This window comes from Rhodococcus sp. C3V (assembly GCF_029269915.1).
GTDB lineage: Bacteria > Actinomycetota > Actinomycetes > Mycobacteriales > Mycobacteriaceae > Rhodococcus_F > Rhodococcus_F qingshengii.
Window position 1 is genome coordinate 229897 of the sequence record NZ_JARJBE010000002.1, and the last position, 230686, is coordinate 460582.

Consider the following 230686-nt stretch of genomic DNA (forward strand, 5'->3'; position numbering starts at 1 on the left):
AGTACTCCACGCCCGGCCAGGCCGGCGACGGCACCGCGGTGCTCTTGCTGCTCCAGCACCTGATGGGTAAGGAAGGAGCACTCGACTACCTCGGAAAGCTCCAGGCCAACAATGTCGGGCCGTCGTCCTCCACCGGAAAGCTCCAGCCCAAGGTCAGTAACGGAGAGCTGCTGGTCGCCAACGGTGACGTCCAGATGAACCTCGCCTCCATCGCCGACGACGGATCGAAGTTCGACATCTTCTTCCCCGCTGGAGCCGACGGCACTCGCACCACCATTGCACTGCCCTACGTGATGGGCCTCGCCAAGAGCGCACCGAGCAGCGAACAAGCCAAGAAGTTGATGGAGTTCCTGCTCTCCGAAGAATCCCAGAAGACCGTCGCCACCGATGCACTCGGCGTATCGGTCCGCGAGGACGTCCGAAGCGCTGCCGGTGAATCCACCGACAAGAACACGCCTTCCGGAGTTCTGCAGGGCGTCAACGTGTGGACCCCGAACTGGAACGACGTCCTCAGCTCGCTCGACGCCGACATCGCCGCTTACCAGAAAGCCACCGGGAGCTGATCATGGCAAGAACCAGACTGGGGCGGACGCTCCCCGAGACCGTCGGTGTTCACGGAGCGATCGAACATTCTGCTCCGGCCATCACCTTCGATCGCGTCAACGTCGCCTACGGCCGCGGGAAGACCGCAACCCATGCACTCGTCGATTTCAATCTGCGAGTGGCACCCGGTGAAACTGTGGCACTGCTGGGGCCCAGTGGATCCGGCAAGTCGACCGCCCTGAAGGCCCTCGCGGGATTTGTCCGCCCCACGTCCGGTTCCGTCAAGCTCGGCACCCGAGACATCACCAATCTGCCTCCCGCACAACGCGGTATCGGCGTCGTCGTTCAGTCGTACGCTCTCTTCCCGCACATGCGAGTATCCGAAAACGTAGCCTTCGGACTCCGAGCCCATCGCGTGCCGCGGTCGGAGATCGGCACTCGCGTGGCCGAAGCCCTGGACATGGTCGGGATGTCGGCGTACGGAAAGCGGCTTCCCCGTGAACTTTCCGGCGGTCAACAGCAGCGAATCGCCATTGCCCGAGCGTTGGCAATTCGCCCTGGAGTACTCCTCCTCGACGAACCGTTGGCCGCCCTGGATGCTCAACTTCGCGAGAGCATGCTCGGCGAACTGGCGAGACTGCGCGCAGCACTACCTGACACAGCCATGCTCTATGTGACGCACGATCAGAGTGAAGCCCTGGCGCTCGCAGACCGAATCGCAGTGATGCGCAACGCCAGACTCGCGGACATCGACACCGCTGAGGCCTTGTGGAAACGTCCGCCGTCCAGCTTCACCGCGGCGTTCCTCGGGGGTGCCAACCTGCTGCCCTGCACCGTCACACGCGTCATCGGCACCTCCGCGCTGGTCTCGATCGGTGGCACGCCGTTCACTGCTCACGCCCCGCAGCCCGAGATCGGGCACATCGAATGGGAGTCCGACATGGACGCCTACCTGTGTGTTCGTCCACACGCGGTAGCCGTAACCGGCCTCGGCGCACGAGGATCATTCCCGGCGCGCATCGTCTCGAGCGTCTGGCGCGGTTCCACGACGCGTCTGACGCTGGCTGTACGTGGCCTCGACGATGTCCGCGTCGACGCGGATGTTCCAGGGCACGACGAACGACCGGTCGACACCGAAGTGGGCGTCGTCCTGCCCACGGACGGCAGTGTCCTGGTTCCGGCGGATCGCCACCCATGACGACAACCCTGGAACGCCCCGAAACCGCTGCGCCCCAGCACAAAGACCCGATCGCGTGGCGCCGGATCGGCTGGACGCTGCCACCACTGCTTCTTGTCCTCGTGTTTGCTGTCTATCCCACTGCGCGTGTCCTCACGGAATCTCTGAGCACCGCAGATGGCACCGGGTTGTCCACGTGGTCTTCGGTGCTCGGTTCGGAACTGTTCAGAACCGCGCTCTGGCGGACCATCCAAATCGCCGTGGCGTCGACCCTGGGTTGCCTGATCCTGGGAACCTTCCTCGCCTTGGTGCTGGCCTTCGTTCCGTTCGCCGGATCCAAGGTGGTGGGGCGATTGATCGACACGGTGCTCGCCCTGCCGTCTTTCCTGATCACGCTGGCGTTCACGTTCCTGTACGGGACAGCCGGCGCCGTCAACGCCTTGATCGTCCGCATCACCGGCGATGCGAGCGGCCCACTGAATTTCCTCAACACTCCGTTCGGTGTGATCGCGGCCGAAATCACTTTCTTCACCCCCTTTGTCGTGCGTCCGCTATTAGCAGCGTTCACCCAGATTCCGCGTGAACAACTCGACGTGGCAGCCAGTCTCGGTGCGTCACCCGTCCGAGTTCTGCGGCAGGTGGTGATGCCGGAAGCGTGGCCGGCCCTCCTGGCCGGTGGATCGCTCGTACTTCTGATGACACTGAATGAATTCGGCATCGTGCTCTTCACCGGGGCTAAAGACGTCGTAACTCTTCCGGTCCTCATCTACACCCGCGGCATTGTCACCTTCGACTTGCCCGGCGCAGCAGTGATCGCGACGGTCCAGGTCGCACTCTCACTCGGCCTGTACTGCCTCTACCGATTCACCTTCAACAGATTGATGGGAGGCAGCCGTGCTGCTGTGGACACGAAGCTCTAGGGCCCTCGTACTCGGATTCTTCACCCTGGTCGTCGCGGTGGTTTTTGTCGCGCCCATCGCCACCGTCGTCGCGGCTGCCTTGGCCGGATCGTGGACCGGTCCACTCCCGTCGAATCTCGGCGGCAAGAACTTCTCCACGGCGCTGTCCGACGAGAACTTCGCCAGCCTGATCGTCAGTTTGCAGACTGCATTCATCGCGGGGGCATTGGCTTTGATCGTCGGAACGTGGGCCGCGCTGGCCTCGCGTGAGGCACCGATGTGGCTGCGGCGCATCACCGATGCCGTATTCCATTTACCGATTGCGGTTCCGTCGGTCGCGATCGGCTTGGGTCTGCTCATCACTTTCAACGAGCGCCCGCTACTGCTCGGCGGCACCAAGTGGATCGTGATTCTCGCTCACACGGTTTTGGTGCTTGCCTTTGCCTTCAGTTCCGTATCGGCCGCGCTCGAACGGCTCGATCCCGCCTACCGTCAAGCTGCCGAATCACTCGGCGCCGGCCCGGTGCGGGTGCTGACACGGGTAACGCTACCGCTGCTGCTCCCAGCGTTGGGTGCGGCCGCCGGGCTTTCCATCGCACTGTCGATGGGTGAGCTGGGCGCAACGGTCATGGTCTACCCGGCGACATGGAAGACCTTGCCGGTCAGCATCTTCGGACTCACCGACCGTGGCCAGGTATTTCTTGCCGCAGCAAATACGACACTGCTGCTTGCAGTCACCCTGGTCGCCCTCATGGTGGTCGGCAGAATTCGTCGGCGCTGACCTTGCTGTGCGCCTTTATTAACCGCCGGGGGTTAATAAAGGCGCACAGCAGGGGTTTATCCCTTCCTCAAGATGTACCGCTGAACCTTGCCACTCGGGGTCTTGGGCAGGTTCGGAACAAAGTGCACCGTGCGTGGGTACGCGTGCGCGGCGAACTTCTTCTTCACCAACGTCTGCAGTTCCTTCTCGAGTTCGTCGTCGCCGTCGACGCCTTCGCGAAGAACGACGAACGCCTCGAGAACCTCACCGCGCAACTCGTCGGGCATGCCCACCACGGCGGCCTCGATGACGTGCTCGTGCATGACCAGCACGCTCTCGACGTCGAAGGGACCGATGCGGTAGCCCGCCATGATGATGACGTCGTCGTCGCGCGAGGAGAAGAAGAAGAATCCGTCCTCGTCCGTCATTCCCGCATCACCGGTGATGTACCAGCGGCCGTCTTCGCTGAATCGCTGCTTCGTCTTCTCCGGCGCATCGACGTACCCGGTGAACCACATCAACGGGCTGTTGTGAGTATCGATCGCCACGCGGCCCTGAGTGCGGGCCGGTGCAATGTCATCCGAATTGTCTTCCAGCACAGCGGCAGACCAACCCGGCAACGGACGACCCATGGATCCGGGACGGACATCGTCGCGAAGTCCGTCGGCCCAGGCGTTGACGATGAACATGCCGTGCTCGGTCTGGCCGTAGTGATCACGGACCTCGACGCCCAACGAGTTCTTCGACCACGCAACAACATCCGGAGTCAAGGGCTCACCGGCCGAGGAAGCGCGGCGCAGCGAGATGCCTTCCGGAACGGGAGCCTTGTCGGCACGCAGACTGCGGTAGACAGTCGGAGCGGCGGCAAAATTGGTGACACCGAACTTCTCGATGATCTGCCACGTCAGCGGCGCGGAGAATCCGGCGTGCAGCAGCAAGCTTCGCGTGCCGGCGGCAAGCGGGCCGAGCAACGCGTAGTACAGCCCGTACGCCCAGCCCGGGTCTGCGGCGTTCCAGAACACGTCGTCCTCTCGGACGTCGAGGCCGAACTCCTGGTATGCGTGGAACGAGGCGAGCGCGCGCACCGGAACCGGCACGCCCTTGGGTGTTCCCGTGGTGCCACTGGTGAACAACTGCACCATCGGTGCGTTGCCGCCGACTGCCTGAGCAGCGCCTTTCGGGTCTTCGGCATCCTGAGCTGCGACAAGTGCGTCGAAGTCCAACTCGTCACCGGCCGCGCCGCCCGCGACGATGACCTGCCATGCTGCGTCGGCGGGGATGTCCTCTCCCGGCGCGAGCTTCTCGAGCTGATTGGCGTCGGAAATGACCACCTTCGCGCCGCTGGCCGTCAAGCGGAAAGCGATGGCCGGCGAAGCGAACGCCGTGAACAAGGGCACGTGGACCGCTCCGCGGCGCCAGATACCGAGGAGCGCGACCACCAGGTCCGCAGACTTACCCATCAAGGTCGCGACGTTGTCACCCGGCTCGACTCCGAGGTCGGCCAGAGCTGCCGCGAAACGCGCCGACTGCTCACGTAGATGACCGTAAGTGAGGTCCACCGAGCTAAGGTCTGCCTCGACGACGGTGAATGCAACGCCATCCGCGGGATGCCGATCGCAGAGCAATTCTGCGGCGCTGGCATGCGGGGTGTCGTACTGGTCCAGCAGCTCGCGCACCCGTGCGGTGGGATCGGTGCTCATCAACTTGCTCCTTATCGATCGTCGTATGGTTGGCCCGACCGGTTACGTTGGCGGCTCGTCATACGTACTGTTCACCCCCTATGATCTAGCTCACAAGAGAACTTCACTACCCCCAGAAAGGGGTACCTGCGTGAACCGACATGCTTCGTCACTTCTGCGTCCCCGCGACGGGGACGCAATGCGAGGTGAACTCCGAACAATCGCAGCTCAGGGCGTTGTTCCCGTGCTGTTCGGAGGCGAGGTCCAGGACGGAACCCTGCACCTGAGCGAATTCGTCGGCACCCGCACCAACAACCTCAAGGGCTTGGCCATCCCGCCGCGCTCGGGCATGGGCGGGCGCGTCGTAGCCCAGGGTTCACCGATCACCGTCAACGATTACGGCAATTCGCAGTCCATCACTCATCACTTCGACCGTCCTGTTCTCAGCGAGGGCCTGCATTCGATCATCGCCGTTCCGGTCATGGTTTCGGGAAAATCGCGCGCTGTGCTCTACGCCGCGATCCGCGATTCCGCTCCGTTGGGTGACCGCACAGCAGACGTCATGGTCGGCGCATCCCGGCGTCTCGGGATGGAGTTCGCCATCCGCGACGAAGTCGATCGTCGCCTGCAACTACTGCAGGCCGCCGCCGCGACTACCGCCGACGGTATGTCTTCGGAAGAGATCCGCGGAGTCCACGCCGAACTACGCAGTGTCGCCCAGACCGTCACCGACACCGACTTGCAGACCAAACTCCGCGGACTCTCCCAGCGTTTGGCCAACCTGCTGCGTCCTACCGCCGACGCCGAATCCGACGTCACGCTCACCCCGCGTGAAGTGGACGTTCTCTCTCAGGTCGCACTCGGCTGCACCAACATCGAAGCCGGCCAACGGCTTTCCCTTCGCCCGGAAACAGTCAAGAGCTATCTGCGAAGCGCGATGGGAAAGCTGGACGCGAGCTCACGCCACGAAGCCGTGGTGACCGCCCGGAGGTTGGGACTGCTCCCCTGACGGGTCAGTAGCCTTCAGGCAGGGCGGTGAGCATGTCGCGGGTGACTGCGACGGCGTTGTCCGAACTTCCGCCCCGCACAACCAGAGTCGCGAATGCCAGGTTCCCGCGATAGCCGACGAACCACGCGTGCGATCCCCCTTCGACCTCGGCTTCACCGGTCTTGCCGTACACCTCACCCTGATCTTCGACGCGTTCTGCAGTACCGCTGGTGACCACGAGTCGCATCATGCCGCGCAGGCCGTCGACCATGGCGGGCGAGATCGCCGGGCGCTCACCGTCGATGGTGGTTTCGCGCCCTGAAATCAGTTGCGGCACCGGAGTCGAACCGTTCGCGACCGTCGCCGCTGCCATCGCCATTCCGAACGGACTGACCACGACCTTTCCCTGACCGAACCCGTCTTCGGTCCGCTGCACCAGGTCCGACGCCGGCGGCACCGAACCGGAATCGATGGGCAATCCCACCACGTTGTAGTCCTGGCCGATGCCGAACTGCGCTGCGGCAGTGGTCAACGTGTCTGGTTGCATCTCGCTGGCCAGCTTGGCGAAGGACGTGTTGCACGAACGCGCGAAGGCCGTTGCCATCGGCACCGTGCCGAGTGAGAACTCGTTGTAGTTGGGGACGCTGCGCTCACCGATCTCGATCCGGCCCGGGCAGGGCACCATCGTGTCGGGGGTCGCCTGACCGGTCGAAATTGCGGCGCCTGCCGTGATGATCTTGAACGTCGAACCGGGCGGGTACTGACCCATCGTCGCGACCGGTCCGTCGCGGTCTGCTGCCTTGTTCTGTGCGACAGCCAGGATCGCCCCACTCGACGGTTCGATGACTACCATCATCGCCTGATCCTTGTTCACGTTCACGGCACGCTGAGCAGCGATCTGAATGTTGCGATCCAAACTGATACTGAACGACGGAACAGGTTGCGGCGCAGTCTCGGTCAGCACATCGGTGTCGACGCCGTTCTGGTTGACCGTGACGACACTCCAGCCGGCTTTGCCGTCGACCTCGTCGATGATCGTCTTCTTGATCTGCCCGAGAAGGTCGGGCGCGAACTCCGGGTCCGTCGAGACGAGATCCGATTCGTCCGAGACAGAGACTCCCGAGATGGCTCCCAGTTGCGCCGATACCTGGTCGTAGTCGTCACTGCGCAGGCGGGTCACCAGATAGTCGCCCTTGACGGCCGTCGAGGATTCGGCGATCGATTGACCCGTCAGCGAAGAATCGAACCGACCGAGAACACTTGCGAGATTGTTTGCGGAACCAATGATGTCGTTGCTCTTGGAGCGATCGAACTTCACTCGGTAGACAATTCCCGGCACCAGGACATCCGTGCCCGAATGCTCGTTGACCCGCGCTCGCGGCGCCGCGGTTGCCCGCAACGACATCGTCTGCTTGTCACCGAGGCGCGGGTGAACGTCCGTCGAACTCCACCGGACGGACCAGTCGCCGTCCTTGCGTCCCATCTGCAGCTCGCCGTCGTACGTCCACACACGGTCTTTCGGAAGGTGCCACTCGTAGGTGTAGCCGACCGTCGCAGTGTCACCGTTCATCTTCACCGACGTGGTCTCGGCAGTCATCGACTCGGCCTGGAGCGCATCCCAGGTGTCACTCAATACAGGACCCGCGGAATCAGGCCGGTCCGTCAGTTTTGCTGCCTCGTCGATATCCCTGTCACCGAACGCTCTCAGGAACTGCTGCGCGACGGGCTCGGGGCCGGCGGGTTTCGGAGTACACGAACTGATCCCCACCGCCAAGAAAATCACGGTGCAGGAGGCCAATAGTTGGGCCGAGCGACTACGAGAGAAATGCCGAGTGTTCATCGAGCCCCATAGTAGGGCGACAAATGCTCCACCCAGCGTAGGCGCGACCATTGCACGCAGCTTGTACGGTCAGTCGAGCAGCACCGTCGAGAAGGTCGCGACCTGTCGGAACCCCACCCGCGAATAGGTCGACCGCGCAATCGTATTGAAGCTGTTGACGTACAGGCTCGCAATGCGACCGGTCGCCATGATCGACTCCGCTACAGCCGCTGTACCGGTCACGCCGAAGCCCTGCCCACGAAATTCCGGGTTGACCCACACACCCTGGATCTGGCCACAGCGAGCAGACATCGAACCGACCTCAGCCTTGAAAACGACCTGGCCGTCCTCGATGCGCGCCCACGCTCGACCAGCGGCGATCAGGCTAGCGACACGGTGCCGGTATCCGCGCCCACCGTCGTTGGCACGCGGGTCGACTCCGACCTCTTCGATGAACATCGCGATCGCGGCAGGCAGATAGATCTCGAGTTCGTCCGAGCGAACCTGCCGGACCAGTGGATCCGACGGGCACGCCAGCGGCTCGGAAACCGCGAGCAACGGCTGTTCGGGGCGCACCTCCCGCGCAGTTCCCCAGTCGAGCTCGAGCATCTCCCACAACGGCAACGCCAATTCGGCGCGGCCGACCACCGACGAGCACATGCGCGGAATCCGACAGGCACGGTCGGCGAATGCCCGAATGTCATCCGGATCGCCTCGAAGCGGAACCAGGTTCGCCCCGGCAAAGCACAGTGAGGACAACGGCCCGCCTCGACTCCACAGCTCGCCGTGAATCATTCGTGGGTCGACGCCGCATTCTTCGACGCGCGCGGCAATCATGCAGGCCGCCACCGGATCGGCGTCGAGTACCCGTCGGACGTCTTCGAGATCTCGACTTCCGACCTGCTTGGCTCCGAGGAGTTTGAGCATCCGTCAACCCCCTCGACTCGACTGCGCGTCCACGAATATCACTACCCGATCATGATGCACTCAGATTGCCACGAACCTGACACCGACGGGGAAGATTCATCCGGCAATCACTCAACTCACGGTGACGACCGGCGCACCCTCCGAGGCGTCACCCTCCATGCTTTCGGCAATTTTCATCGCCTCTTCGATCAACGTCTCGACGATCTGCGCCTCGGGCACCGTCTTGATGACCTTGCCCTTGACGAAGATCTGGCCCTTGCCGTTGCCGGACGCCACACCGAGGTCGGCCTCACGCGCTTCACCCGGTCCGTTCACGACGCAACCCATGACTGCCACGCGCAGCGGGATCTCCATGCCTTCGAGGCCGGCGGAGACCTCGTCGGCAAGTGTGTAGACATCGACCTGTGCACGGCCACACGAGGGGCAAGAGACGATCTCGAGCTTGCGGGGACGCAGGTTCAGAGACTGCAGAATCTGGTTACCGACCTTGATTTCCTCGGCCGGCGGGGCCGAGAGCGAAACCCGGATCGTGTCGCCGATACCCTCCGCGAGCAGCGCACCGAAGGCGACCGCGGACTTGATCGTGCCCTGAAACGCCGGCCCTGCCTCCGTGACGCCGAGGTGCAACGGGTAATCGCATTTGGCGGCGAGTTGGCGGTAAGCCTCGACCATGATCACCGGATCGTTGTGCTTGACGGAGATCTTGATGTCACCGAAGCCGTGCTCTTCGAACAACCCGGCCTCCCACAGCGCGGACTCGACCAACGCTTCGGGCGTCGCCTTGCCGTACTTCTCCATCAACCGAGGATCGAGCGATCCCGCGTTGACACCGATACGGATCGGAATGCCTGCGTCACCGGCAGCCTTGGCCACCTCTTTGACACGGCCGTCGAATTCCTTGATGTTGCCCGGATTGACGCGCACCGCAGCGCATCCCGCATCGATTGCCGCGAAGATGTAGCGCGGCTGGAAGTGGATGTCGGCGATAACCGGGATCTGGCTCTTCTTCGCAATGATCGACAACGCGTCCGCGTCTTCCTGACGCGGGCAGGCGACACGAACGATGTCGCAACCGGACGCGGTCAGTTCCGCGATCTGCTGCAGCGTTGCATTGACGTCGTGCGTCTTCGTGGTGCACATGGACTGCACCGAGATGGGGAAATCGCTGCCCACACCTACCGTGCCGACCTGCAGCTGCCGTGTCTTGCGTCGAGGAGCAAGAATCGCTGCGGGTGCCGAGGGCATTCCCAGTCCGATAGGGATGGTCACGTCTGTGCCTTCTTTCATAGCTTCACTGCAAGTTTAGCCGGGCGATCGCCGCACTACCGCGCGGCAACCGTCACCCTTCTCACACGGTCAGAAGATCTTGATCGGATTGACGATGTCAGCCGTGAGTGTCAGCAACATGAACGCGCCACCGATCACGATGAATACGTAAGTAATCGGAAGGAGTCGCGTGTAGTCGACCGGGCCGCCGGGAATCAAGCCTCGGCGGGCGCGGAACCAATCACGGATCTTCTCGTAGAAGACCACCGCGATGTGACCGCCGTCGAGCGGCAACAGCGGCAGGATGTTGAAAACACCGAGGAAGAAGTTGATCGATGCGAGCAGTCCGACGAACATCGGCCACTCGGCTCGATCTGCGGCCTCGCCACCGATCACGCTGGCACCGACCACGCTGATCGGTGTGTCCTGGGCGCGTTCGCCGCCCGTGATCGACTCCCACAGAGCCCCCACCTTCGACGGAATGTCAGCCAACGCCTTTACCGAGTCGACCATGATCTGGCCGGTGAAGTCGAAGGCCGCCGGAACAGCAGTGAGCGCGTTGTACTCGATCAGATTGCTGACACCCTCAATTCCGACAGCGCCTACCTTTGCCAGTTCCGGCGTTGTGCTGCCGTCTTTGGCTACGTAACGCTCAACCGGCGATACGTCGACCGGAACTTGAACAGTCTCGTCGCCGCGCTCGACTGTGAGCGTGACTGTCCCGGACTTGTCGCGGATCGCCGCGGAAACCTTGGCGAAAGTGTCCGTCGGTTGACCGTCCACCGCGACGATCCGATCGCCGGCAGCAATTCCGGCTGCCTCCGCCGGGCCGGTACCGGTGCAATCCGCGAGTTTCCACCCCTGATCCTGTCCGAGCTGCGTCGGAGCAACACACGTCACGCCCTTGACAACAGGCGGTGCCGGCTCCGTACTGGTTCGACCCCAACCGAGGAGCAATGCGTAGATCAGGAGGAACCCGAGAATGAAGTTCATCGCGATACCGCCGGACATGACGACGACGCGCTTCCACGCCGCCTTCTTGTACATCGCGTGCGGCTCTTCTTCAGGCGTCATCTCGTCGAGGGCCGTCATGCCCGCGATGTCGCAGAATCCGCCCAGCGGCAGCGCCTTGAGGCCGTACTCGGTCTCACCTCGACGGAACGAGAAGATCTTCGGTCCGAAGCCGATGTAGTAGCGGCGAACCTTCATTCCCAAAGCCTTGGCCGTCCACATGTGACCGGCTTCGTGCAGGGCGATGGACACGCCGATGCCGAGGGCAAACAGCACTACGCCCAGTGCAAAAACCATGAAAGCTCTAGCCCTCCTGCTTCACGAGCTGACGCGCTCGTGTGCGTGCCCAGCCGTCTGCGGCCAGAACGTCGTCCACGGTAACCGGTTCTGCGGACCATTGACCTGCATCGTCGAGAACAGCAGCCACCGTGCGGACGATCGCCGGGAAGGAAATGACACCGTCGAGGAATGCCTGAGCCGCCACTTCGTTGGCCGCGTTGTAGATCGCGGTGAAGCAACCTCCGGATTTTCCTGCGCTTCGCGCCAGATCGACGGCGGGGAACACCGACGAATCGAGCGGCTCGAATTCCCAGGTGGAGGCGGTGGTGAAGTCGCATGCCGACGCCGCACCTTCGATGCGGTCCGGCCAGCCGAGAGCGAGAGCAATCGGGAGCTTCATGTCCGGTGGACTCGCCTGTGCCAGCGTCGATCCGTCGAAGAAGGTCACCATGGAATGCACGATCGACTGCGGATGCACGGTGACGTCGATGCGGTCGTAGTCGATCCCGAACAGCAGGTTCGTCTCGATCAACTCGAGGCCCTTGTTGACCAGAGTTGCCGAGTTGAGGGTGTTCATGGGGCCCATCGACCAGGTGGGGTGCGCGTTTGCCTGAGCCGGATTCACACTTTCGAGCTCCTCGGCGCTCCAGCCACGGAACGGCCCACCCGAAGCGGTGAGAACCAACCGGGCCACCTCGTCGCCTGTTCCACCACGTAGGCACTGGGCAAGCGCCGAATGCTCCGAGTCGACCGGCACGATCTGACCGGGGGCGGCGGCTTTCGTCACCAGCGCTCCGCCGGCGACAAGCGATTCCTTGTTCGCCAGCGCCAGGCGCGCTCCCGAGTTCAAAGCCGCCAGTGTCGGTTCGAGTCCCAAAGAACCGACGAGCGCATTGAGGACAACATCGGCACCGCTGTCCCGAACCAGTTCCGTCACGGCGCTCGGTCCCGAACGGGCGGTTACCGATTCCAGCGCCGATGCCGCTGCAGGATCGGCGACGGCGACGTCCGTGACGCCGGTTGCACGAATCTGTTCGGCCAACAACTCGACGTTGTTGCCGCCCGCTGCAAGACCGACTACTTCGAAACGGTCGGGGTTGGCAGCGATGACCTCCAGCGCTTGGGTACCGATCGAACCGGTACTGCCGAGGAGGAGGACGCGGGTACGTGTGGTTTCCTGCACTCGCCCATTGTTCCTGATAACACCTGAGAACAACCTTATCGACGCCCAACTACGTACGACAGGCAGTCGTATGTCACCATATTGGGCAGTAGTGCAACCGAATGAGCAGGAGGATCGACCGTGGCCGATACCCAGTTGGACGTCAAGTCCAGCGCCCCCGTCGTGGTCTCGCACGTCGATGAGGCCGAGGTTCCCTCTGCCGCATGGGGGTGGAGTGGTGAAGGACTCAAGTTTTTCCGTTTCCTCGGATGGTTCTTCGCAATATTCCTGCTTCTGATGATGATCGGAAACCATCACGGCAAGGTCGAGGATCTGTGGCTCATCGGCACCGCCGGATTGATGATCTTCATTCTGGTCCGCGACATCGTCATCCGCCGCCGCCCGCGCTAGAGACCTGACAAAGAGAAGGCCTCCACGAACGAAAAGTTCGTGGAGGCCTTCTCTTTACGTGTTTCAGGCCTGGAACGCTTCAGTTCTCGGCTGCCAGCTGGCCACAGGCTGCGGCGATTTCCTGACCGCGCGTATCGCGCACCGTGCACGAGACGCCCTGGGCGATGACCCGACGCACGAACTCACGCTCGACGTCCTTGGGGCTCGCGTCCCACTCGCTGCCCGGAGTCGGGTTGAGCGGAATCAGGTTGACGTGCACCAACCCGCCGAGTGCTTTCTTCAGCTTCTTGCCCAGCATGTCCGCGCGCCACGGCTGATCGTTGACGTTCTTGATCATCGCGTACTCGATGGACACACGGCGACCGGTCTTGTCTGCGTAGTACCGGGCAGCCTGAAGTACCTCCGACACTGACCAGCGATTGTTGACCGGGACAAGAGTGTCGCGCAGTTCGTCGTCCGGTGTGTGCAGCGATACCGCCAGCGTGACGCTCAGGCCTTCGTCAGCGAGCTTGCGGATAGCGGGAGCGAGGCCGACGGTCGAGACCGTGACGGACCGCTGAGACAGGCCGAGGCCGTCGGGTGCAGGCGAGGTGATCCGTCGTACCGCTGCCACCACACGCTTGTAGTTCGCCAAAGGCTCGCCCATACCCATGAACACGACGTTCGAGAGGCGTCCGGGGCCGCCGGCGACTTCACCGTCGCGCATGGCGGCCGCTGCCTCGCGAACCTGATCGACGATCTCGGCGGTCGAGAGGTTGCGGTCGAGGCCGCCCTGACCCGTCGCACAGAACGGGCAGGCCATTCCGCAGCCTGCCTGACTCGAGATGCAAAGTGTTGCCCGGTCGGGATAGCGCATCAAGACGCTTTCGAGCAGCGTTCCGTCATGTGCCTTCCACAGGGTCTTGCGAGTGTCGCCCGAATCGCACGCGAGGTGCTTGATCGGGGTCAACAAGGTCGGGAACAGCGACTCCCCAACCTTCTCGCGCACCGATGCGGGGAGATCGGTCATCTTCTCCGGATCGGCTTCCAGCCGCGCGTAGTACTGACGCGCCAGCTGATCGGCCCGGAAAGCCGGAAGGCCAAGCTCTTTCACCGCTTCTTTGCGCTCGGCGGAATCGAGATCGGCGAGGTGCCGTGGAGGCATTCCGCGCTTGGGTGCAGTGAAAACGAGGGGAAGAGAGGCAGCCATAGTTACACCATTGTCCCATTGTTTTGGGGTGCTACCCCACTGCCACCCGATTGTGGCCGGATTACCCGTGCAACTTCGCGCAGGTTGAGTGATGATCATGTCATGTCAACCACACCAGAGGATCCGTCGAATTCCCCCGCGTACGGCCCAGCCGACGGTTTCGGCCCCGATCCGGAACTTCCGAAGGTGGACGAGAACAAGGCAGTGGAAAAACACGATCCGGAACCGACACCGACGCCTGAACCGGTGCCGACCGGAACGTCGGTCACCGACCGAACCAGAGCCGCCACGACCTGGGTTGGCCTGGTCATAGGTGCAATCGTGTTGATCTTACTGCTGGTGTTCATCCTGCAGAACCTAGAGAGCGTCTCCGTCAAGATCCTCGCCTGGCAGATCGACTTTCCGCTCGGAATCACGATCCTGCTTTCCGCCATCGCGGGCGCATTGATCATGGCGTTGGCAGGCGGCGTTCGCATCATTCAGATCCGGCGCGCAGCGAAGCGGCAGATGTGACTGAAATCTAGTTACGCAATTGGGTCGATCGATGGGCCAGCAGGCATCATTGATGTCGTGGAAATCACCGGAAAGGCCCTGATGTGACTACTCACATGGAGAGACCTGTGACCTCGCGAATTGCCCCGCAGCAGGCAAGATCCTGGCTCCTCGTCCCCGCGTCCAAACCGGACACCTTCGACGCCGCACTCGCGAGTGCGGCCGACGCCGTCATTCTCGACCTCGAGGATGCCGTCACCGCACCCAACAAACCAGCTGCCCGCCGCGATGTCGCCGCATTCCTGAGCGAACACAATCACGCCTGGGTTCGGATCAACGACGCCACGACACCGTTCTGGGAAGAGGATCTGGCCGCACTCGCGGGCCTCCCCGGACTCGAGGGTGTCATGCTCGCAAAGACCGAAAGCGGTCAGCAGGCCGACGCCACGGCCGAGCGACTTCCCGACGGCACCAAGATTCTTGCTCTCGTCGAATCCGCGGTGGGACTCGAGGCTGCGCCCGAGATCGCACGCACTGACGGCATCTTCCGTCTCGCATTCGGCAGCGGCGACTTCCGGCGCGACACTGGGATGGACGACTCCCCCACGTCGATGTCGTACCCGCGTTCGCGGCTCACCATCGCCAGCCGCGCGGCACGCATCGCTCCGCCGATCGACGGTCCCACGCTCGGCCCCGATCTGGATCTGCTCGCCCGAGACTGTGCGATCACCTTGTCACTCGGCATGGCCGGCAAACTCTGCATGACCACCGCGCAGACTGCCCCCGTCAACGCGGGACTGAGTCCCTCCGTGGCCGACGCGATCTGGGCTCAGAATGTCATCGACGATCTCGGCGAAGACGGCTCACGCGTGCGCGACGGCAGCGACCTGCCCAAGCTTGCCAAGGCCAAGAAGATTCACAAGCTGGCCACCCTGTTCCACATCCCCACCGATCACTGATTTTTTTACTACTGAATCGGTGCAGAAAACGTCAGGCGCTCAAGTCGGAGCGCCTGACGTTCGTCTTTTGGGCCCGCCCTCACGCAAGTTCGAGCGATCGTGGTTTGGATCGAACATGGATCCGGTATCGCACCGAGAAGGCAAGCCCTGTTACTTGCGAGAACGCACGCTCGGCAGTCTTCTCGGTGAATTCGATTCCGAGCACCCGCCGCATATCGTCTCGATTCTCGAACTCCCACCGGGTGTCGACGCGCGTGAGCGAGAATCCTTGAGCCTCGAAGAACGCTTCGACCGCCGCGGGATCGTATTTGGGCAGATCCGCCCTCATCCACTCCCCGTACGGGCCGGCGCTCACATCGAGATCCACGATCAGCAGGGCTCCCCCGGGCCTCAGGATGCGCATTGCTTCACGAATTCCCGGGCCGCAGCCTTTTCCGAAGAAGTACGCCGTACGGGCATGGACGAGATCGACTGAAGCATCCACCAGACCCGTGGACTCTGCTGAACCCCGGACTACGTCGATCGACGCCGAATCGCGGGTTCGTTCCCGCGCGGCCTTCACCAGCGGTGCGTGCGGCTCCACTCCGACAACACGACGGGCAGTACGAGCGAACTCCGGTAGATGGAACCCCGCCCCACAGCCGACATCGACGACATCGCGTCCAGTCCAGTCGACCCGGGCTCGCATCGCCGCCCAGAGGGAACCGTCGACGTCCTGCGCGCGGTTCTCGATTTCGTACACGTCCGGCCAATGCCAGATGTTCGGGCTGGGGATCGGCTTGGAACGGCCGGAGAAGAAATCACGCACGCGAAATCAGACGAGTGCGTACAGAATCAGCCAGGTGACAAATGCCGACGGCAGGAGTGAATCCAGGCGATCCATGATTCCGCCGTGGCCGGGAAGCAAGGTTCCCATGTCCTTGATGCCGAGTTCGCGCTTGATCTGCGATTCGATCAGGTCGCCGACCGTCGCGACTACCACCAGGACGACACCGAGCAGGACGCCGATCATCGAATTCGCGTCGAGTATCAACGTCACCGAAAGCAAACTGCCGATGACGCAGAAAATGAGGGAGCCGACGAATCCCTCCCAGGACTTCTTCGGGCTCACAGCGGGCACCATCGGATGCTTCCCGAACAGCACTCCAGCCGCGTAGCCGCCGATGTCGGAGCACACGACACCGATCATCAGGACGAAGACGCGACCGGGGCCGTCGTCTTCGAGCACCATCAACGCACCGAATGACGCCAACAGCGGGATCCACGCCAGAACGAACACCGTGATGGAGGTGTCTCTCAGGAAGTTCTTCGGGGTCGCCTTGAGGCCGTGGTCGAACAACCGCCACACCATGCATACCAGGACGGTCGCGGTGAATCCGCTGAGCACCCCGACCGGTCCCCACGGCCAGCCGAGCCAGATCGTGGCTTGCCCGCCGACGAGAAGCGGAATTCGCGGCACCTCGATGTCGGCTTCACGAAGCCGCGTGGTGACCTCCCACGTCGCGATGAACATCGCGATCGCAACGACGGCGATCCATCCGGGGGGCAGGAAGATCAAAGTGCCGATGACCAAGGCGCCGAGGCCAGCTCCGACGCCGATGGCGGCAGGTAGGTTCCTGCCCGCCTTCGACTTCGGCGGTTGCGCGCCCTCAGCGCCGCCCGTAGGCCCGTCCGTGACGGGACCACCGGCGGTTCCCTCTTGTGCGTGCACCCAAACTCCCTGATCTACTCCCGACGACAAACACTGCAAATGAGGAGGCTATACCTCCATCAACTCTGCTTCCTTGTGCTTGACGAGTTCCTCGACCGTGTGCACGTACTTCGCCGTGGTCTTGTCGAGTTCTTTCTCTGCGCGACCGACCTCGTCCTCGCCGGCTTCACCGTCCTTCTGGATCCGGCCGAGTTCGTCCATCGCCTTGCGGCGGATGTTGCGCAGCGTGACCTTCGAATCCTCGCCCTTGGACTTGGCCTGCTTCACCAGTTCACGTCGACGCTCTTCCGTGAGCTGCGGAACCGAAATGCGGATGATGCTGCCGTCGTTGGACGGGTTCACACCGAGATCCGAGTTGCGGATCGCCGTCTCGATCGCGTTGAGCTGCGAAGCCTCGTACGGCTTGACGATGACCATGCGGGCCTCGGGGACGTTGATGCTCGCGAGCTGCGTGATCGGCGTGATCGAACCGTAGTAGTCGATCACGATGCGCGAGAACATACCGGGGTTCGCGCGTCCGGTGCGAACCGAGCCGAGATCGTCCTTGGCTACCGTGACAGCCTTTTCCATCTTCTCTTCTGCCTCGAAGAGCGCTTCATCGATCACGGCTGTTCCTCCATGTTGTTCTGCATCATTTTTTGGGTGTCACTCACGACTTGATCAGGGTGCCGATCTTCTCACCGGACACCGCGCGAGCGATGTTTCCTTCGGTGAGGAGGTTGAACACCATCATCGGCATCGAGTTGTCCATGCACAGGCTGAATGCCGTCGCGTCCGCGACCTTGAGCTCACGTTCGATGACCTCACGGTGCGTGATCTGTTCGTACATCGTCGCGTCCGGGTCGAGACGCGGGTCGGCCGAGTAGACGCCGTCGACAGCCTTGGCCATCAGCACTACCTCGGCACCGATCTCCAGCGCGCGCTGCGCAGCAGTGGTGTCAGTCGAGAAGTAGGGCATACCCATCCCGGCACCGAAGATGACTACGCGCCCCTTCTCGAGGTGCCTGCGTGCGCGAAGGGGGAGGTACGGCTCGGCGACCTGGCCCATGGTGATGGCCGTCTGCACGCGAGAATCGACGCCCGCCTTCTCCAGGAAATCCTGCAGAGCGAGGCAGTTCATGACGGTGCCTAGCATGCCCATGTAGTCGGAGCGCGCGCGATCGAGGCCACGCTGCTGCAGTTCCGCTCCGCGGAAGAAGTTTCCGCCGCCGATGACCACTGCAACCTGTACGCCCGATCGAACGACCTCTGCGATCTGCTCAGCCACCTTGGTGACCACGTCGGGATCGAGACCGACTTTGCCGCCTCCGAACATTTCGCCGCCGAGTTTGAGCAGGACCCGCTTGAATCCTGGACGTTCGTTGGCTGGTTCGGACATTGTTCTCCTCAGTTCGATACAAGACCTTGTAGGTCCTTCATTCTTCTTCTGCCGCCGAATCGGACACCGCGGCATAGGAAAGCCCCCGGGACTCGTCCCGAGGCACTCTCATCCTGCCTCATCGGAGGCCCCAGGTACACGTAGACCCCGCCGGTAGAGCAAATGCTCTTCAGGCGGGGTCCATGTGTGCGGGCTCCGAATTAAGCGGAGGCGCCGACCTCGAAACGCACGAAGCGCTTGATGGTCACGCCTGCCTCGTCGAGGATCGCCTTGACGGTCTTCTTGGAGTCCGTGACCGAAGACTGCTCGGTCAGAACGACGTCCTTGAAGTAACCGTTGACGCGGCCTTCGATGATCTTCGGCAGTGCCTGCTCGGGCTTGCCTTCTGCGCGGGCGGTCTCTTCGGCGATGTGACGCTCGGAAGCGACGATCTCCTCGGGAACCTCGTCACGCGTGACGTACTTCGCCTTGAGTGCTGCGACCTGCATTGCAGCGCCGCGAGCGGCCTCAGCAGCAACATCGCCTTCACCGGTGTACTCGACGAGAACGCCGACAGCGGGCGGCAAGTCGGAGCTGCGCTTGTGCAGGTAAACGGCAACGGGGCCGTCGAAGGAAGCGACGCGGCTCAGTTCGAGCTTCTCACCGATCTTCGCGGACTGCTCCGCAATGACGGTGTCGATGGTCTTGCCGTCGAGCTCGAGTGCCTTGAGAGCGTCGAGGTCAGCAGGCTTACCAGCAGCAGCGACGGTCACGATCTCGTCGGCCAGCTTGATGAACTCGTCGTTCTTGGCGACGAAGTCGGTCTCGCAGTTGATCTCGATCATGACGCCGTCCTTGGCGACGACGAGACCCTCAGCGGTGGTGCGCTCTGCGCGCTTTCCGACATCCTTCGCGCCCTTGATGCGCAGCTGCTCGACGGCCTTGTCGAAATCGCCGTCTGCATCTGCGAGTGCGTTCTTACATGCCATCATTCCGGAGCCGGTGAGCTCACGGAGCCGCTTGACGTCAGCGGCGGTGTAGTTCGCCATGATTAGCGAGCCTCCTCATGTGTCTGTTTCGGACCTAGGACTAACGGTGAAGCACGGCCTGACGGTGGTGCTCGGGCCTAACGGTGAAACGGCCCTGACCAAAAGAACTCTTGGTCAGGGCCGGTTTCAACGAATCAGGCCTCGGTGGCCGGTGCCTCTGCGGCGGGGGCTGCCTCAGCCTCTGCAGCCGGAGCTGCCTCAGCCTCTGCGGCCGGAGCTGCCTGCGAGAGCAGTTCCTGCTCCCACTCGGCGAGGGGCTCACCTGCGCCGGCTTCGGGCTTCGCGTCCTTGTCGGCGCTCAGTCCTGCACGTGCCTGCACACCTTCGGCAACCGCGGAAGCGACAACCTTGGTCAGCAGTGCTGCGGAACGGATGGCGTCGTCGTTGCCCGGGATCGGGTAGTCGACGAGGTCGGGGTCGCAGTTGGTGTCCAGGATCGCGATGACCGGGATGTTCAGCTTGCGAGCCTCGGCAACTGCCAGGTGCTCCTTGTTGGTGTCGACGATCCACACCGCGGAAGGAACCTTGGCCATGTCGCGGATACCACCGAGGGTGCGATCCAGCTTGGTCATCTCACGCGTGAGCATGAGGATTTCCTTCTTGGTGCGACCTTCGAATCCACCGGTCTGCTCCATTGCCTCGAGCTCCTTGAGGCGAAGCAGACGCTTGTGAACGGTGGTGAAGTTGGTGAGCATGCCGCCGAGCCAACGCTGGTTGACGTAGGGCATTCCGACGCGAGTCGCTTCGGAAGCGATGGACTCCTGCGCCTGCTTCTTGGTACCGACGAAGAGAACGGTGCCGCCGTGGGCAACGGTCTCCTTGACGAACTCGTACGCCTTGTCGATGTACGTCAGCGTCTGCTGGAGGTCGATGATGTAGATGCCGTTGCGGTCGGTCAAGATGAATCGCTTCATCTTCGGGTTCCAGCGACGGGTCTGATGTCCGAAGTGGGTTCCACTATCGAGCATCTGCTTCATGGTTACGACAGCCATGGCTGTGTACCTCAAACTTTCAATCCGGTTGATGCAGGCGATCGGGTGATCCCTGCCCTGGCACCCGCACGGCCGTCGGACCTGTTTCGTGAGAACCAGGACCAGCCGAGGCCGGAAAACGTGCGCGGGCGCGCGAAGTCGGACTGTGCGAGCACAGACCGCTCGACAAGTGTACGTCCTCGTCCCCCGATGCCATAACCACCCCGGAAGCAACAGACCGAACCGGCGGTTGTGGATCGGTGGCTGCCTTGTGGATTACCCGTCTGATCTGCATTGAAGCGTGCGCTACTCCACGCAAGATCAAGGAATGACGATGTTGCGCGGAGCTCGACGAGGCGTGGTCTTTGCCGTGATCTCCTGCTGTGTCGCCGTAGGCACGGCGTCAGCAGACACGCGATTCGACTGGCCGCTCGCTCCTCGGCCGCACGTGGAACGCGCTTTCGACAAACCGGCCGAGAACTGGCTGCCGGGTCATCGCGGGGTCGATCTCGGCGGCAGCGCCGGCCAATCCGTCCTCGCGGCCGGCGACGGCATCGTGGTGTTCGCGGGAGTGGTCGCCGGAAAGCCGACGGTGTCGATCGATCATTCCGGCGGCCTACGCACGACCTACGAACCCGTCACCGCAGTCGTTCGCACAGGTGAACGCGTCGCAGCCAGGTCAGTGATCGGAACCCTCGAAACCGGGCACGAAGGGTGCGCTGTCGAAGCATGTTTGCACTGGGGCTTGCGCAGAGGACGCGAGTATCTCGATCCACTCGGACTGGTTCGGTCGCAACCGCTCAGGCTCAAGCCATTGAAAGGAGGCTGATCGGTCGCAGAAATCGGTCGCAGAATCAGTGCCACTCGGAGACGGCGTGCCGACCCACAGCGTCCGCGAAGTCGTCGGCCACCATCGCTGCCAGTTCCATGAACGCTCGTCTGGTGGCCGGTCGCATCAATTCGAGGTCCATCACCGACCCCTCCGCGAGATGCTCGTCGAAAGGAATGACCTCGACGGCGCGGCATCGACGCATGAAATAGTCCACCAACGCGTCCATGTCGATGACGCTCGACCCTGGTCTGGCGGCGCTGATGACGACGACGGTCCGCTCGACCAGATGGCCGTATCCGTGCAACTGAAGCCAATCGAGCGTTGCCGCCGCACTGCGCGCTCCGTCGATTGCCGGCGAACTGACCAGAACCAACGAATTGGCAAGATCCAGAACGCCGTTCATCGCCGAGTGCATGATCCCGGTACCGCAATCAGTGAGGATGATGTTGTAGTAGACCTGCAAGATGTCGATGACCTGGCGATAGTCGGCCTCGCTGAATGCCTCCGAAATCGCCGGATCCTGCTCACTCGCCAGCACCTCGAGACGACTCGACGACTGGGATGTGTGCACTCGAACGTCCGAATAGCTCTTTATGTCCGGTCTAGCAGCAATCAGATCGCGCACTGTCGAATTGGTCTGCAGCGGAACACGTTGTGCCAAAGTCCCGAAATCGGGATTGGCGTCAACCGCCACGACGCAGTCACCACGCAGCGAAGCAAACGTCGCACCGAGTCCGACCGTGACCGTCGTCTTGCCCACGCCCCCTTTGAGCGAGAGCAGAGCGACTCGGTAGTCGTTGCGGATCGGCTGCTCGATTCGGGCGGCCAGTGCACGGTTGCGCTGTTCGTTGGTCGAATCCCCCAGATTGACCACACCTCCGGTCGCACGATGCAATCCCCTACGCCAGCCGCCACGCGGCGTCCGTTTCGGGCGTTTCAGTAAAGCTTCGGCAACCAGATCCTGGTTTGTCACCTGCTGTTGGCTCGACGGTGGCGGTGGCGCGGACCAGACCTCTTGCAGTCGCGCCACAGGCTCCGGCGTCGGCGCCGGCCCGGGAGCCGGTTGCGGCGATTCGGACAGCCAGGCTGGTTGGCCGCTGTTCGGCAGGTGCTTCACATCTTGGCGGTTCACGAATCCCCCGGATATCGCATGTAATCGAGTGTCTCGACACGACGATCGAACTTTGCCGATTGTTCACTCTTCTGAGCTGCGACGCTACCAAATACCGGCCGAGAACTCGCGTCGCTCCACAAATCAGGCGCGCGGATGGGCCTGATCGTGGACGGATCGAAGCCGTTCGACCGACACGTGCGTGTACAGCTGAGTGGTCGCCAAACTCGCATGACCGAGGAGTTCTTGGACCACACGAAGGTCCGCACCACCCTCCAGCAAATGTGTCGCAGCCGAGTGCCGAAGCCCGTGCGGACCCATGTCGGGAGCCCCTGGAATTGCAGCCATGGTTTCGTGGACCACCGAACGCGCCTGACGCTGATCGAGCCGGCCGCCTCGAACTCCGAGGAGCAACGCTCGCCCGGACCGATCCGAACACAGCGCGGGTCGTCCGTGCTCCAGCCAGCCGTTCAGTGCCGATTCTGCGGGCAGGCCGTATGGCACCGACCGCTCCTTGTTCCCCTTGCCGAGAACACGAAGCAAACGTCGATCGGCATCGACCGACTCGACGTCCAGTCCACACAACTCGCCGACGCGAATTCCGGTGGAGTACAACAATTCCACGATGAGTCGGTCTCGCAGGGCGAGCGGCTCTTGTTGCTGCGCACCGCTTTCCGCCGCATCCATTGCGTCGAGGGCCTGGCTCTGACGCAGCACCGTCGGCAGCGTCCGGCGAGCGGGTGGAGCCGCCAGACGTGTGCCCGGGTCGACGGAAATGCGTCCGGTCTGCGCGAGCCACGCAGTGAACCCACGCGCCGAAGAAGCCCGTCGAGCTACCGTCGTACGGGCTGTTCCTACGGCATTCTGGGCGGCCAACCACGAACGCATGACACTTAGGTCGAGGCGGTCGAGATCTGCATTCTCCGAACCCGCGGAGAAATGGGTCAGCAATGCCCGCGCGTCACCGACGTAGGCGCGGATCGTGTGTTCCGACCGGCCTCGGCTCAGTCGGAGGTGCTCGGCATACGCATCGAGGTGAACGCTCAAGCTCGCCGGCAATGCGTCAGTCATGAACACACGCTCGCTCGCCGCGATTGAAACTGCAAGCTCCCTCGCCGATAGGGTTGATCGGTGAATCGAGCAATTCCTCTGAAGATGTTGTGCGTACTGGCACTGATTTCCGCAATCGCTCCACTGTCCATCGACATGTACCTGCCCGGCCTACCGTTGATGGCGGATGCACTCGACACTACTGCGGCCAGCGTTCAGCTCACGCTGACCACCTTCATGGCAGGCCTCGGAATCGGCCAGCTGATCATCGGTCCGATCTCCGACGGACTTGGCAGGCGACGAATACTGCTGGCCGCGACAATCATCACGGCACTGAGCGGCGCGGCATGCGCGGTGGCGCCGAACATCGAGTTTCTCATCGGTGCACGACTCGTCCAGGGCTTGAGTGGAGGCGCTGCCATCGTTCTTGCCCGCGCTTGTATTGCCGACCGAGCGCGTGGCGACGACGCAGCGAAGCTCTTCAGCATCATGATGATCATCGGCGGTATCGCTCCCGTGGTCGCGCCACTGATCGGCGGCGCACTTCTCGGCCCCGTCGGGTGGCGCGGGATCTTCTGGGTCCTGGCGGTCGCGGGCGCTGTAATGGTGGCTGGTGTCGTTTTGCTCGTTCCCGAGACACTTCCGCCCGAGCGACGCCACGGCGGCGGATTGAAGGCCCTGATCTCGAATCTGCGATACGTGGTCCGCAATCGGCACTACCTCGGATATGCGCTCGCATTCGTCTTCGGATTCGGCGCCCTGTTCGCGTACATCTCCGCGTCACCGTTCGTCGTTCAGAACGTTCTCGGGCTGAGTCCGTCACAATTCTCGATCGTGTTCGCAGTGAACGCCACCGGAATGGTCACGGCAGCGATGATCACCACTCGCCTGCTCGGTCGCGTCGGAGCACGCACGCTGCTGCGTTTCGGGGTGTGCCTACTCCTCATGGGCGGCGCCGTATTGTTCTGCACCAGCGTGGTTTTCAGTTCCACGAATACCTGGTTGATCTTGGTCCCACTGTTCGTGGCAATTTCGAGCATCGGGTTCATCATGGGGAATGCGACCGCTCTCGCCCAAGGAGAGGTCACCAACGCGGCCGGGACCGGTTCAGCGTTGATGGGAGCGGGCCAGTTCGGCTTGGCGGCGCTGGTTTCGCCATTGGTGGGAATTGCGGGAGAAGACACGGCAGTTCCGATGGCAATCGCAATTCCCACCTTCGGAGTTCTCGCGGCCGTTGCGCTCGTGTTGCTGACTCGCGGCACGGCCGCCGCGAGTTAGTTTTCGGCCGCAGCGAGTTCGGACTTCCAGACCCGGAAGCCCTCTTCGGTGCGACCACGACGCCAATAGCCGGAAATGGAAGCGGCCGACGCCGGGACATTTCGTTCCTTGCGAATGTACGGCCGGAGGTTGTGCATGACGGCTTGCGCTTCACCGTGAATGAACACGTGCGGTTCGCCCGGCAACCACTCGAGAGCCTTGACCGCGGCGACAACCGGAGCGTTGTCGCCCGCCAATTCTTCGCCGACCGCGTCGGACGATGCCCCGCGATGCAGCCAGGTCACGGCAATACCTTCTGGGGCATCGAGCGCGATTTCGTCTTCCGGTCCACCGACTTCGACGACGGCGTAGCCGACCGCATCCGGCGCCAATCTCGCTATCGACGCGGAAATAGCGGGTATTGCGGTCTCGTCTCCGACGAAGAGATACCAATCAGCGGTTGGTGACGGCGAAAACGCGCCACCGGGTCCCCGCAGAGTAATCTCAGCGCCCGGCTGAACCGACGCGGCCCACGGACCTGCAACACCCATGTCGCCGTGGACGACAAAATCGATTGCAATCTCTTTGGCATCAAGATCGTACGATCGAATCGTGTAGGTGCGCAGTGTCGGCTGATCAGGAGTGCCGAATTCGATCTTTACATAGGAATCGCTGTATTCGCTGGGAGTGAACGACTCGAAACCTGGTCCCCCGAGAAACACTCGTACCATATGGGGGGTCAATTGTTCGGTCCGCAGAACCGTCAATGCAGTTGTCGGCTTGGCCACAGAAAGATCCTTCCGAAAGTTAGTGTTACCTAACTAATGTACACGACAATTGCAGCACGAGGGCGAAATACCTCGTCGGCGACTCCACGCAGCGCTCTGTCGACCTTTGTGCAGAGCGAAAGAAACCGACCAATCTGCTGGGTAAATTCGGTGCTGTTTAGACGAATTATCTGATCTGCTTCACACGGACGACCTCTTGGACAAAGCTGTCCGAGAACTCGGCAAAGCAACAGTAAAATACACCTCTGGCTCCCGGCGAGTTCGCCGAGAGCCAGAGGTGTATTTAATTCAATCTAGTGTGCAGCGTCGAAAGCGTCGATGATTTCCGCTTTGATACGCCCACGCGGAGCAACTTCGTAACCGTTCTTACCTGCCCAGTCACGGATGGCCTGGAGCGTCTCCTTGGAGCGTCCGGAACCTGATGTGGCCTGCGGAGATGCGGCCTGAGCCTTCTTGCCGCGCTTCCCGCTCACCTTCGCAGCAGCCTCGACGAACGGCTTCACCGCAGCGTCGAACTTCTCTGCATTGGTGGCGCGCAGATCGATCACGTAATCCGTTCCCTGGTAAGAGAACTCAATTCGATCACCGAATCCATCGTCAATCGGCTTACCATCAAGGTCGTCGATGAGTTGCCGAATCAGCTTCTCAGCCATTGCACTCCTCTTTCAATGATCGATTCAATTCTCCTTCACAATACACAGATAGAGCGTTGATGAACAAAAGAAGTTCGAAAGCCTTCACCGTTTCCGAACAGACTCAATGGTCCGAATTAGCAGCGGGTTAGCGGCATTGCCTCGACCGAACACGACCCTGAAAATTCTGCACATTCATCCCTCGGATGCCGGGTGTCAATCAATGCCCGCCGTCATCGTGATCCAGACTAATCGGACTTCCATGCACATTGACCTGAGGCTTTCCTGAGACCCGTCGAACTTGCAGGTCGGGTCGGCGAAACGCATCGAGAATTACATTGCACACAGTCGAGCAAATTCGTGAAAAATAGCCCTGACGTGCCATTTCCGATGCGCTGCGGGTATTGACGATTCACGGTCTTCGCAAACGATTAGTGAGCATCGCCACGCATGGTCTGACGGGCGCAGAAGTAGTTCACGTACTACCGCGTCCGAAACCAACCACTGGAATCAGAACTTGCAAATCCCTCCAGTTCGAGCAGAGGAAGAGTGGCACGAACCTGAGCTATGAGCAATCCCGATTCCTCGGACAACTCACGCGTACTGCGAGACCCCGTTCCCGGCAATGCTTCGTATACCAATCGAGAATTGCCTCGCAATGCGTCGATGTCACGCGTCGCGGCCGCATCCTCCGCGGAATCCCCGACACCAAATGGGCCTGACGCTTCGACTACATCCACGGCATTGGACACGAGTTGCGCTTCACCTTCTCGGATCATCCGGTGGCATCCGGTCGACGATGCCGAGGTAACCGGTCCGGGCACCGCCATCACGGGACGGCCTAACTTCCGAGCCCAATTGGCGGTATTGCGTGCACCACTGCGCCAACCCGCCTCGACCACCACTACTCCGTCCGACAACGCAGCTACCAGTCGATTCCTTGCCAGAAACCGGAACTTTGCAGGTGTTGTGCCCGGCGGATATTCACTTATCACTGCACCCGAACTCGCTATCTGTTTGAGTAGTCGCGCATGCCCTGACGGATACGCTCGATCCACGCCACAGGCCAAGACAGCCAGTGTGTTTCCACCTACGCCCAATGCAGCGCGGTGCGCGGCCCCGTCGATACCGAAGGCCGCCCCGGAAATCACGGTCCATCCGTCGACAGCGAGGTCACCGGCAATCTCTGCCGTCACGTGTTCGCCGTACGCAGTCGATGCCCGCGTGCCCACAATTCCAACCGATCTCTCGGTCAGATCAACCAAATCCCTGGACCCCAACACCCACAACACAAATGGCGCCGTCTCACCCCCGGAGGGATCGAGTCCGTCAAAGGAAAGCATTCGCCACGCCGGCCAATCGGCGCAGTTCGGTGTTACGAGTCTGCCACCCATCGCCTCCATCAGGTCGAGGTCTCGTTGGGCTGTGTCGATGTGAGCGCGGGCTCGCGTCTTCTCCTCGATCGCGGGTGGCAGATCGCCGTTGCGAACCGCCCTCGCAGTTTCTTCGACCCCGAGCTCGCCGATCAACATGGACATATATGCGCTAGGGCCCTGCACGACGCGGGACAGATATGCCCAAGCGAGTAGTCGTGGATCGTGTGCAGTCATTGGAATCCCCTGTCTCGAAAGTCGAGTGCGGTGACAACTTGGTCTGGTCCGGGCATCGCTTCACCTGCCAGATCGGCGACACTCCAGGCAACCCGCAACGCTCGGTCCGCCCCACGAGCAGTGATGACACCTTTACGCAGCGCCCGTTCCACCGGCGCCAGCGCTGCACGCGAGAGTCTGAACTTCTGTCTCAACGCCGGCCCTGGTACCTCCGCGTTGGTCCGCCACCCGTACTCACTCCACCGCTGGGCTGCAGTGTCCCGAGCCGCCGCCACGCGCGCACGAACATCGCTGGTGCTTTCCCCCACTTCGTCGATCAGCGCTCCGGTTGCTACCGCCTGCATCCGGACCCTGATGTCGACTCGGTCCAACAACGGGCCAGACAATTTCCCCAGGTAACGGCGACGCGCCGCGGGTGCGCAGACGCAGTCCGCGTCTCGCGGCGGCGCGCATGGGCACGGATTCGCGGCCAGGATCAGCTGGAACCGCGCCGGGTACCGAGCAACTCCGTCCCGCCGGGCGATTCGCACTTCCCCGTCTTCGAGTGGTGTGCGTAGCGCTTCGAGCACCTTCACCCCGATCTCGGCACATTCGTCGAGAAACAGCACGCCGCGATGGGCGCGGCTGACCGCACCAGGACGAGCCATCCCACTACCACCACCCACCAGCGAACTGACCGACGAACTGTGATGCGGCGCAATGAAAGGCGGCATATCGATCAACGGCCGATCCTCCGGCAACACCCCCGCCACCGAATGAATCGCCGTCACCTCCAACGACTCCCCCTCCGTCAACGGCGGAAGAATCCCCGGAAGCCTCTGCGCCAACATCGTTTTCCCGATCCCCGGCGGACCCGTCAACATCAAATGATGCGCACCCGCCGCAGCAACCTCGATCGCCCACCGAGCATCCGTCTGCCCGACAACCTCACTCAAATCCCGCACCGCCACCACACCAGCACGCTCGAAAACATCAGGAACAGCAAGCGCCAACTCCCCACGCAACCACCCGATCACCGCGGACAGATCGTCAGCGCCCAGCACCTCGATCCCCTTCACCAAGCCCGCCTCAGCCAACGCCCGAGCCGGAACCACCACAGTCCCCCACCCCGCCCGCTTCGCCGCAAGCACCGCAGGCAACACACCACGCACCGTCCGCAAACGACCGTCGAGCGCCAACTCCCCCAAAAACACAGTCTCCCGCAACAACTTCCGCGGCAACTTCTTCGCCGCATCGAGAACTGACAACGACAAAGCCAAATCGTAAACACTGCCCACCTTCGGCAACGTCGCCGGCGACAACGCCAAAATCACCTTGCTGTCCGGCCACTCCTCACCAGAATTGGTCACCGCCGCTCGAATCCGATCACGCGACTCGTGCAACGCCGTATCAGGCAGCCCCACCAAATGCACCGCAGGCAACCCGCGCCCGATATCCGCCTCGATCTCCACTATCTGCCCGTCCACACCACTGACCGCAACAGAATGCGCCCGCCCCAACGCCATCAGAACGCATCCACAAAATGCTCGACCGAAGGCACGCCGTCCCGGCCGATCAACACCGCCACCACATCGAAACGGACCCTCGACCACGACCGGCCCGAATCAGTGAGCCAGTGCATCGCCAACACCCGAATCCGACGCTGCTTCGCGAACGTCACCGACTCCGCCGGACTCCCGTACCCGGCACCCGAGCGAGTCTTCACCTCCACGAACACAATTCGATCACCGGACGTCGCAACAACATCCAACTCGCCGTACCGACAACGCCAATTGCGTTCGACAATCTCCAAACCCGCATCGATCAGGAACTCGACAGCCACATCCTCGCCCCGAGCCCCCAACGCCATATTCCTCGCCATCGCAGCCCCCACCACTCACACCCCGCGCCCGCCCATACGAAACGCGTCCCAACCACCACCCTCAACCCACCACCACAAAACCAAGCCATCCGAAAACAACCTGTTCACAACTCGGAACCTGTGGAATTCGGCAGCGCGACACACCAACGGCGACCCGAAACCTGACAATTTTCTGAAATCAGCCACATCTTGGACGAAAGTCCAGTAGAACTAGTTACAGTTTTGCTCAAACCGTCACGCACCCCGCTGAATGGAGTTCTACATGGCCCGCCGCTCACTTCGCCACGCAGTAGCAACCACTACATCCCTCGTTCTCATCGCCGCCGGCGTCACTGTTGGACTTGGAGCCTCGGTGGCGCAAGCAGCACCGGCATGCGCGCTCAACCAGTCGGTCACCGACAGTTGGGCCGGTTCCCTCGGGACGCCGTACACCGTCAGCAAGGAGGTTGTCGGCGACGGCAAGGTCGCCCCGGGACAGACGGTCACCTACCTGACAAAGGTTTCCGGTTCGGGAGCACTCGTCAATCAGATCCGCGATTTCCACCCGGCAGGATTCCAGCTGGTCAAGGCTCGCCTGAACGTCAAATGGCTTATCGGCGACCAGAAGTGGGACGACGTCACCAAGACCGTCGTCGTCGGCAACAACTCCGTGGTGGCAAAGGGCGGCGGATGGACCACTGCTGGTGGCGGCATCATCGCATTGGAGACCACCTACAAGGTTCCCGATAACGCAGTTGTCGGCTCTCAGCTCGACAGCGGCGCCGGCACCAACATTGTGCTGGCGGCGGGCGACTGGAACATCAATCCGATGGGCGTGTGCGTCACCATCCGGCAGCCGAACCCCGTCGAGGCGGGCGCCGGAAGCCTCGAGGACATGGGCTTCGGCTCACTCAACTCCGGATCGGGCCAGGTATTCGGTTCCCTCACCGATCCGCAGGGGTCGATGACCAATGTCATCAGCGGTGTCCTGGGCAATGTGCTCGGCAACATGAGCTGACTCAGTTCGAATTAGAAATGGGCCGAGCCACCAGCACATGCTGGTAGCTCGGCCCATTTCTACGTTGCCGAACAAAGCTTTGCCGTCAACCGAGTTCAAGAAATCATCAGCAAATCACCGCGTCAGCTTTCCGCCGTACCGGGCCGGCGTCGTACCGAAGGTTTCCCGAAATGCGGCGATGAACCCGCTACTGGTTCGGTAACCCACCTGCGGGGCAACGTCGTTGACACCCTCACCCCGCGCGAGCATCTCGAGCGACGCATACATTCGGGCGCGAGTCCTCCACTGTCCGAAGGTAATCCCGGTATCGGCGACAAAGGCACGCATCAAAGTCTTGGAACTGACCCCGAGTTCACCCGCCCACTCCCCTAATGTTCGCGAGTCTGCCGGATCGGCAAGGATGCGGGCAGAAACCGAACTCGCCGCAGCATTGCGAGGAACCGCGAGGACGTCGTGCCGTTCGGGCGCGGCAGCAAGAATGTCGTAGAGCAACTCCTGACTCATCAACCGCCGAGCATCGTCGATGGTCCGATCTGCGAGATGGCGCAGCAATTGAGCGGACAGAGCATCGACTTCGAGAACCAGTGGCTGAGTCCACCTGGGCCCGCCAGGGCGTAGATCCGGACGCGCATAGGCCGCGATCATGCATCCCGCCGACAGAAGCGTCATGTCGTGGAGAACGGTGCCCGGCAACCAGACCAAGTGCTCGCTGTGCAGGTGCCACACGTTGCCCCCGGCAGTAATCTGCATCGTCCCTTCACTCATCCAGGCGATCTGATGCTCCGGGTGGCGGTGAGCCCCGTACGCGGTCACGGCCTCCACGACGTTGGTGTAGACCTGAAAATCTTTGAATGTCCGTCCGCGACTATCGGGCAGCGCTAGCAAGGACTTTGGGCGAGTCGAGTACTCGATAGTGGACATTTTGCGTCTTTCTGGGCGTATCCGAGTCCATCCTGAAGGATGGACCGACGATCCTGCAAAGGTTAGCCTCACTTTATTGCTGACGCGACCAGCTCAGCACTTCATGCGGAACTCAGATCACTTCGCCCACCACTTCGAAGGAGCATGCACGTGCCCTCACGTAGCACCCGAATCCTCGCCGCCTTATTCACGACGGCCGCGATCATCGGGTTCTCGACCGCCTGTGGAACCTCGCAAGGCGTCGACACCGCATCAGCGACCCAGAGCAACGACGCATTCCCCGTGACGATCGAGCACGCACAGGGTTCGACGACAATCGATGCCGAACCGCAGCGGGTAGTGACACTCGGATACACCGATCACGAACCACTGCTCGCCTTGGGAGTCGAACCCGTAGGCATGGCCGAATGGTGGGGGTCCGGCATGGATGAAAGCTGGCCGTGGACGAAGAATTACTGGAAGGGGAAAACTCCGACCTACATCAACAGCGGCGGAGACTTCAACTTCGAGCAAATCGCCTCCCTCGCACCAGATCTGATCCTCGCGCTGTACGCCGACATCGACACGGAAACCTACAAGAAGCTGACCTCGATTGCGCCGACTGTCGCGCAGAGCAAGGACTACGACGCGTACACAACGCCGTGGACCGACATGACGCTCACCGCCGGGCGCGCCCTCGGCAAAGGACCACAAGCTCAGCAACTGATCACGGATACCGAAAACGCGTTTGCCGCCGCCCGCGCTGCACACCCGGAGTTTGCCGGGCAAACCGCAACGATCGTCAACCTCGACACTCCCGAGGGCTACGTGTTCTCGTCGCACGATCCACGCGGCATTTTCCTCTCGTCACTCGGGTTCACCCTCCCCGCGACCGTCGACGCATTCGTCGGCGATCAGTTCGGCGACTGGATGCCGAACGAGCGATACGACATCCTCGAACCCGTTGATCGTTTGATCGTGATGGCCGACCCGGAGGGAGAGAAGGCCCTCGCCGGCAACACGCTCTACCAGCGACTACCCGCCGTGAAGAGCGGAAATGCGATGGTCGTGCGGTACACCGCAGATCCACCCGTCGGCGCGGCGATGTCCGGCAATACCGTCCTGAGCATTCCGTATGCCATCGACCAACTGACAGCCACGTTGTCGAAGTAAACTACAGGGCAGGTATCGAAAATATGTTCGAAGAGTGTTAGCCTCGGGGTCAGGAAGCACTCACGGACATCGAGGATCACCATGGACGAGGTACCGGACACCGCGTTAGATCTGGCTCGACTGGTCGACGAGCTGACGGTTCTCGACCAGCGACGCGTCGACATCGGCGAGAGTTTGGTTCATCTCGAGTACCTCTACTCCCAGATGGGCGCACGGCAACAAGCAGATGCTGCCCGAAAAGCCTTCCAGGAGAAGTACGTCGGACGAATCTACGAACTCGCAGACGGCCTGCGAACCTGAAAAGGGGTTGCACACAACCACTGACCGAGCGCATGGTCATTCCTGCACGACACACCGGACCGATCGGTTCGGCTGTGAACTATGTGGGAGAAATCTGATGGAGAAGATCACCAAGAGGCTGTGGAACTGGGCATCGATACTCGACGAGAACACTCGCGAGCAAGCGCTGCGTACGTCCCAGATGCCTTTTGTCCGTCCACATCTGGCGCTTATGCCGGATGCGCACCTCGGTGCGGGAGCGACGGTGGGTTCGGTCATTCCGACGGAAGGCGCAATCATGCCCGCCGCCGTCGGAGTCGATATCGGCTGCGGAATGATCGCGGTCAAAACCCAGTTCAGCGCACGCGACCTTCAAGGCCGCGACCTGACCGTACTTCGCCACAGCATCGAACGCTCCGTCCCGCTCTCGGCAGGTGTCTACAACAAGACGCTGAGCGACACGGCGAAAATCCGCATCGCAGAACTCGAGGCGATGGCGGGCGATCGCCTGTCCTTCTACGACAAGTTCAAGAACGACTGGAGGTTTCAGCTCGGAACGCTGGGCTCTGGTAACCACTTCATCGAGGTGACGCTCGACGAGAGCGACGGCGTCTGGCTGTTCCTGCACTCGGGAAGCCGCGGTATCGGAAACAAGCTCGCGCAGCATCACATCAAGATCGCCAAGGACTTGTGCGAGCGGTGGTACATCAACCTTCCCGATCCGGATCTTGCCTACCTGGTCGAGAAGACGCCCGAATTCGACTCGTACATCACCGATCTCAACTGGGCTCAGCACTTCGCTCTGCTCAACCGCGAAGAGATGATGGACCGCGTCGTGAAGGACTTCGCGCACTTCATGGGAGACGGCAAACCCGCGATCATCGACGAAGTCGAGCGGATCAACTGCCACCACAACTTCACCCAGAAGGAGTTCCACATGGGCAGGGGTGTGTGGCTGAGCCGTAAGGGTGCGATCAAGGCAGACGAGGGCACGCCCGGGCTCATCCCCGGTTCGATGGGGACGGCGAGTTACGTCGTCGTCGGGAAGGGAAACGTACCGTCGTTCAAGTCCAGCCCCCACGGCGCGGGTCGGGTGTACGGACGTAACCAGGCACGCAAGACCTTCACCATCGAAGATCTCGACAAGGCAATGGTCGGCATCGAATACAAGCGTTCCGCGGCGTTCCTCGACGAGATCCCGGGTGCGTACAAGGACATCGACGTCGTGATGGACGACGCGAAGGACTTGGTCGAGATTCGACACACGCTGCGTCAGATTGTGAACGTCAAGGGCAACTGACCCCGCACAACTCCGCGAAATACGAAGTGCCCCGCCGATATCGGCGGGGCACTTCGTTGTCGAGATCAGTCCGGCAAGCGCAGATCAGTCAGGAAGGCGCAGATCCGGCTTGTCCAGCTCTTCGATGTTGACGTCCTTGAAGGTCACGACGCGTACGTATTTCACGAATCGCGCCGGGCGGTACATGTCCCACACCCAGGCGTCGGACATCCGCAGCTCGAAGTAGATCTCCCCGTCTGAATTGTGGGGCAGCAACTCGACCGTGTTGGCCAGGTAGAAACGTCGTTCGGTCTCCACGACGTAGGAGAACTGTCCGACGATGTCCCGGTATTCACGGTAGAGCGACAGCTCCATCTCGGTTTCGTACTTCTCGAGATCCTCGGCACTCATCGGTTTAGCCAGTCCTCCCAGTTCGTCTGAACGTCCATCATCCCGTACGGCCCGCGCGTTGTTCCAACCGGACTCCCGCAGCCACCACGTTGGCATAGGTCATGCGGTGCTCAGGGCACGGCCCCAGCTCGTCGAGTGCGTCCATGTGCAGTGGCGTGCTGTATCCCTTGTGAATCGCGAAGCCGTATCCCGGATGAGTGTCGTCCATCTCGGTCATCACACGATCTCGGGTCACCTTCGCGAGAACGCTCGCCGCGGCGATGCATGCAGCGGCGCCGTCACCGCCGATGACCGGTAGCGACGGAGCCGTCAGACCCGGAACCCGGAATCCGTCGGTGAGAACGTAGCCCGGTTCGAGGTCGAGGCCCGCAACTGCTCGTCGCATCCCCTCGATGTTGGCGACGTGGATGCCGATCTGATCGACTTCCGCAGCGGGAACAGAGATGACACTCCACGCCAACGCCAAGCGCTTGATCGCCGGGAAAAGCTCCTCGCGCGCACGTTCGGTCAGCTTCTTCGAATCGTCGAGCCGCGCGAGGGCTGCTTGCGGTTTCGGCGCCAGGACACACGCTGCAATGACAAGTGGACCAGCGCACGCTCCGCGCCCGGCCTCGTCGACGCCGGCCACCGGACCGAGTCCGGTTCGCGCCAACGCAGACTCCATCGTCCGCAGACCTGCCGATCTGCGAATGACAACGCGAGGGGGCCAACTACTCACTGTCTCTGCCTACTCGGAACTACGCGAATCCATGTGTGCGGTCCGACAACTCAGTTGCCCTGAATATCAGGCGCATCGATGCCGCCCATTCGCGACGGGGGAAGAACGATGAAACGAGCTTGACCGATGATGTTGTCGATCGGGACGGTTCCCTGGAACTCGTCGTCGACGTGGTAGCGCGAGTCGGCGGAATTGCTGCGGTTGTCACCCATGACCCATACGTGGCCCTCGGGAACGGTGATCGGTCCGAAGCAGCGGCCCGACTTCAATTCGGTGTCACACGTTTGCGTTCCCGGAGTGAACGGGAAATCCATCTTGATGTACGGCTCGTCGAGCGGCTTGCCGTCGACCAGGACTCGGCCCTGCTCGTCGCAGCATTCGACGGTCTGGCCGCCGGTAGCGATCACTCGCTTGACCAAGTCGTTCTCGTCCGGCGGAACGAGGCCGACCCACGAACCGACCTCTTGAATGCCGCGGACGACAACGTTGTCGGACCGATTGGACACATATTTCGTGTTCCACGAATCGGGTCCCTTGAAGACGACGACGTCGCCGGGTTCCGGATCGCCGAAGCGGTATCCGATCTTCTCCACCACGATGCGGTCACCGGTACATCCCGCACAGCCGTGCAGTGTCGGTTCCATCGACTCGGATGGGATGAGAAAAACTCTGAAGACAAATGCCTGAAGGACGATGCTGAGTACCAGCGCTACGCCGATCAGAACAGGGAGTTCTCGCAGAAACGATCGCTGTTTCTTCTGCGGCCGATGTGAGGTCGGTTCCGCGGAACCGCTTGATCCCTCGTGATTCTCGGGTCCGGACGACAATGCCTGCTCCTTCGAAGAATCTGCCACAGAAACCAGATTAGCCCGACACCGCGCGTGCGCGGTGCCGGGCTCATCGGAAAGATCAGCGCTTTTCCTTGATCTTCGCCTTCTTGCCACGAAGCTCACGGAGGTAGTACAGCTTGGCGCGACGGACGTCACCGCGGGTCAGAACCTCGATGGAGGCCAGCGTGGGGCTGTGAACCGGGAAGGTGCGCTCGACGCCGACGCCGAAGGAGACCTTACGGACGGTGAAGGTCTCGCGAACGCCGCCGCCCTGGCGACGAATAACGACGCCCTTGAAGACCTGCACGCGCTCCTTGGAGCCTTCGATAACCTTGACGTTCACGTTGAGCGTGTCGCCGGGACGGAACTCGGGGATGTCGTCGCGGAGCGACTTTTTGTCCAGGAAGTCCAGGGTGTTCATATGTCATCCTTGTATTTCGCAGGAGCAGAGGAACCGAGCGGCACGCGTTTCGGTCTCCCGAAACGGCGCTCGTCTGGTTCGTGCCCAGATCAAGTGCTGCTGCCTGGTCCAGGCAACCCGTCCATTGTGCCAGACGCGGATACCAGCGGGGAAATCGGTGGCGGCGGAGCTGCGTGGATGGTGTGGTCCAGTTCCTGCTCGGCCGCGGTCATCGCATGTTCGACGCTCGGCGATCCGGCAATCAGATCCTGAACGTAGATCTTGGCCCGGATGACGGGCCGACGCCATTTCCGTTCACGTTCGAGCGCGCGGTTCATCCGTTTCGGCTTGCGCGTGTACCGCCAGCGAGCCCACGGTGCACCCGGCCGGCTCAGGCGGACCGCTCCGATTACCAGCAACGGGAAAACGAACAGACCGACGAGCCCCGTCCAGATCTTCCCCTTGAGAATCACGATGGCTGCCAAGGCGAAGTTGATCAACGCGACGAAAACGAAGACCAACTTGATCCACGGATCGCGTTCTTCACGGAATCCGGCGACGTCGAGAAGTTCGAGCGGGCGGAAACCCAGCAGCACCAGGCCGGTCACGGCGATCGCGACGAAGACCGCATCCACCGAGGTCCGACCTTGTTCGGACCAGTACACATCCTTCAGATAGAAGATCAGTGCGAACTCGTCGAGCACCAACGCCGCACCCATACCGAAGATCGCCGCCAGGACGGCACCGGTGGTCTGCGAACCATCGACGTAGACCGCGATCAACGCACCACCGGAGATCATCATGGCGATCACACCGAACACGACGTGATGCACATGCTGGCCTCCGGGCGCGATGTTGCCCGGCCACCATTTCACTTGCGCGCGAATCATCCGGACGCTGAGGCGGATGAAAAGGAAGGCGGACAGGAACCCGAGCAGGAAGAACAGCAACGGCAATCGGCCATGGGCGATGATCTCGCGCTCGAGCCACTCCCGCATCACTGTCCTCCCTTCACCGAATTCATGATCCGACCCTGATCGGATTCATACCGCCAACCGACTCGATTGTGACGATACGGACTTCGAAAACCCGGCGGACGGATTTACTTGCCGAAGCCCGCCTTGCGCAGAGCGTCGGCCATCGACCCGGCAGCAGGCGCGCGGTTGTCCGGTCGCTGCTCGCGTCCGCCCTGGCGTCCGCCATTTCCTCGTTGCTGACCCTGCCCCTGACGCTGGCCCTGCGGCTGGCCCTGCCGCTGAGGTTGCCCACCTCGCTGGCCTTCGGACTTGCGGGGCGCTCCCACCTCGTCGTCGAGACGAAGCGTCAGCCCGATGCGTTGGCGTGCCTCGTCCACTTCGAGGACCTTCACCTTGACGACGTCACCTGACTTGACGACCTCGCGTGGGTCCTTGACGAAGTTGTGCGACATCGCCGAGACGTGAACCAGACCGTCCTGATGAACTCCGATGTCGACGAAGGCACCGAAGGCTGCGACGTTGGTGACCACGCCTTCGAGGGTCATGCCGGGCTTGAGATGCGCGACCTTCTCGATACCTGCGGCAAAAGTCGCGGTCTTGAATTCGGGTCGTGGATCTCGTCCCGGCTTCTCCAACTCGGAGATGATGTCGGTGACGGTCGGTAGACCGAATCGCTCGTCGACGTAGTCGGACGCCTTGACCGATCGAAGTGCCTGCGAGTTTCCGATCACGGTGCGCACGTCCCCGCCTGCACTCGCGACGATCTTGCGAACCACTGGATATGCCTCCGGGTGGACGCTCGACGCGTCGAGAGGGTCGTCGCCGTCGGTGATCCGCAGGAAGCCTGCGCACTGCTCGAATGCCTTGGGTCCCAGGCGGGAGACATCCTTGAGACCCTTGCGGGATTTGAACGGACCGTTCTGGTCCCGATGCGCGACGATGCTCTCTGCAAGGGATCCTGCAATTCCGGACACCCGAGCAAGCAGCGGCACGGACGCGGTGTTGACGTCGACGCCGACCGAGTTGACGGCATCCTCGACGACGGCGTCGAGGGAACGCGAGAGCAGCGATTCGGTGATGTCGTGCTGGTACTGACCGACGCCGATCGACTTGGGATCGATCTTGACCAACTCCGCCAACGGATCCTGCAAGCGACGCGCAATGGACACCGCACCGCGAATCGAGACGTCGAGGTCGGGAAGTTCCTGCGACGCGTAGGCCGAAGCCGAGTACACCGATGCGCCTGCCTCGGAGACGACGATCTTGGTCAGGTTGGGCGCGCCGGTCTTCTTGATCAGTTCGGTAGCGAGCGTGTCGGTCTCGCGTGAGGCCGTGCCGTTGCCGATGGCGATCAGTTCGACGCCGTGTTCGGCGACCAGTCCGGCAAGCGTCGCGAGAGCCGCGTCCCACTTGTTCTGCGGCTGGTGCGGGTAAATCGTCTCGTAGGCAACAACTTTGCCGGTTCCGTCGACGACGGCAACCTTCGTTCCGGTGCGGAATCCGGGGTCGAGTCCCATGGTGGGTCGGGCGCCGGCGGGAGCTGCGAGGAGTAGATCCTTGAGGTTGGTGGCGAAGACGTCGACGGCGTCCTTTTCGGCCGACTGCCGCAGACGCATCCGAGTGTCGATACCGAGCGTGACGGCGAACTTCGTCTTCCACGCCCACTTGACGGTGTCGAGAAGCCACCCGTCGGCGGCCCGACCACGGTCGGCGATCTCGAACCGCGACGCGATGCGGCCTTCGTAGACCGTGCGCTCCCCCGGCGCGAGTTCTTCGGTGTCTGCCGCCATGTTGAGCGACAGCACTTCTTCCTTCTCGCCGCGCAGGACGGCGAGGATGCGGTGCGAGGGCAATTTGGAGAACGGTTCCGAGAACTCGAAGTAGTCAGCAAACTTCGAGCCATCGGTTTCCTTGCCCTTGCGGACCGAGGAGACGACCTGGCCGCGATTCCACATCAGCTCACGCAATTCACCGACCAGATCGGCGTCCTCGGCGAAGCGCTCGACGAGGATCGACCGGGCACCGTCGAGCTGCTCGTCCGAATACTTCGCGGGATCGGTGGTGGGATCTCCGATGAGAGCATCGGCGACGGGCTCGTGGCCGGCCTCGCGGGCGATCTGCGCCTTGGTGCGCCGCTTCGGCTTGAAGGGGAGGTAGATGTCCTCCAGCCGCGCTTTCGTCTCGGCCAGCATGATCTGACCGCGCAGTTGATCGTCGAGTTTGCCCTGAGAGTCGATCTCCGTGAGCACGGCGTCACGACGGTCGTCGAGCTCGCGGAGATACCGCAGCCGCTCGTCCAGGAGTCGCAGCTGGGCGTCGTCGAGCGTGCCGGTGACTTCCTTGCGGTACCGGGCGATGAAGGGCACCGTGGCTCCGCCGTCGAGAAGGTCGACTGCTGCTGCAACCTGGCCTTCGCGGACGTCGAGTTCCTCGGCAATGCGCTGGTTCACGGTCTTGAGAATCACGAGATCCGACCCTACCGCTATCCTGAGACAAGAAGATCGGCAACAGTGCCGTGTCAGGGCTACCGGGGGAAACAAATGAGTACGCGGTACGTCCGGATTGCCGCAATGGTGGCCGCAGTTACTTTTGCGGCTTCGTGCAGCGGTGGACAGAACCCGGATGATCCGATGCAGACCCCCGCCTTTCCCGACACCAATGTTCCGGTAGCCGAGACCCTCGACGGCCGTCTGGGACAGGCTCAGGTGGCTGCGCTCGGGCGTGGTGCGGACGTCTCCATCGCCATCCTCGACCGCTCCTCGGACAAGTACCTCGACGTCGCCGGTGACCAGCAGATCGAAACAGCCTCGGTGGCAAAACTTTTCATCGCCGAGGATCTACTTCATCAGGATGCGCGCGGTGAGCGACCCATCACGGACGACGATCGCACCCTCATGGCGGCGATGCTCGAATCCTCCGACGACACCGCAGCCAACCTCCTGTGGGACGAGGTCGGCGGCCAAGAGGTGATCACCCGCGTCGCCGAGCGTTACGCACTGACCGCGACGACGCCGCCCTGGGACGGAATGTGGTGGAACACCGAGACCACGACACGTGACCTGGTCACCTTCTACAGCGGTGTCCTCGACGACTCCGATCAACTCGGACCTGAACGGGTCGAGCAGTTCGTCGAGTACCTGCGGCAATCCACTCCCGAAGGAACCGACGGTTACGACCAGAGATTCGGCCTGCCCGAGGCCTTGTTCGGCGAGCCCGTCATAGGAGTCAAACAGGGCTGGATGTGCTGTGTCGAGGACAAGTGGATCCATCTGTCCACCGGCATCGTCGGTGACGACAACCGATACATCATCGCGATCGGTTCGCGAGAAGACGTCCAGTACACGGACGAGGACAGCTTCTATCCCGACACCTCGTTCACCGATGCCGTCGACGACGAAAGTGCATTGCACGCTCGCGACACGGTCACCGGCGTCACGCAGATTCTCTTCCCGAGCGGAAGCATCGACGACTGGGCAGCGGCATCCACGACCGCGGATTCGGCGATGCCCGAAGCTTCCGGGCCCTGATTCGATCCACGCGGTCGTGTTCGTCCTCAAGCCTGCTTGTACTCGAGCACCGAACCGATGACGCGGTCCTGTTGTTCGAACGTAAGCATGGGCCACAGCGGCAGTCGAAGGATCGACGCGGAGAACTCGGCACTACGCACGCACGGCTGCGGTGTTCGTCCGTAGCGCACACCGGCCGCACTCGTATCGAGCGGAACGTAGTGGAACGGCGCCACGATTCCGTCACCGGCAAGGTGCCGAATCAAGCCGTCACGGCTCTCTTCGGTCGGCATCTTGAGATAGAACAGGTGCGCAGTGTGCTCGCGATCATCGGGCACCGCCATGGGCACGACACCGTTCGCGGCCGCCCACTCGCCCAGACTCACGCTGTAGGCGTCCCAGACGCGATGCCTCGCCGCCTGAATCGCGTCGAACTCGGAGAGTTGTGCGTCGAGGACGGCGGCATTGAGTTCACTGGGCAGATAACTCGACCCGATGTCCTGCCACGAATACTTGTCGACCTGCCCGCGCAGGAAACGCGCACGGTCGGTCCCCTTCTCACGGATGATTTCGGCGCGAGTCATCAACTGATCGTCGGAGAGCAACAGCGCGCCGCCCTCACCGCAGTGAACGTTCTTGGTGTCGTGAAAACTCTGCGTTCCGATAGTTCCGATGGTGCCGAGCGAGCGCCCGCGCCACTTTCCGCCGAGCCCGTGGGCGTTGTCTTCGATCAACGCAACGCCGTGGAGTTCCGCGAGGTCGAGGAGAGGTTCCATGTCCGCGGCGACTCCGCCGTAATGCATGACCAGTACAGCTTTGGTGCGTTCGGTGATCGCCGCCGCGACGCACGCCGGGTCGATGTTGCCGGTACTCGGATCGATGTCGACGAAAACAACAGTGGCCCCGCGCAACGCGACGGCGGTCGCCGCCGAACTGAACGCGAAGCTCGGAACTATTACCTCGTCGCCCGGGCCCAATTCGAGCAGCAGCGCACCCAATTCGAGTGCATGCGTGCACGAGGTGGTCAGCAGAGCATGCGTGGATCCGGTGATCGCCTTGAGCGCTGCAGTCGCGGACTTGGTGAAACGTCCGTCACCGTGAATGTGGTCGGACTCCAGAACCGTTGCCAGATTCGACAATTCGTTCGATGCCCGATAGGGGCGGGAGAAGATGATGCGATCAGTGCTCACGACTACGCCGATCGATCGAGGTTCCGGGCCGCGGGGAGTCGACAGTCAGATACAGCGGCTTTCCGACAAGGACGTGCAGTGCCACACCGAGATATTCGGCAATGAGCCCGAGCGAGAACAGGATCGCACCCGAACAGACCAGCAGCGCCATGATGATCGACGCCCATCCTTCGGGATCATTGTTGTCGCCGGTCATGGCCCCGATGAAGATCACCGCGGCCATGATCACACCGGCCGACGCCAGGGTGACTCCGAGCAGGCTGACCAGACGCAGACCGCGTGTTCCGCTACACAACACCATCTTCCAGAACAACGAGAACAAACGGCGGTAGTTGTACCCGGATTCTTCGCGGCCTTCGGCTCGAAGTGTCACCGGCGCCGTGGCCGTGTTACCGACAACCCACGTCAGCGCAACGTCCAGATACACGCCGTTGGCCGCGACGCCGGCCAACTGTCGGCCGATGTCACCGCGGATCAGGCGGTAACTTTCGAATCTCGTCGAATCAGGGAACGCGAATACCGTCGCCAAGACGATCTTTGCGCCGCGCGAGGTCAGGTTCCGCAAGAATCCGTGCGGGCGTGTGTTCGTGGGTTTGGAATACACGAGATCGGATCGCTCCGTCAGCGCGGTGTCGAGGAAAGCCCCGATGTGCACCGGGTCGTGCTGGCCGTCCTCGTCCATCGTCACGATCCACTGTCCAGTTGCAGCGGCCATGCCGGCGATGGTCGCCGCGTCCTGGCCGTAGTTGCGGCTGAGCCACACGACACGCACCTGCTCGAAACGGCGCTCCAATTCGAGTAACACGACGTCGGAGCGGTCCGGGCCGTTGTCGTGAACCAGCATGATCTCGTCGACGGAGAACTGCGCACCACCGGGCGTCGCACTCGGTGTGCCCAGGCCGTCCAACTCCTCGACGAGCGCCGTGATCGTCTTTTCGCCCTGATAAACGGGCACTACGACGGAAATCGAGTGCACTCGCTTCCACTCCCTTCAGGGGGCTCGACTGGCGCCGAGAGACAGGCACGATCGGGCCCACACCGTCGCGAACTTTAACACGCAGAGATGTCTTGACTTCGGATGCCGGCGGCGCGTGACGCGCTCGCGTCTCCGTACGCCCCACCTGCCCTGTTAAGGTCTGGAACTCGTGGTGGAAACTCGCACTCTCGCCCGGGCAGACGTGTACAAGTGGGGCGCCGTCACGGCGATCGGTGTCATCGCCGGTTATCTGGCCGTGGTGCTCGCGAATGCTCGTCACTTCTACACCGACGACACCGAGTCCCAATACGCGCCGCTGTGGGTCATGCTCGGCCGCAGTCTGCGAGAAGGACACCTCCCGGTGCTCGTCCCCGAGAACTGGATGGCGGGCAACTACGCGATCGAGGAAGCAGGCCTTCTCAATCCACCGCAACTCCTGATCGACCTGATCGCACCGTCCTTCGACAACCTGGCGTTGTACGCGACGATCGTGAAGTTGATCTTCGCGATCATCCTTGCACTCGGCGTCTATCGGATCTGCCTCGAGTACGGCTCGAAGCCCACGTGGGCTGCCGTCGCCGGCGTCTCGATTCCGTTCACCGGTTTCCTGCTGTTCTTCGACTCGGCCAGTTGGATGACTGCCTTCACCGGCACTGCCTGGATGGTTCAGGCGTGGGCGTCGGCAATCCGCTACGCCCGAGGTAAGAGCGGTCCGATCCCGACCTTCGTGTTCTTGTATCTCGCGATGTCGGTCCAATATGTTTTCCCCGCAGTCGAATCCGGCTTGATGATCGGCGCGGTCGCAATCGGCGAAGTTGTCTATCAGCGGCGTTGGCTGCCGTCACTGCGGCTTCTGGCGGTGTCCGCGTGTGCCGCTCTGGCCGGTCTCGCGACGTATCTGCCGAGCCTGCTCACCGCGGACGTCACCTGGCGCGGTGCATCCGAAGTCAAGAACGATGCATTCCTCGCCGTCCCGTGGTCGGAATCGCTGAACGCGAGCCTGCCGAGCACGATGCCCGCGTTCACCTCGTGGTGGGGATACATCCAGACCATGCCCATGGTCTACATCGCCTGGTTCCTCATACCCGCCCTGGCATTCATCGACTGGGGCAAGGCACGCGCCGCGGCACGCGAATTGACCGCCGTCGGGATCTTCACGGTCGCCGTCCTCATGTGGACTGCCGGGCCGAGCACGATCGGCCCACTGCGGTGGCCCGCGCGCGTACTTCCGATGGTGGCCATCGGACTCCTGCTTCTGGTGTGCATCCTGCTCGGGCGTTACGCCACGACCGACAAGTTGCGCGGGCGCTGCGTTGCAGCGGGAATCCTCGTGGGCCTGCTTCTGATTCGGTCAGCCTCGGCAGCTCCCGGGCTCGCGAAATGGCATGTGATCTCAGCCCTGCTCGTTGCCGCACTCGGCGCCGCGATGGTCTGGCTCGGCCGTACCAAAGGCACTGCTTTCGCATGCCTCGTAGCGATCGTCGCGGTCTCCCCCATCGCCTACGCCCAGGTTCGGGCCGCGCAACCAACCCCGATGAGCTGGAACCTGCCCGAATCCCGCTCGGAGATGAAAGAGGCCTTCCCCGACTTCGAAGGCACGACACTGCAACTGGGCGACCGTGCACTCATCGCCCCCGGGGACAAAACCCTCGACGGAGCGTACGGTTCCCTGGCTTTCGGCAACTACCCCAAAGACCTCGAACTGACCTACACCAGCGGCTACACCCCCAACGGGCACTTCTACTTCGGTGATCTGCTCTGCATGCGCTGGGACATGAGCGTCTGCCCCGACGCCTTTCGGCGCGCATTCACCGTCGAACCCACCACCGGCCGCACCATCGTCGACCTGATGAACGTGGACCGCGTCGTACTTCAGAACGCTCTCTACCCCGATGCACGCAAGAACCCGGCTCCCGACGGATGGAAATGGGTCGACTACCCCGGACACGAGAACTACATCTCGGTACTCGAACGCGTCGACGGCCCCGTCTCGACACGCAACGGACGCATCGCCGACGCCCACGGCGTCGAGGCTACGTCGATCGCGGAATCGAACATGTCGAGCACCCTTCGTGTCAGTTCGGAGACCGGCGGCAAGGTTGTGTTCGCACGGCTCGGCTGGCCCGGATATCGGGCGAGCATCGACGGTCAGCCTGTCCCGATCGACGTCGTCGCGAAGTCCTTTGTCACCGTGGACGTTCCAGCCGGTACGAAAGACGCGGAACTTGTCCTGACGTGGCGTCCCCCGGGATGGAAGGTCGGCGGCGCTTCGATGGTCGCCGGAGTCCTCGGACTCGGCGTGCTCGAGTGGATGTATCTGCGGACCCGACGCAAGGACGGGATCAACACCGTGAAAACCGAGTCTTCATGACCGAAGACATCGCATCACCCGAGAACCCCGGCCCACTGCTTCGCGTGGTCAAGCATCAGCCCATCGCATTTGCCATTGTCGGAGTGGCTAATACGGCGATCGGATACGTGCTCTTCGTGGTCTGGTCACTGATCCTCGACAACAAGGATCTGTATCAAGTGGCTGTGATCGGCGCGTACTCCATCAGCGTGCTCATCGCTTTCGTTCTGCATCGGACTCTGGTTTTCCGCGTCCGCGGACATGTGGCACGCGACCTGGGAGCGTTCATCGTCGTCAATTCCGGTGGCCTGGTGCTGAATCTGATACTCGGAACAATCGCGGTGTCGATTCTGCATGCCCCGCCGCTTCCCGCCCAGGCGGTTGTCATGTTGATCGTTGCGGGTGTGAGCTTCTTCGGTCATCGATACTTCTCGTTCCGCCGCAAACCTGCCGAACGGCACTGACCTTCTACGATTCGCGGGGTAGCGCTCGATCCACCGCTGCCTCGACGATCGTCCGAATATCTTCCTCTCCGAACAGGTTCGGCAATGTGAGGCGATCCAGTGCGAGCCAGTTCAGCGACAAATAGAGCAGGCGAACGGTCATCGCATCACCCGGCACGCCCGACGCCAGATGATTGGCTACGTTCAGATCGAAGTCTTCTCGGATGCGGACGGTCAGCACCGCTCGCAGGTCCGGTCGACGCGTCGCCTCCAGTCGCAACTCCATGAGCGCGAGGAAACCCGTTCCGAACGAGGTGACGCGCTCGACCACGTCGAGCATGAGCGTCACCAGGCGCTCACGATCGGTGCCGTTGACGGGATCGATCATCCCTTCGAGGTCCTCCGGAATCAGTCGCTCGTAGATCCGGCCACCCGCTTGAGTGAGCAGGTCGTCGCGATTGGAGAAGTAGTTCGACGCTGTCCCGTTCGGCACTGCTGCCTGGGCGTCGACGGCTCGAAACGTCAAGCCTCGAGCACCCTCTCGGGCCAACACCTCGATTGCCGCGTCGATCAGGGCAAGCCGGCGTTCCGGGTTCTTTCGCACTTGACATCACTCCTGACACGGCCCTAGGTTAAACCACTACAAACATAGTACTACGAACGGAGCGCTATATGCGAAAGCTTGTGTACTACGTGGGAGCGTCCCTCGACGGATACATCGCGGGGCCTGGTGGCGAATTCGATTTCCTCGCGGTCTCCGAACAGATCACGGCCAGGATATGCGATCGATATCCTGAAACCGTGCCAACGCATGTGCGGCCCGCTCTCGGAATCGAGGACGCGCCCAACAGGACCTTCGACACGGTCGTCATGGGCCGCGGCTCCTACGAGCCCGGGCTGGCCGCCGGAGTGAAAAGCCCCTTCGCGCACCTGCGTCAGTTCGTCGTCTCCACAACCATCCCTGACGCCGAGGATCCCCCCGTCACCATCGTTCGCGCCGATCCGCTCGGGGTAGTCAGATCTCTCAAAGAGGAAGAAGGACAAGATATCTGGCTGTGTGGCGGCGGAACTCTCGCCGGCGAACTACTACCGGAGATCGACGAGTTGATCATCAAGAGGTATCCGGTAGTCGCCGGCGCAGGCATACCGATGATCAGAGGTAACTTCGAGCCGACACTGTTCACACCGACTGCAACCGAATCGCTCGACGACGGCGCAAGCATCACCTGGTTGAAGCGAAATACCTAAGGAAGAAGATCCGGTCGACGCTCGGCCGTGCGCTGCAGCGACTGCTCATGGCGCCACGCTTTGATCTTCGCGTGATCACCGGAGAGAAGCACCGGCGGAACTTCGAGGTCGCGCCACACAGCCGGGCGAGTGTAGCTAGGCCCTTCGAGAAGGCCGTCGGAGAATGAATCCTCTTGGTGTGACAGCTGATTGCCGAGAACGCCGGGCATCAGTCGCACGACAGCCTCGACCATCACCAGCACCGCTGCTTCGCCGCCGATCAGGACATAATCGCCGATGCTGACTTCTTCGACTCTGACCCGCTTGGCGGCGTCGTCGAAAACCCGTTGATCGATACCTTCGTATCGGCCGCAGGCGAAGACGAGGTGCTTGGCGTTGGACCAGCGGTGCGCGGTCTCCTGGGTGAACGGAACGCCGGCGGGAGTGGGCACCACCAGAATGGTCTCGGCATCATCGGGGCCGGAAGAATCGGAGCGCCCGATCACGTCGTCCAGTGCCGGGCCCCAGACGGTTGGTTTCATGACCATGCCGGGTCCGCCGCCGTACGGAGAATCGTCGACGGCTTTGTGTACGTCATGGGTCCACGACCGCAGATCGTGGACGTCGACCGAGATCAAGCCGCGTTCGATTGCCTTGCCCAGCAAGGCAGCACGAAGCGGTTCGAGATACTCGGGAAAGATGGTGACTACATCGAGACGCATGACAAGCGATCAGTCGCTGTCGGCGTTCGAATTGTCGCTGTTCGACTTGTCACCGAAGTCCGGGTCGAGCAGTCCCTCGGGGGGCTCGATCACCACGACGCCGTCGGCGATCGACACCGAGGTGACGATGGCTGCGACAAACGGGATCAGCAATTCACCGGACGTCTCACCGGCGCGGCGAATCGATAGCAATTCACCTGCGGCGGAATGCAATACCTCGATGACCGAACCGATCTCGGTGCCGTCCGTGAGGACGACCTTCAGTCCTTCGAGTTCGTGATCGTAGAACTCGTCCGGATCATCCGAAGGCTCGAGTTCGGAACTGTCGATGACAAACAGTGTGCCGCGCAACGCATCTGCGTCGCCACGGTCACTGACGCCTTCGAGGCGCAGCAGAAGCCGCCCGGAATGATCCCGGGCGGCTTCCACTGTGTACGACTTCAGTGTGGACTCGCGCGGCTTGCGCCCACGCAGCACGGAACCTACGGCAAAACGATCCTCGGGCTCGTCTGTACGAACCTCGACTACCAATTCACCTTTGATGCCATGCGACTTCGCGACACGACCGACTACGAGTTCCACCTGTTTACTGCCGTCTACTGATCGGTGTCGACGACATCAACACGGATACCGCGGCCACCGATGCCGGAGACCAAGGTCCGCAGAGCGGTCGCAGTGCGACCACCCCGACCGATGACCTTGCCGAGATCGTCTGGGTGCACGTGCACCTCGACGGTCCGTCCCCGACGTCCGGTGATCAGCTCGACGCGCACATCGTCGGGATTGGCGACGATGCCACGCACGAGATGCTCTACCGCATCAGCGACGACGGCACTCACTTGTCAGCAGCCTCGGCGTCTGCAGCGGGAGCCTCGGCGTCAGCCGCGGTGTCTTCTGCCTTGGCCTCGTCAGCCTTTGCAGCCTTCTTCTTCTTGGGGGTGATTGCTTCTGCAACCGGCTCGTTCTCGGCCTGCGCGAGCGCAGCCTGGAAGAGCTCGAGCTTGGTGGGCTTGGCTTCCTTGACGCGCAGGGTGCCTTCGGTGCCCGGCAGGCCCTTGAACTTCTGCCAGTCACCGGTGATCTTGAGGAGTGCCTCGACGGGCTCGGTGGGCTGTGCGCCCACGGACAGCCAGTACTGAGCGCGCTCGGAATCGATGTCGATCAGCGAGGGCTCTTCCTTGGGGTGGTACTTGCCGATGGTCTCGATCGCACGGCCGTCACGACGGGTGCGCGAGTCGGCGATGACAACGCGGTACTGAGCGTTGCGGATCTTGCCGAGGCGGGTGAGCTTGATTTTGACAGCCACAGCTGCAGTTCTCCTTCAGCGCGCACAACAGTGCTGCGCATGTCACGTGCAATTCAGCGACCCACACGATTTGTGAGCCCGGTTTTGCCTCTATCCTGTGACCGTCGCAGCGGTACGTAACCGGTTGCGACGAACAATGGTCCATTGTGCCAGATGGGTGGGCTCGTTCGGAAACCACCCTGTGCGCGCTTCGAGAGTGCGGGGACTCCCTAACCACTCACGGGGGTTCCGCGGAGGATCACACGCACCGGCTTCGCGAGCACATCGGGGTTTCCGCGCGGATCTTCGGAATAAACCACCAGGTCGGCGGGCGCTCCTTCTTCGATCCCCTGCGCACCCAACCAACTCCGCGCGTCCCAGCAGGCTGCGCCCAGCGCCTGATGCGCCGTCAGACCGGCAACTTCGAGTTCGGCGATCTCGTCGGCGATCCGCCCGTGCCTGATCGATCCGCCGGCATCCGTTCCGGCATAGATCGGAATCCCGGCCTCGTGAGCGGCACCGATCGTCCGATGTCGACGAGCGTGCAGATCCCGCATGTGCGCCGCGTAGATCGGATACCGCGTGGCAGAGTCCGCGATCTCGGGGAAAGTAGCGATGTTGATCAGCGTCGGAACCAAGGCCGTGCCGTGAGCGACCATCAACTCGATGGTCGCGTCCGTCAATCCGGTGCCGTGCTCGATGCAGTCGATGCCGGCGTTGATCAGGCCGGGCAGAGCATCCTCGGCAAAGACGTGAGCGGTGACCCTTGCGCCTTCGGCATGGGCGGCAGCGATGGCCTCGACCAGAATCTCGTCGCTCCACAACGGGGCGAGGTCACCGATGGAACGATCGATCCAGTCCCCGACGAGCTTGACCCAACCGTCACCGGCGCGTGCCTGACGCACCACCTCGGCCGGCAACTGAGATTCGTCGTCCAGGTCGACCGGCAGGCCCGGGATGTACCGCTTCGGTGCTGCGATGTGCTGACCTGCGCGAATGATCCGCGGCAGATCGAGGCACTCGTCGATGAACCTGGTGTCGACCGGCGATCCGGCGTCACGAAGCAACAGCACGCCCGCGTCACGTTCGGTCTTCGCCTGCCCCAGCAAGCCGTCGACGGGTTCGCCCCCGCCACCGCCGTAGCGGATACCGACGTGACAGTGCGCATCCACGAGACCCGGTGTGATCCAACCCGATTCGACGATCGTCTCCGCACCGGACACCGGCTCGAAGGAAATCAGCCCGTCAACGATCCACAATTCGATCGGCTCGGCATCGGGCAGACCGATACCCCGCAGATGAAGCGCAGCCACCGGCTACTTCTTGGGCAGCTTGAGCTGGGAGAGATCGATGCCTTCCAGTCCGGGCGGCAACTGATCGAGACCCTTGGGCATGTTCGACAGGTCGGGCATGCCGGCCGGCATTCCGCCGGGCATACCCGGGAATCCGCCCATGCCGGGGAATCCTCCGCGCATCTTGGGCTGCGTCGGGCCCTTGCCGCCCTTCTTGCCCTTCTTGCCCTTCTTGCTGCGAACCTGCTTACGCGCGCCGGGCATGCCCATACGGCCGGCCATGGCAGCCATCATCTTGCGGGCTTCGAAGAAACGATCCACCAACTGGTTGACGTCGGAAACCTTGACGCCCGAACCGTTCGCGATGCGCAGTCGGCGTGAGGCGTTGATGATCTTCGGATCGTCGCGCTCGGCCGGCGTCATACCGCGGATGATGGCCTGAATGCGATCGAGTTGCTTCTCGTCGACGTTGGCAAGCGCGTCTTTCATGCCGCCGGCACCCGGCAGCATACCGAGGAGGTTGCCGATCGGGCCCATCTTGCGGACGGCCATCATCTGATCGAGGAAGTCTTCGAGGGTGAGCTGACCGGAACCGATCTTCGCTGCGGTGGCTTCGGCCTGATCGGCGTCGAAAACCTGCTCGGCCTGCTCGATGAGGCTCAGGACGTCGCCCATGCCGAGGATCCGGCTGGCCATGCGATCGGGATGGAAGACGTCGAAGTCTTCGAGCTTCTCGCCGGTGGAGGCGAAGAGGATCGGCTGGCCGGTGACCTCGCGGACGCTCAGCGCGGCGCCACCGCGGGCGTCGCCGTCGAGCTTGGTGAGGACGACACCGGTGATGCCGACTCCCTCACGGAAAGCGTCGGCCGTGCTGACCGCGTCCTGACCGATCATGGCGTCGAGGACGAAGATGGTCTCGTCCGGGTTGACGGCGTCACGGATACCGGCGGCCTGCGCCATCAGCTCCGAGTCGATACCGAGGCGACCGGCGGTGTCGACGATCACGACGTCGTAATGCTTGTTGCGTGCTTCTTCGACGCCGGCGCGGGCGACCTCGACGGGGTCGGCTGCGGAAACGCCCAGTGCATTCTCGCCGCCGCCGATGGAGGTGCCGGGGTGTGGCGCGAAGACTGCGGCGCCTGCACGCTCACCGACGATCTGAAGCTGAGTGACGGCGCCGGGACGCTGAAGGTCACAGGCGACGAGGAGGGGCGTGTGCCCCTGATCCTTGAGCCACTTGGCCAACTTTCCGGCCAGCGTGGTCTTACCGGAACCCTGCAGACCGGCCAACATGATGACCGTCGGCGGCGTCTTGGCGAACTGCAGTCGACGGGTTTCACCGCCGAGAACCTCGACCAGTTCTTCGTTGACGATCTTGACGACCTGCTGAGCCGGGTTCAGTGCACCCGAGACCTCGGCGCCCTTGGCACGTTCCTTGATCTTGGCGATGAAGCTACGCACTACGGGAAGCGCGACGTCGGCCTCGAGCAGGGCAAGGCGGATCTCGCGGGCCGTAGCGTCGATGTCGGCGCCGGACAGACGACCCTTGCCACGCAGATCCTTGAGAGATCCGGTCAATCTGTCGGAAAGGGATTCGAACACCGAGTGCGCTCCTGAAGGTCGTGCGAGTTAGCCGTGGATATTCTCGGGCACCAGCCTAGCCGCTACGCCCGCACCGATCCCAGCCGATGCGGGCGTAACTGCCGAAACCGGTCCGTCAATCCTCTTTCTTCTTGGGTTGTGGCACCGGAACCACCGCCAGCACCGCCTCCTCGACGCGCTCTCGCGCCGCGCGGGTATCGGCCTCACCGAAGTCGAGGCAGAACGCGTCGACCACCGAGGAACCCAAGGTGGCGACCTTCGCCCACCGGATGTCGGCTCCACTGTGTTCGAGTGCTGCGGCCAGTCGGCAGAGCAGGCCGACGCGGTCCTCGGTACGCAATTCGAGGATCGCCTGACCGTCACCGGGCGCGTCGAACCAGATGACCCGCGGCGGCGCCTGCGCATAGAGCACCGGAACCGCGGAATCCTTGTTGGTCTGGATCGGGTCGTCCCACTGCTCTGCCCGTGCCTCCTCGTCCTTCGCGTCGAGAAGTTCGAGCAAATTCAGTTCACCGGCCGAAGCCCGGATCAATTCCTGCCGGAGCAGCACCGCCTGCGGGGGTGTGCCGAACCTCGGCGTCACGACAAACGAGTTGACCGCCGAACCTGCATGCGACCCCAGCGATGCGGAATGCACCCGCAAGGACTGCAGCGCCAGAACTCCGGCAGCCCGAGACAGCAGCCCGGGTGCGTCGGGCGCGATGACGGTCACGACGTAGGTGTGCGCATTCTCGGCCGGAACGAGCGAGACGTGAACCCCGCCCTCCTCGGCGATGGCCAATTGCTCGGGAGCGAGTGGATCGGGTTGCGGGAGCTCCTCCCCTGCCATCAGCAAACGACAACGACGCACCAGCTCGCCGATCAACGACGACTTCCAGTCGCCCCAGACACCAGGCCCGGTGGCCAGCGAATCCGCTTCCGCCAACGAATGCAGGAGATCGAGAAGGGTCCCGTCTCCCTCGAGTGCGTCGACCACTCGCTGCACCGTTGCCGGATCGTCGAGGTCGCGACGGGTGGCGGTTTCCGGCAACAGCAAGTGGTAGCGCACCATCGCCGTCAACGTCGCGACGTCGGAAGGCCAGAGTCCCAAGCGATTTCCGATCGCGGTGGCCAATTCGGCACCGACGACGCTGTGGTCTCCCCCTCGCCCCTTCCCGATGTCGTGGATCAACGCACCGAGCATGAGCAGATCCGGCCGAGCGACGCGAGTGGTGAATCCGCTTGCATACGCGGCGGTTTCGACCAGGTGCCGATCCACCGTCCACGTATGGACGGCGTCGCGCGGCGGAAGATCGCGAATGGTCCCCCACTCCGGCAGGAGTCGACCCCAGAGCCCGGTCCGGTCCATCGCCTCGATCACCGGAACCGCACGCGATCCCGAACCCAGCACGACCAAGAGATCGTTGACTGCATTTTTCGGCCACGGCTCACGCAGTTCCGGGGCGTTGTCGGCCAGGCGATTGAGCGTCGACGCGGAGATCGGCATGCCGTTGGTGGCCGCCGCTGCCGCGACCCGCATCACCAGACCGGGATCCTTCTTCGGTCTCGCATCGCGCGCCAGAACTACTTCGCCGGCATGCTCGACGACGCCCTCGTCCAGTGGTCGTCGCACCGGCGCGCGACGCAGCCGCGACAAACCACGCCGGGGCAAGGAGTTTCCGGCGGTGCGGATACCGACGTCGACCGAATAGCTGATGGTGCGCGCCGATTCGCTGAGAAGGCGGGCCAGATCGAAGCGATCACCGATCCGTAGCGCCGCACCGATTTCGTCGGCGTCCTGTGCTCGCAGTTGGTCGCGGGCGCGACCGGCAACGCGGTGAAGTTCGGTGCGCACGTCGAGCAACCGCCTGTGCGCGAGTGCCAGACCGCCGCCGGGCGAGTTGGGTCCCAGCCCTGGCATCCCGTCGGTCAATTGCGCGATGGACAGGGCGTTGAGCAGTTGCACGTCGCGCAGCCCGCCACGGCCGCTCTTGAGATCCGGTTCGGCGCGATGGGCGATCTCGCCGCTGCGCTCCCACCTCGTACGGGTCTGGGTGATCAATTCGTCGAATCGGCTGCGGATGTCCATGCGCCACTGTCGTCGGACACCACTGATCAACAAGTTGCTCAGCTCCACGTCGCCGGCAATGTGGCGTGCTTCGAGCATTCCGAGTGCTGCCGTCATGTCGGTGGCCGCAACCTGAAGCGCCTGAGGAAGCGTCCGCACGCTGTGGTCGAGTTTGATGTGCGCGTCCCACAGCGGGTACCACAGGCTGTCCGCAACCTGGGCCACGACTGCTGGGTCCATGTCGTCATGCAGCAGAATCAGATCGAGATCGGAATACGGCAACAGTTCGCGTCGGCCGAGACCACCCACGGCGACGATGGCAAACCCACAATCCGGTTTGATGCCCAGTTCGGTCCCCTTGGTGGTCAACCAGAATTCGTGCAGATCGACCAGTGCATGTCGCAGCGCGGGGGCGTCGAGCCTCCTGTTCTTGACTCCTCCGGTGAGTAGGGCCTTGCGTGCGCGGGCCAGGTCCGCAGCTTCGTCGGATCCCCCTGACGAGACCGGCCCTGGCCCCGTCGCTTTCGCGACGGAACCAGGGCCGAAGTTCTCGGACCCTTTCGGGTCAGAGTGCATCGCCACCGCGTTCCCCGGTGCGAACCCGGATGACCGACTCGACTGGCGAGACCCACACCTTGCCGTCACCGATCTTGCCGGTTCGAGCGGCCTCGACGATCACCTCGACCACCTTGTCAACGGCCGCGTCGTCGACGACGACCTCGACCCGGACCTTGGGTACGAAGTCCACGGAATACTCCGCGCCTCGGTACACCTCGGTGTGGCCCTTCTGTCGGCCGTAGCCCTGAACTTCGCTGACTGTCATACCCAGCACTCCGGCCTGCTCGAGTCCGGTCTTGACGTCCTCGAGCGTGAACGGCTTGACGATTGCTGTGATCAGCTTCATGTGCTCATCCCTTTCCAAACTCTGAAGTGCCTGAATTCACTTTAATCACGTGCTGATCACGCGAGGTCGTATGCGGTCTCTGCGTGTTCGGTCTCATCGATGCCGCGTGCCTCGTCCTCGGCCGAGATTCGCCAGCCCAGGGGCTTGAGTGCGAAGCCGATGATCGTCGTCAGAACGCCGGTGAAGACGAGTGCTGCGAGTGCGATCACGATCTGAACCACCAGTTGCTTGTAGTCGCCGCCGTAGAAGAGGCCGGTTGCGGTGCCGAAGAATCCGATACCGATCGTGCCCCACAGGCCGGAGACAAGGTGCACGCCGACGACGTCGAGCGAGTCGTCGAAGCCGAAGCGGAACTTCAGGCCTACTGCGAGAGCGGACAGGATGCCGGCGACAGCGCCGAGGAAGATGGAACCGACCGGGTTGAGCGCACCGGCAGCAGGGGTGATGGCGACCAGACCGGCCACCGCACCGGAAGCTGCGCCGAGGCTGGTGGCGTGGCCGTCACGAATACGCTCGGTAGCGAGCCAGGCCAGGACTGCGGCACACGTCGCGGTGGTCGTGTTGACCCAGGCGAGACCGGCGTTACCGTCGGCGGCGAATGCCGAGCCGGCGTTGAAGCCGAACCAACCGAACCAGAGGAGTGCGGCGCCGAGCATCACGAAGGGCAGGTTGTGCGGACGGAAGGCGGTCTTGCCGAAGCCGAGACGCTTGCCGACGATGAGTGCGAGGACCAGACCGGCCATACCCGCGTTGATGTGAACGACTGTGCCACCGGCGAAGTCGATCGGAGCGACGTTGGCGACGGTGACTCCGTCGTCATTGACCGTGGTGCCGAAGAGCTTTGCCGCGATGCCGTCCTCGGAACCCGAGAGGAGTCCGCCACCCCACACCATGTGCGCGAGCGGGAAGTAGACGACGGTGACCCAGATACCCGAGAACAGGAGCCAGGTGCCGAACTTGACCCGCTCGGCCAGGGCACCACTGATGAGGGCGGTGGTGATGATCGCGAACGTCACCTGGAACGCGATGTCGATGACGTTGGGGTAGCCCCAGGCGCCGGCGATGAAGTTGCCGTCAGCATCGGTGATGCTGTTCTTGAGGCCGAAGAACTCGAACGGGTTGGCAAAAATGCCCCCGATGTTCTCAGAGCCGTAGGACATCGACCATCCCCACAGAACGTAGATGACGCCGATGACGGCCATGGCCCCGAAGGACATCATCATCATGTTCAGGACGGACTTGGACCGAGACATCCCGCCGTAGAAGAAAGCGAGGCCGGGTGTCATCAGCAAGACCAGAGATGCAGCCATCAGCATCCATGCGGCGTTACCGGAGTTCGCCAACAAATCGTCGGTACTCACTTACTACCTCCTAGTCGCACGTGCCGGGCAGCACGTCGTTAAGGAGAAGAGTGCTGGGCTGGTGTTTCGTCCATGGCGCTGTCGCGTTTCGCAGACGTGAACCAATTGCCCAACTTTGTTGCAAACAGGTTTCGCCAGGGAGTTCTACCGACCCTGTGCGCCTTTTCGGTAGTTCGCGCTACCAAAAAGGCGCACGGGGGCGTCAGCCCAGGAGGGCGTCGACGAACGCACCCGGCTCGAAGGGCGCCAGGTCGTCGGCACCTTCACCGAGACCGACCAACTTCACCGGCACACCCAGTTCATGCTGAACCTGGAAGACGATTCCGCCCTTGGCGGTTCCGTCCAGCTTGGTCAGTACGACGCCGGTGATGTCCACGACCTCCGCGAACACTCGAGCCTGCGCCAATCCGTTCTGGCCGACCGTCGCATCGAGAACCAGCAGAACGTCGTCGACCGAGGCCTTCTTCTCGATAACCCGCTTGACCTTGCCGAGCTCGTCCATCAGACCGGTCTTGGTGTGCAGACGGCCGGCGGTGTCGATCAGGACCACGTCGACGCCGTCCGCGATGCCCCGTGAGACCGCGTCGAAGGCAATCGCAGCGGGATCGCCACCCTCCTTGCCACGAACAACTTCAGCGCCGACACGCTCAGCCCACGTCTGGAGCTGATCGGCGGCGGCGGCGCGGAACGTGTCCGCGGCACCGAGCACGACGCGACGACCGTCGGCGACGAGCACGCGAGCCAGCTTGCCGGTGGTGGTTGTCTTGCCGGTCCCGTTGACGCCGACGACGAGCAGAACAGCCGGGTGATCATCGTGCGGCAATGCGCGGATGGAGCGGTCCAGTTCGGGACGCAGTTCGGCGATCAACACCTCGCGCAGAAGGGCGCGGGCGGCAGCCTCGGTCCGGACGCTGCGGGCCGCCATCTGCTCACGAAGCTTCGTGACGACCTTTTCCGTGGTCGCGGAGCCGAGGTCTGCGATGAGGAGGGTGTCCTCGACTTCTTCCCACGAGTCCTCGTCCAGATCGCCGCCACCGAGCAGACCCAGCAAGCTCTTGCCGACTGCTGACTGCGAGCGGGAAAGGCGCCCGCGCAGTCGGTCCAGCCGACCCTCGGTCGGGTCGATCTCGTCCAGCACGCGCGGTGCAGGCTCGACTGGCGCGGGAACGACGACGGGCTCGGGAACGACAGGTTCTTCGACAACCGGTTCTGCTACCGGCGCCTCTTCTACTACCGGCTCTTCGACAACCGGCTCCTCGACGGCGGCCGGCTTCTCCGCAACAGGTTCTTCGACAACCGGTTCCGCGACAGTTGGTTCCTCGATAACCGGTTCTTCGACGATCGGTTTTTCGACGACAGGTTCTTCGACGACGGGCGGCTTCTCGGCGACCGGCGGTGTCGGAACCACCGGAGGTGGCGCCGTTGCCGTCGACCCCTGACTGAAGTTGAACCCGCCACCGGCCTTGTAGCCGCCTGACTTGTCCTTCTCGGGGGCGCCGAGCTCCGGCTTCGTCTCGGGCGCCTTCAGCGATACCTGCCCCTTGCGGTAGCGCAGGAATCCGGCAACGAGAACGACGAGTAGTACGGCCGCTACAGCCGCGATGATGATCCAAGCCTGGGTAGTCACCGGCCCATTGTTTCAGGCTCCGACCCGGAAAGTGAGCAGGGCTTACGTCGAGGCCATGTCTTGACCGCGAAGTCGCTGCGAAATCACGGTGGTGATGCCGTCGCCGCGCATGCTGACGCCGTACAACGCATCGGCGATTTCCATCGTCGGTTTCTGGTGAGTGATCACGATCAACTGCGACTTCTCCCGCAATTGTTCGAAGAGTCCGATCAGCCGCCGCAGGTTGGTGTCGTCCAACGCCGCCTCGACTTCGTCCATCACGTAGAACGGGGACGGGCGTGCCCGGAAGATCGCGACCAGCATGGCCACCGCGGTCAACGACTTCTCGCCGCCCGACAGCAACGACAACCGTTTGACCTTCTTACCGGGCGGACGCGCCTCGACTTCGATGCCGGTGGTGAGCATGTCCGAGGGATCGGTGAGGACCAGCCGCCCTTCTCCCCCGGGAAACAATTTCTCGAACACTCCCACGAACTCACGCTCGACGTCGGCATAGGCCTCGGTGAACACCTGCAGAATTCGTGCGTCGACGTCTGCGACCACAGCAAGAAGGTCCTTGCGTGCGGTCTTGACGTCCTCGAGCTGAGTGGAGAGGAAGGTGTACCGCTCCTCGAGAGCTGCGAATTCCTCGAGCGCCAGCGGATTAACCTTGCCGAGGGTGGCGAGGTCCTTCTCGGCCCGCTTGGCGCGCCGTTCCTGAGTCGCGCGGTCGTACGGAAGCGGAGCGGGGGCGGTGACCTGCTCCCCACGCTCCTTGGCCTGCTCGTACTCCTCGATTTCGAGAGCGGTCGGCGGCAGTTCGACCTCGGGCCCGTACTCGGCGATCAGATCGTCGAGGCCGATACCGTACTGATCGAGGATCGACTCCTCGAGTTGTTCGATGCGCAGCGCTGCCTGTGCCTTCGCTACCTCGTCGCGGTGGACGGCGTCGGTGAGCGAAGCGAGTTGTCCGGTCAGTGCTCGGACTGTCTCGCGGACCTGATCCAGCTTGGCCGTGCACTCGGCGCGGGCCCGAGCCAACTCGTCACGGTGGGCAAGAGCCGCGGCGACGACGGTCTCGAGTTCGACCGCCACGCGCTGTCCCGATTCGGCGACGGCAGCTGCGACCTCCGCAGCGTGCGCCCTGGCGCGCAGAGCCCGTTCGGCGCGGATCCGCGCTTCTCGTTCGGCGGCCGCGGCACGGCGAAGCGAATCAGCCTTTCCGCGAACGGATTCCGCACGTTCTTCGGCGGTTCGTACGGCAAGGCGAGCATCCATTTCGACGATGCGCACTTCGGCGAGCGCTGCTGCGGCCATTTCACGATCGGCAGCGGTCGATTCCGCGCCGTGTCCCGGCGCACTGCCGTCGGTTTCGGCGACGCGCAGACGTTCCTCCAGATCCGCGAGCTTTGTCAGCGACTCCCCGCGGCCCTCCTCGGCACGCACTCGCTGGGCGGTCAACCGCTCGGATTCCGCGTGGGCGACTCGTGCTGCCTGCCCCAATCTGCCCAACTGCTCGTAGATGGCGGACATGGCGGCGTCCGACTCGTTGAGCGCTGCCAAAGTTTGCTCCGCGGTCTCGCGTCGAGCGGCCTGTTCGGCCAGAGCGCCGGACAGCGCCGCGTCGAGTTCCTCGGATCGGCTCTCCGTTGCCGCCAGTTCCGCTGCTGACGCGTCGATCGCCGCCTGCACCTCGAGCGTGCTCGGTTGCCGATCCGAGCCACCGATCATCCACCCCGAACCGTGCAGATCGCCAGAACGCGTCACTGCGCGAATTCCCTTGTGGTCAGCAACAACTCGAATCGCGTCATCGAGAGTCTCGACCAGGACGACGCCATCGAGGATGGCGGTCAATCCGGCACGCAACTCGTCAGGGCAGTCGATGACGTCGACGGCCGGACGACTACCCGGCGCGATCTCGGCCTCGCGCTTGATCGCCGGTTCACCGCTCACGATCAGTGATGCACGTCCACCGTCCTGATCGGCCAGTGCTGTGACAGCGGAGCGAGCAGAGTCCAGCGACTGCGCCACGACGGCGTCCGCCGCCGGCCCCATCGCGGCAGCGATCGCGGCCTCGTAGCCGGGTTCGACGTGAATCAATCCGACCAGCGAGGTGATGCCGTCGTCGCCGCGGTGTTCGAGCAGCCAGCCGCCACCGTCCTTGCGCTGCAAACCCATCGACAGTGCCTCGATGCGCGCCCGGAGCGAAGCGATGCGTTGCCCGCTCGTTTTTTCTTCCTCACGAAGCTCTTCGACGCGCGCGTCGATCATCTCGAGAGCCTCGATGGCGCGTTCGTGATTGGTATCGAGGCCGACTTCACCGGCGTCGAGGTCCCCGATGCTTTCTTGCACCGTGTCGAACTCGGCCTGTGCGGCATCGCCACGCAGACGAGCCTCGTCGATCGCCTCGGTCAGCCGAGACACTTCCGCGTCGACGGATTCGACGCGGGTACGCAGAGTGTCGACCTGACCGGAGAGTCGAGCAAGACCTTCACGGCGGTCGGCGACGGCACGAACTTCCGCCATGTGCGCCCGTTCCGCTTCTGCTGCAGCATCTTCGGTGGCTGCGAGCTGGTCCCGAGCAGCTTCCGACGCCGCTCGCGCGATTTCGACGCCTTCGAGGAGTTCGGCCTCCTCGGCAGCAAGACGTTCGGCGCGCGCCTCCATCTCGTCCGGGTCCTGGCCGCGGTTGCCGACGGGTTCGGAGTCGAGATGACGCGCACGCTCGCGGGCGATGCGCACAGTGGCGTTCACGCGTTCGGCAAGCGCGGAAAGCTGGAACCAACTCTGTGCAGCCGCTTCCGATCCCGGAGTCAGACGAGCGAGAGCTTGCTCCTGGCGCCCGAGTTCGAGGTTGGCCTCGTCGAGCGCAGCCGCCACCTGGTTGTGCTGTTCACGGGCCGCTTTCTCGTCCTGCGCCTGGTCGTTCAACTGGTTTCGACGGGTCACCAGATCGTCAGCGGCCAGACGCATCTTTGCATCACGCAGGTCAGCCTGGACCGTCTGTGCTCGCCGAGCAACCTCGGCTTGGCGTCCCAGCGGTTTGAGTTGCCGACGCAGTTCCGCGGTGAGGTCACTGAGGCGAGCGAGATTGGCCTGCATGGAATCGAGTTTGCGCACCGCTTTTTCCTTGCGGCGGCGATGTTTGAGGACTCCCGCGGCTTCTTCGATGAAGGCGCGTCGATCTTCGGGACGGGATTCGAGGATCGCGGCGAGCCGTCCCTGCCCGACGATGACATGCATTTCGCGGCCGATGCCGGAGTCGCTGAGCAGTTCCTGGACGTCCATCAGACGGCAGGACGAGCCGTTGATCTCGTACTCCCCCGCGCCGTCGCGGAACATGCGGCGCGTGATCGACACCTCGGAGTACTCGATCGGGAGCGCCCCGTCGGCGTTGTCGATGGTCAAGGTCACCTCGGCGCGGCCCAGCGGCGCGCGGCCGGAGGTGCCGGCAAAGATGACATCTTCCATCTTGCCGCCGCGCAGGGCCTTGGCGCCCTGCTCGCCCATCACCCAGGTCAACGCATCGACGACGTTGGATTTACCCGAGCCGTTCGGGCCGACCACACAGGTAATTCCCGGCTCGAACCGAAGAGTCGTTGCCGACGCAAAGGATTTGAATCCCTTGAGTGTCAGACTCTTGAGGTGCATGGGGGGAAACTTTACCGCCAAATCGGTCAGCGTTCGACGAACCCTGTCAGGTCGCCCCTTGCGGTGTCCCAGCTGTCGACCACGAGATCCACCGTGCCCGGGGTAGTGCCGGAGCGCAGCAGCTCCACCAATCGCTCGAGCTGCGTGCGTTGGCCTTCCGCCACGACGAGCACTCGACCGTCACGCTGATTGGACGCATATCCGATCAATCCGAGTTCGAGAGCGCGGGCCCTGGTCCACCACCGGAACCCGACGCCTTGAACGTATCCGTGAACCCACGCCGTCAACCGCACGGGCGCTGCCTCAGCCATGACGCTCAGCCCGCCACACGTTCGAGACGGTGAACGTCACCCAGGAAACCGGTGGTGTAGAGCGCGTTGGGATCCCAGCCCGGTCCGGCGCCGAACTTGACCGCGGATGTGAACGGCAGACCCGAGGCGATCTCACACGAAGATCCCGAATCCGGATCGACGCGAACAACTTTGCCGCCGGCATTGAATGCGACGTACAACGCGCCGTCCGGTCCGACGGTCAGATCGTCCGCCATGTTTGCCGGACCGAACCCGGGGAGCGTGATCGTTCGCACCGGCCCGCCCAGATCGTTTGCGTCGAGGATGTGGACGGCGGTGACCATGTCGAAGGTCGTGCTCACGTAGATCGTCGAACCGGAGCGTGCGAGGCCGTCGACGGTGCCGAGGTCTTCACGAACGATCGAACTGCTTCCGTCACTGTTGACGACCGTGAGCCCCGGCCTGGTGAGTGTGCGGGCAGTGAGGAAACGGTTATCGTCCAGCTGCACAAGCCCGTTCGGCATCACCAGACCGTCGGCGATCGTTGTCACCGACCCGTCTGCGACGTCGACCTTGCGGAGGCTGCCGTCGGCGATTCCGAACAGTCCCGAGACAGTCGAGTTGCCCGTGGTGAAGTACACGGATCCCTCACGCGCGACCAGACCGCCAGATCCGGTGACGTCACCGACCAAAGTTGTCCGTGTTCCGTCCGGCGCTACTTTCAGCAGTGCACCCGGCCCGATCAGAGCCGACTGCGACAACACCATCGATCCGTTGCCGTCGAATTCGAGGTTCTCGAGCATTCCGGCACCAGTCGCCACGACGCTCGACGTCCATGTGCCGCAACTACCGGCCGAGCGGTCGGCCGGGACCGAGGCCTGCGCTGGAGCACTCAGCGCCACAACGGAACCCAGTGCGATCGCAGCGACAACGCTGCCGGCGCGGAACATCAGGCTTCCGTGTCGAACGACAGAGTGACCTTGGTTCCGGCCTTGAGCGTGCGCCCGACCGTGCATACCTTGTCCACGGAACGCTCGACGAGAGTGATGAGGCGCTGCTGTGCCTCGGCATCCAACTCGCTGAGATCGAGCTCGAGGACCTCGTCGAGCTGCGGGTAGACCTCGTTTTCACGATCGGCGGCTCCGGACACTCGGACCGTCGCGTCGTAGTTGTCACCGAGCCGGCGCGAGATCGGGAAGTCGGAGCTCATCCCGGTGCATGCGGCCAGTGCAATTTTGAGGAGTTCGCCGGGCGTGAAGACTCCTGGCACCGATTCGGAGCCGATGAGAACCTCTGCGCCGCGCGAACTCTTGCCGGTGTAGAGGCGGGTTCCGGTTCGTTCGACCCAAAGCTCCGTGTGAGCCGGGGCGGTTGCAGTGGTGTCGGGAGTCTGTTCAGCCATGACGCAATCTTGCCACTCCGCCGAACCGAAGGGGTGGGAGACCTAGGCGATTCGCCGTGCCCTCGGGGTCGGCTGGCACCGCGGGCAACTGAACGACGATCGATTCATGAACTTCTCACGCTTGATCGGCGCGCCGCATCGTGGGCACGGGAGGTTTTCCTGCCCGTACGCCGACAGCGACCGGTCGAAGTAGCCCGATTCCCCGTTGACGTTCACGTACAGCGCGTCGAAGGACGTACCGCCCTGATCGAGCGCTTCACCCATCACCGAGTGTGCCGCGGTCAACAGTTCTCGAAGTTTGGGCCTGGTAAGCGTTTCGGCGATTCGGTTGCCGTGAATCTTGGCGCGCCACAATGATTCGTCGGCGTAGATGTTTCCGATTCCGGAGACCACCGTCTGGTCGAGAATCGCGCGCTTGATCTCGGTGTGCTTGCCCCGCAGGACTTTCACGACGGATTCGAGATCGAACGCCGCATCCATGGGATCGCGAGCGATGTGCGCCACCGACTCGGGCAGCATCGTTCCGTCGACCTCGACGAGGGGTGAAATCGACCAGCCACCGAAGGTCCGCTGATCGACGAATCGAAGATCGGCCCCGGAATCGAGGGCCAACCGAATGCGTAGGTGCTTTTCCCAGTCGACTGTCGGGGGTTGGACCAGCATCTGTCCGCTCATCCCGAGATGAACCACCAGTCCGACACCGGCAGGCTCGAGAACCAGCCACAGGTACTTGCCGCGACGCTCTGCCGAAGCGATGGTCTGCCCGGTGAGTTGGCCGATCAAGTCCTCGGAACCGAGAATGTGGCGCCTGATCGCGCGGGGATGGAGTACCTCGACGGCCTCGATCGCCGCACCTACAGCATGAGACTGTAGGCCGCGGCGAACGACTTCGACTTCGGGAAGCTCAGGCAAGAGTGAACTCAGCCGGTAAGATCAGGCGTGTCGTCAGCAGCGACTGCGGTAGCAGCGGCATTCTCCGACATCGTCTTCCATGCCGAACTTGCTGCCTTCTGCTCGGCTTCCTTCTTGGAACGACCGACACCGACACCCAAGGGTTTGCCACTGATGAGAACGGTGGCCGTGAATTCCTTGTCGTGATCGGGTCCGGTGGCGGTGATCTCGTAAACGGGAACTCCGGCACCGTGTTCTGCGGTCAGTTCCTGCAGACTCGTCTTCCAATCCAGACCCGCGCCCAGAAGCGGTGCGCGAGTGAGGAGATCGTCGAACAGATCGAGGACGACGCGTCGCGCAGTCTCGATGCCGTGCTGCAGGTGGATGGCGCCGAGAATCGACTCCATACCGTCGGCGAGAATGGACGGCTTGTCACGGCCGCCCGTCATTTCCTCGCCCTTACCCAGCAGCAGGTGTGCTCCGAGTCCACCTTCACCCAGAGTCCTGGCAACCTCGGCGAGTGCATGCATGTTGACCACGCTGGCACGGATCTTCGCCAGATCACCTTCGGATTTGTCCGGGTGGGACAGGTAGAGATTTTCGGTCACCGTGACGCCGAGAACGGAATCCCCGAGGAACTCGAGGCGCTCGTTCGTGGGCAGTCCGCCGTTCTCGTACGCGTACGAGCGGTGCGTGAGAGCCAGGGTCAGAAGACCGGGCTCTATATCTACGCCGACAGCGGCGAGGAGCTTGTCGTGATTGCCCTCGCCGCCGGCGGCTGAAACTGTATTTTCGCTCGTCATAGTCTTTCTCCGGGGAGAACTAGACAGCAGCGGTTACCTGGCGGCCCTTGTAAGTACCGCATGACGGGCATGCGATGTGGGGAAGGGTCTGCTCGCCACAGCCACGGTTGGGGCAGGTAACGAGGGTGGGCACAGTGGTCTTCCACTGGCTACGACGCGACCGCGTGTTGGATCGCGACATTTTGCGCTTGGGGACAGCCACTTCTACTTCTCCTCGGCTTCGGTGATCACAAGATTTTCGCTGGTGTTTGATTCCACGCCAAATTTGGCCGCGAGACCAGCCCAGCGAGGATCAAGTATGTCATGCCCATGCCCAGATTCCGCAATCGCCAGGCGAATGCCACATTCTGAGCACAATCCCAGGCAATCGTCACTGCACAGAGGCTGGAGCGGAAGCGCCAGCCCGACTGCATCGACGATGACTGGTTCGAGGTCGATTTCGTCGTCTTCGACCGCGTAGACCTCTCCCTCTTCCGTCGTCTCCTCGGTGGTGCTGTCCGGGTAAGCGAACAACTCCGTGAGATAGATGTCCACGGTGTCGGTGAAAGGTTCAAGGCACCGCGAGCATTCACCCTTGGTGGGTGCGTGCACGTTTCCGGTGACGAGAACGCCTTCGGACACTGCTTCGAGACGAAGATCGAGATCTATGTCCGCGCCCGCTTCGATCGCGATCAGATCGAGACCGATACGGTTCGGGGACTGAATTGTTCTCTCGACGGTACGCATCGACCCTGGACGACGACCGAGCTTGACCGTGTCCAGCAAAAATCCCGCATCACTTGACTGATGCGACGAACTACGACGATGCGTTGACAAAGAGAACTCACCTAACTGTTGAAACTGGTATGGGCAACCACTCCACAATACGGCAGCTACAAGGCAAATCCCAATTCGATCCACGAAAAAGTGGGCCGCCCCATATCGGACGACCCACCCTCGACTGACTTGTCTGCTCTATCGGCGCCGCTCGGAACGACGATCGTCGTCCTGGTAATCGGGAACTCCCGAACCCGTTCGAAGCTGTTGACGACCACGCCCGACCGACCGAACGGTCCCGGTGAGGAACTCTTCGAACTCGGCCAACTTGGTGTCCACGTACAGGTCACACTCCGAACGCATCCTGTCGGACTCGGCATGAGCGGCGTCGATCACTCGCGCGGATTCCGCGTGAGCGGACTGGACAACCTCGGTCTGCGACACCAGACGAGCCTGCTCCGCCGTTCCCTCCGCCACCGAATGTTCGTACGAGGCCTGGCCGGACTCGATCATCCGATCGGCCTCGGCACGCGCCCGTCCGGTGACGGCCTCGTACTCACGACGGCCGTCGGTGACGGTCCGTTCCGCTTCTGCTTCGGCGTCCTCGACCAACTGATCGGCGTGCGCACGCGCTTCGGCAACCATGCGATCGGCCTGAGCCTTGGCATCGGACAGAATCCGGTCGGCGTCGTCGCGTGCGTTCTCCACAGTCGACGTTGCCTCGGCATTGGCGCTGCTGACCGTCTTCTCGGCGTTTGCTCGCGCGTCACCGACCAATTTGTCGCGATGATCGAGGACGTCCTGAGCGTCGTCCAGCTCGCTCGGAATTGCGTCCCGGACGTCGTCGAGTAGCTCGAGTACGTCACCGCGAGGCACAACACACCCTGCGGTCATGGGAACACCGCGCGCCTCTTCGACAATTGCGACCAGTTCGTCCAGTGCCTCGAATACGCGGTACACAAGCAACCCCAATCTCTACCGGCCGAAATCGGCCCACATCGTCACCGGTCCACTCGGACCTGTGCCCGTTCCTGTCCAAGTTTGCCGGAAGAACGGCCAACGGGGTGTCGTCGTGGTCGGTGTGTCGGGGATCAGCTGTTTTCGGCTGCTCGCTCGGCGATACGTGCGAGTAGCCGAGAATGCACTTTGGCCGGCAACATGTCGGAGACGTCGCCGCCGAAAGTCGCGACTTCCTTCACCAGAGAACTCGACAGGTAGCTGTACGTCGGATTCGTGGCGACGAACAGTGTGTCGACGCCCGTGAGCTTCTGATTCATCTGAGCCATCTGCAGCTCGTAATCGAAGTCGTTCGCGCCGCGCAGACCCTTGACGATCGCGCTGAGGCCTTCTTGTTTCGCGTAGTCGACCAACAATCCGTGCCACGACGTGACGCGAACGTTGGGCAGGTGACTCGTCGCGTCTTCGAGCATCTCGATCCGCTCGTCGATCGTGAACATGCCACGCTTGCTCTTGTTGATCAGCACGGTGACCACGACCTCGTCGAATTGCGCAGCAACTCTTCCGATTACGTCGAGGTGACCGTTGGTCACAGGGTCGAAGGATCCGGGGCAGACGGCGCCAGTCATGAGTCCAGACCGTAGCAGGTGGCCAGCTCGATGCGGGCTTCACCGTAGTTCTTGGCCTTGATCGGCTCGTAGCCCTGAGGCCACACGGTCTCCGGCGAGCGCGACGATCGTTCGAGTACCACGATCGTGCCCTCCCCCACCCATTTGTTGGCCTGCAGATCGGTGAGCATGGACACGACGGCCTCGTCGGTCACCGCATACGGTGGGTCCGCGATCACGATGTCGTATTCACGCGCGCTCGGACCCGAGACCACGGCCGCAACCGGAGCGGCGCGAACCGTCGCCCCAGGCAACGCGACAGTGCCGATGTTCGCCTTGATGACGGCAGCAGCCTTGGCATCCGATTCCACGAGAACAACGTGCTCGGCTCCCCGCGAGAGCGCCTCGAGGCCGAGAGCACCCGAACCCGCAAAGAGGTCGAGAACCGCGCACCCTTCGAGATCGATGCGCGCTTCGAGAGCACTGAACAGCGCCTCACGAACCCGATCCGACGTCGGACGGGTGCCGCTCGGCGGGACTCGCAGGCGTCGACCGCCCGCGAGTCCCGAGATGATGCGTGTCACTCTGCGGCGCTCTCCCCCGTCGAGACGACTACCAGCAGGTCTCCGCCCTCGACCTGTTGGACGGCGCTGATCGCGATCCGAGAGACGACGCCGGCGCGCGGCGAGGTGATCGCCGCTTCCATCTTCATTGCTTCGATCGTGGCCACGGTGTCGCCGGCCTCGATCTTCTGGCCTTCCTTCACCGCGAGCGTCACGACGCCCGCGAACGGTGCAGCCACGTGGCCCGGGTTGTTCTTGTCGGCCTTCTCCGCCACCGGTACGTCACTGGCAATGGAGCGATCGCGGATCGAGACCGGGCGCAATTGACCGTTCAGGATGCACATGACAGTGCGGTAGCCGCGCTCGTCGGGCTCGGAGATCGCTTCGAGACCGATGATCAGCTCAACGCCGGGAGCCAACTCGACGCGGTGTTCGTCGCCGCGCCGCAAACCGTAGAAGAACTGGTTCGCCGAAAGCCGCGACGTGTCACCGTACTTCTCGCGGTGTTCGAGGAATTCCTTTGTCGGGCCGGGGAACAGCAGACGATTCAGCGTCGCCTGACGGTCCTTCGACGAGCCCTCGAGCAGCACCTCGTCCTCAGCGGACAACGTCGCTTCGGGCTTGGCCTGGCCACGTCCTTCGAGTGCCTTGCTGCGGAACGGTTCCGGCCAACCACCGGGAGGCGTACCGAGTTCACCGCGCAGGAAGCCCACCACGGAGTCGGGAATGTCGAACTTCGCCGGATCTGCGGCAAACTCCTCCGAAGGCACGCCGGCGCCGACAAGGTGGAGGGCGAGGTCGCCGACGACCTTCGACGACGGCGTCACCTTCACGAGATGCCCGAGCATGCGGTCCGCGTCGGCGTACTTGGCTTCGACCTCTTCGAACCGGTCGCCGAGACCGAGAGCAACGGCCTGGGTCCGGAGATTGGAGAGCTGGCCGCCCGGAATCTCGTGCGTGTACACACGTCCCGTCGGCGCCGGCAGTCCGGATTCGAACGGCGCGTACACCTTTCGCAGCGCCTCCCAGTACGGTTCGAGGTCGCACACGTTCTGCAGGTTCAGTCCGGTGTCGAACTCGGAGTGCGCGGCAGCGGCGACGATGGCCGAGAGCGCAGGCTGACTGGTGGTTCCGGCCAGTGCCGCCGAAGCACCGTCGACTGCGTCGGCGCCCACCTGCCACGCGGCGAAATACGTGGCCAACTGTCCACCGGGGGTGTCATGCGTGTGGACGTGAACCGGAAGATCGAAGTTGCTGCGTAGCGCCGTCACGAGCTTGGTGGCCGCCGGAGCGCGCAGCAGGCCCGCCATGTCCTTGATCGCGAGCACATGAGCGCCCGCATCGACGATCTCTTCTGCCAACTTCAGGTAGTAGTCGAGCGTGTACAGCGTTTCGTTCGGATCCGACAGATCGCCGGTGTAGCTCAACGCCACCTCGGCGAGAGCCGTTCCGGTCTCACGCACCGCGTCGATGGCAGGGCGCATCTGGTCGACGTTGTTGAGCGCGTCGAAGATTCGGAAGATGTCGATGCCGGTGTCGGTGGCTTCCTGAACGAATGCGCGCGTGACCTTTTCGGGATACGGCGTGTAGCCCACCGTGTTTCGACCGCGAAGAAGCATCTGGAGGCAGATGTTGGGAATCGCCTCACGCAGTGCGGCAAGCCGGTACCACGGATCCTCGTGCAGGAAGCGAAGTCCCACATCGTAGGTCGCGCCGCCCCAGGCTTCGATCGAGAGCAGTTCCGGCGTCAACCGCGCAACGTGCCCGGCAACTCCGAGCAGTCCGCTGGTTCGAACTCGCGTGGCCAACAACGACTGGTGCGCGTCACGGAAGGTGGTGTCGGTGACGCCGACGGCCTTCTGCTCACGCAGTGCCTTCGCGAAACCTTCGGGTCCGAGTTCGAGCAGGCGCTGACGGCTACCGGCAGGAGGAGGCGTCGAAAGATCGATCTTGGGCAGCTTGTCCTGCGGGTACACCGCCGAGGGCCGCTCACCGTGAGGCTTGTTGACCGTCACATCCGCGAGGTAGGTCAGGATCTTCGTGCCGCGGTCTGCCGAAGAACGCAGAGTCAGCAACTGAGGACGTTCCTCGATGAAGGAGGTCGTCACACGTCCGGCCCGGAAGTCCGGGTCGTCGAGAACCGCCTGCAGGAACGGAATGTTGGTCGAGACACCACGAATGCGGAACTCGGTGACCGCGCGGCGAGCTCGCGCCACAGCGGCTTCGAGGTCGCGACCGCGACAAGTGAGTTTGACCAGCATGGAATCGAAGTACGCTCCGACCTCGGCGCCGAGTGTGGCGCCACCGTCCAAGCGGATACCGGCTCCGCCCGGGGTGCGGTACGCGGTGATACGGCCGGTGTCCGGGCGGAATCCGTTTGCCGGATCCTCGGTCGTGATGCGGCACTGCAGCGCCGCGCCGCGAAGCTTGATCGTCTCCTGTGACAGACCAAGTTCTGCAAGCGTCGAACCGGACGCGATCTTGAGCTGCGACTGGACCAGGTCCACGTCCGTCACTTCTTCGGTGACGGTGTGCTCGACCTGAATTCGCGGGTTCATCTCGATGAAGACGTGGTTGCCGCGCTTGTCGAGAAGGAACTCGACGGTGCCCGCGCACGTGTATCCGATCTCCTTCGCGAAGGCGACGGCGTCGGCACAGATCTTGGCGCGCAACTCTTCCGAAAGATTGGGCGCCGGAGCGAGCTCGATCACCTTCTGGTGGCGACGTTGCAGCGAGCAGTCACGCTCGAAGAGGTGGATGACGTTGCCCTGCTCGTCGGCGAGGATCTGCACTTCGATGTGCCGCGGGTCGATGACGGCCTGCTCGAGGAAGACCGTCGAATCGCCGAAGGCCGATTCCGCTTCGCGCGCTGCGGCTTCGATCGATTCCTTGAGCTGTGAGCGCTCCGCAACACGGCGCATTCCGCGCCCACCGCCGCCTGCGACAGCCTTGACGAAGAGCGGGAAGTTCATGTCCTCGGCGGCTGCGAGCAACTCGTCGATGTCCGCTGACGGCTCCGAAGACGCGAGCACCGGGAGACCGGCGGCCTTTGCCGCTGCGATGGCCCGAGCCTTGTTTCCGGTCAACTCGAGGATCTCGGCGGACGGGCCGACGAACTTGATGCCTGCCTCGGCACACGCCGCCGACAAGTCCGGGTTCTCGGAGAGGAAGCCGTAACCGGGGTAGATGGCGTCGGCTCCGGCGCTCTTGGCGGCGGCGACGATTTCCTCGACCGAGAGATACGCGCGAACGGGGTGACCCTTCTCCCCGATCTGGTAGCTCTCGTCTGCCTTGAGACGGTGGATCGAATTCCGATCCTCGTACGGGAACACCGCGACGGTTCCGGCACCTAGTTCGTAGGCGGCGCGGAAGGCACGGATCGCAATTTCGCCGCGGTTCGCGACGAGCACTTTGGAGAACATTCGAGAAAACTACCCCGATTTCATCTTGCGTCTACATGCGGAGTCTCATATTTCGGACTGAATCGAGAAACCAACCCGGCGGTCCTCGTGCTATTCGATTTCAGCTTGTCGTCATACCCTTCACGACTTCTCGAGGTACTCGATCCGGTCGGAGTCCAGGGCAGCGGTCACCATGGAAGCGAGGGCGGGATGACCGTCGAGCGACGGATCGGAGTCGACGATTCCCTGAGCGAACTCCCTGGCGGACTCGAGGATGTCTCCATGGGCCATGAGGGAAAGCAGCCGCAGATTCGAGGTTGTGCCCGACTGCGCCGCACCGAGGATGTCTCCTTCACGTCTGGTCGCGAGGTCGAGTTGAGCCAGTTCGAACCCGTCGTTGGTCGCTGCCACCGCCGAGAGCCGCTCGTACGCCGGCCCCCCGGGATTGCTTCCGGTGACGAGGATGCACAGTCCCTGGTGTTTCCCTCGACCGACGCGGCCACGCAACTGATGGAGCTGACTGACGCCGAACCGCTCGGCGTCGACGATCACCATCACCGTCGCGTTCGGAACGTCGACACCGACTTCGACAACGGTCGTACAGACGAGGACGTCGATGTCACCGACGTTGAACGCGCTCATCACCACGTCCTTTTCGTCGGAAGGCAGTCGACCGTGCAGCAACCCGACTCGCAGATCGGCCAGCGGACCACTCGACAGCTCTTCGAAGACGTCGACCGCCGACTTGGTCTCGGGCTGCTTCTCCTCGGTGAACTGATCTTCGCCTGCACCCTGCTCGCCGTCACCGATCCGCGAGCACACGACATACGCCTGACGGCCGTCGGCGACGTCCTCACGGATTCGTTCCCATGCGCGATCGACCCACTGCGGCTTCTGCTTCGCGGGCACGACACTGCTCTTGATCGGGGTTCGCCCACGTGGAAGCTCTCGCAGGGTCGAGACCTCGAGGTCGCCGAGCACGGTCATGGCGATGGTTCGCGGAATCGGCGTTGCCGTCATCACCAGCAGATGCGGACTCAGTCCTTCACGGGCACGTGATCGCAACTGATCACGTTGCTCGACGCCGAAGCGGTGTTGCTCGTCGACGACAACCATGCCGAGGTTGAAGAACTCGACGTTGTCCTGAATGAGCGCATGGGTACCGATGACGATCCCGGCGTCGCCGGTCACGGCTTCGAGCAGCGCTGCGCGCTTCGCAGCGACAGGCAGTGAGCCGGTAAGAAGGGCGATACGGGTGGAATGTTCGGCAGAACCGAGTTCACCACCTGCAGCCAGCGAGCCCATCATCTTGCGCAGTGATCGCGCGTGCTGATTTGCCAGGACCTCGGTGGGTGCGAGCAACGCGCACTGATAACCCGCATCGACGACCTGCAGCATCGCGCGCAGAGCCACGATCGTCTTGCCTGACCCGACCTCGCCCTGAAGAAGGCGGCTCATCGGGTGTGGGCGGGCAAGGTCGGTGGAGATCTCCTCCGCGACTGCTTGCTGTCCCTCCGTCAGAGTGAACGGGAGCATCTCCTCGAACTGGTCCGCGATCCCGCCGGCGACCGGAGCGCAGGCCGGAGCCACACGCTCGGAATTGTCGTGACGACGCATCGCGAGGACCAACTGCAGAGACAGCGCCTCGTCGAAACGCAGACGATCCTGTGCTCGTTCGATGTCTTCCTTGGTATCTGGCAGGTGAACGGTGCGCAGCGCCTCGTCCAAACCGATGAATCCGTGCTCGGCCCGAGTCTCGGCGGGCAACGGCTCCTCGATCGGATCGAGTTGGTCGAGCACTTGCCGCACGCACCGCATGATGGTCCAGCTCTCGACCTCGCGGGTCGCCGGGTACAGCGGGATCAACGCGCGGTCGAAGACGGACAGATCGAGTTCGGCGCCGGGATCCTGATTTGCGCGAGCCAGGCCCGCAAGGTCACCGGCTCCCTTGATGGATGCAAGCGGAACTACCGAATCCTCTTCGCCGACACGAGGTTCCGGGAGAATCAGGTAGCTCGGATGAGTGAGAGACCACTTGCCGCGGAAGTACTTCACCGTCCCGGAGAACATCGCCCGAACGCCGGGCTTGATGACGTGCCGCACCTTCTGCGGGTTGAAGAACGTGACGTCGACGGTCTGCGAATCAGTCGCCAGCGATACTCGCAACATCTGCCCCGGACGGTTCTTCATCTTCACGACGGCGGCCGACGCCACCCGCGCGATGATGGTGATGTGCTCACCCTCGGGCGGCTCCTTCTCGGCGAGTTCCTTGCCTGCCGACGCGTACCGGTGTGGGTAGTGACGCAGCAGGTCCTCGACGGTGCGGATCTCGAATGCCTCGTCGAGCGCGTCCGCGGTCTTCTTTCCCAGCAGCCGATCGAGTGGGTCGGCGAGCGTCGCCATCAGTTCCTCCAGCACAGTGTCGCGGTAAGCACATGTGTTCGTATATCAGCAGTCACCGACAGACCAGGTTCGATCACTCCACACCCAACTGGAACAGGTCACCCGGCTGATCACCCTGATAGACGAGCACGTCGACGCCCGGGTGGTGCGCGACGACGTGCGCCTCGAGCTGCCCGGCCAGGTCGTCCGGCGCGTCGGCGCCCATGAGTAGGGTCACGAGTTCGCCGCCGGATCCGAGCGCGAGGTCGACCAGTCGCGCACTCGACTCCGCGACGTCGGGACCGATGAGCACCACCTCGTGCCCCATCAGACCGATCGCGTCACCCGGATCACATGTCCCGACGTAGGTCAGCGAACGCTCGACCGCGATCCGCAACGATCCCCAGCGCGTGGCGGCCGCCGCCTCGGACATCGTGAAGCCGTCGTCGGCGACGTTGCGCTGAGGGTCGTGAACGGCAAGTGCTGCCAAGCCCTGGACCATCGACGACGTCGACAGCAGCAGAACCTGGTGAAGCGGATCGCGTGCAGCGGCACTGACTGCGACGAGTTCCTGCGCGGTCAAAGCTCCGTTCGGAAGCACCAGAACTTCGCTGCGTTCCATCTGACGAATGCGGCCGAGCAGTTGTGCGCGTGTCACCGGCGCATCGTCGCACCGAAGAACCGTCGCACCCTCACTCTCGAACAACGCCGCCGCGCTGTCACCGGCAACGACGGCCAGTACGCCGCGCGCGCCGGCCCCGGGGAATCGCCTCTCCGCCCGTGCCACCAACTGGTCGCGTTCGTCGACGAGAAAACTGCTGATGCGAATACCGTGCACCTTCCCGGCCTCGAGGCCGGCTTCCACGGCTGCACCGGCATCGCAGCAATGCACGTGCACCGACCAGCCGCCGAAACCGTCGCTGACGATGACCGTCGAATCTCCGAGGACGGACAGCCGCGTGCGCAGCGCCGTCATGCGATCGTCGTCGGAGTCGTCGACGAGGTACATGACCTCGAAATCCTGTTCCGAGTGATCACCACATTCGATCGGGCTCTTGTGAGCCCAATCGTGATCGAATGCGCTGACGTCGACAACTGCGCTCGACCTCGGGTCCGGCGTCCCCAGATCTTCGCGAACCTGCGGCTTCCCGGTCAGCACCTCGACAAAGGCGTCGAGGATCAGAACCAGACCGAATCCCCCGGCATCGACCACCCCGGCGGACGCGAGAACGTCCAGTTGCTCCGGCGTCTTGTTCAGTGCGACCGCAGCGGCATCGGCAGCGGCGGCAACCACGGATGCAAGATCCTCGCCGCTCGGTGTCCTGGTGTCGACGCACTCCTGCGCTGCTTCTCCCGATGCACGCAATACCGTGACGATGGTGCCTTCCACCAGATCGGAGACAGCCCGAGAGGCCAGCGTCGTCGCCGTGGTCAGCGAGTTCGCGAAGCTACGGCCGTCGATGTGCTCACCTTGAACGCTCTCGGCGATGCCCCGGATCACCTGGGAGAGGATCACTCCGGAATTACCGCGAGCACCGGACACGGCGCCCCGAGCCAGAGCGTTGGCGACGCGGCCCGCACTGCGGACGTCGTCCTCGATCGTCTCGGCGGAATCGAGTGCAGCCCGCATCGTGAACAGCAGATTGGTGCCGGTATCCGAATCAGGGATGGGAAAGACGTTGAGGTTGTTGATCTCACCGCGACGTTTCTGGAGGCTGTCGACCGCCCGGCGGGCCCAGCGCCGCAGCAGATGTCCGTCCGCGACGGATTCCGCTTCTTCGGCGACGCGTTGCACTTCCCCCACTGACGGTTCCCCTCGACGATGGAAAGACTGACGATGAAAAAGAGATCGGTGATCGGTGCAGTCGAGGGTAGTCCGACGCTTCTGCGCAACCGTCATTACCGGGCGGTTTGGCCATTCGGGCCGGAAGCGGTTACTCTTACACGGTTGCCTCGAACGGGCTACACGAAATAATGCTGCACTTTGTTTGTTGCTGATTGACTGTTTTCACGTTCGGCTGCACAGTGAGCGGTCAAGGATCGGTTCGAAGTCGAGTATATTCGGATTGTAATTCTGGCTGCCCTACCGTGTAGGGTAACCACTTCAATATTCATTTCTAACAAGGAGTTCGCGACTATGGCTGCCGTCTGCGACGTATGCGCCAAGGGGCCCGGCTTCGGTAAGTCGGTCTCGCACTCGCACCGGCGTACCAATCGTCGCTGGAACCCGAACATTCAGTCTGTTCGTACCGAGGTTGCCCCGGGTAACACCCGTAAGGTCAACGTGTGCACCTCCTGCCTGAAGGCAGGCAAGGTCGCTCGGGGCTGATTGCCCGAGCACAAACTATTGCAGGCTCTGCCCCCGTCACTTCGGTGACGGGGGCAGAGCTGTATCTATGTGGCTGTATCTATGTGTCCCCGTGTTTCGTATGGCTGTCGGACACCCGTAATGTGCGTTGAGTGACTTCCATCGATGACCTGAGCAAAGTGACCCTCGACGAGGGCGTACTCCGCATCACCATTTCCACCGCCGCCAACGGCACCTCCCTCGACGACGAAGGACTGGTTCAGGGCGCGCAGGCGCTCGAGACAGTCGGAAACGACATCGGGAGCATCCTTCTGGTCGGCGAAGGCGCAAACTTCTGTGCCGGCGGCAACGTCCGTGCGTTCGCCGCAGCCCCTGACCGCGGCGAGTACGTGGCCGAGGTTGCCCGCGTCTTCCACGTGTTCGTTCGCGCGCTCGACGCTGCGACCGCTCCAGTGGTGGCCGGGGTCCACGGATGGGCTGCCGGCGCCGGAATGAGCCTGGTCTGCCTCGCCGACGTCGCAATCGGCGGCACCGGCACCAAGCTTCGCCCCGCGTACCCCTCCATCGGTTTCACCCCGGACGGCGGAATGTCGTGGACGCTTCCACGCATCGTCGGCGTGGCACGCGCTCGCGAGATTCTTCTCAACGATTCGGTGATCGGTGGCGACGAAGCCGTCCGCCTGGGGATCCTCACCCGACTCGTCGGTGACGACGAGGTCCAAGAAGAGGCAGCTCGCCTCGCCCGCGCTCTGGCCAACGGACCGAGTACGTCGTACTCGGGAATCAAAGCACTGCTGCGTTCGTCGCGGACGAACTCGCTCGCCGAGCAACTCGACGCCGAAGCCGCGTCCATCGCCATCGCAGCGAACAGCCCGATCGGACGCGAGGGCGTCGACGCGTTCGTCGACAAGCGTCGGCCCGATTTCACTTCCGCAAAGCAGGCCTAGTCGAACTGCCGTGCCGAACGTCGCGACTCGACGTTCGGCAGGCCGGTTCGTGCAGACACCGTTCGATCAGCCCAGATTCCAGTCGACCGGATCGGCTCCGAGTCCGGTCAAGAGTTCGTTCGCACGACTGAAGGGGCGCGAACCGAAGAAGCCACGCGAGGCCGAAAGCGGTGACGGGTGCGCGGATTCGATGATCGGTGTGTCGCCGAGCATCGGCGCGAGAGTGGCCGCGTCACGACCCCACAAGATCGCCACCATCGGTGACGACCGCGCGACCAGAGCGCGGATAGCCTGCTCGGTCACCGGCTCCCAGCCCTTCTTACGATGAGAAGCGGCTTGACCCGGCTGCACGGTGAGAACGCGATTGAGAAGCAGCACACCTTGTTTCGACCACGGTGTCAGATCGCCGTTCGGCGGTATCGGCAACCCGAGATCCTGGTGATACTCCTTGTAGATGTTGCCGAGACTTCGCGGAACCGGCCGCACGTCCGGTGCAACCGAAAAGCTCAACCCGACAGCGTGACCGGGCGTCGGATAAGGGTCCTGACCGACGATGAGCACTCGAACGTCCTCGAAAGGGTTCGTGAACGCACGCAAGACGTTCTCCCCCGCCGGCAGGTACTCCCGTCCCGCAGCGATCTCTTCGCGCAAGAACTTACCCATCGCGGTGATCTGCTCCGACACCGGTTCGAGTGCTCGCGCCCACCCTGGGTCGACGATCTCTGCAAGCGGCGCCATCAGTCGAGCCTGCGCAACGCGTCGCGGTAGTACGCCGCATTGGCTGCGTACATCTTGACGTTGCCGTCGAGGTGACCGAGCGGAACCTCGTATCCCGCACGGACCTTGGCGGGGACACCGAGTGCCATGCTGCGCGGCGGAACCTGCATCTTGTTGGCCACCACCGCACCAGCGGCGACGATCGACCCCGTCCCGATCACCGTTCCGTTGAGAACAACTGACCCCGACGCGATCAGGCAATGGTCCTCGATGGTCGATCCCTCGATGTGCGCGTTGTGGCCCACGACGCAACCGGAACCGATGACAGTCGCATCGACGGCGGTGCAATGGATGACGGTTCCGTCCTGGATGTTCGATCCGATTCCCACCGAAATGGTTCCGTAGTCACCACGCAATACCGCTTGCGGCCAGATCGAGGTACCCGCTGCGAGAGTCACGGCGCCGATCACCACCGCGTCCGGGTGGACGTATGCGTCCGGATGAATGTCCGGAACTCTGTCTCCAAGTGCGTATACAGCCATGAAAGCAACCTATACCGCGGTGGTACCGGTGGTCGAAAAGCTGTGCCAGCCCCCGTCGCTCTCGCGAAGCGAACCGTCGACGCTCACGCCCGAACCGGCGGCAACCTCACCGATCACGATCCAACCCGACGGAATCTCGACCTCAGGCCCGAAAGTTGCTGCAAATCCGTGATCTTCACCACCGGAGAGGATCCAGTCCAGCGGATCGACGTCGAGTGCCTCGGCCGCCGATGCGACATCCGGTGAGGTCGGAACCGCAGCCGAGAAGATGTCGAACCGCACGTGCGAGGCCTCTGCGAGATGTCGGAGGTCCGCGATCAATCCGTCGGACACGTCCGTCATGGAATGTGCTGATTCTGCGGCGTCCCATGCCGATTGATACGGCGGATTCGGAACGCGATGGGAGGCAAGCAAATCTGGAAAGTTTGCGGGCTTGTCGAGCAGTACGGCTTCGTCGAGCAGTAGTGCCAACCCTGCTGCCGAGCAACCGAACAACCCGGCGACCGCGATCTTGTCACCGATCTTTGCTCCCGAACGCAGAACTGCCGCACGGCCACCGAGATCGCCGAGCACGGTCACCGACACCACGATCACCGGTGACTGGACCAGGTCACCGCCGACCACACCGGCACCCAGATCGGTTGCCGCGTCCCAGATTCCCGCGGAGATTGCGTCGACCACGTCGACGGGTGTCGAAGGCGGGCACCCCAGAGACACCGTGAAGGCCGTCGGCCGCGCTCCCATCGAGACCACATCAGCAGCGTTCTGTGCCACTGCCTTCCGGCCGATGTCGCGTGGTGAAGACCAATCCATTCGGAAATGTCGACCTTCGACCAACATGTCGGACGAGACGACCACACGGCCGTCTCCGGAAGTCACGATGGCGGCATCGTCACCCGGCCCCAATTCAGTGGTGACCGGTTGGATTCGGCCGAGAAGAGATCGCGCGATCACGTCGAACTCCCCCACCTGCTCGACAGTGGGCTCCGACCCGAACTCCGATGATGCAGTGAACTCCGATGATGCGATGAGTCTCTCCAATGCCGACGCAATTCGCTCGTAAGCGGCCTGCGGTACCTTCTAGCTGTGGTCGTGAATGCTTCTGCAAGCTCACGCGTGTGTCGGCAATCCTACCGATTCACCGACATGCTCTCAGAAGTGACAAGACCGCTGATCGACTGGACCAGGACCCGAGCGAAGAACTGAGCATGGCAGACAACACCTCCACCGCAGACAACGCCGACATCGACCCCGACGGCGACGACGATCCGTCAGAGCGCCGCAGTCCGGCGCTGATCGCCACCGCCATCGCACTCCCGGTAGCCCTGATCGTCGGAGTAGTGATCGCGGCCGTCGTCGCGGGAAACAACCCTGAACTCTCGCCGGTTGCATTGGGACCCGTACCGGCACCGGCAGCGGAGTCGCCGGCCTGCGTTTCCCTTCTCGGCGCGCTCCCCGACAAGATCGACGACTTCACGAAAGCCGAATTGGTGGAACCTGCTCCGGCCGGTGCGGCAGCGTGGCAGCGCAGCGAAGGAGAGCCGATCGTCTTGCGCTGCGGACTCGACCGTCCGTCCGAGTTCGACCAGGCTGCAGCACTACAGGTCGTGAACGGTGTCCAGTGGTTCCAGGTCTCGGGAACCGACATCGGTTTGGCGGCGAGCACTTGGTTTGCCGTAGACCGCGGTGAATACATCGGTATCACGATCCCCGACGGGACCGGTCCGACGCCGATTCAGGAAATCTCCGACACCATCACGGCGACCCTCGAACAGAAGCCTCTCGACCCGGCGCCGGTCGCGGTTCCCTGATCAGCGAAGGCCGGTGCCGCGAGCGATGGCGGTGTCGACCAGAGTCGAAATCAAAGTGCGGTAATCGATTCCGGTGGCGTTCCACATCTTCGGGTACATCGAGATGGAAGTGAACCCGGGCATCGTGTTGATCTCGTTGATCACCGGGCCGTCAGCCGTGACGAAGAAATCGACCCGCGAGAGTCCCTGGCAATCGAGTGCCTTGAACGCGCGGACAGCAAGCTCTCGAATCTGGTCGCTCACCGACTCGTCGAGTTTCGCGGGGATGTCGAATTCACAGACGTCGTCGAGGTACTTGGTGTCGAAGTCGTAGAATGCGTCCGAATCGGCGTCGGAATCCGGCATCCGGATCTCTGCGACCACACTCGCCTTGACGTCGCCGTTCGGGAATTCGAGGACGCCGCATTCCACCTCGCGGCCGATGATCGCGCCTTCGACGATCACCTTGGGATCATGCAGGCGTGCATGAGCGATCGCCCCGTCCAGACCGTCCCAATTGCTCACCCGAGTGATGCCGATGGACGAGCCTCCACGAGCGGGCTTGACGAAAACCGGAAGGCCCAATTCCGCCTTCTGCTCTTCGGTCAGCGTTGCGGTTCCCGGTCGAAGCACGACCTGCACTCCGACGGGAAGTCCTTCAGCAGCAAGAAGCTTCTTCGTGAACTCTTTGTCCATGCCGGCGGCGCTGGCCAGAACTCCGGGTCCGACGTACGGAATCCCGGCAAGTTCGAGCAGACCCTGGATCGTGCCGTCTTCGCCGTAAGCCCCATGAAGAACGGGGAACACGACGTCGACCGACGCGAGCACAGCACCGGCGTCGGAGCCGTCGAAGGAGATGACCTCGCCCTCGCGGGTGGGGTCCGCGCTGAGGACCACCGACGTTCCGTCTTTGTCGACCGACGGCAGCGCGCGCCCGCTGATCGCGAGGGAACTGGGGTCGCTCGAACCGAGCACCCAGGAACCGTCGACAGTGATGCCGATCGGTACGACGTCGTACCGATCGGGGTCGAGGTTGCTCAGGACGCTTCCGGCGGAAACACAGGACACTGAATGCTCATTGCTCCGGCCACCGAAGATCACGGCCACGCGGGTACGACTGCTGTTCACGCGTCAAACCGTACCGCCGAATCGACTGCGGCACGCGATCGGGCCGGACCGATTTCGTCGACCCGGCCCGTTTACGCGTCGAGTGCGCGCTCGATGTCGGCCAGGAGATCGGCGGTGTCCTCGATGCCACAAGCGATTCGGACAAACCCCGCACTGACCGGATCGCCCCAGCGCGCACGGCGATCCGCCGTCGTGTGGATCCCGCCGAAGCTGGTAGCAGCCGTGACGAGAGCGCTCGCTTCGACGAACGAGTGGAATGCCTGAGCCGAATCCAACTCGACGCTCACCAATCCACCGAATCGATTCATCTGACCGGATGCCGTTGCATAGGACGGGTCACCGCGAAGGCCGGGGTAACGAACGGACCGGACTGCTTTGTGATCCACCAACATCTCGGCAAGCGCCAGCGCGTTGTCGCACTGACGCCCGAATCGCAGGCCTGCCGTGCCGAGACTCCGGTGCGCAAGCCACGTCTCGAAGGGGCCGAGCACCGTTCCCGAGAGAAGTCGCTCACGCTCGATTTGCCGACTCACCGCCGTATCGGAGGTGGCGACGTAACCCATCAGGAGGTCACTGTGCCCGCTGAGAGCCTTGGTACCGCTGGCCACCACGACGTCGGCACCCAATTCGAGCGGGCGCTGACCCAGCGGTGTCGCGGTCGTGTTGTCGACGATCAGCAGCGCACCCGAACGGTGGCACACGTCGGCGAGCACGCGAAGGTCGACCACGTCCAGCACCGGGTTGGACGGCGTCTCGGCGACGACGACCACGCGGCCCGGTGACGCGTCGAGCAGATCTACGAAGCTCGCGTCGCCCATCTGCAGAGTCGAAACCTCGCGAACGGTGATTCCCAACGGCGCGAGGCGCTCGTTCGCGTACAACCGCACTTGGTAATACCCGTCCGAGGGCACGACGACGGTATCCCCCGCGACGAGGACGCTGCGCAAGGTAGCGGTGATCGCGGACATCCCCGATCCCATGACGAGGGCGTGGTCCGCTCTCTCGAGCGCCGCGAGCGCGGATTCGAGTCCGCGCCAACCCGGGTTCGATGCACGTGCATAGGTATCGGACTCGGAACCTTCGTCCGCCGAAAGTTGGTACGGCGCAGCGAATATCGGGCCCAGTTGCATGGGCTGACCCGCGGCGTGTTCGCGCGCGACGGCGCTCACGCTGCGCGTCGAATCCCCGTAATCCTCGAAGCGACCCACACCGATTTCACTCATTCCGGCTTCGTCCGGCGTCCGAGCAACTGACCGATCGCATCGCTGACGGCCATGCCTTCGTGGCACACCCGGTGGACCGCGTCGGTCAACGGCATCTCCACGTCGTATCCGGCAGCGAGTGCGCGTACCGACGTGCACGACTTCACGCCCTCGGCGACCTGACCGTTGGTTGCCTTCTGTGCCGACTCCATCGACCCGCCTCGTCCGAGCCGCTCTCCGAACGTCCGGTTTCGCGACAACTCGGACGTGCAGGTCGCTACCAGGTCACCGACGCCCGCCAAGCCTGCAAGAGTCGACGCCTTGGCGCCGAGCGCAACGCCGAGACGAATCGTCTCGGCGAGCCCACGGGTGATGATGCTGGCAACCGTGTTGTCGCCGAATCCACTGCCGGCGGCCATGCCGCAGGCCAGCGCGATCACGTTCTTACACGCACCACCGATCTCGCATCCGATGACGTCGGAGTTGGTGTACGGCCTGAAATAGCCGGTAGCACAAGCATCCTGGAGAGCGAGGGCACGCGAGGAATCCGAACAGGCGATCACCGTCGCCGCGGGCTGCCCGCCGGCGATCTCGTGTGCAAGGTTCGGGCCCGAGAGCACCGCGACGCGCCCCGGTTCCACGCCGGTCACCGACACGATGACCTGGCTCATGCGCATGAGCGTCCCGGTCTCGATTCCCTTGGCCAGACTCAGCAGAGTCGCATCGGGTCCGATCGAGCCTTTCCACTGCTCCAGGTTTGCTCGTAGCGACTGCGAGGGAACCGCCAGCACGATGAAGTCAGCACCTGCCATCGCCTCCTCGTGGTGGTGGGTCGCGCGAATCGACGAAGGCAAAGCAATGCCTGGCAGATAGTCGCTGTTCTCGTGCGTGGTGTCGATGCGCTTCGCGACCTCTTCACGCCTGGCCCACATCGTCACGTCGGTTCCGGCCTCGGCCATCACCTTCGCCAACGCCGTTCCCCACGAACCTGCGCCCAATACAGCTGCCTTACTCACACGCTCACCCCGTCTACCCGGCGAAGCGGGTCGCCGCCAGAAAAATCGTCTGCACAGAGTATCGCCTGTGGTGCACTGCGGTGGGCAGCCGCGGACACCGAGCGTGATGACTGGCAAGATCGAGGGATGGACAGCGCGGAACCCCCGTACCCACACGCCGTGGAGACACCGCATGCGCGCACGGAGATCGAACGCCCCATGCATGCGATAGTGGCCGTCAAGTCCTTGAGATCGGCCAAGTCCCGCCTCGCGGGCGAACTCGACTCGGACGCGCGTGCAGACCTCGTGTTGGCCATGCTTCACGACACCCTCGCCACAGTTGCAGCCGTCTCGGCCATCGACAGCGTCACAGTGGTCACCCCAGACCCCACCGTTGCCGCCCTTGCATATTCCGTCGGCGTGACGGTCTACGCCGATCCAGCTCCCGACGGCGCCCGAACCAACGGCGCAACACCGCGCACGGAGGAAACCCTCAACGCGGCGTTGAGTGCAGCGGCCGCCGATATCCGAGCCAAGCGCGGAGTGGTCGACCTCGTTGTGCTGCAAGCCGACTTGCCCGCCATGCAACCGAGCGAACTGACGGAGGCCGTGGCCGCGGCCCGAAGCGGCGGACGTTCAGTCGTCGTCGATCACCACGGCACCGGCACTTCCGCATTGTTTGCGTGCGGCGAAAGCGCGCTCGACCCTCGGTTCGGGCCGGAATCCGCACTTGGACATGCCAATTCAGGTGCTCGTCCACTCAACGGCCAATGGCCGGGACTGCGCACCGACGTCGACACCCATGCCGATCTCGGCACTGTGCGAGCACTGGGAGTAGGCCCCGCGACATCGGCTTCGTTGACCAGACTCAAGGCCACGCCGTCGAACAGTCGATGAATTTTCTTTCATCGATTGTCGGACCGCGCGATTGTGGGGGATGATCGACGAGTGAGCAATGGCGAAGCACTCGAAAACCGTATTTCCGAAGACCAGTCGGACGGAGACCACAGCTCCGGCCGGCACGAGAACGGCGCGGCCACCTCGCCGCGATCTCAGGCCGTCGCGGTCGCCACCAACATCCCGGGCGCTCCCCCTGCAGCTACCAAGGCAGAGCTACCCGAATTGCTCGTCGGACTTCCCGAGGATCGTTACCTCAACCGCGAACTCAGCTGGCTCGATTTCAATGCCCGTGTTCTCGCATTGGCTGCCGACGAGTCACTGCCGTTGCTCGAACGCGCAAAGTTCCTCGCCATCTTCGCTTCCAATCTCGACGAATTTTTCATGGTCCGGGTCGCCGGACTCAAGCGCCGCGACGAGACGGGACTGTCGGTCAGGTCCGCCGACGGCCTCTCCCCACGCGAACAATTGGCGCTCATCGCGCGTCGCACCCAGGAACTCGCTGACAAGCACGCACACGTGTTTCTCGACTCGGTCCGCCCTGCCCTGGCGGCAGAAGGCATTTCAATTGTTCGATGGGCCGACCTCAGTGCCGACGATCACGGCCGGCTCTCGGCGCATTTCCACGAGCAGGTCTTCCCGGTACTGACGCCGTTGGCAGTCGATCACGCCCACCCGTTCCCCTACATCAGCGGACTGAGCCTCAACCTCGCCGTGACAGTGAAGGACTCCGTCACCCGCGGCGAACACTTCGCTCGCGTCAAGGTTCCCGACAACGTCGGCCGGTTCGTGCGAGTCAAGAGCACGACATCTTCGTCCACCATCGATTCTTTCCTCCCGATGGAAGAACTGATTTCGGCTCATCTGGACGTGCTGTTCCCCGGAATGGAAATCGTCGAACATCACGCTTTCCGAATCACACGCAACGCCGATTTCGAGGTCGAAGAAGATCGGGACGAGGATCTGCTGCAGGCACTCGAACGTGAATTGGCGCGTCGTCGTTTCGGTTCACCCGTTCGCCTCGAAGTTGCCGACGACATGACCGAGCACATGCTCGAACTGCTTCTGCGTGAACTCGACGTCGATCCGGCCGACGTGATCGAGGTTTCCGGTCTCCTCGACTTGTCCTGCCTCTGGCAGGTTTACGCCGTCGACCGCCCCGCTCTCAAAGACGCTCCGTTCGTCCCGGCGACGCATCCGGCGTTCGGTGAACGCGAGACTCCGAAGAGCGTGTTCTCGACCCTGCGCGAAGGCGACGTGCTCGTCCACCACCCATACGACTCGTTTTCCACAAGCGTTCAACGCTTCATCGAACAGGCCGCCGCCGACCCGCAGGTGCTCGCGATCAAGCAGACCCTGTACCGCACTTCCGGCGACTCCCCCATCGTCAATGCACTGATCGACGCCGCCGAAGCGGGCAAGCAGGTTGTCGCGCTGGTGGAGATCAAGGCCCGCTTCGACGAGCAGGCCAACATCAAGTGGGCACGCAAACTCGAGCAGGCCGGCGTTCACGTCGTCTACGGTCTCGTCGGTCTCAAGACTCACTGCAAGACGTGCCTCGTCGTCAGACGAGAGGGCTCGACCATTCGTCGTTACTGCCACATCGGCACGGGCAACTACAACCCGAAGACCGCGCGCATGTACGAGGACGTCGGATTGCTCACCGCAGCACCGGAGATCGGTGCAGACCTCACCGACCTCTTCAACTCGCTGACCGGATACTCCCGAAAGACGAGCTACCGCAACCTTCTCGTAGCGCCGTACGGGGTTCGCCGCGGGATCATCGAGCGGATCGACAACGAGATCGCTCACAAGCTCGCAGGCCGCGATGCCGGTATCCGCTTGAAGGCCAACGCATTGGTCGACGAGCAGGTCATCGACGCGTTGTACCGCGCGTCCAAGGCCGGTATCCCCGTCGAGATCGTGGTCCGCGGAATCTGCGCGCTCAAGCCGGGCGTTCCCGGCCTCAGCGAAAACATCGAAGTACGTTCCATTCTCGGACGCTTCCTCGAACACTCGCGAATGTTCCATTTCCGCTCGGCCGACGAATTCTGGATCGGCAGCGCAGACATGATGCACCGCAACCTCGATCGCCGCGTCGAGGTCATGGTGCAGGTCAAGGACCCGAAACTGTCGAAGCAACTCGGTGACATCTTCGACTCCGCGCTCGATCCCCGAACTCGCTGCTGGGTACTGCATCCGGACGGGAGTTGGGTCGCTGCCCCCGAACGCGGTGAGGACGTACGTGAGCATCAACAGTCGTTGATGCGCAGTCGCACCGCCAGCGGGTCTTGACGGGCTCGGATCACACAATGAGCGACAAGCCGGTCAAAGCCAACATCTTTGCCGCAGGCGCGGTTCTGTGGCGGAAGGCTCCTCAGGATCCTTCCGCCATCGAGATCGCCGTCGTACATCGACCGAAGTACGACGACTGGTCATTCCCCAAAGGAAAGCTCGATCCCGGCGAGACCTTCTTGACCGCAGCAGTTCGCGAGGTCCGCGAAGAGACCTCGATCACCGGACGTTTCGGAAGGCACCTCGGTGGCGTGACGTACCCGATCCCGGGACATCGCAAACTCAAACGGGTCGAATACTGGTCGGCCGAAGCAGTGGACGGAGATTTCGGGCCGAATAGCGAAGTGGATGTTCTCTATTGGCTTCCGGTCACCGAGGTAGCCGATCATCTTTCCTACCCGATGGATCGAATGATTCTTCGCCGCTTCGTTTCCCTTCGGCCTGACACGAAAACGGTATTACTCGTCCGCCACGCAAAAGCTGGAAGCCGTAAGCGATACAAGGGCGACGACAACGTGCGTCCACTCGACGCCAAGGGCAAAGAGCAATCCGCCGCCTTGGTCGAACAGCTGAAAATCTTCGGAGCCGATTCGGTTTTCGCGGCTGACCGTACGCGCTGCATCGACACTGTGATGCCATTGGCGGAGGCATTGGGTGTAGAGATTTCGACGGAACCTCTTCTGACCGAAGAAGGTTACGAGGCCGATCCCGACGCCGCCAGGGCGCGTGCGCTGCAGATCGCCGCACTGGAGGGCACTCCCGTAATCTGCAGCCAAGGAGGCGTCATCCCCGATTTGATGCGCTGGTGGGCTGATACGGCCGGTGTAACACTGCCCTCGGCGCGCAACCGTAAGGCGAGCACTTGGGTGCTCTCGTTCCTCGACGGCCGTCTGGTAGCCGCGGATCACCTCGACAGCCCGCTCCCCAAAGTCGCCAACTCCTGAGGGATTTGGACCAACCGACACCCAGCTCGATTCGGTAGTTTTGCAAAGCACTGAAACACAGGAGAATTCACACTTCTCCCAGACAGCAAAAAAGAGGTGCAGCCGCGGATCTGATCCGCGGCTGCACCTCTTTGTCTTACGGCATCGGGTTTTTCACCCGAACGCGACTACTTTGCGCGCTTGGCCGGAGCCTTCTTGGCCGGAGCCTTCTTGGCTGCGGTCTTGGCGGGGGCCTTCTTGGCCGGAGCCTTCTTGGCCGGAGCCTTGGCTGCGGTCTTGGCCGGAGCCTTCTTGGCGGGAGCCTTGGTGGCAACCGTCTTCTTGGCTGCGGTCTTGGCCGGAGCCTTCTTGGCGGGAGCCTTCGCGGCAACCGTCTTCTTGGCTGCGGTCTTGGCCGGAGCCTTCTTGGCCGGAGCCTTCTTGGCTGCGGTCTTCTTGGCAGCAGCCTTCTTGGCTGCAGCCTTGGTGGCCGGTGCTGCTACGCCACGCTTGACTGCCGGGCCGGTGGCCGGAAGCTTCTGTCCACCAGCGATAACAGCCTTGAACTGCGCACCCGGACGGAAAGCCGGAACCGACGTCGGCTTGACCTTGACGGTCTCGCCCGTACGCGGGTTGCGTGCAACACGTGCTGCACGACGACGCTGCTCGAAGACTCCGAAGCCGGTGATGGTCACGCTCTCGCCACGGTGGACGGCGCGGACGATGGTGTCCACGACGTGCTCCACTGCGTCGGTCGCTGTGCGCCTGTCCGAACCCAGCTTTTCAGTCAGAACATCGATGAGCTCTGCCTTGTTCATTGAAATTCCTCCGCTAATTGTGGTCCACCGTCGGACCGACTGAGAACCACGGTAAACCTGATAACGGCAAGAGTCTATGTGCCACGCCAATTCTCATTCAACGTGACTGCGAAATGGTGACCTATTTCTCTTCCCGCGCGGAGTTGCGGATTTCGGTTCAGCCCTGCGAAATTCGGGCTGGAAGGGTAGTCGGTTTCCATGAAGGCCTTGACTTTTCGAACTCGGAAATCGCGTCTACCTGCCGCAATGTCAGTCCGATGTCGTCGAGACCCTCCAGCAGACGCCACCGTGTGTAGTCGTCAATATTGAACGGCACCACCGTAGTTCCGGCGCTGACGGTCCGATTCTCGAGATCTACTGTCAATTCCAATCCGGGCTGCTCTTCGAGCAACTTCCAGAGCAATTCGACGTCGCTCTGCTCGACCTGTGCCGCTACGAGACCGGCTTTTCCGGCGTTTCCGCGGAAGATGTCGGCGAACCGGGATGCGATGACGACCCGAAATCCGAAGTCGGAGAGAGCCCACACGGCATGCTCACGCGAAGAGCCCGTGCCGAAATCGGGACCGGCCACGAGGACACTTCCCTTGTCGTACGGAGCCAGATTGAGAATGAAGTTGGGGTCGGTACGCCAGCCTGCAAACAGCCCGTCCTCGAATCCGGTGCGCGTCACCCGTTTCAGGTACACGGCAGGGATGATCTGGTCGGTATCGACATTCGAGCGTCGCAGCGGGACGCCGATACCCTTGTGCGTGGTAAAGGATTCCATCGAAATTCTCCTCGAGATGGTAAGTGGGTCAGACCAGATCGGCCGGTGCCGAGAGCGTTCCGCGGACCGCCGTGGCAGCCGCGACGAGCGGGGAAACCAGATGAGTCCGGCCGCCTTTACCCTGTCGGCCTTCGAAATTCCGGTTGGACGTCGATGCCGAACGCTCGCCGGGAGCAAGCTGGTCAGGGTTCATTCCCAAGCACATCGAGCAACCGGCCTGGCGCCATTCAGCCCCTGCCGCTGTGAAGATTTCACCGAGACCTTCGCTTTCGGCTTGAGCCCGCACCCGCATCGAGCCGGGAACGATGAGCATCCGAACGCCCTCTGCCACATGGCGACCCTCGAGCACCTCCGCCACTGCGCGCAGGTCTTCGATGCGTCCGTTGGTGCACGAACCGACGAACACGGTGTCGACAGAAACATCCCGAAGCGGCATACCGGCGTCGAGACCCATGTAGGTGAGCGCCTTCTCGGCTGCCTGACGCTCGCTCTCGTCGACGATCAGTTCGGGATCAGGCACACGGTCGCCGAGCGGCGCACCCTGTCCCGGATTGGTTCCCCACGTGACGAAAGGCGTCAATGCGCTTGCGTCGATGTGAACCTCGTTGTCGAATTCCGCGCCCTCGTCGGTCTTGAGCAACTCCCACGCGGCGACGGCTTCGTCCCACTCTGCGCCGGACGGTGCATGCGGACGGCCCTTGATGAACTCGTAAGTGGTCTCGTCCGGTGCGATCATGCCCGCGCGGGCTCCGGCCTCGATCGACATGTTGCAGATGGTCATACGAGCTTCCATCGACAGTTTGCGAATGGCCTCGCCGCGGTACTCCAGTACGTAGCCCTGGCCGCCGCCGGTGCCGATCTTGGCGATGACTGCGAGGATCAAGTCCTTGCTCGTGACGCCGGGAGGCAGCTCGCCGTCGACCGTGATCGCCATGGTCTTGAAGGGGCGCAACGACAATGTCTGCGTTGCCATCACATGCTCGACCTCGCTGGTGCCGATTCCCATTGCGAGCGCACCGAATGCGCCGTGCGTCGACGTATGACTGTCGCCGCACACCACGGTGGTTCCGGGCTGCGTCAGGCCGAGCTGCGGTCCGACCACATGCACGATGCCTTGGTCGAGATCGCCCATGCGGTGCAAGCGAACTCCGAACTCCTCGCAATTTCGGCGCAAGGTGTCGACCTGAGTCTTGGACACAGGATCTGCGATCGGCTTGTCGATGTCGATCGTCGGAACGTTGTGGTCCTCGGTGGCAATCGTCAGGTCGGGACGGCGCAACTGGCGTCCCGCCAGGCGAAGTCCGTCGAATGCCTGGGGGCTCGTCACTTCGTGAACGAGGTGGAGATCGATGTAGATGAGGTCGGGATCCTGCCCCTCCCCTTTCACGACAACGTGGTCGTCCCACACCTTCTCGGCGAGAGTGCGTGCTTTCTGTGCCATGTCTTCCACCTCTGTACGTAGCCTCGCGTCGGCGGACTACGGGCTGGCCCGCCGCGCGTGAAGTAGGTCCCCAGCCTTCACAGCAGATGCAGACTGTCCCGAGGAAATGCGCTATCCCTCCAGGAAATGCGGTAGCATCCCACTATGCGAGAATCTGGTATCGACCTATGAGACAGCATAGCGGCATCGGCGTCCTGGACAAAGCAATGGGCGTGCTTCATGCAGTAGCTGAGGAACCGTGCAGCCTCACCGAACTCTGTGCACGAACCGGTTTGCCGCGCGCGACCGCCCATAGACTCGCCGTCGGTCTCGAAGTCCATCGACTCCTCACTCGCGACTCGGACGGTCAGTGGTGCCCAGGGCCCGGACTCGCCGAACTCGCTGCCACCGCTAATGATCCACTCATTGCTGCGGCCGGACTCATCCTCCCCCGCCTTCGCGAAATCACCGGCGAAAGCGTCCAGCTGTACCGTCGCGAAGGCACACAACGCATCTGCGTCGCGTCGATGGAACCACCGACCGGCCTGCGTGACACGGTGCTCGTCGGAGCCCGACTGCCGATGAACGCCGGATCCGGCGCCAAGGTCCTTCTCGCATGGGCAGATCCACAAACCCAACGGACCGTCCTCGCCGATGCGTCGTTCGGCGAACGAGTGCTCCTCGAGGTTCGCCGGCGCGGCTGGGCACAGAGCGCGGCCGAACGTGAGCCCGGTGTCGCCAGCGTCGCGGCTCCCGTCCGAGACTCGGCAGGCGCTGTCATTGCCGCGATTTCGGTCTCCGGCCCCATCGATCGGATGGGTAGACGACCGGGAGCCCGCTGGGCGGCGGACCTTCTCGCAGCTGCCGAAGCGCTCCACAAGCGTCTGTAATTCGTGACACAGTAAGGCCTTCAGATCCTCGAGCACGTAGGAGTACGACGCGACCATGGCAGGAAAGCAGCGTAGTCAGATCACGATGACCGAGGCCGAAATCTCGAGCTTCGTCGAAAAGAGCCGTACGGCAACGATGGCGACGTTGAGCGCCGACGGAATGCCTCACCTGATCGCGATGTGGTTCGCGATAGTCGACGGCGAAATCTGGTTCGAGACCAAAGCCAAGTCGCAGAAGGCCGTCAATCTTCGCCGGGACTCCCGAATGTCCGTCCTGATCGAAGACGGTCAGACGTACGACACGCTCCGAGGAGTCTCGATGGAGGGTACCGGGGTCATCGTCGAAGATCCGGAAGCCCTCTTCGCTGTGGGAATCAGCGTCTGGGAGCGATACACGGGCCCGTACACCGACGATCTCCGCCCGGCCGTCGACGCGATGCTCCACAAGCGCGTCGCGGTACGGTTCGTTCCCGATCGAACTCGTTCGTGGGATCACCGCAAGCTCGGGATGCCTGCGATGCCTCTTTCCGGCTCTACCGCACCGCCGCCGCAGCCCTGAGATTCGTGAGCGGAAAAATCACGAGCAATCGAATTCGGGCCGGCGTAGTTTCACCAACAGGCCCAACAACAAGGAGTGAGCATATGAGCGATCTCGACAGCAACACCCCGTCCGAACCCGAATCCCAATCGGAGGAAACCAAACGAAAGTTCCGTGAGGCCCTCGAACGGAAGAATCATCAGAACGCCAAATCGACCGACCATCGCGACGGACAGTCCAAGGTCCACAACACGCATGGCCCGGCCGATCACAAGCGAGAGTTCCGCCGTAAGAGCGGATAACCGATCGCGGACAACAGAGTGAGATGACGATCACCCCCAGTCGAATTCGACTGGGGGTGATCGTTTTTCGCATCGCCGGAAACATTTCCCGCACATACGAAAAGACCCCCCGATCAATGATCGGAGGGTCTTTCCTTTGTAGCCCCGACGGGATTCGAACCCGCGCTACCGCCTTGAGAGGGCGGCGTCCTAGGCCGCTAGACGACGGGGCCAGGACACGCTTTTAAACGTGGTATTTCAGTCTTGCTCTTGGATGCTCAGCAAGCTTAGCTTGTCTGAGTCCGGCCACAAAATCGACCGGATTTCCGCTGGGGTACCAGGACTCGAACCTAGAATGGCGGTACCAGAAACCGCTGTGTTGCCAATTACACCATACCCCAAGGTCTTGCTCACCAGCCTTGCTCGATCCGCTTCGCTGTTGTGCTCGGCGGCTCGTCTCCGGCCGAAAAGAAGATTACCAGTACCCCTGCCCCAAATACCAAATCGTATGGTCACAGGAGGTTTTTGCTTCATTTTCGGCCGGAAGACCGTCCGATCTAGGCGGTTACCGCTGCCCTACCGGCGCGCAACCGAGCGAGCGAGACCTCACGACCGAGCAATTCCATCGACTCGTACAGCGGAGGGCTGATGTGAGAGCCCGTGATCGCGACCCGAACCGGAGCGAAGGCCTTACGCGGTTTGAGCTCCAGATCCTCGATGAGGGCCTTCTTGAGTGCTTCCTCGATACTGGCCGCGGACCACTCTGAGATGGCATCGAGCGCCGCAAGAGACGCGTCCAGAACCGGACCGGCATCTTCCTTCAGGTTCTTTGCCGCCGCGGCCGGATCGAGAGCAAACGACGCCTCGTCGACGAACAGGAATTTCAGCAGATCCCACGCGTCGGACAGGACGACGATGCGCGTCTGCACGAGGTCCGCCGCAACAGTGAACGTCGCTTCGTCGACGTCGGCGCCGATATGTCCGTGCTCCACCAGGAACGACTTCAGACGACCGGCGAAGTCGGCCGGCTCGAGCAGACGAATGTGCTCGGCATTGATCGCGTCGGCCTTCTTCTGGTCGAAGCGGGCAGGATTGGAGTTGACCTTGGAGACGTCGAAGGCCGCAACCATCTCGTCGAGCGAGAAGACATCGTGATCGTCGGCGATGCTCCACCCGAGCAGAGCCAAGTAGTTCAGCAATCCCTCGGGAATGAAGCCCCGATCGCGGTGGATGAAGAGGTTGGACTCGGGATCGCGCTTGGAAAGCTTCTTGTTGCCCTGACCCATCACGAAAGGCAAGTGCCCGAACGACGGTGTGAAATCGGCGACACCGATACGAATCAATGCCTCGTACAACGCGAGCTGACGCGGAGTCGAGGACAGCAGATCTTCGCCGCGCAGTACATGGGTGATCTTCATCAACGCGTCGTCGACCGGGTTGACCAACGTGTACAGCGGAATGCCGTTGCCGCGAGTCAGCGCGAAGTCCGGAACGGTGCCTGCCTTGAACGTGGTCTCGCCCCGCACCAGGTCGTTCCAGGTCAGATCGTGATCGGGCATCCGGAGGCGGACGACGGGCTTGCGCCCCTCGGCGATGTAGGCAGCGCGCTGCTCGTCGCTGAGCTCGCGATCGAAGTTGTCGTATCCGAGCTTCGGATCGCGTCCGGCCGCCTTGTGTCGCGCTTCGACCTCCTCGTTGGTCGAGTAGGACTCGTAGGCCTCGCCCGCGGCCAGCAACTTGGCAACAACGTCGAGATGCAGGTCGCGACGCTCGGACTGGCGATACGGTGCGTGCGGCCCACCGACCTCCGGGCCTTCGTCCCAATTGAGCCCCAACCAGCGGAGGGCGTCGAGGATGGCCTGGTAGGACTCTTCACTGTCGCGCTGCGCATCGGTGTCTTCGATACGGAACACGAATGTGCCGCCGTGGTGTCGTGCGAATGCCCAGTTGAACAAGGCGGTGCGCACCAAACCCACGTGCGGGGTTCCGGTGGGTGACGGACAGAAACGGACGCGTACTTCGCTGTTGGTCATGGCTCACTTGGCTCGGCGATGATGGATGGTCGTACTACAGGTTAGTCCGGCAGCCCTTCCTCCATCCGGCCGATCACTTACCCGGCAGGACGTTGATGCGTGTCATGTCGCCGTCGTAGTAGGCCAGCAGTCGCTTGTCCATGACCTTTCGCCACAGCGGCGGCACCCACGCGCAGACGATCATGACTGCGTAACCCGTTGGAAGTTGCGGCGCTTCGGCCGCACTTCGCAGGCTCTGGTACCGCAGACGCGGATTCGCGTGATGGTCGCTGTGACGCTGAAGTTGATAGAGGAACAGATTGCTGACGACGTGGTCGCTGTTCCAGCTGTCCTCGGGCGAGCACCGGACGTACGAGCCGTCAGGCCGCTTCGCACGTAGCAAGCCGTAGTGCTCGAGATAGTTGGCGGTCTCGAGGAACGTGAAGCCTGCAATTGCCTGAACGGCGAGCCACGGCGCAATTTCCCAGCCGAACACGGCGATCAGACTGCCGAACAGAACCACACTCATCGCCCACGCGTTCAGGATGTTGTTGCGATAACTCCACGTCCGTCTCCGCTGACGCCTCAGACGAGCGCTTTCGATCCGCCATCCCGAGCGCAGGCCGCCGATGACGCTGCGAGGCAAGAAGAACCAGAAGTTTTCCTTGTACCGTGAGCTGGCCGGATCCTCCGGCGTCGCGACGCGGACGTGGTGACCATGGTTGTGTTCGACGTAGAAATGGCCGTAGAAGGACTGCGCGAGCGCTACTTTCGCGAGCCACTTCTCGAGCTTCTCACTCTTGTGCCCCAATTCATGCGCCGCGTTGATCCCCACACCGGCAACCACGCCGGCAGTCATCGCGAGCGCGAACTTCTCCCCCGCCGCCATCGGCGCGTTCACCCAGCACCACGCGACGAACACCAGCCCGACGTATTGGAGGGGCAGGAACAAGTACGTGCACCAGCGGTAGAAACGATCCTCTTGCAATTCAGGGATCGCTTCGTCCGGTGGGCTGTTGCCGTCCTCGCCCGCCAGGAGATCGATCAGGGGAATGACGATGACGATCAGCCACGCCCCGATGGCCCAGAAGAGCCCGAGACTGAATTTGTCGACCAGGAACCACGCAGCGAACGGGCTGAGAGGAACCAGCAAACCCAGTGGCCACAGGTAGCGCTTCTTGTCTCGCCACACCGGCCGCTGCCCGTTCCGCGCTTGCCCTGCCGCTGTCCGGGAGGCTTCCGCGAAGGTCGTCATGTATCACCACGTTTCTGCGCAATCCACTCGATTGCCCCATCGGCTTCTATCCAGTTATCGGTCACCCTACTGCTCAGCGTTACATTTCAGGGAATTTGGTCTGTTACGGGCCGCGACAGCAAACCGTATGGCGAACTCTCCCAACCTGGCCAAATCCGACATAACGCCAGGAGGATCAGAGGCGAAGCTTCGCCTGGGTCATGAAACCCGCAGGTCAGTCCCGGAGCCTGATTTCTTCGAGTCGGTTGGCAATCCCGATCAATCCACTGGCGATAGTTACCATCTTGCAACTTTTCTGCGACAGACACCTCTCGACCTCACACCACGACGGAGGCCCCATCCGGTTGGATGGGGCCTCCGTAGTCGCGTGACTGAACGAACCGGGTCAGATCAGCTCTTGGCGGTCACCGGGTTCGTGAGCGTGCCGATCCCCGAGACCGTGACCGACACGGAATCGCCGTCGACGATCGGGCCTACTCCGGCGGGGGTGCCGGTGAGGATGACGTCGCCAGGCAAGAGAGTCATCACCGCCGAGATCCACTCGATGATCTTCGGAATGTCGTGGAGGAGATAAGCCGTGCTGCTGTCCTGCTTGACCTGGCCGTTCACCTCGGTCTTGATGTCGACGTCGGACGCATCCAGACTGGTTTCGATCCAGGGGCCGAGTGGGCAGAAAGTGTCGTGGCCCTTCGCGCGCGTCCACTGCCCGTCGTGACGCTGATGATCTCGCGCCGACACGTCGTTGGCGATCGTGTAACCGAGGACCACGCTCAACGCCTTCGCCGCCGGAACGTCCTTGCACGGTTGACCGATGACGACCGCGAGTTCACCCTCGAAGTGCACCTCGTTCGAGGTGGGAGGCAAGACGATCGGGGCACCCGGGCCAACTATGGACGTGTTTGGCTTGAGGAAGATCACGGGGTCCGCGGGAGCCTCTCCGCCCATCTCCGCGATGTGATCTGCATAATTCTTGCCGATGCAGATCACCTTGCTGGCGAGAATCGGAGCCAGCAGACGGACATCGGCGAGCGGCCAACTTCGGCCGGTAAATGTGGGGTTCCCGAACGGGTGCTCCGCAATTTCCTTGGCGACGAGGGCATCCTCTTCACCTTCGATACTGACGAACGCAACACCATCGGGACTGGCAATTCGACCAAGACGCATGCCGGCCAGTCTATCGGGGTGCCGGAAACGACTGACGCGCGCAAGCCGAAAGGCTTACGCGCGTCAGTCTCGTGAAAGAATTCCTTACAGCGCTGCAGTGATCCGGTCGCCGATCTCCGTTGTGGAGATGGGACCTTCGCCGCGGGTAGCCAGGTCGGCAGCGACCACAGCCTCGACCCGAGCGGCGTCGTCCTCGCGTCCGAGATGGCGAAGAAGCAGTGCGGCCGAGAGGATCGCGGCGGTGGGATCAGCGATTCCCTTGCCGGCGATGTCCGGAGCACTCCCGTGAACGGGCTCGAACATCGACGGGTTGGTACCCGAGGCATCGATGTTTCCGCTTGCGGCCAAACCGATGCCACCGGTTACGGCGCCGGCGAGGTCGGTGATGATGTCACCGAAGAGGTTGTCCGTGACGATCACGTCGAAGCGCGACGGGTCGGTGACCATGTAGATCGTGGCCGCGTCGATGTGGCAGTACGCGGTTTCGACGTCCGGGAACTCGGCACCGACGGTCTCGATTGCACGCGTCCAGATTGCGCCCGCGTTGGAGAGCACGTTGGTCTTGTGAATCAAGGTGAGGTGCTTGGACCGGGTCTGCGCCAAGGCAAATGCGTAACGCACCACGCGCTCGGCCCCGAACCAGGTGTTGATCGACACCTCGGTTGCGATCTCGTGATCGGTGCCGACGCGGATCGCTCCACCGTTTCCGGTGTACGGACCCTCGGTGCCTTCACGAACCACGACGAAGTCGATCTCCGGCTGGGCCGCCAACGGCGACAGCGCACCCGGATACAGCTGTGCGGGGCGAAGATTCACGTGATGATCGAGCTGGAAGCGCATGTTCAGCAGCAGACCACGCTCGAGGATGCCGGGTGCGACGATCCGCGGATCACCGATGGCGCCCAACAGGATTGCGTCGTGCTGACGAATCTGGTCCAGCTCGTCCGCCGGGAGCAACTCGCCGGTGGCGTTGTAGCGACGGGCACCGAGATCGTATTCGGTGGTTTCCAGATCCGGAACCAACTTGCCGAGCACCTTGAGCGCCTCGGCAGTGACCTCGACGCCGATTCCGTCACCCGGAATGACCGCAAGCTTCATGGAGTCCTCATCTCAGTAGAACTGTGCGCCTTTATCAACCGCGGGCGGTTGATAAAGGCGCACAGCAAAAACAATCAGGAAAGGTCGACCTGGGCGACGCGAGCGTCGAGCTGCGAGACGATTGCCTCGACCTCGGCGTCACCGACGACGCGATCGACGCGCAAGATGACAGTTGCGCCTTCGCCTTCGGCATCCTGGCTCAGTGCTGCTGCGAGGATGTCGACGCCCGCGTTTCCGAGGACGGTGCCGAGGACACCGAGAACGCCCGGGCGATCGCTGTAGTGAACGACGATGTTGTGGCCCTCGGCGCGCAGGTCGAAGCTGCGTCCGTTGATGTTGACGATCTTCTCGACCTGCTGCAGACCGGTGAGTGCGCCCGTGACCGACGTGACCGTGCCGTCGGCGGCAACTGCACGCACCTCGACCGCGCTGCGGTGAGCAAGAGCCTCCGAGTGCTTCTCGACCGACACGGTCACGCCGCGCTGCTCGGCCAGTGCCGGAGCGTTGACGAACGTGACGGCCTCATCGCTGCTGGCGGAGAACACGCCGCGCAGTGCAGCCAGTCCGAGGATGTCGACGGTTTCGGCAGACAGCTCGCCGGTGGCGACAACCTGCACGGTCTGCACAGCTTCGGGCGACAACGTCGCAGCGAGGAGACCGAGCTTGCGGACGAGCTCGAGCCACGGAGCAACTTCTTCGCCCACGGGGCCGCCGGAGACGTTGACAGCCTCGGGAACGAATTCGCCTGCCAGAGCGAGGAGAACACTCTTGGCCACGTCGATGCCTGCGCGGTCCTGAGCCTCGGACGTCGATGCTCCGAGGTGCGGGGTGACAACGACGTTGTCGAGCTCGAAAAGCTTGGAATCGGTGCACGGCTCGGTGCTGAACACGTCGAGACCGGCGCCTCGGACCTTGCCGGAGACGAGTGCGTCGTAGAGCGCATCTTCGTCGATCAGACCACCGCGAGCGGCATTGACGATGATGACGCCGTCCTTGGCCTTGGCGAGGCGCTCGGCGTTGATCAGGCCGGCCGTTTCCTTGGTCTTGGGCAGGTGCACGGAGATGAAGTCGGCACGCTCGACGAGCTCGTCGATGGTGACCAGTTCGATGCCGAGCTGCGCTGCGCGCGCTGCGGGCAGGTAGGGGTCGTACGCGATGATCGTGGTCTCGAACGCAGCGAGACGCTGCGCGAAGAGCTGGCCGATGCGGCCGAGTCCGACGACACCGACGGTCTTGCCGAGGATCTCGACACCGTTGAACTTGCTTCGCTTCCAGGTGTTCTCACGCAGAGTCTTGTCTGCTGCGGGAATCTGGCGAGCGGTCGACATGAGGAGCGCGACAGCGTGCTCGGCAGCGGAATGAATGTTGGAGGTCGGTGCGTTGACGACCATCACGCCGCGCTCGGTGGCTGCGGGGATCTCGACGTTGTCCAGGCCGACACCGGCGCGGCCGATGATCTTCAGCTTGGTGCCGGCAGCCAGAACCTCGGCGTCGACGGTGGTGGCGGAACGGACGAGAATCGCGTCGGCCTCGGGTACCGCGGCGAGCAGCGCCGGGCGGTCGGGTCCGTCGACCCAACGCACCTCCACACCGTCACCGAGCGCCTCGACTGTGGACGGCGCGAGCTTGTCGGCGATCAGAACAACGGGACGGCCAGGCTGGCTCACGTGCAAACTCCCTGATTAGGTGGGTGTGAAGGTGGTTTAACCACCGATAGTTTAGTGCGCGCTCACTTGGAATCCACAACGCGGTAGGCAATACCACATAGTGGACACTTTCGCGGGCAAATTCTCGATGGAATATGAATCCGGACTCAGACGACCCGGAAAACGACTCCGGCCCAATGCCGCGCTGGTTCAACGTAATTGAACCGGCGCGGCATCAGGCCAGTGGAGACGTGGAGCGTGAAACTGCGAATTACGCGGTTTCGGTGATCGGACGATCGACCCAGCTCATCAGGTCGCGCAGCTTCTTGCCGGTGACCTCGATGGGGTGCTCGGCGTTGGCCTTGCGCAGGCCCTCGAGCTCGGTGTTGCCGTTCTCGACGTTGGCAACCAGACGACGGGTGAACTCGCCGGACTGGATGTCGGCCAGGATCGCCTTCATGCGCTCCTTGGTGTCGGCGTCGATGACGCGCGGGCCGGAGAGGTATCCACCGAACTCAGCGGTGTCGGACACCGAGTAGTTCATGCGGGCGATGCCACCCTCGTACATGAGGTCGACGATGAGCTTGAGCTCGTGCAGAACCTCGAAGTACGCCATCTCGGGTGCGTAGCCGGCCTCGACCATGACCTCGAAACCGGTCTTGACCAGTTCCTCGGTGCCGCCGCAGAGCACGGCCTGCTCGCCGAAGAGGTCCGTCTCGGTCTCTTCCTTGAACGTGGTCTTGATGACGCCTGCGCGGGTTCCGCCGATGCCCTTGGCGTAGGACAGAGCGAGAGCCTGTCCTTCACCCTTGGGATCCTGGTCGATGGCGATGAGCGCGGGAACGCCCTTGCCGTCGACGAACTGACGACGCACCAGGTGGCCCGGTCCCTTGGGGGCAACCATGCCGACGGTGACGAACTCCGGAGCCTTGATCAGGTCGAAGTGAATGTTCAGGCCGTGACCGAAGAACAGCGCGTCGCCGTCCTTGAGGTTCGGCTCGATGTCGTTGGTGAAAATGCTGGCCTGAGCGGTGTCAGGTGCGAGCACCATGATGACGTCGGCCCATTCGGAAACCTCGGCCGGCGTACCGACTGTCAGGCCCTGCTCCTGCGCCTTTTCGCGGGACTTGGAGCCCTCCTTGAGGCCGATGCGCACATCGACGCCCGAGTCACGCAGGCTCAGCGAATGGGCGTGGCCCTGGCTTCCGTAGCCGATCACAGCAACCTTGCGGCCCTGAATGATCGACAGATCGGCATCGTCGTCGTAGAACATCTCGACTGCCACAGTTCTCAACCTCTCCTTGGATTTTTACGTGTCTAAAAGTACTAGCGGGTGGCCGTGATCGACTTCGGCCCTCGACCGACTGCCACGACCCCGGACTGAACGATCTCCCGGATACCGTACGGATCAAGCATCCGCAGCAGTGCATCCAGCTTGGACCGAGTACCGGTCGCCTCGATGGTGACGGACTCCGGGGAGACGTCGATCACCTTGGCGCGGAACAGGTTCACCGTTTCGATGACCTGCGTGCGCACGCTTGCATCTGCGCGCACCTTGATGAGCACGAGCTCGCGAGCGACGGATGCTTCACCGTCCTGCTCGACGATCTTGATGACGTTGATCAGCTTGTTGAGCTGCTTCGTCACCTGCTCGAGAGGGAACTCGTCGACCGTGACGACGATGGTCATACGTGAGATCTCGGGGATCTCGGTTCCGCCCACCGCAAGGGATTCGATGTTGAATCCGCGGCGGGAGAAAAGTGCGGAGACGCGGGCCAGCACGCCTGGCTTGTCCTCGACGAGAACACTGAGGGTGTGACTGGTGCTCACTTCTGATCCTCCCCTGTGCCCGCGGCGGGTCCGGCTTGCTCGCGTGACATGGCTTCGTGGATGACGGCGGGCTCGGCAACTGCCTCGTCGTCGTCGAACAGCGGCCGGATGCCCCGGGCCGCCATGATTTCGTCGTTGCTCGTTCCGGCAGCGACCATCGGCCACACCTGTGCGTCGGCGGTGACGATGAAGTCGATCACGACAGGCTTGTCGTTGATGGACTGCGCCTCACGGATCGCAGCCTCGACATCTTCTTCACGCTCGACACGAATTCCGTGGCAGCCCAATGCTTCTGCGAGCTTCACGAAGTCCGGGATGCGGATGGCGCCGTGCGTTCCGAGGTTGGTGTTGGAGTAGCGCTCTTCGTAGAAGAGTGTCTGCCACTGACGCACCATGCCGAGGTTGCCGTTGTTGATGAGGGCAACCTTGATCGGGATACCTTCGAGGGCACAGGTTGCGAGTTCCTGATTGGTCATCTGGAAGCAGCCGTCGCCGTCGATCGCCCACACCTCGGTGTCGGGCATGCCCATCTTGGCACCCATGGCTGCGGGAACCGCGTACCCCATGGTGCCGAGTCCGCCCGAGTTGAGCCACGTGCGCGGCTTCTCGTAACCGACGAACTGCGCGGCCCACATCTGATGCTGACCGACGCCGGCGCAGTAGATGGCATCCGGTCCGGCGAGCTTGCCGACGGTCTGGATCACGTACTCCGGGCTCAGCTGACCGTCGGTGGGACGGTCGTAGCTCAGCGGGTACGTACGACGGATGTCGTTCAGGTACGCCCACCACTCCGAGAGATCGAACGTGGTGCCCGTGGCCATGTCGGCGCGAATCGCCTCGATGAGTTCGGTGATGACCTCTTTGCAGTCGCCCACGATCGGAACGTCCGCGTAGCGGTTCTTGCCGATCTCGGCCGGATCGATGTCGGCGTGGATGACCTTGGCATCGGGCGCGAAGGAATCCAGCTGACCGGTGACGCGGTCGTCGAAACGCGCACCGAGGGTGATCAGGAGATCGCTGCGCTGCAGAGCGGCGACCGCAGCAACGGTGCCGTGCATTCCCGGCATACCGCAGTTGAGGTCGTGGCTGTCCGGGAACGCGCCGCGGGCCATCAGCGTGGTGACGACGGGGATACCGGTCAGCTCTGCCAATTCGAGCAGCTCCGGCGAGGAGTCGGACTTGATGACGCCGCCACCGACGTACAGAACCGGCGACTTGGCGTCGGCGATCAGACGTGCAGCTTCACGAACCTGCTTGCCGTGCGGCTTGGTCACCGGGCGGTAGCCCGGCAGACGCATCTCCGGCGGCCACGAGAACGTGGTCTGCGACTGCAGGATGTCCTTGGGGATATCGACCAGGACGGCGCCGGGGCGACCGCTGGCCGCGAGGTAGAAGGCCTCGGCCATGATGCGCGGGATGTCGATCGCGTCGGTGATCAGGAAGTTGTGCTTGGTGACCGGCATGGTGATGCCTGAGATGTCGGCTTCCTGGAAGCCGTCGGTACCGATCAGCGAGCGCGCCACCTGTCCGGTGATCGCGACGATCGGAACGGAGTCCATCTGCGCGTCGGCCAGTGGCGTGACCAGGTTGGTCGCACCGGGACCCGAGGTGGCCATGCAGACGCCGACCTTGCCGGTCGCCTGGGCGTAGCCGGTGGCAGCGTGGCCTGCACCCTGCTCGTGGCGCACGAGCACGTGGCGAACCTTGACCGAATCGAAGAGTGGGTCGTAAACCGGGAGCACGGCACCGCCGGGAATGCCGAATACCGTGTCGACCTCGAGCTCTTCGAGGGCTCGAACCACAGACTGCGCGCCGGTTACCCGCTCAGGCGGGAGCTGGCGACGGTTGGCCGTCTGGGTTGCGGCAGCCGCGGTTGTCGGGCTCGGTGTCCCTGACTTGCGCGGCGTGGGTTGAGGCCGTGCTGTTGGTGCGCTCACTGGGAAATCCTCTGATTCTGGCTCCGGGCAACAAAAAACCCCCGTCAGCATCTGCTGAGCGAGGGTGGCGCGTCGTTATCTGGTGAGTTGAAAAATCGACTCAGGCGACGACGCGCCGGCCGATTACGAGCAACTCATTCTGTTTCACGCACTCGACAGTAGAGGCGCTAGTCGCGAACGGCAAACTTGGTGAGTCGACCGTCCCAGAATCTGAGATACATCGGCTGCAATGCGAAGATGTAGAGGTGTCAACTTCGCAGCAGCCCGTGCCACCGGCTCAATCATCCCACACGCCGAAACCACTTCGGCACGTCATCCGCATTTCGCAGCTCGCTTACATGGCGTGCGCGTTCCTTCTGTTCGCGGTCAGCTTCCCGATCTTCGGGTGGCCCGTCGCCTTCAGCTGGTTGCTGATCCTTCCGATCATCGCCGTCTATCTCGTCGCGCGACTGCGCACCACCGTCAGCCCTGACGGCCTCGAGGTCCGCTCGACGTTCTCCAAGCGCACCCTCGCCTGGGACGACGTCAAGGGTTTCCGCTTCCCGAAGCGGAGTTGGGCGCGCGCGGAACTCACCGACGGAACCGAGGTGACCCTGCCTGCGGTCAGCTTCGTCAGGCTTCCCGAGATCGCGATCGCCAGCGGTGGCCGCATCACCGATCCCTATGCATCTGCCGCAGAAGCCTTCGCCGCCAAGGAAGCCGAAGAGGAAGAAGCAGCTGCAGAAGCAGAAGCAGAATCCGAGGTCGCCGAGAACACACAGGACCAGCCCGAAGAGAAGCGCCCGTAGCACGCGAGTAGCGTTGAAAGGCCCTCGCTTCTATTTGAGTGGACCAGCAACGATCACATAAGGAACACGCCCATGCCCCCGTTGAGGTCACGCACCACCACCATCGGACGTAATGCTGCCGGAGCCCGATCCCTGTGGCGCGCCACAGGAATGACGGATTCCGACTTCGGAAAGCCGATCGTCGCCGTAGCGAACTCGTACACCCAGTTCGTACCCGGCCACGTGCATCTCAAGAACGTGGGCGAGATCGTTGCCGAGGCCATCAGTGCGGCCGGCGGCGTCGCTCGTGAGTTCCACACCATCGCAGTCGACGACGGCATCGCAATGGGCCACGGCGGAATGCTCTACTCGCTCCCGAGCCGCGAGATAATCGCCGACTCGGTCGAGTACATGGCAAACGCCCACACAGCCGACGCACTGGTGTGTATCTCCAACTGCGACAAGATCACTCCCGGCATGCTCAACGCTGCGATGCGTCTGAACATCCCGACCGTCTTCGTCTCCGGTGGTCCGATGGAGGCCGGTAAGGCAGTGGTCGTCGGCGGCGTGGCCCAAGCCCCCACCGACCTCATCACCGCGATCTCCGCCTCTGCCAACGATGCCGTGTCCGACGAGGGCCTCGACGAGGTCGAGCGCAGCGCGTGCCCGACATGCGGGTCCTGCTCCGGAATGTTCACCGCCAATTCCATGAACTGCCTGACGGAGGCCCTCGGCCTCGCATTGCCGGGCAACGGCTCCACGCTGGCAACTCACAAGGCTCGTCACGCACTCTTCTCTCGTGCGGGCACCACTGTGGTCGAGGCTGCCCTCAAGTACTACCGCGACGGCGACGAGTCGGTGCTGCCACGCAACATCGCGACCCCGGCAGCGTTCCGCAACGCGATGGCTCTCGACGTCGCCATGGGCGGTTCCACCAACACCGTCCTGCACACGCTGGCTGCGGCGCAGGAAGGCGAGGTCGACTTCGACCTCGACACCATCGACGCGATCAGCCGAAAGGTTCCGTGCCTGTCCAAGGTCTCTCCCAACTCGGACTACCACATGGAAGACGTCCACCGCGCCGGCGGAATCCCCGCCCTGCTCGGTGAGCTTCGCCGCGGCGGACTCCTCGAAACCGACGTGTCCACCGTGCACACCAAGAGCTTCGACCAGTGGCTCGACGACTGGGACATCCGCTCCGGCAAGGCAACCGACGAGGCAATCGAACTCTTCCACGCGGCTCCCGGCGGCGTGCGCACCATCGAACCGTTCTCCACGGACAACCGTTGGTCTGCCCTCGACACCGATGCGGCCGGCGGCTGTATCCGCGACGTCGAGAACGCCTACACCGTCGAAGGCGGCTTGGTTGTCCTGCGCGGCAACATCGCACTCGACGGCGCAATCCTCAAGACGGCCGGCATCGACGAGGAACTGTTTTCCTTCCAGGGCCCGGCGCTCGTCGTCGAATCCCAAGAAGAAGCCGTCTCGGTCATCTTGCAGAAGAAGATCAAGGCCGGCGACGTTCTCGTCGTGCGTTACGAAGGCCCCAAGGGCGGCCCCGGCATGCAGGAAATGCTGCACCCCACTGCCTTCCTCAAGGGCGCAGGCCTCGGTAAGGAATGCGCACTGATCACCGACGGTCGTTTCTCGGGCGGAACTTCCGGGCTGTCCATCGGTCACATCTCCCCTGAGGCTGCTGCAGGCGGAATCATCGGTCTCGTCCAGAACGGCGATCAGGTTCGCATCGACGTCGCCTCGCGCACGCTCGAGATCCTGGTCGACGACGACGTCCTCGCCGAGCGACGCGCGAAGATGGAGGCCTCGGAGCGCCCGTGGCAGCCGGTCGATCGTCAGCGCACCGTGACGACAGCACTGCGCGCCTACGCCGCTCTGGCAACGTCCGCCGACAAGGGCGCGGTTCGCTACGTTCCGTAAGTTCTGCCACGAATCGAAAAAGATCCCCGGCCGCCTTTCGGCCGGGGATCTTTTCTGTAAGCGTGCGTGCGGCTCGAGACGCGCGTAGCCGATGTGACAGTCACACAAGGTTTTCGGGCAGTCGGACGTGCGGCAACCAACTCAGCTCCACGAGAATGCTCGCCAACGGGCCACGGCAGAGGGTCGACAGAGTCGGGTTCATGTCACCTCGGAGAAGAACGCGGGACCGACTGCGTCCGAACACGCCATACTTCCTCCGGTGTTGTATGAGCTTGAACCACAACCCAATCCGATCATCCCGTCGCCGACACACTCTGCCACGACGCGTGATCGACGCTCGACCGGAACCAGGTACGCGGTGGTCCTCTCGCCTGTCGCCCAGATACGGGTGAAATGGGACGTGCTGGTACAGCGACAGTGCAACTCATCGACAGCAAGACCGACCGACAGGTACCGAATAACCGGGCGACACGCGGAGCACCAACGGGACGATATGAGCTATCAGACATTTCAGACCGAATCGCGCGTCCGGCTCGTGAGCGAATTCACTTGGACGTAGGGTTCCAGACACCAGCTGATCAATTCAGATACATGAGGGGGGATGACTTTCAGTCAGGTGATCATTTCGGTCAGTTCGAGCGAGCTGACTTGCACACGGCGCTCACCAGTGGTTCCCTCATCAGGTCGCTGAGACGCACATCACAACGACGACAGTCAGCCACCGCCCGTCACCCACAAGGTCGACGGGAAACAACCAAGGAGCAATACATGCCCGGAGTCGGCATATGGCGCACCAAATCCGTCGAGCAATCGATCGCGGACACCGACGAGCCTGAGACAAAGCTCAAGAAGGAACTGACCGCGAAGGACCTCACGGTATTCGGAGTCGCCGTCGTCATCGGCGCAGGCATCTTCACGCTGACTGCTCGAACCGCAGGCAATGTCGCAGGACCCTCCATTTCACTGGCATTCGTTCTCGCTGCCATCGCCTGTGGCCTCGCCGCGCTGTGTTACGCGGAGTTCGCCTCCACCGTCCCCGTCGCAGGCAGCGCATACACGTTCTCCTACGCCACGTTCGGGGAGTTCGCCGCCTGGATCATCGGCTGGGACCTCATTCTCGAGTTCGCTCTCGCCTCCGCCGTCGTCGGCAAGGGCTGGTCGCTGTACCTCGGCAACGTCATCGGGGCCAGCGGAAGCACCACCGCCCACATCGGGTCGATCAGCTTCGACTGGGGCGCTCTGCTCATCATCGGCGCGATCACGCTGATCCTCGCGATCGGCACCAAGGTTTCCTCGCGAGTCTCCGCAATCATCACCGCTATCAAGATCGCAGTAGTCCTGCTCGTCATCGTCGTGGGCGCGTTCTACATCAAGAAGGAGAACTACTCCCCCTTCATCCCGCCGTCCGAAGGAACCGAGAGTTCTGCAAGCGGAATCCATCAGACCTTGTTCTCCTGGCTGACCGGCGCAGGCGGAAGTAGCTACGGCGCTTACGGATTGCTCGCAGCCGCCAGCCTCGTGTTCTTTGCCTTCATCGGTTTCGACGTCGTCGCCACCACCGCCGAGGAAACCAAGAACCCGCAGAAGTCGTTGCCGCGAGGAATCTTCGGCTCGCTCGCCATCGTCACGGTTCTCTACGTTGCCGTCACGCTCGTACTGACCGGCATGGTCAAGTACACCGAACTCAAGGACGGCAGTCCGTTGGTCGGCGATTCCAGCGCCACCCTCGCAACCGCATTCGAGGCCAACGGCATCGGTTGGGCACAAACCGCCATCAACTTCGGTGGCCTGGCCGGCCTCACGACAGTTGTCATGGTCATGATGCTCGGCCAGACCCGCGTCCTCTTCGCCATGTCCCGTGACGGCCTCATGCCGCGCAGCCTGGCCAAGACCAACGCCAAGGGCATCCCGATGCGCATCACGTTGATCGTCGGTGGCATCGTTGCCGTCCTGGCAGCGTTCTTCCCCATGGGCACGCTCGAAGAGATGGTCAACATCGGAACGCTGTTCGCCTTCGTCCTGGTTTGTGTCGGTGTCATCGTCCTTCGCCGCACCCGCCCCGACCTGCCGCGCGGATTCCGCGTCCCGCTGGTGCCGTTCGTTCCGATCGTCGCCGTGCTCGCCTGCGGTTGGCTGATGCTCAACCTCTCGGTCGAGACCTGGATCCGGTTCCTCGTCTGGATGGCCATCGGTGTGCTCGTGTACTTCGCCTACGGTCACCGCAAGTCGGTCCTCGGTCGCAAGCTCAAGGACGGAACGGCCATCCCGTCCGCGAACGCCGACCCGGTACTCGTCAAGGACTGATCCTTCACAAACGAACCGCCGCTCTCCGATTCGGAGAGCGGCGGTTCGTTTGTTCGACGGCGCGAGTTTCAGATGAGCGGATTGGCACCGTTCAGGAAGATCCAGGTGCAGACGCCGGCAGCGATACCGAGGATCAAAACCACGAGCGATCCGATAAACGGACGAGTTGCCCAGCCACGACGACCGTCGAGCGCAATACGACCTGGTCCCGTCAAAATGATGACGCCCGCACAGATTCCGAGCAGCATCTCGTACTCGGTCCCGGCCGGGGCGAAGTACTCCAGGCCGGGTGCGCTCGCCTGACGCAGCGCCCACGCATTGATCATCACCGCCAGAACCGACGCTGCCGCAACGGGAGTCAGCAACCCGAGGATCAGGAGGGCGCCACCTGCGACTTCACCGACGGCGCCGAGTATCGCCATCCACTTCGCCTGCTGGAACCCGGCGTCCGCCAGCATCGACTCGAACCCGTTCAGCCCCGGCCCGTTCCAGATACCGGTCAACTTCTGCAGACCGTGCACCAACGCAGTTCCACCGACGGCCAATCGCAGTGCAAGCAACCCGAGGTCGAGAGTGCCTCGGCCCCGCGGAGACTCAGTTGTACCTGCCACGGCTTCGGCGGTGGGGACGGCGGCGATCGGAGCGTCGTACGCCGTCTCACGCTCGAGAGCCACGGTCGGCTGATCCGCGCCAGGTGCTCGGTATGTCGGTATCTGTTCGGTCAGGGAGTTGGCGTTCGTGGAACCGAAATCGAGATCGTCGTCGGTCCGCGGCAACGGATTCTTGGCGCTCACCGTCGGAAATTGTTCGGTGGGCGAATCATACGGACTGGACACATTGCCCGTCGGCTTGTCCGCATCCGACAACTCGCTGGGATCTTTTCGCTCGTCAGTCACGTAGGTGAGCCTATGACCGATTCACGAACTCGACGGGGAACCTTGGTCCGGCGTGGCGGCATCTGCCGTGCATTACGTAACGTCTTGGGCATGACTACGGGTAGGCATGCAGCGCTGGGCGCACTGGCGCTGGTGCTCGGGACATCGTTGCTCGCAGGTTGCGCCGACTTCGACGAATCGACTGCCTCGCCGTTCACACCCGAACCGACCAACCAGGCCAGCGCGGAAGTGCAGCCGGAGAACCCGCCGCCGTCGACCACGCCGCCGGCGCCGCGGACCGGCCCCCTCGGACCGTGTCAGGATGCCGACACCGCCGTGATCGCAACCTGTCTCGACACCACGGGTGGGCTCGTCACACTCCCGGACGGGAACTCCGGACTGGTCGCCGAACGGCGGACCGGCCGGATCATGCAGGTAGCTCCCAACACGACACCGGTCGAGGTAGCCAAGATCGACGTCGACGGCAGCGGTGACGGCGGCCTGCTCGACATCGCACTCTCCCCCACGTTTGTCGAAGACAACCTGATCTATGCCTACGTCACCACCGGAACGGACAACCGGGTGGTCCGCATCGCTCCGGGTGACACCGCCAAGGAAGTACTCGGTGGAATCCCGCGCGGCGCGAGCGGCAACGGCGGGTCACTGGAGTTCGCGGCCCCGGACCAGCTCATGGTTCTGACAGGCGATACCGGAAACCCCGCGGTTGCTCAGGATCCCGCCTCGTTGGCGGGGAAACTCTTGCGGGTCCGATCGCTGACACCCAACGCTGCGCCGCCTCGCCCGGAAGTTGTTCTGTCCGGAATCGGAAACGGCGGCGGCGTGTGCGTCGATCCGGGAATCGCGACGTGGGTCACGGACCGAACCACTCTCGAGGATCGCCTCCAACGCGTCGGCGCCGACGGCACGGTGACATCCCCCGCGTGGACGTGGCCCGACCGACCCGGAGTCGGCGGGTGCATCGCGGCGCAGGGAGTGGTAGCTGTCGCGCTGGGGGCCGGCAAAGCGATCTCGGCGCTGGCCGCAGATCCAGGAACAGGTGCCGTCACGACCGCGCCGTCGGCAGTGGCGAAAGACACGTACGGCCAGCTGGGCGGATTGGCACTCGGATCCGACGGTTTGATGTGGGCGAGCACGATAAACAAAACCGCGGGCGAGCCGGGTCCGAACGACGACAAGGTGGTCAAGATCCCGATGCCGAGTGGCAGCGGCGGGATCGACTGAGCAGCCATGTCTGTTCGGTCACGGATCCCGTGACCGAACATGCACAGATGCGTACTCTTTTGTTAGCGGGGCTAAACACCACGCATTTGCCAGGACCGGTTGGCCAACCACGACAAAGGAGTCGGTATGAAGGCAATCCAGTACACGAGAATCGGCGCAGAACCCGAACTCACGGAGATTCCCAAACCCGAGCCCGGTCCAGGTGAAGTGCTCCTGGAAGTCACCGCTGCCGGCGTCTGCCACTCGGACGACTTCATCATGAGCCTGCCCGAAGAGCAGTACACTTACGGCCTTCCTCTCACGCTCGGCCACGAAGGCGCCGGCCGGGTCGCGGCCGTCGGCGAGGGCGTCGAAGGACTCGACATCGGAACCAATGTCGTCGTCTACGGACCCTGGGGCTGTGGCAGCTGTTGGCACTGCTCGCAAGGACTCGAAAACTACTGTTCTCGGGCAAAAGAACTCGGCATCAATCCTCCTGGTCTCGGTGCACCCGGCGCGTTGGCCGAATTCATGATCGTCGATTCACCTCGCCACCTCGTCCCGATCGGCGACCTCGACCCGGTCAAGACGGTGCCGCTGACCGACGCCGGTCTGACTCCGTATCACGCGATCAAGCGTTCACTGCCGAAACTTCGCGGTGGCTCGTACGCCGTCGTCATCGGTACCGGCGGTCTCGGCCATGTCGCCATCCAACTCCTCCGCCACCTCTCGGCAGCAACCGTTATCGCACTCGACGTGAGCGCGGAAAAGCTCGAACTGGCAACCAAGGTAGGCGCTCACGAAGTGGTTCTGTCCGACAAGGACGCGGCCGAGAACGTCCGCAGGATCACCGGAAGTCAGGGCGCCGCACTGGTTCTCGACTTCGTCGGCTATCAGCCCACCATCGACACCGCGATGGCTGTCGCCGGCGTCGGATCGGACGTCACGATCGTCGGGATCGGCGACGGGCAGGCCCATGCCAAAGTCGGGTTCTTCCAAAGTCCTTACGAGGCTTCGGTGACAGTTCCGTACTGGGGTGCCCGCAACGAGCTGATCGAATTGATCGACCTGGCGCACGCCGGCATCTTCGACATCGCGGTGGAGACCTTCAGTCTCGACAACGGCGCCGAAGCGTATCGACGACTAGCCGCCGGAACGCTCAGCGGCCGCGCGGTTGTGGTCCCTGGTCTGTAGACCGACAGCGGCAAAACGACAGCGAAAAACACTGATGCCCGGCCGAATTCGATTCGGCCGGGCATCAGTGTCAGAAATTCAGTGTGCGCTAGCTGCACGCCTCGATGACAAGTTCCTTCACACGAGCCGCGTCTGCCTGTCCACGAGTGGCCTTCATGACGTCGCCGACGATCTTTCCGGCGGCCTGCACCTTGCCACTGCGAATCTTGTCCGCAATGTCGGGGTTGGCCGCGAGTGCCTCGTCGACGGCCGCCTTGAGCTTGGTTTCGTCACGTTCGACGACCAACTCCGGGTGGGCCGCGACAACCTGCTCCGGGTCACCCTCGCCGTCGAGGACGTGATCGACGACCTGGCGAGCCACTTTGTTGTTGAGCTTGCCGCTGTCGATGAGAGCTACGACCTGCGCAACCTGCGCCGGGGTGATCGGCAGAGCACCGAGTTCGACGCCACGGGTGTTCGCCTGCTGTGACAGGTAGGACAGCCACCAGGAGCGCGCTGCCTCGGGCGAAGCACCGGCCTCGGTGGTCGCGATCACCAGATCGATGGCACCGGCATTGACGAGGTCGCGCATGACCTCGTCGGAGATTCCCCAGTCCTTCTGGATCCGCGCACGGCGAATCCAGGGAAGCTCCGGCAAGGTACCGCGCAGTTCTTCGACCCACTCGGCGCTCGGAGCGACGGGCTCGAGATCCGGTTCCGGGAAGTAGCGGTAGTCCTCGGCCGTTTCCTTCCGGCGTCCCGCGGCGGTGGTGCCGTCGCCTTCCTGGAAATGGCGGGTCTCCTGGATGACCTCACCGCCGGCGTCGAGAACTGCTGCCTGACGGCGCATTTCGTAGCGAACTGCGACCTCGACGCTCTTGAGGGAGTTGACGTTCTTGGTCTCGGTGCGGGTCCCCAGTTCGGTGGAACCGATCGGCATGAGGGAGATGTTGGCGTCGCAGCGCATCGATCCCTGGTCCATGCGGACGTCGGAGACGTCGAGGGACTTCAGCAGATCACGAAGCGCCGTGACGTACGCGCGAGCAACCTCGGGGGCGCGCTCACCGGCACCGTGGATGGTCTTGGTGACGATCTCCACCAAGGGAACGCCCGCACGGTTGTAGTCGAGCAGCGAATGGCTGGCACCGTGGATACGACCGGTAGCGCCACCCACGTGGAGGGACTTACCGGTGTCCTCCTCCATGTGGGCGCGCTCGATCTCGACGCGCCACGTCGTGCCGTCGTCGAGGATCACGTCGAGGTATCCCTCGGTTGCGATCGGCTCGTCGTACTGGGAGATCTGGTAGTTCTTCGGCTGATCCGGGTAGAAGTAGTTCTTGCGTGCGAATCGGCCCCACGGCGTGATGGAGCAGTTGAGCGCAAGGCCGATCCGGATCGCGGACTCGACAGCGGCTGCGTTCACCACCGGCAACGAACCGGGCAGGCCCAGACAGACCGGGCACACCTGGGTATTGGGTTCGGCACCGAACTCAGTGGGGCACGGGCAGAACATCTTGGTCGCGGTGCCGAGTTCTACGTGCACCTCCATACCCATCACAGGCTCGTACTTGGTCAGTACTTCGTCGTAATCGAGGATGTCGGGCGCATCGACAGCAGTCATGGTGATCAGTTTATGCGTCTGCGGCTCAGCCGAAGAATGCGGCTGCCTCCTCGTAGCGCTCCTTGGGCACCGTCTTGAGTTTGCGGGTCGCCTCGGCGAGCGGAACGAGGTCGATGGACGTTCCGTGCAACGCGACCATCTGACCGAAATCTCCGCGGTGAGCTGCGTCGGTGGCATGAACACCGAAGCGAGTGGCGAGGATGCGGTCGTGCGGCGTCGGGGTGCCACCGCGCTGAATGTGCCCGAGGACGGTGGTGCGAACTTCCTTGCCGATCCGGCGCTCGATCTCGTTTCCGAGCTGCTGCGCGACACCGGTGAAGATCTTGTGGCCGAACTCGTCTATGCCACCTTCGCGCAGAGTCATCGACGCGGGATCGGGCATCGCACCTTCAGCCACGACGCAGATGAAGTGGGAGTCGCCACGCTGGAAGCGCTTCTTGACCATCGCGCACACCTCGTCGACGTCGAACGGCTGTTCCGGAACCAGAGTCAGGTGTGCCCCCGACGCCAGTCCGGCCTGCAGCGCGATCCAGCCCGCATGCCGGCCCATGACCTCGACGAGCATGACGCGCTGGTGCGATTCGGCCGTGGTGTGGAGCCTGTCGATGGCGTCGGTGGCGACAGCCAAGGCGGTGTCGAAACCGAAAGTCACGTCAGTGCAGTCGATGTCGTTGTCGATCGTCTTGGGCACACCGATCACGGGTACGCCACTCTCGGAAAGCCAACTGGCCGCGGTGAGAGTGCCTTCGCCGCCGATCGGGATCAGGACGTCGATCCCGTTGTCGTCGAGAGTCTGCTTGATCTGATCGAGGCCCGCACGGAGTTTGTCGGGGTTCACGCGAGCGGTGCCGAGGATCGTGCCGCCGCGGGTGAGGATGCGGTTGATGCGGTCATCGGAGTCGAGCGGGACCTTGCGGTCCTCGAGCAATCCTCGCCAGCCGTCCCGGAATCCGACCACGGTACTGCCGTAACGACCGGCCGACGTACGTACGACGGCGCGGATGACCGCGTTCAAGCCCGGGCAGTCGCCGCCGCCCGTGAGGATTCCGATTCGCATAGTGCAGCACCTCTCGTGACCGGATTGTGGATCTTGGTGTCCATCTTCCCCCAGTCACGGCATTGCCGCAGGATAGCGGCGTTGCCGAGCCGCAACGCCGCGCCGCACGGGACCCCTAACCCGGCGTGACGAGCCCGCTTTCGTACGCCAACACGACTGCCTGGGCGCGATCGCGCAGATCGAGCTTCGACAGCACCTTTCCGACATGGGTCTTGACGGTCTGCTCGGCGACGAACAGCCGCTCGGCGATCTCGACGTTGGACAATCCGCGGGCGATCAGTTCGAGGACCTCGCGCTCACGCGGGGTCAGGGCGTCCAGCGCTGCGGGCCGTGCGCGCGGGGCCGCCCGCCGGCTGGTCACATCGGCAATCAGACGCCGAGTCACCGTCGGCGCCAGCAAGGCCTGCCCTTCGGCAACGACGCGTACCGCCCGAATCAGCTCCTCAGCCGGTGCGTCCTTGAGCATGAAACCGCTCGCCCCGACGCTCAGTGCCTCGTAGACGTAGTCGTCGATGTCGAAAGTGGTGAGCATGAGGACTCGCACCGGCGGTTCCCATCCGGCGGACAGAATCTGGCGGGCAGCGTCGAGTCCGTTCATCTCGGGCATGCGAACATCCATCAAGACCACATCCGGACGCAATCGCGCGACCTCGGCGACGGCGATCTTGCCGTCCGGCGCATCGCCGATCACGCTGATGTCGGGCTGGGCGGAGAGTAGGGCTCCGAACCCTTGTCGAACCATCGCCTGGTCGTCTGCGATGAATACTGTGATGGGCACTCGGACAGCCTAGGCGGGCATCGACGGCAACTCGGCCCGGACCTCGAACCCTCCGTCCTGTCGCCGGTTTGCCAGCAGCATGCCGCCCACCGCCGAAGCCCGCTCTCGCATTCCGCGGATTCCGTTGCCACCAGTGGTTTCCGACGCCGAGTGCTGATTGCCACCCAATGGCGAAGGTCCGTTGTTCACGAGCGCGCTCACCGATTGCGGACCGAATGCCACGGCGACCTCGATGGGTCCGCCTGGCGAATGCCTGGCCGCGTTGGTGATCGACTCCTGAATGATCCGGTAGAGCGCAAGGCCCGTGGATTCCGAGACCGACGCTCGATCACCGTCGACTCGCCACGACACCGGCAAACCGGCACGAGTACTGCCGAGCAACAGTTCGTCCAACTGGTCGACGCCCGGTTGCGGAGCTGTCACCATGGGGTCCCCGTCGCTGCGCAGCACTCCGAGGAGACCACGAATCTCGTTGAGCGCTGCTCGCCCTGTCTCACTTATCGATTCGAATTCGGTTCGGATCTCCGGAGTGACTGCATCGAGTCTGTACGGCGCACTCTGAGCTTGCACGACCACCATCGACATGTGGTGGGCCACGATGTCGTGCAAGTCGCGGGCGATCCGCGCCTTCTCCTCGAGGATCGTGCGTCGAGTGCGTTCGAGTTCGCTGACTTCCTCCTGCTTGGCCAACTGGCGGCGTGAGAGAACCAACCAGCGGATCAACAGGCAGAAGACGACCAGGGCACTCAGTCCGACAGCCCAACCGGCGCCGTCGCTTCCAGGGGCGTTGCCGAGAAAGAGCAGCACCGTGGCGATCCAGGCGACACCGACAACCTGCATGGGCGCCCGCAGACTCACTGCGGCCAGCAACGACATCAGCACGATGATGTGGACGACCTGCCACGGGTAGTCGTAACCGGGAGTGTTGTCGAACACCAACGGGATGATCAGCGCCGAGACCGCCGACACCGCCCACCCCAACGGTGCGTTGATCCGGATCAGGACGAACGGAAATGCAGCCAACGCGGCGACGAAGGGCATGATCGGCGGCGAAACATGATGCGTCAGTTGCAGTGTCGGCCAGGCAATCGAATAGAGGATCAGAGTGATCGCTACGATGACTATGTTCCAGAACTGACCGCGGGCCACGAAACTGGTTGCCCGGCGCACTTTCTCCGAATGAACGACCACCCCGTCGAGGCCGGACAGCATCGACCCGGCGGTGGCGTATGTCGGCGCGGGCACATCCGGTGCACCCTTGTTCTTCCTACGGACCTTGATCACTCGTCAAGCCTATGAAGGCGAACCCCGAAAGTCCTCATACTGCAGAGTGAGATCCCCCTACCTCCGAGGTATCACAGGGGAGGGAATTCTCACCCGAATGCGCGTCGGAGAACCCCTCCACAGAGCGATGACCGCCAGGATTGTCCGTTCATAGCGTGAACGGCATGCGGATCACACGGGTGAAAGACATCTCTCGAAGCGCCGGCACCTTGGCTGCCCTGGCGCTGGCTGCAACGGCAGCGATCACGGCCACTGCCGGAGCGAGCGGAGCCCAGTCGCCGCGCACCGAGAATTCGAACGCATCCAGGGCGATCGCCACCGTGACTACTGCGGATGCCGCTGACGCTGCGACCACCATCCCGGCGGACTTTGCGGCATTCGCCGGTTACACCCCCGCCGTCGTCGACGGATACCTCGCCAATCCCCACGGCGACTGCTCGTCGCCGGTCCCACTTCCCGACGAATTCGACTCGGCCTGCAAAGCGCACGATCTCGGCTACGACCTACTCCGCTACGCGCATTCGCACGGAACGGAACTGGGGCCGTGGGCACGTCAGGTCCTCGACGGTCAGCTCGACCAGCGAATGCATGCCGCGTGTGAAGACCGCACGTCCTTTCTCTCACGAGGGTATTGCTTCGCGATGGCCGATGTAGCCGTCACGGCTGTGAACGGAAACTCCTGGCGCCAAAGCTATCTGACGCCGGTCGCGGAATCGGGATTCGGTTACGGCACGGCCGGTGTTCTGGCAGTCTCCGCCTTCGGCTTCACCCTGATGCGATCGCGGCGCCTCGACCCGTCGAACGAGTTCTCCTACTCCCCGAAAGCGATTGCAGCATGAGCGTTCTGAATGCGTCACGGACCCCCGTCCTCGCCCGAGTCGGGGCGCTCGCACTCCCCCGCGTGTCCACGAGCGTCGCCGTGGCAGCGATGTCCGCCATCTCGCTGGCTCCCGGACTCCTGCCGCGATCAGCCGTACTACAAGGGGTGTTCAGCGGTCTGCTCGTCGCGGCCGGACTACTGGCGATGTGGGCGTTCTCCGCGGTAGCCCGTCGGCTCGTCCCCGACCGGGTCAAGGCCCGATTCGACGAACGCCATTGGCGCATCACCGCGTTCGGGTTGTCGACTGCCGGCACCGCAGTTGCGATGTTCGCCGCCGCCGGTTGGCAGAACTCGTTGCGAGCGGCGATGGGCGCACCGTCTGCCGGACTTCTCCACTGGGCGGAGGCGGGTTGCATTGCAGCACTGACCGCACTTGGTCTCTGGGGCATCGGGATCGGAATTTCGAAGGCGCTGCGGTGGATGGGTTTCGCGCGGAGCGTCGGCGCACTGGTCATGGGTGTTCTCGGGGTGCAGTTGGTAGTCGGTCCCGTCGTGTGGAACGGCCTCGCCGATTCGTTCGACAAGTCCAACGCGTACATCGACACTGCTCTGACACAGCCACTTTCGGCCTCTGTGTCAGGCAGCCCCGAATCTCTCATCTCGTGGACGTCGATGGGGGCGGAGGGACGCAAATTCGTCGCAGCAGGCGAAGACTCGGTGCGTGTCTACGCCGGTTTGGATTCGGCACCCGACACTGCATCACGTGCCGCTCTCGCGGTGAGCGAACTCGATCGCGTCGGCGGCTTTGCCCGCAACAGCGTCGTAGTGGCCGTTCCGACCGGATCGGGGTGGATCGACACGCATGCAGTCGACGGTATCGAGCAACGGTTCGGCGGCGACGTCGCAATAGTCGGGCAGCAATACTCCGACGCACCCAGTTGGGCGACATTCCTGTTCAGTCGCGACGACGCCGAAGAATCGGCAACCGCTCTGTTCACCGCCGTCGGCAGCCACATTGCCGCTATGCCCGCCGAGGATCGACCGGACCTGTTCCTCTACGGACAGAGCCTCGGCGCCGTCGGCGGCAGCGCCGCACTGACCGAGGCTTTGTCCGAGGGCAGTCCCACCACCGCGTGCGACGTGTTGTGGGCAGGTCCCCCGGCCGGCGCGACACGAACGGACGGCGCAACCGTCCTAGCGAACACTTCCGACCCGGTGGTGTGGTGGTCGCCTGCCCTCGCGACACAGAAACCGGATCTGAGCCGTGCCGTGCAAGATGCACCGATCCCGCAGTGGATCCCGGGTGTCACGTTCTTGCAGACCACCGTCGACATGCTCGGTTCGCTCGGTGTCCCCGCCGGTCACGGCCATCGCTACGGAACCGATCAGGGGACGGCCCTGAGGACTTGCTCCTGAAACTGCTGTGCGCCTTTATTAACCGCGGGGGGTTGATAAAGGCGCACAGCAAACAGGTCAGACTGCAGTCGCGATCGGGCCGCGTGCAGCTTCGTAGGCCGCACCGACACGGTAGAGGCGCTCGTCAGCCATGGCGGGCGCCATGATCTGCAAGCCCACCGGCAGGTTGTCGTCCGCGGACAGACCCGATGGGACCGACATCGCGCAGTGTCCGGCCAGGTTGGTCGGCAGCGTGCACAGGTCGGAGAGGTACATGGCCAACGGATCGCCGACCTTCTCCCCCAACTTCCACGGCGTGAACGGGCTGGTCGGCGAGACCAGTACGTCCACCTTCTCGTAGGCCTTGTCGAAATCGCGCGCGATGAGCGTACGGACCTTGAGCGCCGAACCGTAGTAGGCGTCGTAGTATCCCGAGGACAGTGCGTAGGTACCGATCATGATGCGGCGCTTGACCTCCGGACCGAAACCAGCGGCGCGGGTTGCCGCCATGACCTGGTCGGCACTCATGTTGCCGTCGTCGACACGCAGTCCGTAGCGCATGGCGTCGAAGCGGGCCAGGTTGGACGAGACCTCACTGGGCAGCACCAGGTAGTACGACGCGAGCGCGTGCTCGAAGCTCGGGCACGAGACCTCGACAACCTCGGCACCGAGTGCCTTGAGCTGCTCGACGGCAGCATCGAAGGAAGCGATGACGCCGGGCTGGTAGCTGTCGGAGTGAAGTTCCTTGACCACACCGACTTTGACGCCGCGCAGGTCGCCGTTTGCACCTTCGCGTGCGGCGGCGACGACCGGACGCACGGGGGCGTCGATGGACGTGGAGTCACGCGGATCGTGTCCGGCGATGACCTCGTGCAGCAGAGCGGTGTCGAGCACGGTGCGACCACAGGGGCCGCCCTGATCGAGCGAGGACGCGCACGCGACGAGTCCGAAGCGCGAGACGGTTCCGTACGTCGGCTTGGTTCCGACCGTCGCGGTGACCGCAGCGGGCTGACGGATCGAACCGCCGGTGTCAGTGCCGATGGCCAGCGGGGCCTGACGGGACGCGAGCGCAGCCGCACTGCCGCCGCCCGAGCCACCGGGGATGCGGGTGACGTCCCACGGGTTACGCGTCGGGCCGAAGGCCGAGTTCTCGGTCGAAGAGCCCATCGCGAACTCGTCGAGGTTCGTCTTGCCGAGGATCGGGATGCCGGCAGCGCGCAGCTTGGACGTCAGAGTCGCGTCGTACGGCGCGACCCAGCCTTCGAGAATCTTCGACGCACAGGTGGTCGGCATGTCCGTCGTGGTGAAGATGTCCTTCAACGCGATCGGAACGCCAGCGAGTGCCGAAGCGGGTTCGTTTCCGCGTGCGAGCGAGTTGTCCACTGCTGCGGCGGCTTCGAGAGCCTGTTCGCCTGCAACGTGCAGGAAGGCGTGGTACTCGGTGTCGACGGCCGCGATGCGGTCGAGATGCGCCTGCGTGACCTCTACGGAGGACACCTCACGCGAGTGGATCTTGCCGGCCAGCTCAGCGGCGTCCAGCGTGGTCAGATCGGTCATTCGCCCTCTCCAAGGATCTGCGGAACCGCAAAGCGATCCTGTTCGACTGCGGGTGCTCCGGACAATGCCTGCTCGGGGGTCAACCCGGGCACGATCACGTCGGGGCGCGTCACGTTGGTGACGGCATTGGGATTCGCCATGGGCGGGACGTCGTCGGCCGCAACCTCGGTGACCACCTTGACGTGGTTGAGAATCGAATCCAACTGACCGGCGAACTCGTCGAGTTCGGCATCGGACAGGGCGAGTCTGGACAGCCGCGCGAGGTGCGCGACCTCGTCACGGGAGATGGCAGGCACCGCGGGGCCCCTTTCGGAAGAGGACGTGAACATTGCCGGTCCAGCCTAGTTGCTCGCCGCGACAGACCTGTAGGCACGCCTGCTGTATCGAACGACGAGCACGCTCACTGTGTCGATCGCCACGCCGGATGCCCGCGGTGTGTTTCGCTCGTGTGACAAGCATGTGCATCCGGCGTGACGCCGCCGCGGCGCCCACCATCGCAGGTTGGGCAAGTGCAAAGATGAGTCAGGCCCGGGTCGACGTGATCCGGGCGAGAACCGATCAGCGAAAGGCACGCACGTGTCGTACCTGCTTCGCGTCCAACTGCCCGATCGACCAGGCAGCCTCGGCGCGCTCGCCGTAGCTCTCGGATCCGTGGGCGCAGACATCCTCTCCCTCGACGTCGTGGAACGAGGTGACGGTTTTGCCATCGACGACCTCGTGGTCGACGTCGAACCGGGCGCGCTGCCCGACACCTTGATCACCGCTGCCGAGCATCTACCGGACGTGCTGGTCGATTCGATCCGCCCCTACGCCGGGATTCTCGACACTCACCGTGAGCTCGAACTCATAGATTCCGTTGCGACGGCCCGAAGCGATCGACTACAGGTCCTCGTCGACGGCGCGCCGCGTGTACTGCGAGTCGGCTGGTGCGTCGTCGCGGACATCGGCAAGCACGGTGCGTACCGCGTCGTCGGTAGCGCCGGCGCGCCGGAAACCCACGCCACCGACATTCCGTGGATGCCACTGGACAAGCCCACCGCCCTCGACGGCGAGGCCGACTGGGTTCCGGACGTATGGCGCGACATGAACACCAGCCTCGCTGCCGCACCTCTCGGCTCGGGCAATCGAGTCCTCATGCTCGGTCGTCCCGGTGGGCCCGAATTCCGCCCTTCGGAGATAGCCCGCCTCGGCTACCTCGCAGGAATCGTGGCGACGGTACTGGGTTGACCAGGCTGGCTGATCAGGCCAGGCCGCGCACCATGACGGTCAGTTCCATACCGCGAATCGGCTCCCACGCCCGCTCGGGATCGGGGACGAAACCGTTGCGGTCGTAGATACGACGGGCATCGACCATCTCGGGCTGCGTCGAGATGACCACCGAGTGATCGCCGCGGTCGTAGGCTTCGGCGATCACTGCGCGAACCAATGCGGTTCCGGCGCCCGATCCCCGAGCTTGCGGCGAGACTGCGAGCATGCGGAACTCGAGTTCGCCCTTCTGCGCAACATCCGCGAAGGGCGTGCCGGGTTCTGCGATCGTCAACGAGCCCACGACTTCGTCACCGAGAACCGCAACCAGCACCCGGCCCTGCTCCACCCGAGTTGCGGTGTCTCGCAGGCGCTCCGCGTACGGCGATCCGCCGGCGACAAATCCGCCACCCACGTACGACTGCACAGTCAGCTCCCCGACGGTCTCGAACTCAGCCGGTAGAACTTCACGAATCTCGATCATGGCGTCACTATCGCACCCAGCACACCAATCTCAGAAATCGGACAAAGTCACTCTGGTTCGTCCAAATCGGTGGGAGCGACCGCATCCGGGCCATCTTCGAGCAACCGCCGGAAGCCGTCTTCGTCGAGCACCGGCACACCCAATTCGACCGCCTTGTCGTGCTTGGAACCGGGCGCTTCACCGACGACGACAAACGCAGTCTTCTTCGAGACCGACCCTGCCGCCTTACCGCCGCGCACCAGAATCGCTTCCTTCGCCTGATCACGCGAGTAGGTCTCGAGCGAACCGGTGACGACGATCGAGAGGCCCTCGAGATTGCGCGGAATCGAATCGTCGCGTTCGTCCTCCATGCGTACTCCGGCCGACGCCCACTTGTCGACGATCTGCTGATGCCAGTCGACGGAGAACCACTCCACGACGGCGGCGGCGATAGTCGATCCGACGCCGTCCACTGCAGCCAACTCGTCGACCGAGGCTTCCCGAATGCGTTGCAGCGAGCCGAATTCGCCGGCCAACGCCCTCGCGGCAGTGGGGCCGACGTGCCGAATCGACAGTGCCACAAGCACTCTCCACAGCGGCTTGTCCTTGGCCGAATCCAGGTTGGCCAGCAAGCGTTTTCCGTTGGCGGACAGGGATCCCGCATTGGTGCGGAAGATCGGAACTTCGATCAGTTTCTCGGCGTCGAGTGAGAAGAGATCGCCCTCGTCGCCGATGACCTTCGCCTCCAACAGCCCGGTCGCGGCCTCGTAACCGAGCACCTCGATGTCGAATGCACCGCGCCCCGAGACGTGGAACACGCGCTCGCGCAACTGCGCCGGGCAGTACTGCTGATTGGGGCATCGCACGTCGACGTCGCCCTCTTTCGCGGGTGCCAACAACGTGCCGCATTCGGGACAATGTGTCGGCATGACGAACTCGCGCTCGGTACCGTCACGAACGTCTGCCACGGGACCGAGAACCTCGGGGATGACGTCTCCGGCCTTGCGCAACACCACGGTGTCGCCGATCAGCACACCCTTGCGCTTGACCTCCGAGCCGTTGTGCAGCGTGGCCAAGGACACAGTGGAACCCGCCACCGTGACGGGTTCCATGTACGCGAACGGCGTCACACGACCCGTACGTCCGACACTGACCCGGATGTCGAGGAGCTTGGTCGTGACCTCTTCCGGCGGGTACTTGTACGCGATAGCCCACCGTGGTGCGCGCGACGTGGTGCCCAGACGTCGATGTAACGACATCTCGTCGACCTTGACCACCAACCCGTCGATCTCGTGCTCGACGTCGTGGCGGTGTTCTCCCCAGTACTTCATCTTCTCGACCACGGCGTCGGCGCCGACCACCCGTGAGGTGTGCGTGGACACCGGCAGACCCCAGGCGGCGAGGGCCACGTAGGCGTCGTACTGCGAGGCCGGCTCGAAACCTTCCATGCGCCCGAACCCGTGGCAGATCATTCCGAGGCGGCGACGCGCGGTGACGGCAGGATTCTTCTGACGCAGGGAGCCCGCCGCGGAGTTGCGCGGATTGGCGAACGGCGCCTTCCCCTCCTCCACCAGGGAGGCATTGAGTGCTGCGAAGTCCTCGAGGCGGAAGAACACCTCGCCACGCACCTCGAGCAGGCTCGGAATCGGGTACTCGTCCGTGGCGGTAAGGCGCTCCGGGATGTCGTTGATCGTCAGAGCGTTGAGCGTGACCAGCTCGCCCGTACGACCGTCACCGCGGGTTGCGGCACGAACGAGTTTGCCGTTCTCGTAGACGAGATTGAGGGCGACACCATCGATTTTCACTTCACAGAGATAGTGCAGTTCCGGCCCGGTTTCCTGCTCTACCTTGGCGATCCATGCTCGGAGCTCCGACTCGTCGAAGACGTTGTCGAGGCTGAGCATCCGCTCGAGGTGGTCGACGGACGTGAAGTCCGTCGCGAATCCGCCACCGACGAGTTGCGTCGGAGAGTCGGGAGTTCGCAGATCCGGGTACTGCTCTTCGAGAGCATTGAGCTGCCCGAGCAATGTGTCGAATGCACCGTCCGAAATGACGGGCGCATCACGAACGTAGTAGCGGAACTGATGCTGGCGTACCTCTTCGGCCAGCTCCGTCCACTGCTCGCGCGCCTCGTTGGGCGCTGGCTGCATTGCATCCGCGGTTTCAGTCACAGCTAGAAGATTATCGGTTCACACCGACACACCACACGACTCCACATCGGAACGCACACACTAGAACGCCGACGGATCGTCCACCAATGCCTTGCCGACGTCTGTACACAGCCGAAGGGCGGCACGAGCCCAGTCGAGGTTCGCACCCGAAAGACCGCAACGCGGAGTGACCGCGACCTGGGTCTGCAGGAGTTCACGAGAGAAGCCGAGACGATCTACCAGTGTGACGGCGGGCATCGCACACTCTTTCCACGTCACCGGCTTTTCCGGCTCCACGGACGGAACCAGACCGAGCGCCAATTCCTTGCCGGCGTCGAACAACTGGCCGATACCGTCGAGATCGCGTGAGCCGATGAGCGACATGTCGAAGCTCACGCCGAACGCCTGGCTTCGCCTCAGTAGATCCCACGGCATGTCTGTGCCGCAACTGTGGACGATTGTGGGCAGTCCGCAACCGCTGATCGTCGAGTCGAGTACGGCGAGTGCCTCGGGTTCCGGCAGTGCCGGAACGCTCTCCATCTTGGTGCGCCCAGGCAGCGAACCGGCCAGAACTGCCGCGATCTGCGGCTCGTCCAACTGAATCACCACTGCGGCGCCGGTGCGGCGAGTGACCTCGGCCGCATGACGCGCGAGACCCTCACCGAGTGATTCTGCGACGTCGCGGAGCGCACCGCGGTCGACGAGAACTCGCGAACCGTTTGCGACTTCGATCTCGGCGCCGAGTGTCAGCGGGCCGGCGACTTGGAGCTTGACGACGTGGTCTTCGCCGACCAAGCGCGCTGACTCCCAGGCTTCCTCGAGCGCGTCGAGATCCTGATTCAGAAAGTCCTCGGCTCGCTTCGCGACATTGCCCCTCCGAGGCACGACTCGATAGGCACGGGTCGAGGCGTCGAGGTTGATATCGACCAGAATTGCCCCCGCCCGGCCGACCATGTCAGCGCCGAGTCCGCGGCTCGGCAACTCCACCATATGCGGGAAACCACCCAGCTCGCCGAGGATGGTTGCGGCACTTTCGCGGGCATCCGTGCCCGGCCAGGATCCGATTCCGGTGACGAGACCACCGATGGAAACCTGCTGCGTCACAGTGTGTTCGGCTCGGATTCGGTACCCGAGATGGTGCCACTGCCGAGGACCTGGTCACCCAGTTCGCGGTCGGGGCGATACAACACGACGGCCTGTCCCTTTGCGACGCCGGTCAGTGGTTCGCGCAACGAGATCGAGATACCGCCGCTTGAAGTACCGTCGTCGACGGCCTCCGCAACGGCCTGCGCCAGTCCACCGTGCGCACGAACCTGCACCATGCATTCGACGGGGCCCTCCGGCGCCTGGCCCGAGGTCCAGATCGCACGCTGCGCCGAGATGGCCCAGACGTCGAGATTCTTGGCCGAACCCACTCGGACCGTTCCGGTTTCGGGCTCGATCGCGGTCACGTACCGCGGACGGCCGTCACCCGCCGGACCTTCGACGCCGAGACCCTTGCGCTGTCCGATCGTGAAGCCGTGTACGCCGTCGTGTGCAGCGAGGACCTCACCCGAATCGGCATCGACGACGCTTCCCGGACGAACGCCGATGCGCGCACCCAGGAATGCTCGGGTATCGCCGGTCGGGATGAAGCAGATGTCGTGGCTGTCAGGCTTGTTCGCCACAGCCAGACCGCGCTCGGCGGCTTCCTCGCGGATCTGTTCTTTCGGTGTGTCACCGATCGGGAACATCGCTCGCGAAAGCTGATCAGCCGTCAGCACACCGAGGACATACGACTGGTCCTTGTCCGCGTCGACCGCCCGGCGCAGGACGCCGTCTTCGAGGCGCGCGTAGTGACCGGTCGCCACGGCGTCGAAGCCGAGAGCGACTGCACGTTCGGCGAGTGCGGTGAACTTGATCTTCTCGTTGCAGCGCAGGCACGGATTGGGGGTCTCACCCGCTGCGTACGACGCCACGAAGTCGTCGATCACGTCTTCCTTGAAGCGATCGGCGAAATCCCAGACGTAGAAGGGTATTCCGAGAACGTCGGCGGCGCGCCTGGCGTCGCCGGCATCTTCCTTCGAGCAGCATCCACGCGAACCCGTCCGCAATGCGCCCGGCGCCGTGGACAACGCAAGATGAACGCCGACGACGTCGTGTCCGGCGGCGACAGCGCGGGCGGCGGCGACAGCGGAGTCGACACCTCCGCTCATGGCTGCGAGTACTCGCATCAGCGATCCCCTCCACGCGAACCGGCACCGGCAAGACCGGCGGCCCGAGCGCGCTCTACTACTTGTGGAAGCGCAGCGATGAGCGCGTCCACATCGGTGACACTCGACGTATGTCCGAGCGAAAATCTCAGTGAGCCACGCGCGACGGGCGATTCGACGCCCATCGCGATCAAGACGTGGCTGGCCCTGGCCACACCGGCGGTGCAGGCCGAACCGGTGGAACATTCGATACCGGCAGCGTCGAGCAGCATCAGCAACGAATCGCCCTCGCAACCGGGGAAGGTGAAGTGCGCGTTACCGGGAAGCCGATCGGAACCGGTCGGGCCGTTGAGCACCGACTCGGGAAGGATCTCCAGGACTCCGTCGATCAAACGGTCACGCAACTGCGCCAATTCCCTTGTGCTGGAATCGAAGTTCTCGACGTTTGCGCGCAGCGCCGCAGCCATCCCGACAACGCCCGCAGTATCCGGAGTGCCCGAACGCAGATCACGTTCGTGTCCGCCGCCGTGAAGGAGCGGCACACACGGAACCTGGCGTCCGAGCAGCAGTGCGCCGACGCCGTGCGGACCACCGAACTTGTGCGCCGCGATGCTCAGCGCGGACAATTTGCTCGCCGCGAAATCGACCGGCAATTGCGCAACGGCCTGAACCGCGTCGCTGTGCATCGGAACCTCGAACTCAGCCGAAATCTCCGCCAACTCCACGATCGGCATGATGGAGCCGACCTCGTTGTTGGCCCACATCACCGTCACGAGTGCTACCTCGTCGGCGTGGACGGAAAGCTCGTCGCGCAAGGTCTGCGGGTCGACGACACCGTTCTCGTCGACCGGCAACCACGTCACGCGCGCGCCCTCGTGCTGCTCGAGCCACTCGACGGCGTCGAGCACCGCATGATGCTCGACGGAGCTGGCCAGGATGCGAGTGCGTCGCGGGTCTGCGTCACGGCGAGCCCAGTAGATGCCCTTGACCGCGAGATTGTCGCTCTCGGTGCCTCCGGAGGTGAAGATGACCTCCGACGGCCGCGCACCCAAGCTGGCGGCGATCGATTCCCGCGATTCCTCGACGCGGCGCCGGGCCGCACGGCCGGAGCCGTGCAGCGAGGACGCGTTGCCCACGGTTTTGAAGGTATCGGTCATCGCCTCGATAGCGGCTGCCGACATCGGAGTCGTGGCGGCATGATCGAGGTACACCGGAAATCCGGCGTGGGCACTGTGTGCAGGCAGAGTCATGGCTTGACAAGGATAGCCCAGCACGAGAGTTCGACCAGCCTCGCTCAGCAGGCTAAGCGCTCATCGCCGGGGAAGGATCGATTTGTCCCACGGCTTGTGTCACGAGTTCCGGTGCGGGGTCGAAGATGTCGTGAGCTGCCAGATCGATGATGTCGACGCCGCGTACGGCTCTCTCGCATCGCTGCGCGAGATCGGCTCGACACTCCCCTGCCTCCTCGAGCGGAGCCAGCCTGACCTTCACCTCGACGTTCTTCTGACGCAGGATCCGACGGATGGACTGACCGATCGTTTCGGTGCCGACAAAGCAGGGTCCGGTGCACAGGGAACCGTCGGCGTTCTCGTAGCGGATCGCCATCGGCTGAACCGGGCATTCGGCGTCGACGGCTGCTTGGAACATCGCCGGACGAAAACCGCCGTACGCCCGCCCGCACCAGGTCGTTCCCTCGGGGAACACCATCACCCGGACACCTCGCTGCAGGCGTTCGCGAACGACGTCGACGGTTCCGGGGAGTTCACGCAGGCGAGCGCGGTCGATGGGGACGACGCGCATCCGGCGCGCGAGACCGCCGAGCACTGCCCAGTCGAGCAGGTCGGCGCGGGCGACGAAGTTGGCCGGAGCAACGGCGCTCGCGACGAGGACATCGGTCCAGGACACGTGACCGGCGACAACCATGACCCCGTCAGGTTCCGCGCGCCCCAACCGCTGATCGTCGACCGTCAGCTTCATCCCCAGACAACGAAGCAACGCGCGCGAGTATCCGCGTTGCATCTCAGTACGCCAGGTCCGCGGGAGCAGCCAGCCGGCCGAAAGCACAGGCGCAGTCACCAGTGCGGCACCGACCATGACCCCGCGGGCCATCACGGTGATACTCGACACACCGGGTGCGTCCGCGGGTAGGCACCCGTCGCCGCAGGGGCTCGTCGGCACCCAGTACGGCACCGCCGCGGTCATCAGCCGATCCCCGACTCGTGTGCGGCGGCCGCCGATCGCAGCCGTTCCAGATAGCGCTTGTTGGCGGAGTGAAGGCCTTGCAGCGCAACAAAATCGGCCACACCGAACTCGGGATCGTGAGCAGGTTCCCCGCAGATCATCGCGCCCATCCGCAAGTAACCACGGAGCAACGGTGGCATCGTCACGCGTTCCGGTGCGGCGATCTCGTCGAGCGTCAGACCCCCGAGGACCACCGGGTTTCGTGGGATCACCCGCCGCGACCCCGGACTGGCGTGCTTGTTCATCACGAAGTCACGGACGCCGCGGACATCGGCGCCGGCAATTGAATCGGGGCTCGGCAAGACGGGCACGGAGACGCAGCCCATCACCCACTCGTATCCGGTCAATTCGAGATAGTGCAGGATGCCCGACCACATCAGGCTCAGGACGGATCCGGTGCGGTGCGCGGGATCGACGCACGCGCGACCCATTTCGACGATCCTGTTCGACACCGGATCGAGCGCGGAGATGTCGAATTCGGTTGCGGTGTAATACCCACCCGCCGCCGCAGCGGAATCCGGCGGCAGCATTCGGTAGCAGCCGACGTACTCCTCGGTGATGTTGTCACGAACGAGTAGATGATCACAGAATTCGTCGAAGCCGTCGGCGTCGAGTTCGAAGACCCCGGCCGAGGCCGGGAGGGAGAAGCCTGGCTCGGAGGCGAACACTCGGTATCGAAGGCGCTGCGCTGCGACACGATGCTCGCGGTCGGAGGAGACGATCAGGGAATATCTCGGCTGGGCGACCTCACGGCCGAGATTGTCACTCGCGGAGCGAAGGACTGACGTAATTGTCATGCGCAAGGTTTATCGAGCGCGAACGGCGTCTCGGTATCGACGAAGTGACATGCCGATGCAGGCCGGGTGAATAAAGCACTGTGCGCCTTTATCAACCGCGGGGGGTTGATAAAGGCGCACAGCAGTTTGTGCTTTTCAGCCCTTGTGGGACTTCACAGCTTCGGTGAGCTGCGGTGCGACGTTGAACAGGTCGCCCACGATGCCGAAGTCGGCGATCTCGAAGATGGGTGCCTCTTCGTCCTTGTTGACCGCGACGATGGTCTTGGACGTCTGCATGCCGGCGCGGTGCTGGATGGCACCGGAAATGCCGAGCGCGATGTACAGCTGCGGGGAGACCGTCTTACCGGTCTGACCGACCTGGAACTGTCCGGGGTAGTAACCCGAGTCCACAGCGGCACGCGAAGCACCGACTGCAGCGCCGAGGGAGTCGGCCAGCTCTTCTACGACGGAGAACTTGTCCGCGCTGCCGACACCACGTCCACCGGAGACGACAACCGACGCCTCGGTGAGCTCGGGGCGGTCGCCGCCGACGATGGGCTCACGCGAGGTGACCTTGACGGCACTCTCGTCCTGGGCCGGAACCTCGACGGTGATCTGCTCGCCTGCGCCGGCCTGCGGAGCAGCCTCGACTGCGCCCGGACGAACCGAGTAGACGGGAACGTCGCCGTTGGCCTTGGCCTCGACGGTGAACGCGCCACCGAAGATGGAGTGGACGCCGGTGCCGTCAGCCTTGATCTCGATGACGTCGGTCAGCAATCCGGAGCCCAGACGTGCGGCCAGACGACCGGCAACCTCTTTGCCCTCGGTGCCGGCTGCGGTGATGACTGCTGCCGGGCTGGTGGACTCGACCAGAGCGGCGAGAACGTCGACCTTGGGGGTGACGAGGTAGCCGTCGATGTCGTCGGACTCGGCGACGTAGATCTTCTCGGCGCCGGCTGCTGCCAGAGCGTCGGCGAGCTTTGCTGCGGTGCCCGCGGGGCCGGCGACAACTGCCGACGGCTCACCGAGTGCGCGTGCAGCGGTGATGAGTTCGGTGCTGACCTTCTTCAGCGCACCCTCTGCGTGCTCTACGAGCACAAGTACTTCTGCCATGACTTAACTCTCCCTGAGTTCTTCTGCTGGATGTCTAGAAGGGCGCGATCAGATGACCTTGTTGCTGACGAGGTACGCGGCAATCTTGGTGCCACCGTCTCCCTCGTCGACGATGCGCTCACCAGCGGTACGGGGGGGCTTGGGGGTGGAGGACGTCACGGTGGTGCCGGCGTTGGCAACTCCGACGGTCTCCGGGTCGACTCCGAGGTCGGCCAGCGTGTAGACGAGAACTTCCTTCTTCTTCGCGGCCATGATGCCCTTGAAGGACGGGAAGCGCGGCTCGTTGATCTTCTCGGTGACCGAGACGATCGCGGGCAGCGAAGCCTCGAGGCCGAAGACGCCCTCGTCGGTCTCGCGCTCACCGGTGATCTTGCCGTCGGCGACGACGACCTTGCGCAGCTGCGTGAGCTGCGGGATGCCCAGGTACTCGGCGATGATGGCCGGAACAGCGCCGACACGGCCGTCGGTGGCCTCGTTGCCGGCGATGATCAGGTCGGCAGGCTCGTCGTTCTCGAAGGTGATCTGTCCGAGAGCAGCAGCGAGCGTCCATGCGGTCTGGATCGCGTCGGAGCCGTGCAGTGCCGGGTCGTTGATGTGGACGGCCTTGTCGGCGCCCATCGAGAGAGCCTTGCGGATAGCGTCGGTGGCGCGGTCGGGACCTGCGGACAGCACCGTTACCTCACCGCCCTGAGCTTCCTTGATGAGGAGTGCTTCTTCGACGGAGCGCTCGTTGATCTCGTCGAGGACTGCGTCGGCGGCTTCACGGTCAAGCGTGTAGTCGCCGTCGGTCAGCTTGCGCTCGGACCATGTGTCGGGGACCTGCTTGATCAAAACAACGATATTCGTCATGGGTCTTCGTCGACCTCCTGTGTGTAATTCACCTGATAAATCGTCTGTGGTGCTCGCGCAGTCCGAGCGTCCGAAAAGAGAGTCCGACAGGTCTCCCTACGGGCGAATTTCTCGGTTCACGTCGGCTGTGCGTTAGATTACCCCACGTTAAGTTACCGGTGGGTAACTTAACGTGGAACCTCGTCCACCATAACGGCACGAACAGGAATTGACAGCAGTGATCTGGACCACGGCGAACACGTTCTACTCGGATGGCACTAATCTCGCACGGGTGAGTGAAACGAGTGTCAGCAACCACGAGGACGCACCCCTGCCCTTGACGGGCGAACGAACCGTGCCAGGAATCCCCGAGGAGAACTACTGGTTCCGACGCCACGAAGTGGTGTACCGCGCACTTCTGGAGCGCTGCACGGACCGCCGAGTTCTCGAGGCCGGTTCCGGAGAAGGCTACGGCGCCAACATGATTGCGGACGTCGCAACGAACGTTACCGGCCTCGACTACGACATCTCCGCGGTCGAGCACGTCCGTGCCCGCTACCCCCGCGTCGAGATGCTCCACGGCAACCTCGCCGAGCTTCCACTGGCGGACAACACGGTTGACGTCGTCGTCAATTTCCAGGTGATCGAGCACCTGTGGGATCAGGGTCAGTTCCTACGCGAATGCTTCCGAGTTCTCGCTCCCGGCGGTGAACTTCTCATCAGCACCCCCAACCGGATCACCTTCTCCCCCGGCCGCGACACGCCGCTCAACCCTTTCCACACTCGTGAGCTCAACGCCTCCGAAATGACCGAATTGCTCGAAGACGCCGGATTCCGCGTTCAGTTGATGACCGGCGTCCACCACGGTTCGCGCCTGAAGGAACTCGACGCCAAGCACGGCGGATCGTTCATCAATGCGCAGATCGACCGCGCGTTGGCCGGCGAGCCCTGGCCGGAAGATCTCACCCGCGACGTCGAGGGCATCACCGTCGACGACTTCAGCATCAGCGAACCCGACATCGACGACAGCCTCGACCTCGTCGCTATTGCCGTGAAGGAAACCGGCGAGTGAGTAACGCAACACCCGTCACCGAACCGGGGATGTTCGCCCTGGTTCTGCACTCCCATCTGCCGTGGCTCGCCAACCACGGCAGATGGCCAGTCGGCGAGGAATGGATCTACCAGTCCTGGGCTGCGTCGTACATTCCGCTCGCCGCCGCGCTACGACGCCTAGCCGACGAGGGCCGATCGCACCTGCTGACGCTGGGAATCACGCCCGTACTCGCGGCCCAGTTGGACGATCCCCACTGCCTCGCCGGGATGCATCACTGGCTCGGCAACTGGCAAATCCGCGCCCACGAGGCTGCCGGCATGCCGGACGCGGCGCACCGCGAACTCGGCGCGCGCGAACACCGGGCGTCAGCTGCCGCTCTCGCGGATTTCGAGACTCACTGGCAGCACGGCGCCTCACCGGTGTTCCGCGACCTCATCGATCGCGAGGCCTTCGAGCTTCTCGGCGGGCCGCTGGCCCACCCGTTCCAACCGCTGCTCGATCCTCGCTTGCGGGCGTTCTCCCTCCGCGAAGGTCTCGCCGACGCGCATGCCCGGTGGAATCACACTCCGACCGGGATCTGGGGACCCGAGTGCGGGTACACCCCGGGCATGGAGCGCGGGTACGCCGAAGCGGGCGTCACCCACTTCATGGTCGACGGCCCCGCCTTGCGCGGCGACACATCCCTCGGCCGCCCGGTTCGAGAATCCGACGTGGTCGCATTCGGCCGCGACCTGCAGGTCAGCTACCGCGTCTGGTCCCCCAAGTCCGGATATCCGGGTCACGCCGCCTACCGCGACTTCCACACCTACGACCACGAGACGGGTCTCAAGCCGTCGCGGGTCACCGGACGGACCGTCGACTCCGCCGACAAGTTGCCGTACGACCCCGAACTCGCTGCGGCCGCCGTCGACAAGCATGTCGCCGACTTCGTCGAAACCGTTCGGGCGCGTCTGCGCAGTGAATCCACCCGCATCGGCCGCGACGCCCTCGTGGTCGCAGCTTTCGACACCGAACTGTTCGGGCACTGGTGGCACGAAGGTCCGCAGTGGCTCGAAAAACTCCTGCGCGCGCTTCCCGAGGCCGGAATTCGCGTCGGCACCCTCGCCGACGCCAAGGCATCGGGATACGTCGGCGAACCCGTTCAACTCGAGGATTCGTCCTGGGGATCGGGTAAGGACTGGCGTGTCTGGGCTGGCGATCAGGTGTCCGACCTGGTGCAACTGAACTCCGAAGTGGTGGAGACCGCGCTCGGCACCGTGGACAAGTCTCGCGGACGCGACAACGCACCCGGACGACCGGAACTGCGAAACCGCGTCAACGATCAGATACTTCGCGAGACACTGATGACAGTTTCGAGCGATTGGGCATTCATGGTGAGCAAGGATTCGGCCGCGGGGTACGCCCGCGAACGCGCACACAAGCACGCCCACGCGACCAGGGAAATCTCCGAAGCGCTCGTTTCCGGCCGCGACGCCGTCGCCGAGCGGTTGGCCAAAGGCTGGAATCGCGCCGACGGATTGTTCCCCGGTCTGGATGCACGCCGTCTTCCTGACACTGAACTGGTGAACGGGAGCGCGTCGTGAAAATTCTCATCGTCTCGTGGGAGTACCCCCCGGTCGTTGTCGGCGGCCTCGGCCGACACGTCCACCATCTCGCCACCGAGTTGGCTGCTGCAGGCCACGAGGTCGTTGTTCTCTCGCGTCGCCCCTCCGGAACGGATGCGTCGACGCACCCGACGATCACGCACATTTCCGAGGGCGTCCTTGTCGTCGCAGTGGCCGAGGACCCCGCACACTTCGTCTTCGGCGAGGACATGCTCGCGTGGACCCTCGCGATGGGTCACGCGATGGTCCGGGCCGGGATGGCGCTGCACAAGCCAGGAGTGGGCGAGGGCTGGCAGCCCGACGTCGTGCACGCGCACGACTGGCTGGTCGCACATCCGGCGATCGCCCTGGCCGAATTCTATGATGTCCCACTGGTTTCCACACTTCACGCCACCGAGGCGGGTCGCCACAGCGGCTGGATCTCCGGACGCATCAACCGCCAGGTCCACTCCGTCGAGTGGTGGCTGGCAAACGAATCCGACTCTCTCATAACCTGTTCGGCGTCCATGCAGGAAGAAGTGACCGAGCTCTACGGCCCGACGCTGCCGCCGATCACCGTCATCCGCAACGGAATCGACGTGACCACGTGGAACTTTCGCGAACGTGGACCGCGATCCGGACCGCCGAAACTCCTCTTCGTCGGCCGCCTGGAATACGAGAAGGGCGTGCAGGACGCCATCGCAGCACTCCCCCGAATCCGTCGTAGCCACCCCGGCACGACCCTCGCGATCGCGGGCGAAGGCACCCAGTTCACCTGGCTCTACCAACAGGCACGCACGCATCGCGTCGCGCGGGCGGTGGACTTTCTCGGCAACCTCGATCACACGGAACTGCTCAGCTGGCTGCACGGAGCGGACGCCATCGTCCTGCCGTCGCGCTACGAGCCGTTCGGGATCATCGCCCTCGAAGCGGCGGCGGCCGGCACTCCGCTGATCACGTCCACCGCAGGCGGACTGGGCGAAGCCGTCGTCGACGGGGTGACGGGGATGTCCTTCCAACCGGGCGACATCGCCGGGCTCACCTCGGCTGTCCGCGAGGTACTCGACGATCCCGCCGGGGCACAGGAACGGGCAGTGGCCGCCCGCGCACGCCTGACATCGGACTTCGACTGGCATCAGGTCGCCGAGGAGACTGCTCACGTCTACGCGGGCGCGAAGCGTCGGGTGCGACAGCCGTTGGCCCGTCCGCAGATCCCCGAGCGTCCGCTGCCCGGTCGCTGAGCTCGCTTTGTGCTGATCTCAGGGGGTCGGGAGTGGCGCGGTGAAACGAGAACTCGCATCCCCCAGCAGATGGCCTGGTGGCAGCATCCGGCCGCAGAGCACGAGCAGGAGATCCTGCGCCGCCCCGTGAACCTCGGCGCCGGCACCGTACGTCCAGTCTCGGTCGTCGGCGCGCAGCCGAGCGCCGTCGAGGTCCGTCCCGAAATACTTCAGGGTTTTGGGCGAGAGTCCGCTGAGCACGCGAGTGAGCCGGTCTTCGGGCACCACGTAGTCGTCGCCGAGTGCCACGCGAATGTCCTGACCGTGGATCACGTCGTGCGAGAGCGCACCCTCGAAGCCGCCGCCTGGAGGCTTCCACGGGTGTGCAACGTTGTCGCGAAGCGAGGCAAGCAGTTGTCGCTCACCGACTTCGGACGCATCGGCGAGCGCTCGCCGGTTCGACATCTTGTTGAAGTTTCCGCGTGACTTGACCATTTCCACGACAAATCGCGGCGCCGAGTATCGGTAGGGCATGGTGATGTGCGCGATCACTTCGCGGACCCGCCACCCCTCGCACAGGGTCGGCGCGTTCCACTGCTCCGTGCTCAGGCCTTCGAGAAATCCCACCAGTTCGCGGCGCTGCGCCACGACCCATTCGGGTGTCTGTTCGCTCATGTCGGCACTCCTTTCACCGGCGCAGACTTTCGGCGCCGATACCGATACAGACCGGTGGCAGCGCCGAAAGTAATCGCTGGTTCTGCGGAAAATGAGCTACGACGTCGACGACGCGTCGGCAGCGTCTGCGGCGGCCTTCTTGCGCGCGATGTCTTCGAGCGCCGCGATGTACTTCGCGCGATCGGCAGCGCCGGCTTCCCAATCGGACTTGCGGTTCTTGACCGCCTTCGCGGGCGAGCCGACCGCGATGCTGTAGTCCGGGATGTCGCCTTTGACGACGGCGTGCGCCCCGAGGACACAACCGCGTCCGACGCGAGTATTTCGCAGCACGGTGACCTTCGCTGCCACCCACGTGTCCGGGCCGATACGGACGGGGCCCTTGACGATGCCCTGGTCCTTGATCGGTGTGTTGATGTCGTCCATGCGGTGGTCGAAGTCGCAGATGTAGCACCAGTCGGCTACGAGCGTCGACGCACCGATTTCGATGTCGAGGTACGTGTTGACGACGTTGTCCTTGCCGAAGACGACCTTGTCGCCGATGCGCAGCGAGCCTTCGTGGCAGCGGATCGCGTTGCCGTCACCGATGTGCACCCAGCGCCCGATCTCGAGGCGGGACAGGTCGGGGGTGGAATGGATTTCGACGTTCTTGCCGAGGAACACCATGCCGCGCAGGATCACGTGCGGGTTGGCCATCTTGAACTTGGCGAGACGGTAGTACCGCACCAGATACCAGGGTGTGTACGCCTTGTTCGCCAGAACCCATTTGAGGGAATCGACCGTCAAGAACTTGGCCTGATCGCTGTCGCCTCGGCGTGATCCCCGCCATCGAGTGCGCAACGGTGCGCCCCACATGCTCGTCATGAGTGTTCAGCCTACGTGGGGCCGACTCACCGACCCTCGGGGTGTGCCCCGTCACGTTGCCCCGGTCGGGATAGTCTCTGGTCCGGGCTTGTGCAGTTACCGAGGGCTCTTGATCAAGTGAAGGCAGGGAGATTGTGATGCGGCGGGTCCTACGGTCGTCCGTGATGGTGTCGACGGCGATCGCTGCGGCCCTGATCGCCGGTTGCGGCAGCGACGACGGACGGGTGGACCGGTACGCGTCGGCGGGTTGGCCGGCCATGCATGCCGACGCCCGCAACAGCGACACGAGCCCGGTCACCGGATCACGCGATGTCGAGTTCGCATGGTCACGCCCTCTCGGCGGTCCGGTTGCCGCGTACGCCTCGGTGGCCGCGAACGGCCAGAGCTTCGTCACCGCCCGCACCGAGAACGGCTGCAATCTCTTCTCGTTCCAGATGGATACGGGTCGCAAGAAGTGGTGCGCTCGACTCAACGACGGAGTAGTCGCGTCCACACCCATCGTCGACACGGCCACCAATGTCTACGTCGGCGAGAGCGGCGCGATGATGTCCTTCACCGAGACTGGTCAATTGCGTTGGCGCACGCTCGTTGTGGGCACTCCTCTCTCGTCACAGTTCACCGGCGACGGAAACCTGTTGTTCATCACCCAATTGGGTCAGATCAACGTGCTCAACCCGCAGACCGGCGCAAAAGTGGTTCCGTCGTTCGACCTGATCCCGCCGCCGTCGATCGACCAGGGCGCGAATGCAGAACTCATTCCCGACAACAAGGGTTTGAACGAGTGCTTCCTCGGCACGTCCGGCTGCCCGGTGGCCAATACCCCGGCAGTGGACCTGGGCACCGGCAAGTTCTACTTCACCTTCTACGGACCCAGTTCTCAGGCAGCCGATCTGGTCGCCATGAAGTACACGGGCGGCGACAATCCGTCCATCACCCGCGAGTGGTCCACCGACGCGCTTCCCGGTGGAACGGCGTCGAGCCCGGACCTGTCGAAGGACGGCAAGACCGTCTACGCCACCGACAACAACGGATCTCTCTGGGCAGTGAACGCCGAAACCGGTGACACCAGGTGGAGTTACGACATCGGCTTCAACTCGGCCGGTAGTGCCTCGACGTCCGACGACGGTTTGATCATTCCCGCCGGCGGCGACAAGGGCCACCTCCTTGCCGTGCGCGACGAGGGAGATCACGCCGAACTGGCCTGGGAACGTAAAGACCTTCTGCAACTGGGCGTTCCGGCGCAGACCGCCGGCGACACCGGATACACCGTCGTCCGCGAGGGTGAGAACGGACTGAGCCTGATCACCTTCGACACCGAAACCGGTGAGACGGTGGATCAGGACACGTTGCCGGGAGCAGTCGGCTTCACCGTCGGCACCTCCATCGGACCCAAGGGCGAAGTGTTGACGCCCAGCGCAATCGGTGAGCTGTTCGTCTTCAAGTGATCTAGCGGGATGCCTCACAGATGAAGGCCGACGCCGATCGTCCGATCCGCACGATCACGACGCTCAGTGCACGCGAGCCCTTGAGCTTGAGCCGTGGACGCAGCACTGCCGGGTCCACGTCGACTCCTCGCACCAGGATTTCGGCCACACCGCAGTCCCGCTTGGACAGTGTCTGTTTGAGCAGTTTCTCGGAGTACTTGATCTGCTCGAGGATCCGGAATCCGCGAACTCCCTCAGGGACGCTGTCACCGGTCAGATAAGCGATGCGTGGATCGAGCTGCCAGAGGCCGTGTCTGGCCGCGTAGTGGCGCACGAGGCCCGCGCGTACCACCGCTCCGTCCGGGTCGATGATCCACTCCCCCGGCGCTTGCTCCGGAATCACGTCGTCCTCGGCGTCGGTGATCGCCCATCCGCTCCCGTCGGAGCGAAGGACCGAAGCTCGGCGCGTGACGCCGGACTCGGCCAGTCCCGTCGACCACAGGCAGGCTTCCTTGACGCCGCCGTCGAGTGAGACGACCTCGACTTCCCCGTCCCAGCCCAGATTGTCGAAATCGAGTCCCGGAGCGCACTTCACCGCGAGATCACGGCCGGAGTACGCCTCGATGAGGTCCGGCAACGGTGGCATCAACGCTGCCGGATCGTGAGTGCGGCGACCGCCCGATCGCCGTGCGGGGTCTGCCAGTACGACGGTGTCGCGTGTCGTCGGGCGGAGCGCGTCGGCCCGCAGCAACGCTGCGCTCGGCACATTGCGCTGTGCCATCGCCAGGCGAACGGAATCGATGTCGCTGCCGATCACGCGATGCGCAACTCCGGTCAAGGCATGCAGTTCGGCGCCGATGGAGCACGTCACGTCGTGGACGTCGCGCCCGATCAGACGCTGCGCGCGGTGGGCCGCGACAACGCCGGGAGTGGCTTGTTGCATCGCGTCGTCCGTGAACAACCACTGATCACTGCCGGGCAGTTTCGTAGCGGCCTTTCGTCGAAGCAGGACGGTGTCCACGAGCGCAGGCATGTGATCACCGAAACGCGTACGCGCCCGGCCGATGTCGGCCAGACGCGTACGCGTGGACAGTTCGAGCTGATCCACCTCGGCCAAGGCAGCTACGCCGGAATCACTTCCGAGATAGTCGACGTCGCCGAGGGTGAAGTCATAACCCAATTCAGTTGCCGGGCTTCACGCCGGTGATCATGACGTTGTAGAAGAATCCGCGAGGAACGACGTGGCGGAGCACCTTCTCGTCGACCCAGCTGAGCGTCTTCCAACCACCGAAAGCGAAACGCCCCCAGCCCCAACCGAGCTTCTCCGGCGGAACAGCCGCCTCGAAGGTACGGACCGGCCAGCCGAGCAGCGCCGCGGCGAATTCCTCGGTGGCAGCGTGGACCTGATCGGCGCCGGCGGACTTCGCCATGTTCTCGAGGTCCGTGGGGTCGAACGTGTGGATGTCGACGACAGCCTCGAGAGCTGCTGCACGAGAAGACTCGTCGAGTTCCTCTTGCGGGCGACGCCAGTCTGCGAGGAACGGCAGCTTGGTCACGCGCGTGGTTGCTTCCCACGTCGCGCGGCCGAGCCAGCGAGCGTAGAAGTTGCCGACAGTGGTGGGCTCACCGGCGAAGACGAAACGTCCGCCGGGCTTGAGGACACGAAGGACCTCACGCAGCGACTTCTCGACGTCCGGAATGTGGTGCAGCACGGCGTGGCCGACCACCAGGTCGAAGGTGTTGTCCTCGTACGGAATGGTCTCGGCATCGGCAACACGGCCGTCGACCGGAAGGCCGAGGCTTTCGGCATTGCGCAGTGCGACCTTGACCATGCCGGGCGAGAGGTCGGTGACCGAACCGGTCTTGGCGACTCCACCCTGCATCAGGTTCAGGAGGAAGAATCCGGTGCCGCAACCGAGTTCGAGCGCGCGCTCGTACGGGAGCGGCTGATCGCCCGCGACGGCGTCGAAACGACCACGTGCGTAGTCGATGCAGCGCTCGTCGTACGAGATGGACCACTTGTCGTCGTAGGTTTCGGCTTCCCAGTCGTGGTAGAGCACCTGGGCGAGCTTGGTGTCCTTACGAGCGGCCTCGACCTCTTCGGCCGTGGCGTGCGGCCGCGGCGCGGGGTCGACTACCGAGGTGTCGGTAGCGGCGGGCGGCGTGACGGTTGCGTCGTCATTCGGGCTGGCTGTCATGGCGGCTATCCTACTCGCTGGTAAGAGATGAACAAGTTCTAGTTTAGGGGAGCCTACTCGCCCGTGAACTCGGCCTTGCCCGGACCGTTGGCGATGAACGACTCCATGCCGATCGCCTGATCCTTGGTCGCGAACAATCCGGCGAACAGATGCTGCTCGATCTTGAGCCCGGATTCCAGGTCGGTGTTCAGACCCTCGTCGATGGCTGCCTTGGCAGCAGCCAACGCACGTGACGCTCCCCCGACGAACTGCGAGGCCCATGTCCGGGCCGCGGTGTACACGTCGTCGGGAGCGACGACCTCGTCGACCAAACCGATGGCCAACGCCTCGTCAGCCCCGACGAAACGGCCGGTGAAGACCAGATCCTTGGCCTTGGCCGGACCGATCAGACGAGCCAGGCGCTGCGTTCCGCCGCCACCGGGAATGATTCCGAGCAGAATCTCCGGAACTCCGAGCTTGGCGTTGTCTCCGACGATCCGGCGATCGGCCGAGAGTGCAACTTCGAGTCCACCACCGAGTGCGTATCCGGTGATCGCGGCGACGGTCGGCTTCGGGATGGACGCCACGGCGCCGAGTCCGGCCTGCATGCCGCCGATCGCGTCACGGATCTGGCCGTAATCCATCTCGGCCATTTCCTTGACGTCGGCACCGGCTGCGAAGACTTTCTCGCCGCCGTAGACGATGACGGCCTTGACTGCCTTGTCGACGGTCGCAGCGTGTGCGGCAGCAGCCAACTCGTCCTGGACCTGACGGTTCAGAGCGTTCATGGGCGGGCGCGCCAGACGGATGGTGCCGATGCCTTCGGAAACCTCGAGAGTCACAAATTCAGCCATGGTCGAGAGGTTACTTTGCCGCCTTGACCGACCACGGATGCGGCCCGGCGACGTAGTAACCGTCCTGGTTCGGGAACTCGACGCGCAGCGTTTCCTCGTCGGTGATCAACGTAGGCAGGATGACGGGAATCTCCGGCTCGGCTGCGAGTATCTCCGCCACCGAACTGAACTTGGCCAATTCGGTCAGCTGACTCCACGTCGGCGGCAACAGGATGCTGCCACCCTCCCGCCAGTGCGCCAGCGCGTCTTGCGGGCTCTGCCAACGAACCTCGGCGGCCTCGGAGGTGACGCCGTCCGCGATCTGTCCGGTCGGTGACGCTGCGACGAAGAAGCGCGTGTCGTAGCGGCGGGTCTCGCCCACCGGCGTGATCCAGTTTGCCCACGGCCGCAGCAGATCCGTTCGCAGGACCAGGTACTCCTTCTTCAGGAAATCGCTGAACGACAGCTCGTGCTTTTCGAGAGCTACTCGGTCCTGTGCGTAGCCGGCCGTGTCCGCGACGACGGTGTCCGCGGTCGGTCCGGCGAGTAGGACGCCGCACTCCTCGAAAGTTTCCCGCACCGCAGCCAAGACGAGAGCCTTCGCCCGAGCCACATCCGTGCTGAACCGCTCGGCCCACCATTCGACCGACGGTCCGGCCCACTCGACCTCTGCCGTCGCATCGGACTTGTCGACGCCGCCGCCGGGGAAGACCGTCATGCCCCCGGCAAACGCCATCCCCTGTACTCGTTGAAGCAGGAAGATCTCGATCCCGGATTCGGCATCGCGCACCAAGATGACGGTCGACGCATCCTTGGGCTCGGGGACAGCGTTTGTATTCTCGTTAGCCATGCTTCGCGAACCTACGCGATCTGTGATCTGGGACGCATTTCAGGTCCCACTGAAGCTCACGCGCGATGAGCTCCGGACGGCCTCGCGCGGCGCGCGAAGTATCGGCCGTCCGCCTTGTCGAGGCTGATGGACTGGCTGAATGCCGCGCTCAGATTTTCGGCGGTGATGACGTCGTCCAGAAGCCCCTGGGAGACGACCTCCCCTTCCTTGAGAAGGAGTGCGTGGGTGAATCCCGGCGGGATTTCCTCGACGTGATGGGTGATCAGGACGGTTGCCGGGGCGTCCGGATCGGCAGCCAGTTCGGCGAGTCTGGCCACAAGTTCCTCACGGCCACCGAGGTCGAGCCCGGCGGCGGGCTCGTCCAGGAGAAGAAGTTCGGGATCGGTCATCAAGGCTCGCGCGATGAGGACGCGCTTGCGCTCGCCTTCGGAAAGCGTCCCGTACGTCCGATCCGCCAGGTGCTCGGCGCCGAGGCTTTCGAGCATCTCCACAGCGCGCGAGGTGTCCATGGATTCGTACTCCTCGCGCCACCGACCGAGAACGGCGTAGCCCGCCGACACGACGAGGTCGCTGACCTTCTCGTCGCCGGGCACGCGGTTCGCCAACGACGACGAGGACAAACCGATTCGCGGGCGCAACTCGTTGACGTCGACCTTGCCGAGAACTTCGCCAAGGAGGTGGGCAGAACCACTGGTCGGGAAAGTCTCACCGGCCGCGATGCGCAGCAGCGAGGTCTTGCCGGCACCGTTGGGTCCGAGCACCACCCATCGCTCGTCCAGCTCCACTTTCCAGGTGACGGGCCCCACGAGAGTGGACCCTCCCCGACGGATGAGTACGTTGTCGAAATCGATGAGCAGATCTGGATCAGGTAGCGGCACCCGAACATCTTCCCGCACATTCTCCGGCCGTTCACGGCAGGATCATCTTGCGTGTCGCCTCTCATCGAAACTCACACCCCGACGCCCGGGTCTCCGTTCCCACTCGGCGCCAACATCGTGGACTCCGGAACCCAGTTCGCGGTCCACGCCCCGGCCGCGTCGAGCGTCCACATCTGCCTGATCGACCAGGACGGAAACGAAGATCGCGTCGAACTTCGGCAACACACGTACGGAATCTGGCATGGAATCATCTCCGGGATCGGTGCGGGGCAGCGTTACGGAATTCGGGCGTCCGGCCCGTGGAATCCGCGCGCCGGGCTGAGACTTAATCCACACAAGCTGCTCGTCGATCCGTGGGCGCGCCGCATCGAGGGGGATCTTGGTGATCACCGTGCCCTCCTGTCGTACGCCGACGATCCCTTCGGCGACCCGTCGACGGTCGACTCGCTCGGCCACGTGCCGCTGTCCGTGGTGACTCCCGGCCTCGCGCCCGCCGGAGCCCGCCTCGAGACGCCGTGGGAGGAAAGCGTCATCTACGAACTGCATGTGGGCGCGTACACCGCCAGTCATCCAGGAGTACCCGCCGCCCACCGCGGAACGTACCTCGGCCTGACGGCACCGGCCGTGATCGATCACCTCGTCTCACTCGGCGTCACTGCCGTGGAACTGCTTCCCGTACAGGCATTTCTGACCGAACACAGCGTCCGCGAGCGAGGGATGCGCAACCACTGGGGATACTCGACGGCGTCGTACTTCGCCCCGCATCCCGGATACGCGGCAACTCCGGGCGGCGAAGTCACCGAGTTCCGGATCATGGTCGACGCACTACACGCGGCAGGCATCGAGGTCGTCCTCGACGTCGTCTACAACCACACCTGCGAGCAGAGTGTCGACGGAATCAGTGTCAGCTGGCGAGGTTTGGACGGCCCCGGCTATTACCTTCTCGACGGCGACGGCCGCGACATCGACCTGACCGGGTGCGGCAACACGGTCGACGCCTGCTCCCCCATCGCCGTCCGCATGATCACCGACAGCCTCCGTTACTGGGCCACCGAAATGGGTGCCGACGGCTTCCGATTCGATCTTGCGAGCGCGTTGGGTAGGCCGCGCGGCGGAGGCTTCGACCAGCGGGCGTCCATCCTGTCCGCCATCTCCTCCGATCCGGTACTGACTCGGTGCAAGCTCATCGCCGAACCGTGGGATGCGACGGCCGACGGTTACCAGGTCGGAAACTTCGGACTCCAGTGGTCCGAATGGAACGACAAGTACCGCAGCACCATTCGCCAGTTCTGGAACGGCGGATCCAGCGTCCGGAAGGTCGCGTCGCGCCTCGCCGGTTCCGAGGACATCTTTGCCGGCAGCGGCCGTCGCCCCTGGGCGTCGATCAACTTCGTCACAGCGCACGACGGGTTCACCGCCGCCGATCTGGTCGCGTACAACCACAAGCACAACGAAGCCAACGGTGAAGACAATCGTGACGGCGCCGATCACAACGATTCGTTCAACCACGGAATCGAAGGCCCGAGCACCGATCCCGAGATTCAGGACGCCAGGGCACGTCATGTACGGGCGCTACTGGCCACGCTCGTGCTGTCGACAGGCACACCGATGCTCACCGCCGGAGACGAGTTCGGCCACAGTCTCGGCGGAAACAACAACGCGTATTGTGTTCCCACACTTGCCTCCCCAGCCGATTCGTGGGCCCTGGACTGGACGGCGGCCGATCAGTCGTTGGTGCAGTTCGTCTCCCGAGCGTTCGGATTACGCCGAGCGGCACCGGCGTTGCGTCAGCCCGAATTCTTCGAAGGCAGAAGAAGACTGGAGCACCCGGACCTCGTCTGGTTCGACGCTGCCGGCGTCGAGTTCGACGACACCGCATGGCACGACGAGAGTCACCGAACGCTGCAGGCCTGGATCGACGGAGCCGACGTTCGGTCTCACACTCGAACCGGGCGCCCACTCGGTGACGACAGTTGGCTCCTGATCCTGCATTCCGGTGGACCGGTTCAGGTCACCGTCGGCACTCCGGAATGGTTCGACGGCACCTTGACTGCATCGTTCGATTCGGCTTCACCCACCGGAGAACCTGCCTCCACGGCCGAAGTTCCCGTCGGCACCGAGATTTCGCTGACCGGCCCCACGGTCTTGGCCTTACGTTCCGTGACACGTCCTCCGGTCACCGCTGCTGTCATGGAATCCGGCAGCACCTTGATGAGGAATTGAATGGTCGGTCCGATCCCGAAGGCGTACAACACTGTTCCGACGCCGACGGTTCCACCGAGGAGCCATCCGGTCGTGAGGACCGCGATCTCGATGCTGGTACGCACGAGCCTGACCGACAGACCTGTGCGAGCGACCAGTCCGGTCATCAATCCGTCGCGGGGGCCCGGCCCCATGCCCGCGCCGATGTAGAGAACGCTGGCCAGTCCGTTGAGGAGGATTCCCGCGACCATGATCACGGCTCGAACTGGCATGGAATCAAAGACCGGCAAGAAGGCCAGTGAGGTATCCACCGAGATGGCAATTACAACGACATTGGCGACCGTTCCGAATCCCGGCCGCTGACGGATCGGAATCCAGAGCAGCAGTACCACCGCACCGGTAATCGCAGTGATCACGCCGAAACTGAGCGAAACGTGCTCGGCCACACCCTGATGAAACACGTCCCAGGGATCCAAACCAAGACCGGCTGTGATCATCATGGCCATCGAGAAGCCGTACAACCACAGACCGACGAACAGCGAGGCGAATCTCCGTATCAACACTCGACCATCTTGAAGGCCACTGGACTGTTCATCCATAGCCAAGTTACCGATACTGGACTGGTCGATTACGTCTCTACGGAACCGCGATGACTGTCATGGAGCCTGGTGCCACTTCCGTGAAACCAGCGTCACGAACCGCGACGGCCTCCGACTTCTTCAGCCGAACTACTGCTTCGGCCCACTGTTCCGGGCTCGCGTCGCGCACTGAGCAGCGAAAGTCGTTCTGCGCCCAGGCCCAGCACTGTTTCTCGGACATGGCCGCCGCCAACAACATCGAGGCATGCCCGACCTGTGCCGACGCCTTGCCAACCGTCATCTCGAGCGCCGAGTCGATCCACAGCACCGGAAGACCAGGCTCCGGCGGGCCAGGCTCGTCGTGCTCGAGATCGGTCCCGCCGATCTGCAACTTCTTGATTCGCGGGTCCAGTTCTCCGACCGGCCCGGGAACCAGAGCCCGCGCCTGCGCGCCATCCACATCGACGGTGATTCCCGGTACCTCCTGCGCGGCGAGCCACTGCGCTCCTCGCGCTCGACGAGACACCTTCCGAATCCGGGCACCCACCCACGCCGAATAGTCCTCGTGCCAGGGGCCGGGTTCCCCGTCTTCGGTGAACCCGACGCGTTCGTCCAGACACAGCGCCACAGCCGCCGTTGCCGCAGCCTCGAGCAGTGCGGTGCGCTTGGGCGGGTCTGCCTTCGGAATGTGCAGAACGATCGGCATCGCCAACACCAGCGCCGGATCCGCGGGATCGTCTCGCCCTCCGTACCCAGCAGCCAGCACCGCGTGGCGCTCGCGCCAGCGCGAATCGGGGCCGGACATCACAGCTGGATCGGAACTGAATGCTGGATCGGAACTCATGGAATCGGTACGCGTCGCACGCCACCGTCGACGGCGTCCGCAGCCTCGACCTCGTCGCGGGTCACACCGAGAATGAACAGCACAGCGTCGAGGAAGGGATGCGACAAAGCAGCGTCCGCGACCTCCCGCAACGCAGGCTTGGCGTTGAACGCCACGCCCAGGCCCGCGGCGTTGAGCATGTCGATGTCGTTGGCACCGTCACCGACGGCGACGGTCTGTTCCATCGGCACACCGACCTGATCGGCGAACTTGCGCAGCGCAACGGCCTTCGCGGCGCGGTCGACGATTTCACCGATCACACGTCCGGTCAGCTTGCCGTCGACGATTTCGAGGGTGTTGGCGTGCACGAAGTCCAGTTCGAGTTCGTGTGCGAGGCCTTCGATGACCTGCCGGAAGCCACCCGACACCACGCCGCAGTGGAATCCGAGACGGCGCAGGGTGCGAATCGTGGTTCGCGCACCCGGCGTCAGTTCGATGCTCTCTGCCACCTCGTCGATGACGGAGGCGTCGAGACCGGCGAGTGTCGCCACACGCTGGTGCAGTGATTCGGTGAAGTCGATCTCGCCGCGCATCGCAGCTTCGGTGACGGCGCGGACCTCGTCCTCGACGCCGGCCTTCGCGGCGAGCATCTCGATGACCTCGCCCTGGACGAGCGTCGAGTCCACGTCGAACACGATCAGACGCTTGGCCCGGCGAGCCAGTCCTGCGCGCTCGACCGCGATGTCGACGTTTTCGAGAGCGGCGACCTCGGCGAGTCCGGTGCGCAGCTTCGCGTCGCCGTCCGCCGTATCGGCCGCGCTGACGCTGAGTTCGAGGCCGGTGACCGGATAGTCGGCGACACCACGGATGGAATCGATGTTTGCGCCCTGCTTCGCGAGTTCGCGTGCCACCGATCGCATTGCGCGAGCATTGACCGGGCTACCGAGAACAACGACCGCGTGGGTGGACACCGCGGGCCGTCCGGGATCGGCACCGATTTCGATGTCGACGTTCATTCCGACCGTCGCCATCGCCTGTTCGAGTTCTTCCTGAAGCGCTTCGGGATCGTTCGGGCAGGCAACCATGACACCGAGTGTCAGTCGACCTCGAATCACCACCTGCTCCACGTCGAGTAGACGCACATCGTGCCGCGACAGCGCCGCGAACAGTACCGAGGTGACGCCAGGGCGGTCCGGCCCGGTCACAGTCACCAGAACAGTGGTGTCAGAGGCACCCACCGAAAACTCCGATCGTTTCTTCGTTCGCGTCTTGATCGTCACTATTGTGCCAAGCGAAAGGCCCCACCCGTTACTCGGGCGGGGCCTTCGCTGATTACTTCAGTGTGTTACTTCGCTCAGGAGCGGCTGTCGGTTCCGGGGTCGCCTTCGTCCCCGACCGTGAGCGGCTCGTGACGAGCATCTTCGAGCACGGTGCTGGCGTTCTTCCCGCCGTGGCCGGGGCCGACGTGCGCTTCCGCGCGCATCCGCTCCACCATGTGCGGGTAGTGCAGCTCGAACGCCGGACGCTCGCTGCGGATGCGCGGCAACTCGGTGAAGTTGTGACGCGGCGGCGGGCAGGTGGTTGCCCACTCCAGCGAGTTTCCGTAACCCCACGGATCGTCGACGGTGACCACCTCGCCGTAGCGGTAGCTCTTGAAGACGTTCCAGATGAACGGAAGCGTCGAGGCACCGAGTACGAAGGCAAAGATCGTGGACACCGAGTTCAGAACCGTGAACCCGTCCGAGGGTAGGTAGTCGGCGTAACGACGCGGCATACCTTCGCCGCCGAGCCAGTGCTGAACGAGGAACGTGCCGTGGAAACCGACGAACGTGGTCCAGAAGTGCCACTTGCCGAGACGCTCGTCCATCATGCGACCGGTCATCTTCGGGAACCAGAAGTAGATACCGGCGTACGTGGCGAACACGACCGTGCCGAAGACCACGTAGTGGAAGTGGGCGACGACGAAGTAGCTGTCGGTGACGTGGAAGTCGAGCGGCGGGCTCGCGAGGATGACACCCGACAGACCACCGAAAAGGAAGGTGATCAGGAAGCCGATCGAGAACAACATCGGCGATTCGAAGGTCAACTGCCCCTTCCACATCGTGCCGATCCAGTTGAAGATCTTCACACCTGTCGGCACGGCGATCAGGAACGTCATGAACGAGAAGTACGGCAGGAGAACAGCGCCGGTTGCGTACATGTGGTGGGCCCACACTGCGATCGACAGAGCGGCGATGGCCAACGTTGCGTACACCAGGCCGCTGTAGCCGAAGATCGGCTTACGGCTGAAGACCGGGAAGATCTCCGAGACAATGCCGAAGAACGGCAGCGCGATGATGTACACCTCGGGGTGACCGAAGAACCAGAACAGGTGCTGCCACAGGAGCACACCGCCCGTTGCCGGGTCGAAGATGTGCCCACCGAGATGTCGGTCGACGAACAAGCCCATGAATGCAGCGGTCAGCAGCGGGAACGCCAGCAGGATCAGGATGCTGGTGATGAAGATGTTCCAGGTGAAGATCGGCATGCGGAACATGGTCATACCGGGTGCGCGCAGGCAGATCACGGTGGTGACCATGTTGACGCCACCGAGGATGGTGCCGAGGCCGGCGACGGCCAGACCCAGGACCCACAGGTCGGCGCCGACGCCGGGGCTGTGCAGCGCGCTGGTCAGCGGCGTGTATGCCGTCCAACCGAAGTCTGCTGCGCCACCGGGCGTGACGAATCCGGCCGTCGTGATGATCGCACCGAACAGGTACAGCCAGTAGCTGAACGCGTTCAGGCGCGGGAACGCGACGTCGGGTGCACCGATCTGGAGCGGAAGAATGTAGTTCGCGAAGCCGAAGACGATCGGGGTCGCGTACAGCAGCAGCATGATCGTGCCGTGCATGGTGAACAGCTGGTTGAACTGTTCGTTGGAAAGGAACTGCATGCCGGGTACAGCAAGTTCGGCACGCATCATCAGTGCCATGAGGCCACCGATGAGGAAGAAGGCGATGGAAGTCGCCAAGTACATGATTCCGAGCACCTTGGGATCGGTGGTCGTGATCATCTTGAAAATGAATGAGCCCTTGGGTCCCTGCCGCGGCGGGTAAGGCCTGGCCGGCGCTATCGTGGGGACTGGCTGGGGCGCTACGGCAGTCACTGATCCTCCTGAATGTGCCTTTGGTCGCTCCGCAGACTCCGTCAAAGAGCCCTTGGTTGCGCCCGCAGGGTCCGTCGCCCGGGCTGCGGACAACGGCTTCTGGCTTGCGCTCATCGAATCGTAGACCGTGACTCCGAGGCACCGCGACCCGGTCCTACTCTGCGTCGTACTCGAGCATCCGTTTTTCACGGCACCGAACGAACGACCTGCGGTTTATGTTCCCCCGGGAGTCCGAACCCACTTCCGAATCGGCGTGTCGTGCGCGTCGAAGAATTCGGTCGGTGTCCGTTTTCGGCCATCTCCTCCACTGATAAGGTCACCCTCGCCTAACTCACCTCAGGAGTATTCAGTGAAATTCTTTCCCCGCCGCGCCGCGCTGGTAGCCGTCGCAGCCTCGATCGCCTTGGTCGTTCCAGCCTGCTCGAGTAACGACGAGCCCGCTGCAACCACCACCTCGACCGAGTCGGGCGCATTCCCCCGCACGATCGAACACTTCCGTGGAAGCACCGAAATCCCGGCAGCACCCCAGCGGATCGTCGCGCTCGACAACAGCTTCACCGACGCCGTCCTTCTCCTCGAATCCCCGCTCGTCGGCTACGTCGACTACCGCGAGCCCGGTCTGCCCGACTACCTCGGATCCTCGCGGGAGGAATTCGCCGCGGACGCCGTCTCGGTCGGCACGGTCAGCAGTGCAAGCCTCGAGAAGATCGCCGCACTGCAGCCGGACCTCATCATCTCCGCCGAGGTCCGCGACGGGAAGAACTACGAGCAGCTCTCCGCAATCGCGCCCACCGTCTTCACCCAGACAACCGGTCCGACGTGGAAGGACAACATCCGCGTAGTCGGTCAAGCGCTGGGCAAGGAATCGCTGGCCGAGGCGAAAATCTCCGAATACGAAACTCGCGCGGCTGCCGTCGGCAAGGAAATCAACGAGAAGGCGAACAACCCGGTCATCTCGGTAGTCCGGTTCGCCGGTGAACCGACCGCACGCCTCTACCGCACTACCTCGTTCAGCGGCATCGTTCTTCAGGATGCCGGGCTGAAGCGCCCGGACAACCAGGGACCCGACCCCGCCGATGCCGGCAACATCATGATGAAGATCAGCCCCGAGCTGATCAACGAAGCCGACGCGGACGTCATCTTCATCAGCACCTGGCAGGACGCCGAGGGCAAGAGCGCCGAAGCTGCGAAGCCATTCCTCGAGAGCCCGCTGTGGCAGACGCTTCGAGGACGCAAGGTCGACGTGGACGATTCACGTTGGATGTCGCCGGTCAGCATCCAGGGCGCCCACATGATCCTCGACGACCTCTCGGACACGTTCGAGGTGGACAAGCAGAACAGCTGAGTCGAACAGCTAACCTGAACGGCGCCCGCTCACACAGGAAGCCGTCGACTTGTCTGTTCTCTCACGCACGTCTGTTCTCTCACGCACGACCGCCCGCACGTCCGTTCGTCGTGTCTCGATCCTGGGGATCACCGCCACGATGCTCGTCCTCGGTGGTTGCTCGTCCGACTCGTCGGACGATCCGGCGAGCACCATCGTCCGGACCACTACGTCGATCGCCGGTGCCGGCGTGATGGGCATCGAACGCGACACCGCCACCGCGTGCCCGACGCCGACGCAAGCCGACCCGGGAGCGGGCCCCGGGGTGAAGCGTCGAGTCGTACACACTGCGGGTGAAACCGAGGTTCCTTCCGATCCCCAACGGATCGTGGTCCTCGACAGCGTCTCGATGGACGCCGTGTGCGCCCTCGGCCTGTGGGAGCGGGTAGTGGGCGCCGCGACCGGTGTCGACTCACCTCAACCGTCGTACCTGGGTTTCGGCATCTCGGAGATTCCGAGTGTCGGCCCCGTGAGCGCACCTGACGTCAACGCCGTGAAGGCCGCCGCGCCGGACTTGATCCTCGGGTCCAGTCCGGCGTCCGACGGCTTGTACGGGCAACTCGACGCCATCGCCCCCACCGTGTTCGCGGGCTCGGATCCCGTGTACTGGAAAGCGCAGTTCGCCCTCGCCGGCCAGGCACTGGGCCGTTCGTCCGCGGCTGCGACGGAGCTCGACCGCTACCAGCAGGACGTCGTGCAGCTCGGCGACGCATTGAATGCATCGCAGACGCAGGCATCAGTGGTTCGGTTCGGTTCGAAGGACCTGCAGATCGAGGGCCCTGCATCCTTCGCCGGACAGATCCTCAGCGACGTCGGCGTCCGGCGCCCACCGGCGCAGCGATTGACCGATGCGACCACGGCACCGATTCCGGCCGACGATCTCAGCGCCGCCGAAGGGGACTTGATCTACGTCCTCTTCGACGGGCCGAACGGCCGTACCTACGGCACCGAGATCATGAAGAGCGACCAGTGGCAGGACCTCGCCGCTGCCACAGACCGACGTGTGTTCGTAGCGGAAGACGACATCTGGAACGGAAACGGGATGACTGCTGCCCGTGCCGTATTGGCGGACTTGAAGGGAACCTTGAACGGATATGCGAGCTGACCGGAACGAACCACAACTCCCACATTCGAGGCGGCTCGCCACAACTGTGACGGTCGGGTTCTGATCATGCCGATCCCGGAATTCATTGTCGCTTTGCGCGAGAAGGTCGGTCATGCGCCGCTCTGGCTGTCCGGAGTGAGCGTCGTGATCCGCGACGACGACGGTCGGGTCCTGCTCACCCGCCGCGCCGACAACGGTCAGTGGGCCGTCGTGTCCGGCGTTCTCGAGCCTGGGGAGGAACCGTCGGCGGCGGCGGTGCGCGAGGCGAAGGAAGAAACCGGCGTCGACGCCGAATTGGTTCGGATCACGAGTGTCGATGTCACAGAGCCCATTACGTACCCCAACGGCGACGTGACTCAGTACCTCGACGTGTGTTTCCTGGCCAGGTGGACCGGCGGAGATGCACACGTGGCGGACGACGAAAACCTCGAGGTCGCGTGGTTCGCGCCGAGCGCACTGCCTTCGGACATGACGGAAACCTCGCGTCTGCGCCTCGCAAAAGCGTTGCTGGACAAGCCGGAAGCGTGGTTTCAGCGCTAGCCCGCTCTCAATACACGGCCGAAGCCCGATTCCCGCGTGTGCAGGAGTCGGGCTTCGGCGTGTAGGTCGCTCTCTAGAAATCCCAGTCGTCGTCTTCGGTGTTGACGGCCTTGCCGATGACGTAGGAGCTACCCGAGCCGGAGAAGAAGTCGTGATTCTCGTCCGCATTCGGTGAAAGTGCCGACAGGATAGCCGGATTGACGTCCGTCTCGTCCTTCGGGAAGAGGCCTTCGTAGCCGAGATTGTTGAGCGCCTTGTTGGCGTTGTAGCGCAAGAACTTCTTGACATCCTCGGTCAGACCGACGCCGTCGTAGAGGTCCTGGGTGTAGTCGACCTCGTTCTCGTAGAGCTCGAAGAGCAACTCGAACGTGTAGTTCTTGAGCTCTTCACGCTCGGCCTCGGTGAGCTGTTCGAGGCCCTTCTGGTACTTGTAGCCGATGTAGTACCCGTGCACGGCCTCGTCGCGGATGATGAGGCGGATGAGGTCTGCGGTGTTGGTGAGCTTGGCTCGCGAGGACCAGTACATCGGCAGGTAGAAGCCGGAGTAGAAGAGGAAGCTCTCGAGGAGCGTCGATGCGACCTTGCGCTTGAGCGGCGACTCGCCGTTGTAGTAGTCGAGAACGATCTGCGCCTTGCGCTGCAGGTTGGGGTTCTCCTCCGACCAGCGGAACGCGTCGTCGATGTCGGGGGTGGAGCACAGCGTCGAGAAGATCGAGCTGTAGCTCTTCGCGTGCACCGATTCCATGAAGGCGATGTTGGTGTACACCGCTTCTTCGTGGGGAGTGATCGCGTCCGGGATGAGGCTGACGGCGCCGACCGTTCCCTGGATGGTGTCGAGCAGCGTCAGGCCCGTGAAGACGCGCATGGTGAGCTGCTGCTCCTGCGCGGTCAGCGTTCCCCAGGACGGGATGTCGTTGGAGACCGGCACCTTTTCGGGCAGCCAGAAGTTGCTGACGAGGCGATCCCATACCTCGGCGTCCTTCTCGTCCTGGACGCGATTCCAGTTGATGGCGGAAACGCGACTGACCAGCTTGACCATAATTCCTACCTAGCGAGAGAGATACTGCCGAATGTTGGCTTGCCTGAACACTACCCGTTGTGTCGGGTCCGCGATGCCAACACAACAACATGTGTCGCACGCGCCCCTCCACGAGTACAAAAAATGTGATATCAATTAAATATCACTTACCGATGGAAAGCGAGTCTCGCATGACCAGCACACCCACCGTGGCCGAGAAACCGACCGGTGTCGCCACCACAACGATCGCCGAACGCCCAGGCTGGGACCTGTCCGGCAGCTGGATGCTCCTCGGCGGCGTCCTTCTCTTCCTGGCCGGAATCGCGCTGTCCGTCGTTGGCGGAGTTCTGGGACTCTTCGCCCTGATTCCGGTCGGAGTGGTGCTGTTCATCGCGTCACTCCCCCTCCTGATGGGCCTGACCTTGGTGCAACCTAATCAAGCCCGAGTTCTGCAACTTCTCGGAAGCTCGTACAGCGGCACCTTGCGCACGCCGGGACTGCGATGGACAAACCCGCTGACGGTCCGTCGATCGATCTCGACGCGCATCCGAAACCATGAGACCGGTCAGGCGAAAGTGAACGACGCCGACGGCAATCCCATCGAGATCTCGGCGGTGGTCGTCTGGCAGGTGGCCGACACAGCGCTCGCCTCGTTCCAGGTGGACGATTACGAGGAGTTCGTCTCCGTACAGACCGAGGCGGCCGTCCGCCATATCGCCGGTAGCTACCCGTACGACGCCGAAGGCCGAGTCTCGTTGCGCGAGAACGCCGATATCATCACCACCACCTTGTCGGAGGAGGTTCACGCCCGCGTGCGTGCGGCGGGTGTCGAAGTTATCGAGACACGCATCAACAGGCTCTCGTATGCACCGGAGATCGCCAGCGCGATGCTTCGGCGCCAGCAAGCGGGTGCAGTGATCGCCGCCCGCAAGCAAATCGTCGAAGGTGCGGTGTCCATGGTCGACATGGCTCTCAAGCAGCTTGAGGAAAAGCACGTCGTCGAACTCGACGAGGAACGCAAGGCGACGATGATCAGCAACCTTCTGGTCGTGCTGTGCGGCGACCGCGACGCACAACCGGTGCTCAACACCGGTTCGCTCTACCAGTAAAGGAAAGGCCACATGGCCACGGATCCAGCTCCGCGATCCGAGCGTAAGAAGATCCTTCTTCGGTTGGACCCAGCGGTACACGACGCCCTCGCCCGCTGGGCCGCCGACGATCTCCGAAGTACCAACGCCCAGATCGAGTTTCTCCTTCGGCGCGCACTCACCGAGCACGGTCGAATGCCGAAGAACGCCGGCAAGATGCACGGTCCCGGCCGCCCGCCGGCCTGATACCCCTGTGCGCCTTTTCGGTAGTAACCACTACCGAAAAGGCGCACGGGGGCGGAGCCCTCTACAGCATGCAGGAAACGCAGCCCTCGACCTCGGTGCCTTCGAGTGCCATCTGACGCAGACGGATGTAGTACAGCGTCTTGATGCCCTTACGCCACGCGTAGATCTGCGCCTTGTTGATGTCGCGAGTGGTTGCGGTGTCCTTGAAGAACAGCGTCAGCGACAGGCCCTGGTCGACGTGTTGCGTTGCGGCAGCATAGGTGTCGACGATCTTCTCGTACCCGATTTCGTAGGCATCCTGGTAGTACTCCAGGTTGTCGTTGGTCAGGTAGGGCGCCGGGTAGTAGACGCGGCCGATCTTGCCTTCCTTGCGGATCTCGATCTTCGACGCCACCGGGTGGATGGAGCTGGTGGAGTAGTTGATGTACGAGATCGAGCCGGTCGGCGGGACGGCCTGAAGGTTCTGGTTGTAGATACCGTGCTTCTGAACCGAAGCCTTCAGCTCACGCCAGTCGTCCTGAGTGGGGATGTGCAGCTTCGCATCGGCGAAGAGTCCGCGAACCTTGTCGGTTGCCGGCTCCCAAGCCTGATCGGTGTACTTGTCGAAGAATTCACCCGAGGCGTACTTCGACTCCGGGAAACCCTTGAAGTACGAGCCGCGCTCGATGGCGATCTTGTTCGACGCACGCAGTGCGTGGAAGAGCACGGTGTAGAAGTAGATGTTCGTGAAGTCGATGCCTTCTTCGCTGCCGTAGAAGATCCGCTCACGAGCAAGGTATCCGTGCAGGTTCATCTGACCGAGGCCGATGGCGTGAGAGTCGTTGTTGCCCTGCTCGATCGACGGCACCGAGTAGATGTGCGTCTGATCGGACACCGCCGTCAATCCGCGGATCGACACTTCGATGGTCTTGGCGAAGTCGGGCGAGTCCATGGTCTTCGCGATGTTCAGCGAACCCAGGTTGCAGGAGATGTCCTTGCCGACCTTCGAGTAGGACAGGTCGTCGTTGAACAGTGAAGGCGTAGAAACCTGCAGGATCTCCGAGCACAGGTTCGAGTGCGTGATCTTGCCCTCGATCGGGTTTGCCCGGTTCACCGTGTCCTCGAACATGATGTAGGGGTAGCCCGATTCGAACTGCAATTCGGCGACGGTCTGGAAGAACTCGCGAGCTTTGATCTTGGACTTGCGAATTCGCTTGTCGTCGACCATCTCGTAGTACTTCTCGGAGACGTTGATGTCGGAGAACGGAACTCCGTAGATGCGCTCGACGTCGTACGGCGAGAACAGGTACATGTCCTCGTTCTTCTTCGCCAGTTCGAACGTGATGTCCGGGATCACGACGCCGAGTGAGAGCGTCTTGATACGGATCTTCTCGTCGGCGTTCTCACGCTTGGTGTCGAGGAACCGGTAGATGTCGGGGTGGTGCGCATGCAGGTACACAGCACCGGCGCCCTGACGCGCACCCAACTGGTTGGCGTAGGAGAACGAGTCCTCGAGAAGCTTCATGATCGGGATGACACCCGAACTCTGGTTCTCGATCTTCTTGATCGGGGCGCCGTGCTCACGAACGTTGGTGAGCAGCAAGGCAACTCCGCCACCGCGCTTGGACAGCTGCAGTGCCGAGTTGATGGAGCGACCGATGGACTCCATGTTGTCTTCGATACGAAGCAGGAAGCAGGACACGGGCTCACCGCGCTGTTTCTTGCCCGAGTTCAGGAACGTCGGGGTGGCGGGCTGGAAGCGTCCGGCGATGATCTCGTCGACGAGTTCGACGGCCAGGTCTTCGTTGCCTGCGGCCAGGGTGAGCGCAACCATGCAGACACGATCTTCGAAACGCTCGAGGTAGCGCTTACCGTCGAAGGTCTTGAGCGTGTAGGAGGTGTAGTACTTGAATGCACCCAGGAACGTCGGGAAGCGGAACTTCTTGGCGTACGCGTGATCGATCAGGAACTTCACGAAAGTACGTGAGTACTGATCGAGAACCTCGGGCTCGTAATAGTTTTCCTCGACGAGGTAGTCCAGCTTCTCGTCGAGGTTGTGGAAGAACACGGTGTTCTGGTTGACGTGCTGCAAGAAGTACTGACGGGCTGCAGCGACATCCATCTCGAACTGGATCTCACCGTTGGCGCCGTACAGGTTGAGCATGGCGTTGAGTGCGTGGTAGTCGAGACCGTTGGTGGAATCGCCGCCGCGCGCATCACGCTCTACGCTTCCTGCCGCGATCGTGTCAGTGATGGTTGGCGCCACTGCCCGTGCTCCTTCTCTGTTTCGAGATGATTCCAGAACTCCCCCAAGCCTTCTCGTACCCGGTCGACGTCCTCGGCAGTGCCCATGAGTTCGAACCGGTACAGAAAAGGAACGTGGCATTTCTGGGAAATGATGTTTCCTGCATAGCAAAAGGACTCACCGAAATTGGTGTTTCCCGCCGCGATCACTGCTCTGATCAACGACCTGTTGTGTGGATTGTTCAAAAAACGAATGACCGGCTTCGGTACATAACTGGTGTCGCGCCCTGTCACGGTGACCCCGCCACCATAGGTGGGCAGAATCAGCACATAGGGCTCGTCTACACGAAATGAGCCGTCACGGTCATGGATAGGTATACGTGTCGCAGGCAGGCCGAGACGTTGAACGAATCGGTGGGTGTTCTCCGACACGCTGGAAAAGTAGACCAGCGAAGTCATCGGTTGTCACCATTTTCTTGTACGGTGCCCGGAACTACTCAGATGTGTCGGCGGAGGTGTCCACCGCCGACACTGCGGCGCTTCAAGCAGCGACGGTCAGGGTCTTGATGCGATCGGGACGGAAGCCCGACCAGTGATCTTCACCGGCAACCACGATGGGTGCCTGGAGGTACCCGAGAGCCATGACGTAGTCGCGGGCTTCGGCATCCTCGGTGATGTCGATGACGTTGTATTCGAGACCGGCCTTGTCCAGGGCGCGGTAGGTGGCATTGCACTGAACGCAAGCGGGCTTGGTGTAGACGGTGATGCTCATGAGAGTCCCTCTTTCGCTTAGCCAACAAAGGCCGATGTAGTGATGTTCAGCACCGATACGACCGATTGCCGGAGTCTCGCTCGAAGCGTTCCGCGTTGTGGTCTCTCAGTGCTCAAGACACTACACCTAGTGGCCGACAGAAACACATAACGCGAGATGTTGTGAGTCACATCGTTGGAATTCCCAGGTCGCCCCTGTTCAGCGCCTTCATTTCCCGGCGCGTCGGCGTGTCGCGCGTCACAGTTTATTTTTTTGCTCGCCGGCCTCTCGGAGCCGCGCCACGGACCTACCATGAGCGTCGTGGAAACACCCCCGAAGGACGAGGCTCCACGCCACCAGGCAACCGTGACGAGAACACAGCAGGTGACACCGTTGATGCGCAGAATCACCTTCGGTGGGGAGGGCCTGAGCGACTTCGAGACGAGTGGTAGCCCGGACGAACGGGTGCTCGTCAGATTCCCTCTCATTCCCCCTCACGCCCGCAGTTACACGGTCCGGCGCTGGCAGCCGTCGAAGAACGAGCTGGAGATCGACTTCGTTCTCCACGGCCACGGCGGCGCGGCACTCTGGGCCGCGACTGCGCAACCGGGCGAGACCGTTCACCTCTCGACGGCGAGCGGGTGGTTCACGCCGCCGGCAGGTTGCGACTGGCTGCTGATGGTCGCCGATCACGCCGCTCTGCCCGCGATCGGGCGAATTCTCGAAGAAGCACCCGACGGTCTACCGATCCACGTCATCGCGCAGGTACCCGCGCCGAGCGAACAGCAGACGTTCACGACGCGCGCCGACGCTCACTACCGATGGATCGAGGAATCGGACTCGCTGCTCGCCGAATTGGCCGGCGCTGCCCTGCCTCCCGGCGAGGGCTACATCTGGTGTGCAGTCGAGGCCGCGGCCGCCAGACGCATCCGCACTCACCTGCGTCGAACATGGGAAATCCCGGCAACCCGCATGCACGTGATGGGTTACTGGCGGGAAGACAAGGAGAACTGGGAGCGTCGGTACGCCGCCGTCGCCGACCGTATCGATGCTGCGATGGGCGAAGCGATGATGGCCGGCAAGGATTTCGAGTCGGTTCGCGACGCGGTCGACGACGCGATGGAACGCGAAGGGCTCTAGCGCGCATACGAGTGAGGACCACACCTTCCGGCATGGCCCTCATTCGTGAAACGAATTACGCGTTGACGAGCTGCTTGCCGGCGTCGACGAGGTCGGAGACGACCTTGGAGACCTGAGCGAGCACCTCTGCGTTCTCACGCGGGTGCAGCTCACCGAACAGTGCGCCGGTTCCACCGATGCTCAGTGCAGTGTCCTCGACGACCTTGCCGCCGGCGATACGGACCGCCTTGGTGGTGTCTTCGTGTGCCCACTTGGCGCCGTTGCCGCTGGGCGAAGCGCTGATGACTGCGACAGCCTTGTCCTTGACTGCACCGACACCGTACGGACGCGAGATCCAGTCGATGGCGTTCTTCAGAACTGCGGGAATGGTGCCGTTGTACTCGGGGGTGACGAGCAGGAACGCGTCCGCGTCGCTCGCAGCGGAGCGCAGTGCGTCGACAGCGGGGATGGAAGCACCCTCGACGTCGATGTCTTCGTTGTAGAAGGGGACGTCGGCGAGGCCTTCGAAGACCGTCAGCGTGGCGCCCTCGGGTGCGGCGGACACAGCCGTCTCGGCAAGCTGGCGGTTGACGGATCCGGCGCGCAGGCTGCCGACGAGAACGAGAACATTGGTCTGTGACATAGCGAGTTTCCTTCGAGAGTGGTGCGGTTGGTGGCTCCGGTTGAAAGTTATATCAACTAAACGGACCGCGGTCCACTTACATTCCCCGGCCCTGTAACCTGATCCCGTGAGCGCAATCCCCCTCCCCCAGATCGGCGCCGCGCCGGTCGAGCGCGGTGACGCAGCACGTAACCGCGTACTTCTGCTCGACGCCGCAGCCCTCCTCGTTGCCGAGCGAGGTGTCGACGCGGTGACGATGGACGCTGTCGCGTGCCGGGCCGGTGTGGGCAAGGGCACAGTTTTTCGGCGCTTCGGCAATCGATCGGGACTGATGCAGGCACTGCTCGATCACACCGAGCGAGAACTGCAGCAGGCATTCATGTTCGGCCCCCCACCGTTGGGTCCGGGCGCGCCGCCGATCGAGCGCCTCATCGCGTTCGGACGAGCCCGGATTGCCATGGTGGAAGTACAGGGCGAAGTCCTCCGAGCGGCGGAAAACGCTCCTGAATACCGCTTCGGCGGTCCGGCCCGGGCTCTCGGCATCGCTCACGTCATCGGGCTTCTTCGAGGAGCCGGCGTCGAGGGCGACCTCGATCTGCTCGCTTCAGCACTGTTGGCACCGCTCGAAGCGTCGCTCGTCCTTCATCAGGTGCGCGATCTCGGGATGACCACCGAGCGCCTGGCGGCCGGCTGGGAAGACCTTGCCCGGCGCGTTACTCGATGTTGACTCCCCAGATCCGTCCCACCACTTAATGTGAGCCCATGCGCATCGCTGCAGCCGTCATCGGCCTCCTGACCATCGCCGCGGTAAGTGGTTGCTCCGCTTCGTCCGACTCCCCCGAAGACAAGACGGATCCCTCCGGTCGTGTGTTCATCTCGACCTCCGTGGATGGAACACAAATTCCCGGCGGCGGCCCGCTGACTCTCGACTTCAGCCAGGCCGGTCGAGTGTCCGCGAGCGCCGGATGCAACACGGCAAACGGTTCGGTCGAGTTCAACGACGGCACGCTGACCACCGGCACCATGGCGTCGACCATGATGGGCTGCCCTCCCGGCATCGCCGAGTCCGACTCCTGGACAACAACATTGCTGACCGCCGCGCCGGCGTGGAGCCTCGACGGCGACACCCTCGTCCTGACATCGAAGGACGCCACAGTCACCCTGCAGGACAAGAAAATCGTCACGCCGGATCGACCGCTGCAGGGCACGACGTGGACTGTCACGTCCCTCATCAGTCCCGATGCGATCAGTACGAGCCTGGCTCTGGAGACGTCAGCTCCCGAACTGACGATTGCCGCAGACGGTTCGGTCAGCGGGAGCACCGGATGCAATCGCATGACCGGAAGCGCCCAGACGTCCGACACCACAGTCACGTTCACGCCGATGGCAACCACGCGTATGGCTTGCCCCGAGGAGAACATGGACATCGAGCGCCAGATACTGGCGGTGCTCGACGGCGAAGTGAGCTACACCGTCGACGCCGACACGCTGACCCTGCGCAAGCCCGACGACACCGGATTGATACTGACTGCGCAGGCTTGACCAGACGCTGCAGGCTCGATCAGACGTTGTCGAGCAGCCAGCGCCCCAACTCGCGGGCGCTGGCATCGATCATCGCGGGCCAGTCCAAGGCCGAGTCGTCCGCGTGATCGCTGACGTGTTTGACGAGTCGGCAGGTAGCACCCGCTGCCTGCGCGGCGAATGCGATGGCAAATCCCTCCATGTCGACCAGATCGGCTCGCTGCGCAAGGGCGTCCCGGGTTGCAGCGTCGGCGATGAATGCGTCGCCGGTCGCCAACACCGAGTCGTCACCGCCGGCGAGCACCAAACGGTCCGCGACGTCGTGCCCCAGCGCTCGGATCGTGGTGCTGCTGATGTCGTGATTGATGACGACGCCGGGAACATAGAGGCCGCCGTGGTGCGCGTGCAGCGCACCGGCTGTCCCGATGTTGACGACCAGCGGCAGATCATCCCGCTCGTACCGCGCGAGAGCAGAGGCGACTGCTGTTGCAGCACTGACCTTTCCAATCCCCGTGATCAGCAGTTCGTATCCTTGCGGCACGTATGCCGCTTCCGACTTCGTCGCACTGACCACCAGAACGTTGTTCGCACTCATGTGCGCGACCGTACCGCCCCGGATACGGTGGCACTGCACGCGCCTGCTCACATCGCTAGAGTCCATTCATGGCCACACTGCGTGAAAGCATCATCGAAGAACTCGGCACAAAGCCGACAATCGACGCCGCAGCGGAGGTTCGCGCGCGAGTCCAGTTCCTGAAGGACTACGTGCGCTCGACCCCCGCCAAAGGGTTCGTTCTGGGAATCAGCGGCGGTCAGGACAGCACGCTCGCCGGAGCCCTCGCCCAACGCGCGGTCACGGAACTTCGTGAAGACGGCCTCGAGGCCGAGTTCGTCGCCGTTCGACTCCCCTATGGCGCTCAGGCTGACGAATCCGACGCTCAGATCGCGCTCGGCTTCATCAAGCCGGACCGCTCTCTCACGGTCAACGTCAAGCCTGGCGCCGACGCGACGGCCCGTGAGGCCTCCGAGGCGTTGGGGAACGGCGAACTACGCGACTTCGTCCGCGGCAACATCAAGGCGCGCGAACGAATGGTCATCCAGTATGCGATTGCCGGTCAGCTCGGCTATCTCGTGATCGGTACCGACCACGCCGCAGAAGCGATTACCGGCTTCTTCACGAAATTCGGTGACGGCGGTGTCGACATCACGCCGCTCACCGGCTTGAGCAAACGCCAGGGCGCTGCATTGCTGCAGGAATTGGGCGCACCCGAGAGCACGTGGCGCAAGGTGCCGACCGCCGACCTCGAGGACGACCGACCCGCGCTACCCGACGAAGTTGCCCTCGGCGTCACGTACTCACAGATAGACGACTACCTCGAAGGAAAGGACGTTTCCTCCGAGGTAGCCGAGAAGCTCGAGAAGATGTTCACCAACACTCGTCACAAGCGCACGGTGCCGGTCACACCCCTCGATGACTGGTGGAAGTAACTCCTACCAGAGCTCTTACCAGCGACTAGCTACCGAACAGGCTGCCGAAGACGTCGCCCAGCGAACCCGTTCCCGAAGCCGGATCCGTCTTCGCGAAGTTGGTGGTGCATCCGTTGAACTGCACTGCATCGACCAGCGTCGACGTGGCGGCGGAACCGGTGCCCACACTGACGCCGTAGTGGTCGACTACCGCGTTCGGGTTCGCGGCGACGATGTCAGCCAAAGGCACTGACACGCGGTCCTTGGCGCCGTCGATGTTCTGAGTGCTCCACCACACGCCCTTCTGGAGATCCGCGTGAACGCCGCCGTCAGCCGTCGGCGTCGCGTCGGGTCCCGGGACCCACACCAGGGTGGTGAATCCGTTCTCGAACTTTCCGCCGGTGGTTCCGGTGAGGCGGAGCTGGAATGCCGCAGTCGGCGTGGCGGCGCGCTCGGCAAAGCCGATCGCCTTGCCGACTGCGTCGGACAGCTTGATACCGCCGGCCGAATGGTAGGAAACCGAACGATCGCCGGTACCGTCGACGGCCAGCTTCAGTGAACCGTCCTTGTCGAGAACGTTGTCGGCCGAGTACGACGCGGTCTGATCCTTCTCGTCGGTGAACGGGATGCCCCACCCGTTCGGCGTCGCTTCGGTGGACAGGGTCGAGCAGGAGGCTTCCGGCGCAGAAGAGCCGAGAGAACCGGTGGACGGAAGCGCAGTAGCAATTGCCGGAGCGGTGAGTGCAGCTGCCCCGAGGAGTGCTACGACGACTCCGACACGGCGCGTGGAATTAATCGACATTGAAATACCTTTCACATATCCCGAGTGGAATTGCGCCAAAATTAACACATGTCGACAATTACCAACAGCGAAGGTATTTCTTTTGTCATCCAAACAGATGACAATTCACCTTGGCAATTCGAAGTGCATTCGCTCCCCCAAAAGTAGGAGAAACTAAACAAAACGACCAATGCTGGACAATTGACCAACAATGGAGAAAACGGAGATAGATGCCACTTGAGCTGGAGTGATCAAGATATGAATATTTGGACCGGCAAACCGAAAAAGGATAATACGTCGGCAGCCCACAAATAGCTACGCCGGCAATTCTCGGACTAGCCTCCAGCGAAAGGCGGAAGAATATCGACAGCGCTACCGGAGGCTCGAGAGACGTCGCGGGTCAACTCGTCACCGACGAGGAAAGCCGAGACCGACAGCACTCGCTCCATCTCCGGTCCGTATCGCCCGACCAGCACCGCCACCAACTCGGCAAGTGTGTTGTCAGGCGAGATGGCGACTACCTCGCTACGGCAACCGGATACATCCGCTGCAGCAGCAAAGTAACGAACCGAGATCGAATGCGGATCAGCCACCAATCGCTCCCATACTTCTTTCCGGCGGAACGAAGTCCGCGGCGTCGATGCCGTGCCCAGCCCACTTGTTCCACATCGCACCGCGCCACAAATCCGCTAGTTCGTCGTCACTTGCTCCGGCCCTGAGCGCGGCACGCAGATCAACTTCACGGTCACTGAACAGACATGACCGAATTGTTCCCTCTGCGGTCATTCGCGTCCGATCGCATTCACTGCAGAACGAGCGGGTCACGGAAGCGATGATCCCTACCGTCATCGTGGTCCCGTCGACACGCCATTCTTCGGCAGGAGCCGACGGATCTTCACGGCCGATTGCTTCCAATTCGAAACGGCTTCCCAAAACGGACAATAATTCAGCCGCGGTCACCATGTTCTCGCGTGCCCATGCATGGTCTGCGTCCAGAGGCATTTGCTCGATAAAGCGCAATTCGACGCCGGCTTCGAGGCACCACTGCAAAAGATCCGCCGCGCCGTGGAGCGTTTCACGCATCAGCACCGCATTGATCTTCAGTGGCGCGAGCCCGGCCGCAGCTGCCGCTCGAATTCCCGCGAGAACGGACGGCAACCTGTCTCGACGCGTCAATTCAGCGAAATGGGCGCGATCAACCGAATCCAGGGAAACATTCACGCGAGTCAAACCAGCTGCAGCCAGCTTTGCGGCACGATGTTCGAGCCCAACGGCGTTGGTAGTCATGGAAAGTGGAATTCCTGGCACGCGCGCGGCGCACCCCCCGATGATCTTTTCGAGGTCACTACGCATCAGCGGTTCGCCGCCGGTGAATCTCACCTCGCGAATACCGACTCGTTCGACGCCGATTCCGACTACTCGAATGATCTCGTCGGCACTCAGGAGATCTTCCGCAGCGATGGACGGCAAGCCTTCCTCCGGCATGCAATACGTGCAACGAAGTGAACACTTCTCGGTGATCGAGACTCGCAGATCTCTGGCAACACGCCCGAACCTGTCGACCAGGAGATCCGTCTCGGGACGACCGGCGAGGGAGGCAGCGTCGAACCGCACGGTGGGAATTCCCATCGAGACCACTGTCATCACTTCACCAACTTCCGTATTGCTCCAGTATGACCGAAAGCCGTACTCCGTGTGTCGGACGGACCACACCGCCTAGGATCAAAACATGTCGAGGTTGTCGAGGTTACTGTCATGAGCGCGCGTTCGGTCGAGGAACACGCGTCGCACATCTCCGGATTGCTCACCGGCCTGCACACCCTCTCTCCGACGGCAGTTCCGACGGCAGAAGCGTTGGGGCGCATAACTTGCTCGGATATCGCATCGCCGGTAGACCTGCCACTCTTCCGCAACTCGCAGATGGACGGGTATGCCGTCGATGCTGCTTCTGTGGCCTCGGTTCCGACCACACTGACGGTTCGAGGCGTGATCGCCGCTGGAAGCGGAAAACCACCGAAACACCTTCCAGGATCGGCATTTCGCATCATGACCGGTGCTCCGCTCCCCGAGGGTGCCGACGCCGTTGTTCCGGTCGAGGACACAACGGGTGTCACCGAGCACGTCGTCACGATCGAACGGGGCAGGTCGGTAGGCGAATTCGTACGCGAACGTGGCAGCGACATCACCGCCGGAATGCTACTGGTCACGGCCGGAACGCACTTGGAACCTCGCCATATCGCCGCGCTGAGTGCTGTGGGCTTGGCCTCGCTCGACACCTACACGAAGCCACGGGTCGCGATAATTACGACGGGCGCCGAACTGAAAAGTGCCGGAACAACTCTCGAACCCGGTGAGATATACGATTCCAACGGTCCAGCTTTGGCAACATTGGCCGAAGCCAACGGCGCCGATGTCGTATCCGTCGCCCGAAGCAGCGACGACCCCGCCGAGTTCCGCGAATTGCTCTCGTACGCAACCTCGGTCGCTGATCTGGTGTTCACCTCCGGCGGAGTGTCCATGGGCGACTTCGAGGTGGTGAAGGAAACTCTCACGCCTCTGGGAGCACACTTCGGCCACGTCGCAATGCAGCCGGGCGGTCCGCAAGGCACTGCAGTGGTGAACGAAGTGCCGGTACTGAGCTTCCCGGGCAACCCGGTGAGCACGATGGTCTCCTTCGAGGTCTTCGCACGGGGCGAACTGCGCCGGGCCGCGGGCCTGCCCGAGATCCCGCGCGAGCGACTCCCGTTGACTGCACCGCTGCGTTCGGTGGACGGCAAGCGGCAGTTCCTGCGGGCACGCAGAACTGCGGACGGAATCGAACTCGTTGCCGGACCCGGATCGCACCTTGTTGCAGCCATGGCGTGGGCCGACGTCCTGATCGACATCCCCGCCGCCGTGACCGAGCTCGGCGCGGGCGATCTCGTCGACGTCGTCCCGCTCTCGACTTCCTCGATCTGATTCACTCGATCTGATTCAAAGGACACTGATGACCGAATTGACACACGTCGACAGCGAGGGCCGAGCGCGCATGGTCGACGTCAGCGCCAAGGCCGAGACGACGCGTATCGCCGTCGCCGCCGGCGAACTCGTCACGACCGCCGAGGTAGTTCGCCTCGTCCGCGCCGACGGCATGCCCAAGGCTGATGTCCTCACCACCGCGCGCATCGCCGGAATCGCCGGTGCGAAGAAGACCTCCGAACTGATCCCGCTGTGTCATCAACTCGCGCTCTCGTCGGTCAAGGTGGAATTCGGGTTCACCGAAACATCGATCACCGTCGAGGCGACGGCGAAGACTCGCGGACAGACCGGCGTCGAGATGGAAGCACTCACCGCCGTCGCGGTAGCCGGCCTGACCTTGCACGACATGGTCAAAGCGGTGGACCCCGGAGCTACCATGAACGGTGTTCGTCTGCTCACCAAAGACGGTGGTAAGCGCGGACATTGGACCCGCGACACTCAGAACGCACAGACAGCTCCGGCGCACACCTTCACCTCGGCACGGTCCGCGACCGTCCTCGTGGCTTCCACCGGCGGTGCGAACGGCACCAGACCCGACACCACCGGACCCACGATCGCGACCTGGCTACGTGAACGGGACTTCGAGGTACGTGGACCGCTTGTGTACGCCGACGCAGACATCGCGGCGGGCATCACTGACGCCAAGGAGGGCTTCCCGTCACTCGTCATCAGTACCGGCGGCACGGGGGCTTCCCCCACGGATGCCACCCCGGAAGCTACCCGGGCAGTCTTGACCCGTGAGTTGCCCGGCGTCGCAGAAGCGATCCGGACCAAGGGCCTCGAGAAGACACCGCACGCGTCGCTGAGCCGTGGTGTGGCAGGTCTCACAGGTACGACGGTCATCGTCAATCTTCCGGGTTCTCCCGGTGGAGTGAAGGACGGTCTCGCCGTCCTCGGACCCATCATCGATCACCTGCTCGCGCAGGTCGCAGGCGGAGGAGCGCACGATGAGTGAGCTATTGGCTCGGATCTCCGAGCAACCGATTCACGCAGACACCGTCGACGCCGCCGTGGCCGGTCCGAAGAACGGCGCTGTTGTGGTGTTCACGGGAACGGTGCGCAATCACGATGGAGGTCAAGCGGTTTCGGCGTTGGAGTACCAAGCGCATCCGGATGCCGAACGCTTCCTCCAGACGTGCTGCCAAGAGGTTGCGGCCTCGACCGGCCTGCCGGTTGCCGCGATCCATCGCGTCGGTCACCTCGAGATCGGCGACCTAGCACTGGTCGCCGCCGTCGCCGCGCCGCATCGAGCGGAGGCGTTTGCCGCGTGCGCCGAACTGGTGGAGCGCATCAAGCACGAGGTACCGATCTGGAAGCGGCAACACTTCGCGAACGGCGTCTCCGAATGGGTCGGGTTGTAGGTCGAACGCTCCGGGAAGGTAGAGTTGCGATCACTAGGTGCCTGAAATCGGGCATCCAGCGTCGTAGAACGCAAATTTTCTTGCTGAGTGCTCAATGCACCCGCTCTTCTTACGGCGAAGAAGCCTGCCGACCGGCAGCGCCGCCACCACTGTGCTTGATTGTTCGACCGGTTAATTCCCGTGTCGGCATCCGGGCACGAACACGTGCCCGAAAGGCTCTGAACACACTTGTCTGACATCTCTACGCCCGCTACCACCTTCGCAGCCCTCGGTGTGCGCGCACCGCTGGTGAAAGCTCTCGAAGACGGCGGAATCACTTCTCCGTTCCCGATCCAGATCGACACCCTCCCCGACACTCTCTCGGGGCGCGACGTACTGGGCCGCGGAAAGACCGGAAGCGGCAAGACCCTCGCGTTCTCCATCCCCATGGTCTCCCGCCTCGCCGGCGAACTGTCCGGAGGAAAGCGTCGTCCGGGTCGACCGCTCGGCCTGGTGCTCGCACCGACGCGTGAGCTCGCCACCCAGATCACCGCAACCCTCGAACCGTTGGCCGCCGCATACGACTTGCGCGTGACCACGATCTTCGGTGGTGTCTCGCAGCACCGCCAGGTTCAGGCTCTCAAGGCCGGAGTCGACATCGTCGTCGCCTGCCCCGGTCGCCTCGAAGACCTCATGAAGCAGAAGTTCGTCAGTCTCGACGCCGTCGAGATCACCGTGCTCGACGAGGCCGACCACATGGCCGACCTCGGCTTCCTGCCCGTCGTCACCCGCATCCTCTCGTCCACGCCGCAGGACGGGCAGCGTCTACTGTTCTCGGCAACGCTGGACAACGGCGTCGACAAGCTCGTCAAGCGTTTCCTCAAGAACGAGGTCATGCATTCGGTCGACGAGGCCAACTCCCCCGTCGCCGCAATGACGCACCACGTGTTCGACGTCGACGGCGTCGAAGCCAAGAAGGCTCTGGTCGAGAAGCTCGCTTCCGGTACCGGTCGTCGCATCCTGTTCATGCGCACCAAGCACCAGGCTCGCAAGTTGGCTCGCCAGCTCACCGAGTCGGGCATCCCGTCCGTTGACCTTCACGGCAACCTCTCGCAGGCTGCTCGCGACCGTAACCTGGCGGCATTCTCCGCCGGTGAAGCGCGCGTCCTCGTCGCCACCGACGTCGCAGCGCGTGGCGTCCACGTCGACGACGTCGAGTTGGTCGTCCACGTCGATCCGCCGGCCGAGCACAAGGCTTACCTGCACCGCAGTGGTCGCACCGCTCGCGCAGGCAGCGCCGGCGACGTGGTCACCGTGGTTCTGCCCGAGCAGCGTAAGGATCTTGCGATCCTCATGCGCAAGGCAGCCATCAAGGTGACCCCGGTCCGTTCGACTGCCAACTCCGAGCACGTCGTCAAGTTGGTCGGCGACATCGCACCGCACGTCACGCCGGCTCCGAAGGCTCCTGCCCAGCCGAACGGCGGACGCGGGCAGCGTCCCGCCGGCCAGGGTGGACGCGGCGGCGCAGCACGTTCGGGTCAGGCTCGCTCCGGACAGGGCGGTCAGTCACGCGGTGCTCGCACCGGCGGAGCTGCCCGTCAGGAACATGCCGGTGGTGGCGCTCGCCGTCCCCGCACCGGCGGCGGCGCTCGCACCGCAGGCTCCACCGGTGGCCGTCCCGCACGCTAGGCCACACCGCCGCCCCGCGCGCAACGCCGCCCGGTACAACTCAATAGGTTTCGAAATGGACAGCGTCGGCCAGTGGCCGGCGCTGTCGCCATCCGAAGCGTTCGAGATCCGGAACCTGTTGAAACTCGGTCACCTTCCCGACGCACAGCCACGCAATGGGGCGAACGGGTGACGGAATGCCCATGAGTTCGGTGAGGTACTTCTCGTCGTAGAACGAAACCCAGCCGATGCCGATCTCCTCGGCTACCGCGGCGAGCCACAAATTCTGAATTGCCAGTACCGCCGAGAACAGCCCGGTGTCGTCGACGGTATGACGGCCGAGGATGTTCGGGCCACCGCGCGACGGGTCGTAAGTGACGACGATGCCGGTACCACTCTCGGCGATTCCCTCGATCTTGATGGGGTCGAACGTCGAGCGGCGATCCTCGGGCAAGGACTGCGCGAATTTCACCCGGGCATCGGCGACGTGTGCCGCGAAGGTGTCGAGCGTCTCCGGATTACGAACGACGACAAAATCCCACGGTTGCGTGTTTCCCACGCTCGGCGCGCGATGGGCGGCGTCGAGAATGCGCATCAGAGTTTCGTCGGGGACGATCTCTCCCGAGAACTCGGCGCGAACGTCTCGCCGTCGCCGAATCGCTTCGTACACGGATACAGCTGATTCACTCACGCCCCGACGGTATAGCGGTGCAATCCCAGCATGGCGTCGGGGTGCGGTTCGACCGTTTCTTCGCGCACGCAGGCGCGGAGCGCGCTGCCGACCGCCCCCGAATCCATCCCGGTACCGATCACGACCAGTTGCGTGGTTCGAGGTTCGCCCGACTTCCATCGCAGCGGCGTGATCCGGACATGATCACCCACCGATTGGATCTCGAATTTTCCTGTGTAGCCCGGAATCTCGAAGTTCACGAAGCCCTTGATGCGGTAAACACCCGACGGCTGATTCTCGAGAAAGTGCGTCAGAGCCCTGGCATCGAGAGGCGTCTCCGATGCGAAATCAACCGATTCGTAGCGGTGGTGCAGGTGATCGTGGTGACACGAGCCGTCCTCGTGATCGTCGTCGTGCCCGTCGCGCAGGAGTTCGTCGAGGCTCAGTTGATCGCCCGGAGCCGGAGGGGTCACCTCGCCGGTATCGAACAACAGAGCGGGGTCTATCCGCGAGTGCGAGGTTTCCACCATCGGCGCTCGCGGATTCAACTTACGAATTTCGGCCGTGAATCGCTCGCGTTCGGCGACCGGAACGCTGTCGATCTTGTTGACTACCACCAGGTCTGCCAGGCGGACATGTTGATCGAGCTCGGGATGTTCGCGGCGAACGGCGGAGAAATTGGCTCCGTCGACCAGGACCACCAGGCCGCCGTAGACGACAGACGGGTTCTCACTTCCGAGGACGAGTCGAATCATGTTCCGCGGCTCGGCAAGCCCGCTGGCCTCGATGACGATCACGTCGATCCCGGACTGCCGGTGCGCCAACTTGTTCAGCATCTCGTCCATGTCCGAGACGTCGACAGCGCAGCACAAACAGCCGTTGCTGAGGGAGACCATCGAATCGACCTGACCGGCGACCATCATCGAGTCGATGTTGACGGAGCCGAAGTCGTTGACGATCACGCCGATGCGTACACCGTCGTTGTTACGCAGAAGATGGTTGAGCAGCGTCGTCTTGCCCGAACCGAGAAAGCCTGCGACGACTATTACGGGAATCTGCTTCTTCGCCACCACACAACCTTCCGAAACCACACGTACCGATCAGTGATCGTAGTGGAGTGTGGCTCCGGAAGGTTCACGCTGACAGCAGACTCACACCGTGCAGAGCGGACGGATGTCCGACGTGCCCTCGGTGGTCGGTGACGTCAGGATCGTGCATGCGTTGTATCCACGGGATTCGGCGACCCGGCGGATCTCACTCCAGCCTGCCGCGTCGACGACCGCCGACCGTGAGAGCACGAACCCGGAAAGCCTGAGCGGATCGCCCACCAGTGCCCACGAATAGTCGTCGGCAATGTAGGTGACGATGTAGTTGGGTGGGCCGTCCAAGCTTTCCTGTGAGGGCACCCCGGGGAAGCTCACGTGCAACTGGGCACCCGTTGCTGGATCGGTAACTCGGGCATTCCCGACGATCTCGTTGGCTTGACCGGTCCACGTCGTACACGTGTTCTTCACGCTCACGTTCGACGAATCGACGATCCCGTAACTCGCCCGGGTGTCCTTCGCGCACGCGAGGCTGAAGGGCTGAGGAATCGCCGCCACCTGGTTCCATTCCCCTACGTAGCGCGCGACGTCCAGGTTCGCCACCGGCTGCAAGGGTTCCCAGAGTGGGCTCGCCTGCGCGGTTCCCGAAAACATCGTCGCTGCGGCGCACACTCCCGCAATCGCAATCGCACTTCGCCCCGACCACTTCATGTCACTGCTCCTCGTCTGTACAACGCTCGATCGGCATTGGTTCCTCAAGGCATTCGGAGCTGACTGACTGGAGGATGGGGCGGTATGTAAAACTACTTTTGGTTTGTTATGGACCTACTTCACAAACCTTATGTAGTCTTTGCTAAAAGATAGCTGAAAGTCGGACGGAGCTACTGTGATGAAGGTTGTCGACTTAGGTCTAGAACGCACTCGCTATGCAGTCATCGACGAGACGATCGAGTCGAGGTGGCGCCGAGTCACCTCTATGCAGCACGACGCCGTTGCCGTCGTGACTCCGCGCGACCGGATCACTTTCGCCGAACTCGAACTCCGGACCGACGCATTGGTCCGCGAACTTCGCCTACGTGGGTCACACGGGGCACGCCCGGTTGCGGTCGATCTCGAACCAACGGCCGAGTCGGTGCCCGCCATCCTCGCCACTCTGATTTCCGGTCGGCCCTTGGTCATGATCGACCCACAACTCCCCGAGGCCCGCCGAGCGCACATCATGAGCACCTCGGGTGCAGTCCCGCTGCAGTCGATACTCGACGAGTCTGCTGCGACGGGCTTCAGATTCGACAGCGCGTTGGAACCATCGAGTTCCGACCCTGCAATGATCGCGTTCACGTCAGGCACCAGCGGGGCACCCAAGGGAGTCGTGTTGAGCCACTCCATGTGCCTGAACAAGGCCGACGAACTCGCCGCAGCAATCGACCTGCGACCCGACGATCACATCGGGAACCTGTTGCCCGTCAGTTTCGGAGCCGGAATCACGGCCCTGATCATGGGGCTTATGAACGGAGTCACGGTCTACTGCTGGGATCCACGTATCGACGGCGTCTCGGGAATCGACGACTGGCTGATCGAGAATTCGATCACGACCACGCACTGTGCGCCGTCTTTTCTGCGGGCGTGGTCAGATCTCGATTGCGGTGCAGCAAATGATGATTCGATCGGTTCCCTACGCGTCGTCGTAACGTACGGGGAAGCAGTTCACGGCGAGGACTACGCGCGCCATCGCAGTCACGGCTTCGCTCGCGTCACGTACGTCAACTGGCTGGCCACCACCGAGACCGGTGTCGTCGCGTACAACGTGTTCCCACCACATTCCGAACTACCCGTCGGAGTGGTACCGGCCGGACGTGCTCGCGACGGCAAGGACGTACAGATCGTCGATGTGAACGGCGTGCCTCTCCCCGACGGAGAGATCGGAGAGATTCAGGTTGTCTCCAGTGATCTTGCCGACGGATACCACGGCGACCCGGATCGAACTGCAACACGATTCACGCGCCTGGGCGACGGAGTGAGCATCTACCGGACCGGTGACCGGGGCCGCATCGACGAACGCGGAGAACTGCAACTGCGGGGACGCGTCGACGACGCCGTCAAGATTCGGGGCTATCTGGTGGAACCGATGGAAGTCGAGGCGCATATTCGTCGAATTCCCGGCGTCGCCGATGTTTTCGTGGCCGTCGTCCTCGAGAACGATCGACCGGAGATCGTCGCCTACGTGGTCCTGACCAAAGCCGTGATGGCACGGTCGGGCGCCGAGATGCGGCGCGAATTGGCGACATATCTGCCGGCCTGGATGCTCCCCCGACATTTTGTTCTGATGCCGGCGTTGCCCCGCAACGAAAGAGGAAAGGTCGATCGAACAGCGCTGCCCTCCGTCGAGGTGCGGTCCACTCCACCGACTCTCGCCGGGCCCGCCGAATTGTGGTTGTCCTCGATCTGGGAGTCGATTCTCGGTATCGACTCCATCGACCGTGAGGACGACTTCTTCGAACTCGGCGGCGATTCGCTTGCTTCAACCGAAGTGGTGGCAAAGATTCACGACATGTTCCGGATCCGGATCACGGCGGCGGAGTTCGCGGCCGCCAGTACCGTCAAAGACCTTGCAGCGCTGGTGGATCGGCGCAGAATCGATCCCGATGATCGCGTCTGTCACAACACGATGGTGCCACTGAAGCTCGAAGGCTCCGGGCGACCGCTGTTCATCATGAACGGAGCGGGGTGCCCATCGACGACGCTGTCCACCTTGTCGAAAGCGCTGCACACCGATCGGCCGGTTTACGCACTTCAGCCACACGGCTTCGAATCTCGCGGACTACCCGACCGGTCGGTGAAAGCAAGCGCCCGCCGTTTCATTTTCGAAATCAAGAAGATTCAGCCCACCGGGCCATACCTCCTCGCCGGATACTCGTACGGCGGCTACGTGGCGCTGGAAATGGCGGCACAGCTGTCCGAGTCAGGTGACACTGTCGAACACGTCACCGTTCTCGACACCAGAATCTCCACCGAGGCTGCCGCACGACTGGCTGGTCGAGCGGGCATCACTTTGGATCCGTCGATCGTCGACCTTGCACCACAACCATCCACCAATGCCCGCTGGAAGCCGACCAGACGCACCGTCGCGGCCATGTGGATCCGCACGCTGTTCGCCGGCATTCTGCAGTACCCGCCGGCCACCCAGTGGACCGTGTTCCTCTACATCGGAGGCCAGGCGCTCCGGAAGCATCGAATACGAGCATGCGCCGCGCCCGTCACCGTGATCCGTGGGGTCACCAACAACCGTGGACGCGAGATCTGGTCACTCATTGCCACGGGCTCACTGGATTTCGAGGACGTCGACGCGTGCCACGAAGACGTCGTCCGCCAACCGTACGTCCGCAAGACTGCGGCGATCATCGATCGAGTCTGTGATCGAGCGTGACCAGCGCTCCTCATGTCCAGCTGTAGAAGAAAGAGCGGCGCGGAGTGAGGGCCCAGTCGGTCGTCGACGAACACACTCGTTCCTTGACGAACGCACCCGCCCTGCCTGCGACGAACATGCCCGTTGCGTCGTCGACACGAGTGGTCCGCTGGAACACACCTCGCCGCCTCCCGAGACTGATGCACCGGCCTGCGAACTTCGGAGCCACCGGGCGCGGCGCGGAACCTTCGAGTCGATGCAGGATCGTCTCGGCCGCATGGACTCCCAAGGGAATCGCGGCCTGACAACTCATCCTCAGTAAAAGATCACCGACTGCGACCGCATCACCCGCACCGACGATGTTGGGGTGGGACGAGCATTCGAGTCGGTCGTCGACCTTCAGACGACCGAGACCGTCGACGGGAAGGCCACTTCGGCGCGCCAGCTCGGGGACCCCGAATTCTGTCGCGAGAATCGTGCAATCTGCCTCCACCCGTGCGCCTCCCGCAAGCTCGCAGGACGAACCGTCAATCCGTGTAACCCGGGATTCGGTGACGATGTCGACCCCAAGATCGGTCAATGTTCTGAGAATTGCAGATCGCGCACGCTCTGACAGATCCGGGGCCACGATTCCTCCGGTCACCAAAGTGATTCGGCTGCTTCGCTGCTCAGACAATTCTGCGGCAGTCTCGATTCCGGTGAGACCGCCGCCGACAACGCAGACCGTAGCCTTCCCGTCGAGTGTCGCCATTCTGGATTCGAGGCGAACCGCGTCCTCGAATTCGGAGACGCTGAACCCGTGCTCCGCCGCCCCGCCGATAGTGCTGGGTAACTGCCCACTCCCGACTGCGTAGACCAGATAGTCGTAGTCGAGCACACTGCCGTCGTCGAGGGTAAGCCTGCCGAGCGCCGCCTCGATCGTCGTCACCTCTCCGAAGACTCGGTGTGCCGCACGCGGTAGCGCCCTGTCGAACGAGACCGTCGCGTCGTAGCCAGCCGCAATCATCTGATGGAGCCTGATTCTTTGCACGAAGTGTGGGCGCGGATTCACGACGGTCACCGTGATGTCCGACCGAGTTCTCAGCAGTCGCTTCGCTGCCATGACGCCCGCATATCCTGCCCCGATTATCACCACGTGTGCACTCATGGTTCTCCGTTCCGCCAACGGTCCCCATGCTGAGAATGCACGGGATGATCAGGCCTCATCGCGGACGTTATTGAACATTGACGCCCTGGCGTTATGGCGGTCGACACATCTAGGCAGAACTGTGCTGCATGCAATAGAGACTCGAAAAACACAGGGTCGACAACACAACACTGGCTCGAATACAACAAATGCTCTGCACCGATTGGTGCAGAGCATTTGTTCGGGTGGAGCTAAGGGGACTCGAACCCCTGACCCCCACACTGCCAGTGTGGTGCGCTACCAGCTGCGCCATAGCCCCGTATTCAGTTCACTCTAACAGTCGAACTCGCAGCGCCTGTTCTGCTTTCCGCTTGCTGGAAGAAAGTTACACCACTTGACTCGTGGGCAACAAATCGCCTGGTCAGAGCGAAGCGGCCGCTCCTCGTCGGAGCGGCCGCTTCAGCTCAGGAGGAGAGCTTGGAAACCCAGTCGCTGCTGCCCGTGTCAACGATCTTGCCGTTCGCCACTACCGTGGGCGTCCCGTTCGACCCGACATCCTTGAGCGCCTGGCTGGCGGCTGCGGCATTGGCCGCGGCGGCTTCGACGTTGGTACCGGAAGAGATGCAGGTTGCCACGTCCTCGGATGCGCCCGCATCACGAGCGATCTGGGCGAGGTCGTCGTTGGTGTGGTCGCTGCTGCCGCCCTCGGCCGGCTGCGTGTCGGTCGCGAAAAGCTTGTTGTGGAATGCGGAGTACGCAATCGCGTCACCACCCTGAGCGACGCAGAGCAGAGCGGCGCCGGCCCGTGTGGAGTAGTCACCGCTGCCCGAGGCCCGGTTGAGGAAGTTCAGCATGTGGTATCGCACGGCGACGTCACCGTTGTCGACGGCGGCCGCGAGAGCCTGGCCACTGAGGTGTTCGAGAGCAGCACAGGCCGGGCACAGCGGATCCTCGAAGAGATCAATGGTTGTCGCGGCGGAGGGCTTGCCGAGCAGCACCACTCCGTTGTCCTGCACCGTGACGGCAACTTCGGAACTCTGCACGGAGCCGTAGCCGTCGTTCTGGGGCTTGTTCTTGCTGTTCGTCCACAAGACACCGCCGATGACGAGGGCCGCGATCACGAGCACCGCGAGGCCACCGATGATGTAGGTGGAGCGGCTCGAGACCGGTTCCGGCGAGTATTTGTTCTTGCTGCTCTTGGTGCTCACGCTGATGCAGTCCTTCGTGCGTCGAAACGATTTACCGATTGCTTACCTTGCCACTGAAGACTGAGTATCCACTGAGAACGCCGCGCGTGATCCGGGCCCCAATGCGAGTGGCGAACGCGGGAACACGAGCAGCCAGACGGCAAGTGCCAAGAAGCCCAGGTCGCGGAGAATCTCCTTCGAATAGTCCCAAGCGCCGACGTCGGCTGCACCTCCGCCGCCGAAACATCCGCAGTCGATGGACAATCCCCTGGCCCACACCGAAATGATCACCGCAATGAGAACCGTGAGGATGACCACCGAGACTGCAGCGGATGCTCGCACCGCCAACCCGACGAGGATCAGCAGGCCCAGGACTATTTCGACCAGGGGAAGAGCCGTCGCCACCGGACCCACCAGTGACTCGGGCAATAGTTGATAGGCGCGCACCGCGATCTTCGTCTGAACGGGATCAAAGAACTTGAGTCCCCCGGAAATCAGCCAGACGGCCGCCAAACCCAATCGGGCCACAAGGCTCACGATGCGAATTGCCACCCGATCGAGAGTACAGAATGCCCGGTCAGTCCAGGTTTGTCCGCGCAGGAGTATCCGTTAGCACCGTCACATCAGTCAGATCTTCTACAACGGATTCGACAGGCTTCGTTCGCGACGGGACGAACAGCCACCCCGTCGCCGACACGACAACGACGGCTCCCATCACTGCGAAGGCCGCCGAGTACGACACATACTCGGCGATCAGCCCGGCACAAATCGGCGCCACTACCCCACCGATGTCGGACATCATCTGGAATACCGCCAGGACGGGTCCGCCGCGAGCCGTCGACCCGACCACATCGGCAACCGCTGCTTGCTGAGCCGGGCTCATGAGCCCTGAACCGACGCCCGTCACTGCAGCAATGACAAAGAACACCACGAGGTTGTCCGTGAATCCCATCGCGATGGTGCCCACACCACAGATGAGCAGGCCGCTCACGACAAAGGGCTTGCGGCCGAAGCGGTCCGAGAGTCGTCCGGAAACGATCAACACCAACGCATTGCCGACGGCGAAGATCGTCAGGGCGTAGGCCGCAATCGACGGATCCCGATCGAGGAACTCCACGACGAACAGGGGGACCATGGCAACGCGAACTCCGAAAATAACCCCGCCGAAGGCGAGGTTCGATCCGAGCGCTGCCCGGTACACCGGAGACTGGAGGCCTTCTGTGAGAGTCATCGACTTCACATCGACAGCCTTGTCCGGTGACGCCAAATGAGATCCACGCAGGCTCACGAAGACAACGAGCGCGGCGATCACCAACGCAATTGCGTAGATGATGAACGGCATCCGCAGACCGAACTGCAACAGCGCACCGCCGACCAGCGGGCCTCCGATCGATCCCATGAGAAAGCTTGTCGCGTACAGACCCGACACGCGGCCGCGACTGTCCGACGGTGACATGCGAATGATCAGCCCGAGGGCCGACACCGTGAACATGGTCGACCCGATGCCGCCCAACGACCGGAACAGCAGAAGTTGCCAGTACTCCCCCGCGAAAGCGCACGCACCGGTCGAGACCGCGACGATGAGAAGGCCGACGATGTAGACCGGCCGCTCACCGAGTTTCTGTACCAAAGTGCCGCTCATCGGCGCGAACACCAACCGCATGAAAGCGAAAGACGAGATCACGATCGTGGCGGCGGTGACCGATACGTCGAAGCTGCGTGCGAACTGAGGTAGTGCCGGGGCGACCAACCCGAATCCGAGGGCGATGACGAAGCTGGCGGCGACCAGTACCCAAATTTCCTGTGGCAGCTTGGCTGCACGAGTTTTCATGTCGCCCGGAATTCTAGCCGGGCGACATGAGCGGTCCGCGGGCTAGTTCGCCTTCAAGACGCCGGACACCAAGTCCTTGGCCGCTGCCTGAACCTGAGCCAGATGATCGGCGCCCTTCATCGACTCGGCATAGATCTTGTACACGTCCTCCGTGCCGGACGGCCTCGCTGCAAACCACGCGTTCTCCGTCGTCACCTTGAGACCACCGATCGCCGCGCCGTTTCCGGGCGCGGCAGTCAGTGTCGCGGTGATCGGTTCACCCGCCAGCTCGGTTGCACTCACCTGGTCGGGAGACAGTTTTGCCAAGACTGCCTTCTGTGCGCGTGTCGCGGGCGCATCGATACGTGCGTACGCCGGGCTCCCGAACTTCTCGGCCAACGCGGCGTAGTGCGCTGACGGAGACTTTCCCGTCACCGCGGTGATTTCCGACGCGAGCAACGCAAGGATGATGCCGTCCTTGTCCGTCGTCCAGACGGAACCGTCGTGTCGGAGGAAGGACGCGCCGGCGCTTTCCTCGCCGCCGAATCCCACAGACCCGTCGAGCAATCCGGGAACGAACCACTTGAACCCGACCGGAACCTCGAGCAAATCGCGGCCCAGGCTGCTCACGACACGGTCGATCATCGAGGAACTCACGAGGGTCTTGCCGACCTTGGTATCTGCGCCCCAACCTGGCCGGTTCGCGAACAGGTACTCGATGGCAACGGCCAGATAGTGATTCGGGTTCATCAAACCGCCGTCGGGAGTGACGATGCCGTGGCGGTCGGAGTCCGCATCGTTTCCGGTCGCGATGTCGTAGCGATCCCGAATCCCGATCAGCGACTCCATCGCGTCGGGCGACGAGCAGTCCATGCGGATCTTGCCGTCCGTATCGAGCGTCATGAACCGCCAGGTCGGATCGACGAGAGGATTCACCACTTCGAGGTCGAGTCGGTGAGTTTCGGCAATCGCGCCCCAGTAGTCGACGCTTGCCCCGCCGAGGGGGTCTGCACCGATCGTGATTCCGGCATCGCGGATCGCGTCGAGGTTGAGGACACTGGGGAGGTCTTCGACGTAGTAGCGTAGGAAGTCGTAGCGTTCGACGCGGTCCAGCGCTTGTGCCGCCGTCACACGCCGTACCCCGGAAAGCCCCTTGCGCAGTAGCTCGTTCGCTCGATCGGCGATAACCGACGTCGCATCCGTGTCCGCGGGCCCGCCGTGCGGCGGGTTGTATTTGAAGCCACCGTCACAAGGCGGATTGTGTGACGGTGTCACGACGATGCCGTCGGCTTTGGCCTCCGGACCCGTCGAGTTGTATCGCAAGATCGCGTGACTGACAGCCGGGGTGGGAGTGTAGGCGTCGCGTGAATCGACGAGGACGACGACGTCGTTGGCGACCAGGACCTCCAAGGCCGACAGCCAGGCAGGCTCCGAGAGCGCATGTGTGTCCCGGCCGATGAACAGCGGGCCGTCGATTCCCTGCGAAGCGCGGTACTCGACGATCGCCTGGGTTGTCGCCAGGATGTGAGCTTCGTTGAACGCCGAGTCGAGACTGGAACCGCGATGTCCTGAAGTGCCGAAAAGTACCTGCTGCATCGGGTTCTCGGGATCCGGAGTGCGCGTGTAATACGCGGTGACCAGATGAGGAACATTGATCAGATCCTCTGGCAGAGCCACTTGTCCTGCTCGTTCGTGCGCCACGAATCCCCCTCGGCCCGGTGGTCGACCACTGTGTCGACGCGACTGTGGACAATTGTCTACCCTGGCCGCGTGGCGTGCACGCTCGGCGCCGGATCCGTCAATCCGTGATCTGGATTCCCAACCACGCAGCGGACAGTCCCACGATCAGACTGAGGACGATGTAGATCAGAGAAAGCGCCGTCTGGCGCCTCTCGATCATCCCGACGTTCTCGGTCGCGAAGGTCGAATAGGTGGACAAGCCGCCGCAGAAGCCGGTCGCCAGAAGTGCGGCCATCTCGGTGGAAAGAGCTGCCCCGGTGAACAATCCAAGGAGGAAGCAGCCGATCACGTTCGCGGCGAACGTCGCAGCCGGAAATCCCTTGTACGCGGGCACATACCGCGCCAACAGGTACCGGCCACTCGCACCAGCGCCGCCGCCGAGCGCCACCAGGAGAACTGTCATGCCGACGCTCCGTCCCGCGCGCGGATCCAGCGTTCACCGAGCCCTTTGCCCAGTGCTGCAGCGAGGATCGCGGGAATCAGCGTCCCGAGAACATAGAGAATCGATCGCCACGGACTCTCCGTCACGGCGTGAACCGCGAAGGACGAGAAGGTGGTGAAGCCGCCGCAGAAGCCCGTGCCGAGAAAGAGGTACCCAACCTTGTTGTGCACGAGCAGGGCCGCGAGAACACCGAGAACGAACGAGCCGACGACGTTGATGACCAGAGTCGTCCAGATGTGGGGAAAGAGCTCCCCCAGACCGTAGCGGCTGAGCGCGCCCAACCCTCCGCCGACGGCAACCGCGCATACCGCAGCCGGCAGTTTCAGATCACCCATGCTCTGGCCTCACCCGAAAGAGCCTACGTCCCGGAGCGGGCTTTCGGCGGGCGAGGAATGAAGTAACTTGTCCGCTGCTGATACTCGCGATAGCCCGGACGCTGTTCCATGTGTCGCTCGAGCAACCGCGCTCCGGTGGCGAAGACCAGGAAGTACGTCATGGCGATCGGTGAGAGGACGGTCAACACCCCCGGCCACACGGACGCCGAGACGAGGAAGATCCCCCACCAGACACACGCGTCGCCGAAATAGTTGGGATGCCGCGTCCATGCCCACAAACCTTGATCCATGATGTGGCCACGGCTGCCCGGATCGGATTTGAACTCCTCCATCTGTCGGTCGCCGACCGTCTCGAACGTGACGCCGACAATCCACAGCGCGATTCCGAGTACGACAAGAAGTCCGAAGCTGCCGTTCGACACTGCTGCGACCTGGATCGGCAGGGAGACGAACCACAACGAAATCCCCTGCGTGAGATAGATCTTGCGGATCGCATACAGCGTTCGATTACCCGTCGCTCGTCCGAGCATTTCTTCGTACCGCGGGTCTTCACCTTTGCCACGCGATCGAATCGCCATGTGCGTCGCCAACCGCAGACCCCAGATCGCCACGAGCGCAAGCATCAGCAACCGGCGCCAGAGGTCGCCGGTTCCCACTATCGCGGACACGAGCGCGATCAGAACGAAGCCGGCGCCCCACGACACGTCGACAACGTTGTGGCGCCCGATCCGTACACCGATCGTGGCTGTCACCGCCATTCCGACGACGATCGCCAGCAGACTCGTGAGTGTGACCACTCCGAACGCGCCCCAGTCGAATCCGTTCATCGCCGCGACACCCACTGCGGCCGTACCGGTTCCATACCCGATCGACCATCACCGTGCGGCCGGACCGACAGAATCTGATCGACGCCCATCCTACCGTCCCGAAATGCCATTCCTCCGCCGACGAGGTAGAGACGCCACACCCGAGCGACTTCGACACCTACGAGTTCCACGACGCGATCCCAGTTCGATTCGAAGGTCTCGATCCACGCGTCGACGGTCCGCACGTAGTGCTCACGCAGGGCGTGGACGTCCCGCACTTCGAGTCCACCTTCCTCGATCATCGCAACAGTGCGACCGACGGGCCGCATGTACATGTCCGGCGCGATGAACGACTCGATGAACGGACCTCCCCCGGGGTGCGGGCCAGTGCGGGACATCTGCTGAATCAGCACACGGCCACCGGCAATAACATTGTCGTGGAGCGCTTTCACGTAGGTCGGATAGTTGTCCTCACCGACATGCTCACCCATCTCGATGGAAGCGACCGCATCGAAGGGACCGTCTGGAATCTCTCGATAATCTTGGAGGCGAATCTCGACCCAGTCTTCCAAACCGAGCGCGCGGACCTTCGCGTCGACAAAAGCCTTCTGCTCCGCCGAGATCGTGATTCCGACAACCCTAGCGCCGTACTCCCGCGCTGCATGCAGGCTGAGCGAGCCCCAACCACAGCCGACATCGAGAAACCGCAAGCCTCGCGCTCGATCGAGACCGACCTTGCGGCACACCAGGTCCAGCTTGTCTGTCTGTGAGTCTTCGAGCGTGTAGTCCGGTGCATCGGAAGTCCAATAGCCCGAGGAGTACGCCATGTTCTCATCGAGGATCAATTGGTAGAAATCGTTCGACAAATCGTAGTGGTGCCCGATCGCCTCGCGGTCGCGGGCGAGGCTGTGCAGGCGCCCCTTCACCTGAGCCTGCGACGCCGGCGGAGCCAAAGGTCTCCCGAAAGCACCGAAGGATCGCGCAGCCTTGACCGCGGCCAAGACGAGCGATGGTGTCGGGGTAATCGACCCGAGCCCCCGCTCGGCAGACACCTTCCACACGTGTGTGAGTGCGTCGCCTAGATCGCCCTCGACGTCGAGTTCACCGAGAACATACGCCTGCGCAGCCCCCAACTCGCCGGGATTCCAGAGCAAGCGTCGCAAAACGTTCGGGCTGTAAAGCGTCAGCTTCGGAGCATCTTCCGGACCTGCTGTGCTGCCGTCCCATGCAGTCAACCGCACCGGAAGTTCGCCGCCGACAAGTGGACTGAGGATGTCCGAGAGACGACCCGCAACGCCGGTACCTTGTGTCGTTCGATCCATTGTGGCAGTCATCGCTGGTTCCTCCGATCGAGAACAATTTGCTGGACGTCGAGATACCCCGACCGAAACCCCGCCTCGGAGTAGCAGAGATAGAAATGCCACATGCGCGCGAACACTGCGTCGAACCCGAGCGCGGACGCCTCGTCGGTGCGAGCGCTGAATCGCTCGTCCCACAGTCGCAACGTCTGCGCGTAGTGATCGCCCATCGACATCCGCTCACGCACCCGCAGGGTTGTCATGCGCTCGGTGACGTCCTCGATCGCCCGCACCGACGGGAGAAATCCGCCGGGGAAGATGTACTTGTGCACCCAGGTGTAGGTGTTGCGGGTCGCGAGCATTCGATCGTGCGGCATCGTGATGGCTTGGATCGCTGCGCGCCCACCCGGCGCCAGCAGGGCGTCGATCGTCTGGAAGTAGCTTCCCCAGTACTGGTGGCCGACGGCCTCGATCATCTCGACCGACACAACGGCGTCGTACTCCCCCTGTACCTGCCGATAGTCGAGAAGGTCGACCTGAACGCGATCTGCCAGTCCCGCAGCGCTTATCCGCTTCGCTGCCAATTCCTGCTGTTCGACCGAAAGTGTCACCGAGCGCACCGTCGCTCCCCGTTGGGCAGCTCGGATCGCCAATTCTCCCCAGCCTGTGCCGATTTCGAGCACTCGCGAACCGGGTCCGACACCTGCGCCATCCAGCAGTCGATCGATCTTCCGATGCTGCGCCGCTGCGAACACGTCCCACGACGGGGTCGCTCCTACCGACAGATCCTCGAAGAGGGCACTGGAATACGTCATGGTGTCGTCGAGGAACAGTTCGAACATCTCGTTCGAGAGGTCGTAGTGCCGGGAGATGTTCGAGCGCGTGTTCTGCGTCGAATTCCGTTCACTGCGAGGCTGCTTCGGAATGTAGAGGCCTCGTAGCCGCTGCAGGAAGTCGGGAATGAGCGTCGCCACGCGGGAGGCGAAGACTTCCAGGACCGCAGTGAGGTCGGATGCTTCCCAATCGCCCGCCATGTAAGACTCGCCGAATCCGATCAAACCACTGTCCCCCACACGAGCAGCGAAGTCGTCTGGGCGGTGAATGACCATCAACGGCGAATCGGGGCTACCGCCACCGGAGAACTCACCGTTGGGCATCTGGACACGCAGCGGCAAACGTGCGACCGCCTTGTGGAACAGGGCGCGGGCAACCGGTGATGCAACCCGCACTTTGAGCCCGCTCGGCACGGTGGCGACGCCCGGCCACCGCTCGGTTTCGATCGTGTGAGCGGAAGGTTCGGTGCCGAGAGTGGTTGTGGTCATTGCACTGCCTCCTGCGGGTGATGTTGCGGTCGGGGAACGATGGGTAAGCGCCTGGCCCACAGCCGGATTCCTTGAAATCTGATCTGCGCGGCGACTCGGAGCGGAGCCAGCGGGATGGCGAGCGCACTGCGCACGATCTCGCGCGTCGTCGCCGGCACACAACGACCGGACACCGTGGCCACGAAGGGCGCCTTGCCGTCACGGGCCAGAACTATCGAGAGCGCGAGCGCGGTGTCGGGTAGCGGAAGTCGCATCCGGTACTCGCCGTCCAGATCGTTGAACGGAGATACGTAGAACTCTTTGGACGTGCGAACCGCGCCACGTTCGTCGGTTTCGAGCAGGTAGCAGTGCCGCTCGCCGTAGGTGTTGTGAACCTCGGCAACGACGCACCGCTGACTGCCGTCGTCGTTCAGACACCAGAACACACTCAGCGGGTTGAACACATGGCCGAACACACGCGCGTTCGCAAGCATGAGGATGCGACCGCCGGCGAACTCCAATCCGTTGGTTGCCAGAAAAGTCTCGACGTTGGCACGAATCGATCGAGTGGGGTCGCCGAGGTGATCCCCGGCGTCGAACTTCGCCAAGGGCCGCAAAGCCTTCGGAAGCTCGGGTAAATCGTCGACGTCGACGAGCCAACTGTAGCTTCGGTACTCGAACTCGTTGTGCAACGGCTCCGTTCGAACGTGCCGAATGCTCGTATGAACGATGGACGGCGTGATGGGTGCGGTCACGGCCACCGACCTCCGACGCGTTCGGCGGCGCGCAGGCCAGAGAGTGCACCGTCCTCGTGGAAGCCCCATCCGTGGTAGGCACCGGCAAACGCGAGCACGTCCGAGTCCAACTCGGGAAGCCGCGCTTGAGCGGCGACGGAGGTGGGTGTGTACTGCGGATGCTCGTAGGTCATCTGATCGATCACCGAGTCCGGGGACACCATTTCGCCTCCCCCCAAGGTCACCAGGTAGCGCCGGCCGGTCTCCGGGAGCCGCTGCAACCTCGTCATGTCGTAGCTGACCAGAACGTGATCCGGCTTCGCGTTGCATTCAGGGATGTAGTAGTTCCACGACGCGCGCGCATTGGTGTTGCCGGGCAGCACATTCTCGTCGGTGTGAAGCTGGGTGTGGTTGACGGAGTACGGCATTGCGCCGAGGACCTGGGATTCGACAGGCGTCGGATCCGCCAAAATCTTCAGCGCTTGCTGCGGATGCGTTGCGACCACGGCTGCGTCGAAGGTCTGGATCTGGTCGTCGCCGTCACGAATGTCGACGCGATCATCGAACCGGTGGATTGCGCGCACCGGCGTGTTGAGGCGGATATCCCCGATACTTTTGGCGACGAGACGAACGTATTCGCCCGATCCACCGGTGACTGTTCGCCAGGTCGGCGATCCAGTGACGCTCAGCATTCCGTGGTGATCGAGGAACGAGAACAGGTACCGCGCGGGATATTTCAGCGCCGAGCCGGGATCACACGACCAGACTGCCGACACGAGCGGAGTCATGAAGTGAGCGGTGAAGTAGTCGGAGAACCGGCCGCTGCGCAGAAACACCCCCAGTGTCTGGTCGGGTGCCGACGGATCCGTGTTGTCGAGCAGGGCTCGGGCACGGCGATGGAAGCGCTTGACCTCCATCAACATCGACAGAAAACTGCCGTTCACCAGCAGCCCCGGCGTCGGGAGAACGCCGCGCAACCCTTGGCCTCCCGAGTACTCGAGCCCGCACCCCCCACACCTGACCGACATGCTCATATCGGATTCCTGCGTAGGCACATCTAGTTCTGCGAACAATCGCAACAATGTCGGATAGGTGCGATCGTTGTGGACGATGAACCCCGTGTCGATGGCGAGGCTTCGCCCTTCCGGGTCGGTGACCGAATGGGTGTCCGCGTGCCCGCCGAGCCGTGAATCCGCTTCGTAGAGGGTGACGTCACTGTCCTTACTGAGCACCCACGCCGCTGTCAGACCTGCGACACCACTACCGACGACGGCCACCTTGCGCTTGTCGGAACTCATCGTCGTTCTCCCATCTTTGTTGCGGCTACCCCGCGACTCATTCCTGCGATTGCATCCGCGACGAGGCGATGCCAAGTCGCCGCCCGACGGAGCATGAAGTGGCCTGCGCCGTCGATGCCGATCCATTCAGCGCTCTTACCCGACTTCTGCAGTTCGTCGACCTTCCGGCGAGACGCTGCCGGGTCGGTCCACGAGTCGGCCGTGCCGTGGAGCACAACCAGCGGTGTGTCCGAATGCAGATTCACCGACGTTCCATCGGGCCACCACGGCGCCAGCGCGACCACACCGACCACCGCCGGATCGCCACATAGTTCGGCGGCGACCCGTCCGCCCATCGAGTGCCCCAGCAGGATCACCTGAGCTTGTGAATTACGTTTCGTTATCGCGTCGAGTGCGGCGCGGGCGTCGGCGACCGGACTGCGCTCGGCACCGTTCCAACCTCGAACTCGATAGCGAGCCTGCACCGCCTTGACACCGGAGAGGCGAAGCTGAGCGGTGAACGGGCACATCCGAAGGTTGGACAGATGCCAGGCGCGAGCCGGGCGATGGCTCGATACCTTTCCTCCAGGCAGCACTAGCACCACCAGGTGCTGGTCACCGTCCTGCTGTTGCCGTCGGTTGGGCGTCATACACGGCATTCGGAGCCGAAAACCATTTGGATGGGGTTCGTAGAATTTCTTTTGTGAATCGTGAAGCACTCGTCGGCGATGTCCTCGACGCCATGGACGCCAACTTGGTATCCCATGCCTGCCACCTGCATGAACACTTGCCGACGGGATCGGTCACGGTCTCTGCAGATGTTGTCGTCGCAGACAGCGGCCTCACCGACGACACTTTCAACATCATCGCTGGTGCGCGCTTCGCTGTACCTGCTGCTGAAGGCCCGGAAGAAGACCGACGACTACTCGACGTACTCGCGTGGCTTCGAGCAACCGGTCGTCCGTTCTCCTGGTGGACAGGTCCGCGCGACAAGCCCTCTGACCTCGGCGCTCGCTTGTCAGCCCTCGGCTGCGTGCGCTCCGAGGAAGAAAGAGCGATGACGGCAGACTTGGACGTCGTCCCACGCCCAACGCCTGTCTCAGAACTGTGCGTTCAGCGAGTGACGACTCGTTCGAAGCTCGCCGACTACGCCGCCGTGATGGCCGCCAATTGGTCGCCGCCCTCGACCGCAGTAATACGTTTCTTCGAAGACACCGCCGATGACATCCTCGATGAGCGCTCGCGGAGTTCGTTTGTCGTGGGATACGCGAACTCCCAGCCTGTCGCCGGAGCCGAGGTCCATTTTGCCGCCGACGTCGCCGGACTGTATGGGGTCGTCACACTCGAAACGGCGCGCCGACGCGGATTCGGCTCGGCGGTCACCCTTGCCGCACTCGACATCGCCCGCGAGCGAGGTGCCCGAACCGCTGTACTTCAGGCGTCCAGCGACGGCGCACAGCTCTATCGAAACGTCGGCTTCGAGGATGTCGGTACCTACGCCGAGTACTCGATCGGCAGCGGTTAGACGTCCCCGCGGGGACGCTTTCCGTCCTCATCCACGGATGTGTGTCGGTACTGGCATCTATTATCGAACGTACATTCGAAACATTGTCGGACACGCGCCGGGGGGCAACGATGAACGCAGAACTGACCGATACCGCAGCACTGATCAATGAAGAAACGCAGGGTTCCACCCGAAGCGACGTAGAGCAACTCGGCTCCGAAATCTGCGCTCTCGCCGGCCAGATCGCCGCGGCCACGGCTCGATTCCTTACCCTCCTGTCAAAATTCGACGAAGACCGCGGCTGGACCGGCCCTGGACTTCATTCGTGCGCCCACTGGCTGTCGTGGAAATGTGGAATGAGCCTGCACACCGGCAGGGAATATGTTCGCGTCGCCAAAGCGCTCCGACCTTTGCCCGAGATGCGGAAGGCCTTCGAGCAAGGCCGGCTGTCCTACTCGAAGGTTCGCGCACTCACCCGGGTCACGACGCCGTCAAACGAACAGCAGATGGTTCGGTTCGGATGCGAGGCGCCCGCAGCCCAGATCGATCGTCTCGCCGCAGGTCTGCGTAAAGCAACCGACAATGAATCCGGCAAAAGCAAAGCGCCCGAACATCTTCAGGTCCGCTGGCATTGGGACTCGGATACGGGCGAGTTTGTCATCAAAGGACGCCTGCCCGCACAGGACGGCGCCCGAATCCTCGCAGCATTGGCGGTGGCGGAACGTGAACGCACCCGAACCGCTGCCATCCGCCCTGTCGACGAGAAGGCTACAAAGAACCCGGCCGGAAATATCGGACCAGGACTCGTCGCGATGGCAGAGCTCGCCACCGCCGCAGTCACAGACCGCACGTCCAAGGCCGCCGCGAACGAAGTTGTGTTCTTCCACGAAGCGAACACCGTCCGCGTACCGAGTGGACCCGCGCTCCCCCAAAGTGCCGCCGAGGAAGTGCTCTGCAACGCGAAACTTCGCCTGGGAACGACAAAGGAGGGATGCGTTTTGAATCTGGGCCGAAGGACCCGCGTCGTCAGCGCCAAACAAATGCTGGCATTGAATTACCGCGACGGATGTTGCCGCACACCGGGTTGCGGGCGGACTCGCTTCTTACACGCACATCACGTGAAATTCTGGGGACGCGGCGGAAATACGGACTTGGACAATCTGATCATGCTGTGCGGCACCTGCCACCGCGCTGCATGACGGCCAGTTCACGATCACTACTCTCGGCGAGCAGAAGTTCGAGTTCCTTTACGCCAATGGTGACGTCATCGACCCAGCACCACCGACCGAGGGATTCGCTGATGGCCTACTGCGCGGAGACATACCCGACGACGCGATCATCCCAAGATGGGACGGCGAGCCCCTTCACCTCGATCACGCGGTCAGCGTCATCCTCGACGGTTGGGCCGCCTGAGGAAACATTGGTCTAGTCCAATCTGAATCTGCCGCGAACAACAGGACAACCCTCACATCCAGGTAGTGCAATTGGTCTAGTCCTATCGCAAGATGCTTAGCGTGACCAAGAAAATCGCACGCACCTCAGCCGCTATCACACTCCTCCTCGCCGGCGCTGTTGCTGCCGGAACTGCAACTGCTGCAGCAATTCCCGGATCGTCCGACCTCAATCCGTCGGCCGCCGAGAAGACAGTTGTCATCGGCCTCGACGGCACTATGCTCAGCCACATCAAGACCGCCGACGCTCCCCGCCTCCAGAAGCTGATCGCCGAAGGAACCAGCGGAGAATCTTCCATCCTCGGCCACACCACCATCTCCGGACCGTCGTGGTCGACCATTCTGACCGGAGTCTGGGATACCAAGCACGGAGTCAAAGACAACACGTACGCGGGCGCCCGCTTCGACCTCTACCCGAGCGTCTTCACCCGGCTGGAAACAGCAAAGCCCTCCCTCCTCACCGAATCGATCTCCACCTGGGGCGGCATCGACAACATCGCCTCCAGTGGGACACCGAAAGCCGACGTTGTCGTCACCACGGCCGATGCAGGTTCCGGAGCGGCCACCGACGCTGCGACGGCAGACGCCGTCGCCCGCGACATCACAGACAAGGGACCTGACCTGATCTTCACCCAACTCGATCAGGTGGACGGCGCGGGACATAGCGGCGGCACCAACGGCGCTGCGTACGAAGAGTCCATCGCCTCGGTCGATGCTCAGGTGGGCAAGATTGTCGATGCCGTCGATCAGCGCGCAGCAAAGACCGGCGAGAAGTGGACTGTACTGGTCACTGCGGATCACGGGCACAAGCCCGCCGGTGGGCACGGCGGTCAGACACCCGCGGAAGCAACGACATTCGTCATAGCACGCGGCGCGGGATACGCGGCCGGTAAGAACACAGACTCGTACACGATCGCCGACATCACCCCGACAATCCTCCAGAGCCTGGGCGTTGCATCGCCTGCCGATCTGGACGGCAAGCCGCTGGCCAAGGAAGCTCCCGGCTTCGTCGGCTCGGTCGACCTGGGATTCTTCGGCTCCTGATCGCAAGAAGGCCCGGGCCACACGGCAGCAAGGCAGCAGCAAGGCAGCAAAAGGGCCGGGCCGGAGAGCGTGTGCTCTCCGGCCCGACCTGTTGTGGAGCTGCCGGGAATTGAACCCGGGTCCTACGTTGAATCGCTAGGGCTTCTCCGTGTGCAGTTCGCTAAGTCTCTACTTGGATCTCCCAGTCTCGCGAACAAGCCAGGATGACGATCCCAGTCACTGTTTGATGTCCCATTCGACTCCGTGACCGAGCCGAACAGTAAAGCCCTCTAGCTGATGCCAGGAACCGGGTCGAGGGCAACCCCGGGCTGACAGACACGCTTCGCTACTTAGGCAGCGAGAGCGTAGTCGCGCTGATTGGAATCGGCGCTTATAGGTTTGCAGCGACGCTTACGGTGGTCTCTTGCCTGCACCGACACGCTTCCCCTAACTCAACACACGCAGTCGAAACCGTTCAGCCCCGTGTGTGCCCCGCGTCTTTCGTGGGGCTATTCACTATAACGCGCCGAAGTTCGGAAGTCATACCAATTAATCGGCGGCACTTTCCGTGTCCTTCGGCCCAGCCGTTTCCTGCACTGCACCCGCTTCCTGCACTGCACCCGTTTCCTGCACTGCAGCCATCTCACGCTCGGCGGCACCGGTGATGTTGGTGATCATCCCCTGGAAGACGACTCCGTGGAAAGGCAGGATCGAATACCAGTACGCCCGACCCGCGAGCCCGCGAGGGAAGAAGACCGCGCGTTGATCGAGGTGGGAACCCACCGGCCGTCCGTCGGCACCGGCTGGGCCTTCTGATACTCGCAACTCCAACCATGCTCCGCCCGGGACCTTCATCTCGGCGCGCAATCGGAGCAACTTGCCTCGATCGATTTCTTCGACCCTCCAAAAGTCCAGGGCTTCGCCCGTGTTGAGCCGGCGTGGATCCCGCCTGCCCCGGCGCAGTCCGACACCACCGACCGCGCGGTCCATCCACCCCCGAATGGCCCACGCCAAAGGGAATGAATACCAACCGTTCTCGCCGCCGATCGACTCGACCACCGACCAGAGGGTTTTCGGATCCGCCGCGCAGTCACGTTCGCGATGATCGACGTAGACCGCTTCGCCGGCCCAATCCGGGTCGGATGGAAGAGGATCGGATGGAGCGCCCGCGATCGTTGCACCGGACCACGCCGTCTCCACCTCACCGGTGTCGATCTTTCGAAGTGCCAGTCGCACCGCTTCTCGATACGGCGTGAGGCCCTCGGCGGGAGGCGGGATGAAGCCGTCGATGTCGTGATTGTGCATCACCGCGTCGTTCTGCAGGGATTCGATCAGGGGCATCGCCAAACCTCGTGGGATCGGCGTGACCAATCCCACCCAGTGACCTGCCAGACGCGGGGTGAGGACGGGCAGGACGAGGATGCGTCGGCGTACCAATCCAGCGACGTCGGCGTAGGTGTTCATCATTTCGCCGTACTGCATGACATCCGGCCCACCGATGTCGAAGGCGCGGTTGACCTCCGGCGTCGTCGCCGCGGCGGCAATCAAATAGTGGAGTACGTCACGCACCGCGATCGGCTGAATGTTGTTGTGCACCCACTTGGGTGTGGTCATCACCGGAAGCCGATTGGTCAAGTGGCGCACCATTTCGAAGGACGCCGAACCCGATCCGATCACCACTCCAGCTTGGAACACAACCGTCGGAACCTCGGACTCGAGCAGGATCCGACCGACTTCGAGCCGGGACTGCAAGTGAGTCGACAACTCTCGGTCGGAGGGATGAAGCCCGCCCAGGTAGACGATCCGTCGCACCCCCGCATCGCGGGCAGCGGCGGCGACGTTCTCCGCGCTTCGCTTGTCGATATCCGAGAACGACCCTCCCCCACCCATGGCGTGAACGAGGTAGTAGACCACGTCGATATCATCGAAAACACCTGAGAGGGTGGCACTGTCGGTCAGATCCCCGCGCTTGATCTCCACGGAATCGTGCCAGGGAACATCGCGTAGTTTCTCCGGGCTGCGCACTACCACTCGAACTCGATGACCCTCTTCGACCAGGCGAGGGGCAAGACGTCCGCCGATGTATCCGGTCGCACCCGTGATCAACACTCTCACTGCGTCCATCACCCCACGCTACGCACAATTCAACTGCGAAGCGCGAGTGCAACCCCGAGGTCGTCGTTGGTCAACATCATGTTGATCCCCGCTCCGGCCTTCGCCCCGGCGGCTGCGGCCATGATGACCTGGGCACCCGGGTCCACGACATTGCCCGCAGCGAACACGCCGGGCACGCTTGTGGCCCCCATCATGTCGACTGTGACGAAATCGCCCATCATCGTCTCGGCGCGCTGCGCACCGAATGCGCGCAAGATCGCATCGTTGGGGTCCATCGTGAGGGCGCCACCGACAAAGACCGCCGAACGCGCGACCACACTGCCGTCGGCCAACCGCACGCCCACCAACCGATCATCCTCGACGACGGGACCGGCAACCTCACCCTCGACGATCGAAATACCGCGAGCCGCAAGCTTTTCCCGATCTTCGGAACTCAGTTCGGTGATGCGATGAAGGAAGAGAACCACGTCATCGGACCACTGGCGAACCATGAGCGCCTGGTGCATCGCAAATTCCGCGCTCTTGGCGATCACGCCGAGCGGCTGATCACGCACGCCGTACCCGTGGCAGTACGGGCAGTGCAACACATCGCGTCCCCAACGCTCGCCGAAGACTTCGAGTTCTACCGTTAGGCGGTCCGTCAGACCCGTCGAAACAAGCACCTTGCGCACCTGAATCTTGATGCCGTCAGCCAGTTCTACCGAGAATTTCTCGCCGTCCCGTGTCACGGAGACAACGGTGCCGTCATGGAACTCGCCGCCGAATTTGCGGACCTCACCTCGGCCGATGGTCAACAATTCTGCCGGGTTCATGCCGTCACGGGAGAGGAATCCGTTCATGTGGTCGGCGGCCGCGTTCCGTGGCGATCCGTTGTCGAAGACGATCACGGATCTGCGTGCCTGACCGAGAATGAGTGCGGCGTTGAGGCCTGCCGCACCGGCTCCGATTACTGCTACGTCGAATGAGTTCTGCGTCATGAATCCAGAATGACAAGAGAACGCAGTCTTGACAAACGCTGTTGCCACTTTGGCAAAATGAGTGCATGACCGAAACATCGTTCGAAGCCGTACTAGCCGGCATCGGCCCTCGCCTACGTGCGTTGCGCCAACAGTCCGACATGACCCTGGCCGATTTGTCGGAGACCACCGACATCAGCGTCAGCACACTGTCGAGACTCGAATCCGGTACTCGCCGAGCCAACTTGGAGCTTCTGCTGCCGATTGCCAAGGCACACGGCGTCCCCTTGGACGACCTCGTGAACAGCAAGATCAAAGATCCGCGCGTGCGCGAAGAACCTCGGACGGTCGGATGTATGACGGTCATTCCGTTGACGAGTCAACCCGGCAATCTGCAGGCCTACAAGATGATCATCTCGCCCACCGACGACGATCGCGAACCGGGATCCCACGAGGGCTACGAGTGGGTCTACGTTCTGTCCGGGCGCATCCGACTCCAACTCGGCGACCGGGATTTCATCATGGGGGCAGGCGAGGCCGCCGAGTTCGACACGCACATCCCGCACCGCATCAGTGCTGCCGACGGCCGGCCGGCCGAGGCGATCAGCCTCTTCGGAAAACAGGGCGAGCGGGTTCACCTACGCGCAGCGCCGGCCGACAGACGCGGCTGAGGAAAATTCTCCGAGAAGCGAGGACATCTACAAGCGGGTGACTCGGTGGAGCGGGTGCACATCGTTGAGAGATGACTGAGAATCCGGCCAAACCAATTCCACCTGTTGTACCGCGCCGCCTGTCTCCGCGCGAGATAGCTAGCCCGATGAATCATCATGACCGAGAAGAGGAATCCCGATGAGTGGAAAAACCACTTCCTACTGCGGTCCGGGCTCGTGCACGATTTGAATCGCTCCGATGAAGTGGTTCGGCGGACCCACCTTGTCGATGTATGGAATGTAGATGTTCGTTCGTCCCACAGGGCCTGCCGACCGCTCAGAGCTCTTGCAGGGTAATTGATCTTGCGTCCAATCATTCGTCGAGTTCGCGGGGCGACGAATTCACGTAAGTGGCGAAAACAAGGGGAATGACATGGAATTACGACAACTCGCGCGCGATCTTCAAGTCTCGCGTATTGGCTTAGGGTGTAACAACTTTGGTACCCGACTGGACCCTGAGGGGAGTACGGAGGTCGTCCGTACCGCCCTCGATGAGGGCGTCACCCACTTTGACACAGCGACGATGTACGGAAACGGACGCTCGGAGGAAATCCTCGGCAAGGCGCTCGCAGGTCAACGAGACCAGGTGGTAATCGCCACCAAAGCGATTCCACGCCCGCGTGAGGTCGATTACAAGCCCGGAGTACTCGCACGAAGCATCGAGGATAGCTGTGAGGCAAGCTTGCGGCGACTCAGCACCGACCGAATCGACTTGTACTACCAGCATGTCCCTGACCCCGATGCTCCACTGGAGGAGGCCATCGAGGCGTTGAATGGGCTGGTAGCCAAAGGGAAAGCCCGCCACGTAGCTTGCTCGAACTACTCCGCGGATCAGATGAGGCAGGCCGAGGGCATCGCCACCGGTACTGGCGCATCGCATTTATTGGCGAACCAGGTCGAATGGAATTTGCTCAACCGCGCGATCGAGGCAGACATTGTTCCCGCCGCACACGAGGTCGGAATGTCAATCATCCCTTTCTTTCCGCTTGCTTCCGGAATGCTCACCGGTAAGTACACGATGCGACGGCCGTTTCCGACCGGCAGCCGACTAGCCAGTGCGCCGTACTTCGCCACACTGGCGACGGAAGAGAACTTCGAGTACGTGGAGAAACTGTCAGCGTTCGCACAAGCGTACGGACACTCGATACTCGAACTCGCCATAGCGTGGCTGTGCGCGCAGGAGAGCGTTCCCTCTGTGATCATCGGTGCGATGAACCCCGAACAAGTGCGATCAAATGTTGCCGCCGCGGAGTGGAAGCTCGACGACGACGTTCTTGCGGCGCTGCCTTCGCGCCCCTGAAAGTCTGCGGTTCAACTCCTTTTGCTGATTTGACTACTGAGCAGCCAGATAGAAAACAAACGGCCCGCGCACTGGTAGCTCGCTTTCGCAGTCCAATGTTGGACTTCCAACCTGTAAGCCGCGTCGACCGTATTCGTTCCGCCGGCAGTCGCAACGACAGGACCAGCACATCACCTCCGAGTGTGTGTGAGTGACGAAGAGAAGTGGCCATCGATGACCTACCAGGCTGTGCAGCCAATCGAGGGCACTGCCCTCTGCTGGGGATGCATCCCACACGCTGATTTGATACAGCTCGCCGAGTTGGCCCGTAGGGGCGGCTTTCCAGAGATCACTGTTCATCCCTCGCAATATTCGATTGTGAAGAGTGCCGACTCCCGAGTGCGGGAGCGCCTGGACGATCTAGGTGTGACTGTTGGCGTGATCGATGCGCTCATGACCTATCTACCCGGCTCTGCTCGACTGGATGAGGTACCTCCACACTGGCGCAAGCTCATGGTAGATCTCGACGAGTGTCTCGAAGCCGCTGAGGCGCTTCACGCTCGCACTCTCAACGTCGCCCATTTCTTGGGTGATCCGACAGTGAAGAGAAACGCGCTGGCGTCGGCGGTGCGACAAGTCGCCGACCGCGCAGCCGAGGTCGGAGTTCGTGTCAGTCTGGAGTTCATCCCCGGCACAGGAATACCGGATCTCGGTGCGGCGTTGGACATCGTCCGGCGAGCCGACCACCCCGGCGTTGGAATCCTGTTCGATACTTGGCACTTTCTGCGCTCGGGTGGTACGCCGACCCAGCTTGCAGAGGTTACCCATGGTCAGGTATTCGAAGTGCAGATCAGCGATCGTGTCCAGCCTGGCCGCCACGATCCCTATGTACCGATGACCGGCCGCCTGGCTCCTGGCGAGGGAACGGCGCCGATCGCGGAGATTGTGCGGGCGTTGGGGGTCGTGGCTCCCGACGTCGTGTTGGGAGTCGAGGTGTTCACCGCTGATATCGGAGATCCGGAGGAAACCGTGGCCCACCTTTCCGCGGCCACTCGGATGTTCCTGCGGAGTACTGAATTTGGTTCGCCCGCGGGCATTGTCGAGCCGTCATGAGCTATTCCGAGGCCCTGAGTTTGGTGCGATACCAAACTCGCACCGCCGCCGCGTTTCCAATTTGGCCACTCCGCCAATCGGAGACCAGTTCAAACCACGCGGGACTCTTTTGACAGGATGGTCGCGGATCGGGGTATCCGGCGTGCAAGTAGCCCAGGTACTCGTCGAGGAATGAAATGGCGCGTTCCTACGATGGGTGTACGGGTCACAGCCGCTGAAAAGGAACTACGCCCCAGCGACGGCAATCATGCCGACTGCCGCCAGCGCCAACAGCATTCCCGCTTGTTGCACGCGGCTTACCCGCTCGCCCAGCATCACCATGGCGAGCAGAACCGTCGCAGCCGGATACAGCGAACCGATCACGCTGACCAGTGAGAGCATTCCGCCTTGGAAGGCGTAGATCATCGTCCCGTTCGCGACGACGTCGAGGACGCTGACGTACACCGCGAGCTTGAGTGGCTCGCCTCGTGGGAGAACGAAGTGACCGGCCGCCAGCGCGACCAACCACACCACGACGGTCGCGGCACCTCGAGATACGGCCAACGCCCACAGCCCGCTGCCCTCGCCGATCTGGTGAAGTGCGATGAACGAGAGTGCAAATGCGCCACCGCTTCCGACGGTCAGAAGAGCCACTTGTCTGGTGAAGCGGAGGGTGATTCCGCCGGCAACCTCACCCGCGGTGTCGTCAGGCGACTCGCGGCTGACCAGGACGACGGCGACCAGCGCGACGGCAATACCCAGGTACGCGATCAACCCCGGCCGCTCACCGAAAGCGAAGCCGACGAGCACCGGAATGCCCGCCACCAGAACAGCTGTCAGCGGCGAGACCACCGACATGGGGCCGGTTGCCAGCGCGAGATAGAACCACCAGACCGCCAGACCACTCGTGACGCCCGCGATCGCACCCCAGATCAGACCGTTCGGCGTCAGCGTCCCGGATACGAAAGGTGCTGCGATCAGAACGATGACGAGCGAGAGTGGATACGAGACGATCACCACACGCAGTGCGGCAACTCGTCGTGACGCAACTCCCCCGACGAAGTCGCTGACTCCGTAGGCAACTGCCGCCACGAGGGCAAGCAGGATGGAGGTCAGCGCATGCCCTTGATACGACGACCGAGCTCGCGGGTCACCTCACGCTCGGCGGTCCGCTTGGCCATGTCCTGGCGCTTGTCGTAGTCCTGCTTACCCTTTGCCAGTGCGAGTTCGACCTTGACCTTGCCGTCGTTGAAGTACATCGACAGCGGGACCAGCGTCTGGTTTCCCTCGCGGGTCTTGCCGACGAGGTGCTCGATTTCACGCTTGTGCAGCAGGAGCTTTCGGGTACGACGTGGCGAATGGTTGTTCCACGTGCCTTGCGTGTACTCCGGAATGTGCAACGAGCGCAACCACACTTCGCCGTTGTCCACCGTGGCGAACGCGTCGACGAGCGACGCCTTGCCTTCACGCAGACTCTTGACCTCGGTCCCGACGAGAGCGATGCCGGCCTCGTAGGTGTCGATGATCGTGTAGTTGTGGCGTGCTTTGCGATTGGTCGCAATGACCTTGCGGCCCTTTTCCTTCACTGTCCGGGCCTCTCAGTCCGCTGTCTTGCTGTCGAATGGTTCTTGCTGTTCCAGCATAGAAGCTCGTGCAAACCGATTATTCGCGGACGTACAGACGCAGCGTCACGTACGCCGTCACCGCGGCCATTCCGACACCGGCAAGTACGAGGATCGGCGAGACGAACAGCACGTCACTGTTGGATATCCGCGCCACGATGTTTGCTTCGTAGACGTCGGACAGGACCCCGTCGATGAAGACGTTCTTCGCCGTGAACAGCCCGGCAATGGCGAGCACCGCACCGATCAAGGCCGCCACGACGGCTTCGAGGAGGAACGGAAGCTGGGTGTACCAACGCGTCGCGCCGACCAACCGCATGATGTTGACCTCGGTACGACGCGTGAACGCGGCGATCTGGACCATGTTGGCGATCAGCAGGATGGCCGCTATCGCCTGGACGATCGCGATCGCGAACGCTGCGTTGCGCACTCCACCGAGCACGCTGAACAGTCGGTCCACCAACTCGCGCTGATTGAGCACACTCTCGACGCCGGGCCTCGAACCGAAGGTGTCGTTGATGACGCCGAACCGCTCCGGGTCACTGAGCTTGACCTTGAACGACGCCGGGAAGCTGTCCGGGCTCACCAGGGCTGCCAGTTCGGGCTGGTCCTTGAACACGCGCTCGGTGGCGTCCTTCACGGCGTCTTCGCGGTTGAGGTACTGAACCGCGACGACGGACGGAGTCTGCTCGAGTTCCTTGCGCAACGAACTGCAGATCTCCTGCTCGCAACCGGGATCGGCCGAAGAGATGTCGTCGGTCAGGAAGATCTGCACCTCGACGCGTTCGAGGAAGATCTGCTGGGTCTTGCCTGCCATCTGCACGACCAGCAGACCGCCGCCGAAGAGTCCGAGGGAGATCGCCGTCGTCAAGATCATGGCGATGGTCATCGTGATGTTGCGGCGTAGGCCGGTCAGGACTTCGCTGAAAATAAAGCTGGCGCGCATCGGGGAATCCGATTCCTTTTCGAGAGGCCGGTTGTTTCACGACAACCGGTGGGCGTACGGGACGTGTGGTCGTAGTCGGCGCTACCTGCCGACGCCGTACACACCCCGCGCTTCGTCTCTGGTCACCTTGCCGAGATCGAGTTCGATGACGCGTCGACGCATGGAGTCGACGATGTGGTGATCGTGGGTCGCCATCACGACGGTGGTGCCGGTGCGGTTGATCCGCTCGAGCAGCAGCATGATGTCCTGGCTCGTTTCGGGGTCCAGGTTGCCGGTGGGCTCGTCGGCGAGCAGCACGAGAGGGCGGTTCACGAATGCGCGGGCGATGGCGACGCGCTGCTGCTCACCGCCGGAAAGTTCGGTGGGCAGTCGATCGGCTTTGCCGGCCAGACCGACCATGTCGAGAACCTCGGGCACAGTGCGCGCGATGACGTTGCGGGGCTTGCCGATGACTTCCAACGCAAAGGCCACATTCTCGGAGACCGTCTTCTGCTGAAGCAAGCGGAAGTCCTGGAACACACAGCCCATGCTCTGGCGAAGCTTCGGCACGCGGCGGGCCGCCAACTTGTTGACGTGGAAATCCGCGACCTCGATGTCGCCGGACGTGGGCGACTCCATCTTGAGCAGCAACCGCATGAACGTCGACTTGCCGGAGCCGGAGGGGCCGATGAGGAAGACGAACTCCCCCTTCTCCACCTCCACACTGACCTTGTCGAGCGCCGGCCTGGTGGAGGCCTTGTAGGACTTCGACACGTTCTTCATGCTGATCACAACTAGCCAGTCTAGCCGTTATCTAACGGTGACCTTGGCGCCACGCGCGAGCACCCTCGTCCTTATCCGGTACCGGTGGTCGCGGGTGACTGCGGCACAGACGTCGGTGCCTGCATCGCCGCGCCAGGTTGGGGAACGGTCGTCGTCGCCGGAGTGGTCGGCACCGTGGTCGCGGACTGTTCGGCGTTGCCCGGCGCAGGCGCGGGACCCGAAGTCGGAGTCGGAGAACCTGAGCTGCCCGTGCTCGATTCCGGAGACTGGGTCTCGGACGTAGTCGTCGGCTCGGTCGAGGACGGCACGGGGGTCGTCGTCGACGGTTTGACCGAGGGCGCGACGTAAGGCTCGGTCTGCGACGTGTCCACGCTGGGCGGTGGTGTCACTGCGGTCGGGTCCTCAGGATTGAGATACGTATGCAACAGATACGTCAATATCCACGCCACGATGAGAATGAAGGTAGAGGTTCGCATCCGGCCGCCGAAGATCCGGGACGGGAGCCAGTCCAGGTGAAACAGTCGGTCGAGTCCGCGGCGCGGTTCCTGATCGGTCATTCGCTCGCCTCCTCGGTCCGTACGGTGTGCAGATCCGGTGACACCGTGATCCCCTGACGTCGCAGTGCTGCGGCGACGCGGACACGAAGAGCGCGTCCGACCTGGAACTGTTTGCCAGGGAGTGTGCGCGCGACCATCCGCACGTTGACCTGATCGACCTCCAGGCTTTCGACGCCCATGACCGTGGGCTCGTCGAGCAGCAGTTTCTTGAGTCCGCGGTCGGCCATCGCGTCGACTCCGACCTGGCGAAGCACCTCGTTGACCCGGGTGAGATCGGCGGTCGCCGGAACCGGAACGTCGATGACGGCGCGTGCCCAATCCTTGGACAGGTTGGTCGCTTTCACGATCTGCCCGTTGGGAACGGTGATGACCTCGCCGTCGGAGTTCCGCATTCGCGTCACGCGCAGGGTCACGTCCTCGATGACACCCTCGGCGTCGTCGGAGGAGCCGGTGATCGCAAGTCGCACGGTGTCACCGAAGCCGTACTGACGTTCGGTGATGATGAAGAAACCGGCAAGAATGTCCTGCACGACGCGCTGTGCACCGAAACCGAGCGCCGCACCGAGAACGGTCGCCGGCGCGACGAGGCTTCCGATCGGCAGGTTCAGTTGGTCGAGAACCTTCAGCGTCGCGATCACGTAGATGAACGTGATGACCACCCAGGTGATGACCTGCGCGACCGAGTGACGATGCTTGGTCGCCTCGGAACGAACCAGCGCATCGCCCAACTGATAGTTGGAGTCGATCTGGTCGGTGACCTTGTTGCCTCCCCAACTGACCAACCGGGCGAGAATCATCGCCCCGAGCACGGTCATGAGGACGGACAAACCGGTGGTTTGAAGCCAATCGAGCAGGTTCTGCCCAGGTCGAAGTAAAGTCATCGTGCCTTTCGGTATCCGAACGCTATGCGGACTGGTTCTCGCTCATGCGCCAGCGGATGCCGGCCTCGAGGAACCCGTCGATGTCGCCGTCGAGCACTGCCGACGGGTTGTTGACCTCGTACTCGGTACGCAGGTCCTTGACCATCTGGTACGGATGCAGAACATAGGAGCGCATCTGGTTGCCCCACGAGCTGCCGCTGTCGCCCTTGAGCGCATCCATCTCGGCGCGCTCTTCCTGACGCTTGACCGCGAGCAGCTTTGCCTGCAGGACGCGCATCGCCGACACCTTGTTCTGGAGCTGCGACTTCTCGTTCTGACAGGTGACGACGATTCCCGTCGGGATGTGCGTGAGTCGAACGGCGGAGTCCGTCGTGTTGACCGACTGGCCGCCGGGACCGGACGAGCGGTAGACGTCGACGCGGATGTCGTTCTCGTTGATCTCGATGTGGTCGGTCGTCTCGACGACCGGCAGTACCTCGACCTCGGCGAACGACGTCTGACGACGACCCTGGTTGTCGAAGGGGCTGATGCGAACGAGCCGGTGAGTGCCCATCTCGACGGACAACGTGCCGTACGTGTACGGGCCTTTGATCGCGAACGTCGCGCTCTTGAGTCCGGCTTCTTCGGCGTACGACGTGTCGTAGACCTCGACGCCGTAGTCGTGCTTCTCCGCCCAGCGGATGTACATACGCATGAGCATCTCGGCCCAGTCTGCAGCGTCGATACCGCCGGCACCGGAGCGGATGTTGATGAGCGCGTCGCGCTCGTCGTACTCGCCCGAGAGCATGGTCTTGACTTCCATCGCCGCGATGTCGTCTCGCAGGCTCGCGCGCTCGGCGTCGGCGTCGGCCACCGCGTCGGGGCCTTCGTCTTCTGCCAGTTCGTAGAGGATCGGCATCTCGTCGAGTCGCTCGCGTAGTGCCACGATCCGGCGCAGCTCGGCCTGCGCGTGGGAGAGCTGGCTCGTGACCTGCTGGGCGTGTTCCTGGTCGTTCCACAGACCCGGGTCGGCTGCCTGGTGCTCGAGCTCGTCGATGCGTCGGCGCAGCTCCTCGACGTCCACAACCGATTCGCAGGTGCGAAGGGTGGTGTCGAGGGCGTTCAGGTCTGCAATTACGTCGGGATGCACGGTTCTCAAGGCTACCGGGTGCCGACCTCGGCCCTGCCGCCCGTCACGTATTGGGATCACCGGGACTGGAAGCCTTGCCAACCTCGCTCCGAGGGAACCTACTGGAACGATGACTGTCACCGACGAATACCTGCAGAACAACGCCGCCTACGCCGAGCAGTTCACCGGACCGCTCCCCCTCCCACCCAGCAAACACGTCGCCGTACTCGCCTGCATGGACGCCCGTATCGACGTCTATCGGGTGCTGGGAATCAAGGAAGGCGAATCGCACGTCATCCGCAATGCGGGTGGAGTCGTCACCGACGACGAGATCCGATCCCTGGCCATCAGCCAGCGTCTGCTGGGAACTACCGAGATCATCCTCATCCACCACACCGACTGCGGAATGCTGACGTTCACCGACGACGACTTCAAGCGATCCATCCAGGACGAGATCGGCATCAAACCAAATTGGGCTGCCGAATCGTTTCCCGACATCGACGAGGACGTCCGTCAGTCGTTGAAGCGCATCGAGAACAGTCCGTTCGTCACCGCGACGACCTCCCTACGCGGATTCGTCTTCGACGTCGCAACCGGAAAGCTGAACGAGGTCCTCCCCGATTGAGCCGGTAGGTTGTGTACCCGTGACCGATCGCGCATCCGACCTCGCACTCGCCCTCCGTATCGCCGACGAGGCTGACGCGATCACTCGCGCCCGCTTCGGCGCCCTCGACCTTCGAGTGGACGACAAGCCGGACCTCACCCCCGTCTCCGACGCCGATCTGGCTGTCGAGCGAGCAGTGCGCGCGACGCTCGGTGAGCATCGTCCTACGGATTCCGTACTCGGCGAGGAATTCGGCGGCGACGCAGTCTTCGAGGGCAGACAGTGGGTGGTCGACCCCATCGACGGGACCAAGAACTTCGTCCGCAACGTACCGGTGTGGGCCACGCTGATCAGCTTGCTCGAGGACGGCGTCCCGGTCATCGGCGTCGTGAGCGCACCTGCACTGAATCGGCGATGGTGGGCTGCAACAGGTTTGGGTGCACATACTTCCTTCGGGGACAGTGATGCGCGGGCGATCCAGGTATCCGCCGTCGATCGCAGCGAGTCAGCGAGCCTGAGCTTCTCGAGCCTCTCGGGGTGGAAGGACCGCGGAATTCGCGATCAGTTCGTCGAACTCACCGACGACGTCTGGCGCGTGCGCGGTTACGGGGACTTCTTCTCCTACTGCCTCGTGGCCGAAGGCGCCGTCGACATTGCTGCCGAACCCGAGGTGTCGCTGTGGGATCTGGCAGCGCTCGACGTATTGGTCCGTGAGGCCGGCGGCGCGTTCACCGATCTGGACGGCGGCGCAGGTCCGCACGGCGGCAGCGCGGTCGCCACCAACGGACTGCTGCACGAAGACGTTCTGGCCCGCCTGCGGTAACACCCGAGTACCAGAACATCCCACCCGCCGCAAGGGTCCGAGGGAGGAGTTCCGACAGGCCCGTCGGCAGGATTCGGCACGACATCTCGGCCCGTTGACTGGAAGTAGTTGATCACGCACTACTTCCAGGAGAACGATGAACCGGATTTCCAGGCGCACGATTCTGTTCGGTCTGGCCGCAGCGCCCCTCGGGCTCGCGGTGGGCTGCGGCGCCGACCCGGCAGCGAAGAGCGCCACGTTGGCGGTGGCCGGAACTTCGCGTCCGCTACCGATTCCGCCGCTTGCCGAATCCACCGTCGACGACGCCGGTGTTCGCCACTTCACACTTCGTGCCGGTGCCGGGACCACCGAGATCGTCGCGGGAAAACTCACCGACACTTGGGGTTTCAACGGATCCATTCTGGGGCCGACCGTCCGCGCCGAACGCGGAGAATCTGTCGCATTCACGATCGACAACACACTGGCAGAGCCCACGACCGTCCATTGGCACGGCATGCATCTGCCCGCCCGATACGACGGCGGCCCGCACCAGACCATCGAAGCCGGCGGACGCTGGGAACCGGCGTGGACGATCGGCCAGTCGGCGTCGACGCTCTGGTATCACCCACACCCGCACGGATCCACCGAACGGCACGTGCAGCGCGGTCTCGCCGGACTGTTCCTGATCGACGACGCCGACACGCGGGCGTTGGACATCCCCAAAACCTATGGTGTCGACGATGTTCCGCTGATCATCCAGGATCGTCGATTCCTCGCCGACGGCAGCTTCGACGAATCGGATCCGACCGACATAGGCCTGCTCGGCGACACGATCGTCACCAACGGCATCTCCGACGCCTACCTCGACGTCACCACCGGGGTCGTCCGGTTACGCATTCTGAACGGCTCTTCCGGCCGTCTCTACAACCTGGGGTTCCCCGACGACCGCACGTTCGATCTGATTGCCACCGACGGCGGACTGCTCGAATCACCTATTGCGATCAAGCGGATTCAGCTCAGCCCCGGCGAACGAGCCGAGATCGTGGTTCGCGTCGACCCCGGTGCGACGACCACACTGGTGTCGTTCCCGATCGAGGACGGCGGTGGCGTGAGTTCCTCCGACGCCGAGAACTTCGGCATGAACGACCGCTTCGACATCCTCGAACTGCGGGGCGTTGCCAGCCGCGCGTCACGGTCGACTCTCCCGGCGCAGTTGGCCGTACTGCCGAGTCTGGATCCGTCGAAGGCAAGCGTTTCCCGAACCTTCGATCTGCAGTGGTACATGATCAACGGGCAACGAATGGACATGAACCGCATCGACTTCGAGGCCGAGGTCGGCGCGACCGAGGTGTGGACGATCACCAACAAGGACAACTGGCCACACAATTTCCATGTCCACGACGTACAGTTCCAGATCCTCGACGTCGACGGTCGCACTCCTCCGCCTCACTTACGAGGACTCAAGGACACTGTTTACACACCGCCGGGCAGCAGGGTTCGCGTCGCACTGCAGTGGTCCGAGTACACCGATCCCACTTTCCCGTACATGTTCCACTGCCACCTGCTGATGCACGAGGACCAAGGGATGATGGGCCAATTCCTCGTGCTCGAACCGGGACAGAAGGCGGCTCCGATGCAGATGGACATGCCGATGGACATGCCGATGGACATGCCGATGCCTTCGTCTGGTTCGCACTCCGGTCACTGAAAGTTCTGCAAGTGGTACACGGCGAGGCGAACCCGATTGTCGCAACCGGTCTTCGACATCAGGTTCGCCACGTGCGTCTTCACCGTGGTCACACCGAGATGCAGCGTGTCCGCGATCTCCTGATTGCTCTTCCCTTCTGCCACCAGCGCGAGGACCTGCGATTCGCGATCGGTCAACGGAACCTTCTCCGTCGCAGCAGTGTCTGCGATACCACCGATCACCGCTCGATCCACAACGCGGCGGAGAAGTTCCGGAGTGAACACCATCTCGCCCTCGGCGATCCGCCGAATGGCACCGAGCAACTCGGCGGGTTCGGTGTCCTTGACGAAGAATCCCGAAGCCCCCGCGGCGAGTGCGGGATACAGATGATCGTCGTCGTCGAAGGTGGTCAGCACGAGGATGCGCGCTCGACGACCGGCCTTGACGATCTGCTGCGTGGCGCCGATCCCGTCCAGCCCGGGCATTCTCAAGTCCATCAGAATCACGTCGGGATCCAATTCTGCAGCGAGCGCTACCGCCTCGACGCCGTTCGACGCCTCACCGGCCACGGTCATGTCCTCGGCTGCCGCGCACAGCATCCGCAAACCGGCGCGCACAAGTCGCTGGTCGTCGACGATCAGCACGCTGATCACGAGACATCGCCCGAGACAACGAGTGGAATACTCACGTGCACTTCCCATTTCCCGTCACTGTTGGTGCCCGCGGTCATCTCGCCGCCGACCAACTCCGCACGCTCCTGCATTCCCACCAGGCCATGACCTGCACTCCGAGGCGATCCCTCGACGTCGTTGACAACCCTGACATGCACCCGGTTGTCTTCGCGACCGACCGAGACCGATACCAGCCCCTTCTTGTCGCCATGCTTCATGACGTTGGTCAGTGATTCCTGAATCACCCGCAACAACGTCAGCCTCCCGATCGCGTCGAGATCGGCTGCGCCTGACTCGACATTCTCCTGGGCATCGAAGACTGCCTGCACCTCGAAACCCGCCGCACGCACACGATCTATCGCCGCCTCGATTTCCGCCTCGACGGCATCCGGCTCGACCAGAGCGACCTCACCGAGCGAAGGATCACGAAGTGCGACCAGGAGGCGACGGATATCGGCCAGCGCATCGGACGCAGTCCCACGCACATCCGCGAGGACCTCACGCACGGCCTCGTCCTGGGGCGCCAAGACATGTTGAGCCACGCCGATTCTCAGGACGATCGATGCCATGTGGTGCGCAACCAGGTCGTGCAGTTCGCGGGCGAGCGCACTGCGCTCCGCAGCGCGGGTCTGCGCAAGATTGTTCGCGGCCAATTCACGCTGCGAGCGTAGATACAGCCCGAGCAGCAGTGGCAACCCCACGTACGCAAGCACTTTCACAGCCGTCGTGACAGACCAGAACGCTTCGTGAGATTCGAACCAGATCCCCGCGAGCACCGAACCGCACCATCCTGCTGCCGATACGGCAACCATTTCTCTACGCTCGGCCCGCATCGTGACGTCGACGACGGCGACCGCCCCGAGATACGGAACAAGCTCGGACAGCCCCCAGGCGTCGGCGACGAACATCGGAACGGCGAGCGCCGAGATGACCAGGGACGCGAAGACCGGCCATCGACGGCCGACGGCGAAGGCGAGCGACGACAGCATCGACAGAATCCAGTAGGTGAGGGGAACTCGATACTCCCCCGGATACGTGCTGGCGATCAACAGGCACGGGACCACCACCAACGGCGTGTAGCGCACGTACCGCTGTATCCGATCTGGCACCTCTGTCCGGTTCACCCCTCGAGCCTATGACGCGCATCATTTCGCGGTTTCTCGACAACAGACCTTACTGATGAGTAAGATAAGGATCGTCCAACGCCCCAACACCGAGAAACAGCTGGTGATCATGACCAAGCAAGACAGTGTTGCCCCCGACAAGAGCGCTCAGCGCAGCGAATCGGGCGCGCAGCGCGGCGGCGCCAAGGGTGCGCCCCGCGACACGTCCGCCGTCGGCCTGAACCCGATCAAACGCGACGCCATGGGCGCAGCCATGCGTGTGCTTACCAAGATCACCGGTTCGGAACTGGCCGAGAAGTTCAATCTGCGTCAGACCATCGATCGCGTGACCTACGAGGGCACCAAGACGGGCTTCAAAACCCTGGGTGCCGCCACTCGAGGATTCCAGAAGGTCTCGGGCAACGGCGCACCCAAGCGCCTGCCCGACAACCCGAGCAAGAACGCCGACTACTTCGATCTGACCCCCGACGACGACCAGAAGATGATCGTCGAGACCGTGCGCGAGTTCGCGGCCGAAATCCTGCGTCCCGCAGCGCACGACGCCGACGGCGCAGCGCAGGCACCCGCCGATCTCTCCAAGCGCGCAGCCGAGCTCGGCATCACGCTGATCAATGTTCCCGAAGAACTCGACGGAGCAGCTGCCGATCGCGGCGCGGTCACCAATTCTCTTGTCGCCGAGGCACTTGCGCACGGAGACATGGGGCTTGCACTTCCGATCCTCGCACCCAGCGGCGTTGCAGTCGCACTGACGCAGTGGGGCACCGACGCGCAGCAGAAGACCTACCTTCCGGCCTTCACCGGCGAGCAGGTCCCCGGCGCAGCAGTGGTGGTCAACGAACCACGCGCACTGTTCGATCCGTTCGCCCTGCAGACCAAGGCAGTTCGCTCCCCCAGCGGCTACAAGCTCAACGGCGTCAAGAGCTTGGTGCCCGCCGCGGCTACGTCCGAACTCTTCGTCATCGCCGCAGAACTCGACGGCAAGCCGTCCTTCTTCATCGTCGAATCCGACACCAAGGGACTCGTCGTCGAAGCAGATCCCAGCATGGGACTGCGCGCCGCAGGCCTGGGTCGCCTGATCCTCACCGATGTCGCTGTGTCGGAGTCCGCACTGCTCGGCGACGGTGACGCCGAGCAGCGCAAGGCCGAATACGCCGACGCGATTCGCCTGGCTCGCCTCGGTTGGGCGTCCATGGCCGTCGGAACCAGCCAGGCAGTTCTCGACTACGTGATTCCTTACGTCAACGAGCGCGAAGCGTTCGGCGAGCCGATCAGCCACCGCCAGGCGGTTGCCTTCATGGTCGCCAACATCGGCATCGAACTCGACGGACTGCGCCTGGTCACGCTTCGGGGCGCTTCACGCGCCGAGCAGGGCTTGTCTTTCGCTCGCGAATCCGCTCTGGCCCGGAAGCTGGCTTCCGAGAAGGGCATGCAGATCGGCCTCGACGGTGTGCAACTCCTCGGTGGACACGGGTTCACCAAGGAACACCCGGTCGAGCGCTGGTACCGCGACCTCCGTGCCATCGGCGTTGCCGAGGGCATCGTCCTCATCTGACGCCGCTGAACTTCCAGGAGAACCACGATGATCAACCTCGAACTTCCCAAGAAGCTCAAAGCATCAGCGAACCAGGCACATCAGGTCGCGGCGCAGATCTTCCGACCCATTTCACGTAAGTACGATCTCGCTGAGCACGAGTATCCCGTCGAGCTCGACACCATGGCCGCCATGGTCGAAGGCCTCTCCGATTCCGGTGGAGACATCGGCGGTGCCAGCGGCGGACGGTCCGACGCGAGCGCCAAGGGCGGCAACGCCAACGGCGGCAACATGTCTGCGCTCCTCAACTCGCTCGAAACGTCTTGGGGCGACGTCGGACTCATGCTCTCGATCCCCTACCAGGGGCTCGGCAACGCCGCGATCGCCGCAGTGTCAACCGACGAACAGCTCGAACGTTTCGGCAAAGTGTGGGCCTCGATGGCCATCACCGAACCGAGCTTCGGTTCCGACTCCGCCGCCGTGACCACCACCGCCGTTCTCGACGGCGACGAGTGGGTTCTCAACGGCGAGAAGATCTTCGTCACCGCCGGTGAGCGTTCGACGCACATCGTCGTGTGGGCGTCGGTCGACAAGTCGAAGGGCCGAGCGGCCATCAAGTCGTTCGTCGTTCCGCGTGACGCACCGGGCCTGAGCGTTGCTCGCCTCGAGCACAAGCTGGGCATCAAGGCCTCCGACACCGCAGTACTCCTGCTCCAGGATTGCCGCATTCCCGCGGACAACATCCTCGGCAGCCCGGAGGTCAACGTGGAGCAGGGCTTTGCCGGCGTCATGCAGACGTTCGACAACACCCGGCCCCTCGTTGCAGCCATGGCCGTCGGCGTCGGACGCGCAGCTCTCGAAGAACTGCGCGGCATCCTGACCGAAGCCGGTGTCGAGATCTCCTACGACACACCGGTCTACAACCAGCATGCAGCTGCAGCCGAGTTCATCCGTTTGGAAGCCGACTGGGAGGCCGCGTACCTGCTGTCTCTGCGCGCGGCGTGGATGGCCGACAACAAGAAGCCGAACTCGCTCGAAGCGTCCATGTCCAAGGCGAAGGCCGGCCGCACCGGCACCGACGTGACGCTCAAGGCAGTCGAGTTGGCCGGCACTTACGGCTACTCGCAGCGCCCGTTGCTCGAGAAGTGGGGCCGCGACTCGAAGATTCTCGACATCTTCGAGGGCACCCAGCAGATCCAGCAGCTGATCGTCGCACGCCGCCTGCTCGGAAAGTCGTCCGCCGAACTGAAGTGACGGTCGCACGGACCAGATCCCGAAACACTCCGCCCCGCCACCTTTCGAGGTGGCGGGGCGGAGTGCTCGGTCGCCATCGTGAAACTTCACCACCGAAACCTGATTGCGCATTAGTGTGTAATCAGTCCTACAACGACGCTCGGAAGAGGTTCACGTATGCCCGGATTGGTCACCAAGGTCACTGACACCATCGGCGCGGCGGGGGTCATGTTCCGAGCCGGACTCGTCCCGTTCCCTCGCCTCGATCGCGGACTCAAATCCATTGCAGCCGTGGACAAGTACGGACCCTTTGCCGGGCCGGTCCATGCACACGCCGAGAACGGCTACGACGCGGTGGCGATCATCGACGAGCGCGGCCCCATCACCTATGCCGAGCTCGAGCGTCAGAGCAACGCGTTGGTCCGGGCGTGGCAGGCCGACGGCATCACCTCCGACTCCGTCATGGGTGCGATGTGCCGTAACCATCGAGGCTTGGTCCTGACCATGCTGGCGGCAGCGAAGAACGGAACGAAGCTCGTTCTCATGAACACGGGCTTCGCTCGGCCCCAACTCGTGGACGTCGCCGCGCGGGAGAAGGTGGTCGCCTTCGTCTACGACGACGAGTTCGCGGACATCGCCGATGCCTTGCCGGACGACGTCGTCGTCTATCGTTCCTGGCCAGAGGGCACGGCCGCTGACGGTTCCACGGCAGCTACTCTCGACGAGGCCATCGCCGGACGCACCACGTCGTCGGTGCCGGCACCCGAGAAGAACGGTGGCTTCGTCCTCCTCACCAGCGGCACAACGGGAACTCCCAAGGGTGCGCCGCGTGGCCACACCTCCCCTCTCGCGTCGGCACAGTTCCTCGACCGCGTGCCGTTGCGCCGCGGACAGACCATGATGATGGCGGCCCCCGCCTTCCACGGAACCGGTGTCTCGCAGTTCGCTCTCGCGTTGGCGCTCGGCCAGACCGTCGTCATGCATCGAAAGTTCGATCCGGAGAACACGATCAAGCTTGTCGCCCAGTACAAGTGCGACAGTCTGGTCGTGGTCCCGACGATGCTCACTCGCATCATCGACCTCGGTCCCGACGTGCTGTCCAAGTACGACACGTCGAACCTGAAGATCATCTTCTCGGCAGGTTCGTCACTCTCACCCGACCTGTGCAAGCGAGTCACGGCCTCGTTCGGGTACGTCCTCTACAACCTGTACGGATCCACCGAGGTCGCAGTGGCCACGGTCGCGACTCCCGAGGATCTGACCATTGCGCCGGGAACCGCGGGCCGCGCTCCGGTGACCTGTCACGTCGAACTGTTCGACGAGAACAACAAGAAGATCACCACCCCACACACGATCGGCAGGATCTTCGTCGCCAGCGGGCTGAGCTTCGAGGGATACACCGACGGGCGCGACAAGGAACGTATCGACGGACTTCTCTCGACCGGCGACGTCGGACACTTCGACGCCAACGGCCTCCTCTTCGTCGACGGCCGCGACGACGACATGATCGTCTCCGGTGGCGAGAACGTCTACCCGCTCGAAGTCGAGAACCTGCTCGCCGATCGCGAGGACGTCTTGGAAGCGGCAGTCATCGGAGTCGAGGACGCCGACTTCGGGCACCGTCTGCGAGCGTTTGTCGTCGTCGCCCACGGCGCCGACCAGAACTCCGACGAGCTGAAGGATCACGTCCGGTCGAATCTCGCGCGCTACAAGGTTCCCCGCGAGATCGTCTTCATCGACGAACTTCCCCGCAACGCCACCGGAAAGCTGTTGCGCCGCGTCCTGATCGAGATGGAGATCAGCGAAGACTGAGCACAGTCACAAAGCTCTGAGCGTGCGGATCAATTCCGCCTCGTCGACGCGAGTGGAGTGCCCGTCGCGGAGCACGACCTCGCCCGCAACCAACACCGTGTCCACTATCTGACGACTGCCCGTCGTGAGAATGGACGCGCCCGGATCTCGCACCGGGAGGCAACCGAAGTCGCGTTCGAACCGAATCATGGTGAGGTCGGCGGGATCGCCCACGGAGATCCCGCCGGACCTGGCCGGCAGACCGAGTGCTGCGTTTGCACCGCCGGATGCGATGTCGATCATGGCTTCGAAGCCGAGCAGGTCGGCGCGGCCGCGCGCGGCTCGCTGCACGTAGGCGCCGGTGCGCAGCGTCTCGAGCATGTCCTGAGTATCGTTGCTGGCTGCGCCGTCCACACCCAACCCCACCGCGATCCCCGCGTCGAGGAAACTCGGGACGGGCGCGATTCCGCTACCGAGGCGCATGTTGCTGACGGGGTTGTACGACACTCCGACGCCGCGCTCCGCCAGCACCTTCTGACCACGGTCGTCGAGTTCGACGCAGTGGACCGCCAGCACCCGGTCCCACAAGAAACCATGGGAATCCAGGTAGTCGACCGCGTTCATGCCCGCGTGTTCGGTACACATCGTGTTGTCGGTCTGCGTCTCGAGCAGGTGAATCGAGACCGTCAGGTCGCGAGCCTGCGCGAACTCACGCACTTCCGACATCCCCTCCGGGGTCAGCGAACGCGGGTTCGGTACCGCGACTGCCACGTCAATGCGGGAACCGGCGACGTCCCGCATCATCTGATCCGTATGTGCGAGAACGTCTCCGAGTGGTTGCATGAGCCGCGGATCGAAGCCCCACTTCCGCGTCTTGTCCGCCCGGTCTGCGGTTCCGCGTCCCAGCACCGCACGAATCCCGGTGTCGTGCAACGCCCGGATCACGGCATCGTGAACCTCGCTGGACGGGTGCGGCCACATGTGTTCGACCAGGGTGGTCGTACCGCTGCGCAATGCCTCCAGCGAGGCTGCGACAGTGGCCGCGTATGCGCGCTCGGGAGTGATCTGAACCGACTCTTCTGCGACCGCGAGTAGCCATTCGAGAAGCGGTGCCCCTTCGGCGATCCCACGCATCAGTGACTGCTGAAGGTGCGTATGGGTGTTGACGAACCCAGGGATCAGATACGCCCCCGATCCGTCCACACTTCCAGGTGTGGCGGTGCCAGTCGACTTCTCGATCGATTCGACCACCCCATTCGAGACGACGACGTCGTGGCCGGTCAGCCATTGCCCGCCGCTGTACAACGTCACGTCCCGGATGATCACGTCGGTCATGTTCTTGGGCGCGGTAGTCATCGCCAGTTCTCCTGAAAGTGTGTGACGGAACGGATACGGATCAACGCGCGAAGTTCGCGCGTACTCGCTGGTCGATGTAGTCCTCGGCAGTGATCGGCGGGTACTTGCCCGCCGGCCCCTCGATGGTCACGTCGCGGTTCGCCTGAGCGAAGAACGCGAGGCTGTAGCGGGCTCCCCGATAGTCGGTGACTCCGGGACTCTTGACTCGATGAAAATTCGACGGCAGGACGTCATCACTCCATCTCATCAGCATGTCGCCGATGTTGCAGGTGATCGCTTCCTCAGCCGGCACCACCGACGTCCATTCCTGGGTGTCCATCTCCTTGCCCGGGCACAGTTGCAAGCCGCCCTGACCGTCACGCTGGAAAAGCAATGTCAGGCAATCGAAATCGGTGTGTGCTCCGGCACGCCACATCCCTTCGACATCTGCGTCGGCGGCAAGGGGGAAGTAGTGGAGTAGTCGCAGCGTGCTCTGGTAGGTGTCCACCGACGGGTCATGTGCCCTGGTGAAGAAGTCTCGTTCGAATCCCAGCTTCTCGGCGAAGCACGACAACAGGTCCATCGCAATGCCCCAGCACTTGGCTTCGAAGTCCAGGATCGTTTCGCGGAATCCGCCCAATTCGTCTGCAGTGGGCCACAGATCACCCATATGCGGGCGGGTCACCTGATAGGACTCTTTCTGATCAGGTGTTCCGATGGACGGACGCACCTGCGTCATGCTCTCCCAGCCGGAGTTGAAACCCTTCTTGAGCGGATACTGCGCTTTGACCTCAGTGGGCAGTGCAAAGAATCGCTCGGCCGCCACGAAAGCCTCGCGGACCTGGTCCAGATCGATCCCGTGATTGACGATTTGGAAGAATCCGATGTCGGTTGCTGCCGACCACAACTCCTCGGCGATCTCGCTGCGCCGGTTCTCGAAATCCGAGAGATCGATTCTTCGGACCTCGCGGTCGGTGGTCTCCGTGCCCAGGCCACCCATGCGGGTCTCGCGGTTGAGTTCTGTCATGTCGTAAGTCATTTGCTGTCAGCTCCTTCAGCGGATTCCGATGGACCGATCGGTGAACTTGTCGGTGTAGATCTCTTCTGCAGTCAATGACTGCGGTATCGCCGCACCCCCGGCGTTCAGGATGGGCTTCAGTTCTTCGACGGTGTGAGCGACTCGCGTCATGTCGAACGTGCCGACGGATCCGTCCGCCTCGTTCGCGATCAGGCCCTTCTCTTTCAAGAGTTGGGCACTGAACGCTGCTTCACCCTCGGTGTAGGGAGAGAACGACACGTCCTGCGAGACGACGTCGACAATGGCAGCATTCGCCGTATCCGGCGCAGTGATGTAGTCCGCGGTGGCCTGCTGAATGATCGGAACCAGCTTGCTCAAACACGGGGAGAGTGTCTCGACCTTGTCGGCACGAACGGAAACATTGGACGCGTAGATGTCGAAACCCGAATCTTTCAGCAGGTCATAGGAAACCGGCTTGTCCCACGCCGGCGTCTCCTTCTCGTACGTGTACGGTTCCGAATTCGCGAATCCTTGCTGAGCGATGGTCGGGTCACCGACAAATCGCGAGGGAGCTCCGTCGTAGCTCGTGTCGAGCTGAGACTGCTTCAGTAGGCCTTTCGCCACGAGCCACTGCGGAAACAGTTGCTCCTTGGAAACGACGACACTCGCGTCGGACTTGCCGATATCGGCAACACTCGCCCATTCCGGATGAGACTCTTTGTCCCACATGAGGATTGCCGGGCTGTACTTGAGCAATGGCGTGACGGCCACAACGGGCTGACTTGCCGCTGCCGCGATCACCTGATCGCCGTGCACCAAGCCGAGAGTGATCGAATCGTCGACGTACATCTGGGAGCTGACGGATTGGAACCCGATTGCCGGTCCCCCGGCCCGCAAGGTCAAGTCGACTCCGGTGTCCTTCCCTCCGGCGACAAGAGTCCCACTGACGGACTTGTCGTCGGTGTCGACCGAATAGCCGGGACCAAGCATCTCGAAGAGCGCCCCCATATCCGACTGTGGCCGCCATTGGAGTTGAACCACAACGTTTTCCGGACAGAGACCCGCTAGGTTCTGAGCCTCGGCAGCTGGTTCGAGAGATTCAGCCTTGGCCGTCTCAGCCTCACTGGAGCTGCACGCAGTCAATCCGATGGCTGCACACATGGCCAGTGCCGCGCCCGCCGCTCCCACACTTCTGCGATTGGAATGCACCTTGCGATTTGAATACACAGCGTCTCCTTCGTGAAAACAATTGGGATGTGGGCGAACCAGGAAGGGTGATCCGATGAGCACACTCTGCAGCACGTGGATTACATGCAATCGACTCGTTGTTTCCATCAGGTAACGTGCGCCAGGATTCTCGCTTCACCTGCAATGTCACCTCACATTTACATTCAGCAACCCAGGCGACATACATGCAATTCAAGATGGTTCATACATATTGAACAACTTTTGCATGCATTATCGAACCGGAGGCTCAGATGGAACTCGCGAACACGATGCAGGATGCCGACGCTCGCAAGCTCACCGCACCGATGCAGATGGTCTTTTCCGATGTCGTCAAGAAGTTCGATACCGGCACTGTCGCGCTGGACGGCATCGATCTGAACGTGGAGCGAGGAGACTTCGTCGCCGTGGTCGGACCCTCCGGCTGCGGCAAGTCGACTTTGTTGCGCATGGCGGCCGGCCTCGAGCGACCGACCAGCGGCGCGGTTGCCCTCGACACCGAATCAGTTGGCTTCATCTTCCAGGAGCCGACTCTCCTCCCCTGGCGAACCGTGCAGGCCAACGTCGAATTGTCCGCCGAACTCGATGGCGGCGACAAAGCAGCCCGAAAGTTGCGCGCCGACGAGGCAATTCGCGCAGTGGGCCTGGCGGACTTTGCGAAACAACTGCCCAACGCGTTGTCGGGCGGAATGAAGATGCGCGTCTCGTTGGCACGTGCGCTCACCCTCGCACCTGCTGTGATGCTGCTCGACGAACCTTTCGGTGCTCTCGACGAGATGACACGACTGGAGATGCAGGTAGAGCTGCAAAGGCTCTACACCGACAAGGGGTTCACCTCGATGTTCATCACGCACTCGGTATCCGAGGCCGTGTACCTCGCAAACAAGGTGGTCGTCATGACCGCCCGGCCCGGACGAATCCATTCGGTCGTGGACATCGATTTCCCGTACCCGCGTAGCCCGGAACTGCGCTACGACGCCCGATACACCGAACACGTCGCCGAGATCTCGGCCAGTCTCCATGGGAGCTCACGATGACCGAAGTCCTTGCAGTGCAACAGGGCACCACCGCACGCAATTCCGCCGTTCGCACTGATTCTGCGACCGCCGCGCGAGCACAGTCACAGCCCGGACGGCCCTCGCGAATGAGAGCGCTCGGCACCTTCCTTCTCTATCCGCTGCTCTCACTTGCCGGCGCGGTCGCAGCGTGGTCGATCGTCAGCTACCTCGTTCTCTCCCCGGAACGTCGATTTCTCCTTCCGCCGCCGAGTCAAGTACTGACAAAGTCGCTACTCGACTGGAAACACCTCTCTCCCATGCTCGAAGCCCTCGCAGTGACGGCACAGGTAGCACTGGTCGGCTTCGTGGTCGCGGTGGCAGTCGGCGTCGGAACCGGCGTGCTGATGAGCCAGGCCAAGTGGATCGAGCGGATCGTCTATCCCTATGCCGTTGTGCTGCAGGTCATTCCCATCCTCGCCATCGTCCCCCTCATCGGGCTCTGGTTCGGCTACGGTATGACCGCGCGTACCCTGGTGTGTGTTCTCATCGCAGCCTTCCCGATCATCACCAACACACACTTCGGATTGCAATCGGTCGATCGCGGACTGCACGAACTGTTCACCCTCGGCCGCGCGTCCCGTTGGGATCGATTGGTGAAACTCGAACTGCGAGCGGCAATGCCGGCTATTCTCACCGGCATCCGCACCGCCTCCGGCCTTGTTGTCGTCGGTGCCATCATCGGCGACATGTTCTTCGCCAAAGGACAACCCGGGATCGGAACGCTGCTCGACGTCTACCGAAGCCGCCTTCAGTCCGAGGATCTGATCGCCGCGATCGTGATCGCGTCGGTGTTCGGTGTCCTCGTCTTCTCTGCCTTTGGATTCCTCTCACGTGTGCTCGTCGGTAAGTGGCACACGTCCGGCCGCAAGGACTTTAAATGACCCACGAAACTCCTGTCTTCGAAATCCCTACGATCGATATCAGCCCGTACCTCCGCGGCGAGGCAGCGGTTGCAAACGCCACCAACAGCACTGCCTGTGCGGAAGTGGCAGCTCAACTCGATCGCGCGTGCCGGGAGGTCGGATTCATACAGATTGTCGGACACAGCATTCCACGATCGGCGACCGAAGGACTGGCCGACGCTCTCGACGAGTTCTTTGCTCTCCCACTGACGGTGAAGAACAACTATCGCCGTCCCTCGTCCGAGAACCGCGGCTACTCACCACCGAAATCGGAATCACTCAGCATGAGCCTGGGCGTCGCCGCTGCGAACCAGATGAACGATTTCTACGAAGCAATAGTCGTGGGCACAGAGGTGAGCGACTATCCGGGCGTCGACCTACCCGAGTCCAGCTACGCCGCCAACACCTGGCCCGTGGCCGCGCCCGGATTCCGACCGGCAATCGAAGAGTATTTCCGTCATGCCCAGGGCTTGGCACGAATCCTGATGTGCGCCTTTACCGACGCTCTCGGATTGCAGCCCGGGTACTTCGATTCGATGCTCGACCATTCGATCGACGCGATGAAGATGAACAACTACGCACTGCCCGAGGGCGAGATCCGCATCTCCGGCGACATGACGGGAATGGGCGCTCACACCGACTTCGGAATCTTGACCATCCTGTGGGCAGATCGAGTTCCGGGTCTTCAAGTTCTGAGTGCCGACGACGTATGGCACGACGTCCAACCTGCCGACGGCGCACTCTTGATCAACCTCGGCGACGCGATGGCACGCTGGACGAACGACCGATGGCGCTCGACAGTGCACCGAGTCGACCCACCTATCGTCGATGGTCAGATCATCCGACGTCGCTCTGCCGCATTCTTTTTCGACGGGAACTACGACGCCGTCATCGAAGCACTGCCAGGGACTCTCACACCGGGCGAAGTGGGATACCCGCCGATCACGATCGCTGAGAACATCGCGGCCAAAGTGGCCGGACTGAAAGGCGCGACGGCGCCCGAGGTCGACAGTCGCAGCGCTGACCGGGTGCGCGCCGCTGGATAGCGCTCCCGGGTACCGTCGACATCGTGCAGGATCGAAGTGAGGACAAGATGACCACCACCGAACGAGCTTTGCTCACCGAGTCCGTGCACGAGACGCTTCGCGAACTGATCTTTTCGGGCGAGCTGGCGCCGGGGACACCACTGAGTGTTCCCGCGCTGGCGAGCAAGCTCAATGTCAGTCGAACGCCGGTCCGCGAGGCCGTGCAGCAGTTGATCTACGAGGGCATCGCCGTCCACACACGGAATGCGGGTGCAAAAGTCGATTCGCTGGACGCGGAGTCTCTGCGCGCGGTCTTCGAGGTGCGTGAGGTACTCGACGGTCTCGCGGCGTTCAACGCGACGGCCAATGCCACGCACGAAACCGTGTCACAGCTGAACAAGATGGTGCAGGTGCAACGCGAACTTCTCGAGAGCCCGCCGGATCAGCGTCGGGATTCGAAGCTCGACCTCGAGTTTCACACCTTGATTCGTGAGACTGCATGCAATCACCCGCTCAGCGAAGCCCTGCATCGTCTGGACGGACAGTCACACCTCTACCGTTCGGACATGTGGAGCCTCGAGCTCAATCGGCGGATCGCCGTCACCGAGCACGCACGTATAGTCGCGGCCATCGAATCGGGTGACGCCTTGGGGGCGAGGACTGCCGCGAGCGCACACGTAGCCGGGCTACTCGTCCGAACAACCCGGACCTGAAGCTTTACCGAAATGACGGAAACAGCGTGTCAGGCCAGGTGATGTCGCCGTCGTTCTCGTCCACGAACGTACCGACACAGTCGCGCCCCAAAGCGCTGATCGCTCCCGAGATGACCTCTGGATGCTCGAGCTCGGTGAGGTGGTCTCCTCCGGTTCCGGCCCCGGGAACGCCATCGACGTACACCCGGCACTGGCCCCCGTCCAACCGACCGTCCGCCCACTCGCCCGAACTCTGCACCACCGAATAGTAGGCAGATCCAGGAGTGTCCTCACCGGTATTGAGCTTGGTGAGAACTTCGGAGAACATGCAGGTGTCGTAGCCGTCGGCAGGGCCTTGTACGCAGCCACCGGGGCTACCGTACTGCGGCGCACCGATGGCGACGAATGAATCCACTACTTCGGAGCCACCGAGGAACTTCGCGTAGTACCGGGAGCTCAGTCCACCCGCACTGTGCGCGATCACCCCGACGGAGTCAGCGCCGGCAGCGTAGGAGCGAATCGAATCGGCAATCAGCTCGGCGTCGGCCGCAATCATCTTGCCGGGTGCGTCGACGAAGTGTGTCTCGTAGCCCGCAGCGCTCAGTGCCTTGTCGAGGGCGCGGTAGGTCGCCTGGTGCGTTTCTCCCGAGTTGTAGAGCTGCTGCCCCGGAACGATGAAGACCACGCGCTTCGCATCGGTGATCCGCCCACCGGCGGCAGCGCTTCCTGCCGAGAACGCCAGAGCGGTGGTCACCAGCGAAGTAGTCACCGCCATCGCCAAGAGAATCTTCGAGAGTCGCACGTCGCCACCCTACGACGGCTGCGCACAAAAAAGGACCGCCGCACTGGAATCCAGTGCGGCGGTCCTTTTCTAGTAGCGGGGACAGGATTTGAACCTGCGACCTCTGGGTTATGAGCCCAGCGAGCTACCGAGCTGCTCCACCCCGCGATGCATGGACAAAGTTACACGAGCAGGTGAACGGAACGCAAATCGCCTGCGCTGGAGCGAAATACACGCCTGAAAGTCGAGAAATCGGGTGACTGGGTTCACAAAATGCCCGTGAGCATCAACACATAACAAGCATGTAACGAACGTACGTCGAAACGGCATCGGAAAGTCTCTACCAGCACAAACGCTAAAATTTTGGGTCGAGAGCAGACCAGACAGTCCGGAAAATTGCGAATCGACCCTCGTTCGACGCTCCCGTACGGTCGGTCCCGGCCCGAATCAACCGGGCGAACGCCGACCCGCCGCTGCTCCACTCTGCCCCGCGGGATCGGAACCCCCGAAACCTTCGAGGGGCAGAGACACGGAGAGACAAGCGCCCGGGAAAGTCAGCATCATCGCCGACCCGCAGGCCCGCCGATGTCAGCAAGCGCGGAGAGGATTTACCCCGACATGACGTACACCAGCATCAGCAAGCGTGCATTCGGCACATTGGCAGTAGCCGGCGCACTTGTCGCAGTGCCCCTCACCATGAGCACCGGCACCGCTTCCGCAGCCACCCACAACTGGGACGGCGTCGCACAGTGCGAGAGCGGTGGCGACTGGAACATCAACACCGGAAACGGCTACTACGGCGGCCTGCAGTTCTCGCAGAGCACCTGGACCGCCAACGGTGGCACCGGCTCGCCCGCCAACGCTTCCAAGGAAGAGCAGATCCGCGTCGCCGAGAACACCCTGCAGAGCCAGGGCCCCGGCGCATGGCCCGTCTGCGGCCAGCGTCTGACCGTCGCGAGCGAGCCTGCAGTCGAAGAAGCTCCCGCCGCAGCGCCGGCTCCCGTCGCCGAGGCACCCGCAGTTGCTCCCGCCATCGAGATCCCGGCCGAGCTCAAGCCCGCCGCACAGCAGGCTTACGACACCGCTCGTGACCTCGCCGGCCAGTACGGCTTCGCCGCACAGTTCCAGCAGCTCTCCGATGCCAACGCACCGATCGTTGCAGCACTGCGCTGATTCAGCTCGTACAGCTTCACCTGAGCACACAAGAAGGCCCACCATCCGATCGGATGGTGGGCCTTCTGCTATTCATGAACTGACGCCGCTTACCTCGGCAGCGCCTGGTACGCGTCAACAGCCTTCTGCAGGCGGTCGAGCGCAGCACCGTAGCTGGTGAAGTCACCGCTCTGTTGCGCCGACTTCAATGCCGCCATTGCCGAATTGACCTCGGCCAGCGCCTTCGTGACGTCATCCGAAGAAGCCGGCGGGGCCGGTGCCGTCGGAGTTGTCGGCGTTTCCGGTTGCGCTCCGGTATCCGGATCGGGTGCCGGCTGGGTGACCGTCGCTGCCGAACCTGCGCCCGGCCAAATCTGACTGATCGCCTCGGAGACGGTCGGTGCATAACCGATCCGAATGCCGTTGGTGTCGCTGAAGCTCACCAATACACGCGCCAACTGAGGGAACGCGTTCTGCGAGTTTCGCTGCGAGTACAAAGGCTCGACATAGAGGATTCCGCCCTCGGCAATCGGCAGAGTCAGCAAGTTTCCGTACTGAATCTTGTTCGACTGCTTGAGCAGTGACACTTCCGAAGCAACACGCGAATCCGACGTCATCGCAGACTGAGCCTGCTGTGGACCCTGAGTCTGCGTATCGGTCGGCAACTGCAGCACCGTGAACTTGCCGTAGTTCTCCTTGTCGTTCGCCACCGAGATGTAGGCCGACAGCAACTCACGACTGAACCCGACCATCGGACTGGTCAGACGGAAATCCGCCTTCGCGGTGTCCTTGTCGCCCACCAGCACGTAGTACGGCGGCTGGTTGGCCGACGTGTCGATCGTCGGATCGCTCGGAACCGACCAGAACGCGTTGTTGGTGAAGAACTCACTCGGATCGTCGACGTGGTACTTCGCCAGCATCTCTCGCTGAACCTTGAACATGTCTTCCGGGTAGCGGAAGTGTGCCTGCAAGTCGTCCGAGATTTCGCTCTTCGGCTTCACCGTGTTCGGGAAGACCCCCATCCACGCCTTCAGAACCGGATCCTGCTCGTCGACCTGGTACAGCGTGACAGTGCCGTCGTAGGCATCGACCGTGGCCTTCACTGAGTTACGGATGTACGAGAACTCCTGGCGCGGAATGAGGCGCCCGGTCGTCTGGTCGATACTGTCCTCGACCAACCCGTCGAGCGAACTGCGCTGCGCGTACGGGTAATCCTGGGCCGTGGTGTAGCCGTCGATGATCCACTGCATCTTGCCGTCGACCACTGCGGGGTAAGCAGCGCCGTCGGTCGTCAGCCAAGGCGCGACCTCCTCGACCCTTTCCTTCGGATCACGCTTGAAGATGATCTTCGAGTTCGAGCCGATTGCACTCGAGAACAGGATGTTGCGCTCGGTGTACTTCGCCGCGAATGCAAGACGGTTGAACCAGTTGCCGATCGAAACGCCACCCGAACCTGTGTAGGTGTACTTCGAGGTGTCGGTGTCGTACTCCCGCGGTCCCTCACCGTCGACGGAACCGACGATCGAGTAATCGGCGTCCGACTGACTGATCACCTCGCCGTAGTACGAACGAGGATTGTCCACCTTGAGATTCTCGTTCTCGGGCGTGGTCGTCAGGTCGCTCACCGAGTAGATCGGGTAGCCACCGGTGTTGTTCTGACTGTCGCCCTGCACGGCCGTGACTTCGTTGGCCTGGGCGGCGACGAAACCGTTGCCGTGCGTGTAGACCGTGTGCTTGTTGATCCAGTCCGTCTGGTTGCCGGAAAGGTTGTTCGGCGACAGCTCACGCGCGGCGACAACGAAGTCACGCAACTGGCCGTCTTGTTCGTAACGGTCGACGTTGAGCGTCTGCGGGAACCCGTAGAAGTTCTTGAGCTGACGCTGAGCGGTGAACGTCGGCGACAGAATGGTCGGATCCAACAGGCGTGTGTTCGCGATCGTGGTCCGGTCTGCCGGAACGTCCTGGGGCTGCTTGGTGCCAATTCCCGGATAGTCGACGTAGTCGACGTTTTCTTCCGTGATCCCGTACGCCTGACGGGTCGCTTCGATGTTTCGTTCGATGTACGTGCTCTCCTTCTGCGCCGCATTGGGCTTGACGGAGAACTGCTCGACGATCATCGGGTAGACGGCACCGACGAGGACCGACGAAAGAACCAGTAGAGCGACTGCCATGGCCGGTATCCGAAGATCCCGCGTGAAGATCGAGGCGAAGAACGCCAAGGCGCAGATGACCGCAATGGACAACAGAATGAGCTTCGCAGGCAGAACCGCATTGATGTCGGTGAAGCCCGGGCCGGTGAACGTCGGTTCCTTACGACTACTCGACATCAACGAGTACCGATCAAACCAGTACGCCACCGCCTTGAGAAGCACAAAGGTGCCGGCGATGACAGCCAGCTGAATACGAGCGGCCGTGGTGAACGTCCCATTGCGCCCGGCCAACTTGATTCCACCGAAAACGTAGTGGGTGACCAGGTTTGCCACGAAAGCCAGCAGGATCGAGACGAACAACCAGTTCAGAACGAAACGGTAGAACGGCAGATCGAACGTGTAGAAGCTGACGTCCAAGTTGAACTGCGGATCGGTGATACCGAATGCCTGGCCGTTGAGGAACAACTGGATAGTGACCCAGTTGGCCTGCGCGATGAGACCGGACAGGATGCCGATCGCTACCGGAATGATCACGCCGAACAGACGAAGACGCGACATGACGGTGGTGCGGTAGCGCGCGATCGGATCATTGGGTCCGGAGACCGGGACGAACACCGGGCGTGCGCGGTACGCGAGAAGCATCGCGAGCCACACGATGGCGCCGACGACAATTCCGACGACCAGGAAGAGCACGAATCGCGTCAGCAGAACCTTGGTGAAGACACCGCGGAAGCCGACTTCGCCGAACCACAACCAGTCCGTGTACATGCCGATCAGTCGCGGCCCCACGAGCAGCAAGGCCGCCACTACGACAGCCACCACCAACAAGATTCGACTGCGTCTGGACAGAGAGGGTAAACCTGCGGGGGGCCGCATGCCCACGTGCCACGCTCCAAGATTTGGCGACGCCGTGGCGTCGCAACCGATTGCATCGATCACTGCGGCCACGCCCGAGTGGACTTGGCCGTTTCCGACCACTCTACGTAACAACGGTCACGGGTTGACAACACGGAGAGCGGGGAGCCGGACAGAAGGTGGGAGGATGAACGTGTGAGTGAAGAGAATATGAGCAGATCACCGAGTGCCCTCGCCCGGTGCGTTCATGAAGTTGTCGACCACATCGACGCCGAAGGCTGGGATCAACCGCCGAAGCTGTACGCGTTGGTACCCACCGAGATGCTCGCCGCGGCCGAACCCGGACTGCTCGACCAACTCGCCGAGGGCGCCGAATACACACCGATCGAACAGGAATCGCTTCCCGAGGACATCATCGGCGGTTCACGGGCACTCGACGAGTTCCTGGCAACGACGCATTGGCCCGAGTCCGTGCAGGGTTGCATCCTGGTGCAGGAGATCGTCGTCCTGCCGCCCGAGGCGGAATCGGATCTCGACCACGCCACGGCGCCGGTGTTGACCGATCAGCACGCGGCGGACGAAGTCGCTCGACTGACGGCCGACGCGCATCCCGATCGACGCGAGGCTCGACTGTTCGTCGGCGTGCTCCGTGACGGTCCCTCGCTGTCGCTCCTACAGATGCGTCCCGACGAGGATGCGGATCCGTACGGTGACTTGGAACTGCTCACCTACGACGGTCTTGCACCTCACCTCGTGCACGCCCTGTACGCGACGCTCGACGAGGTCGAAGAAGACTGACAGAGTCGTCGGCGGCCAGGCAGCTTTCAGCAGCGGGGTGCGTCGCCACCCGTGTTGAGGCTTTCGAGTGAGTCCACTGCGCCGGGCAGGTTGTCGACCTTGACGAGTCGAAGCCCGTCCGGCGCATTCTGTTTCGCCTCGTCACAGTTCTGGGCCGGCACGAGGAAGGTCTCAGCACCGGCTTCGGACGCGGCGATCAACTTGTACCTGATGCCGCCGATCGGACCGACCTCGCCGTCGGAGTCGATGGTGCCCGTTCCGGCTACGAACTTTCCGCCGTTGAGCTCCCCCGGAGTCAGCTTGTCGACCAAGGCCAGTGTGAACATCAGTCCGGCAGAAGGACCGCCGATGTCGGCGAGATTGAACTGCACGGTGAAGGGAACGTCCGGGACCTCGCTGGGTGTGACGCCGAGGTAACCCGATTCGGGCTTGTTGGGCCGCGCCCCGACGGTGACCGGCACAACGGTCTCCACACCCTCACGTAGGACGGTGACGTCGATCGCGGTGCCGGGCGCGATCGCACCGACCGTGTCCTGAACGCCGGTGATGGTGGTTACCGGAGTGTCGCCGATCTTGACCAGGACGTCGCCTTCTTGCAGGGCACCCGCAGCGGGACCGTCCGGGGTCACCTTCGAAACAGTCAGTGACACCGGCTTGCCGAGAAAGTGCAGTGCCGCCAACTCGGCACTGTCCTCGGATTGCTGGAAGTCGGCCGTGTTGGCCTGCTGAATCTCTTCCTTCGACTTCTCGGGCGGATAGATCTCCGAGCGAGGGACGAGTCCGTTGCTGCCACTCGCCCACAGTCCGAACGCTTCGAAGATGTTGAGGCCGTCGCGAACCGACACCGTTGTCATGTTGAGGTTGCCGTCGGTGGGATCGACCTCGGTCCCCTGGATGTCCACGACGGGCTTACCGTCGACGTCGCCGAGCGTGTTGAAGGTGGGGCCCGGACCGAGTGCGACATAAGGAACAGTGACCATTGTTCCGACGACTCCCAACACGACGATGGGTGCGAGTGCGGCCAAGAGCGTCACTATCCGTCGATTCACCTGATCCAGAGTAAAGCGCGAAGGCTCCGGAGCACCGATCGCACCGCCTGAGCGCCGTGCGTGTTCGCCGTCAGCGTGACTCGGAGGGCGACTCCGACCGCTCGAGCCTTGTACCGTTGAGGTATGAGCAATATGCCGTTCGGCTTCTCCAACTCCGACGACGATCCCGATCGCGACAAGAACGCGGCGGGTGGCAATCCGTTCGGGGGTGGTGACATGCCGTTCGGGTTCGGCGCGGGCGGTGAGGGATTCGATCCGGCTCAGCTCGGCCAGATGCTCACCCAGTTCGGGCAGATGCTGAGCGGAATGGGCTCGTCGATGGGCCAGGGCGGTACGTCCGGCCCGGTCAACTACGACATCGCCAAGAAGCTGGCACGCCAACAGATCGGATCGGTCACACCGATCACCGAGGGCAACGTCAAGGCGATCGCCGACGCCGCGCACCTGGCCGAGATGTGGCTGGACGCCGCGACAACGCTCCCTGCCGGAGCGAGCCGCACTCTTGCGTGGACTCCGAACGACTGGCTCGACAACACGATCGACACGTGGAAGCGACTCTGTGATCCGGTGGCCGAGAAGGTAGCGGGCATGTGGGTCCAGGGTCTTCCGGCCGAAGCACAGCAGATGGCTGGCCCGATGCTGGGCATGCTCGGCCAGATGGGCGGACTCGCGTTCGGCTCGCAATTGGGCCAGGCACTCGGCCAACTGTCCACCGAGGTGCTCTCCTCCACTGACATCGGCCTGCCCCTCGGCCCCGAAGGCACCGCGGCCCTTCTCCCGGCTGCGGTTCAGGCTTTCAGTGAGGGTCTCGAACAGCCGCATCAGGAAGTTCTGGTCTTCCTCGCCGCGCGGGAAGCCGCTCATCAGCGCCTTTACAGTCACGTTCCGTGGCTGCGCCAGCGTGTTCTCGCGACAGTGGAGGAATACGCCCGCGGAATCACCATGGACTTCTCGGCGATGGAAGAATTCGCCAAGGACCTCGATCCATCCGCTCTCACCGATCCGAGCAAGCTCGAAGCGCTGATGCAGCAGGGCACGTTCGAGCCGCAGAACACACCGGAGCAGAAAGCCGCTCTCGAACGTCTCGAGACTCTGCTTGCGCTGGTCGAGGGTTGGGTGGAGACGGTCGTCACCGCCGCACTCGGCGAGCGACTGCCTGGTGTTGCCGCGATGAGTGAGACGTTGCGGCGTCGCCGCGCTACCGGCGGCCCCGCCGAACAGACCTTTGCGACGCTGGTCGGACTCGAACTTCGTCCTCGCAAGGTCCGTGAAGCGGCCGGTTTGTGGCAGAAGCTCACTGCGGAAGCCGGTATGGACGTTCGCGACGGCGTCTGGTCGCATCCCGACCTGATGCCCGATTCGAGCGATCTCGACGCACCGGACGGATTTGTCGCCCGTGTCCTCGGCGCCGGCGAAGCCGGTAATTTCGACGACCCGATAGCCCAGCTCGAAGCCGTCGTGGCAAAAGAGCGTGCGGCCGAGGAAGCGATGGACAAGACCCGCGAGGACGACGAAGAGAAGTAATCCCTTCTCGACCGATTTTCGCAGATCAGCCGCGATGACCGCCTGTGGATAACTGCCGCTGACGGGGACTCGCCGAGGGCCCGTCGTGCCAGCATCGAATGATGACCGGTCACACACACGACGACACCAGACAAGACAGCACTTCACAGCGATCCGCGGGACCTCGATGGGACCCGCGGATCGCTGTTCTGTCGCGCCCGGACGGTCGACTGCAGCTGGGATGGACCCCCGGACATGCCGTCCTGCTGACTCTGCCTGTCGGGGTCGACGATCGCGCGGTGAAGTCGATCCTGCGCAAAATGGACGGCTCGAGATCCCGCGCAAACATCCTCTGGGAAGCGTCGAGGCGCGGGATTCCCACGTCGGTGACGGAGGAGTTGCTCGAGCAACTCGCCGATTCCGGTTTCGTCCACACTGCCCGCAGAAGCACCGCGACGGTACGGATTCACGGTGTCGGTCCGCTCTCTGACGCCATCGAGCGCGCACTGGTCGCCGGCGGGGTCAGCACGCGTCGCTCGCGCGGGTATCGCAACACCGACGTCGTGCGCACGTGGAACGAACAACTGGTGGTCCTGGCCGACGACGTCGTAACTGATCCTCGTCTGGTCAGCGATCTCGTTCGCTGCGGACTCCCCCACCTTTCCATCCGCATCCGCGACGGCAACGGTGTGGTCGGGCCTCTTGTCCTGCCTGGTCAGTCGAGTTGCCTGCGGTGCGCCGACATCCTCCGATCCGAACTCGACCCTCATTGGCTTCATCTGTCCGCGCAGCTACTCGGCAGCGCAGGCCACGCGGAATCGGCGATGATCCATGCAAGTGTCGCGCTGGCCCTGGCCGAGATCGACTCCGCATTATCGGAGACAGCGGCGACGCATGCGGCCAGTCTGTCGTCGACGCTCGAGATCGCGTTCCGTCCGTATCGGATCACAACCAGGCGCTGGCCTCGGCAAATATCCTGCAGTTGCCAATACCTGGCACCTGTTTCGGGCAAAGGACGCCCCAGTCAGACATGATGGTGTGGTGTCCGAGATCCCACGCAAGAGTTCTGCCCGTACTGCCAAACTCGCGAGCATCCCCCTGGGGATGGCCGGTCGCGCCGCCATGGGCTTCGGACGCAAGCTCGCCGGCGGCGACAAAGGCGAGATCGACGCGCAGTTGAGCGCGAAGGCCGCCGAGCAACTGTTCGCGGTGCTGGGCGAACTCAAGGGCGGCGCGATGAAGCTGGGCCAAGCGCTCAGCGTCATGGAGGCGGCAATTCCGGAGGAATTCGCCGAACCGTACCGCGAGTCGCTGAACAAGCTTCAGGCCGCTGCCCCACCGCTGCCGACCAAGCAAGTACACAAGATGCTCGACCAGCAACTCGGAACCAAGTGGCGCGACCGATTCCAGTCGTTCGACGATGAACCGACCGCGTCGGCAAGCATCGGGCAGGTTCATCGAGCCGTCTGGGCGGACGGCCGCGACGTAGCCGTGAAAGTTCAGTACCCCGGCGCCGACGAAGCTCTACGCGCCGATCTCAAGACCCTGGGCAGATTTGCCGGTCTCTTCGGTTCGGTCATGCCCGGTGTCGACGTGCGGCCCGTGATCGAGGAGTTCACCGCGCGCACGGAGGAAGAACTCGACTATCGGATCGAGGCGAACAATCAGCGAGCTTTTGCCAAAGAGTTCGACGGAGATCCCCAATTCGTGATCCCGCACGTCGTGGCGAGCGCGCCAAAAGTGGTCGTGACCGAATGGATGACGGCAACCCCGTTGACCAGAATCATCGAGAGTGGAACGCCGGAGCAGCGCAATGCGGCCGGTGCACTACTCGCCGAATTCCACTTCGCGTCTCCGGCCCGTGTCGGATTGCTCCACTGTGACCCGCACCCCGGCAATTTCATGCTTCTCGAGGACGGACAACTCGGCGTCATCGACTTCGGTGCTGCTGCGCCGTTCCCGAACGGACTGCCACGGGTTCTCGGCACGATGGTGCGCTTGGCTGTCGAGGAACAATTCGACGAGTTGACGGAGTTGTTGCGCGCCAACGGTTTCGTGATCCCCGGACGCACGGTGACCGACAAGGAGATCGCGGATTACCTGCGACCCTTCACCGACCCGATCCAGACCGAGTCATTTCACTTCACTCGGGCATGGCTGCAAAAGGCCGCCGGAACCGCCACTGACTTCAACAGTGCGCAGTTCCGAACGGCCCGTGCACTCAACCTTCCGGCCGAGTATTTGATGATCTTCCGTGTTCTTCTCGGTTCGGTCGGCATATGCGCCCAGTTGGACGCATATGCCCCGTACATGGAAATCCTGACTCGTTGGTTGCCAGGGTTTGCGGAGCCGGTTCTGGATGACACCGGCTCCGCCGAATAAGACACCGGCTCCGCCGAATAGGGCTCTCACGCGCACACAAGTTGCTTGCGTGGGCGCCCTCTCGGTCTCTTGCGCGCTATGACGGCCCCCTGATCGAGGATCTCGCCGCCCCACACCCCCCATGGCTCGGCGCGGTCGAGAGCCGCACTGAGACAACGGGAACGGATGGGGCACTGCGCGCACAGTGCCTTGGCCTGCTCGAGTTCGGCCGGAGCTTCGGCGAACCAGAGATCGGGGTTGGATGCCCGGCACGGCAAGTCGCGGCGGGTGGACGCGACCTCGATGAACGTGACTGCAGCCGAAGTGACGTCGGTGGAAGTTACTGCAGTGGTGGAGTTTTCGGATTCCACGCGGATTGTCTGGGCAGACAACTCGGTCTCCTAGTGCTCGGATGCGAAACTGTGTCGCACGATATGGGTTCGATGGGTGCGAACCTGAGCCGAGTCGGAAACCAGATGAAGAGGGCTATCCAACACAAAGGCCACGGTCCGCAGGGGCTGCGGGTCCGTGGCCGTAAGTGAACGGATGTGTCCTACCGAGAAATACCTCGATGGCTTAAGAACACGGACTCGACAGCTGCTTTCTTTGCTGCTGCTTGAGGGCGCAGGCGGAGCGCATGCTGCGCCCATCCCGCTGCACGCGGCAGCATGGGGGCGGCAACAGCGAACTTTGCGCTTGCGCACGCTTCGTAAGAGATCAAGTTCGTCATTTTTTTGCCACCTCCATTTCGTGTCGGTCCGGATAGTTTCTGCGCACAGGTTGCCCCGTAACACTGAAAACCAGA

215 protein-coding genes, 4 tRNA genes, 1 other RNA gene and 1 pseudogene (1 of these 221 cut by a window edge) are annotated in these 230686 nt (G+C 62.9%); 75 read left to right on the top strand and 146 right to left on the bottom strand.

What is annotated here, in order from left to right; genetic code table 11:
• The 4 genes in view from P3G66_RS06060 to P3G66_RS06075 are tightly spaced (at most 2 nt apart) and all read left to right on the top strand, a layout consistent with a single transcriptional unit that may run on beyond the window.
• On the top strand, window positions 1-563 hold the 3' portion of the coding sequence (locus tag P3G66_RS06060; protein WP_003942754.1) for a 2-aminoethylphosphonate ABC transporter substrate-binding protein. 487 nt of this gene lie to the left of the window's left edge; 563 of the gene's 1050 nt are visible here — the last part of the coding sequence; the start codon falls outside the window, past its left edge; it ends in the stop codon at window positions 561-563.
• A 2-nt stretch (window positions 564-565) separates the two neighbouring features.
• The gene (locus P3G66_RS06065) at window positions 566-1741 is read left to right on the top strand and encodes an ABC transporter ATP-binding protein (RefSeq protein ID WP_211920365.1); all 1176 of its coding nucleotides are present in this window, start codon (window positions 566-568) and stop codon (window positions 1739-1741) included.
• A complete protein-coding gene (locus tag P3G66_RS06070) occupies window positions 1738-2640 on the top strand; it encodes a 2-aminoethylphosphonate ABC transporter permease subunit (RefSeq protein WP_042450795.1) in 903 nt (300 codons plus the stop codon). Before P3G66_RS06065 ends, P3G66_RS06070 begins: the two co-directional genes overlap by 4 nt.
• Window positions 2615-3400, top strand: a complete 786-nt coding sequence (locus tag P3G66_RS06075; protein WP_003942733.1) for an ABC transporter permease subunit — start codon at window positions 2615-2617, stop codon at window positions 3398-3400. Before P3G66_RS06070 ends, P3G66_RS06075 begins: the two co-directional genes overlap by 26 nt.
• A gap of 56 nt (window positions 3401-3456) precedes the next feature.
• Here P3G66_RS06075 and P3G66_RS06080 read toward each other — a convergent pair whose 3' ends face one another.
• Window positions 3457-5079, bottom strand: a complete 1623-nt coding sequence (locus tag P3G66_RS06080) for an AMP-binding protein (RefSeq protein ID WP_003942743.1) — start codon at window positions 5077-5079, stop codon at window positions 3457-3459.
• Window positions 5080-5257: 178 nt separating this feature from the next.
• Between P3G66_RS06080 and P3G66_RS06085 the strand changes: the two genes are divergently transcribed.
• Window positions 5258-6067, top strand: coding sequence for a LuxR C-terminal-related transcriptional regulator (locus P3G66_RS06085; protein ID WP_042450799.1), 810 nt, complete (start codon window positions 5258-5260; stop codon window positions 6065-6067).
• A 4-nt stretch (window positions 6068-6071) separates the two neighbouring features.
• Here the strand turns inward: P3G66_RS06085 and P3G66_RS06090 are convergent, their stop codons facing one another.
• The 5 genes from P3G66_RS06090 to dxr all read right to left on the bottom strand — a co-directional run bounded on the left by P3G66_RS06090 (window position 6072) and on the right by dxr (window position 12531).
• Window positions 6072-7886, bottom strand: a complete 1815-nt coding sequence (locus P3G66_RS06090) for a penicillin-binding transpeptidase domain-containing protein (RefSeq protein ID WP_204855719.1) — start codon at window positions 7884-7886, stop codon at window positions 6072-6074.
• 69 nt (window positions 7887-7955) lie between these two features.
• A complete protein-coding gene (locus P3G66_RS06095; protein WP_058226322.1) occupies window positions 7956-8792 on the bottom strand; it encodes a GNAT family N-acetyltransferase in 837 nt (278 codons plus the stop codon).
• A 111-nt stretch (window positions 8793-8903) separates the two neighbouring features.
• Entirely contained in the window at window positions 8904-10061 is a 1158-nt protein-coding gene (gene ispG / locus P3G66_RS06100; protein ID WP_007734888.1) for a flavodoxin-dependent (E)-4-hydroxy-3-methylbut-2-enyl-diphosphate synthase, read from the bottom strand.
• Between the two features lie 87 nt (window positions 10062-10148).
• Entirely contained in the window at window positions 10149-11366 is a 1218-nt protein-coding gene (locus P3G66_RS06105) for a site-2 protease family protein (RefSeq protein WP_042450803.1), read from the bottom strand.
• A 7-nt stretch (window positions 11367-11373) separates the two neighbouring features.
• Entirely contained in the window at window positions 11374-12531 is a 1158-nt protein-coding gene (dxr, locus tag P3G66_RS06110) for a 1-deoxy-D-xylulose-5-phosphate reductoisomerase (protein ID WP_058226323.1), read from the bottom strand.
• A 120-nt stretch (window positions 12532-12651) separates the two neighbouring features.
• On the opposite strand from dxr, the gene P3G66_RS06115 reads away from it, so the two are divergent.
• Window positions 12652-12921, top strand: a complete 270-nt coding sequence (locus P3G66_RS06115) for a DUF2631 domain-containing protein (RefSeq protein WP_003942762.1) — start codon at window positions 12652-12654, stop codon at window positions 12919-12921.
• Between the two features lie 79 nt (window positions 12922-13000).
• On the opposite strand, the gene rlmN is transcribed toward P3G66_RS06115, so the two are convergent.
• Window positions 13001-14110, bottom strand: a complete 1110-nt coding sequence (gene rlmN / locus P3G66_RS06120) for a 23S rRNA (adenine(2503)-C(2))-methyltransferase RlmN (protein ID WP_003942816.1) — start codon at window positions 14108-14110, stop codon at window positions 13001-13003.
• Window positions 14111-14212: 102 nt separating this feature from the next.
• On the opposite strand from rlmN, the gene P3G66_RS06125 reads away from it, so the two are divergent.
• Window positions 14213-14623 carry a lipopolysaccharide assembly protein LapA domain-containing protein gene (locus tag P3G66_RS06125; protein WP_204855717.1) on the top strand — a complete coding sequence of 137 codons (411 nt, stop codon included), beginning with the start codon at window positions 14213-14215 and terminating at the stop codon, window positions 14621-14623.
• Between the two features lie 95 nt (window positions 14624-14718).
• A complete protein-coding gene (locus tag P3G66_RS06130) occupies window positions 14719-15561 on the top strand; it encodes a CoA ester lyase (protein WP_041814950.1) in 843 nt (280 codons plus the stop codon).
• A gap of 79 nt (window positions 15562-15640) precedes the next feature.
• Here the strand turns inward: P3G66_RS06130 and P3G66_RS06135 are convergent, their stop codons facing one another.
• The 6 genes from P3G66_RS06135 to rpsB form a co-directional block, all read right to left on the bottom strand.
• On the bottom strand, window positions 15641-16369 hold the full coding sequence (locus P3G66_RS06135) for a class I SAM-dependent methyltransferase (protein WP_276116314.1): 729 nt from the start codon (window positions 16367-16369) through the stop codon (window positions 15641-15643).
• 6 nt (window positions 16370-16375) lie between these two features.
• Window positions 16376-17272: a phosphatidate cytidylyltransferase gene (locus P3G66_RS06140; protein WP_003942673.1), complete on the bottom strand. Its 897-nt coding sequence runs from the start codon at window positions 17270-17272 to the stop codon at window positions 16376-16378.
• Window positions 17273-17320: 48 nt separating this feature from the next.
• Entirely contained in the window at window positions 17321-17878 is a 558-nt protein-coding gene (gene frr, locus P3G66_RS06145) for a ribosome recycling factor (protein WP_003942777.1), read from the bottom strand.
• A gap of 43 nt (window positions 17879-17921) precedes the next feature.
• Window positions 17922-18650: a UMP kinase gene (gene pyrH / locus P3G66_RS06150; protein ID WP_003942722.1), complete on the bottom strand. Its 729-nt coding sequence runs from the start codon at window positions 18648-18650 to the stop codon at window positions 17922-17924.
• Between the two features lie 200 nt (window positions 18651-18850).
• The gene (tsf, locus tag P3G66_RS06155) at window positions 18851-19678 is read right to left on the bottom strand and encodes a translation elongation factor Ts (protein WP_003942779.1); all 828 of its coding nucleotides are present in this window, start codon (window positions 19676-19678) and stop codon (window positions 18851-18853) included.
• A 134-nt stretch (window positions 19679-19812) separates the two neighbouring features.
• Window positions 19813-20670, bottom strand: coding sequence for a 30S ribosomal protein S2 (rpsB, locus tag P3G66_RS06160; protein WP_003942709.1), 858 nt, complete (start codon window positions 20668-20670; stop codon window positions 19813-19815).
• 313 nt (window positions 20671-20983) lie between these two features.
• Here rpsB and P3G66_RS06165 point away from each other — a divergent pair, with 313 nt between their 5' ends.
• On the top strand, window positions 20984-21478 hold the full coding sequence (locus P3G66_RS06165) for a M23 family metallopeptidase (RefSeq protein WP_231915103.1): 495 nt from the start codon (window positions 20984-20986) through the stop codon (window positions 21476-21478).
• 25 nt (window positions 21479-21503) lie between these two features.
• On the opposite strand, the gene P3G66_RS06170 is transcribed toward P3G66_RS06165, so the two are convergent.
• Both P3G66_RS06170 and P3G66_RS06175 read right to left on the bottom strand, forming a co-directional pair.
• On the bottom strand, window positions 21504-22613 hold the full coding sequence (locus tag P3G66_RS06170) for an AAA family ATPase (protein ID WP_193595384.1): 1110 nt from the start codon (window positions 22611-22613) through the stop codon (window positions 21504-21506).
• Window positions 22614-22736: 123 nt separating this feature from the next.
• A complete protein-coding gene (locus P3G66_RS06175; protein ID WP_003942767.1) occupies window positions 22737-23663 on the bottom strand; it encodes a tyrosine recombinase XerC in 927 nt (308 codons plus the stop codon).
• A gap of 84 nt (window positions 23664-23747) precedes the next feature.
• On the opposite strand from P3G66_RS06175, the gene P3G66_RS06180 reads away from it, so the two are divergent.
• Window positions 23748-24920 (top strand): multidrug effflux MFS transporter, encoded by a 1173-nt coding sequence (locus tag P3G66_RS06180; protein ID WP_193595762.1) that lies wholly within the window; start codon window positions 23748-23750, stop codon window positions 24918-24920.
• Here the strand turns inward: P3G66_RS06180 and P3G66_RS06185 are convergent.
• The 5 genes from P3G66_RS06185 to P3G66_RS06205 all read right to left on the bottom strand — a co-directional run bounded on the left by P3G66_RS06185 (window position 24917) and on the right by P3G66_RS06205 (window position 29790).
• Window positions 24917-25687 carry a siderophore-interacting protein gene (locus tag P3G66_RS06185; protein WP_075832967.1) on the bottom strand — a complete coding sequence of 257 codons (771 nt, stop codon included), beginning with the start codon at window positions 25685-25687 and terminating at the stop codon, window positions 24917-24919. The two genes, P3G66_RS06180 and P3G66_RS06185, sit on opposite strands and share 4 nt — an antisense overlap.
• A gap of 293 nt (window positions 25688-25980) precedes the next feature.
• Complete coding sequence (locus tag P3G66_RS06190) at window positions 25981-26340, bottom strand: Lsr2 family protein (RefSeq protein WP_003942721.1); 360 nt, start codon at window positions 26338-26340, stop codon at window positions 25981-25983.
• Window positions 26341-26801: 461 nt separating this feature from the next.
• Entirely contained in the window at window positions 26802-27929 is a 1128-nt protein-coding gene (gene dprA, locus P3G66_RS06195) for a DNA-processing protein DprA (protein ID WP_030535668.1), read from the bottom strand.
• Window positions 27926-29434, bottom strand: a complete 1509-nt coding sequence (locus tag P3G66_RS06200; RefSeq protein ID WP_007734866.1) for a YifB family Mg chelatase-like AAA ATPase — start codon at window positions 29432-29434, stop codon at window positions 27926-27928. Before P3G66_RS06200 ends, dprA begins: the two co-directional genes overlap by 4 nt.
• Window positions 29434-29790, bottom strand: coding sequence for a YraN family protein (locus P3G66_RS06205; RefSeq protein ID WP_039973464.1), 357 nt, complete (start codon window positions 29788-29790; stop codon window positions 29434-29436). Before P3G66_RS06205 ends, P3G66_RS06200 begins: the two co-directional genes overlap by 1 nt.
• A gap of 262 nt (window positions 29791-30052) precedes the next feature.
• Here P3G66_RS06205 and P3G66_RS06210 point away from each other — a divergent pair, with 262 nt between their 5' ends.
• Complete coding sequence (locus P3G66_RS06210) at window positions 30053-30787, top strand: hypothetical protein (protein WP_007734864.1); 735 nt, start codon at window positions 30053-30055, stop codon at window positions 30785-30787.
• Between the two features lie 114 nt (window positions 30788-30901).
• On the opposite strand, the gene P3G66_RS06215 is transcribed toward P3G66_RS06210, so the two are convergent.
• Complete coding sequence (locus P3G66_RS06215; RefSeq protein ID WP_276116315.1) at window positions 30902-31708, bottom strand: AraC family transcriptional regulator; 807 nt, start codon at window positions 31706-31708, stop codon at window positions 30902-30904.
• Between the two features lie 144 nt (window positions 31709-31852).
• On the opposite strand from P3G66_RS06215, the gene P3G66_RS06220 reads away from it, so the two are divergent.
• The 3 genes from P3G66_RS06220 to P3G66_RS06230 all read left to right on the top strand — a co-directional run bounded on the left by P3G66_RS06220 (window position 31853) and on the right by P3G66_RS06230 (window position 34439).
• Window positions 31853-32860, top strand: coding sequence for an iron-siderophore ABC transporter substrate-binding protein (locus P3G66_RS06220; RefSeq protein WP_276116316.1), 1008 nt, complete (start codon window positions 31853-31855; stop codon window positions 32858-32860).
• 81 nt (window positions 32861-32941) lie between these two features.
• Window positions 32942-33160 carry a hypothetical protein gene (locus P3G66_RS06225; protein ID WP_003942716.1) on the top strand — a complete coding sequence of 73 codons (219 nt, stop codon included), beginning with the start codon at window positions 32942-32944 and terminating at the stop codon, window positions 33158-33160.
• A gap of 97 nt (window positions 33161-33257) precedes the next feature.
• Window positions 33258-34439: an RtcB family protein gene (locus P3G66_RS06230; protein ID WP_007734861.1), complete on the top strand. Its 1182-nt coding sequence runs from the start codon at window positions 33258-33260 to the stop codon at window positions 34437-34439.
• A gap of 84 nt (window positions 34440-34523) precedes the next feature.
• Here the strand turns inward: P3G66_RS06230 and P3G66_RS06235 are convergent, their stop codons facing one another.
• The 6 genes from P3G66_RS06235 to P3G66_RS06260 all read right to left on the bottom strand — a co-directional run bounded on the left by P3G66_RS06235 (window position 34524) and on the right by P3G66_RS06260 (window position 40219).
• Complete coding sequence (locus tag P3G66_RS06235) at window positions 34524-34829, bottom strand: DUF2469 domain-containing protein (protein WP_003942715.1); 306 nt, start codon at window positions 34827-34829, stop codon at window positions 34524-34526.
• 37 nt (window positions 34830-34866) lie between these two features.
• The gene (locus tag P3G66_RS06240) at window positions 34867-35547 is read right to left on the bottom strand and encodes a ribonuclease HII (RefSeq protein WP_024487346.1); all 681 of its coding nucleotides are present in this window, start codon (window positions 35545-35547) and stop codon (window positions 34867-34869) included.
• A gap of 50 nt (window positions 35548-35597) precedes the next feature.
• Window positions 35598-36401 carry a signal peptidase I gene (lepB, locus tag P3G66_RS06245; RefSeq protein WP_172403453.1) on the bottom strand — a complete coding sequence of 268 codons (804 nt, stop codon included), beginning with the start codon at window positions 36399-36401 and terminating at the stop codon, window positions 35598-35600.
• A 55-nt stretch (window positions 36402-36456) separates the two neighbouring features.
• Complete coding sequence (gene rplS, locus P3G66_RS06250) at window positions 36457-36798, bottom strand: 50S ribosomal protein L19 (protein ID WP_003942791.1); 342 nt, start codon at window positions 36796-36798, stop codon at window positions 36457-36459.
• 89 nt (window positions 36799-36887) lie between these two features.
• Window positions 36888-37775, bottom strand: coding sequence for a hypothetical protein (locus P3G66_RS06255; RefSeq protein ID WP_003942742.1), 888 nt, complete (start codon window positions 37773-37775; stop codon window positions 36888-36890).
• A gap of 104 nt (window positions 37776-37879) precedes the next feature.
• Window positions 37880-40219: a Tex family protein gene (locus P3G66_RS06260; RefSeq protein ID WP_007729297.1), complete on the bottom strand. Its 2340-nt coding sequence runs from the start codon at window positions 40217-40219 to the stop codon at window positions 37880-37882.
• A gap of 75 nt (window positions 40220-40294) precedes the next feature.
• Here P3G66_RS06260 and P3G66_RS06265 point away from each other — a divergent pair, with 75 nt between their 5' ends.
• Window positions 40295-41281 (top strand): serine hydrolase, encoded by a 987-nt coding sequence (locus P3G66_RS06265; RefSeq protein ID WP_007729299.1) that lies wholly within the window; start codon window positions 40295-40297, stop codon window positions 41279-41281.
• Window positions 41282-41307: 26 nt separating this feature from the next.
• Here the strand turns inward: P3G66_RS06265 and rffA are convergent, their stop codons facing one another.
• Together rffA and P3G66_RS06275 are read right to left on the bottom strand one after the other, a co-directional pair.
• Window positions 41308-42450: a dTDP-4-amino-4,6-dideoxygalactose transaminase gene (rffA, locus tag P3G66_RS06270; protein ID WP_003942806.1), complete on the bottom strand. Its 1143-nt coding sequence runs from the start codon at window positions 42448-42450 to the stop codon at window positions 41308-41310.
• The gene (locus P3G66_RS06275) at window positions 42440-43426 is read right to left on the bottom strand and encodes a glycosyltransferase (protein ID WP_276116317.1); all 987 of its coding nucleotides are present in this window, start codon (window positions 43424-43426) and stop codon (window positions 42440-42442) included. Before P3G66_RS06275 ends, rffA begins: the two co-directional genes overlap by 11 nt.
• Window positions 43427-43598: 172 nt before the next feature.
• Here P3G66_RS06275 and P3G66_RS06280 point away from each other — a divergent pair, with 172 nt between their 5' ends.
• Both P3G66_RS06280 and P3G66_RS06285 read left to right on the top strand, forming a co-directional pair.
• Window positions 43599-45797 carry a membrane protein gene (locus tag P3G66_RS06280; RefSeq protein WP_003942788.1) on the top strand — a complete coding sequence of 733 codons (2199 nt, stop codon included), beginning with the start codon at window positions 43599-43601 and terminating at the stop codon, window positions 45795-45797.
• Window positions 45794-46240: a GtrA family protein gene (locus P3G66_RS06285; protein ID WP_003942705.1), complete on the top strand. Its 447-nt coding sequence runs from the start codon at window positions 45794-45796 to the stop codon at window positions 46238-46240. The genes P3G66_RS06280 and P3G66_RS06285 overlap by 4 nt, the downstream gene beginning before the upstream one ends.
• 4 nt (window positions 46241-46244) lie before the next feature.
• Here the strand turns inward: P3G66_RS06285 and P3G66_RS06290 are convergent, their stop codons facing one another.
• Window positions 46245-46823: a TetR/AcrR family transcriptional regulator gene (locus P3G66_RS06290; protein ID WP_003942695.1), complete on the bottom strand. Its 579-nt coding sequence runs from the start codon at window positions 46821-46823 to the stop codon at window positions 46245-46247.
• A 68-nt stretch (window positions 46824-46891) separates the two neighbouring features.
• Between P3G66_RS06290 and P3G66_RS06295 the strand changes: the two genes are divergently transcribed.
• Complete coding sequence (locus P3G66_RS06295) at window positions 46892-47467, top strand: dihydrofolate reductase family protein (protein WP_276116318.1); 576 nt, start codon at window positions 46892-46894, stop codon at window positions 47465-47467.
• Here the strand turns inward: P3G66_RS06295 and trmD are convergent.
• The 24 genes from trmD to P3G66_RS06415 form a co-directional block, all read right to left on the bottom strand.
• Complete coding sequence (gene trmD, locus P3G66_RS06300; RefSeq protein ID WP_003942745.1) at window positions 47464-48168, bottom strand: tRNA (guanosine(37)-N1)-methyltransferase TrmD; 705 nt, start codon at window positions 48166-48168, stop codon at window positions 47464-47466. The two genes, P3G66_RS06295 and trmD, sit on opposite strands and share 4 nt — an antisense overlap.
• A gap of 9 nt (window positions 48169-48177) precedes the next feature.
• Entirely contained in the window at window positions 48178-48750 is a 573-nt protein-coding gene (rimM, locus tag P3G66_RS06305; protein WP_050656639.1) for a ribosome maturation factor RimM, read from the bottom strand.
• A 14-nt stretch (window positions 48751-48764) separates the two neighbouring features.
• Complete coding sequence (locus P3G66_RS06310) at window positions 48765-49007, bottom strand: RNA-binding protein (protein WP_003939023.1); 243 nt, start codon at window positions 49005-49007, stop codon at window positions 48765-48767.
• Complete coding sequence (gene rpsP, locus P3G66_RS06315; RefSeq protein ID WP_003942818.1) at window positions 49004-49474, bottom strand: 30S ribosomal protein S16; 471 nt, start codon at window positions 49472-49474, stop codon at window positions 49004-49006. Before rpsP ends, P3G66_RS06310 begins: the two co-directional genes overlap by 4 nt.
• 209 nt (window positions 49475-49683) lie before the next feature.
• On the bottom strand, window positions 49684-50766 hold the full coding sequence (locus tag P3G66_RS06320) for an amidohydrolase family protein (protein WP_276116319.1): 1083 nt from the start codon (window positions 50764-50766) through the stop codon (window positions 49684-49686).
• 3 nt (window positions 50767-50769) lie between these two features.
• The gene (gene ffh, locus P3G66_RS06325) at window positions 50770-52347 is read right to left on the bottom strand and encodes a signal recognition particle protein (RefSeq protein ID WP_003942713.1); all 1578 of its coding nucleotides are present in this window, start codon (window positions 52345-52347) and stop codon (window positions 50770-50772) included.
• A 115-nt stretch (window positions 52348-52462) separates the two neighbouring features.
• On the bottom strand, window positions 52463-54970 hold the full coding sequence (locus P3G66_RS06330) for a [protein-PII] uridylyltransferase (protein WP_003942689.1): 2508 nt from the start codon (window positions 54968-54970) through the stop codon (window positions 52463-52465).
• Window positions 54960-55298, bottom strand: coding sequence for a P-II family nitrogen regulator (locus P3G66_RS06335; RefSeq protein ID WP_003942772.1), 339 nt, complete (start codon window positions 55296-55298; stop codon window positions 54960-54962). Before P3G66_RS06335 ends, P3G66_RS06330 begins: the two co-directional genes overlap by 11 nt.
• A gap of 56 nt (window positions 55299-55354) precedes the next feature.
• Entirely contained in the window at window positions 55355-56614 is a 1260-nt protein-coding gene (locus P3G66_RS06340) for an ammonium transporter (RefSeq protein WP_051649690.1), read from the bottom strand.
• Window positions 56615-56861: 247 nt separating this feature from the next.
• Window positions 56862-58286 carry a signal recognition particle-docking protein FtsY gene (gene ftsY, locus P3G66_RS06345; protein ID WP_211920385.1) on the bottom strand — a complete coding sequence of 475 codons (1425 nt, stop codon included), beginning with the start codon at window positions 58284-58286 and terminating at the stop codon, window positions 56862-56864.
• Between the two features lie 42 nt (window positions 58287-58328).
• A complete protein-coding gene (smc, locus tag P3G66_RS06350) occupies window positions 58329-61916 on the bottom strand; it encodes a chromosome segregation protein SMC (RefSeq protein ID WP_211920387.1) in 3588 nt (1195 codons plus the stop codon).
• Between the two features lie 26 nt (window positions 61917-61942).
• Entirely contained in the window at window positions 61943-62227 is a 285-nt protein-coding gene (locus P3G66_RS06355) for an acylphosphatase (RefSeq protein WP_007729313.1), read from the bottom strand.
• Between the two features lie 5 nt (window positions 62228-62232).
• Entirely contained in the window at window positions 62233-63156 is a 924-nt protein-coding gene (locus P3G66_RS06360) for a hypothetical protein (RefSeq protein ID WP_042924442.1), read from the bottom strand.
• Window positions 63156-63608 (bottom strand): OsmC family protein, encoded by a 453-nt coding sequence (locus tag P3G66_RS06365; RefSeq protein WP_003942740.1) that lies wholly within the window; start codon window positions 63606-63608, stop codon window positions 63156-63158. Before P3G66_RS06365 ends, P3G66_RS06360 begins: the two co-directional genes overlap by 1 nt.
• A gap of 42 nt (window positions 63609-63650) precedes the next feature.
• Complete coding sequence (mutM, locus tag P3G66_RS06370) at window positions 63651-64520, bottom strand: bifunctional DNA-formamidopyrimidine glycosylase/DNA-(apurinic or apyrimidinic site) lyase (protein WP_003942752.1); 870 nt, start codon at window positions 64518-64520, stop codon at window positions 63651-63653.
• Between the two features lie 8 nt (window positions 64521-64528).
• The gene (gene rnc, locus P3G66_RS06375) at window positions 64529-65302 is read right to left on the bottom strand and encodes a ribonuclease III (RefSeq protein WP_276116320.1); all 774 of its coding nucleotides are present in this window, start codon (window positions 65300-65302) and stop codon (window positions 64529-64531) included.
• A 19-nt stretch (window positions 65303-65321) separates the two neighbouring features.
• Window positions 65322-65504, bottom strand: a complete 183-nt coding sequence (gene rpmF / locus P3G66_RS06380) for a 50S ribosomal protein L32 (protein ID WP_007729318.1) — start codon at window positions 65502-65504, stop codon at window positions 65322-65324.
• 2 nt (window positions 65505-65506) lie between these two features.
• Window positions 65507-66067 carry a YceD family protein gene (locus P3G66_RS06385; RefSeq protein ID WP_007729319.1) on the bottom strand — a complete coding sequence of 187 codons (561 nt, stop codon included), beginning with the start codon at window positions 66065-66067 and terminating at the stop codon, window positions 65507-65509.
• 189 nt (window positions 66068-66256) lie between these two features.
• Window positions 66257-67018 carry a DivIVA domain-containing protein gene (locus P3G66_RS06390; RefSeq protein ID WP_003942696.1) on the bottom strand — a complete coding sequence of 254 codons (762 nt, stop codon included), beginning with the start codon at window positions 67016-67018 and terminating at the stop codon, window positions 66257-66259.
• Between the two features lie 131 nt (window positions 67019-67149).
• A complete protein-coding gene (coaD, locus tag P3G66_RS06395) occupies window positions 67150-67644 on the bottom strand; it encodes a pantetheine-phosphate adenylyltransferase (RefSeq protein WP_003942776.1) in 495 nt (164 codons plus the stop codon).
• Window positions 67641-68207: a 16S rRNA (guanine(966)-N(2))-methyltransferase RsmD gene (gene rsmD / locus P3G66_RS06400; RefSeq protein WP_030535425.1), complete on the bottom strand. Its 567-nt coding sequence runs from the start codon at window positions 68205-68207 to the stop codon at window positions 67641-67643. Before rsmD ends, coaD begins: the two co-directional genes overlap by 4 nt.
• The gene (locus P3G66_RS06405) at window positions 68204-71608 is read right to left on the bottom strand and encodes a pyruvate carboxylase (RefSeq protein WP_276116321.1); all 3405 of its coding nucleotides are present in this window, start codon (window positions 71606-71608) and stop codon (window positions 68204-68206) included. The genes rsmD and P3G66_RS06405 overlap by 4 nt, the downstream gene beginning before the upstream one ends.
• 120 nt (window positions 71609-71728) lie before the next feature.
• Window positions 71729-73990: an ATP-dependent DNA helicase RecG gene (recG, locus tag P3G66_RS06410; protein ID WP_003942757.1), complete on the bottom strand. Its 2262-nt coding sequence runs from the start codon at window positions 73988-73990 to the stop codon at window positions 71729-71731.
• Between the two features lie 73 nt (window positions 73991-74063).
• Window positions 74064-75773: a DAK2 domain-containing protein gene (locus P3G66_RS06415; protein WP_050656645.1), complete on the bottom strand. Its 1710-nt coding sequence runs from the start codon at window positions 75771-75773 to the stop codon at window positions 74064-74066.
• Between the two features lie 333 nt (window positions 75774-76106).
• On the opposite strand from P3G66_RS06415, the gene rpmB reads away from it, so the two are divergent.
• Window positions 76107-76298 (top strand): 50S ribosomal protein L28, encoded by a 192-nt coding sequence (gene rpmB / locus P3G66_RS06420; protein WP_003942669.1) that lies wholly within the window; start codon window positions 76107-76109, stop codon window positions 76296-76298.
• 131 nt (window positions 76299-76429) lie between these two features.
• A complete protein-coding gene (locus P3G66_RS06425; protein WP_003942812.1) occupies window positions 76430-77224 on the top strand; it encodes an enoyl-CoA hydratase-related protein in 795 nt (264 codons plus the stop codon).
• Between the two features lie 66 nt (window positions 77225-77290).
• Here the strand turns inward: P3G66_RS06425 and P3G66_RS06430 are convergent, their stop codons facing one another.
• Genes P3G66_RS06430 through P3G66_RS06440 form a run of 3 tightly spaced genes read right to left on the bottom strand, consistent with a single transcriptional unit; the run spans window position 77291 to window position 79524 of the window.
• Window positions 77291-77962 carry a uracil-DNA glycosylase gene (locus P3G66_RS06430; RefSeq protein WP_042450832.1) on the bottom strand — a complete coding sequence of 224 codons (672 nt, stop codon included), beginning with the start codon at window positions 77960-77962 and terminating at the stop codon, window positions 77291-77293.
• Window positions 77962-78483, bottom strand: coding sequence for a gamma carbonic anhydrase family protein (locus P3G66_RS06435; RefSeq protein WP_003942761.1), 522 nt, complete (start codon window positions 78481-78483; stop codon window positions 77962-77964). Before P3G66_RS06435 ends, P3G66_RS06430 begins: the two co-directional genes overlap by 1 nt.
• 9 nt (window positions 78484-78492) lie before the next feature.
• Window positions 78493-79524 carry a thiamine-phosphate kinase gene (locus P3G66_RS06440; RefSeq protein WP_082920675.1) on the bottom strand — a complete coding sequence of 344 codons (1032 nt, stop codon included), beginning with the start codon at window positions 79522-79524 and terminating at the stop codon, window positions 78493-78495.
• A 77-nt stretch (window positions 79525-79601) separates the two neighbouring features.
• Between P3G66_RS06440 and P3G66_RS06445 the strand changes: the two genes are divergently transcribed.
• On the top strand, window positions 79602-80294 hold the full coding sequence (locus P3G66_RS06445) for a DUF3515 domain-containing protein (RefSeq protein WP_276116322.1): 693 nt from the start codon (window positions 79602-79604) through the stop codon (window positions 80292-80294).
• Here the strand turns inward: P3G66_RS06445 and P3G66_RS06450 are convergent, their stop codons facing one another.
• From P3G66_RS06450 to P3G66_RS06460, 3 genes are all read right to left on the bottom strand, one after another.
• The gene (locus tag P3G66_RS06450; RefSeq protein ID WP_276116323.1) at window positions 80295-81401 is read right to left on the bottom strand and encodes a D-alanine--D-alanine ligase family protein; all 1107 of its coding nucleotides are present in this window, start codon (window positions 81399-81401) and stop codon (window positions 80295-80297) included.
• A gap of 71 nt (window positions 81402-81472) precedes the next feature.
• Window positions 81473-82624 (bottom strand): cystathionine gamma-lyase, encoded by a 1152-nt coding sequence (locus tag P3G66_RS06455; RefSeq protein ID WP_042925741.1) that lies wholly within the window; start codon window positions 82622-82624, stop codon window positions 81473-81475.
• On the bottom strand, window positions 82621-83619 hold the full coding sequence (locus P3G66_RS06460) for an NAD(P)H-dependent glycerol-3-phosphate dehydrogenase (RefSeq protein ID WP_030535420.1): 999 nt from the start codon (window positions 83617-83619) through the stop codon (window positions 82621-82623). The genes P3G66_RS06455 and P3G66_RS06460 overlap by 4 nt, the downstream gene beginning before the upstream one ends.
• A gap of 126 nt (window positions 83620-83745) precedes the next feature.
• On the opposite strand from P3G66_RS06460, the gene cofC reads away from it, so the two are divergent.
• Genes cofC through P3G66_RS06475 form a run of 3 tightly spaced genes read left to right on the top strand, consistent with a single transcriptional unit; the run spans window position 83746 to window position 87734 of the window.
• Window positions 83746-84495: a 2-phospho-L-lactate guanylyltransferase gene (gene cofC, locus P3G66_RS06465; protein ID WP_080552786.1), complete on the top strand. Its 750-nt coding sequence runs from the start codon at window positions 83746-83748 to the stop codon at window positions 84493-84495.
• A 51-nt stretch (window positions 84496-84546) separates the two neighbouring features.
• Window positions 84547-86790, top strand: a complete 2244-nt coding sequence (locus P3G66_RS06470) for an RNA degradosome polyphosphate kinase (RefSeq protein ID WP_003942685.1) — start codon at window positions 84547-84549, stop codon at window positions 86788-86790.
• Window positions 86791-86807: 17 nt separating this feature from the next.
• Window positions 86808-87734: an NUDIX hydrolase gene (locus P3G66_RS06475; protein WP_007729338.1), complete on the top strand. Its 927-nt coding sequence runs from the start codon at window positions 86808-86810 to the stop codon at window positions 87732-87734.
• 167 nt (window positions 87735-87901) lie between these two features.
• On the opposite strand, the gene P3G66_RS06480 is transcribed toward P3G66_RS06475, so the two are convergent.
• From P3G66_RS06480 to leuC, 3 genes are all read right to left on the bottom strand, one after another.
• Window positions 87902-88531 carry an HU family DNA-binding protein gene (locus P3G66_RS06480; RefSeq protein WP_007729339.1) on the bottom strand — a complete coding sequence of 210 codons (630 nt, stop codon included), beginning with the start codon at window positions 88529-88531 and terminating at the stop codon, window positions 87902-87904.
• Between the two features lie 157 nt (window positions 88532-88688).
• Window positions 88689-89297, bottom strand: a complete 609-nt coding sequence (leuD, locus tag P3G66_RS06485; RefSeq protein ID WP_003944724.1) for a 3-isopropylmalate dehydratase small subunit — start codon at window positions 89295-89297, stop codon at window positions 88689-88691.
• A gap of 28 nt (window positions 89298-89325) precedes the next feature.
• Window positions 89326-90747 carry a 3-isopropylmalate dehydratase large subunit gene (leuC, locus tag P3G66_RS06490; RefSeq protein WP_003944727.1) on the bottom strand — a complete coding sequence of 474 codons (1422 nt, stop codon included), beginning with the start codon at window positions 90745-90747 and terminating at the stop codon, window positions 89326-89328.
• Window positions 90748-90905: 158 nt separating this feature from the next.
• Between leuC and P3G66_RS06495 the strand changes: the two genes are divergently transcribed.
• The 3 genes from P3G66_RS06495 to P3G66_RS06505 all read left to right on the top strand — a co-directional run bounded on the left by P3G66_RS06495 (window position 90906) and on the right by P3G66_RS06505 (window position 92447).
• On the top strand, window positions 90906-91607 hold the full coding sequence (locus tag P3G66_RS06495) for an IclR family transcriptional regulator (protein ID WP_007729342.1): 702 nt from the start codon (window positions 90906-90908) through the stop codon (window positions 91605-91607).
• A gap of 55 nt (window positions 91608-91662) precedes the next feature.
• Window positions 91663-92166, top strand: coding sequence for a PPOX class F420-dependent oxidoreductase (locus P3G66_RS06500; protein ID WP_058038610.1), 504 nt, complete (start codon window positions 91663-91665; stop codon window positions 92164-92166).
• Window positions 92167-92249: 83 nt separating this feature from the next.
• On the top strand, window positions 92250-92447 hold the full coding sequence (locus tag P3G66_RS06505) for a DUF5302 domain-containing protein (protein WP_007729345.1): 198 nt from the start codon (window positions 92250-92252) through the stop codon (window positions 92445-92447).
• A gap of 139 nt (window positions 92448-92586) precedes the next feature.
• Here the strand turns inward: P3G66_RS06505 and P3G66_RS06510 are convergent.
• The 10 genes from P3G66_RS06510 to P3G66_RS06555 all read right to left on the bottom strand — a co-directional run bounded on the left by P3G66_RS06510 (window position 92587) and on the right by P3G66_RS06555 (window position 103368).
• Window positions 92587-92659: transfer RNA gene (locus P3G66_RS06510), tRNA-Glu, on the bottom strand.
• 96 nt (window positions 92660-92755) lie between these two features.
• A tRNA-Gln gene (locus P3G66_RS06515) sits at window positions 92756-92827 on the bottom strand.
• Between the two features lie 156 nt (window positions 92828-92983).
• Window positions 92984-94459 carry a glutamate--tRNA ligase gene (gene gltX / locus P3G66_RS06520; RefSeq protein ID WP_003944712.1) on the bottom strand — a complete coding sequence of 492 codons (1476 nt, stop codon included), beginning with the start codon at window positions 94457-94459 and terminating at the stop codon, window positions 92984-92986.
• A gap of 73 nt (window positions 94460-94532) precedes the next feature.
• Entirely contained in the window at window positions 94533-95693 is a 1161-nt protein-coding gene (locus tag P3G66_RS06525) for an alkane 1-monooxygenase (protein ID WP_276116324.1), read from the bottom strand.
• Between the two features lie 390 nt (window positions 95694-96083).
• A complete protein-coding gene (locus P3G66_RS06530) occupies window positions 96084-96857 on the bottom strand; it encodes a fumarylacetoacetate hydrolase family protein (RefSeq protein ID WP_276116325.1) in 774 nt (257 codons plus the stop codon).
• Between the two features lie 84 nt (window positions 96858-96941).
• Complete coding sequence (locus tag P3G66_RS06535) at window positions 96942-97955, bottom strand: 3-isopropylmalate dehydrogenase (RefSeq protein WP_003944691.1); 1014 nt, start codon at window positions 97953-97955, stop codon at window positions 96942-96944.
• A 74-nt stretch (window positions 97956-98029) separates the two neighbouring features.
• The gene (gene serA, locus P3G66_RS06540) at window positions 98030-99622 is read right to left on the bottom strand and encodes a phosphoglycerate dehydrogenase (protein ID WP_003944758.1); all 1593 of its coding nucleotides are present in this window, start codon (window positions 99620-99622) and stop codon (window positions 98030-98032) included.
• Window positions 99623-99872: 250 nt separating this feature from the next.
• Window positions 99873-100874 carry a ketol-acid reductoisomerase gene (ilvC, locus tag P3G66_RS06545; protein WP_172436500.1) on the bottom strand — a complete coding sequence of 334 codons (1002 nt, stop codon included), beginning with the start codon at window positions 100872-100874 and terminating at the stop codon, window positions 99873-99875.
• A gap of 53 nt (window positions 100875-100927) precedes the next feature.
• Window positions 100928-101431 (bottom strand): acetolactate synthase small subunit, encoded by a 504-nt coding sequence (gene ilvN / locus P3G66_RS06550; RefSeq protein WP_003944718.1) that lies wholly within the window; start codon window positions 101429-101431, stop codon window positions 100928-100930.
• A complete protein-coding gene (locus P3G66_RS06555; RefSeq protein ID WP_037131672.1) occupies window positions 101428-103368 on the bottom strand; it encodes an acetolactate synthase large subunit in 1941 nt (646 codons plus the stop codon). Before P3G66_RS06555 ends, ilvN begins: the two co-directional genes overlap by 4 nt.
• A 266-nt stretch (window positions 103369-103634) precedes the next feature.
• Here P3G66_RS06555 and P3G66_RS06560 point away from each other — a divergent pair, with 266 nt between their 5' ends.
• The 3 genes from P3G66_RS06560 (at window position 103635) to P3G66_RS06570 (ending at window position 108374) form a co-directional block, all read left to right on the top strand.
• Entirely contained in the window at window positions 103635-104156 is a 522-nt protein-coding gene (locus tag P3G66_RS06560) for a PH domain-containing protein (protein WP_030535410.1), read from the top strand.
• Between the two features lie 72 nt (window positions 104157-104228).
• Complete coding sequence (ilvD, locus tag P3G66_RS06565; RefSeq protein WP_007729361.1) at window positions 104229-106070, top strand: dihydroxy-acid dehydratase; 1842 nt, start codon at window positions 104229-104231, stop codon at window positions 106068-106070.
• A gap of 768 nt (window positions 106071-106838) precedes the next feature.
• Window positions 106839-108374, top strand: coding sequence for an amino acid permease (locus P3G66_RS06570; RefSeq protein ID WP_003944693.1), 1536 nt, complete (start codon window positions 106839-106841; stop codon window positions 108372-108374).
• Between the two features lie 68 nt (window positions 108375-108442).
• Here P3G66_RS06570 and P3G66_RS06575 read toward each other — a convergent pair whose 3' ends face one another.
• Window positions 108443-109270, bottom strand: coding sequence for a DoxX family protein (locus tag P3G66_RS06575; protein ID WP_003944742.1), 828 nt, complete (start codon window positions 109268-109270; stop codon window positions 108443-108445).
• A gap of 90 nt (window positions 109271-109360) precedes the next feature.
• Here P3G66_RS06575 and P3G66_RS06580 point away from each other — a divergent pair, with 90 nt between their 5' ends.
• Both P3G66_RS06580 and P3G66_RS06585 read left to right on the top strand, forming a co-directional pair.
• On the top strand, window positions 109361-110491 hold the full coding sequence (locus P3G66_RS06580; protein WP_003944688.1) for a PQQ-dependent sugar dehydrogenase: 1131 nt from the start codon (window positions 109361-109363) through the stop codon (window positions 110489-110491).
• Window positions 110492-110617: 126 nt separating this feature from the next.
• Window positions 110618-111664 (top strand): NAD(P)-dependent alcohol dehydrogenase, encoded by a 1047-nt coding sequence (locus P3G66_RS06585; protein ID WP_276116326.1) that lies wholly within the window; start codon window positions 110618-110620, stop codon window positions 111662-111664.
• Between the two features lie 88 nt (window positions 111665-111752).
• Here the strand turns inward: P3G66_RS06585 and gatB are convergent, their stop codons facing one another.
• The 4 genes from gatB to P3G66_RS06605 all read right to left on the bottom strand — a co-directional run bounded on the left by gatB (window position 111753) and on the right by P3G66_RS06605 (window position 116383).
• Window positions 111753-113264 (bottom strand): Asp-tRNA(Asn)/Glu-tRNA(Gln) amidotransferase subunit GatB, encoded by a 1512-nt coding sequence (gatB, locus tag P3G66_RS06590; RefSeq protein WP_003944692.1) that lies wholly within the window; start codon window positions 113262-113264, stop codon window positions 111753-111755.
• A 25-nt stretch (window positions 113265-113289) separates the two neighbouring features.
• On the bottom strand, window positions 113290-114321 hold the full coding sequence (locus P3G66_RS06595) for an ATP-dependent 6-phosphofructokinase (RefSeq protein WP_019747919.1): 1032 nt from the start codon (window positions 114319-114321) through the stop codon (window positions 113290-113292).
• Between the two features lie 115 nt (window positions 114322-114436).
• Window positions 114437-115099: a response regulator transcription factor gene (locus P3G66_RS06600; protein WP_007729374.1), complete on the bottom strand. Its 663-nt coding sequence runs from the start codon at window positions 115097-115099 to the stop codon at window positions 114437-114439.
• A 9-nt stretch (window positions 115100-115108) separates the two neighbouring features.
• Window positions 115109-116383, bottom strand: coding sequence for a histidine kinase (locus tag P3G66_RS06605; RefSeq protein ID WP_070162231.1), 1275 nt, complete (start codon window positions 116381-116383; stop codon window positions 115109-115111).
• A 164-nt stretch (window positions 116384-116547) separates the two neighbouring features.
• On the opposite strand from P3G66_RS06605, the gene P3G66_RS06610 reads away from it, so the two are divergent.
• Together P3G66_RS06610 and P3G66_RS06615 are read left to right on the top strand one after the other, a co-directional pair.
• Entirely contained in the window at window positions 116548-117222 is a 675-nt protein-coding gene (locus P3G66_RS06610) for a hypothetical protein (protein WP_070162265.1), read from the top strand.
• Window positions 117219-118619, top strand: a complete 1401-nt coding sequence (locus tag P3G66_RS06615; RefSeq protein WP_050655134.1) for an alpha/beta-hydrolase family protein — start codon at window positions 117219-117221, stop codon at window positions 118617-118619. Before P3G66_RS06610 ends, P3G66_RS06615 begins: the two co-directional genes overlap by 4 nt.
• 57 nt (window positions 118620-118676) lie before the next feature.
• Here the strand turns inward: P3G66_RS06615 and gatA are convergent, their stop codons facing one another.
• Both gatA and gatC read right to left on the bottom strand, forming a co-directional pair.
• Window positions 118677-120155 carry an Asp-tRNA(Asn)/Glu-tRNA(Gln) amidotransferase subunit GatA gene (gene gatA / locus P3G66_RS06620; RefSeq protein WP_276116327.1) on the bottom strand — a complete coding sequence of 493 codons (1479 nt, stop codon included), beginning with the start codon at window positions 120153-120155 and terminating at the stop codon, window positions 118677-118679.
• On the bottom strand, window positions 120152-120451 hold the full coding sequence (gene gatC, locus P3G66_RS06625; RefSeq protein ID WP_003944747.1) for an Asp-tRNA(Asn)/Glu-tRNA(Gln) amidotransferase subunit GatC: 300 nt from the start codon (window positions 120449-120451) through the stop codon (window positions 120152-120154). Before gatC ends, gatA begins: the two co-directional genes overlap by 4 nt.
• A gap of 280 nt (window positions 120452-120731) precedes the next feature.
• On the opposite strand from gatC, the gene P3G66_RS06630 reads away from it, so the two are divergent.
• Window positions 120732-121382: an amino acid-binding protein gene (locus P3G66_RS06630; protein ID WP_276116328.1), complete on the top strand. Its 651-nt coding sequence runs from the start codon at window positions 120732-120734 to the stop codon at window positions 121380-121382.
• A gap of 13 nt (window positions 121383-121395) precedes the next feature.
• Here the strand turns inward: P3G66_RS06630 and P3G66_RS06635 are convergent, their stop codons facing one another.
• The 9 genes from P3G66_RS06635 to P3G66_RS06675 all read right to left on the bottom strand — a co-directional run bounded on the left by P3G66_RS06635 (window position 121396) and on the right by P3G66_RS06675 (window position 131184).
• Window positions 121396-121884, bottom strand: coding sequence for a GNAT family N-acetyltransferase (locus P3G66_RS06635; RefSeq protein ID WP_003944764.1), 489 nt, complete (start codon window positions 121882-121884; stop codon window positions 121396-121398).
• Between the two features lie 47 nt (window positions 121885-121931).
• Entirely contained in the window at window positions 121932-124034 is a 2103-nt protein-coding gene (gene ligA / locus P3G66_RS06640) for an NAD-dependent DNA ligase LigA (RefSeq protein ID WP_003944697.1), read from the bottom strand.
• Window positions 124035-124094: 60 nt separating this feature from the next.
• Window positions 124095-125117, bottom strand: a complete 1023-nt coding sequence (locus P3G66_RS06645; protein WP_070162227.1) for a methionine synthase — start codon at window positions 125115-125117, stop codon at window positions 124095-124097.
• Complete coding sequence (mnmA, locus tag P3G66_RS06650; RefSeq protein ID WP_070162225.1) at window positions 125114-126226, bottom strand: tRNA 2-thiouridine(34) synthase MnmA; 1113 nt, start codon at window positions 126224-126226, stop codon at window positions 125114-125116. Before mnmA ends, P3G66_RS06645 begins: the two co-directional genes overlap by 4 nt.
• The gene (locus tag P3G66_RS06655) at window positions 126226-127455 is read right to left on the bottom strand and encodes a cysteine desulfurase family protein (protein WP_070162223.1); all 1230 of its coding nucleotides are present in this window, start codon (window positions 127453-127455) and stop codon (window positions 126226-126228) included. Before P3G66_RS06655 ends, mnmA begins: the two co-directional genes overlap by 1 nt.
• A 52-nt stretch (window positions 127456-127507) precedes the next feature.
• On the bottom strand, window positions 127508-128407 hold the full coding sequence (locus P3G66_RS06660; RefSeq protein WP_003944726.1) for a lysophospholipid acyltransferase family protein: 900 nt from the start codon (window positions 128405-128407) through the stop codon (window positions 127508-127510).
• Complete coding sequence (locus P3G66_RS06665) at window positions 128407-129243, bottom strand: GNAT family N-acyltransferase (protein WP_050655130.1); 837 nt, start codon at window positions 129241-129243, stop codon at window positions 128407-128409. Before P3G66_RS06665 ends, P3G66_RS06660 begins: the two co-directional genes overlap by 1 nt.
• A gap of 135 nt (window positions 129244-129378) precedes the next feature.
• Window positions 129379-130335 carry an electron transfer flavoprotein subunit alpha/FixB family protein gene (locus tag P3G66_RS06670; RefSeq protein ID WP_003944698.1) on the bottom strand — a complete coding sequence of 319 codons (957 nt, stop codon included), beginning with the start codon at window positions 130333-130335 and terminating at the stop codon, window positions 129379-129381.
• 48 nt (window positions 130336-130383) lie between these two features.
• Entirely contained in the window at window positions 130384-131184 is an 801-nt protein-coding gene (locus tag P3G66_RS06675) for an electron transfer flavoprotein subunit beta/FixA family protein (RefSeq protein ID WP_003944754.1), read from the bottom strand.
• Window positions 131185-131455: 271 nt separating this feature from the next.
• On the opposite strand from P3G66_RS06675, the gene P3G66_RS06680 reads away from it, so the two are divergent.
• Genes P3G66_RS06680 through P3G66_RS06690 form a run of 3 tightly spaced genes read left to right on the top strand, consistent with a single transcriptional unit; the run spans window position 131456 to window position 135041 of the window.
• A complete protein-coding gene (locus tag P3G66_RS06680) occupies window positions 131456-132235 on the top strand; it encodes a class I SAM-dependent methyltransferase (RefSeq protein WP_276116329.1) in 780 nt (259 codons plus the stop codon).
• Window positions 132236-132264: 29 nt separating this feature from the next.
• Complete coding sequence (locus P3G66_RS06685) at window positions 132265-133800, top strand: glycoside hydrolase family 57 protein (RefSeq protein WP_275232896.1); 1536 nt, start codon at window positions 132265-132267, stop codon at window positions 133798-133800.
• On the top strand, window positions 133797-135041 hold the full coding sequence (locus tag P3G66_RS06690; protein WP_003944732.1) for a glycosyltransferase family 4 protein: 1245 nt from the start codon (window positions 133797-133799) through the stop codon (window positions 135039-135041). The genes P3G66_RS06685 and P3G66_RS06690 overlap by 4 nt, the downstream gene beginning before the upstream one ends.
• 18 nt (window positions 135042-135059) lie before the next feature.
• Here P3G66_RS06690 and P3G66_RS06695 read toward each other — a convergent pair whose 3' ends face one another.
• On the bottom strand, window positions 135060-135695 hold the full coding sequence (locus P3G66_RS06695) for a maleylpyruvate isomerase family mycothiol-dependent enzyme (RefSeq protein ID WP_042926126.1): 636 nt from the start codon (window positions 135693-135695) through the stop codon (window positions 135060-135062).
• Between the two features lie 96 nt (window positions 135696-135791).
• The gene (locus P3G66_RS06700; RefSeq protein WP_003944741.1) at window positions 135792-136556 is read right to left on the bottom strand and encodes an acyltransferase; all 765 of its coding nucleotides are present in this window, start codon (window positions 136554-136556) and stop codon (window positions 135792-135794) included.
• 137 nt (window positions 136557-136693) lie between these two features.
• Between P3G66_RS06700 and P3G66_RS06705 the strand changes: the two genes are divergently transcribed.
• Window positions 136694-138001: a PQQ-binding-like beta-propeller repeat protein gene (locus P3G66_RS06705; protein ID WP_054827839.1), complete on the top strand. Its 1308-nt coding sequence runs from the start codon at window positions 136694-136696 to the stop codon at window positions 137999-138001.
• A gap of 1 nt (window position 138002) precedes the next feature.
• Here the strand turns inward: P3G66_RS06705 and P3G66_RS06710 are convergent, their stop codons facing one another.
• The 5 genes from P3G66_RS06710 to P3G66_RS06730 are packed head-to-tail and all read right to left on the bottom strand — an operon-like array spanning window position 138003 to window position 142718.
• Window positions 138003-139160: a class I SAM-dependent methyltransferase gene (locus tag P3G66_RS06710; RefSeq protein ID WP_276116330.1), complete on the bottom strand. Its 1158-nt coding sequence runs from the start codon at window positions 139158-139160 to the stop codon at window positions 138003-138005.
• 1 nt (window position 139161) lies between these two features.
• Window positions 139162-140178 (bottom strand): class I SAM-dependent methyltransferase, encoded by a 1017-nt coding sequence (locus P3G66_RS06715; protein WP_003944733.1) that lies wholly within the window; start codon window positions 140176-140178, stop codon window positions 139162-139164.
• Window positions 140179-140231: 53 nt separating this feature from the next.
• A complete protein-coding gene (locus P3G66_RS06720) occupies window positions 140232-141011 on the bottom strand; it encodes an enoyl-CoA hydratase-related protein (protein WP_003944701.1) in 780 nt (259 codons plus the stop codon).
• A gap of 10 nt (window positions 141012-141021) precedes the next feature.
• On the bottom strand, window positions 141022-141840 hold the full coding sequence (locus P3G66_RS06725) for an NUDIX domain-containing protein (RefSeq protein WP_063316596.1): 819 nt from the start codon (window positions 141838-141840) through the stop codon (window positions 141022-141024).
• Between the two features lie 56 nt (window positions 141841-141896).
• Window positions 141897-142718 (bottom strand): ABC transporter ATP-binding protein, encoded by an 822-nt coding sequence (locus P3G66_RS06730; RefSeq protein WP_003944728.1) that lies wholly within the window; start codon window positions 142716-142718, stop codon window positions 141897-141899.
• A gap of 51 nt (window positions 142719-142769) precedes the next feature.
• Here P3G66_RS06730 and glgX point away from each other — a divergent pair.
• Window positions 142770-144812, top strand: a pseudogene (glgX, locus tag P3G66_RS06735) (glycogen debranching protein GlgX); the annotation flags it as partial.
• On the opposite strand, the gene P3G66_RS06740 reads toward glgX, so the two are convergent.
• From P3G66_RS06740 to ctaD, 4 genes are all read right to left on the bottom strand, one after another.
• On the bottom strand, window positions 144725-145519 hold the full coding sequence (locus tag P3G66_RS06740; RefSeq protein WP_314732975.1) for a membrane protein: 795 nt from the start codon (window positions 145517-145519) through the stop codon (window positions 144725-144727). The pseudogene glgX and the gene P3G66_RS06740 sit on opposite strands and share 88 nt — an antisense overlap.
• Before the next feature lie 37 nt (window positions 145520-145556).
• Window positions 145557-146342, bottom strand: coding sequence for a peptidyl-tRNA hydrolase (locus P3G66_RS06745; protein WP_063836273.1), 786 nt, complete (start codon window positions 146340-146342; stop codon window positions 145557-145559).
• Entirely contained in the window at window positions 146339-147559 is a 1221-nt protein-coding gene (gene serB, locus P3G66_RS06750; protein WP_003944761.1) for a phosphoserine phosphatase SerB, read from the bottom strand. Before serB ends, P3G66_RS06745 begins: the two co-directional genes overlap by 4 nt.
• Before the next feature lie 116 nt (window positions 147560-147675).
• On the bottom strand, window positions 147676-149466 hold the full coding sequence (ctaD, locus tag P3G66_RS06755; protein WP_019747892.1) for a cytochrome c oxidase subunit I: 1791 nt from the start codon (window positions 149464-149466) through the stop codon (window positions 147676-147678).
• 349 nt (window positions 149467-149815) lie between these two features.
• On the opposite strand from ctaD, the gene P3G66_RS06760 reads away from it, so the two are divergent.
• The 3 genes from P3G66_RS06760 (at window position 149816) to P3G66_RS06770 (ending at window position 152495) form a co-directional block, all read left to right on the top strand.
• Window positions 149816-150811, top strand: coding sequence for an iron-siderophore ABC transporter substrate-binding protein (locus tag P3G66_RS06760; protein ID WP_050655126.1), 996 nt, complete (start codon window positions 149816-149818; stop codon window positions 150809-150811).
• Between the two features lie 49 nt (window positions 150812-150860).
• Window positions 150861-151955 carry an iron-siderophore ABC transporter substrate-binding protein gene (locus P3G66_RS06765; RefSeq protein ID WP_125050656.1) on the top strand — a complete coding sequence of 365 codons (1095 nt, stop codon included), beginning with the start codon at window positions 150861-150863 and terminating at the stop codon, window positions 151953-151955.
• Window positions 151956-152021: 66 nt separating this feature from the next.
• The gene (locus tag P3G66_RS06770) at window positions 152022-152495 is read left to right on the top strand and encodes an NUDIX domain-containing protein (protein WP_007736052.1); all 474 of its coding nucleotides are present in this window, start codon (window positions 152022-152024) and stop codon (window positions 152493-152495) included.
• A 73-nt stretch (window positions 152496-152568) separates the two neighbouring features.
• On the opposite strand, the gene nrdF is transcribed toward P3G66_RS06770, so the two are convergent.
• Window positions 152569-153534 carry a class 1b ribonucleoside-diphosphate reductase subunit beta gene (gene nrdF, locus P3G66_RS06775; protein WP_003944744.1) on the bottom strand — a complete coding sequence of 322 codons (966 nt, stop codon included), beginning with the start codon at window positions 153532-153534 and terminating at the stop codon, window positions 152569-152571.
• Between the two features lie 170 nt (window positions 153535-153704).
• On the opposite strand from nrdF, the gene P3G66_RS06780 reads away from it, so the two are divergent.
• Both P3G66_RS06780 and P3G66_RS06785 read left to right on the top strand, forming a co-directional pair.
• Entirely contained in the window at window positions 153705-154622 is a 918-nt protein-coding gene (locus P3G66_RS06780) for an SPFH domain-containing protein (RefSeq protein WP_003944699.1), read from the top strand.
• A gap of 12 nt (window positions 154623-154634) precedes the next feature.
• Window positions 154635-154847, top strand: coding sequence for a hypothetical protein (locus P3G66_RS06785; RefSeq protein WP_003944723.1), 213 nt, complete (start codon window positions 154635-154637; stop codon window positions 154845-154847).
• Window positions 154848-154908: 61 nt separating this feature from the next.
• Here the strand turns inward: P3G66_RS06785 and nrdE are convergent, their stop codons facing one another.
• The 3 genes from nrdE to nrdH form a co-directional block, all read right to left on the bottom strand.
• A complete protein-coding gene (gene nrdE / locus P3G66_RS06790; protein ID WP_007736057.1) occupies window positions 154909-156990 on the bottom strand; it encodes a class 1b ribonucleoside-diphosphate reductase subunit alpha in 2082 nt (693 codons plus the stop codon).
• A 59-nt stretch (window positions 156991-157049) separates the two neighbouring features.
• Window positions 157050-157529: a class Ib ribonucleoside-diphosphate reductase assembly flavoprotein NrdI gene (gene nrdI, locus P3G66_RS06795; RefSeq protein ID WP_003944767.1), complete on the bottom strand. Its 480-nt coding sequence runs from the start codon at window positions 157527-157529 to the stop codon at window positions 157050-157052.
• Window positions 157530-157611: 82 nt separating this feature from the next.
• Complete coding sequence (nrdH, locus tag P3G66_RS06800) at window positions 157612-157842, bottom strand: glutaredoxin-like protein NrdH (RefSeq protein WP_003944717.1); 231 nt, start codon at window positions 157840-157842, stop codon at window positions 157612-157614.
• 291 nt (window positions 157843-158133) lie between these two features.
• Between nrdH and P3G66_RS06805 the strand changes: the two genes are divergently transcribed.
• Window positions 158134-158961, top strand: a complete 828-nt coding sequence (locus P3G66_RS06805; protein ID WP_276116331.1) for a siderophore-interacting protein — start codon at window positions 158134-158136, stop codon at window positions 158959-158961.
• 55 nt (window positions 158962-159016) lie between these two features.
• Here P3G66_RS06805 and P3G66_RS06810 read toward each other — a convergent pair whose 3' ends face one another.
• On the bottom strand, window positions 159017-159583 hold the full coding sequence (locus tag P3G66_RS06810; protein WP_030534957.1) for an NAD(P)H-dependent oxidoreductase: 567 nt from the start codon (window positions 159581-159583) through the stop codon (window positions 159017-159019).
• A 106-nt stretch (window positions 159584-159689) separates the two neighbouring features.
• Here P3G66_RS06810 and P3G66_RS06815 point away from each other — a divergent pair, with 106 nt between their 5' ends.
• Both P3G66_RS06815 and P3G66_RS06820 read left to right on the top strand, forming a co-directional pair.
• A complete protein-coding gene (locus P3G66_RS06815) occupies window positions 159690-160289 on the top strand; it encodes a TetR/AcrR family transcriptional regulator (protein ID WP_003944690.1) in 600 nt (199 codons plus the stop codon).
• Window positions 160290-160324: 35 nt separating this feature from the next.
• Complete coding sequence (locus tag P3G66_RS06820) at window positions 160325-161104, top strand: META domain-containing protein (protein ID WP_007736061.1); 780 nt, start codon at window positions 160325-160327, stop codon at window positions 161102-161104.
• 19 nt (window positions 161105-161123) lie between these two features.
• Here the strand turns inward: P3G66_RS06820 and P3G66_RS06825 are convergent, their stop codons facing one another.
• Entirely contained in the window at window positions 161124-161678 is a 555-nt protein-coding gene (locus P3G66_RS06825) for a nucleosidase (protein ID WP_276116332.1), read from the bottom strand.
• Between the two features lie 68 nt (window positions 161679-161746).
• Here P3G66_RS06825 and nadE point away from each other — a divergent pair, with 68 nt between their 5' ends.
• Complete coding sequence (gene nadE, locus P3G66_RS06830) at window positions 161747-162571, top strand: ammonia-dependent NAD(+) synthetase (RefSeq protein ID WP_276116333.1); 825 nt, start codon at window positions 161747-161749, stop codon at window positions 162569-162571.
• Between the two features lie 25 nt (window positions 162572-162596).
• On the opposite strand, the gene P3G66_RS06835 is transcribed toward nadE, so the two are convergent.
• From P3G66_RS06835 to moaA, 3 genes are all read right to left on the bottom strand, one after another.
• Entirely contained in the window at window positions 162597-163352 is a 756-nt protein-coding gene (locus P3G66_RS06835; protein WP_276116334.1) for a hypothetical protein, read from the bottom strand.
• A gap of 314 nt (window positions 163353-163666) precedes the next feature.
• The gene (locus P3G66_RS06840) at window positions 163667-163924 is read right to left on the bottom strand and encodes a MoaD/ThiS family protein (RefSeq protein WP_003944706.1); all 258 of its coding nucleotides are present in this window, start codon (window positions 163922-163924) and stop codon (window positions 163667-163669) included.
• Window positions 163917-164975, bottom strand: coding sequence for a GTP 3',8-cyclase MoaA (moaA, locus tag P3G66_RS06845; protein ID WP_118606743.1), 1059 nt, complete (start codon window positions 164973-164975; stop codon window positions 163917-163919). Before moaA ends, P3G66_RS06840 begins: the two co-directional genes overlap by 8 nt.
• 111 nt (window positions 164976-165086) lie before the next feature.
• On the opposite strand from moaA, the gene glp reads away from it, so the two are divergent.
• The 4 genes from glp (at window position 165087) to P3G66_RS06865 (ending at window position 169378) form a co-directional block, all read left to right on the top strand.
• Window positions 165087-166289: a gephyrin-like molybdotransferase Glp gene (gene glp / locus P3G66_RS06850; RefSeq protein ID WP_003944714.1), complete on the top strand. Its 1203-nt coding sequence runs from the start codon at window positions 165087-165089 to the stop codon at window positions 166287-166289.
• A gap of 28 nt (window positions 166290-166317) precedes the next feature.
• The gene (gene moaCB, locus P3G66_RS06855) at window positions 166318-167304 is read left to right on the top strand and encodes a bifunctional molybdenum cofactor biosynthesis protein MoaC/MoaB (RefSeq protein WP_065455546.1); all 987 of its coding nucleotides are present in this window, start codon (window positions 166318-166320) and stop codon (window positions 167302-167304) included.
• Window positions 167297-167710 carry a molybdenum cofactor biosynthesis protein MoaE gene (locus P3G66_RS06860; RefSeq protein WP_007731311.1) on the top strand — a complete coding sequence of 138 codons (414 nt, stop codon included), beginning with the start codon at window positions 167297-167299 and terminating at the stop codon, window positions 167708-167710. Before moaCB ends, P3G66_RS06860 begins: the two co-directional genes overlap by 8 nt.
• Before the next feature lie 228 nt (window positions 167711-167938).
• A complete protein-coding gene (locus tag P3G66_RS06865) occupies window positions 167939-169378 on the top strand; it encodes a DEAD/DEAH box helicase (RefSeq protein WP_042450056.1) in 1440 nt (479 codons plus the stop codon).
• Window positions 169379-169418: 40 nt separating this feature from the next.
• Here the strand turns inward: P3G66_RS06865 and bluB are convergent, their stop codons facing one another.
• The 3 genes from bluB to P3G66_RS06880 form a co-directional block, all read right to left on the bottom strand.
• Complete coding sequence (bluB, locus tag P3G66_RS06870; RefSeq protein ID WP_042924489.1) at window positions 169419-170048, bottom strand: 5,6-dimethylbenzimidazole synthase; 630 nt, start codon at window positions 170046-170048, stop codon at window positions 169419-169421.
• A complete protein-coding gene (locus tag P3G66_RS06875; protein WP_276116335.1) occupies window positions 170045-171097 on the bottom strand; it encodes a GTP-binding protein in 1053 nt (350 codons plus the stop codon). Before P3G66_RS06875 ends, bluB begins: the two co-directional genes overlap by 4 nt.
• Before the next feature lie 81 nt (window positions 171098-171178).
• A complete protein-coding gene (locus P3G66_RS06880) occupies window positions 171179-171781 on the bottom strand; it encodes a lipocalin family protein (protein ID WP_162114282.1) in 603 nt (200 codons plus the stop codon).
• Window positions 171782-171959: 178 nt separating this feature from the next.
• Between P3G66_RS06880 and P3G66_RS06885 the strand changes: the two genes are divergently transcribed.
• On the top strand, window positions 171960-174494 hold the full coding sequence (locus P3G66_RS06885; RefSeq protein ID WP_276116336.1) for an alpha/beta fold hydrolase: 2535 nt from the start codon (window positions 171960-171962) through the stop codon (window positions 174492-174494).
• Between the two features lie 10 nt (window positions 174495-174504).
• On the opposite strand, the gene P3G66_RS06890 is transcribed toward P3G66_RS06885, so the two are convergent.
• From P3G66_RS06890 to P3G66_RS06955, 14 genes are all read right to left on the bottom strand, one after another.
• Window positions 174505-175620 (bottom strand): FAD-dependent oxidoreductase, encoded by a 1116-nt coding sequence (locus P3G66_RS06890; protein WP_276116337.1) that lies wholly within the window; start codon window positions 175618-175620, stop codon window positions 174505-174507.
• Between the two features lie 225 nt (window positions 175621-175845).
• Window positions 175846-175918: transfer RNA gene (locus P3G66_RS06895), tRNA-Ala, on the bottom strand.
• Between the two features lie 145 nt (window positions 175919-176063).
• Window positions 176064-176807 (bottom strand): DsbA family protein, encoded by a 744-nt coding sequence (locus tag P3G66_RS06900; RefSeq protein WP_007731305.1) that lies wholly within the window; start codon window positions 176805-176807, stop codon window positions 176064-176066.
• A 42-nt stretch (window positions 176808-176849) separates the two neighbouring features.
• On the bottom strand, window positions 176850-177338 hold the full coding sequence (locus tag P3G66_RS06905; RefSeq protein WP_003942318.1) for a MauE/DoxX family redox-associated membrane protein: 489 nt from the start codon (window positions 177336-177338) through the stop codon (window positions 176850-176852).
• Between the two features lie 25 nt (window positions 177339-177363).
• A complete protein-coding gene (locus tag P3G66_RS06910) occupies window positions 177364-178617 on the bottom strand; it encodes an MFS transporter (RefSeq protein WP_070162196.1) in 1254 nt (417 codons plus the stop codon).
• Between the two features lie 42 nt (window positions 178618-178659).
• A complete protein-coding gene (pgm, locus tag P3G66_RS06915; RefSeq protein WP_276116338.1) occupies window positions 178660-180297 on the bottom strand; it encodes a phosphoglucomutase (alpha-D-glucose-1,6-bisphosphate-dependent) in 1638 nt (545 codons plus the stop codon).
• A 97-nt stretch (window positions 180298-180394) separates the two neighbouring features.
• A complete protein-coding gene (crcB, locus tag P3G66_RS06920; protein WP_003942344.1) occupies window positions 180395-180739 on the bottom strand; it encodes a fluoride efflux transporter CrcB in 345 nt (114 codons plus the stop codon).
• Window positions 180736-181113, bottom strand: a complete 378-nt coding sequence (locus P3G66_RS06925) for a CrcB family protein (protein ID WP_007731302.1) — start codon at window positions 181111-181113, stop codon at window positions 180736-180738. Before P3G66_RS06925 ends, crcB begins: the two co-directional genes overlap by 4 nt.
• Before the next feature lie 23 nt (window positions 181114-181136).
• A complete protein-coding gene (locus tag P3G66_RS06930) occupies window positions 181137-181940 on the bottom strand; it encodes a DUF1295 domain-containing protein (protein WP_276116339.1) in 804 nt (267 codons plus the stop codon).
• On the bottom strand, window positions 181937-183253 hold the full coding sequence (locus P3G66_RS06935) for a cyclopropane-fatty-acyl-phospholipid synthase family protein (RefSeq protein ID WP_116056887.1): 1317 nt from the start codon (window positions 183251-183253) through the stop codon (window positions 181937-181939). Before P3G66_RS06935 ends, P3G66_RS06930 begins: the two co-directional genes overlap by 4 nt.
• A complete protein-coding gene (locus P3G66_RS06940) occupies window positions 183250-184539 on the bottom strand; it encodes a cyclopropane-fatty-acyl-phospholipid synthase family protein (protein WP_007731299.1) in 1290 nt (429 codons plus the stop codon). Before P3G66_RS06940 ends, P3G66_RS06935 begins: the two co-directional genes overlap by 4 nt.
• Window positions 184536-185279, bottom strand: coding sequence for a DUF1365 domain-containing protein (locus P3G66_RS06945; protein ID WP_042450068.1), 744 nt, complete (start codon window positions 185277-185279; stop codon window positions 184536-184538). The genes P3G66_RS06940 and P3G66_RS06945 overlap by 4 nt, the downstream gene beginning before the upstream one ends.
• The gene (locus P3G66_RS06950) at window positions 185270-186550 is read right to left on the bottom strand and encodes an FAD-dependent oxidoreductase (protein WP_042924499.1); all 1281 of its coding nucleotides are present in this window, start codon (window positions 186548-186550) and stop codon (window positions 185270-185272) included. Before P3G66_RS06950 ends, P3G66_RS06945 begins: the two co-directional genes overlap by 10 nt.
• Window positions 186547-187179, bottom strand: a complete 633-nt coding sequence (locus tag P3G66_RS06955) for an alpha/beta fold hydrolase (protein ID WP_007731295.1) — start codon at window positions 187177-187179, stop codon at window positions 186547-186549. The genes P3G66_RS06950 and P3G66_RS06955 overlap by 4 nt, the downstream gene beginning before the upstream one ends.
• A 53-nt stretch (window positions 187180-187232) precedes the next feature.
• Here P3G66_RS06955 and P3G66_RS06960 point away from each other — a divergent pair, with 53 nt between their 5' ends.
• The 3 genes from P3G66_RS06960 (at window position 187233) to P3G66_RS06970 (ending at window position 190528) form a co-directional block, all read left to right on the top strand.
• On the top strand, window positions 187233-188054 hold the full coding sequence (locus tag P3G66_RS06960) for a GNAT family N-acetyltransferase (protein ID WP_082238979.1): 822 nt from the start codon (window positions 187233-187235) through the stop codon (window positions 188052-188054).
• 110 nt (window positions 188055-188164) lie between these two features.
• Window positions 188165-189232, top strand: a complete 1068-nt coding sequence (locus P3G66_RS06965; protein ID WP_007731294.1) for an HNH endonuclease signature motif containing protein — start codon at window positions 188165-188167, stop codon at window positions 189230-189232.
• A gap of 306 nt (window positions 189233-189538) precedes the next feature.
• Window positions 189539-190528 (top strand): alkaline phosphatase family protein, encoded by a 990-nt coding sequence (locus P3G66_RS06970; RefSeq protein ID WP_276116340.1) that lies wholly within the window; start codon window positions 189539-189541, stop codon window positions 190526-190528.
• A 91-nt stretch (window positions 190529-190619) separates the two neighbouring features.
• On the opposite strand, the gene ssrA is transcribed toward P3G66_RS06970, so the two are convergent.
• The 3 genes from ssrA to P3G66_RS06985 all read right to left on the bottom strand — a co-directional run bounded on the left by ssrA (window position 190620) and on the right by P3G66_RS06985 (window position 193599).
• Window positions 190620-190990, bottom strand: a transfer-messenger RNA (tmRNA) gene (ssrA, locus tag P3G66_RS06975).
• Window positions 190991-191056: 66 nt separating this feature from the next.
• The gene (locus tag P3G66_RS06980) at window positions 191057-192631 is read right to left on the bottom strand and encodes an SDR family oxidoreductase (RefSeq protein ID WP_007731292.1); all 1575 of its coding nucleotides are present in this window, start codon (window positions 192629-192631) and stop codon (window positions 191057-191059) included.
• A gap of 20 nt (window positions 192632-192651) precedes the next feature.
• Window positions 192652-193599 carry an NAD(P)/FAD-dependent oxidoreductase gene (locus P3G66_RS06985; RefSeq protein WP_007731291.1) on the bottom strand — a complete coding sequence of 316 codons (948 nt, stop codon included), beginning with the start codon at window positions 193597-193599 and terminating at the stop codon, window positions 192652-192654.
• A gap of 65 nt (window positions 193600-193664) precedes the next feature.
• Between P3G66_RS06985 and P3G66_RS06990 the strand changes: the two genes are divergently transcribed.
• The 3 genes from P3G66_RS06990 to P3G66_RS07000 all read left to right on the top strand — a co-directional run bounded on the left by P3G66_RS06990 (window position 193665) and on the right by P3G66_RS07000 (window position 196680).
• A complete protein-coding gene (locus tag P3G66_RS06990) occupies window positions 193665-194249 on the top strand; it encodes an XRE family transcriptional regulator (protein ID WP_007731290.1) in 585 nt (194 codons plus the stop codon).
• Between the two features lie 412 nt (window positions 194250-194661).
• Entirely contained in the window at window positions 194662-195588 is a 927-nt protein-coding gene (locus tag P3G66_RS06995) for an aldo/keto reductase (RefSeq protein WP_039973210.1), read from the top strand.
• Window positions 195589-195801: 213 nt separating this feature from the next.
• A complete protein-coding gene (locus P3G66_RS07000) occupies window positions 195802-196680 on the top strand; it encodes a sugar phosphate isomerase/epimerase (protein WP_081305372.1) in 879 nt (292 codons plus the stop codon).
• Between the two features lie 225 nt (window positions 196681-196905).
• Here the strand turns inward: P3G66_RS07000 and P3G66_RS07005 are convergent, their stop codons facing one another.
• The 7 genes from P3G66_RS07005 to prfB all read right to left on the bottom strand — a co-directional run bounded on the left by P3G66_RS07005 (window position 196906) and on the right by prfB (window position 202556).
• Entirely contained in the window at window positions 196906-197763 is an 858-nt protein-coding gene (locus P3G66_RS07005) for a DMT family transporter (protein ID WP_073512801.1), read from the bottom strand.
• A gap of 8 nt (window positions 197764-197771) precedes the next feature.
• Window positions 197772-198245, bottom strand: a complete 474-nt coding sequence (smpB, locus tag P3G66_RS07010; RefSeq protein WP_003942330.1) for an SsrA-binding protein SmpB — start codon at window positions 198243-198245, stop codon at window positions 197772-197774.
• Window positions 198246-198321: 76 nt separating this feature from the next.
• Window positions 198322-199227, bottom strand: a complete 906-nt coding sequence (ftsX, locus tag P3G66_RS07015) for a permease-like cell division protein FtsX (RefSeq protein WP_003942367.1) — start codon at window positions 199225-199227, stop codon at window positions 198322-198324.
• Window positions 199228-199308: 81 nt separating this feature from the next.
• Window positions 199309-199998 carry a cell division ATP-binding protein FtsE gene (gene ftsE, locus P3G66_RS07020; protein ID WP_003942294.1) on the bottom strand — a complete coding sequence of 230 codons (690 nt, stop codon included), beginning with the start codon at window positions 199996-199998 and terminating at the stop codon, window positions 199309-199311.
• 62 nt (window positions 199999-200060) lie between these two features.
• The gene (locus tag P3G66_RS07025) at window positions 200061-200546 is read right to left on the bottom strand and encodes a hypothetical protein (RefSeq protein WP_007731286.1); all 486 of its coding nucleotides are present in this window, start codon (window positions 200544-200546) and stop codon (window positions 200061-200063) included.
• On the bottom strand, window positions 200543-201427 hold the full coding sequence (locus tag P3G66_RS07030; RefSeq protein WP_003942304.1) for a mechanosensitive ion channel family protein: 885 nt from the start codon (window positions 201425-201427) through the stop codon (window positions 200543-200545). The genes P3G66_RS07025 and P3G66_RS07030 overlap by 4 nt, the downstream gene beginning before the upstream one ends.
• Window positions 201428-201449: 22 nt before the next feature.
• Window positions 201450-202556, bottom strand: coding sequence for a peptide chain release factor 2 (gene prfB / locus P3G66_RS07035; RefSeq protein WP_003942364.1), 1107 nt, complete (start codon window positions 202554-202556; stop codon window positions 201450-201452).
• Between the two features lie 109 nt (window positions 202557-202665).
• Between prfB and P3G66_RS07040 the strand changes: the two genes are divergently transcribed.
• The 3 genes from P3G66_RS07040 to P3G66_RS07050 all read left to right on the top strand — a co-directional run bounded on the left by P3G66_RS07040 (window position 202666) and on the right by P3G66_RS07050 (window position 205649).
• Window positions 202666-203160, top strand: coding sequence for a carbonic anhydrase (locus tag P3G66_RS07040; RefSeq protein ID WP_007731285.1), 495 nt, complete (start codon window positions 202666-202668; stop codon window positions 203158-203160).
• A gap of 19 nt (window positions 203161-203179) precedes the next feature.
• Window positions 203180-203962, top strand: a complete 783-nt coding sequence (gene hisN / locus P3G66_RS07045) for a histidinol-phosphatase (RefSeq protein ID WP_054187613.1) — start codon at window positions 203180-203182, stop codon at window positions 203960-203962.
• A gap of 136 nt (window positions 203963-204098) precedes the next feature.
• Window positions 204099-205649, top strand: a complete 1551-nt coding sequence (locus P3G66_RS07050) for a multicopper oxidase domain-containing protein (protein WP_276116341.1) — start codon at window positions 204099-204101, stop codon at window positions 205647-205649.
• On the opposite strand, the gene P3G66_RS07055 is transcribed toward P3G66_RS07050, so the two are convergent.
• Window positions 205643-206281 carry a response regulator transcription factor gene (locus P3G66_RS07055; protein ID WP_047271656.1) on the bottom strand — a complete coding sequence of 213 codons (639 nt, stop codon included), beginning with the start codon at window positions 206279-206281 and terminating at the stop codon, window positions 205643-205645. The two genes, P3G66_RS07050 and P3G66_RS07055, sit on opposite strands and share 7 nt — an antisense overlap.
• Complete coding sequence (locus P3G66_RS07060; protein ID WP_276116342.1) at window positions 206278-207423, bottom strand: histidine kinase; 1146 nt, start codon at window positions 207421-207423, stop codon at window positions 206278-206280. Before P3G66_RS07060 ends, P3G66_RS07055 begins: the two co-directional genes overlap by 4 nt.
• Before the next feature lie 103 nt (window positions 207424-207526).
• Between P3G66_RS07060 and P3G66_RS07065 the strand changes: the two genes are divergently transcribed.
• The 3 genes from P3G66_RS07065 (at window position 207527) to P3G66_RS07075 (ending at window position 211999) form a co-directional block, all read left to right on the top strand.
• The gene (locus P3G66_RS07065) at window positions 207527-208975 is read left to right on the top strand and encodes an acyl-CoA dehydrogenase family protein (protein ID WP_003942317.1); all 1449 of its coding nucleotides are present in this window, start codon (window positions 207527-207529) and stop codon (window positions 208973-208975) included.
• Window positions 208976-209002: 27 nt separating this feature from the next.
• Window positions 209003-210208 carry an acyl-CoA dehydrogenase family protein gene (locus tag P3G66_RS07070; protein ID WP_003942363.1) on the top strand — a complete coding sequence of 402 codons (1206 nt, stop codon included), beginning with the start codon at window positions 209003-209005 and terminating at the stop codon, window positions 210206-210208.
• 156 nt (window positions 210209-210364) lie between these two features.
• Window positions 210365-211999 carry an acyl-CoA synthetase gene (locus P3G66_RS07075; RefSeq protein WP_003942348.1) on the top strand — a complete coding sequence of 545 codons (1635 nt, stop codon included), beginning with the start codon at window positions 210365-210367 and terminating at the stop codon, window positions 211997-211999.
• Between the two features lie 6 nt (window positions 212000-212005).
• Here the strand turns inward: P3G66_RS07075 and P3G66_RS07080 are convergent, their stop codons facing one another.
• From P3G66_RS07080 to P3G66_RS07090, 3 genes are read right to left on the bottom strand one after another with little or no spacing between them, the layout of a single operon-like run.
• Window positions 212006-213334, bottom strand: a complete 1329-nt coding sequence (locus P3G66_RS07080; RefSeq protein ID WP_007731280.1) for an amidohydrolase family protein — start codon at window positions 213332-213334, stop codon at window positions 212006-212008.
• Between the two features lie 40 nt (window positions 213335-213374).
• Window positions 213375-214352, bottom strand: coding sequence for a 2-oxoglutarate and iron-dependent oxygenase domain-containing protein (locus tag P3G66_RS07085; protein WP_276116343.1), 978 nt, complete (start codon window positions 214350-214352; stop codon window positions 213375-213377).
• A 15-nt stretch (window positions 214353-214367) separates the two neighbouring features.
• Complete coding sequence (locus P3G66_RS07090; RefSeq protein ID WP_276116344.1) at window positions 214368-215558, bottom strand: nitrate ABC transporter substrate-binding protein; 1191 nt, start codon at window positions 215556-215558, stop codon at window positions 214368-214370.
• Between the two features lie 251 nt (window positions 215559-215809).
• On the opposite strand from P3G66_RS07090, the gene P3G66_RS07095 reads away from it, so the two are divergent.
• Genes P3G66_RS07095 through P3G66_RS07110 form a run of 4 tightly spaced genes read left to right on the top strand, consistent with a single transcriptional unit; the run spans window position 215810 to window position 219253 of the window.
• Window positions 215810-216592, top strand: coding sequence for an ABC transporter ATP-binding protein (locus tag P3G66_RS07095; RefSeq protein ID WP_276116345.1), 783 nt, complete (start codon window positions 215810-215812; stop codon window positions 216590-216592).
• Window positions 216589-217494: an ABC transporter permease gene (locus P3G66_RS07100; RefSeq protein WP_007731277.1), complete on the top strand. Its 906-nt coding sequence runs from the start codon at window positions 216589-216591 to the stop codon at window positions 217492-217494. Before P3G66_RS07095 ends, P3G66_RS07100 begins: the two co-directional genes overlap by 4 nt.
• Window positions 217491-218561 (top strand): 2-oxoglutarate and iron-dependent oxygenase domain-containing protein, encoded by a 1071-nt coding sequence (locus P3G66_RS07105; protein ID WP_276116346.1) that lies wholly within the window; start codon window positions 217491-217493, stop codon window positions 218559-218561. Before P3G66_RS07100 ends, P3G66_RS07105 begins: the two co-directional genes overlap by 4 nt.
• 47 nt (window positions 218562-218608) lie before the next feature.
• A complete protein-coding gene (locus P3G66_RS07110; RefSeq protein WP_007731273.1) occupies window positions 218609-219253 on the top strand; it encodes a GntR family transcriptional regulator in 645 nt (214 codons plus the stop codon).
• 4 nt (window positions 219254-219257) lie between these two features.
• Here the strand turns inward: P3G66_RS07110 and P3G66_RS07115 are convergent, their stop codons facing one another.
• Window positions 219258-220034 (bottom strand): lipase, encoded by a 777-nt coding sequence (locus P3G66_RS07115; protein WP_276116347.1) that lies wholly within the window; start codon window positions 220032-220034, stop codon window positions 219258-219260.
• A 73-nt stretch (window positions 220035-220107) separates the two neighbouring features.
• Window positions 220108-220181, bottom strand: a tRNA-Met gene (locus P3G66_RS07120).
• Between the two features lie 450 nt (window positions 220182-220631).
• On the opposite strand from P3G66_RS07120, the gene P3G66_RS07125 reads away from it, so the two are divergent.
• Complete coding sequence (locus P3G66_RS07125) at window positions 220632-221186, top strand: transglycosylase family protein (protein WP_003942299.1); 555 nt, start codon at window positions 220632-220634, stop codon at window positions 221184-221186.
• A gap of 89 nt (window positions 221187-221275) precedes the next feature.
• Here P3G66_RS07125 and P3G66_RS07130 read toward each other — a convergent pair whose 3' ends face one another.
• The gene (locus P3G66_RS07130) at window positions 221276-224191 is read right to left on the bottom strand and encodes a UPF0182 family protein (RefSeq protein ID WP_276116405.1); all 2916 of its coding nucleotides are present in this window, start codon (window positions 224189-224191) and stop codon (window positions 221276-221278) included.
• 189 nt (window positions 224192-224380) lie between these two features.
• On the opposite strand from P3G66_RS07130, the gene P3G66_RS07135 reads away from it, so the two are divergent.
• Window positions 224381-224968 carry a PPA1309 family protein gene (locus P3G66_RS07135; RefSeq protein ID WP_030534992.1) on the top strand — a complete coding sequence of 196 codons (588 nt, stop codon included), beginning with the start codon at window positions 224381-224383 and terminating at the stop codon, window positions 224966-224968.
• 26 nt (window positions 224969-224994) lie between these two features.
• On the opposite strand, the gene P3G66_RS07140 is transcribed toward P3G66_RS07135, so the two are convergent.
• The gene (locus P3G66_RS07140; protein WP_228402144.1) at window positions 224995-226017 is read right to left on the bottom strand and encodes a PDZ domain-containing protein; all 1023 of its coding nucleotides are present in this window, start codon (window positions 226015-226017) and stop codon (window positions 224995-224997) included.
• A gap of 123 nt (window positions 226018-226140) precedes the next feature.
• On the opposite strand from P3G66_RS07140, the gene P3G66_RS07145 reads away from it, so the two are divergent.
• The 3 genes from P3G66_RS07145 (at window position 226141) to P3G66_RS07155 (ending at window position 229902) form a co-directional block, all read left to right on the top strand.
• Window positions 226141-227541, top strand: coding sequence for a zinc-dependent metalloprotease (locus P3G66_RS07145; protein ID WP_003942352.1), 1401 nt, complete (start codon window positions 226141-226143; stop codon window positions 227539-227541).
• Window positions 227542-227639: 98 nt separating this feature from the next.
• Complete coding sequence (locus P3G66_RS07150; RefSeq protein WP_030534994.1) at window positions 227640-228554, top strand: hypothetical protein; 915 nt, start codon at window positions 227640-227642, stop codon at window positions 228552-228554.
• A 4-nt stretch (window positions 228555-228558) separates the two neighbouring features.
• Window positions 228559-229902: an AarF/UbiB family protein gene (locus tag P3G66_RS07155; protein ID WP_276116348.1), complete on the top strand. Its 1344-nt coding sequence runs from the start codon at window positions 228559-228561 to the stop codon at window positions 229900-229902.
• A 26-nt stretch (window positions 229903-229928) separates the two neighbouring features.
• Here the strand turns inward: P3G66_RS07155 and P3G66_RS07160 are convergent, their stop codons facing one another.
• A complete protein-coding gene (locus P3G66_RS07160) occupies window positions 229929-230252 on the bottom strand; it encodes a WhiB family transcriptional regulator (RefSeq protein ID WP_003942321.1) in 324 nt (107 codons plus the stop codon).
• Window positions 230253-230686 lie beyond the last annotated feature (434 nt).

What these genes read in the sequence shown, in the direction of transcription:
- P3G66_RS06065 (WP_211920365.1), top strand. Translation starts at nt 566, where the DNA reads ATGGCAAGAACCAGACTGGGGCGGACGCTCCCCGAGACCGTCGGTGTT.
- P3G66_RS06070 (WP_042450795.1), top strand. Translation starts at nt 1,738, where the DNA reads ATGACGACAACCCTGGAACGCCCCGAAACCGCTGCGCCCCAGCACAAA.
- P3G66_RS06080 (WP_003942743.1), bottom strand. Translation starts at nt 5,079, where the DNA reads ATGAGCACCGATCCCACCGCACGGGTGCGCGAGCTGCTGGACCAGTAC.
- P3G66_RS06085 (WP_042450799.1), top strand. Translation starts at nt 5,258, where the DNA reads ATGCGAGGTGAACTCCGAACAATCGCAGCTCAGGGCGTTGTTCCCGTG.
- P3G66_RS06090 (WP_204855719.1), bottom strand. Translation starts at nt 7,886, where the DNA reads ATGAACACTCGGCATTTCTCTCGTAGTCGCTCGGCCCAACTATTGGCC.
- P3G66_RS06095 (WP_058226322.1), bottom strand. Translation starts at nt 8,792, where the DNA reads ATGCTCAAACTCCTCGGAGCCAAGCAGGTCGGAAGTCGAGATCTCGAA.
- P3G66_RS06105 (WP_042450803.1), bottom strand. Translation starts at nt 11,366, where the DNA reads ATGGTTTTTGCACTGGGCGTAGTGCTGTTTGCCCTCGGCATCGGCGTG.
- rlmN (WP_003942816.1), bottom strand. Translation starts at nt 14,110, where the DNA reads ATGGCTGCCTCTCTTCCCCTCGTTTTCACTGCACCCAAGCGCGGAATG.
- P3G66_RS06125 (WP_204855717.1), top strand. Translation starts at nt 14,213, where the DNA reads ATGTCAACCACACCAGAGGATCCGTCGAATTCCCCCGCGTACGGCCCA.
- P3G66_RS06130 (WP_041814950.1), top strand. Translation starts at nt 14,719, where the DNA reads ATGGAGAGACCTGTGACCTCGCGAATTGCCCCGCAGCAGGCAAGATCC.
- pyrH (WP_003942722.1), bottom strand. Translation starts at nt 18,650, where the DNA reads ATGTCCGAACCAGCCAACGAACGTCCAGGATTCAAGCGGGTCCTGCTC.
- tsf (WP_003942779.1), bottom strand. Translation starts at nt 19,678, where the DNA reads ATGGCGAACTACACCGCCGCTGACGTCAAGCGGCTCCGTGAGCTCACC.
- rpsB (WP_003942709.1), bottom strand. Translation starts at nt 20,670, where the DNA reads ATGGCTGTCGTAACCATGAAGCAGATGCTCGATAGTGGAACCCACTTC.
- P3G66_RS06165 (WP_231915103.1), top strand. Translation starts at nt 20,984, where the DNA reads ATGTTGCGCGGAGCTCGACGAGGCGTGGTCTTTGCCGTGATCTCCTGC.
- P3G66_RS06175 (WP_003942767.1), bottom strand. Translation starts at nt 23,663, where the DNA reads ATGACTGACGCATTGCCGGCGAGCTTGAGCGTTCACCTCGATGCGTAT.
- P3G66_RS06180 (WP_193595762.1), top strand. Translation starts at nt 23,748, where the DNA reads ATGTTGTGCGTACTGGCACTGATTTCCGCAATCGCTCCACTGTCCATC.
- P3G66_RS06190 (WP_003942721.1), bottom strand. Translation starts at nt 26,340, where the DNA reads ATGGCTGAGAAGCTGATTCGGCAACTCATCGACGACCTTGATGGTAAG.
- dprA (WP_030535668.1), bottom strand. Translation starts at nt 27,929, where the DNA reads ATGACTGCACACGATCCACGACTACTCGCTTGGGCATATCTGTCCCGC.
- P3G66_RS06200 (WP_007734866.1), bottom strand. Translation starts at nt 29,434, where the DNA reads ATGGCGTTGGGGCGGGCGCATTCTGTTGCGGTCAGTGGTGTGGACGGG.
- P3G66_RS06205 (WP_039973464.1), bottom strand. Translation starts at nt 29,790, where the DNA reads ATGGCGAGGAATATGGCGTTGGGGGCTCGGGGCGAGGATGTGGCTGTC.
- P3G66_RS06210 (WP_007734864.1), top strand. Translation starts at nt 30,053, where the DNA reads ATGGCCCGCCGCTCACTTCGCCACGCAGTAGCAACCACTACATCCCTC.
- P3G66_RS06215 (WP_276116315.1), bottom strand. Translation starts at nt 31,708, where the DNA reads ATGTCCACTATCGAGTACTCGACTCGCCCAAAGTCCTTGCTAGCGCTG.
- P3G66_RS06220 (WP_276116316.1), top strand. Translation starts at nt 31,853, where the DNA reads ATGCACGTGCCCTCACGTAGCACCCGAATCCTCGCCGCCTTATTCACG.
- P3G66_RS06225 (WP_003942716.1), top strand. Translation starts at nt 32,942, where the DNA reads ATGGACGAGGTACCGGACACCGCGTTAGATCTGGCTCGACTGGTCGAC.
- P3G66_RS06230 (WP_007734861.1), top strand. Translation starts at nt 33,258, where the DNA reads ATGGAGAAGATCACCAAGAGGCTGTGGAACTGGGCATCGATACTCGAC.
- P3G66_RS06235 (WP_003942715.1), bottom strand. Translation starts at nt 34,829, where the DNA reads ATGAGTGCCGAGGATCTCGAGAAGTACGAAACCGAGATGGAGCTGTCG.
- rplS (WP_003942791.1), bottom strand. Translation starts at nt 36,798, where the DNA reads ATGAACACCCTGGACTTCCTGGACAAAAAGTCGCTCCGCGACGACATC.
- P3G66_RS06255 (WP_003942742.1), bottom strand. Translation starts at nt 37,775, where the DNA reads ATGCGGGAGTGGCTCGAGCGCGAGATCATCGCCCATGGCCGATTGCCG.
- P3G66_RS06265 (WP_007729299.1), top strand. Translation starts at nt 40,295, where the DNA reads ATGAGTACGCGGTACGTCCGGATTGCCGCAATGGTGGCCGCAGTTACT.
- P3G66_RS06285 (WP_003942705.1), top strand. Translation starts at nt 45,794, where the DNA reads ATGACCGAAGACATCGCATCACCCGAGAACCCCGGCCCACTGCTTCGC.
- P3G66_RS06295 (WP_276116318.1), top strand. Translation starts at nt 46,892, where the DNA reads ATGCGAAAGCTTGTGTACTACGTGGGAGCGTCCCTCGACGGATACATC.
- trmD (WP_003942745.1), bottom strand. Translation starts at nt 48,168, where the DNA reads ATGCGTCTCGATGTAGTCACCATCTTTCCCGAGTATCTCGAACCGCTT.
- P3G66_RS06330 (WP_003942689.1), bottom strand. Translation starts at nt 54,970, where the DNA reads ATGCACTCTGACCCGAAAGGGTCCGAGAACTTCGGCCCTGGTTCCGTC.
- P3G66_RS06335 (WP_003942772.1), bottom strand. Translation starts at nt 55,298, where the DNA reads ATGAAGCTGATCACAGCAATCGTCAAGCCGTTCACGCTCGAGGACGTC.
- P3G66_RS06340 (WP_051649690.1), bottom strand. Translation starts at nt 56,614, where the DNA reads ATGCTGATGGCTGCATCTCTGGTCTTGCTGATGACACCCGGCCTCGCT.
- smc (WP_211920387.1), bottom strand. Translation starts at nt 61,916, where the DNA reads ATGCACCTCAAGAGTCTGACACTCAAGGGATTCAAATCCTTTGCGTCG.
- P3G66_RS06355 (WP_007729313.1), bottom strand. Translation starts at nt 62,227, where the DNA reads ATGGCTGAGGCAGCGCCCGTGCGGTTGACGGCGTGGGTTCACGGATAC.
- P3G66_RS06360 (WP_042924442.1), bottom strand. Translation starts at nt 63,156, where the DNA reads ATGTTCCGCGCCGGCAGCGTTGTCGCTGCGATCGCACTGGGTTCCGTT.
- P3G66_RS06365 (WP_003942740.1), bottom strand. Translation starts at nt 63,608, where the DNA reads ATGGCTGAACAGACTCCCGACACCACTGCAACCGCCCCGGCTCACACG.
- rnc (WP_276116320.1), bottom strand. Translation starts at nt 65,302, where the DNA reads ATGACGAGCGAAAATACAGTTTCAGCCGCCGGCGGCGAGGGCAATCAC.
- coaD (WP_003942776.1), bottom strand. Translation starts at nt 67,644, where the DNA reads ATGACTGGCGCCGTCTGCCCCGGATCCTTCGACCCTGTGACCAACGGT.
- P3G66_RS06405 (WP_276116321.1), bottom strand. Translation starts at nt 71,608, where the DNA reads ATGTTCTCCAAAGTGCTCGTCGCGAACCGCGGCGAAATTGCGATCCGT.
- recG (WP_003942757.1), bottom strand. Translation starts at nt 73,990, where the DNA reads ATGGCGACGCTCGCCGACCCACTCGATCGGCTGCTGGGAAAGAAGACC.
- rpmB (WP_003942669.1), top strand. Translation starts at nt 76,107, where the DNA reads ATGGCTGCCGTCTGCGACGTATGCGCCAAGGGGCCCGGCTTCGGTAAG.
- P3G66_RS06430 (WP_042450832.1), bottom strand. Translation starts at nt 77,962, where the DNA reads ATGGCGCCGCTTGCAGAGATCGTCGACCCAGGGTGGGCGCGAGCACTC.
- P3G66_RS06435 (WP_003942761.1), bottom strand. Translation starts at nt 78,483, where the DNA reads ATGGCTGTATACGCACTTGGAGACAGAGTTCCGGACATTCATCCGGAC.
- P3G66_RS06455 (WP_042925741.1), bottom strand. Translation starts at nt 82,624, where the DNA reads ATGAGTGAAATCGGTGTGGGTCGCTTCGAGGATTACGGGGATTCGACG.
- cofC (WP_080552786.1), top strand. Translation starts at nt 83,746, where the DNA reads ATGGACAGCGCGGAACCCCCGTACCCACACGCCGTGGAGACACCGCAT.
- P3G66_RS06475 (WP_007729338.1), top strand. Translation starts at nt 86,808, where the DNA reads ATGAGCGACAAGCCGGTCAAAGCCAACATCTTTGCCGCAGGCGCGGTT.
- P3G66_RS06480 (WP_007729339.1), bottom strand. Translation starts at nt 88,531, where the DNA reads ATGAACAAGGCAGAGCTCATCGATGTTCTGACTGAAAAGCTGGGTTCG.
- leuD (WP_003944724.1), bottom strand. Translation starts at nt 89,297, where the DNA reads ATGGAATCCTTTACCACGCACAAGGGTATCGGCGTCCCGCTGCGACGC.
- P3G66_RS06495 (WP_007729342.1), top strand. Translation starts at nt 90,906, where the DNA reads ATGAGACAGCATAGCGGCATCGGCGTCCTGGACAAAGCAATGGGCGTG.
- P3G66_RS06500 (WP_058038610.1), top strand. Translation starts at nt 91,663, where the DNA reads ATGGCAGGAAAGCAGCGTAGTCAGATCACGATGACCGAGGCCGAAATC.
- P3G66_RS06505 (WP_007729345.1), top strand. Translation starts at nt 92,250, where the DNA reads ATGAGCGATCTCGACAGCAACACCCCGTCCGAACCCGAATCCCAATCG.
- gltX (WP_003944712.1), bottom strand. Translation starts at nt 94,459, where the DNA reads ATGACCAACAGCGAAGTACGCGTCCGTTTCTGTCCGTCACCCACCGGA.
- P3G66_RS06525 (WP_276116324.1), bottom strand. Translation starts at nt 95,693, where the DNA reads ATGACGACCTTCGCGGAAGCCTCCCGGACAGCGGCAGGGCAAGCGCGG.
- P3G66_RS06530 (WP_276116325.1), bottom strand. Translation starts at nt 96,857, where the DNA reads ATGCGTCTTGGTCGAATTGCCAGTCCCGATGGTGTTGCGTTCGTCAGT.
- P3G66_RS06535 (WP_003944691.1), bottom strand. Translation starts at nt 97,955, where the DNA reads ATGAAGCTTGCGGTCATTCCGGGTGACGGAATCGGCGTCGAGGTCACT.
- ilvC (WP_172436500.1), bottom strand. Translation starts at nt 100,874, where the DNA reads ATGTTCTACGACGACGATGCCGATCTGTCGATCATTCAGGGCCGCAAG.
- ilvD (WP_007729361.1), top strand. Translation starts at nt 104,229, where the DNA reads ATGCCCCCGTTGAGGTCACGCACCACCACCATCGGACGTAATGCTGCC.
- P3G66_RS06570 (WP_003944693.1), top strand. Translation starts at nt 106,839, where the DNA reads ATGCCCGGAGTCGGCATATGGCGCACCAAATCCGTCGAGCAATCGATC.
- P3G66_RS06580 (WP_003944688.1), top strand. Translation starts at nt 109,361, where the DNA reads ATGACTACGGGTAGGCATGCAGCGCTGGGCGCACTGGCGCTGGTGCTC.
- P3G66_RS06585 (WP_276116326.1), top strand. Translation starts at nt 110,618, where the DNA reads ATGAAGGCAATCCAGTACACGAGAATCGGCGCAGAACCCGAACTCACG.
- gatB (WP_003944692.1), bottom strand. Translation starts at nt 113,264, where the DNA reads ATGACTGCTGTCGATGCGCCCGACATCCTCGATTACGACGAAGTACTG.
- P3G66_RS06595 (WP_019747919.1), bottom strand. Translation starts at nt 114,321, where the DNA reads ATGCGAATCGGAATCCTCACGGGCGGCGGCGACTGCCCGGGCTTGAAC.
- P3G66_RS06610 (WP_070162265.1), top strand. Translation starts at nt 116,548, where the DNA reads ATGCGGATCACACGGGTGAAAGACATCTCTCGAAGCGCCGGCACCTTG.
- P3G66_RS06615 (WP_050655134.1), top strand. Translation starts at nt 117,219, where the DNA reads ATGAGCGTTCTGAATGCGTCACGGACCCCCGTCCTCGCCCGAGTCGGG.
- gatA (WP_276116327.1), bottom strand. Translation starts at nt 120,155, where the DNA reads ATGACCGATCTGACCACGCTGGACGCCGCTGAGCTGGCCGGCAAGATC.
- P3G66_RS06635 (WP_003944764.1), bottom strand. Translation starts at nt 121,884, where the DNA reads ATGATCGAGATTCGTGAAGTTCTACCGGCTGAGTTCGAGACCGTCGGG.
- mnmA (WP_070162225.1), bottom strand. Translation starts at nt 126,226, where the DNA reads ATGCGAGTACTCGCAGCCATGAGCGGAGGTGTCGACTCCGCTGTCGCC.
- P3G66_RS06655 (WP_070162223.1), bottom strand. Translation starts at nt 127,455, where the DNA reads ATGACTCTGCCTGCACACAGTGCCCACGCCGGATTTCCGGTGTACCTC.
- P3G66_RS06660 (WP_003944726.1), bottom strand. Translation starts at nt 128,407, where the DNA reads ATGACCGCGGCGGTGCCGTACTGGGTGCCGACGAGCCCCTGCGGCGAC.
- P3G66_RS06665 (WP_050655130.1), bottom strand. Translation starts at nt 129,243, where the DNA reads ATGACAATTACGTCAGTCCTTCGCTCCGCGAGTGACAATCTCGGCCGT.
- P3G66_RS06670 (WP_003944698.1), bottom strand. Translation starts at nt 130,335, where the DNA reads ATGGCAGAAGTACTTGTGCTCGTAGAGCACGCAGAGGGTGCGCTGAAG.
- P3G66_RS06675 (WP_003944754.1), bottom strand. Translation starts at nt 131,184, where the DNA reads ATGACGAATATCGTTGTTTTGATCAAGCAGGTCCCCGACACATGGTCC.
- P3G66_RS06685 (WP_275232896.1), top strand. Translation starts at nt 132,265, where the DNA reads ATGTTCGCCCTGGTTCTGCACTCCCATCTGCCGTGGCTCGCCAACCAC.
- P3G66_RS06695 (WP_042926126.1), bottom strand. Translation starts at nt 135,695, where the DNA reads ATGAGCGAACAGACACCCGAATGGGTCGTGGCGCAGCGCCGCGAACTG.
- P3G66_RS06700 (WP_003944741.1), bottom strand. Translation starts at nt 136,556, where the DNA reads ATGACGAGCATGTGGGGCGCACCGTTGCGCACTCGATGGCGGGGATCA.
- P3G66_RS06705 (WP_054827839.1), top strand. Translation starts at nt 136,694, where the DNA reads ATGCGGCGGGTCCTACGGTCGTCCGTGATGGTGTCGACGGCGATCGCT.
- P3G66_RS06715 (WP_003944733.1), bottom strand. Translation starts at nt 140,178, where the DNA reads ATGACAGCCAGCCCGAATGACGACGCAACCGTCACGCCGCCCGCCGCT.
- P3G66_RS06720 (WP_003944701.1), bottom strand. Translation starts at nt 141,011, where the DNA reads ATGGCTGAATTTGTGACTCTCGAGGTTTCCGAAGGCATCGGCACCATC.
- P3G66_RS06725 (WP_063316596.1), bottom strand. Translation starts at nt 141,840, where the DNA reads ATGGCTAACGAGAATACAAACGCTGTCCCCGAGCCCAAGGATGCGTCG.
- P3G66_RS06740 (WP_314732975.1), bottom strand. Translation starts at nt 145,519, where the DNA reads ATGGATGAACAGTCCAGTGGCCTTCAAGATGGTCGAGTGTTGATACGG.
- P3G66_RS06745 (WP_063836273.1), bottom strand. Translation starts at nt 146,342, where the DNA reads ATGAGTTCCGATCCAGCATTCAGTTCCGATCCAGCTGTGATGTCCGGC.
- P3G66_RS06770 (WP_007736052.1), top strand. Translation starts at nt 152,022, where the DNA reads ATGCCGATCCCGGAATTCATTGTCGCTTTGCGCGAGAAGGTCGGTCAT.
- nrdF (WP_003944744.1), bottom strand. Translation starts at nt 153,534, where the DNA reads ATGGTCAAGCTGGTCAGTCGCGTTTCCGCCATCAACTGGAATCGCGTC.
- P3G66_RS06780 (WP_003944699.1), top strand. Translation starts at nt 153,705, where the DNA reads ATGACCAGCACACCCACCGTGGCCGAGAAACCGACCGGTGTCGCCACC.
- P3G66_RS06785 (WP_003944723.1), top strand. Translation starts at nt 154,635, where the DNA reads ATGGCCACGGATCCAGCTCCGCGATCCGAGCGTAAGAAGATCCTTCTT.
- nrdE (WP_007736057.1), bottom strand. Translation starts at nt 156,990, where the DNA reads ATGCTCAACCTGTACGGCGCCAACGGTGAGATCCAGTTCGAGATGGAT.
- nrdI (WP_003944767.1), bottom strand. Translation starts at nt 157,529, where the DNA reads ATGACTTCGCTGGTCTACTTTTCCAGCGTGTCGGAGAACACCCACCGA.
- nrdH (WP_003944717.1), bottom strand. Translation starts at nt 157,842, where the DNA reads ATGAGCATCACCGTCTACACCAAGCCCGCTTGCGTTCAGTGCAATGCC.
- P3G66_RS06805 (WP_276116331.1), top strand. Translation starts at nt 158,134, where the DNA reads ATGAGCGTCGTGGAAACACCCCCGAAGGACGAGGCTCCACGCCACCAG.
- P3G66_RS06810 (WP_030534957.1), bottom strand. Translation starts at nt 159,583, where the DNA reads ATGTCACAGACCAATGTTCTCGTTCTCGTCGGCAGCCTGCGCGCCGGA.
- P3G66_RS06820 (WP_007736061.1), top strand. Translation starts at nt 160,325, where the DNA reads ATGCGCATCGCTGCAGCCGTCATCGGCCTCCTGACCATCGCCGCGGTA.
- P3G66_RS06825 (WP_276116332.1), bottom strand. Translation starts at nt 161,678, where the DNA reads ATGAGTGCGAACAACGTTCTGGTGGTCAGTGCGACGAAGTCGGAAGCG.
- nadE (WP_276116333.1), top strand. Translation starts at nt 161,747, where the DNA reads ATGGCCACACTGCGTGAAAGCATCATCGAAGAACTCGGCACAAAGCCG.
- P3G66_RS06835 (WP_276116334.1), bottom strand. Translation starts at nt 163,352, where the DNA reads ATGTCGATTAATTCCACGCGCCGTGTCGGAGTCGTCGTAGCACTCCTC.
- moaA (WP_118606743.1), bottom strand. Translation starts at nt 164,975, where the DNA reads ATGACAGTGGTCTCGATGGGAATTCCCACCGTGCGGTTCGACGCTGCC.
- glp (WP_003944714.1), top strand. Translation starts at nt 165,087, where the DNA reads ATGAGCGCGCGTTCGGTCGAGGAACACGCGTCGCACATCTCCGGATTG.
- moaCB (WP_065455546.1), top strand. Translation starts at nt 166,318, where the DNA reads ATGACCGAATTGACACACGTCGACAGCGAGGGCCGAGCGCGCATGGTC.
- P3G66_RS06860 (WP_007731311.1), top strand. Translation starts at nt 167,297, where the DNA reads ATGAGTGAGCTATTGGCTCGGATCTCCGAGCAACCGATTCACGCAGAC.
- P3G66_RS06880 (WP_162114282.1), bottom strand. Translation starts at nt 171,781, where the DNA reads ATGAAGTGGTCGGGGCGAAGTGCGATTGCGATTGCGGGAGTGTGCGCC.
- P3G66_RS06885 (WP_276116336.1), top strand. Translation starts at nt 171,960, where the DNA reads ATGAAGGTTGTCGACTTAGGTCTAGAACGCACTCGCTATGCAGTCATC.
- P3G66_RS06890 (WP_276116337.1), bottom strand. Translation starts at nt 175,620, where the DNA reads ATGAGTGCACACGTGGTGATAATCGGGGCAGGATATGCGGGCGTCATG.
- P3G66_RS06910 (WP_070162196.1), bottom strand. Translation starts at nt 178,617, where the DNA reads ATGAAAACTCGTGCAGCCAAGCTGCCACAGGAAATTTGGGTACTGGTC.
- crcB (WP_003942344.1), bottom strand. Translation starts at nt 180,739, where the DNA reads ATGACAGTTCTCCTGGTGGCGCTCGGCGGCGGCGCTGGTGCGAGTGGC.
- P3G66_RS06925 (WP_007731302.1), bottom strand. Translation starts at nt 181,113, where the DNA reads ATGGGTGATCTGAAACTGCCGGCTGCGGTATGCGCGGTTGCCGTCGGC.
- P3G66_RS06930 (WP_276116339.1), bottom strand. Translation starts at nt 181,940, where the DNA reads ATGAACGGATTCGACTGGGGCGCGTTCGGAGTGGTCACACTCACGAGT.
- P3G66_RS06935 (WP_116056887.1), bottom strand. Translation starts at nt 183,253, where the DNA reads ATGACTGCCACAATGGATCGAACGACACAAGGTACCGGCGTTGCGGGT.
- P3G66_RS06940 (WP_007731299.1), bottom strand. Translation starts at nt 184,539, where the DNA reads ATGACCACAACCACTCTCGGCACCGAACCTTCCGCTCACACGATCGAA.
- P3G66_RS06950 (WP_042924499.1), bottom strand. Translation starts at nt 186,550, where the DNA reads ATGAGTTCCGACAAGCGCAAGGTGGCCGTCGTCGGTAGTGGTGTCGCA.
- P3G66_RS06955 (WP_007731295.1), bottom strand. Translation starts at nt 187,179, where the DNA reads ATGACGCCCAACCGACGGCAACAGCAGGACGGTGACCAGCACCTGGTG.
- P3G66_RS06965 (WP_007731294.1), top strand. Translation starts at nt 188,165, where the DNA reads ATGAACGCAGAACTGACCGATACCGCAGCACTGATCAATGAAGAAACG.
- P3G66_RS06970 (WP_276116340.1), top strand. Translation starts at nt 189,539, where the DNA reads ATGCTTAGCGTGACCAAGAAAATCGCACGCACCTCAGCCGCTATCACA.
- P3G66_RS06980 (WP_007731292.1), bottom strand. Translation starts at nt 192,631, where the DNA reads ATGGACGCAGTGAGAGTGTTGATCACGGGTGCGACCGGATACATCGGC.
- P3G66_RS06985 (WP_007731291.1), bottom strand. Translation starts at nt 193,599, where the DNA reads ATGACGCAGAACTCATTCGACGTAGCAGTAATCGGAGCCGGTGCGGCA.
- P3G66_RS06990 (WP_007731290.1), top strand. Translation starts at nt 193,665, where the DNA reads ATGACCGAAACATCGTTCGAAGCCGTACTAGCCGGCATCGGCCCTCGC.
- P3G66_RS06995 (WP_039973210.1), top strand. Translation starts at nt 194,662, where the DNA reads ATGGAATTACGACAACTCGCGCGCGATCTTCAAGTCTCGCGTATTGGC.
- P3G66_RS07000 (WP_081305372.1), top strand. Translation starts at nt 195,802, where the DNA reads ATGACCTACCAGGCTGTGCAGCCAATCGAGGGCACTGCCCTCTGCTGG.
- ftsX (WP_003942367.1), bottom strand. Translation starts at nt 199,227, where the DNA reads ATGCGCGCCAGCTTTATTTTCAGCGAAGTCCTGACCGGCCTACGCCGC.
- P3G66_RS07025 (WP_007731286.1), bottom strand. Translation starts at nt 200,546, where the DNA reads ATGACCGATCAGGAACCGCGCCGCGGACTCGACCGACTGTTTCACCTG.
- P3G66_RS07030 (WP_003942304.1), bottom strand. Translation starts at nt 201,427, where the DNA reads ATGACTTTACTTCGACCTGGGCAGAACCTGCTCGATTGGCTTCAAACC.
- P3G66_RS07040 (WP_007731285.1), top strand. Translation starts at nt 202,666, where the DNA reads ATGACTGTCACCGACGAATACCTGCAGAACAACGCCGCCTACGCCGAG.
- P3G66_RS07050 (WP_276116341.1), top strand. Translation starts at nt 204,099, where the DNA reads ATGAACCGGATTTCCAGGCGCACGATTCTGTTCGGTCTGGCCGCAGCG.
- P3G66_RS07070 (WP_003942363.1), top strand. Translation starts at nt 209,003, where the DNA reads ATGATCAACCTCGAACTTCCCAAGAAGCTCAAAGCATCAGCGAACCAG.
- P3G66_RS07075 (WP_003942348.1), top strand. Translation starts at nt 210,365, where the DNA reads ATGCCCGGATTGGTCACCAAGGTCACTGACACCATCGGCGCGGCGGGG.
- P3G66_RS07080 (WP_007731280.1), bottom strand. Translation starts at nt 213,334, where the DNA reads ATGACTACCGCGCCCAAGAACATGACCGACGTGATCATCCGGGACGTG.
- P3G66_RS07085 (WP_276116343.1), bottom strand. Translation starts at nt 214,352, where the DNA reads ATGACTTACGACATGACAGAACTCAACCGCGAGACCCGCATGGGTGGC.
- P3G66_RS07095 (WP_276116345.1), top strand. Translation starts at nt 215,810, where the DNA reads ATGGAACTCGCGAACACGATGCAGGATGCCGACGCTCGCAAGCTCACC.
- P3G66_RS07100 (WP_007731277.1), top strand. Translation starts at nt 216,589, where the DNA reads ATGACCGAAGTCCTTGCAGTGCAACAGGGCACCACCGCACGCAATTCC.
- P3G66_RS07105 (WP_276116346.1), top strand. Translation starts at nt 217,491, where the DNA reads ATGACCCACGAAACTCCTGTCTTCGAAATCCCTACGATCGATATCAGC.
- P3G66_RS07110 (WP_007731273.1), top strand. Translation starts at nt 218,609, where the DNA reads ATGACCACCACCGAACGAGCTTTGCTCACCGAGTCCGTGCACGAGACG.
- P3G66_RS07125 (WP_003942299.1), top strand. Translation starts at nt 220,632, where the DNA reads ATGACGTACACCAGCATCAGCAAGCGTGCATTCGGCACATTGGCAGTA.
- P3G66_RS07130 (WP_276116405.1), bottom strand. Translation starts at nt 224,191, where the DNA reads ATGCGGCCCCCCGCAGGTTTACCCTCTCTGTCCAGACGCAGTCGAATC.
- P3G66_RS07135 (WP_030534992.1), top strand. Translation starts at nt 224,381, where the DNA reads ATGAGCAGATCACCGAGTGCCCTCGCCCGGTGCGTTCATGAAGTTGTC.
- P3G66_RS07145 (WP_003942352.1), top strand. Translation starts at nt 226,141, where the DNA reads ATGAGCAATATGCCGTTCGGCTTCTCCAACTCCGACGACGATCCCGAT.
- P3G66_RS07150 (WP_030534994.1), top strand. Translation starts at nt 227,640, where the DNA reads ATGATGACCGGTCACACACACGACGACACCAGACAAGACAGCACTTCA.